This window comes from Oceanobacillus sp. NCCP-135, from assembly GCF_059698015.1.
Map to the genome: position 1 here is coordinate 1 of NZ_BAAKSZ010000006.1, position 165070 is coordinate 165070.

General features: G+C 37.4%; 152 protein-coding genes, 1 tRNA gene, 3 pseudogenes and 1 riboswitch. Of the genes and pseudogenes, 30 read left to right on the forward strand and 126 right to left on the reverse strand.

The features are described 5' to 3' along the window. Positions 1-295: 295 nt before the first annotated feature. Positions 296-1228 (reverse strand): fumarylacetoacetate hydrolase family protein, encoded by a 933-nt coding sequence (locus tag AC6HVZ_RS05835; RefSeq protein WP_497557210.1) that lies wholly within the window; start codon positions 1226-1228, stop codon positions 296-298. Positions 1229-1356: 128 nt separating this feature from the next. On the opposite strand from AC6HVZ_RS05835, the gene AC6HVZ_RS05840 reads away from it, so the two are divergent. Then, complete coding sequence (locus AC6HVZ_RS05840; RefSeq protein ID WP_497557211.1) at positions 1357-1665, forward strand: DNA-binding protein; 309 nt, start codon at positions 1357-1359, stop codon at positions 1663-1665. Between the two features lie 154 nt (positions 1666-1819). Here AC6HVZ_RS05840 and AC6HVZ_RS05845 read toward each other — a convergent pair whose 3' ends face one another. After that, positions 1820-2134 (reverse strand): hypothetical protein, encoded by a 315-nt coding sequence (locus tag AC6HVZ_RS05845; protein WP_497557212.1) that lies wholly within the window; start codon positions 2132-2134, stop codon positions 1820-1822. Positions 2135-2398: 264 nt separating this feature from the next. Here AC6HVZ_RS05845 and menA point away from each other — a divergent pair, with 264 nt between their 5' ends. Next, on the forward strand, positions 2399-3316 hold the full coding sequence (menA, locus tag AC6HVZ_RS05850; RefSeq protein WP_497557213.1) for a 1,4-dihydroxy-2-naphthoate octaprenyltransferase: 918 nt from the start codon (positions 2399-2401) through the stop codon (positions 3314-3316). A gap of 48 nt (positions 3317-3364) precedes the next feature. Here menA and AC6HVZ_RS05855 read toward each other — a convergent pair whose 3' ends face one another. Beyond that, positions 3365-5233: a DUF2207 domain-containing protein gene (locus AC6HVZ_RS05855; RefSeq protein ID WP_497557214.1), complete on the reverse strand. Its 1869-nt coding sequence runs from the start codon at positions 5231-5233 to the stop codon at positions 3365-3367. Between the two features lie 150 nt (positions 5234-5383). Beyond that, positions 5384-6148 (reverse strand): type I 3-dehydroquinate dehydratase, encoded by a 765-nt coding sequence (gene aroD / locus AC6HVZ_RS05860; protein WP_497557215.1) that lies wholly within the window; start codon positions 6146-6148, stop codon positions 5384-5386. Between the two features lie 120 nt (positions 6149-6268). On the opposite strand from aroD, the gene AC6HVZ_RS05865 reads away from it, so the two are divergent. From AC6HVZ_RS05865 to clpP, 3 genes are all read left to right on the forward strand, one after another. After that, on the forward strand, positions 6269-6802 hold the full coding sequence (locus AC6HVZ_RS05865; RefSeq protein ID WP_497557216.1) for a shikimate kinase: 534 nt from the start codon (positions 6269-6271) through the stop codon (positions 6800-6802). A gap of 137 nt (positions 6803-6939) precedes the next feature. Beyond that, positions 6940-7015 (forward strand) — tRNA-Arg (locus tag AC6HVZ_RS05870). A 212-nt stretch (positions 7016-7227) separates the two neighbouring features. Further along, entirely contained in the window at positions 7228-7818 is a 591-nt protein-coding gene (gene clpP, locus AC6HVZ_RS05875) for an ATP-dependent Clp endopeptidase proteolytic subunit ClpP (RefSeq protein ID WP_497557217.1), read from the forward strand. Positions 7819-7855: 37 nt separating this feature from the next. Here the strand turns inward: clpP and AC6HVZ_RS05880 are convergent, their stop codons facing one another. From AC6HVZ_RS05880 to AC6HVZ_RS05980, 21 genes are all read right to left on the reverse strand, one after another. Further along, a complete protein-coding gene (locus tag AC6HVZ_RS05880; RefSeq protein ID WP_497557218.1) occupies positions 7856-8110 on the reverse strand; it encodes an HPr family phosphocarrier protein in 255 nt (84 codons plus the stop codon). 175 nt (positions 8111-8285) lie between these two features. Beyond that, positions 8286-9236 (reverse strand): DNA-binding protein WhiA, encoded by a 951-nt coding sequence (gene whiA, locus AC6HVZ_RS05885; protein ID WP_497557219.1) that lies wholly within the window; start codon positions 9234-9236, stop codon positions 8286-8288. A 190-nt stretch (positions 9237-9426) separates the two neighbouring features. Further along, entirely contained in the window at positions 9427-10389 is a 963-nt protein-coding gene (locus AC6HVZ_RS05890; RefSeq protein ID WP_497557220.1) for a gluconeogenesis factor YvcK family protein, read from the reverse strand. Between the two features lie 2 nt (positions 10390-10391). Further along, complete coding sequence (gene rapZ / locus AC6HVZ_RS05895; protein WP_497557221.1) at positions 10392-11276, reverse strand: RNase adapter RapZ; 885 nt, start codon at positions 11274-11276, stop codon at positions 10392-10394. 26 nt (positions 11277-11302) lie between these two features. Further along, positions 11303-11764 carry an 8-oxo-dGTP diphosphatase gene (locus AC6HVZ_RS05900; protein WP_497557222.1) on the reverse strand — a complete coding sequence of 154 codons (462 nt, stop codon included), beginning with the start codon at positions 11762-11764 and terminating at the stop codon, positions 11303-11305. Positions 11765-12169: 405 nt separating this feature from the next. Then, the gene (gene trxB / locus AC6HVZ_RS05905; protein ID WP_497557223.1) at positions 12170-13123 is read right to left on the reverse strand and encodes a thioredoxin-disulfide reductase; all 954 of its coding nucleotides are present in this window, start codon (positions 13121-13123) and stop codon (positions 12170-12172) included. Between the two features lie 176 nt (positions 13124-13299). After that, positions 13300-14292: a tetratricopeptide repeat protein gene (locus AC6HVZ_RS05910; protein WP_497557224.1), complete on the reverse strand. Its 993-nt coding sequence runs from the start codon at positions 14290-14292 to the stop codon at positions 13300-13302. Between the two features lie 95 nt (positions 14293-14387). After that, positions 14388-16049 carry a glycerol-3-phosphate dehydrogenase/oxidase gene (locus tag AC6HVZ_RS05915; protein ID WP_497557225.1) on the reverse strand — a complete coding sequence of 554 codons (1662 nt, stop codon included), beginning with the start codon at positions 16047-16049 and terminating at the stop codon, positions 14388-14390. Positions 16050-16341: 292 nt separating this feature from the next. Continuing rightward, positions 16342-16890 (reverse strand): glycerol-3-phosphate responsive antiterminator, encoded by a 549-nt coding sequence (locus AC6HVZ_RS05920; protein ID WP_497557226.1) that lies wholly within the window; start codon positions 16888-16890, stop codon positions 16342-16344. 14 nt (positions 16891-16904) lie between these two features. Continuing rightward, positions 16905-17423 carry an acyltransferase gene (locus tag AC6HVZ_RS05925; protein WP_497557227.1) on the reverse strand — a complete coding sequence of 173 codons (519 nt, stop codon included), beginning with the start codon at positions 17421-17423 and terminating at the stop codon, positions 16905-16907. A 3-nt stretch (positions 17424-17426) separates the two neighbouring features. Beyond that, positions 17427-18062 carry a pyrophosphatase PpaX gene (gene ppaX / locus AC6HVZ_RS05930; protein ID WP_497557228.1) on the reverse strand — a complete coding sequence of 212 codons (636 nt, stop codon included), beginning with the start codon at positions 18060-18062 and terminating at the stop codon, positions 17427-17429. Next, complete coding sequence (locus AC6HVZ_RS05935) at positions 18037-18996, reverse strand: nucleoside recognition domain-containing protein (protein WP_497557229.1); 960 nt, start codon at positions 18994-18996, stop codon at positions 18037-18039. The genes ppaX and AC6HVZ_RS05935 overlap by 26 nt, the downstream gene beginning before the upstream one ends. Before the next feature lie 36 nt (positions 18997-19032). Next, on the reverse strand, positions 19033-19905 hold the full coding sequence (gene lgt, locus AC6HVZ_RS05940; RefSeq protein WP_497557230.1) for a prolipoprotein diacylglyceryl transferase: 873 nt from the start codon (positions 19903-19905) through the stop codon (positions 19033-19035). Between the two features lie 11 nt (positions 19906-19916). Next, positions 19917-20852, reverse strand: a complete 936-nt coding sequence (gene hprK / locus AC6HVZ_RS05945) for an HPr(Ser) kinase/phosphatase (RefSeq protein WP_497557231.1) — start codon at positions 20850-20852, stop codon at positions 19917-19919. A 133-nt stretch (positions 20853-20985) separates the two neighbouring features. Next, positions 20986-21345, reverse strand: a complete 360-nt coding sequence (locus AC6HVZ_RS05950) for a phage holin family protein (RefSeq protein WP_497557232.1) — start codon at positions 21343-21345, stop codon at positions 20986-20988. Then, complete coding sequence (locus AC6HVZ_RS05955; protein ID WP_497557233.1) at positions 21345-21539, reverse strand: PspC domain-containing protein; 195 nt, start codon at positions 21537-21539, stop codon at positions 21345-21347. Before AC6HVZ_RS05955 ends, AC6HVZ_RS05950 begins: the two co-directional genes overlap by 1 nt. Before the next feature lie 134 nt (positions 21540-21673). Then, positions 21674-22336 carry a bacillithiol biosynthesis deacetylase BshB2 gene (gene bshB2, locus AC6HVZ_RS05960; protein ID WP_497557234.1) on the reverse strand — a complete coding sequence of 221 codons (663 nt, stop codon included), beginning with the start codon at positions 22334-22336 and terminating at the stop codon, positions 21674-21676. Positions 22337-22363: 27 nt separating this feature from the next. Beyond that, entirely contained in the window at positions 22364-22717 is a 354-nt protein-coding gene (locus AC6HVZ_RS05965; protein WP_497557235.1) for a YojF family protein, read from the reverse strand. Positions 22718-22980: 263 nt separating this feature from the next. Continuing rightward, complete coding sequence (uvrA, locus tag AC6HVZ_RS05970) at positions 22981-25863, reverse strand: excinuclease ABC subunit UvrA (protein ID WP_497557236.1); 2883 nt, start codon at positions 25861-25863, stop codon at positions 22981-22983. 7 nt (positions 25864-25870) lie between these two features. Next, complete coding sequence (gene uvrB / locus AC6HVZ_RS05975; RefSeq protein ID WP_497557237.1) at positions 25871-27853, reverse strand: excinuclease ABC subunit UvrB; 1983 nt, start codon at positions 27851-27853, stop codon at positions 25871-25873. A 777-nt stretch (positions 27854-28630) separates the two neighbouring features. Further along, positions 28631-29743, reverse strand: a complete 1113-nt coding sequence (locus AC6HVZ_RS05980) for an MGDG synthase family glycosyltransferase (protein ID WP_497557238.1) — start codon at positions 29741-29743, stop codon at positions 28631-28633. 86 nt (positions 29744-29829) lie between these two features. On the opposite strand from AC6HVZ_RS05980, the gene AC6HVZ_RS05985 reads away from it, so the two are divergent. Next, the gene (locus AC6HVZ_RS05985) at positions 29830-30660 is read left to right on the forward strand and encodes a metallophosphoesterase (protein WP_497557239.1); all 831 of its coding nucleotides are present in this window, start codon (positions 29830-29832) and stop codon (positions 30658-30660) included. Here AC6HVZ_RS05985 and AC6HVZ_RS05990 read toward each other — a convergent pair. Next, entirely contained in the window at positions 30657-31205 is a 549-nt protein-coding gene (locus AC6HVZ_RS05990; RefSeq protein ID WP_497557240.1) for a YkoP family protein, read from the reverse strand. The two genes, AC6HVZ_RS05985 and AC6HVZ_RS05990, sit on opposite strands and share 4 nt — an antisense overlap. Before the next feature lie 271 nt (positions 31206-31476). On the opposite strand from AC6HVZ_RS05990, the gene AC6HVZ_RS05995 reads away from it, so the two are divergent. Then, positions 31477-32118, forward strand: a complete 642-nt coding sequence (locus AC6HVZ_RS05995; RefSeq protein ID WP_497557241.1) for a lysozyme inhibitor LprI family protein — start codon at positions 31477-31479, stop codon at positions 32116-32118. A 327-nt stretch (positions 32119-32445) separates the two neighbouring features. Here AC6HVZ_RS05995 and AC6HVZ_RS06000 read toward each other — a convergent pair whose 3' ends face one another. The 5 genes from AC6HVZ_RS06000 to AC6HVZ_RS06020 form a co-directional block, all read right to left on the reverse strand. Next, positions 32446-33489 (reverse strand): multicopper oxidase domain-containing protein, encoded by a 1044-nt coding sequence (locus AC6HVZ_RS06000; RefSeq protein WP_497557242.1) that lies wholly within the window; start codon positions 33487-33489, stop codon positions 32446-32448. A gap of 354 nt (positions 33490-33843) precedes the next feature. Further along, entirely contained in the window at positions 33844-34404 is a 561-nt protein-coding gene (locus AC6HVZ_RS06005) for a hypothetical protein (protein WP_497557243.1), read from the reverse strand. Between the two features lie 146 nt (positions 34405-34550). Further along, the gene (locus AC6HVZ_RS06010; RefSeq protein ID WP_497557244.1) at positions 34551-36026 is read right to left on the reverse strand and encodes a cbb3-type cytochrome c oxidase subunit I; all 1476 of its coding nucleotides are present in this window, start codon (positions 36024-36026) and stop codon (positions 34551-34553) included. A gap of 24 nt (positions 36027-36050) precedes the next feature. Continuing rightward, entirely contained in the window at positions 36051-36572 is a 522-nt protein-coding gene (locus AC6HVZ_RS06015) for a cupredoxin domain-containing protein (RefSeq protein ID WP_497557245.1), read from the reverse strand. 413 nt (positions 36573-36985) lie between these two features. Further along, the gene (locus AC6HVZ_RS06020) at positions 36986-38188 is read right to left on the reverse strand and encodes a PDZ domain-containing protein (protein WP_497557246.1); all 1203 of its coding nucleotides are present in this window, start codon (positions 38186-38188) and stop codon (positions 36986-36988) included. A 502-nt stretch (positions 38189-38690) separates the two neighbouring features. Here AC6HVZ_RS06020 and AC6HVZ_RS06025 point away from each other — a divergent pair. After that, on the forward strand, positions 38691-40172 hold the full coding sequence (locus tag AC6HVZ_RS06025; protein ID WP_497557247.1) for a BCCT family transporter: 1482 nt from the start codon (positions 38691-38693) through the stop codon (positions 40170-40172). Between the two features lie 466 nt (positions 40173-40638). Here the strand turns inward: AC6HVZ_RS06025 and AC6HVZ_RS06030 are convergent, their stop codons facing one another. The 26 genes from AC6HVZ_RS06030 to AC6HVZ_RS06155 form a co-directional block, all read right to left on the reverse strand. Next, positions 40639-42102: a S41 family peptidase gene (locus AC6HVZ_RS06030; RefSeq protein WP_497557248.1), complete on the reverse strand. Its 1464-nt coding sequence runs from the start codon at positions 42100-42102 to the stop codon at positions 40639-40641. A gap of 206 nt (positions 42103-42308) precedes the next feature. Then, complete coding sequence (locus AC6HVZ_RS06035; protein WP_497557249.1) at positions 42309-43712, reverse strand: murein hydrolase activator EnvC family protein; 1404 nt, start codon at positions 43710-43712, stop codon at positions 42309-42311. Between the two features lie 198 nt (positions 43713-43910). Then, positions 43911-44804 carry a permease-like cell division protein FtsX gene (ftsX, locus tag AC6HVZ_RS06040; protein ID WP_497557250.1) on the reverse strand — a complete coding sequence of 298 codons (894 nt, stop codon included), beginning with the start codon at positions 44802-44804 and terminating at the stop codon, positions 43911-43913. After that, positions 44794-45480 (reverse strand): cell division ATP-binding protein FtsE, encoded by a 687-nt coding sequence (gene ftsE, locus AC6HVZ_RS06045; RefSeq protein WP_497557251.1) that lies wholly within the window; start codon positions 45478-45480, stop codon positions 44794-44796. Before ftsE ends, ftsX begins: the two co-directional genes overlap by 11 nt. 643 nt (positions 45481-46123) lie before the next feature. Continuing rightward, positions 46124-46486, reverse strand: a complete 363-nt coding sequence (gene cccB / locus AC6HVZ_RS06050; RefSeq protein ID WP_497557252.1) for a cytochrome c551 — start codon at positions 46484-46486, stop codon at positions 46124-46126. A gap of 223 nt (positions 46487-46709) precedes the next feature. After that, a protein-coding gene (prfB, locus tag AC6HVZ_RS06055; RefSeq protein WP_497557354.1) for a peptide chain release factor 2 occupies positions 46710-47811 on the reverse strand; the annotation gives its coding sequence in 2 pieces (ribosomal slippage) (positions 46710-47738 and positions 47740-47811; 1101 coding nt in all). A 61-nt stretch (positions 47812-47872) separates the two neighbouring features. After that, positions 47873-50386: a preprotein translocase subunit SecA gene (gene secA, locus AC6HVZ_RS06060; RefSeq protein WP_497557253.1), complete on the reverse strand. Its 2514-nt coding sequence runs from the start codon at positions 50384-50386 to the stop codon at positions 47873-47875. 238 nt (positions 50387-50624) lie between these two features. Continuing rightward, complete coding sequence (locus AC6HVZ_RS06065; RefSeq protein WP_497557254.1) at positions 50625-50786, reverse strand: hypothetical protein; 162 nt, start codon at positions 50784-50786, stop codon at positions 50625-50627. Positions 50787-51186: 400 nt separating this feature from the next. After that, a complete protein-coding gene (gene hpf / locus AC6HVZ_RS06070; RefSeq protein ID WP_497557255.1) occupies positions 51187-51744 on the reverse strand; it encodes a ribosome hibernation-promoting factor, HPF/YfiA family in 558 nt (185 codons plus the stop codon). Positions 51745-52052: 308 nt separating this feature from the next. Beyond that, complete coding sequence (locus tag AC6HVZ_RS06075) at positions 52053-52406, reverse strand: flagellar protein FliT (protein ID WP_497557256.1); 354 nt, start codon at positions 52404-52406, stop codon at positions 52053-52055. Next, positions 52406-52807, reverse strand: coding sequence for a flagellar export chaperone FliS (gene fliS, locus AC6HVZ_RS06080; protein ID WP_497557257.1), 402 nt, complete (start codon positions 52805-52807; stop codon positions 52406-52408). The genes AC6HVZ_RS06075 and fliS overlap by 1 nt, the downstream gene beginning before the upstream one ends. A 30-nt stretch (positions 52808-52837) precedes the next feature. Next, positions 52838-54325: a flagellar hook-associated protein 2 gene (locus AC6HVZ_RS06085; protein ID WP_497557258.1), complete on the reverse strand. Its 1488-nt coding sequence runs from the start codon at positions 54323-54325 to the stop codon at positions 52838-52840. Positions 54326-54339: 14 nt separating this feature from the next. Then, positions 54340-54705, reverse strand: coding sequence for a flagellar protein FlaG (gene flaG, locus AC6HVZ_RS06090; protein WP_497557259.1), 366 nt, complete (start codon positions 54703-54705; stop codon positions 54340-54342). Between the two features lie 101 nt (positions 54706-54806). Next, positions 54807-55028, reverse strand: a complete 222-nt coding sequence (gene csrA, locus AC6HVZ_RS06095; RefSeq protein WP_497557260.1) for a carbon storage regulator CsrA — start codon at positions 55026-55028, stop codon at positions 54807-54809. Positions 55029-55030: 2 nt separating this feature from the next. Then, positions 55031-55480 carry a flagellar assembly protein FliW gene (gene fliW / locus AC6HVZ_RS06100; protein WP_497557261.1) on the reverse strand — a complete coding sequence of 150 codons (450 nt, stop codon included), beginning with the start codon at positions 55478-55480 and terminating at the stop codon, positions 55031-55033. 18 nt (positions 55481-55498) lie between these two features. Then, entirely contained in the window at positions 55499-56062 is a 564-nt protein-coding gene (locus tag AC6HVZ_RS06105) for a DUF6470 family protein (RefSeq protein ID WP_497557262.1), read from the reverse strand. Positions 56063-56137: 75 nt separating this feature from the next. Then, positions 56138-57001 (reverse strand): flagellar hook-associated protein FlgL, encoded by an 864-nt coding sequence (flgL, locus tag AC6HVZ_RS06110; protein WP_497557263.1) that lies wholly within the window; start codon positions 56999-57001, stop codon positions 56138-56140. Positions 57002-57011: 10 nt separating this feature from the next. Then, positions 57012-58457, reverse strand: a complete 1446-nt coding sequence (flgK, locus tag AC6HVZ_RS06115; protein WP_497557264.1) for a flagellar hook-associated protein FlgK — start codon at positions 58455-58457, stop codon at positions 57012-57014. 24 nt (positions 58458-58481) lie between these two features. Beyond that, positions 58482-58976 carry a flagellar protein FlgN gene (locus AC6HVZ_RS06120; RefSeq protein WP_497557265.1) on the reverse strand — a complete coding sequence of 165 codons (495 nt, stop codon included), beginning with the start codon at positions 58974-58976 and terminating at the stop codon, positions 58482-58484. A 24-nt stretch (positions 58977-59000) separates the two neighbouring features. Continuing rightward, a complete protein-coding gene (flgM, locus tag AC6HVZ_RS06125) occupies positions 59001-59264 on the reverse strand; it encodes a flagellar biosynthesis anti-sigma factor FlgM (RefSeq protein WP_497557266.1) in 264 nt (87 codons plus the stop codon). A 92-nt stretch (positions 59265-59356) separates the two neighbouring features. Then, positions 59357-59776 (reverse strand): TIGR03826 family flagellar region protein, encoded by a 420-nt coding sequence (locus AC6HVZ_RS06130; RefSeq protein ID WP_497557267.1) that lies wholly within the window; start codon positions 59774-59776, stop codon positions 59357-59359. A 45-nt stretch (positions 59777-59821) separates the two neighbouring features. Continuing rightward, positions 59822-60502, reverse strand: coding sequence for a ComF family protein (locus AC6HVZ_RS06135; RefSeq protein WP_497557268.1), 681 nt, complete (start codon positions 60500-60502; stop codon positions 59822-59824). After that, positions 60502-61914 (reverse strand): ATP-dependent helicase ComFA, encoded by a 1413-nt coding sequence (locus tag AC6HVZ_RS06140; protein ID WP_497557269.1) that lies wholly within the window; start codon positions 61912-61914, stop codon positions 60502-60504. Before AC6HVZ_RS06140 ends, AC6HVZ_RS06135 begins: the two co-directional genes overlap by 1 nt. 77 nt (positions 61915-61991) lie before the next feature. Beyond that, on the reverse strand, positions 61992-62834 hold the full coding sequence (locus tag AC6HVZ_RS06145; protein WP_497557270.1) for a DegV family protein: 843 nt from the start codon (positions 62832-62834) through the stop codon (positions 61992-61994). A gap of 279 nt (positions 62835-63113) precedes the next feature. Then, the gene (locus AC6HVZ_RS06150) at positions 63114-63806 is read right to left on the reverse strand and encodes a response regulator (RefSeq protein ID WP_497557271.1); all 693 of its coding nucleotides are present in this window, start codon (positions 63804-63806) and stop codon (positions 63114-63116) included. Between the two features lie 228 nt (positions 63807-64034). After that, the gene (locus tag AC6HVZ_RS06155) at positions 64035-65171 is read right to left on the reverse strand and encodes a sensor histidine kinase (RefSeq protein WP_497557272.1); all 1137 of its coding nucleotides are present in this window, start codon (positions 65169-65171) and stop codon (positions 64035-64037) included. A 172-nt stretch (positions 65172-65343) separates the two neighbouring features. Between AC6HVZ_RS06155 and AC6HVZ_RS06160 the strand changes: the two genes are divergently transcribed. Continuing rightward, positions 65344-65994 (forward strand): YigZ family protein, encoded by a 651-nt coding sequence (locus tag AC6HVZ_RS06160; RefSeq protein ID WP_497557273.1) that lies wholly within the window; start codon positions 65344-65346, stop codon positions 65992-65994. Positions 65995-66595: 601 nt separating this feature from the next. Here AC6HVZ_RS06160 and nagB read toward each other — a convergent pair. The 12 genes from nagB to AC6HVZ_RS06220 all read right to left on the reverse strand — a co-directional run bounded on the left by nagB (position 66596) and on the right by AC6HVZ_RS06220 (position 74422). Beyond that, positions 66596-67327, reverse strand: a complete 732-nt coding sequence (nagB, locus tag AC6HVZ_RS06165) for a glucosamine-6-phosphate deaminase (RefSeq protein WP_497557274.1) — start codon at positions 67325-67327, stop codon at positions 66596-66598. Positions 67328-67395: 68 nt separating this feature from the next. Next, on the reverse strand, positions 67396-67554 hold the full coding sequence (locus AC6HVZ_RS06170; protein ID WP_497557275.1) for a hypothetical protein: 159 nt from the start codon (positions 67552-67554) through the stop codon (positions 67396-67398). A gap of 294 nt (positions 67555-67848) precedes the next feature. After that, on the reverse strand, positions 67849-68355 hold the full coding sequence (locus AC6HVZ_RS06175) for a VanZ family protein (protein ID WP_497557276.1): 507 nt from the start codon (positions 68353-68355) through the stop codon (positions 67849-67851). Positions 68356-68427: 72 nt separating this feature from the next. Next, positions 68428-69471: an anti sigma factor C-terminal domain-containing protein gene (locus AC6HVZ_RS06180; protein ID WP_497557277.1), complete on the reverse strand. Its 1044-nt coding sequence runs from the start codon at positions 69469-69471 to the stop codon at positions 68428-68430. Further along, positions 69471-69989, reverse strand: coding sequence for an RNA polymerase sigma factor (locus AC6HVZ_RS06185; protein WP_497557278.1), 519 nt, complete (start codon positions 69987-69989; stop codon positions 69471-69473). Before AC6HVZ_RS06185 ends, AC6HVZ_RS06180 begins: the two co-directional genes overlap by 1 nt. A 109-nt stretch (positions 69990-70098) precedes the next feature. Beyond that, positions 70099-70425 carry a helix-turn-helix domain-containing protein gene (locus tag AC6HVZ_RS06190; protein ID WP_497557279.1) on the reverse strand — a complete coding sequence of 109 codons (327 nt, stop codon included), beginning with the start codon at positions 70423-70425 and terminating at the stop codon, positions 70099-70101. 78 nt (positions 70426-70503) lie between these two features. Continuing rightward, complete coding sequence (locus AC6HVZ_RS06195) at positions 70504-70635, reverse strand: anti-repressor SinI family protein (RefSeq protein ID WP_497557280.1); 132 nt, start codon at positions 70633-70635, stop codon at positions 70504-70506. Between the two features lie 20 nt (positions 70636-70655). Next, positions 70656-70741: riboswitch (cyclic di-GMP riboswitch) on the reverse strand. A gap of 161 nt (positions 70742-70902) precedes the next feature. Continuing rightward, positions 70903-71574, reverse strand: a complete 672-nt coding sequence (locus tag AC6HVZ_RS06200) for a TasA family protein (protein WP_497557281.1) — start codon at positions 71572-71574, stop codon at positions 70903-70905. 42 nt (positions 71575-71616) lie between these two features. Continuing rightward, complete coding sequence (gene sipW / locus AC6HVZ_RS06205; protein WP_497557282.1) at positions 71617-72195, reverse strand: signal peptidase I SipW; 579 nt, start codon at positions 72193-72195, stop codon at positions 71617-71619. Continuing rightward, complete coding sequence (gene tapA / locus AC6HVZ_RS06210) at positions 72192-73049, reverse strand: amyloid fiber anchoring/assembly protein TapA (protein WP_497557283.1); 858 nt, start codon at positions 73047-73049, stop codon at positions 72192-72194. Before tapA ends, sipW begins: the two co-directional genes overlap by 4 nt. Positions 73050-73193: 144 nt before the next feature. Further along, a complete protein-coding gene (locus tag AC6HVZ_RS06215) occupies positions 73194-73763 on the reverse strand; it encodes a TasA family protein (protein WP_497557284.1) in 570 nt (189 codons plus the stop codon). A 68-nt stretch (positions 73764-73831) separates the two neighbouring features. Then, positions 73832-74422, reverse strand: a complete 591-nt coding sequence (locus tag AC6HVZ_RS06220; protein WP_497557285.1) for a TasA family protein — start codon at positions 74420-74422, stop codon at positions 73832-73834. Between the two features lie 1000 nt (positions 74423-75422). On the opposite strand from AC6HVZ_RS06220, the gene AC6HVZ_RS06225 reads away from it, so the two are divergent. The 3 genes from AC6HVZ_RS06225 to AC6HVZ_RS06235 all read left to right on the forward strand — a co-directional run bounded on the left by AC6HVZ_RS06225 (position 75423) and on the right by AC6HVZ_RS06235 (position 78738). Further along, the gene (locus tag AC6HVZ_RS06225) at positions 75423-76367 is read left to right on the forward strand and encodes an LCP family glycopolymer transferase (protein ID WP_497557286.1); all 945 of its coding nucleotides are present in this window, start codon (positions 75423-75425) and stop codon (positions 76365-76367) included. Between the two features lie 633 nt (positions 76368-77000). Next, positions 77001-78437, forward strand: a complete 1437-nt coding sequence (locus AC6HVZ_RS06230; RefSeq protein ID WP_497557287.1) for a VWA domain-containing protein — start codon at positions 77001-77003, stop codon at positions 78435-78437. Positions 78438-78495: 58 nt separating this feature from the next. Further along, complete coding sequence (locus AC6HVZ_RS06235) at positions 78496-78738, forward strand: hypothetical protein (protein ID WP_497557288.1); 243 nt, start codon at positions 78496-78498, stop codon at positions 78736-78738. A gap of 103 nt (positions 78739-78841) precedes the next feature. Here AC6HVZ_RS06235 and AC6HVZ_RS06240 read toward each other — a convergent pair whose 3' ends face one another. Next, positions 78842-79246 carry a hypothetical protein gene (locus AC6HVZ_RS06240; protein WP_497557289.1) on the reverse strand — a complete coding sequence of 135 codons (405 nt, stop codon included), beginning with the start codon at positions 79244-79246 and terminating at the stop codon, positions 78842-78844. A 579-nt stretch (positions 79247-79825) separates the two neighbouring features. On the opposite strand from AC6HVZ_RS06240, the gene AC6HVZ_RS06245 reads away from it, so the two are divergent. Next, positions 79826-81838, forward strand: coding sequence for a penicillin-binding transpeptidase domain-containing protein (locus AC6HVZ_RS06245; protein ID WP_497557290.1), 2013 nt, complete (start codon positions 79826-79828; stop codon positions 81836-81838). A 499-nt stretch (positions 81839-82337) separates the two neighbouring features. Here AC6HVZ_RS06245 and AC6HVZ_RS06250 read toward each other — a convergent pair whose 3' ends face one another. The 15 genes from AC6HVZ_RS06250 to AC6HVZ_RS06320 all read right to left on the reverse strand — a co-directional run bounded on the left by AC6HVZ_RS06250 (position 82338) and on the right by AC6HVZ_RS06320 (position 95379). Then, on the reverse strand, positions 82338-82778 hold the full coding sequence (locus tag AC6HVZ_RS06250) for an IDEAL domain-containing protein (RefSeq protein WP_497557291.1): 441 nt from the start codon (positions 82776-82778) through the stop codon (positions 82338-82340). 152 nt (positions 82779-82930) lie between these two features. Beyond that, positions 82931-83368 carry a hypothetical protein gene (locus AC6HVZ_RS06255; RefSeq protein WP_497557292.1) on the reverse strand — a complete coding sequence of 146 codons (438 nt, stop codon included), beginning with the start codon at positions 83366-83368 and terminating at the stop codon, positions 82931-82933. Positions 83369-83593: 225 nt separating this feature from the next. Beyond that, positions 83594-84556, reverse strand: coding sequence for a hypothetical protein (locus AC6HVZ_RS06260; RefSeq protein ID WP_497557293.1), 963 nt, complete (start codon positions 84554-84556; stop codon positions 83594-83596). Between the two features lie 733 nt (positions 84557-85289). Then, positions 85290-85655 (reverse strand): DUF779 domain-containing protein, encoded by a 366-nt coding sequence (locus tag AC6HVZ_RS06265; RefSeq protein WP_497557294.1) that lies wholly within the window; start codon positions 85653-85655, stop codon positions 85290-85292. A gap of 217 nt (positions 85656-85872) precedes the next feature. After that, the gene (gene adh, locus AC6HVZ_RS06270; RefSeq protein ID WP_497557295.1) at positions 85873-87393 is read right to left on the reverse strand and encodes an aldehyde dehydrogenase; all 1521 of its coding nucleotides are present in this window, start codon (positions 87391-87393) and stop codon (positions 85873-85875) included. Positions 87394-87674: 281 nt separating this feature from the next. Beyond that, positions 87675-87857 carry a cold-shock protein gene (locus AC6HVZ_RS06275; protein WP_497557296.1) on the reverse strand — a complete coding sequence of 61 codons (183 nt, stop codon included), beginning with the start codon at positions 87855-87857 and terminating at the stop codon, positions 87675-87677. A 204-nt stretch (positions 87858-88061) separates the two neighbouring features. Next, positions 88062-88805: a Cof-type HAD-IIB family hydrolase gene (locus AC6HVZ_RS06280; protein ID WP_497557297.1), complete on the reverse strand. Its 744-nt coding sequence runs from the start codon at positions 88803-88805 to the stop codon at positions 88062-88064. A gap of 15 nt (positions 88806-88820) precedes the next feature. Then, a complete protein-coding gene (locus AC6HVZ_RS06285; protein ID WP_497557298.1) occupies positions 88821-90005 on the reverse strand; it encodes an MDR family MFS transporter in 1185 nt (394 codons plus the stop codon). An 80-nt stretch (positions 90006-90085) separates the two neighbouring features. Beyond that, on the reverse strand, positions 90086-90499 hold the full coding sequence (locus tag AC6HVZ_RS06290) for an SdpI family protein (protein ID WP_497557355.1): 414 nt from the start codon (positions 90497-90499) through the stop codon (positions 90086-90088). 142 nt (positions 90500-90641) lie between these two features. After that, a complete protein-coding gene (locus AC6HVZ_RS06295) occupies positions 90642-90800 on the reverse strand; it encodes a DUF1648 domain-containing protein (RefSeq protein WP_497557356.1) in 159 nt (52 codons plus the stop codon). 68 nt (positions 90801-90868) lie between these two features. Next, positions 90869-91465: a pyroglutamyl-peptidase I gene (locus AC6HVZ_RS06300; RefSeq protein ID WP_497557299.1), complete on the reverse strand. Its 597-nt coding sequence runs from the start codon at positions 91463-91465 to the stop codon at positions 90869-90871. Between the two features lie 16 nt (positions 91466-91481). Then, entirely contained in the window at positions 91482-92423 is a 942-nt protein-coding gene (locus tag AC6HVZ_RS06305; protein WP_497557300.1) for a 5-oxoprolinase subunit C family protein, read from the reverse strand. Positions 92424-92587: 164 nt separating this feature from the next. Next, positions 92588-93352, reverse strand: a complete 765-nt coding sequence (locus AC6HVZ_RS06310) for a LamB/YcsF family protein (protein WP_497557301.1) — start codon at positions 93350-93352, stop codon at positions 92588-92590. A 6-nt stretch (positions 93353-93358) separates the two neighbouring features. Further along, positions 93359-94069, reverse strand: coding sequence for a 5-oxoprolinase subunit PxpB (pxpB, locus tag AC6HVZ_RS06315; protein ID WP_497557302.1), 711 nt, complete (start codon positions 94067-94069; stop codon positions 93359-93361). A 101-nt stretch (positions 94070-94170) separates the two neighbouring features. Continuing rightward, on the reverse strand, positions 94171-95379 hold the full coding sequence (locus AC6HVZ_RS06320; protein ID WP_497557303.1) for a CynX/NimT family MFS transporter: 1209 nt from the start codon (positions 95377-95379) through the stop codon (positions 94171-94173). A gap of 265 nt (positions 95380-95644) precedes the next feature. On the opposite strand from AC6HVZ_RS06320, the gene AC6HVZ_RS06325 reads away from it, so the two are divergent. Together AC6HVZ_RS06325 and AC6HVZ_RS06330 are read left to right on the forward strand one after the other, a co-directional pair. Next, entirely contained in the window at positions 95645-96181 is a 537-nt protein-coding gene (locus tag AC6HVZ_RS06325) for a ribonuclease H-like YkuK family protein (RefSeq protein ID WP_497557304.1), read from the forward strand. Then, positions 96159-96389, forward strand: coding sequence for a hypothetical protein (locus tag AC6HVZ_RS06330; RefSeq protein WP_497557305.1), 231 nt, complete (start codon positions 96159-96161; stop codon positions 96387-96389). Before AC6HVZ_RS06325 ends, AC6HVZ_RS06330 begins: the two co-directional genes overlap by 23 nt. A gap of 45 nt (positions 96390-96434) precedes the next feature. Here AC6HVZ_RS06330 and ltaS read toward each other — a convergent pair whose 3' ends face one another. Then, on the reverse strand, positions 96435-98378 hold the full coding sequence (ltaS, locus tag AC6HVZ_RS06335) for a lipoteichoic acid synthase (RefSeq protein WP_497557306.1): 1944 nt from the start codon (positions 98376-98378) through the stop codon (positions 96435-96437). 226 nt (positions 98379-98604) lie between these two features. On the opposite strand from ltaS, the gene AC6HVZ_RS06340 reads away from it, so the two are divergent. Beyond that, the gene (locus AC6HVZ_RS06340; protein WP_497557307.1) at positions 98605-100641 is read left to right on the forward strand and encodes a methyl-accepting chemotaxis protein; all 2037 of its coding nucleotides are present in this window, start codon (positions 98605-98607) and stop codon (positions 100639-100641) included. Between the two features lie 187 nt (positions 100642-100828). On the opposite strand, the gene AC6HVZ_RS06345 is transcribed toward AC6HVZ_RS06340, so the two are convergent. The 6 genes from AC6HVZ_RS06345 to AC6HVZ_RS06370 all read right to left on the reverse strand — a co-directional run bounded on the left by AC6HVZ_RS06345 (position 100829) and on the right by AC6HVZ_RS06370 (position 108735). Next, positions 100829-102523 carry a methyl-accepting chemotaxis protein gene (locus tag AC6HVZ_RS06345; RefSeq protein WP_497557308.1) on the reverse strand — a complete coding sequence of 565 codons (1695 nt, stop codon included), beginning with the start codon at positions 102521-102523 and terminating at the stop codon, positions 100829-100831. 217 nt (positions 102524-102740) lie between these two features. Beyond that, positions 102741-102995, reverse strand: a complete 255-nt coding sequence (locus AC6HVZ_RS06350; protein WP_497557309.1) for a hypothetical protein — start codon at positions 102993-102995, stop codon at positions 102741-102743. A gap of 174 nt (positions 102996-103169) precedes the next feature. Beyond that, positions 103170-104126, reverse strand: coding sequence for an agmatinase family protein (locus tag AC6HVZ_RS06355; protein WP_497557310.1), 957 nt, complete (start codon positions 104124-104126; stop codon positions 103170-103172). A 17-nt stretch (positions 104127-104143) separates the two neighbouring features. Next, a complete protein-coding gene (gene putP / locus AC6HVZ_RS06360; protein WP_497557311.1) occupies positions 104144-105643 on the reverse strand; it encodes a sodium/proline symporter PutP in 1500 nt (499 codons plus the stop codon). A gap of 547 nt (positions 105644-106190) precedes the next feature. Next, the gene (locus tag AC6HVZ_RS06365) at positions 106191-106292 is read right to left on the reverse strand and encodes a putative holin-like toxin (RefSeq protein WP_497557357.1); all 102 of its coding nucleotides are present in this window, start codon (positions 106290-106292) and stop codon (positions 106191-106193) included. Positions 106293-106416: 124 nt separating this feature from the next. Then, positions 106417-108735 (reverse strand): TOTE conflict system archaeo-eukaryotic primase domain-containing protein, encoded by a 2319-nt coding sequence (locus AC6HVZ_RS06370; RefSeq protein ID WP_497557312.1) that lies wholly within the window; start codon positions 108733-108735, stop codon positions 106417-106419. Positions 108736-108858: 123 nt separating this feature from the next. Between AC6HVZ_RS06370 and AC6HVZ_RS06375 the strand changes: the two genes are divergently transcribed. Further along, entirely contained in the window at positions 108859-109347 is a 489-nt protein-coding gene (locus AC6HVZ_RS06375; protein ID WP_497557313.1) for a hypothetical protein, read from the forward strand. An 83-nt stretch (positions 109348-109430) separates the two neighbouring features. Here the strand turns inward: AC6HVZ_RS06375 and AC6HVZ_RS06380 are convergent, their stop codons facing one another. The 8 genes from AC6HVZ_RS06380 to AC6HVZ_RS06415 form a co-directional block, all read right to left on the reverse strand. Then, positions 109431-110273 carry a carbohydrate ABC transporter permease gene (locus AC6HVZ_RS06380; RefSeq protein ID WP_497557314.1) on the reverse strand — a complete coding sequence of 281 codons (843 nt, stop codon included), beginning with the start codon at positions 110271-110273 and terminating at the stop codon, positions 109431-109433. 25 nt (positions 110274-110298) lie between these two features. Next, positions 110299-111192, reverse strand: coding sequence for a carbohydrate ABC transporter permease (locus AC6HVZ_RS06385; RefSeq protein ID WP_497557315.1), 894 nt, complete (start codon positions 111190-111192; stop codon positions 110299-110301). A gap of 77 nt (positions 111193-111269) precedes the next feature. Then, the gene (locus AC6HVZ_RS06390) at positions 111270-112616 is read right to left on the reverse strand and encodes an ABC transporter substrate-binding protein (RefSeq protein ID WP_497557358.1); all 1347 of its coding nucleotides are present in this window, start codon (positions 112614-112616) and stop codon (positions 111270-111272) included. Positions 112617-112734: 118 nt separating this feature from the next. After that, positions 112735-113634, reverse strand: a complete 900-nt coding sequence (gene murQ, locus AC6HVZ_RS06395) for an N-acetylmuramic acid 6-phosphate etherase (RefSeq protein WP_497557316.1) — start codon at positions 113632-113634, stop codon at positions 112735-112737. Positions 113635-113811: 177 nt separating this feature from the next. Then, a complete protein-coding gene (locus AC6HVZ_RS06400) occupies positions 113812-114672 on the reverse strand; it encodes a MurR/RpiR family transcriptional regulator (protein ID WP_497557317.1) in 861 nt (286 codons plus the stop codon). A gap of 11 nt (positions 114673-114683) precedes the next feature. Then, positions 114684-115649 (reverse strand): N-acetylglucosamine kinase, encoded by a 966-nt coding sequence (locus AC6HVZ_RS06405; protein ID WP_497557318.1) that lies wholly within the window; start codon positions 115647-115649, stop codon positions 114684-114686. A 144-nt stretch (positions 115650-115793) separates the two neighbouring features. Beyond that, positions 115794-116252 carry a flavodoxin gene (locus tag AC6HVZ_RS06410; protein ID WP_497557319.1) on the reverse strand — a complete coding sequence of 153 codons (459 nt, stop codon included), beginning with the start codon at positions 116250-116252 and terminating at the stop codon, positions 115794-115796. 185 nt (positions 116253-116437) lie between these two features. Beyond that, positions 116438-118018 carry a plasmid pRiA4b ORF-3 family protein gene (locus AC6HVZ_RS06415; RefSeq protein ID WP_497557320.1) on the reverse strand — a complete coding sequence of 527 codons (1581 nt, stop codon included), beginning with the start codon at positions 118016-118018 and terminating at the stop codon, positions 116438-116440. A gap of 189 nt (positions 118019-118207) precedes the next feature. Here AC6HVZ_RS06415 and AC6HVZ_RS06420 point away from each other — a divergent pair, with 189 nt between their 5' ends. The 8 genes from AC6HVZ_RS06420 to purF all read left to right on the forward strand — a co-directional run bounded on the left by AC6HVZ_RS06420 (position 118208) and on the right by purF (position 127139). Beyond that, the gene (locus tag AC6HVZ_RS06420; RefSeq protein WP_497557321.1) at positions 118208-118627 is read left to right on the forward strand and encodes a YmaF family protein; all 420 of its coding nucleotides are present in this window, start codon (positions 118208-118210) and stop codon (positions 118625-118627) included. A 622-nt stretch (positions 118628-119249) separates the two neighbouring features. Then, positions 119250-120539 carry an adenylosuccinate synthase gene (locus tag AC6HVZ_RS06425; RefSeq protein ID WP_497557322.1) on the forward strand — a complete coding sequence of 430 codons (1290 nt, stop codon included), beginning with the start codon at positions 119250-119252 and terminating at the stop codon, positions 120537-120539. A 64-nt stretch (positions 120540-120603) separates the two neighbouring features. Beyond that, complete coding sequence (gene purB, locus AC6HVZ_RS06430; RefSeq protein ID WP_497557323.1) at positions 120604-121923, forward strand: adenylosuccinate lyase; 1320 nt, start codon at positions 120604-120606, stop codon at positions 121921-121923. Beyond that, complete coding sequence (gene purC / locus AC6HVZ_RS06435; protein ID WP_497557324.1) at positions 121913-122623, forward strand: phosphoribosylaminoimidazolesuccinocarboxamide synthase; 711 nt, start codon at positions 121913-121915, stop codon at positions 122621-122623. The genes purB and purC overlap by 11 nt, the downstream gene beginning before the upstream one ends. Beyond that, the gene (purS, locus tag AC6HVZ_RS06440; protein WP_497557325.1) at positions 122620-122871 is read left to right on the forward strand and encodes a phosphoribosylformylglycinamidine synthase subunit PurS; all 252 of its coding nucleotides are present in this window, start codon (positions 122620-122622) and stop codon (positions 122869-122871) included. The genes purC and purS overlap by 4 nt, the downstream gene beginning before the upstream one ends. Next, positions 122868-123551 carry a phosphoribosylformylglycinamidine synthase subunit PurQ gene (gene purQ / locus AC6HVZ_RS06445; RefSeq protein WP_497557326.1) on the forward strand — a complete coding sequence of 228 codons (684 nt, stop codon included), beginning with the start codon at positions 122868-122870 and terminating at the stop codon, positions 123549-123551. The genes purS and purQ overlap by 4 nt, the downstream gene beginning before the upstream one ends. Further along, positions 123535-125763 (forward strand): phosphoribosylformylglycinamidine synthase subunit PurL, encoded by a 2229-nt coding sequence (gene purL, locus AC6HVZ_RS06450; protein WP_497557327.1) that lies wholly within the window; start codon positions 123535-123537, stop codon positions 125761-125763. Before purQ ends, purL begins: the two co-directional genes overlap by 17 nt. Next, the gene (gene purF, locus AC6HVZ_RS06455) at positions 125739-127139 is read left to right on the forward strand and encodes an amidophosphoribosyltransferase (protein WP_497557328.1); all 1401 of its coding nucleotides are present in this window, start codon (positions 125739-125741) and stop codon (positions 127137-127139) included. Before purL ends, purF begins: the two co-directional genes overlap by 25 nt. Before the next feature lie 646 nt (positions 127140-127785). On the opposite strand, the gene asnB is transcribed toward purF, so the two are convergent. The 10 genes and pseudogenes from asnB to AC6HVZ_RS06505 all read right to left on the reverse strand — a co-directional run bounded on the left by asnB (position 127786) and on the right by AC6HVZ_RS06505 (position 142231). Beyond that, on the reverse strand, positions 127786-129636 hold the full coding sequence (asnB, locus tag AC6HVZ_RS06460; RefSeq protein ID WP_497557329.1) for an asparagine synthase (glutamine-hydrolyzing): 1851 nt from the start codon (positions 129634-129636) through the stop codon (positions 127786-127788). Positions 129637-129681: 45 nt separating this feature from the next. Further along, positions 129682-129918: a hypothetical protein gene (locus AC6HVZ_RS06465; RefSeq protein ID WP_497557359.1), complete on the reverse strand. Its 237-nt coding sequence runs from the start codon at positions 129916-129918 to the stop codon at positions 129682-129684. Next, positions 129892-130110: pseudogene (locus tag AC6HVZ_RS06470) on the reverse strand (glutamine synthetase beta-grasp domain-containing protein); the annotation flags it as partial. The pseudogene AC6HVZ_RS06470 and the gene AC6HVZ_RS06465, both read right to left, overlap by 27 nt. Before the next feature lies 1 nt (position 130111). Beyond that, entirely contained in the window at positions 130112-131011 is a 900-nt protein-coding gene (gene dapF, locus AC6HVZ_RS06475; RefSeq protein ID WP_497557330.1) for a diaminopimelate epimerase, read from the reverse strand. A gap of 15 nt (positions 131012-131026) precedes the next feature. Beyond that, positions 131027-132286, reverse strand: coding sequence for an LL-diaminopimelate aminotransferase (locus AC6HVZ_RS06480; protein ID WP_497557331.1), 1260 nt, complete (start codon positions 132284-132286; stop codon positions 131027-131029). Positions 132287-132849: 563 nt separating this feature from the next. Beyond that, positions 132850-133638 carry an AraC family transcriptional regulator gene (locus tag AC6HVZ_RS06485; protein WP_497557332.1) on the reverse strand — a complete coding sequence of 263 codons (789 nt, stop codon included), beginning with the start codon at positions 133636-133638 and terminating at the stop codon, positions 132850-132852. A gap of 803 nt (positions 133639-134441) precedes the next feature. Further along, complete coding sequence (gene gltD, locus AC6HVZ_RS06490; RefSeq protein ID WP_497557333.1) at positions 134442-135935, reverse strand: glutamate synthase small subunit; 1494 nt, start codon at positions 135933-135935, stop codon at positions 134442-134444. Positions 135936-136027: 92 nt separating this feature from the next. Continuing rightward, positions 136028-140578, reverse strand: coding sequence for a glutamate synthase large subunit (gene gltB / locus AC6HVZ_RS06495; protein ID WP_497557334.1), 4551 nt, complete (start codon positions 140576-140578; stop codon positions 136028-136030). A gap of 831 nt (positions 140579-141409) precedes the next feature. Further along, positions 141410-141496: pseudogene (locus AC6HVZ_RS06500) on the reverse strand (SEC-C metal-binding domain-containing protein); the annotation flags it as partial. 135 nt (positions 141497-141631) lie between these two features. Then, complete coding sequence (locus AC6HVZ_RS06505) at positions 141632-142231, reverse strand: GNAT family N-acetyltransferase (RefSeq protein ID WP_497557360.1); 600 nt, start codon at positions 142229-142231, stop codon at positions 141632-141634. 383 nt (positions 142232-142614) lie between these two features. On the opposite strand from AC6HVZ_RS06505, the gene AC6HVZ_RS06510 reads away from it, so the two are divergent. Together AC6HVZ_RS06510 and AC6HVZ_RS06515 are read left to right on the forward strand one after the other, a co-directional pair. Continuing rightward, positions 142615-142752 (forward strand): hypothetical protein, encoded by a 138-nt coding sequence (locus tag AC6HVZ_RS06510; protein ID WP_497557335.1) that lies wholly within the window; start codon positions 142615-142617, stop codon positions 142750-142752. 73 nt (positions 142753-142825) lie between these two features. After that, positions 142826-143212: a hypothetical protein gene (locus AC6HVZ_RS06515; protein ID WP_497557336.1), complete on the forward strand. Its 387-nt coding sequence runs from the start codon at positions 142826-142828 to the stop codon at positions 143210-143212. A gap of 106 nt (positions 143213-143318) precedes the next feature. Here the strand turns inward: AC6HVZ_RS06515 and AC6HVZ_RS06520 are convergent, their stop codons facing one another. The 3 genes from AC6HVZ_RS06520 to AC6HVZ_RS06530 are packed head-to-tail and all read right to left on the reverse strand — an operon-like array spanning position 143319 to position 146913. Then, positions 143319-144977 (reverse strand): acyl-CoA dehydrogenase family protein, encoded by a 1659-nt coding sequence (locus AC6HVZ_RS06520; protein ID WP_497557337.1) that lies wholly within the window; start codon positions 144975-144977, stop codon positions 143319-143321. A 24-nt stretch (positions 144978-145001) separates the two neighbouring features. Beyond that, entirely contained in the window at positions 145002-146516 is a 1515-nt protein-coding gene (locus tag AC6HVZ_RS06525; protein ID WP_497557338.1) for a class I adenylate-forming enzyme family protein, read from the reverse strand. Position 146517: 1 nt separating this feature from the next. Next, positions 146518-146913 carry a MerR family transcriptional regulator gene (locus tag AC6HVZ_RS06530; protein ID WP_497557339.1) on the reverse strand — a complete coding sequence of 132 codons (396 nt, stop codon included), beginning with the start codon at positions 146911-146913 and terminating at the stop codon, positions 146518-146520. A gap of 194 nt (positions 146914-147107) precedes the next feature. Here AC6HVZ_RS06530 and AC6HVZ_RS06535 point away from each other — a divergent pair, with 194 nt between their 5' ends. Then, positions 147108-149144 (forward strand): LuxR C-terminal-related transcriptional regulator, encoded by a 2037-nt coding sequence (locus AC6HVZ_RS06535; RefSeq protein ID WP_497557340.1) that lies wholly within the window; start codon positions 147108-147110, stop codon positions 149142-149144. Between the two features lie 48 nt (positions 149145-149192). On the opposite strand, the gene AC6HVZ_RS06540 is transcribed toward AC6HVZ_RS06535, so the two are convergent. The 12 genes and pseudogenes from AC6HVZ_RS06540 to AC6HVZ_RS06595 form a co-directional block, all read right to left on the reverse strand. After that, complete coding sequence (locus tag AC6HVZ_RS06540; protein ID WP_497557341.1) at positions 149193-149549, reverse strand: DUF4870 domain-containing protein; 357 nt, start codon at positions 149547-149549, stop codon at positions 149193-149195. A 190-nt stretch (positions 149550-149739) separates the two neighbouring features. Continuing rightward, the gene (locus tag AC6HVZ_RS06545; protein WP_497557342.1) at positions 149740-149979 is read right to left on the reverse strand and encodes a ferredoxin family protein; all 240 of its coding nucleotides are present in this window, start codon (positions 149977-149979) and stop codon (positions 149740-149742) included. Positions 149980-150350: 371 nt separating this feature from the next. Further along, entirely contained in the window at positions 150351-151289 is a 939-nt protein-coding gene (locus AC6HVZ_RS06550) for a nuclease-related domain-containing protein (protein ID WP_497557343.1), read from the reverse strand. A gap of 382 nt (positions 151290-151671) precedes the next feature. Next, a pseudogene (locus tag AC6HVZ_RS06555) lies at positions 151672-152751 on the reverse strand (DNA topoisomerase); the annotation flags it as partial. A 259-nt stretch (positions 152752-153010) separates the two neighbouring features. After that, positions 153011-153214, reverse strand: a complete 204-nt coding sequence (locus tag AC6HVZ_RS06560; RefSeq protein ID WP_497557344.1) for a DUF4871 domain-containing protein — start codon at positions 153212-153214, stop codon at positions 153011-153013. Positions 153215-153757: 543 nt separating this feature from the next. Beyond that, the gene (gene metK / locus AC6HVZ_RS06565; RefSeq protein ID WP_497557345.1) at positions 153758-154969 is read right to left on the reverse strand and encodes a methionine adenosyltransferase; all 1212 of its coding nucleotides are present in this window, start codon (positions 154967-154969) and stop codon (positions 153758-153760) included. Positions 154970-155074: 105 nt separating this feature from the next. Then, positions 155075-156268: an ATP-grasp domain-containing protein gene (locus AC6HVZ_RS06570; protein ID WP_497557346.1), complete on the reverse strand. Its 1194-nt coding sequence runs from the start codon at positions 156266-156268 to the stop codon at positions 155075-155077. Then, complete coding sequence (locus AC6HVZ_RS06575; RefSeq protein ID WP_497557347.1) at positions 156249-157487, reverse strand: MFS transporter; 1239 nt, start codon at positions 157485-157487, stop codon at positions 156249-156251. The genes AC6HVZ_RS06570 and AC6HVZ_RS06575 overlap by 20 nt, the downstream gene beginning before the upstream one ends. Positions 157488-157496: 9 nt before the next feature. Beyond that, positions 157497-158192, reverse strand: coding sequence for a histidine phosphatase family protein (locus AC6HVZ_RS06580; RefSeq protein ID WP_497557348.1), 696 nt, complete (start codon positions 158190-158192; stop codon positions 157497-157499). 16 nt (positions 158193-158208) lie between these two features. Next, on the reverse strand, positions 158209-159270 hold the full coding sequence (locus AC6HVZ_RS06585) for a GNAT family protein (protein WP_497557349.1): 1062 nt from the start codon (positions 159268-159270) through the stop codon (positions 158209-158211). Between the two features lie 14 nt (positions 159271-159284). Further along, positions 159285-160370 (reverse strand): B12-binding domain-containing radical SAM protein, encoded by a 1086-nt coding sequence (locus tag AC6HVZ_RS06590; protein ID WP_497557350.1) that lies wholly within the window; start codon positions 160368-160370, stop codon positions 159285-159287. A 10-nt stretch (positions 160371-160380) separates the two neighbouring features. Further along, complete coding sequence (locus AC6HVZ_RS06595; protein ID WP_497557351.1) at positions 160381-160554, reverse strand: hypothetical protein; 174 nt, start codon at positions 160552-160554, stop codon at positions 160381-160383. Between the two features lie 626 nt (positions 160555-161180). On the opposite strand from AC6HVZ_RS06595, the gene AC6HVZ_RS06600 reads away from it, so the two are divergent. Both AC6HVZ_RS06600 and AC6HVZ_RS06605 read left to right on the forward strand, forming a co-directional pair. After that, the gene (locus AC6HVZ_RS06600) at positions 161181-162416 is read left to right on the forward strand and encodes an IS110 family RNA-guided transposase (protein ID WP_497557352.1); all 1236 of its coding nucleotides are present in this window, start codon (positions 161181-161183) and stop codon (positions 162414-162416) included. Between the two features lie 239 nt (positions 162417-162655). Then, positions 162656-163570 carry a phosphotransferase family protein gene (locus AC6HVZ_RS06605; RefSeq protein ID WP_497557361.1) on the forward strand — a complete coding sequence of 305 codons (915 nt, stop codon included), beginning with the start codon at positions 162656-162658 and terminating at the stop codon, positions 163568-163570. A gap of 407 nt (positions 163571-163977) precedes the next feature. On the opposite strand, the gene AC6HVZ_RS06610 is transcribed toward AC6HVZ_RS06605, so the two are convergent. Then, on the reverse strand, positions 163978-165070 hold a 1093-nt coding region (locus AC6HVZ_RS06610), incomplete at its 5' end, for a DNA topoisomerase (protein WP_497557353.1).

The window sequence follows — 165070 nt, forward strand, 5'->3', positions numbered from 1 at the left end:
CTTCAAAGGGTAAAGTTACCGTGTGGATTCGAACCACCTAGATTGTGCAACAGTGGGGCACGCCAAAAAATAATCCCTCATGGATCTTTTGTCAGGTGCTGAGGGATTATTCCTAATGTGCCCAACCCTTTTGTTGGCGTTGGTCTATTGTTCCTTCCCATGTTAATAGCATGGGAAGGTTTTTATTATTGTATGATTTTATATAATAATTATACCACGAATTGGGTTGCTGTACACCTCTAACAAGTTGATATATTTTTAAGGTTATAGGAGCTCTTTTCATCCTAGTAAACACCTACCGCCCAACCACCCTATTCTCCATCCGTCCAACCTTCTCAATTTCAAGTGCTACAATATCACCTTCTTGCAAAAACTGTGGTGGATTCATGGCAAAACCAACGCCATCAGGGGTGCCTGTTAATATAATATCTCCTGGCTTCAATGTGATTAAATTGGAAATGAATTCAATCAGATACGGAATATCGAAAATTAAATGACTTGTATTCGACGATTGCCGCTCTTCCCCATTTACATAGGAACGAATGGAAAGGCTAGCAGGTTCCTCAATTTCATCTGTCGTAACAACCCATGGACCAATTGGTGTGCTGCGATCCAATGTTTTCCCCTGCAGCCATTGTGGTGTGCGTTTTTGCAGGTCACGTGCTGAGATATCATTTCCGATAGTGTAACCTGCAATATAATGTGGGGCATCCTCTTTCCTGACATGTGAAGCTTCTTTGCCAATTACCACAGCCAATTCAACCTCATAGTCCAGCTTTTCCGTAAAAGAAGATTTTTCAATCGCATCTGCCGGACCAATAATGGCATTGTTAAATTTAGCAAATAGCACCGGAAATTCCGGGATATCACTAGCCATTTCTGCCACATGATCAGCATAATTTTTCCCCACACAAATTACTTTTGAAGGATTGGGGTTTGGTGTATCTAAAATAATCTCTTCCTTAGTAAAAAAAACACCCTTCTCATTGTTTTCCTTTATGTAGTCATAGGCTTCTTTTGCCTTATTGATTACACTTGTACCGATAGAATAAAAAGTTCCTGGACTTGCTGGAAAAATATGATCAATTGCGTTGATTAAGTCTTTTTCCTGTTTTGAAAGCAACAATTTACGATAGGCTTCCTGTAAATCCATTACCTTCTCGTTGAACATACAGCCAATTCTGTACTCTCCCGGGCTATTCCTCCATTTGTAGCTTACCAGTTTCATACGTACACCTCATTTAATATAATTCTAATGCTTTCATTATATAATGCTCATCACATTTAATACAATTAATTGCGTGGATTTGCGTAATAGTTTAAACTATTATTAAAAAGGCTTCAGGGGGGATTAAATTGGAATTTTATTCTATAGGTTACATAGCAATCGCATTCGGAATTGCAGCAGCGGGATATTTCATAGGTGAGGGGCTCAAAAATTTTAAAAATGCGGATGGTAAGGACCTGATAAATAATTTATTCAATGAAGACGATGAGCATGAGTTAATTAAGGAAAAGGATGTACATCATTTTCTGGGTGTTTCCAAAGAAGATGCCAGTGCATTAATAAGTGAGTATCCAAATGTCCCTCATATAAAGTTAAATGGAAAAACATATTTTCCTAAAGCGAAACTGCGTGAGTGGTTGCTAAAAATGGGTGATTAGGGATAAAACAACAGCGAACAATGCTCTGGCACTGCTATTATTTTATTGAATTGTAAAAATCTATTATAAAAGTATTCTCCACCCTACCATTTTTTATTATATAAACCTTATGGCTGATCATTGCCTCAGTTTCATATGGCACGATGAAATCCACCTAGTCACCTTCATATAAATTAATCATACTTGCCTGCATTGGCATGTATGTGGATTGATCCCCTGAGAGTCTCCTGAAATTCACCTGATCAAGATGATTGATAAAAGATTCAGTTTTATCTTTGTTCCTTGTACTTTTATACCTGTCTTTCTTAATGGGATTACTTAACATTACTTTTGTGATGTTTTCAGGATTAACAACGAGGATCTCTTCCAAAGTTTTTAATCTGTAATCAGAGTTTTTAAACCCCAATACTGCCAGTGCCAGTACAAGCATCAGAACAACTGAAGTAATAATAATATTTACTTTCTTCATACCACCTCTCCTCATCAGATACAACCTTGTGAAATAAAGCATTCATATGTTTGATGAAGATGGATCTGATATATATCCACCTACTTCCATTATGACGGATTTATCAGAAAAAATAATTGATGCAGATCAATTTTCCGGAAAATAATTTAATACATTTTTGTGAACATTTACATTTATTTCCCCTTATTCCTGTGATATATATCACGTTTCAATGTTTGTTAACATTGTATGCTTAGAGTAATAAGGATAAAGGGGGTATTTCATGTGAAAAAAACGCATTATGCTGATAATTTAAGCGATAACAAGTTTTATTATCGGTTTTCTTGGTTGCATCTTACACGCCCCTTAACATTTACAGGTACGATTAGCCCTATTCTAGCCGGAACCGTACTTGCTGCATATATTGGCCCTATTCGTTTTGATATCTTTTTAGCCATGCTGATGGCCACATTACTGATTCAAGCTGCAACCAATATGCTCAATGATTACGTTGATTTTCTAAGCGGTCAGGATCAGGAAAAATGGGCAACTAGACTGGAAACAGGGTCGGGACCTGCACACCATCTCATTCCTTACGTTGCTGGCTCACTATTATTGCTAGCAATTCTAATGGGCTTATGGTTAGCACTAAATAGCAGTCCCTGGATCATTTTAATCGGAATAGCAGGAATTACAGCCGGGTTTGCTTATTCTGCAGGCAGGCATTCCTTTTCCTCCATCGGTTTAGGGGAAATTGTGGCAGCCATCTTCTTAGGTTTTGTTCCGGCAAGCCTTGCTTACATTATCCAAGGTCATTCATTTAATGGTCAGATTCTTGCGGTAGCAACCCCATTCGCTTTAGCAATCGCCACTATGATTTTCACAAACAACTTACGGGATATTGAAAAAGACCGGGAATTTCGAAGTACTATCGTAATGAAGATGGGAAAAGTAAAAGCAGTTCAGGTTCTGACATTGCTGCTAAGCCTTACCTATTTATCTATTCTATTACTGATGGTTTTCCAAGTTACCCCATGGACAACAGGACTTACTTTAATCGCTTTTCCATTGGCCATTCGACTTCGTTGGTCATTTCGCAAAAACGCAAAACGGACAGAGGAAATTGCTGCAATGAAATTAGCTGCACAGCATCACTGGTTGCTTAGTTTCTTATTTCTCATCGGCATGTTGCTTGGGCTGTAAAAGGAAAACGAAAAAAGGGTTTAAAATACTTTTCCCATTTTTCGTTTTTTAAAATGCACCTGCTCCCCCACCACCAGTCGAAGAAGTAGTAGTAGTCGTACTGTTGGAGCTTTGAACCGCAACAGTATACAGGGCAAGATTACTTGTACTAAAAGCCGTTGTTGCATAAACAGGATTATTTAATAATGGATAATATGCTTTTAATTGAGCAACTTCATTCACTTTCCCACACTCTTCCCCGTAGCTTTCTCCAGCACCTAAAATAATTGCATACTCCAGTCTACGCTCTATTTTATTTGGATCAGAACCAATTGGATAGCGTTTATTTTTGAATGAAGCCTGCCCCGTTTTAATGGCATATTTCAATCTTCTTATATCTTTCTTCCAATAATATGCAGGCACTATCAATAGAGCCATAAGTGACAGGAAATAGAAAATCAATGTTAGAATAACTGCATTTGTTAAAGTGAATCCAATGGCTGCTATCACCAAAGTTATAAAATAGTAGCCTGTGAGCACAAATTTATTTCTGTTAAACAGTAAACTGACAACAGCTAACACCCCAACTATTGCAGGCAATACCCATTGTTCTGTTGGGATGAGTATATCAATTGTTGTAAAATAGTAAAATAGGCCAAACGAGCTAATTACCAGCGGAATGGAAAAGAACGGGAATCCTTTAAACGGATTACGCAGATCCTGAAAACCTTCTCGTTCCAACACCAATCCAGACCATTTATCAAAATTACCTTGAAATTCTTCTGCTTTCTCTCGTTTTACTTCATCCGATTCTTCTTCATTATCAAGAAGAGTCTCCAACAGAAAATATTCTCCTTGTTTATCCTTTTCTGTAAATAACCAATTTCTCAAATAAGTGTCAGCCATATCCATCTCGGCATCTGCTTGAATCCAGGTAAAACGGAATGTACTATCTTCTTCTTTTATTTTTGAAGGGACTTCTTCGAGGCTTATGACCCCACGCTGTTTTAAAGAAAATAATCCAGCGATAAAACTTTCAGACGGTAATTGTAAATACCCATTCAGATATTTAACTAATAATGGATCTGCCTTTTCAAGTGTTCTCAGCAATCCATCTATACTCTTATCACCACGATAGCGATTGGGATGGATAATAAGTAAAAATATTGCAACCGCTATAACTGCTCCAATTAACAAGCTCAGGATCGGCACAACTTTTTCCATATTCGCCTCAAGGTTTTCTCCCCGCTCAGCCAACTCACGTTCTTCCGCTAAAATCTCTTCTTCCATCATCTTATCCTTATCCAGCTCCATAGCATCGAGTTGTTCTGCCGGAAAGATATAACGAATCATGGAGGTTTCATCAGCATTCAACACTGTATTTGTATATTGAATACCGTTTTTTATTGCCGTAATTTTTCCAGTTTCAGCTTCATGCAAAAAATAATGTGTTTGATCCGTTACATTTTGCGCCGGTGAATGGATGGAAATTTCCACATTATTTAAATCCGTTTCATTGGAATCATCAAAAAAGGAGTACTCCAGCTCTGCGATGTCTGCGTATTTATTCACAGAGCCTTTCACCTGATAGCTATACAATACCTGCTTCGTTTCATCGGTTGAATCAGAAAAAATCTTGAATGCTCCATCTTCTTCCTCGACCTGCAGAGAGTCAAGACTTTCTGTTGAAGTAGTTGGATCATTATCTTTTGTAAGATATGCATTAAAATTAGACACATCTGATTCAATCGAACGGGTCATTCCTTCAAATGAACCATTAAACGTATATGTAAAAAGCTCCCGAACATGGATAACTCCATCCTCAGCAATACGAGCATCAATGGTTACATTATCGATTGAAAATGAATCCTCTTCTGAACAGGATGTTATAACGAATAATAAAAATAGCAATATAATTGCGGTTAGAAATTTTTTCATGGTTACAGACCTCCTACATGTAGTACGGCTAAAAGTACATAATAGTTTCACAATCTAAGCTAAAAGACAAAGAAACTGCAATGAGGGGGAATTCGACTGTCTCTTCTCCTTCTTCACTTACTAAAACAAAAGCTGAGAAACCCTCTCAGCTTAAGACTGTGCTTTATGTAAAATCTCCAGTACATTTCTTAAATCTTCAACAGCTATTTGACCCGGTGCAGATGCTTCTTTCCCGATCCCAAATGTTGCTGCAGAACCAAAGATTTCTCCAGCAATTCGACTGATAACACCCAAGTCTCCCATTGCCATTGTTATAATCGGGCGATTTGCGTAGTTGGTACGCATAATGTCCGTAGCCGCTAATAATGTAAGAACATCTTCTGCATTTCTTGGCATTACAGCGATTTTTGGAATATGTGCTCCTAAATTTTGCATTTTCTTCAGTCTTTCAACAATGTCTTCTTTTGGCGGTGTTTTCTCAAAGTCATGATTAGACATAATGACATAAACATTATTGTCCTTTGCTAGTTGCATTAGACTTTTTAAATTTTCCTTCTGCGAATACAGTTCGATATCCACAAGATCCAGTAAATTTGATTGTATGGCAGTTGAAAGCAGCTCATAATAATACTGATCTGTGATCTGTTTATTTCCGCCCTCTCTATGGCTTCTGAACGTGAAAAGAATTGGAATTTCTTCTAGCTGATTACTTATTTTTAAAAGTAGTCTTTTGGTTGCTTCCAAATTCTTTACATCATCAAAAACATCTGCACGCCACTCGACAATATCTGGCTTTACTGTTTTTATTTCCTCGATTTCGTTCATTAACTCTATTTCGTTTCTTCCCATTAACGGAACAATAACCTTTGGAGTTCCATCGCCTATTTTAATATTTTTCACCTGAATCATGTTCATTGCAGTAACCCTCCTTTACAGGTAGTATTTCTTTTATACTATTATACTTTCCATCTTCCAAAAAGAAAAAAATAGGCTTATACTAATTCTTATTACTAGATCGAAAAGAGGATAAATAAAATGATGAATGAAAAGAAAAGCATTGTCTTAATTGGTTTTATGGGTGTGGGAAAAACCACAATCGGCACGTGCCTTGCAAAAAAAATGAACAGAAAATTTATTGATATTGATGAAGAAATCGAAAAAGAATATACTATGCCAACATCAGCTATTTTTAAAAAATATGGAGAAAAGGTCTTTCGCAAAAAAGAGAAAGAGATGATCGAACACTTTTCCAAGCAAAAGCATAAAGTCATTTCTGTTGGTGGAGGAGCGTTTTTACAACCGGAGATTCGTGATATCTGCATAACAGAATGTATTGTGGTTTTTTTGGATTTATCCTGGGATGCTTGGAAAGAAAGAATCGATTTACTAATTGAAAGTCGTCCGGTCTTACAAGGAAAAACGATCGAAGAAATAAAGGAACTTTATTATCATAGACAACCTATTTATAAAGCGCATCACTTAAAAGTTCAAACAGATAATGTAAAGCCCGAGGAATTAGCAGATTCCATTGCTGATGCCTTGCAAAAGAAGTGGGAACTTAATCAGTAGATTACTCGTAGTAGAAAGCAAGGGGGAATTTTCCCTTGTTTTTTCCCTAAACAACAGCTAGCTTATTTTTTAAAAAGACTTGTATAAATGCTGTCTAAGCGTTATAATAGCCTTTGTGATTAAAATAATTATAAAATGCGCCCATAGCTCAGTTGGATAGAGCACTGGTTTCCGGTACCAGGTTTGTCGGGGGTTCGAATCCCTCTGGGCGCGCTCAAACAACAAGGCAGGGTAACTAGCGAAAAGTTTATCCCCTGTCTTTTTTTTAGGTTTATTTTTCCTGTAAATGGGAAAAATAAGTAGTATGTTTTAACTAAAAAATTTGCCGAACGTTTTCGTTTGACCTTCATTGACCTTTTAGTTATGATAAAAATAGATCCAATACATATGGATGAACGTATTGAAATAAAGGAGGAATTTTAAACATGAATTTAATACCCACAGTTATTGAACAGACAAACCGTGGAGAGCGCGCCTATGACATTTACTCACGTTTACTGAAAGACCGCATCATTATGCTGGGAAGTGCGATTGACGATAATGTAGCAAACTCAATTGTTGCACAGTTATTATTCCTTGAAGCAGAAGATCCGGAAAAAGATATATCATTGTACATCAACTCACCAGGTGGATCCATTACTGCTGGCATGGCTATTTTTGACACAATGCAGTTTATTAAAGCTGATGTATCAACCATTTGTACTGGGATGGCAGCATCTATGGGAGCGTTTTTGCTAGCTGCTGGAGAAAAGGGAAAACGTTTCGCACTACCAAATAGTGAGGTGATGATTCATCAGCCATTAGGTGGAGCCCAAGGACAAGCAACCGATATTGAAATCCATACTCGACGGATTATTGAAATAAAGAAAAAAATGAATCAGATCCTTTCTGAACGAACAGGTCAACCAATGGAAGTCATTGAACGTGATACAGAACGTGATAACTTCATGACTGCTGAAAAATCTGTTGAATACGGAATAATTGATAGAATCCTTGAAAGAAATTCTAATAAATAAAATAAACTCCCTTTCATAAGAAATGAAAGGGAGTTTATTATGGTTTTGAAACAAATGTAGTTAAGTGATTTATTGCTACTTCTTCATCTGGACCTTCCGCAATTAATGTAACAACTTCTCCCCGAGTTATCGCCAAACTCATTAATCCCATAATACTTTTTGCATTGACTCTTTTCCCATCTTTTTCAAGAAATAAATGTGCGGAATAGCGATTTGCCTCCTGAACAAATTGTGCTGCTGGTCTAGCTTGTAACCCTGTATCTAGTTCAATTTTGACGGACTTTTCAACCAAATCATTCATCCTCCCCAATTTAAGTAAACGCTACCATTCACTAGTATGATCGACAACAATACCTGTTTCTAAGTTCAGCTATTGCTGCCGAAATAATCTATCATAAAAATAGTTCATTAATTCACATAATTATTATATCATGGATCTAGTTCGAAATAAATAATTTTACAATATATTACTTCTCTTGTAATGCACCACGACGTTTGATTTTTTCAGCAAAATCATCTATCTTTTTCAGTCGGTGATTCACACCGGATTTGGAAATCTTCCCACTGGATACCAATTCCCCTAACTCTTTTAAAGAAACATCCTGATGCTGTACACGTAACTTTGCTATTTCCTGCAATTTTTCCGGAAGCTGATCAAGCCCAACTGTTTGCTCAATCAAATTGATATTTTCAATTTGGCGAAAAGCAGCTCCAATTGTTTTATTTAAATTTGCAGTTTCACAATTCACCAGTCGATTAACAGAATTACGCATGTCCCGAATAATTCGTACATCTTCAAATTTAAATAACGCATTATGTGCACCTATGATGCTAAGAAATTCAGTAATTTTTTCCGCTTCTTTTATATAGACAATGTACCCATTTTTACGTTCTAAAGTGCGTGCACGAAGCTCAAACTTATTTAATAAATCACATAATTCTTTATTATGTTCATGGTAATAGTTGGAAATTTCTAAATGATAGGATGAGGTTTCCGGATTATTAATCGATCCACCAGCTAAAAATGCTCCACGTAAGTATGATTTATTACAGCATTTTTTTGCTACATACTTCTGAGAAATTGTTCGATTAAATTTATAGGGTTCTTCTAAAATATCCAATTTAGATAAAAGATTACCGACATCTTCTTTCAATCGAACAATATACACATTATTTTTCTTCAATTTCATTTTCTTACGGACAAGCAAATCAACTGGAAAAGGATAAATCGATTTGATCAATGTATAAATTCTACGTGCAATGGCTGCATTTTCTGTCTGGACATCCAATACATAATCCTGTTTTGATAAGGAAATAGCTCCATTCATTCTAATTAATGCAGCTATTTCAGCTTCTATACAGCAATCATCTAATTCAATCCCCGTTAATTCCTTTTTTATTTCTGAAGCAAAGGACATTCATTTTCCCTCCTTTACTGTATTTTTCGTTAAACTAACCAATCTTTTCTATGGAACGAGGAAACTTAAACTCAATCTTTAAGAAAAACGCTAAAGCGTCTTTCTAGAGGTCAGAGGTTAGACTGGAAGAAATCGGCAAAAGAGCCGATTTCGTTTCTACTTTCTTACCATTCACGGAACGTAAACATCTTTAATTAGTTTTCAAAAGGGAATAAAGTAATTTGGCAATTTTATTCGTGTCATGCCTTATTGTGGATTGTGAGTGATCGATTATATCTCCTTCAATAATTTCGAGTTCCATTTCCAATAAGCGTTCTGTATCATAAATTACCGGCTCCGCATTTTCTTCTGCATATACTGCTCGTAATGATTTTTTAATTGGCTCATTATGCACAACGATACCGTCAATACAGCCATCGCCAATATGATGACTAATCGCTTTAACATGATCTGAGGCTGTATAACCGGTTGTTTCTCCTGCTTGTGTCATTACATTACAAACATAAATGACCTTGCCTTTGGATTCCTTAATAGCAACATCTATTTTAGGTATAATAAGATTTGGTAATATACTTGTATATAAGCTTCCTGGAGCTACGACAATTAAATCGGCTTTTTCAATCGCCCTGACAGCATTTGGCAAAGGCGAAACTGGCTGCGGACTTAGGAATACACGCTCTATTTGTTTATTCGAAAGTGGGATATTGGATTCACCAGATCTAATGGTTCCATCCACCATTTTTGCATGTAATGACATATTCTCATTTGATATGGGGTATATTTTCCCCTTTACATTTAATACACGTGAAATTTCTTTGATGCCTGTATAAAAATCACCCGTAATCGATGTCATGGCTGCAAGCAATAGATTCCCCAATGAATGCCCTGATAACCCATTACCAACAGCAAAACGATGTTGAAAAAGCTCGATCAGCATCGGCTCTGCATCAGATAGTGCTGCAATCACATTACGAATATCTCCTGGTGCAGGTATTGCCATTTCACTCCTGAGTCTTCCAGTACTTCCACCATCATCAGCCACGGTCACTAGTGCCGTTAAATGAATTGGCAGGTTTTTTAACCCCCGTAAAAGAACTGGCATTCCGGTTCCACCGCCGATAACGACGACACGTGGCTGCTTTTCTTGATTCATAATTAATGTCCCTTTCTTTTATCAATATCACGATGTGTAATATGGGTTGTATAACCAGTTGATAATTGTTTTCCAAAATACTCGGCAAGTGCTACTGAACGATGCTGACCACCTGTACATCCAATTGCTACTACTAGCTGTGATTTGCCCTCTTTTTTATATTGCGGGAGCATAAATTGTAATAGGTCAAGTACTTTTTCATTAAACTTTTCAGTATCAGACCATTTAAAAACATAAGAAGCTACGTCTTTATTTAAGCCAGTTAACGGCTGTAAATGTGTAACATAATGAGGGTTTGGCAAAAAACGAACGTCAAATACCAAATCTGCATCTATTGGCAAGCCATATTTGAAGCCAAATGAAACCATATGCACGGAAAAAATTTCCTGTTTTTCCTCGGTATAAATCTTCAATATTTTTTCACGTAATTCCTTCGGTTTTAAGCTGGTGGTGTCAATAATGCGTTGCGCTCTTCCACGAAGCTCATCAAGAATTTCTCTTTCCTGCTGAATACCATTTAGAGGTAAGCCACCGACAGCCAATGGATGTGACCGTCTTGTTTCTTTATATCTGCTGACAAGCTGCTCATCCTTTGCATCTAGAAAAAGCATATGCTCCTCTAACCATTCTTCTTTTCCTAGAATATCCAGTGCTTCAAACAATGAATCAAAAAATTCACGTCCGCGCAAATCCATAACAAGTGCCACTTTACGAATATTATTCGTGGAATCTTTCATAAGCTCCAGAAATTTAGGAAGTAACGTTGGTGGTAAATTATCTACACAGTAATATCCCAAATCTTCAAAGCTTTGAACAGCAACTGTCTTCCCCGCTCCGGACATACCTGTGATCACTACCAATTTTGTTTCCTGTTCCTTGCTTCTCATTTTTACTCCCCCTTAAAATTGCCGTTTTACAATGCGGATGAATCTAATCTTGACTCAAGCAGTTCATATTCCTCCGTATAGGAAAAAGCTCCATATACAGCTTTGGAAGACATGATATGCTCAAAGATTTCTCTATCCCCTTCCGCCATAGGCAAATGTTTAATTTTTTCAAGAGGAATCCATTCTAATTCGCCCTCTTTACAGTAATCGGTAAGTTTTCCTTCAAATGTTTTACAAATAAATGTAAACATCATCCATTCCTGAACAATGCGATTATTTTTATAGATAGAAAATGTAAATGTTCCTGCTATTTCCGGATCCTGCAGCCTTAATGCTGTTTCTTCCCAATATTCTCGGACAACTGATTCTTTAATGGATTCTCCCTGTTCCATTTTTCCACCAGGAATTGCATACCAGCCTCTGCGCGGTTTCTTTAATAATAATACATGGTTATTATCTATTACTATGCAGTTTGTTACTCGCTGCATACCTCATTCACCCCGATCATCTTTAGCGAACAAAAATATAAACATTATAACCATTATATTAGAAAACCCGGCATTCGCCAAACTTTCTGAGCGGTGCCTTACTATAGGCAAAAATACCTTTCATCTGTGACCTGAATTTGCCTAAAGGTTTACTTATATACTTATGCAGAATCTATTATCTTTACTGCCAATAAAAATTCGTCAGCGATTTTCGTATTATTACCTCGACAAATTAGGACAAGATCTATCCAAAAAAAGGCACAGGCGCCATGCACCTGTGCAAGAAACTAATTTATCTATTAAAAGGGGGTCAATTAGTTATTTATATTGTACCCCAAAAATGTTGCGAGCGTGTTACAACAGCGTTAAAAAGCAATTACTAAAGTAAAAATAACTTTATATTTATTATGAATTTGTTGCTTTTAATTTTTCTGTTAATGCTTCAACATATTTAATTGCTTCTTCTGCTGCAATGCTTCCGTCACCGGTAGCTGTCACAATTTGTCGAAGTGTTTTTTCACGAATATCACCTGCTGCAAAAATCCCTGGAATATTCGTTGCCATATTTTCATTTGTCGGAATATACCCTTCTTCATTTGTAATCCCAAGTGATTTGAAAGGTTCACTCAATGGTACCATACCAATATAAACAAATACGCCATCTATCGGATGATTATATTCTTCACCGGTTTTGTTATTCTTAAGTGAAACACTGCTCACTTTTCCATCAGGACCATTGATTTGTTCTACCACGGTATCCCAGATAAACTCAATTTTATCATTATCAAATGCTCGTTCCTGAATGATTTTTTGTGCACGTAATTCGTCACGGCGATGGACAATGGTTACTTTGTCGGCAAAACGCGTTAAATAAATACCCTCTTCAACAGCAGAGTCCCCTCCACCGATTACTACTAGATGTTTATTTTTAAAAAATGCACCATCACAAACAGCACAATACGATACACCACGACCGCCGAGTTCTTCTTCACCCTGAATTCCAAGTTTTTTATACTGAGCACCTGTTGTAATGATAAGTGATCTAGTTTTATATTCTTTACTTCCGGCAATAACTGTTTTATAATCGCCGTTATCAATCACTTCTTTAATATCACCATAGGCATATTCAGCACCAAATTTCTTCGCATGCTCAAACATTTTATTGGATAAATCCGGTCCTAAAATATGGTCATATCCAGGATAGTTCTCCACATCTTCTGTATTTGCCATTTGACCTCCAGGGATTCCACGTTCAATCATTAACGTATCTAAATTAGCACGGGAAGCATAAACTGCTGCCGTCATCCCCGCTGGTCCAGCACCTGCAATAATTACATCAAACAATCTCTCTTCGGACATTTGAATCGCCCCTTCTACTTTATTATGCCATAATCAGCTTAAAATAATTAATCCGTTTCGTCTAATATTATGCTTATAAGAAAAACGCAAACGTATCATTCCGGATGCCAGAGGTCAGAAATCGGATTGGTAGAAACCGGCGAAAGACCCGATTTCGTTGCTATTTTATTCTCTTTTTACCAAGGTCTTTCTTCTTTTTCCAGCATAGGATGCTTTCTACAGCCTTCCTCCCATATCGCAAGTGCTTTAGAAGGCTCACCACTCTGATATGCCGCAATGCTATACCATCTGAAATAGGAGGGATGACTTTTTACAATTCCTTTATTTAGTAACTGGAATCGGCTATAAGCTTCTTTATAATAAGCCGTTCTTGCCATTGTGACAGCAATTCGTAATTTTTGCTGTTCATGAATCGGGTATACATTTAGTAATGCCTGAATACTTTTTTCATATTCCTGTTCTTGATCTAATTGATAATAGAATAGCGCTAAATTTGTATGACTGTATAGAGAGTTAGGGTCTTCATCTAAAATATCCAGCTCCATTTCAACTGCTTTCTTTTCATGTCCTGAACAGAATAATGCATGTGTATAATCATGCTTCGCCATATGATGCTCTGGGAAAACGATCATCATCTCTTCAAGGAGGGGTATCGCTTTTTCCCATTCCATGTTTTCCATATGATAGAATACTGTTTCCTGATAAATAAGAAGCTCATCTTCATCCTCGAGATCCCAATCAGCTTCGTCGTCTTCATCAATATCAATCAAATCTAATAAGCTTTCTGCTTCCTCGGTAAAATCACCATCTGACTCGTTATCAAGATATGTTAATGCATACTTTCTGGCATCATGTAATAAGCCTAAATGCGCATAATTATTCGCTAATAGGTAATAGCAATCTACATATTCTGTTGATTGTAATACTTCCATCAGCAATTGATTGGCTGTATGATATGCTCCAATTTCCGTATATATAATTGACATTTGACACTGATATAATGGGTCATTCGGTTTCTCTTCTGTCGCTTTTTTTAACCATTTTAATGCAATGTCAAACTTTCTTTTTTGAAAAGCTTCTACACCCTTTGTAAAGTAAAAATCACCTTCGGGAATAAAAGGGATAATATTATTTAGTTTACCATTTGCTTTTAAATTTTCCTGTTGCATGCATATCCCCCTAAAATTCGCTACATCCGAACAAATTATATCATATTCATTTGGGGAATAATATAGTATTTTTACTTATATGAAAAGAGCTATTTTCAAACAGGTGTCACTGCATCATGCAGCAATTGATCTAATTCAGCTATATAGGTTGCTTTTTGTTCATCCGTCCATTGCAAAGCTTTTGCCATATAATTAATCACATCTTCTTTATGTTCTCTTACCCAATTGATCTCAAAAAATAATGCTCCAGTTCTTCTAACAAAGAAATCTGCTGGTTTGTATGCAAGTTCATATTCCAAAGCGTAAAGAAGCTCCGCAAAAACGACTAGATCCATATTTTCTTTTTGAGCATCAGCCTGCATAGTTTGATATTTTTCAAAAATGATATCCACATTTGCTCCATACCTTTGAACTAGTCTCAATGCAGTTTCCTCATCCATACCGAAAGCTTTTGCTTCATTCACTTTTCGAATCTTAAATTGTTTAAATCCCTTTGAACCACCAACCTCACCACCTGCAATAGGCAGATCTTTCGTTTGCGATTCACTGTAGAGGATTCCCTCCTCTTCTTTCAGTTGTTTAACAACCGTATCGACTGCTTCTAAAGCCATTTTACGATATCCGGTTAGTTTCCCACCTGCCATTGAGATCAATCCTGAATCTGAAATAAAAATCTCATCTTTCCGGGATATTTCACTCGGATTATCTGTCCCCTCTTCCGCAATCAATGGCCGGAGTCCTACCCAGCTGGACTCCACATGTTCAGGCTGCATATTTAATGAAGGGAACAGATAATTAATGGCATCCAGTAAATAGTCACGATCGCTTTCAGTCATCGTTGGATGTGTGATATCCCCATCATACGTAGTATCTGTTGTTCCTACATAGGTTTTATTATCACGAGGAATTGCAAAGATCATTCTTCCATCTGGTGCATCAAAGTAAATTGCCTGCTGCAATGGGAATAATTCTTTCGGAAAAACCAGGTGTACACCTTTAGTCAGATGTAATGATTTCCCTTGTTTCGATCCATCGATTTCTCTTAGCTCATCAACCCACGGGCCGCCGGCGTTAATTACTTTTTTTGCATATATAGTATGTTTTTCTCCACTGATTTGATCTTGGATGATTACACCACTTATTTGATTGGAATTATCGTAAATAAAATCAATTACTTTCGTATAGTTAATAGCAGTTACCCCTTTTTGAACTGCTTTCTTTAGTACTTCAATCGTTAGACGGGCATCATCTGTTTTATATTCGACATAATAGCCAGCACCTTTTAGTTTTTCCTTTTTAATTAATGGCTCTTTTTGCAAGGCTTCTTCAGGGCTGAACATTTTACGACGTTCATTTTTTTTAACACCTGCCAAAAAGTCATAAACACGTAAGCCGACATTCGTTGTGAAGGGACCAAACGTACCTCCTTGATGAAAGGGAAGCATCATCCACTCTGGAGTTGTTACATGTGGTCCATTTTCATAGACGATTGCTCGTTCCTTCCCAACTTCAGCAACCATTTTAACTTCAAATTGTTTTAAATAACGCAAGCCCCCATGAACAAGTTTGGTGGATCGACTAGAGGTTCCTGCAGCAAAGTCCTGCATCTCAACCAAACCTGTTTGTAAACCGCGAGTTGATGCATCCAAGGCAATTCCAGCACCGGTAATTCCACCACCAATTACTAATACATCTAGGTTCTCATCTTTTAATTTATTAAAAATAGCCGTTCTATTATAGCTTGAAAATAACGTCATTCCATTCCACTCCTTTTTTCATTCGTTTATACATATAATTACCCTAAATTTGTAACAGTCATGTATGTTTCATGTTGCATCACGGAAAAATAAAAAAACCGCAAAACATACAAATGCCTTTTACATTTGTTGTTTGCGGTTCTCCAATTCTCCATCCAAATCATATTAACTTAACTTCATCATAACATATCTTAGGTTTGAGGTACAGTAATTGTGTTTGGGAAATTCGGGTTGTTTAAATGGCTTTTTTAACCATTTTTCCTTAGAACCCACTCCGCACACCCCAAAAAACCTAACCAAAATCCCATAATTCTCTATTCGATGTTGATACCGCTACTGCACCAGCATTCATTGCTGCAGTTACTTCTTCTTCCTTTATGATCAATCCTCCTGCGATCACAGGCAGTCCTGTCTCTGTGTGAATATGTTCAATCATACTCGGTACTATACCTGGCAGAACTTCTACACAATCTGGTTGAGCTCGCTCAATTAATTTCACATTATGTTCAAGAGCTAAACTATCCAGTAAAAACATCCGCTGAATGGCCAGTAGCTTATATTTTTTTGCCAAGCTTATTACATTGCTTCTTGTTGACAGGATTCCATCAGGCTTCACTTCCCTGACTAAAAACTCCATCCCATATTCATCGGCTTTTAATCCTTGAATTAAATCAAGATGGATAAGAGCTTTCTTATTTTCCCGTTTGGTATACTCAACCAGACTTTTTAATTGAGAAATCCGTGTTTCCAAAAAAACGATGGATTCATGTTTACATTGTAAAGCCTTCTCGAAATTCTTCATTTTTCGAATAGCTGGAAGTATGCCTGTTGGAATATTCATATCGATTCACCTACTCAATTTGAAAAAGTATTTTCACGTGCTTCCATTTCTTCTTTTGTATAAATAACCTTCATGGGATTGCCGCCGACAAACGCACCTGCTGGAATATCTTTATGTACCAATGTACCAGCAGATACAATTGCCTTATCGCCAATCGTCACGCCAGGCAGGATCGTTGAATTGGCACCGATCAATACTTCATTGCCAATAATAACATCACCAATCCTGTACTCTTTAATCAAGTACTCATGTGCTAAAATCGTTGTATTATAACCGATTACACTGTTTGTACCGACAACTATTTTTTCCGGAAACATGACATCAGGCATGACCATCAATGCAAAAGCAGTTTGCTTTCCTACAGTCATGCGCAAAAACACTCGATACAACCAATTTTTCAAAACTAAAAAGGGGATGTACCTTGCAATTTGAATAACAATAAAATTTTTTACTACTTTCCAGAACGACACTGTTTGGTATATTTGCCATAGTGAATTTGAGTTTTCCACCCGAAATCGGTCAGTTTTCCGCATCGCTTACACTCCTGTAATTTTCAGCAAATCACGCATATCTTCCAACATATAAGTTGGATTATACCCTTGCAAAAACTCTTTTCCTTTTTGAGACCAAGTAACCCCTGCCGTTTTCACACCGGCATTATTCCCTGCTACAATATCATGATAGTTATCGCCAACCATCAGTGTGGATTCTGCAACTGCATTTAGCTCATTCATTGCTTTAATTACTGGCTCCGGATGTGGTTTTGTATGAACTACATCGTCAAAAGTGATGATTGTTTCAAAAAAATTATCCAAGCCTGTCAGAGCCAATCCCATTTGTACTGTTTTCGTCATTTTTGTTGTCACGACACCGAGTTGAATGTTATTATCTTTCAACACTTTAATTGTTTCAATTACATTTGGAAATAACTTCACATAATCATCGTGATTGGACAGATTATGTTCTCTGTATGTCTTAATCATCATTTCAGCCTGATCAGGATCAATTTTATTAAATGTCTCAATTAATGGTGGACCATTAAATTCAATAACTTCTTCCGTTGTATAGGTTAAATTATATTGCTTAAATGTATGGTTAAAAGACGCAATAATAAGTTCATTTGTGTCAATAAGTGTACCATCCAGATCAAAGAGTACTGTATGAATGCTCATGGGTTGAATCCTTCCTTCTCTTTTTATCTATTCGTTTCCAAACGAATGCGACGCTCACCGTTAATAGTATTGCCGTAACAAGACGAATAAGCAGTAACGGCCAAACAGGAATTCCTAAAGGTATGAAAATGAGTGTATCCTCCACAACAGCGTGACAGGATACTAGGAATATTAATGCCAAATACATATCTTTTCTTGAAACCCCGTCTTCTTTAACCGCTTGAATCATTAAACCAGCTCCATATGCAAGACCAATGGTTAAACCAGCGACTAGTGTCATCGATGTATTCTTTTCCATGCCAAACACTTTTGTAAATGGCGCAAATTTATCTGAAAACAGGTTCAGCCAGCCTTTTTCACGTAAAAATTGCATGGCTATCATTAAAGGAATAACAATTAAGGCAAGCTGCGCTACTGCAACAACAGCGGTTTGCATCCCTTGAAGTACAATTTCATTCCAGCCGGTAAGTACGACTTCAGAAGTGGAGATAAACCCATAATTTGCTTGTTCAGCACCACCGCTCCAGAAGAGATTAATGATGATCCCGGCAAATAACGCCAAACCGATACGTATCCCTGATATCAGCCACCAGCTTACCCCTACCCGGGAAGCTACTGCCGATTCAATAAATAAATTATGGGAAAATGAAAGCATCATTGCCATAATAAATACTTCTTTTACAGTAAAATCAAATGAGACAATTGCTGCAATTCCGGCATATAAATTTAATGTATTTCCCAATACCAACGGAACAGCCGCTTCACCTGATAAGCCGAGCAATCCCATTACTGGTGCTAATATATCGATAACCCACGGCAGCACAGGTGTATACTGCAAAATGGTAACAATTAATGTAATTGGAAAAATCACCTTACCTAATGTCCAAGTTACATTTAGGCCTTGCTGCATGCCGCGATACATTATTCCTTCCAAGATAAATTCCCTCATTTCTAGTCGTGCTTCGAAGGTCTATTTCCTTTTAGATTTCTTTCCTTTTTTCTTATTTTTATTCTTTTTAGGGGGTTCTATATAGTTATATGGAACGGTTGTCCCTTGAACCCGACGATAAATAATAACACTAATGGAACCAATAATTAGTAAGATAGAAATTAATTGTGCTGTTCGCAGATCCCCAATTACATATAAGCTATCTGTCCGCATCCCTTCAATAAAAAAGCGCCCAATCGAATAGGTGATTGCATAACTCAAGAAAATTTCTCCACGTAATGGATTATATTTTCTCAATATAATTAAAATGATAAACACTACCATATTCCAAACGGATTCATATAAAAATGTCGGATGGTACATCACACCATCAATCGTCATTTGGTTCATTATGAAATCAGGCAAATATTGATGAAAACTATTATAGGCGGATTCTGATATCTCCCCACCATGTGCCTCCTGATTGATAAAGTTACCCCAGCGACCTATTGCTTGTCCCAAGATAAGACTTGGTGCAACAATATCTGCGAGTAACCAGAAGGAAATGTTTTTCACTCGTGCATAAACAATGGCAGTTAACACACCACCAATGACAGCACCGTGAATTGCGATTCCACCTTCCCATATGGCAAATATATCTGTCCAGGGACCTTCTGCATAGCGTTCCCACTCGAAAGTAATATAATAAATTCGTGCACAAATGATCGCAACAGGAATAGCAAATACGATAAAATCAATCATTAAATCTTTTTTCAAGCCAAGCCGTTCTGTTTCTCTTGTTGCTAAATATAATCCCAAAAAGGCGCCCGCAGCAATAATAACGCCATACCAATAAATAGTTAATGGTCCGAGTTCAATAAATACTCGATCAATTGGAGGTGCACTGAACATCATAAAAATCACTCCTATACCAAATCGTCTTTTTCTTGTTCTATCATTGACGTTAACCGTTCAGAAAACTCTTCTGCTGCATTTACACCCATTCGTTTTAATCGGAAGTTCATTGCTGCAACCTCGATAATGACAGCAAGGTTCCTTCCTGGACGCACAGGAATAACTGATTTCGGCACATGTACATCCATTATTTTCATCGTATCTTCATCCAAACCGAGACGATCATATTGTTTATTTTCATCCCATAATTCCAGATTCATAATCATGGAGATTTTTTTAAAACTACGGACAGCTCCTGCGCCAAAAAGGGTCATTACATTAATAATTCCAAGTCCTCGTATTTCCAATAAATGTTCGATAAGTGGTGGTGAATTACCGATTAATGTATCATAATCCTCCTGGCGAATTTCCACACTATCATCTGCAACAAGGCGGTGTCCACGCTTCACCAGTTCCAATGCCGTTTCACTTTTACCAACGCCACTTTGCCCTGTAATAAGAACACCAACACCATAAATATCAACTAAAACACCGTGGATAGCCGTAAATGGCGCATATTTTTCTTCCAGGAAATTCGTTAACCGACTAATTACCCGTGTTGTTTTTCGGGGGGAACGAAGAATAGGTACACCCGACTCGTTTGCTGCATTAATCATAACCTCAGGTATATCCATTCCTCTTGTCACGACAATGCCTGGGGTGACGTCTGTACATAACTTTTCAACACGGTCTTGTTGTTCTTCTAATGAAAGATCCAAAAAGTATGCCATCTCCGTCTTGCCAATTAATTGCAGCCGTTCTTTTGGATAAAATTTAAAGTAACCTGTCATCTCAATACCTGGACGAGAAATATCACTCGTAATAATTTCTCTATGTATGCCGTCATTCCCAGCAACCAGCGTCAGATTAAAATTGTCCAATAAATCTTTTGTTCGAACCATTGCCATATTGTAACCTCCCAAGCATGAATAACTGCTTATTATTGTAGCATATTTCTAAATATAATACGCACTACCAATGCTTTAATGATCGAGATTCTTCTAGTAATCATTACAAAAGAAAAACCGCAGGCTATAACACCTACGATTTCATTGAATCTTTTATCAGGCTATTTAAGAGTAAATTAATGATCGAAATAATAACTGCTGCAATAATTGCAGTACCAAATCCTTCTATGACGAAAGATGCACTCATTAATGCCTGTGTAATCATTAATGTAATAGCATTGATTACGAATAGAAACAAACCGAGACTTATTACAGTAATAGGCAACGTCAAAATGAATAAAATCGGTTTCACAATCACATTTAAAATTGATAATATAAAGCTTGCCAAAAGTGCTGTTCCAAAACCTTCCAGATGAAATGAGTCAAATAACTGTGCTACTGCAACGAGTGCTACAGCGTTTAATAAGATGGAGACAAACCAGCGCAGCAGCATTACCGTATCTCCCTTTCATTTGGAACAATGAAAATTGCAATCAGATAAACAACAGCAAAGGTAAATACACTCATAAATAACAAGACAAGAAAGGCTAGACGAAGAATTGTTACATCCACATTGAAGTATTCAGCCAGTCCACCAAGTAAACCCGCAACCATTCGTTGGGAATTTGACCTGTACAACCTTTTCATAATTGCATACCCTCCTCCATTATTTTTTTCCTTAATAACTTTTCAGTAAACATACTACTTTTTATATTTACGTTTTATTAAAGGAATATGATTCAGATTTATAAAAAATCTCCTTGTATTTTGCAGCAAATGCCTCAATCCTTAAATTTCCAAAGGTAAAATTGTTCTGTCGTGAATCTCCTTTTTGCCAGTTCGCTAATATCATCCTGATCTCGTTTAAATTGCCCTAGAATCCCGGAAGCCTGTGATGCATGGGACATAATTGCTTTCATTTTTGTATCAAAGTATTCGGATATATCATTGATTACATCCGGTTCGCCAAGTACCTCATTATAATTATTCGTAATTGCCTGTGCCCAAACGACAGGTCGTTTCTCCTTATCCATCAGTCTTACCGCCTCAATTGCCGCAGCACCAAGTGCATTATGATCCGGATGCACAGCATGTTCAGGATAATGTGTAATGACCAGACTGGGTTCAATTTTTTCCAGAATACTTTTAATATGTGCAGCTACCTCTCCACGATCTTCATATTCAATTGTTTTATCCCGATATCCAAGTAATTTCAGATCGACATCCAGAACCTTACATGCTTGAATTAACTCTTCTTTTCGAATTTCTGGCAATGTTTCTCGATTTGCAAAGATAGGAGAACCCATATTCCTGCCCATCTCACCTAATGTTCCACATAAATAGGTAACTGGAACTCCTTGCTTACGATATTTAGTCATGGTACCAGCTGCACCAAAGGATTCATCATCCGGATGTGGGTAAATAACGACAACATGCTTTTCCATTTATATCACCTGTCTCTCGTTTTAAATTTAATAGTTAAAAGGAGTTTCACTTAGTTGTAGAGAAACCATCAAACGGCCTTCACGATCATGGCCTGCAAGTAACAGTTTTGTTTCCTCAAGCATCACCCAATCAGTTAAACCTTCAGCATAGATCCAACCCATTTCCAACTTCAAGCCAACACGATAAATTTTCCCATCACGAACTATTTTCGCTTGGTTAAAGGATATTTTAGCATTTCGAATATATGCACCAACATTATACGCCTTCTCATTAATATGACTTGCATAAGCACCATTTGTTGTTTCCAAATGCACATACATTTCTTTATTCGTAAAACGATCCAAAACTTTCTGTACGTTTTCAATTTCAATCGGCTTCATTAGCTGTTCCTCCCAAATACACTTCTCTTCTTTAGCTTATCTAAAGGCCAGTATTGCGTCAAAAATTTAGACTTTTAAATCATAGAAAATTTAGTTGGAGCAGTGGAAAAATTCCATGAGTGCGACTCTCTTGGACAAAACTCGCCAAGTTCATGCTCAAACCGTCCATGAGTGCGGTTTCTACGACCAAAACAATCCCAATTCCGATGCAAACGGATGAATAAAAATCAAAAAGGCAGCAAGCCAAAGCCTGCTACCTTTATTTATTTTTTTCCAGATCCAACCTTCTCTTTTTCAGCTATTGTTGCTTTCATTCGTTTTCGATCACGTTCTAAAACAGGTCTTAAATATCGACCAGTATACGATATTTCTGTTTCTGCTATTTTTTCCGGTGTCCCTGTTGCGATAATTTGACCGCCTCTGTCCCCACCTTCTGGACCAAGGTCGATAATATGATCAGCTGATTTAATTACATCTAAATTATGTTCGATAATTAACACAGTATCCCCGTTATCAACCAAGCGCTGTAAAACGATTAATAATCGCTTAATATCATCTGTGTGCAAGCCTGTTGTCGGTTCATCTAAAATATAAAACGATTTTCCATTGGAACGTTTATGCAGCTCACTAGCAAGCTTCACACGCTGTGCTTCTCCACCTGATAATGTCGTTGCGGGCTGACCCAGCTTAACATAGCCTAACCCAACATCATAAATCGTTTGCAGTTTTCGATTAATTTTGGGAATTGGTGCGAAAAACTCCAACGCTTCTTCAATCCGCATATCCAGGAGATCTGCAATATTTTTCCCTTTGTATTTCACTTCTAATGTTTCACGATTGTATCGTTTCCCATGGCAAACCTCACATGGTACATACACATCCGGCAAGAAATGCATCTCTATTTTTATAATTCCATCACCACGACACGCCTCACAACGACCACCTTTTACATTGAAACTGAAGCGACCTTTCTTATATCCGCGTACTTTTGCTTCATTTGTCTGGGCAAAAACATCACGAATATCATCAAACACACCTGTATAGGTTGCCGGGTTCGAACGTGGTGTTCGTCCAATTGGTGACTGATCAATATCTATCACTTTATCAATATGTTCAATTCCTTTTGTCTTTTTATGTTTTCCAGGTTTATGTTTCCCACGATAAAGGGCTTTTGCTAATGATTTATAGAGAATTTCATTAATTAAAGTACTTTTCCCAGAACCTGATACGCCTGTAACCACTGTCATCAAACCGATCGGAAATTTTACTGTCACATTTTTTAAGTTATTTTCCTCTGCACCAATGACTTCAATATTACGCTTATTTGCTTTTCTACGTTTGGCCGGTAGTGGAATATATTCTTTTCCTGATAAATAGTTTCCTGTTAGTGACTGTTTATTTTTCATTACTTGTTCAGGAGTATCACTTACAATAATTTCACCGCCATGATCCCCAGCACCCGGTCCTATATCAATTAACCAATCAGCTGCCAGCATTGTATCTTCGTCATGCTCGACAACAATTAGTGTATTATCAAGGTCACGCATTCTTTTTAATGTGTCAATTAAACGGTCATTGTCCCGCTGATGTAATCCGATGGACGGCTCATCCAGCACATAAAGAACTCCAGTTAATGCAGAACCAATCTGTGTGGCCAGACGAATTCGTTGTGCTTCTCCTCCTGAAAGTGTTCCAGCTGCTCGTGACATTGTTAAATAATCAAGGCCAACGTTATTTAAAAACTCCATTCGATCAGAAATTTCCTTTAAAATCATTCGAGCAATTTGTTCTTCTTTTACAGTTAAATTCAAGTTCTGGAAGAAATCCATCGCTTCTACAATCGAATAGTCTGTAACATTACTAATATGTAGTCCATTTACCAATACAGCCAATGCTTCTTCTTTCAACCGGTAACCATTACAGGACGGACAATGATTTTCTGCCATGTATTTCCCCAGTGACTCACGAATGAAGTCAGATGAGGTTTCCCTATAGCGCCTCGCCACATTATTCATTACACCTTCAAAGTTAATTCTGTTGTCACGTACATTTCCAAAATCATTTACATAATAGAAGTGAATTTTTTCCTTACCACTTCCATATAAAATTTTATCCATTTTTTCTTTAGAAATTTCTTTAACAGGTATATTCATATCAATCCCATAATGATCGCATACACTTTTTAATAACTGCGGATAATATTGCGAGCTGATTGGCTCCCATGCAGCAATGGCATGCTCATTCAATGACTTATCCCAATCTGGTATAACGAGATCGATATCTACTTCCAGGTTTGTTCCTAAACCATCACAGGTCGGGCATGCTCCAAAAGGACTGTTAAATGAAAATAGACGTGGTTCCAGTTCACCGATGGAAAAACCACAGATTGGACAAGCATGATTTTCACTAAACATAAGTTCTTCCTCACCAATTATATCGACGATGATATTTCCTTCCGCAAGTCCTAATGCAGTTTCGATCGAATCACTTAAGCGAGCCGTAATTCCTTCTTTTACAACAATCCGATCGACAACTACCTCGATCGAATGCTTTTTGTTTTTTTCAAGCTGAATGTCTTCCGTAACTTCACGCATTTCTTTATCCACGCGCATCCGAACATAGCCTTCCTGCTTCAGCTTTTCAAACACCTTCACATGCTCGCCTTTCTTACCGGAAATAACAGGGGCCAGGATTTGCAGCTTCGTTCGTTCAGGATATTCCATAATCCGGTCAACCATCTGTTGAACTGTCTGTGAACTAATTTCAATCCCATGCTTGGGACAGGTCGGCCTTCCTATTCGAGCGTATAATAATCGTAAATAATCATAGATTTCAGTTACAGTCCCTACAGTTGATCTTGGGTTCTTACTAGTTGTTTTTTGATCAATAGCAATTGCGGGGGATAAACCATCAATTGCGTCCACATCCGGCTTATCCATCTGACCTAAGAACTGTCTGGCATATGCGGAAAGGGATTCGACATAACGACGTTGACCTTCTGCATAAATCGTATCGAATGCGAGCGATGATTTTCCGGAACCTGATAAACCTGTTATCACAACAAGCTTATTCTTCGGAATGGTTACATCGATATTTTTTAAATTATGGGCTCTTGCACCTTGTATTTTTATTGCTTTACTTGGCATACTCATCTCACCTTTCCGCTTTTAATTCAAGTATAATATCCCGAAGTTCAGCTGCTTTTTCAAAATCAAGCGCTTTGGCAGCTTGCTTCATTTCATTTTCCATTTGTTCGATTACTTTGTCTTTTTCTTTTCCTTTTAACTTTGATAGACTCTTTGTTTTTTCTTTGTATTCCTCCTGATCTTCTGCTACAACGGTTGCCCGAATGACGTCTCGAACATCTTTCCTGATCGTTGTAGGTGTTATATTATGTTGCTCATTAAATGCCATTTGAATTTCACGGCGTCGTGTTGTTTCATCCATCGCTATTTGCATGGAGTTGGTAATTCGATCTGCATACATAATAACTTGTCCGTTTTCATTACGGGCCGCTCTCCCCATTGTTTGAATTAATGAACGCTCTGAACGCAGGAATCCTTCTTTATCGGCATCAAGTATGGTAACTAACGAGACTTCTGGAATATCTAGCCCTTCCCGTAATAGGTTTATCCCAATAAGTACATCATATTTACCTACCCTTAAATCACGGATCACTTCGATACGTTCCAATGTTTTGATCTCTGAATGTAAATAGGCAACTTTCATCCCAAGCTCTTTCAAATAATCTGTTAGATCCTCTGCCATTTTCTTCGTTAATGTCGTTACAAGCACACGTTCGTTCTTTTCTGTGCGTTTATTTATTTCCCCAATTAAATCATCAATCTGTCCTTCTATTGGTCGAACATCAATTTCCGGATCAAGCAAACCGGTTGGCCTGATAATTTGTTCCGTCATTTCCGGAGAATGCTCTAACTCATAAGGTCCAGGGGTAGCAGATACATATACAAGCTGTTTCGCTTTTTGCTCGAATTCCTCAAATCGCAATGGGCGATTATCCATTGCAGAAGGAAGTCTGAAGCCATGATCAACCAATACCTTCTTTCTTGCCTGATCCCCATTAAACATTCCCCTAATTTGTGGCAGGGTAGCATGCGACTCATCCACTACTATTAAAAATTCCTCTGGTAAATAATCGAATAAAGTATACGGCGTTGCTCCCGCTTCTCTTTGTGTCAAATGTCTGGAATAGTTTTCAATACCTGAACAAAAGCCCATTTCCTCCATCATTTCAATATCATAATTCGTTCGCTGCTCTAACCGCTGTGCTTCCAATAATTTATTTTCAGCACGTAATTCTTTTAATCGTTCATCTAGCTCTATTTCAATGTTACGAATTGCTTTTTTTAATTTTTCCTCCCGAGTTACATAGTGGGAAGCTGGGAAAATAGCTACATGCTCACGATCCCCGATAATTTCACCTGTTAATGCATCCACTTCCCGAATCCGATCTATCTCATCACCAAAAAATTCAAACCGAATACAGCGTTCTTCTCTGGATGCCGGGATAACCTCTACAGAATCACCCCTAACCCGAAAAGTACCACGCTGAAAATCAATATCGTTTCTCGCATACTGGATCGTAACCAGGTCTCGCAATAATTGATCACGATCTTTCTCCATTCCCATACGAAGGGAAAGCATCTGACTACTATATTCTTCTGGATTACCCAGTCCATAAATACAAGAAACACTCGCTACGATCAATACATCCTTACGCTCAAATAAGGAGGATGTAGCTGAATGACGTAATTTATCAATTTCATCATTAATGCTCGCATCTTTTTCAATAAATGTATCTGATGATGGCACATACGCTTCCGGCTGATAGTAATCATAGAAACTGACAAAATACTCCACTGCATTATTCGGAAAAAACTCCTTAAACTCACTATATAACTGTCCTGCTAATGTTTTATTATGAGCGATAACCAATGTAGGCCGATTAATCTCCTGTACGACATTGGACATCGTAAATGTTTTACCAGTTCCTGTTGCTCCAAGCAATGTTTGATGCTTCTGACCAGCTAAAATTTTTTCGGTAATTTCTTTTATAGCCTGTGGCTGATCACCAGCAGGTTGAAAGCGTGATACCAATTCAAACTTATTTTCCAAAAGACAGCCCTCCGTTCTTCCTACTTTCACTATTCTACCATATATAATATAATATTTTAACATTTACACGAACAAATATTCGACAATTTTGCTTACTTTTTTTAAATTTTTTGTATGATAAACATTATTTCTATATGTTGGAGGTTATAATCAATAAGAGGAAGGAGTTTTTGGGGAATTAAGATTGCGGTTACCACTACTCGTACTACCGAAATATTTGTTATTTTGCCACAAAAGATATAAAAGACAACATAGCCTTAGCTTTATTTCCAAATATATGTGCTGTTGCTGCCGTCCGGGATCGCTCCGGGTGGATGCTTTCCGCAGGCACGGTCTTAGCCTCCTCGAGAAAACCACTCTGCTTAGGTCTTCGGACACGTGCTGTTCCCGCAGGACAAGGAAAGCTTCGGTAGCGTCTACATCGCACGAAGAAAATTGAACTGTATTTTCGAGGAGTCACCCCCCTCCGCTCACCCGGACTGGTGAAGCTATTTAAGAATGCATTATCATTTCTTTCAGCTAATTAATTTTCTTATTGCTAAACACCATACCAGCGGAGGAAACACACGAAGACTCCTGTGGGAGGAAAGGCATAGGTGAGACCCCGCAGTACGTAGCACGAAGAGGCTCACCAGCTGCCCACGGAAAGCGTAGTGTGTTTCCATAGCGCTAAACTAGCACTCATCTTCTATAGACAAGTAAAAAATCAAGCTAAAGTTACGCCGGCTTTCCTATCCACTACCAAAAGAACCAAACGAAAAAAACACCAGCAACCAGCTAATGTTTTCTAATAATCTCATCCAATATTCCAGAGATAGATTTCTTCTCCAAATTATCATGAAATATGCTGACTTTTTCCTCATATGCTCTCTGCCTGGACAAATCCGTAAAAAAAGCCATTATCTGATCCTCCACGGAATCGGCTTGTACTTCAATCGGAATTACTACACCTATCTCCTTCAGTTGATTCAGATTAATTTTTTCCTGACCTGGAAGGGCTTTGCTGACAAATATCGGTTTGCGCTTGACCAGACATTCACTCACCGTTACTCCTCCTGGCTTCGTTAGCACAGCATCCATCTGATCATATAACAGATTCATTTTTTCTTTACTTTTCACATAGGAAATTGGAGTTACATTTGGTGTATTTTTCATTTTCAACTGATGAAATAAAAGCTTATTTTTCCCACATAAAACATAGTAATGAAGTTTACTATCGGATCGATGTACTGGAAGCAACTTATCTATTTCCCCTACACCAAGACTTCCACCAGTCACTAACACAGCAAGCTCCTTACTTTCCCTCTTCCCACTTGATCTAGAGTCAAAGGCAGCATGGACAGGAATCCCGGTAATAAAGATACGCCTTTCCTCTACACCTATCTTTAGCAAAAACTCTTTCACATGAATGGAAGGAACGAAATGATAATCTATACCCTGTACTCCCCAAACACGATTCACAAAAAAATCCGTATATACATTTATTGTAATTGCATACAGCTTTCCCTTCTGTTTTAGAACACTCGCAATATTAGACGGTAGAGCATGGGTACAAAACATAATCCTTGGCTCATGTTCATTCACTAGCCTTTTAAAAAAATGCATAAATAATGTTTCATAAACAACGTGGCGATTTCTTTTGGATAGTTTTTTATAGGCTAAATGGTCGTAAAGCCAATCATACACACCTGGAAGTAATTTAATCCACCGCAAATAAGTGGAGGACACAAGCTTTTCTATCCCCCCATAGCTATATGATAAAATATCTACTTTATCACAGTGCATTTCTTTCCGGAGTTCATACATCAATGCATCAGCGACATGATGATGCCCTGTAGGTATTTGCATAAATGGTAAAAATAACGCTTCGTTTTTTGTGAACTCTTCCATAACATCAACTCCAGTTAGATACCTTCTATTACCAGTGAAAAAGGGGGAACGAACATGTTATACTCTTTATCGAGGAGGAGCTAAATATGACTTATTTTATGATTACTTTAGTTTTAATAGCATTCAGCATCCTTATTTACAGAGCTTACACCAATACGAAAGACATCCAGATTAATAAAATTAAAATAGATTCCAAACAAACGATTGATAATTCATCCATTTCCATTCTTCACCTTTCAGACCTACATTTGGAAAACATATCGATATCTCCGGAGGAATTGGCACTGAAGATCAAAAATGAAAAACCTGATATCATCGCTTTAACAGGCGACTTTCTTGATCGCAGGCGAACCATTCCAAAACTAATTCCCTATTTAAAGATACTGCAGAAAATTCAGCCAAGGTATGGTATATATGCAGTATTCGGCAATCATGACTATGTCTTAAAAGATAAAGATTTTGCTAAATTGAAAGACCTACTACTGCAGTTTGATTGTCAGGTGTTACAAAATTCCAGTAACACGATAACGATCGAAAATCAGGTCATCAATATTATTGGGATCGATGATTATTCTACAAGTAGAAGCAATATTTCATTGGCTTATAAACAGGTTAAACCAGGGATGAATATTGTGCTCACCCATGATCCGACTGTTGTTCTTGAAATGGAAAATTACGCCTTTGATTATTTATTGGCAGGTCATTTTCATGGTGGACAGATTTGCTATCCAAAAGCATATCACCTTGCTAAAATGGGAAAGCTGGCACGGAAAAATATTATAAAAGGATTGCATATGCATAACAGCTCACCATTTTATATCAGTGAAGGGTTAGGTCAAACTGGATTCAATATTCGAATAGGCAGCCGTCCGGAGATCACACTGCACGATGTTGCCATATCAGAGCAGAGCGCTTAGCTGCTAATTGAGCTATATTTTGTTAATAATTCATTTTTAGACATCAATAAATAAACAGGATTATCCATGCGTTTTTTGCCGGAAATGAGGTTAATCGGCAAAAACGTTATTTTTTTATACATTCGATAATAGGAATTTTTAATTGGAAAAACCTCTAATCCCAAGCGATTTGCACCCTTATATAATGTTGTAATGCCTATAATACCTTTAATTTCACTGTTTTTATGATGATCCTTAATATATGCAGCAAGCCTAGGAAGGGCACGTTTAACCATATGATAAATAAACACAGCCCGTTTTACTTCACTGTTAATGGCATGTAATTCTTTGATCATCCTTACATTATGCAAATGTATTTTTATTAGTAAATCGTTTTGCTGAATAACGGTACCATCTTCAAGTACTACCTTGCCCCCTTTATATCTTGTCAGTCTGACCCGTAATAATGTATTACTATTATCCTGCTCAGGTATATAACTTAGTCGTGTAAAAGTATAATATACTGGATCAACCAGATTCCAAACACCTATAAGATAGCTTTTCATCCCAATTTTCCTTTCTCATTAACCTTTGAATTACATCCTTAGTTTGTATGAATTTTGATTAAAATATTGAAGGTATTTTTTGGGGGATTTTAAAAAGCGCACAGGATTCCACAAGACAACGTATACATGAAATTTTTTATGGTAATGTTACAATTAGTTGGGAAAATTCTTATACAATTAATGAATTATTTGTCGAACTACAGAATTACATAGTAATGTTGACGTGTAAGGATGCTAAAGCATTGGTAAGTTTTCTAAGGGGTGGTAAAAATTGAAAAATAATCTAAAAATTTTTATAGTAATGTTAACAGTAGTATTAGTTATACTGGCTGCTTGCGAAAACTCATCCGAGGAGTCGAATGCTAAAACAAACAACAAGTCTTCAGGTAGCATTTCAACACAAAACGCAAATGAAGTCACATCAAATAATAGCTCAAAAGATAAAAATAAAACGGAAGACTCTACAGAAACCCAGACTTCTGAAGATACATCTACAAATTCAAATGATGGAAAGTCATCAACGTTCAGTAACAGCGAAAGTGAAGTTACGGAAAGTAAAAAGGAAGAATATCTTAAGAGATTAAATGATACTAAAAAAGAAATGGAAGAAATGCGAAAAAATCCTATAGATGACACTACATTTGCTTTGAAAAAAGTAGAAGGAGATCTATTCGATATTTGGAATGGATTGTTAAATGACGTTTATCATGTCCTGGAGGAGCAACTTCCTTCAGAAGAGATGGATCAACTAAGAGTAGAACAGCGTGAATGGATTGGTTACCGGAATAATACCGCAAAAGAGGCATCTCTAAAATACGAAGGCGGTACGATGGAACAATATGAATATGTAAGGGTCGAGAACAATCTTACAGTAGAAAGATGCTTTGAATTAGTTGAAGACTATATGAAATAATTTTTCATCACTAACGAGTAATTGATTATCTATTTAAGCTATTCACAACTTGATTCAGAGTGCAGATGGCAATTTTCTAGAGCTCCACTTTAAAGTAAGTATTAAGAGACTCGCAAATTTTGTACGTAAAGAATCATTATAAATATTAGGGGCTTAGAGAAATAAATTCTCTAAGCCGTTTTAGTGTGAATTATACTGCGTAACCAGTTGCGGAAATCATCGTTCAGAATTACCCTACGAATTTTGTGATTTTTTCCATTTTGCACCTCACAGGTAAACTCGTTATCGATTTAACTGCTCGGTTTTTTTTTGCTTTTCCATTATCATTTACTCTGTTACTACTATCAGACCAACTGCGCCTTTGGTTGCATGATTGAACTGATGTGTTACGAAGGGATATTCACCTGCTTCTTTTACTGTGAATTCCACTACTGCTCCACCACTTGCCGGCAGCATGACGGTTTGCATTCCTTCGAAGTGATTTGCCGGGTTACCATCCATATACACATCGTCAAAGATTGTGCCAATTACGTGGAAAGAGCTTACTTCATTCGGCCCAACATTATTAACATAAAATCTGACTTTATCGCCTACCTTAGCTTCCAGGGGTTCGTTTTGGATAGCGCCTACTGCACCATTCGTATTTGGTTGACCTTCATGGAGTGCTTTTGTAGAGAATACTACCTGAGAAGGTACATTATTCGTCATATCATCTAAGTCATTATATTTATACCATTCGTTTTGAATAACAACATATTCCTTATCTACTTCATTATCTGTTGGGTAGCCGTCATTAGGTTGAACGATGATTACACCATGCATTCCGTTAGCTATGTGAGAAAGCACTGGATCTGTTCCACAGTGGTACATGAACACCCCAGGCTTCGTAGCTTGATAAGAAAATGTTCCTTCCTCATTTGGAGCTACATCAATAAAGCCTTTATTAGGAGCTGTGTGTACTGCATGAAAGTCCATACTGTGCGGAATTGCCGGGTCTTGGTTATCTAATGTAAAGTGGATGGTATCCCCTTCGTTCACGACAACCAGTGGCCCAGGAGCTTCCCCATTAAATGTCCATGCTTTATATTCATATCCTTCTTCAATTTCAATATCGGTAATCTGTGCTGTCATTTCAATGTAAACATCTGTTCCGTCTCGTTCCATTTTCAAGGGAACTGGTTCCTGATTCAAATCTTTGTGTGGTGTAATTACTTCGTTAGCTTTCTCTTCTGCACTTACGGTTTCAATCGTTTTTTCTAATTCTGGAGAAACCTCCTGCTGCGTTTCTTCTGTAACGTCCCCACATGCAGATAACAATAGAGCACTTGCACTTAGACCAACAATTAAACCATAATTTAACCTCTTCAACATTTTACTCACCCCATAATTTTTTTGTATTAGATAAGTTTATGAGCTTCCATCCAATCAATTATTGGCCTGTCTACGTTATCTGCTTGACTGAATGGTTTAGCTTATCTCTTAATTACAGTATAGATCCCATCCACTATCTGACCCGTGATTTAGATCACTAGTTTTATGTGCAATTATGAACAATCCATGTCTGATGTAAATATAGTAAAAACCATTGTAATATTGTTAATAAGGGGATATAATAATAGCGTTATTTGTGAATTTATCACATGAATAATTTACATATTATGGTATTTTTTGTATATCTTTAGAAATCAAAAAACCACCCTTACAAAAGTGTAAGCGTGGTCGATATTAGGTTTCTTGTTCTGTATGGTCTGTAAATACCATCTGTATAATATAAAGCAACATAACTGCAGTTATAATCAAAAATCCCCATCCGAGAATTTTTTGCTCTAATTCCAAATAATTGTTGCAGACCTGAATAGGTGCATCAATGTATAGCCAGGCCATCAAAGCAAACATAGGAAGATAATTTAAGTAAATAAAACTTTTCCCTACTCCCTTCAACTTATTCCAACTATCTCGAAGTGGGATTCCAACAAGCAAAGGCAGTCCAATAAGTTTAAATGCTTCAACAAATGTATATGTCAACGTCGCATCCATTGCCCTTGGAAGCATCCAATACATGGTGATGATGACAACTAAAAGAATACCTGGAACACCATTTTCATTCCACTTAGCGAGGCAGCGATGAAATTTATTCACAATCATTCTGCCAACTAGCCAGCCCGCTAAAATTAGCAATGGCAGCTGGACAAGCATATGCAGGATCATAATCGATTCCATATAAATTCTTACAGGAGGAATAAGTAAAATAGCATATAAAACAATTCCGGCTATTGCTTGTTTCATAGATTATTTCCCCCTTCTTATAAGATTCCTTTCTAAGATTAGTTGCATTTAACTCGTAGTTGATAGAATAGACACACAGTGAAAATTCGATTGCAAACAAACGCTGGTTGAGTGCAAGGATTCGCTTTGGAAATACACTAAACACACTAAGCTAATTTCTTATCATCCTGTTTAAAGTCTACTTTATTTCGTTTGTTTAGATAGCGGACAAAATGGATAACGAATACGAGTAAGGATAATGTTGTTAGCACACCGGCAACTGCACCAACATTTGCTGGCGCCATCCATTCAGGAAAGTGCGTTGCCCATCTGCGTGGCGTACTTAACGCTCCTGACACAAGGAACGAGCCACTTATCCCAAGAATACCGATTGTATAGCCAATAAAGGCCAGTTTATCTATTTTGTTCGTTTTCATACCGCTATCCTGTTTTGCTAGGGTATACATAAATCCAAATATCATCGCACATGCACCGAGCGCCATATACATATGAAAATGTCCAGGAACCCATTTCGTATTATGCATCACATGGTTTACAACGATTGTTGCGTCAACAATAGCCGGTACAACACCAACGACCCAACCGAACATGGATAAATATATAAGTCCGGAACCCATATCCCATTTAATCCCTGATTTATAAACGATCATTAGTGCACCATATGCAGTAATAACTAGAACCGGCAAACCATTTGCATAGGATAGAACCTGACCCATGATTAACATCCATTTCGGCATGACAGGATCCATTAACATATGATGTGTATAAATTACCAAAGTAAAGACGGTAGACATGGTCCAAGCAATTAAAAACGGTTTATTCGCTTTCCAAGGACGGTTTGTATATTTTGATAATATTTCATATACGGCAATCACTGCCATATAGATGATGGAGTTAGCGAAAATATGTCCAAAAGCAAATGTTAAGTTTTTGGCTAACAATGGATCAAATGTAAAGGCAGGGTTAATCACATTAATAATATTCATGATCAAAACAATAGCACCTGCTGTTAGAGCGGTTACATTTACTATGGTAACCATTGTACTTGCAATAACAGTTGGTGAAGGTGCATCTTTTTCTGCCTTTTTACCAAAAATAACGTCCCAGCCTAATCCTTTTGCAAGGCTTCCATATTTTTTAATAATTGCTCTTCCTGCATCCAAATATAATAGTAGAAAATCAACACCTAAGATCAACATCCCAAATAGATATAATAATGCTCCGGTAATTCCCCATGCATTTGCTGAAATAGCCGGTAATGGATAGAGGAACGTCCATGCACTGGCATATTCAAATGAAAAGACACCGATGATTACCATGACTAATGCCACAAGAAATAATAGTAAATTAATTTTCATAATCTTTTTAGATAATTCAACATATTTACTTAAAAAATACCACATTACCCCAGCTGCTGCGAATGCTGCGGCCCCTACCATTCCTGTTCCGTGAATGGTTAAGAATTGATAAAAAGCTGCAGGCGAAAATACCAATACCCCACCTTGAGCCAAAAGCATTAACACACCAAATACCATCATTAACAAAATAACAATTCCGCCAATAGTCAAATAACTTACAACCAGATTATTACGTGATTTTTCTTCACTTACTACCGCATTCATAGAAATCGCACCCCAATCTTTTTATTACTTTACTTCAATTTTTCCTATCATTAAATGGTGAGCAAGACCACAATATTCCAGACAAAGAATTTCATATGTGCCAGGTTCTTCAAATGTGATATACACCTCATTGGTATACTCTGGCATTGCTTGTGTTTGCGCAATTAAATTCATTTCTTCATCATAAATCCCAAAGCCATGTGTCACATCTGTACTTGTTACATGAAATTCAACTGGTTCACCAACTGAAAATTCCGTTTCACTCATATTCCAACCAAATTGGATTGCTTCCACATCAACAATTGTGGGCTGGTTTTCTTCCCCATAAACCGGCTGATCATATGGCAACTCTCTTAATGTGTAAATCGTTACAACTAAAAACAGAATAACTAATGTAGTTCCATAAAATGTCCGAGCTTTATACCATTTTTTCTTAATTGGGTCATAATCTCGTTTTTCCCTTGATTTCTTCGCAACAATAGCAAAAACAGCTGTAACTACTAACATGAAAAATAAGCTCGTGATTGACGCTACAATTTGTACCATACAACATCCTCCTCGTAAACGTTTGATATATATAAAGTCCTAGTGATTCGCATTAATCATACTTAATTTTTTTCCATCAATAAGTGAGCCAAATCACAAAAAAGCCGTATTTCACATCATTCCGATTTATTATAGTTTTTACTATGCGAATAGTGCTAATTACCTATAAAACCATTACACAGATGGGTGAGAAATCGAGAAAATTCAGCCACGCTTTAGCGGCTTGTAATTAAATAACTAAAATGCGGGGCACCCGTTTAGCAACGGACAGACTGGAGCACTTTGGGACTGCACTACGTTCGTCCCAGCCCAAAAGATCCTGCTATTTGCTGGAGGCTGTAGCTGGCGTGGCAGATTCTGCAAATAAAGTTATACACAAATATTTCCATAGCAACTATAAAAGCAGCAACGCATTATACGTTGCTGCTTTTATGATTTTGATTTTGACTTTTTCGATATGGTTCTGTCGTAAAGAGAATTCCTAATTCATGGTGATCCCCTTCATATAAAGCACTTTGAATAAACCGGATTTCTCCTGCAATATCCAGTAATTCTATTTTAAAGGATGCACCACTTGTCTGGAGTGCAAGGTAAAAATCATTTATATTGTTTACACTTTGTCCATTCACTTTTATTATTGTTTCTCCCACAAGGATATCAAGCCTGTCTGCTGGTGTTTTCGGGATTACTCCTAATACTTTTAAGCCTTTGTCTGTTTGACGAAAATAAGCCAGTTTTTCACGATCCTTCACACGAAATTTATAATTAATAAATTCTCTGCCTATAATCGCAATCAATATTGCAACAACAGACAAGCTAAATACATATGTACTGCCTATTGCCGTGAGTAATACAATTCCACCTAAAGCCCCGATTGATTTAGCTAGTTTAATCGCAGACAATTGCGGCAGGTTTCCTTTTACCACGTGATCAAAACCGATTATAAATGGTACTAATAGTATACTGAATTCTTCTCCACCAAGCGAAAAATATGGCCAAAATGGTGCAAACGATGTTATCGATCCTGCTGGCACTAATGTAAAGAAAGGAATAATACTTAATTTCTTCACATGATGTTGTCCAGTCCACACACCACGATTACCTAAAGTTAACGCTGGATATGTATGCTCATGTTTAATCCTGGACAGGAACAAAGCTTCAATTACTAAAAATATCCCTAAGAGCAAAACTAATCCGCTAAAGTTGGTTTGTGAAAACAAATCAGGTTGAATATATGATTGATTTTCCAATAGCAAAGGGAGAAAGAATAATAAAATATAGCTGATCCCTATCGTGTAGCTGGCAGAAAGCATAGTGAATCTCAAGGACAAACTAAGAATAATTGCAACGACACTTACTAAGAAAATGGTTTCATATGTAAAAACCAAACCTGCTCCCAAAGCGATAATCGAAATAACGATGCCACAGATTATAGAGACAATCCATGTATTTTTCCACTCTGAAAAAACATCAAATACTTTAACCCCAAAATTCATTCTTTCACGCTTAATCCGCCTATATCCTGCAAATAGCACTAAAAGGATTGACCAATATAATAATGGATTTAAAAAAAGTTTGCCTACTCCTTTAGCAATTTCCATTAACCAATTTTCCATCAAATCTATCACCTTCTTCCTATAACTATACCATAGTTATTTATATTCGATATTTGTCGAAATTCCCCTGCTTATTTCATTAAAATTATTCCGCTGTGATCCACAAATCTGTTGGAGAATTAAAATATCCTCCCAACAGCGCACTATTTGCCGGTGATTAATTATATCTTCCACTGAACACACAAATTAAATATTTGTCTGTCTGACTGATTACACAATTAATTACTAAGCTGAATAATAATTATCATTTCAAAATAAAATTCAACAATAAAGATCAGCTACTGACAAAGGAAAACCCAATTAAGCGTGAAGTATTACTGCCCAGTTTATGCTGGTAATTCCCCCCTTTCCATCAGGGCATAGTATGGTTTTAAAGGTTGACTTCAAGTATAAATATTTCCCATATTTCAAATGCTAAATCATAATATATCATATCAGTAAACTTCTTCCTTCTTGATGGACTTTAGCTTTTAAATAATCAATTTACTTAAGGGGGTTTCTTATGAAGAAGGTTTCAAGTGTTTTTTATATCACGACAGCGTTAGTTATTATCTTTGTTTTAGTTGGTGCTTTACTGCCTGTGCAATTTGAACGAGTAACCACAGCTATTAATTCTTTCCTTTCAACATACTTCGGATGGTATTATATGTGGTTGATGTCCGGTTTAATCATCCTCTCAATCTTTATTGCCATTAGTCCCTATGGAAGAATTCGCTTAGGGAAAAATAACGAAAAACCTGAATTTTCAACACCTACATGGATCGCCATGCTATTTTCAGCAGGGCTAGGAATCGGACTGGTCTTTTACGGGGCCGCAGAACCACTTTTTCACAGTTTTTCTGATGCACCATTTGCTGAGGAAGGATCTGATCAAGCACTTAAAGAAGGGCTTGCAGTGACATTATTCCACTGGGGCATACATGGCTGGGCAATGTATGGACTTGTTGCTCTCTCATTGGCCTTTTTTCAATTCCGCAAAGGGGAACCTGGTTTGATTTCTTCCACATTAAAACCTCTTTTTGGCGATAGCATGAAAGGACCATTTGGAAAAATGATAGACGTGCTCGCTACCTTTGCAACCATTTTCGGTGTAGCAACATCATTAGGTTTTGGTGCAATGCAAATTAACGGTGGACTGAACCATCTTTTTGGAATAGAAGTTGACTTCACAGCGCAATTTACAATTGTTGCTATCATTACTGCTTTATTTCTTATATCAGCATGGTCGGGTCTGAGCAAAGGAATCAAATATTTATCAAATGCCAATATGGTAATTGCCATCTTGCTCTTTTTTGCCGTATTGTTAGTCGGGCCTACAATCCTTATTCTGAATATGTTTACTGAAACATTTGGATTGTACCTCCAAAATATGATTGGTTGGAGTTTCCGGACTGCTGCACTTGAAGGAGATAATCGCAGGTGGCTTGATTCCTGGACCATTTTTTATTGGGCATGGTGGATTTCCTGGGCACCTTTTGTTGGAATGTTCATTGCCCGTGTATCCCGAGGAAGAACAATTCGCCAATTTATGGTTGGAGTTACGATTGTACCAACATTAATCATCGCCATCTGGTTTGCAACATTTGGAACAACAGCAGGAAATATACAGAAGAGCGGTATTGATTTGACACAATCCGCCACGGAATTAGTATTATTTAACATGTTTGACCAAATGTCGTTCACGTTTATTTTATCTTTCTTGGCAATCATGCTTATTCTAACCTTTTTCATTACGTCAGCAGATTCAGCAACCTTTGTCCTAGGGATGCAATCAACCAACGGCTCATTGACACCACCAACCACCGTAAAGATTGCTCTTGGTTTTGCACAATCATCTGTCGCCCTTATTTTACTTTATGTTGGTGGATTAACCGCACTGCAAAACACCATTATAACCGCAGCATTCCCATTTTCATTTGTGATCATTCTAATGATGTTTTCATTGGTAAAAGCACTTAATCATGAAGTCAAGGTGAAAAGATAATTATCTATTTGGTTTGTTGCTTTTTAATCTTCGCAGTGGATATTGAATGCAACGTATCTGCTGGTGACCATTGCTTTTCTTAAGTGAGCACGGCTGCATCTTCCTCGAAAGCTAAACCGCTTTCTTGAAAAAGGAAAACACTTTTTCTGCCGTAGATATAATGCTGGGAGAGCTTTCCTTATCCTTATGGTATCTTCTATTCTACCGTTTGTACCTGATACGGGGCTTCGTTTTGGCGTAGAGCAGACTTTCTAATGGATAGTTGACCGTGATTTTGAGCTAATTTGTCCTTGAGAAGCATTCTATTGGACAGGTTGACCGTGGTTTTAAGCTGGTTTGTCCTTGAAAACACTATTGGATAGCTTCCACAGGTTTTCACCGTTTAGAGTTAAGAGAAAAATAAAAATACACACGGAAATTTCCATTATCCCGTGTGTATTTTTAATGCTGCCCTCTCTGAGATAGCTTATTTGTATATTTCCTCCAATGCTTTGTCCATCTGTTGGTCGTCTTCACCATTTCGAATTTTTTCAATGATTTTTGCTTCTATTAAGCCAGCGGTTTCTTCATCAACTTCACCAGTTGCATTCAAATCATTGTTCGATTGAAAATCTTTAACAGCTGCTTCTGTTTCTTCGCTGAAATACCCATCAGTACGACCAGTATCATAGCCTAGTCCACTTAACATTTCCTGAACATTACTGATTTTTTCATCTGACTGATCATAAGTTAAGGCTTCCTCTAGCTGAATTGGATTTGTATAAAAATAATCCTTTTGTGAAACTTCAACGGTAGGTTCAACCCCTTTTTCATGAATCCATTCCCCACTAGGTGAAAGCCATTTGTAAAATGTTAACTTAATTGTACTCCCATCTCCTAGTGGAACAGCTTGTTGTACAGTACCCTTTCCGAAGCTAGTATTCCCAACAATATCGTGCCCCAGTTCCTTCATAGCAACAGCAAGGATTTCTGAAGCAGAAGCACTTCCTTCATCGATAAGAACGCTTATAGGGTATTCCTTTTCTTCCTCAAGTTCTGAATAATAAGGTACCTTATCACCGTTTTGATCCTCTATTTGCATATAAGGTTTATCTTTTGGCACAAACATTTTTAAAATATCCTCGACCACGTTTAATAGTCCACCTGGATTACCACGGACGTCAATTACTAATCCTTCAATACCTTCCTTTTCCAACATCTTTAATTGTTCGTCAAATTCCTCTGCAGTGTGCTCTGAGAAATTGGTAACTTCCAGAATACCCGTTTTCTGTCCATTAACTGTTTCAAGGGTATTATAAACAGTTTCAACAGGGATGGTATCCCGTACAATTGTTACATCAAATGGATCTGAAACACCAGGGCGCTGTATTTCCAAAATTACCTCAGACCCTTTTTCACCCCGAATTTTAGCGACGGCCTCATTTAGATCCAATCCTTCCATGCTTTCATCATCAACCGTTAAAACCTGGTCATTTGGCCGAAGTCCTGCCTTTTCAGCAGGTGAATCCTTAATTGGCGAAACAATTGTTACCATTCCATTCACCATACTCACCTCAGCACCTATACCTTCAAAAGATGATTCAATTTGTTCATTAAATTGATCCATCATTTCGACATCCATATAAGTACTATAGGGGTCATCCAGTGTGGCCAGCATTCCTTCTATAGCGCCTTCTATTAATTGTTTATCCTCTGCGCCCTCCAAATAATTTTGTTTAATCAAACTAAATGCCTGAGCAACTTTATTTATATTTTCAGGTGGTTGCGCTTCTAGCTCATTTTCATTTGCTTTTTCTGTAACGGAGGCATTTTGCTGCTCTGTTTCAGTTTGATTCGGTTGTGCTAACTTGACACCACTATATGCACCAGCAAACCCCAACACAATTGCGGCAAGCAGCAGCAATATTATTTGTGACTTTTTAAGATTCATTTTTTCACCCCAAACTTATTTATTATGTCCATATGTAATATAGAAAAGCATATCATGTAATCCCATACTTGACGAAGATTTCATCTTTTCTATAGGTACATGTCTTTTTATTTGTACATAATATAAAAAGACATCACACACCGTAATGTGCGATGCCTTTTTATATTATAGTTTATACGACGTAATTACAATTAATTCCCTGCATTTTATCTTAAATACGAAATAGGGTTAACTGCATTTGCAGTACCATTCCAACCGCCTTTATGGATTTCAAAGTGTAAATGGTTTCCAGTTGAGCTTCCTGTAGTACCCATATACCCAATTAATTGTCCTTGTTTAACCGTTTGTCCTGGGCTTACAACACTATGTGTCATATGTGCATAATTCGTTGTATAATTAACACCATCGATATTATTTACAATCATGACATGGTTTCCATAAGAATTATGGAATTTTGCCTGCATTACCACACCTGTTCCTTTTCCAGAAGCGTAAATAGGTGTACCTGCAGCATTAGCAATATCTATCCCTCCATGGAAGTTTTGCGTTCCGCTAATTGGATGGGTTCTCCAACCAAAATTCGATGTTCTTGATCCACTTGCCGGCCAGATAAAGTCTCCGCTACCACTTATGTTACTCGGTGCGTTATCGTTTGTGTTTGGATTTGGATTTGTGTTTGTATTTGTATTTGGACTTAAACTTGAACTTTGCGCTTTTTTCTGTGCTGCTTCTCTCGCAGCCTTTTCTTTAGCCAATTTTTCTAAATTACCTTTTTCCTGCTGCGCTAATTCAATTGCTTTTTTATTAGCTTCTGTTTGAGCAGCTAGGATTTCTTTTTCTTCTTCTAATGTAACTTTATATTCTTCCAAATGTTGATGTTCTTCTTCTAATTGAGCCATTAATGTTTCTTTTTCAGCCATTTGCTTATCCAATTGACCTTTTAATGCGACTAGTTCTTTCTTTTGCCCCTCTAAGGCCACTTTTTGCTGTTCAACTTCATTTTTTTTAGATTCAACTTCAACTTTTTTTTCTTCTAATGCTTTTTTATCTGCAGCAAGTTCTTCCATAATTGTTTTATCCTGATCCATTATTGTATTTACTGCTGATGACCTGCTTATAAAATCACCAAAGCTTTGTGCACCAAAAATAACTTCCATATATTTCATATTTCCACCATTTTGCTGGATTGCACGAAGACGCTCTTTTAATAATGCTTCGCGTTTTTTTATCCGCTCTTTTAAAATTACTATTTCTTCCTTTAATTCTATGATTCTATGTTTCAATGCTTCAATTTGCTTATTTGTTTCAGCAATTTCATTTTCTTTCGTTTGAATATCGTTTTTTGTATTGTTTAGTTCTTGATCAATAGTATTGATTTCCTGTTTAACTGAATCTTGATTATCTAGATTTTTATCTATTTTATTTTCTGTATTCTGTTTATCACTATCGACATTTCCTTGTTGCTCCTCAAGACTGCCTTGCTCTTTTTCTAGTTGATTAATTTTTTCCTTTAAATTATCAATTGATTCTGCAGAAACAGCATTTAAATTTGCAGTACTTGCTGTTATGACCAATACTGTCGCAAATATGTATACGAAGACTTTCTTCATTCCGTTTTTCCCCTTCCCACAGTTAAATACTGATTTAACTTATTATCTATGTAAGCTTCAGCTTCACCATCGAGAGGACTCAAGGAGCCAAAGCGCTTTTTCTTGTTGTCTAGGAAATTATAAAATTTATACGCCGTGGATAACTGGATAGTCAAGAGGAACCTCATCCAGCACCAGCGTCCCGCATTTTTCTAGCTGCTAGACTTTCAGGAATTTCCGTACACTCATCACACTTCCCCAAATTCCAATGATGCCTCCAATTGCTAGAATCATAAGAGAAAGTAGCCATGCAAATGGACTAAATGGTAATAATTCCACAAATTTATAAGTAATTTGTTCGCTTAAATTATTTTCCAGGTAATAATAACCGACAAGAACTGCTGTAATTGGAATGATCGAACCTAATATGCCAAGAAGCATTCCTTCGATAAAAAATGGCCATCTAATAAATCCATTTGTTGCGCCAACAAGCTTCATGATGCCTATTTCTTTACTACGTGCCATGATGGTAATTTTTATCGTATTGGAAATAAGGAAAATTGCGGTAAATACCAATCCGACAATCAATACCAATCCGATAGTTCTCGCATATTCATTAAACTTAAATAAGCTCTCTACAACATTTTTACCAAAATCAACTTCCTGTACGCTGTCCATGGTTTCAATTTCACTAGCTATAGCATCTGTATCTGCAGGGTTTTGAGCTTTTACAATATAAGCATGATTTAAAGGATTATCCTGTTCAAATAACTGCCATGATTCACCCTCTTTACCCATGCTATCAATAAGACTTCCCAGCTCATCATCTTTGGAGGAGAAAACAACTGAATCTGTCCCTTTAATTTCTTTTATATTTTCACCAAGTGACGTAATTTGTTCTTCATCTGCCGTTAAATCAATTAATACTTTAATCTCTACATCTTCTTCAAGATTTGCTGCCATTTCATTCAGATTGAGCACTAATGCAAGAAACGCTGCCACTAAAATCAATGTTGTTGTTACCGCACCAACAGAAGCAACCGTCATCCAACCATTTCGGATAATATTTTTAAATCCTTCTCGTATATGGCGTGTAAATGTTCTAAATTTCATAGCCGTAATCACCCCGGTTTTGATCTCTAACAATTAAACCGTCTTCAATAGCAATAACCCGTTTCTTAATGGTGTTCACAATTTCTTTGCTATGTGTGGCCATGATAATTGTTGTTCCTCTTGCATTAATTTCTTCAAATACTTTCATTATTCCCCATGATGTTTCCGGATCTAAGTTTCCGGTAGGCTCGTCCGCAATTACAATTTTCGGATGATTAACGATGGCACGTGCAATGGATACACGCTGCTGCTCCCCACCTGATAATTCATCAGGAATAAATCGCGCTTTATTTTTTAAACCGACGAGTTCAAGGACTTCCATAACACGTTTGCGGATATTGCGAGGAGATTCTTCAATAACCTCTAAAGCAAAAGCAATATTTTCATAGACTGATAGTTTTGGCAGAAGTTTAAAATCCTGGAAAATGACGCCGATATCCCTTCTTAAAAAAGGAACCTTTCTTTCCTTTATTTCACTCATATCTATTTCATTTATAATGATGGTACCTTGTGTCGATTTTACTTCTCTGTATATCAATCTAACAAAAGTGGATTTACCTGCACCACTTGGACCAACAATATATACAAATTCACCCTGTTTAATATCAACATTAATACCATTCAGAGCCGTGACTCCATTGGCATATGTTTTATAGACATCTTTCATTAATATCATATATGTATCACCTTTACATTTTTTGAAGTTTATTCTAAGCTGTTGAATCTCTAATAAAGTAGTTATTAAATTTCAGTATTATATTTGCTAGGATATGTTCTTTTATTTAATTCTTATCTAGTATAACATTTTTCGGCACGATTTTTAGACATAAAATTATTACATTTATATTTCAAATAGTTACTTTGATGTAAAATTTGATGATTATTAGCTAATTACTAGGAATTTAGTCTTATTTTGCGCAAATTATTGTGCTCGGGAATTCTTGTGTTCATGATCTAAAGCTTAGAGGTGCCCATTTATCATCGTAGTTCTAGACGAAACATTATGGGAAATTAGGTATAGGATGTTCGACTATGATCGCCACTTTCTGGAAGTGCGCTAATTCTCGTTCCACCGAAATCCTTTAGTAGCAATGTCGAACTGACCCAGATCCTGTAGGCTTCGAGCGTAGGAAGTTGATGTTGGGTTAAATTAAGGAGGATTACGATAAGGATAATAGGGAAGGGGCGCAGGTGCTGAGCATGGCTAGTTCAGTTCATTCGTTATCCACCACCCATAAATTGGATCATTTCCTACACAATAAAAAAAGGTCTGATGAATGGAAATCTCCATTTAACCAGACCTTTTAAGTAAATTTTAGTTACTTCTGATCCGCCAACCAGTTTGCTAGTAAATCTACATCGTCACCAGTTGCCATTCCAGCAGGCATAGAGCCTTGTCCTTCTTCAATGATTGTAGCGATTTCTTCTGCAGAATGAGTAGAACCAACTTGAGTTAGATCTGGTCCTGCTCCGCCAGATAAATCTGCACCATGACAAGAAGCGCAATTAGCTTCAAATACTTCTTCAGCAGCAGCAGTATCTACAGTGCCGCCTTCAGAACCAGCGTCTTCTTCTGTGCCGTTATCTCCTGATGTATCATCAGATGCACCGTCATCCCCGCCGCCACATGCACCGAGCACTAGTGCTGAACCGAAAAGAACTGCGAATAACCATTTTTTCATAGCTTAAATCCCCCTTACAAATTTTTAATGTATAGGTTATCATAGTTTATTATAACCCTTTCACAAAAATTTAAAACCCTAAAGAAAATGTTACAATGCTATAATTTGATCTTAAATGCAATCAAATCAATCAATTTGGCAATTTGTGTCACTTTTATGAAATTATTTAAATCCCCTATAAATAAAGGGTTTATGTGATATTCATCACGAATTTTATACTTTTTTACTGAATTTGTGATCTTAAGTACGCATCAATAAACGGGTCGATTTCCCCATCCATAACACCTTGTGTATTCCCAATTTCAACATTGGTTCGATGATCTTTTACCATCGAATAGGGGTGAAACACGTAGGATCGAATTTGACTGCCCCAGCCAATTTCCTTTTGTTCACCTCTAATATCTGCGAGTTCCTGCTGCTGACGTTCAATTTCCATCTGATATAACTTGGATTTAAGCATTTTCATTGCTGCTTCCCGGTTTTTTATTTGTGATCTTTCATTTTGGCATGTAACAATAACATTTGTTGGTATATGTGTGATACGAACAGCAGAATCAGTTGTGTTTACATGTTGACCTCCTGCGCCACTAGCACGATACGTATCTACCTTAATATCGTCGCTTTTCACTTCAATATCTACATCATCTGACATTTCCGGCATAATTTCGCAGGATACAAATGAGGTATGGCGACGTCCTGATGAATCAAATGGTGATATTCGCACAAGACGATGAACCCCTTTTTCAGCCTTTAAATAGCCATACGCATTATGCCCTTTGATCATTAATGTAACACTTTTAACCCCCGCTTCATCACCAGGTAAATAATCCATTGTTTCCACTTTAAATTCTTTATTCTCAGCCCAACGCTGATACATGCGTAATAGCATACTAGCCCAGTCCTGAGATTCTGTACCACCAGCACCTGGATGAAGTTCCAAGATTGCATTATTTGCGTCATATGGAGCACTTAGCAGCATTTGTAATTCGAAATCATTAATATCTTTCATTAATGTGGTTGCTTCATTATTAAGTTCTTCAAATAATTCTTTATCATTCTCCTCTTTCACTAGCTCATACGAGACTTCTAAATCATCCAGGCGTTCTTCTATTTCTTCAAAACTATTCACATAGCTTTTTAATCCATTTACTTCATTGATAACGATTTGAGCCGCATCCTGGTCGTCCCAAAACACTGGATCTGTCATTTCAATTTCAAGTTCCTTGATTCTTTCCTTTTTATGGTCTAAGTCAAAGAGACCCCCTAAAGTCTTCAACTCGGGAAACCATCTTATCTAATTCATTTCTAATTTCTACTAATTCCATCTGCTTCACCTCTTTATATTTTTTGAATGAAAACACTCCCGCTTGCTGGGAGTGTTTATTCTTATCTTCCATGGCAATTTTTATATTTCTTTCCACTTCCACAAGGACAAGGATCATTTCGACCGATGTTCTGTGTTTTCACATATGGCTTACGAGTTTTCTTCTTTTCATCCTGTCCACCTGAAACTGCCTGTGTATTTTTCACTACTTCCTGACGTTGCAAATTATCCCGGATTTGTGCTTTCATTATATATTTTGCAACTTCTTCTTCAATATTTTCAATCATCACCTCAAACATTGCGAAGCCTTCTAATTGATACTCCCGTAACGGATCATTTTGCCCGTATGCTCTGAGATGAATACCTTGACGTAATTGATCCATTTGGTCAATATGATCCATCCATTTAGAATCTACCGTACGTAATAAGATTACTTTTTCAAATTCACGCATTTGTTCTGGTGTTAATTCATTTTCTTTTTCATCATATTTCGCACGTACTTTTTCCATAATGATTTCATTAATTTCTACAGGTTCTTTTCCATTAATATCGTTCTCACTAATATCTTCTGTATTTAGAAGACTTCCATGGACATATTCGATAATCGATTTGTAATCCCAATTTGCATCATCATCATCTTGTGTGTGTGTGTTAACAACACGATCAAGTGTCGACATTATCATTTTCTCAATGATTTCCCTGAGATCTGCATCAGAATCAATGACATCAAACCGTTGTTTGTAAATGATTTCCCGTTGTTCGCGAAGCACATCGTCATAAGAAAGAACGTTTTTACGTGCATCAAAATTATTACCCTCTACACGTTTTTGAGCTGATTCTACTGCTCTAGACACCATTTTACTTTCGATGGGCTGTGTATCATCCATGCCCAAACGTTCCATCATTGATTTTAAATTATCTGAACCAAAACGGCGCATTAATTCATCTTCCATTGATAAATAAAATTGTGACATTCCGGGATCTCCTTGACGACCCGAGCGTCCACGGAGCTGATTGTCAATCCTGCGTGATTCATGACGTTCTGTTCCGATAACTGCAAGACCACCAGCCTCGATAACACCCTCACCCAACTTGATATCTGTTCCACGTCCAGCCATATTCGTTGCAATGGTAACTGCACCTTTTTGTCCGGCATTTTCGATAATTTCAGCTTCTCTATAATGATTTTTAGCATTTAGCACATTATGTTTTACCCCAGCTTTTTTCAATAGCTGTGAAATTACTTCAGATGTCTCAACAGCAACCGTACCAACCAATACAGGCTGACCCGTCTGATAGCGTTCTTTAATATTATTCACAACTGCACGGAATTTCCCTTCCATTGATTTATAGATCAAATCTGCTCTGTCATCACGTACAATCGGTCTGTTTGTTGGGATGGCAATAACGTCCATATTATAAATATTTCTAAACTCTTCTTCCTCTGTTTTAGCAGTACCGGTCATACCAGCAAGTTTATTGTACATTCTAAAGAAGTTTTGGAATGTAATGGATGCTAATGTCATACTTTCATTTTGGATTTGCAGACCTTCTTTTGCTTCAATAGCTTGATGCAAGCCATCACTATATCGGCGTCCCTTCATTAAACGACCTGTAAACTGATCGACAATTACTACTTCCCCATCTTCAATTACATAATCATCATCAAGATGCATGGACACATGTGCTTTTAAAGCTTGGTTGATATGATGTGTCAATGAAACATGATCCAAATCAAATAAATTTTCAATGGAGAAATAGCTTTCTGCTTTATTAATTCCCTCTTCTGTCAGCTGTACACCTTTTGTTTTTTCATCATACGTGTAATTACCTTCGCCTTTAAGTGTTCCTACAAAAGCATTTGCCTGCTGATAAAGGGATGCTGACTTCTCTGCAGATCCCGAAATAATTAATGGTGTTCTTGCTTCATCAATTAAAATCGAATCAACCTCATCAATGATGGCAAAGTGTAATGGTCGCTGCACCATTTGTTCTTTGTAAAGTACCATATTATCTCTTAGGTAATCAAAACCGAATTCATTATTGGTACCATATGTTATGTCACTGTTATAGGCCTCTCTTTTTTCCTCTTTGGATAACCCATTACCATTTAAGCCCACCGTTAGTCCAAGAAAGTCATATAGAACACCCATTTCTTTCGCATCACGATCAGCGAGATATTCGTTCACCGTAATAATATGCACACCTTTACCGGAAATAGCATTTAAATAGGCGGGCATTGTGGAAGCTAATGTTTTACCTTCTCCTGTTTTCATTTCGGCAATATTACCTTCATGTAGAGCAACCGCACCTACCAGCTGTGTTGCAAACGGACGCATATCCAGTACTCTTCTGGCTGCTTCACGAGCAACAGCATATGCTTCGACCAACATATCATCAAGACTTTCACCGTTTTGATAGCGTTCCTTAAATTCTTCTGTTTTTTGTTGCAGTTTGGTATCAGACAACTTTTCCATTTCTGGTTCTATTGTCTCTATCTGATCGACCTTCTTTTGTATTTTATTTAGTTGTTTTTGATTTCCATCACCAAAAATCTTCTGTAATAATCTAGCCATCATTAACGCTCCTCAATATATTTCAGTAAATCATTTTATACTAGTCCACTACCCATAATAACACTATATAATCAAAGATGACAACTGGTTGAGTATGTTCATACATCTTAATTAAAAACGAAAAAAGAGCAGTTCGAGGATAAACTACTCTTCAAATTTGGGGGAAACTTGAGGATTCTTTGAATTTATTAAGACTCTTCAAGTGTGGGGATACATGATGAAGTTGGCGAACTTTATTTTATGTTAGTGAATATTTATTTTTGTTTTCGTATTTATTCGCAATTTCTGTTATCCTTCTGTTTGTCGCAGCTATTATTTCCACTAATTGAGTGATCGTATGTTCATGTTGCTGTACTTTTGCTTTTAAATCATTAAATGCAATCTGTTCATGTTCATTCATATGCTCACCTCCTAGGTCGATTGACTTAGTTATATCATGAAACTAGTAAAAAAAACCAATAGCCATTTTTCAATTTTAGGATCAAATTCGACAATTATTTGATATTAAATTATATATTTCGACATCATTTCAAGGAAATAATGATAAAACACCGCTATTCTATCGTTCCAAAATTTGATTTTGGTGTTTCGTTCGACGAATTTCGACAAATGATTTCCAAAACCGCACTGGATATGGGGTTGTCGCATATAGAAGGAGTTTATTTTGAGAGAACTTTTTAAGAAACGTAGATAATAGGGGATGGATTGTTTTGTGGATGACGATCCTTTTGGGGTAGAAGTTACTCCTAAACATTCAAAAAGGCGATCCCCCGAAGAGGTACCGCCTTATCATTTATTTATTAAGCATTTGGTTCAATTAAACCGTATTTCCCGTCTTTACGACGATAAACAACATTTGTGTCATTGGTTATGGCATTTGTGAAAACATAGAATGAATGGCCAAGCATGTCCATTTGTAATACAGCTTCTTCTGAATCCATTGGTTTTAAATTAAATCTTTTTGTACGAACAATTTCTAATTCATCTGAATCTTCTTCAACTGCCACATTGCTTGCTTCTTTTTCTAATTCAGCAAAAATATGCTTTGGAGAACCGTCCTGTCTAAACTTGCGATTTACCTTTGTTTTGTATTTACGAATTTGTCTTTCAAGTTTATCGACGACTAAATCGATGGCAGCATATAAATCGAGATGCTGTACTTCACCACGCAATAATAGATTTGTCATTGGGATAGTAACTTCAATTCTCTGCTCATCATTATAGACACTTAAATTTACATGTACATCGGAAGTTGGCGGTGTATCAAAGTATCTTTCCAGTTTACTAATCTTCTTCTCTACGTAATCTCGTATTGCTCCAGTCACCTCAATATTTTCGCCACGAATGTTAAATTTCATATAAGTGTCCTCCTTTCATCCTTTGAATATATTATACTACGTTTCCCACAAGATTTCCTGCTTAAACCTGTTTAAAAAGCGTTTATTTCTCATGTTTTTTAAGCAAACGCTTGTAAACACTGACTTAGAGCACTTTACAGTAGCTTAATATTTTTTCAAAAAATTAAAATAAAATCGCCCCTCTAATTTCAGGAGCGATTTTATCACGCATTAACGGGCTGTAATACCCCCACCTCCAAGCGTGAGAAATCCCAAAACGTGAAGGTGAAGGAGAAAGGGAAACCCCCACTGAATGAAGTTTCACTTTATTACTTCTTTCTATCCAAATACATCCCATCCATTGTCTGGATATTTTCATATGGGTTGGAATAGGTTCGATTGGATTTTTTTTGCTTCTTTACTTGCTTCATTTCTGACTTTAGTTCATCAAACAATTGCTGCATCTTTTCTTGAATCTCATTATTTAATTGAACTATTTTTTTGCCAAGCTGCTTTTCACTTTCTGTGTATGGTGCGGTTATCGTCTCTAAATGGATGCCTCTTTTATCAATCAGTTCATTTATCTGTTCAATTACCATTTCACGATTATTCTCCGTAATACTCTGATCCAATACGCTATTTAACTGGATGCTGATCTCATATAGTCCCTGTAATCGATTCATTATACTTCAGCACCCTGTGCAAATTGTTTTTGTCTCGTTTTTAAAATAACCTGTTTCCATGTATCTCTAAATTCCGTAATGAATCCCAACGCTTCTGCAAGCCTGGAAGCATCATTCTTCACATTTCCTTCTTTAAGCTGATGTAGCGTATATTCATATAACGGCAAGATCTGTTTGGATATTTCTACTTCCGGATCCAGTGTTATCATTAATTCCTGAATAATATTTTGTGCCTTCTGGATGTTAGTATTTTTCGCTTCATAATTATTTGCTTCCATATCTTTAATTGCCTTTTTAATAAATTTAATACTGCCATTGTATAACATTAATGTTAATTCTCCACCTGAAGCAGTATTTACAGCATTATTTTGATAAACCTGGTGCTGCTTGTTAAGTGACATAATTTGAATTCACTCCTTTATATCTAACTGTTACATTCCTCCACCAAACTGGGACATCAGTTGTGCGGATTGCATATTCATTCGCGAGATTGCCGACTCCATTGCAGTAAATTGGCTCCAATAACGGTTTTCTCTTAATACTAATCGATCCTCAAATGCGGAAATCCGTTCATTTAAATCCTTCATTCGTTTTCCTAATGTATAATTTTCAAGTGTAGTATGTGTATCCTTTCCGGCACGTTCACTGATTTGATTGATCGTGGTTTCAAGTGAATCCTCAAGACGATTTACAAGGCCTCGAGCGTCACCTTCTTCACTATTGGAAAATAACTTCTGAACACTTGCCGGATTATCCCGAAGCGCCTCCCGTAAGTCATTTTCATTCACAACAAGTTTTCCGCCATCCATATAATCCTTGGATGTTTCAATCCCAATCTGTGTTAACGAAGTAAATGTTCCACCTGTGTCCACACTGGAATACCAGCTTTGACGCATGGAAAATAGTCCACTCGATAATGCAGACTCTCCCCTTAGAAGACCGCTTTTTGCTCGCTCTTCCCAAAGCTCGATTTCATCCTCGGACATATCCTTCTTCTGTTCATCCGTTAATGGTGGATAATCCCGATACTTTTCCTCACGTTGGGATTTATTTAATGTTTCAACCACTTCATTGTATTTGTCGACGAACTTCATAATGGATTCAAAGGCAGATTCGACGTCGTTGTTAACGGTTAAAACAGCATTCCCATCCGTTTCGTTTTTAAATTCAAAAGTTATCCCATTTAGCTGGTAGGAGTTTGTTTTTGATTCCATCACGAGCCCGCTATTATTATATTCAAACTGTGCATTTGTTCCGCCTTTTTCATTTTGCGTATTCAGCTTTAATACATTAGTGAAAAATGAATTATCCTCGAATTGGATTTCCGCACCACTTTCATTATAATTACCTGTTCTCGTTGTCTCCATAATCACCTTATTGGATTGTGCATCATAAAAAGCTCGGACATTATTATCTTCAGAGGTAATACGTTTGAGCACATCATTAAGCTTATCGCCGTCTTCTACAACTATCTCATGCGTAACTTTCTCGCCTTTATCATCATATGTTGAAAATTTGATTGTACCAGGTTCTATCCCTTGATCCTTTAATGATTTTGTCAAATCAATATCTGCTTCTGTAATTTCTCCACCTACATTTATCGCAGAGGTAGCTAACCTATTTACTTTAATAGCATAAGACCCATTCGAAGCACTTGAAGTGCCTGTCGCCGTAACAGCACTTTCCTGTGAAGAACTAACCGTTTTCGAATTATACGTATGACTTAATTTCATGTTTAGTATCATATTATCTAATTCTGATAGTTTTTTATTCACATCACGAAATGCATCTCGTTTCCACTCAAGCATTGTTTTGTCCTGCTGCATCTTATCAAGTGGAATTCGTTCAGCAGTCATTAATTTATTTACAATCGAATCAATATCCATCCCTGTTGCCAGGCCGCCAACTCGCATTACCATTATCTTCCACTCCCTTAAATTTTCTCATCAACCATAATTCCCATTAATTCCGCCATATCTGCATACATGTCAAGAAACTTTTTTGGAGGAATTTCTTTAATAACCTCATCTGTAAAAGGATTCACTACTGTTACATAATACTCATTCAGTTTTTCATGGTATTGAAATTTCAGATTTGTACGTAATGGCTCCATCATTTCATTTAGCTTGGAGATTACCGAATCAACTTTATCCTTGTTTATGACAATCTCTTTATGTAAAGCAAACTTATTCTCATTTTCTGCTTGTCCAGCGGATTTAACGATAGCTGTTGTCATTTGTTTGTTATGCTCACCATATAGCAGAGGCTGTGATTGATTCATCACTTTTTCTAATCGCATTTCTCATGCAACTCCTCAAAAGCCTATTATTTTCTATTTATATCGGTTTAAAAGGCAAATTATTAAGGGTTTCTGATAAATAATATGAAAAAGACATTTTTCTATGAATTTTCTTTTAAAAGCTCCACTAAATCCAAAGAGACATTTGCTGCTGCATTATTTTGTTCCTGAATATCCAAATAAACTTCTTTCCGATGAATATCCACCGATTTTGGTGCATCTATCCCCATTTTTATTTGATCCCCTTCAATGGCAAGGATTTTAATTTCAATATCATCACCTATTTGGATTGCTTCATTTCGTTTTCTTGTTAAAACAAGCATACTTATTCTCCTTTCACTTTCTCAGGAGTTTCTTGAGTAATAGGAGCTTTCGTTGGATAATCATCTATGTTTAAAATATATTGTTTTCCAAGCTTGCGATTAGGATTAATAATGATTGGTGCTTTCAAGTTTAATGTACTTGCTTGAAATGGATTTTTTAATGTAACAATTGTCAGTACTGTAACATCTTTCTCATTTCTAATTGCCAGGCTTTCCATTAGATTATTATCAAGATCAAAGGAATAATCATGATAAATATGATACGGATTTGTAACAATAAATGCAGTATCGGCCGAAGAAACCGATTGTAATATCTGAAAAACTGGATTGTCCGGCAAATCTAATAAAACAAATGCTGTCTCATTAATAAAACCTGGAAGTCCTGCTGGAAACTGAACTATTTTAGATTCATTAATTTCTATGTTACCTAAATATTTTGTTTGAATGTTCATGTTAGGTTGTCATCCTTTCTAACCATATAAGTTTACATAATCAATTTCTACATTTTGATATTGTTGTATGCTGATATCAACCGAACCTTGTTTATAAATGTGCTCCGGCTTACGAATGGTTGCTTCAATAATAGGTTTATTTGTTTGCACATCTATTTGCACCTCTGACGGCTGATAGCTCGTCTTAACAGCAAAGTGAGATGGGATAAATTTTATTCCGAGTGACTTCATTGCATCATACCCATTCGCAATTGCTTGGGATGCTATTGGATTCCCTTTATTCTCTATCTTCATCAGTTCACTGCCCTGCTGTGCACGTCTCGCCATTCCTTGCTGCAATTCTTGTAAACCAACACGGGCAAATTGGTCATTCCTTTTCATAATATGCATCAGATTCATATCTTCCCAGGCTTTCGTTTGGTCAATTTGAAGTTTAGATGGAGTTGTGGTCATTGATATTTTCACTTTTGGCTGTTGAATAGATAGTTCCGCTTTCGGCTGCTGAATCTCTTGTTTTCCTGCTATTTGTTGAATTTGAATTTTTGCCATTTGTGACTCTAATCTTATTTGAGGTAAACGCATATCATTCCCCCCAGGAAGTAATAAAACCCCGAACCCTCTATGGGTCAGGGTTAGATTATTGATTTAGTTCTAATTTTATCGTAAAAAATCTACCAGTGATGGCTGTATAATTCTAGATCCTGCAGACAAGGATGCACGCAGCAGACTTTCCTGTGTTATTAATTCTGTAATTGCTTTAGCGTAATCGACATCTTCATTTTTCGACAGCATACTTGTAGCAATAACCTCTTGCTCATCCAAGCGATTTTCAATTAGTTCCAAGCGATTCATACGTGCACCTAGGTCAGCACGGGCGTTAATGATTTTATTAATTCCCTTATCAAGGTCTGAAATACTTTCTGAAATATCACCATCCCCCTCTAAAGCACGCTCCAGTTTTTTAATATTCGCTAACGTATCCTTAAATACTTCTTGTCCATTAACATTTGCTATTAACTTTGTACCATTAGATACTTCTATCCTGACCTCTGATTCATCGCCGATAAACATCGCATCACCATCAAACCGAGGAGGTTCATCTGTATTTGTACCGTTAAAGATATATTTACCATTTACTTCTGTTTGGACAATGTCCTTTATATGGTTTCTTAGTTCTTCTACTTCCTCTCTAATACTATCAAGCTCTTGGTCATCATTTGTCCCATTGCTTGCCTTTACAGCCAGTTCCCGCAACCTTTGCATCGCCTGTGTTGCCTTATCAAGTGCTGCATCGGAATTATCCATCCAGTTATGCACTTCATTTGTATTTCGCTTATATTGCTCAATTTCCGTTACTTGAGTGCGATAGTTCATGCCCTTCATGGCGATCACCGGATCATCAGAAGGTCGGTTGATTTTCTTACCCGTATGTAATTGATCCATTAGCTTACCCATTTCCGAGTAACTATTCGATAAATTCCGCAGCATATTATTCGAGAGCATTCCCTGTGTAATTCGCATGACTATTTCCCTACCTTCCTACTAATCCCATACTATTGATAATTCTATCAATCATCTCATCAATCGTAGTCATACTTCTGGCAGCAGCATTATATGCATGCTGAAACTTAATCATATTCGACATTTCCTCATCTAAGGAAACAGAACTTACAGACATCCGCTGGTTTTCCACCTGAGAACGGAGAATCATTGTATTGTCAGCCATCCGATTTGCTTGTTGTGCTTCAACACCCAGTTCACCAATAATAGATTGAAAATATCCCTTGATAGATTTATCACCTAATCCAATATTATCATCTTCAAACAAATCAGCTAGTTCTGAAGCAATTTCACCGTCATTATTACCTTCTCCTGAACTTGCCCTAATTTGTTGAGCACTTTCTAAGCCAACAGTGATGTTATCAGCGGTTATCTCTACCGCTTCATCACCACTTCCAAAGAAAGCAGGATAGTTGAATTCACCATTGTCATCTTCTTCACCCTGATGGATCTTATTAAAGGCAGTCGCAAATTGTTTTGCCATCTCGTTTAATTGATCAATCATGTTTGGATACGTATCTTCGTAGGATTCCACTAGCCCCTGTAGAGAACCACTTGATTCTGCTATATCATGTAAGGTTATAGTATTTTCATCCTCTTCATTACCTTCTATAATTGTTTTAAAGCTTCCCTCAAGTCCATCGACCAATTTTATTGATTCACCATTACTACCCAAAACTTCAATCGTTGCCAAACCATCCGCAATTTTCAATGAACTATCACTACTGCTATCTTTTGTAACTTTTATATTAACTATCTTTGATAATTCATCCATTAACCGATCACGTTCATCATATAAATCATTCGCCAGAAACCCGTGTGGTTCCACTTGTTTTACCTGCTCATTAATATTATGTATTTGCTCAATTAATGAATTTGCATCCTTAACTGTTGTATCAATCTGGGTTTTTAAATCCCTTTGAATCGAATGCAATGATTTTGATAAGTAATTAAAGGTATCCGCTACTGCTTGACCCCTTTGAAAAACAACTGATCTCACCCCAGAATCTTTTTCCGGATTAGCAGCAAGATCCTGAAGTGATTGCCAAAACTGATCCATCGTTTTCGACAATCCACTTTCTGAAGGCTCATTCATTACGTTTTCCATACGGCTTAATGCATCCGCTTTTGTCTCCCAATAACCTGATTTACTGTTTTCCCCGCGAAATTGAATGTCTAAAAACTCATTCCGGATTCGCTGAACAGAACCTGCTTCCACTCCTGTGCCCATCTGTCCAGGAATTTGCGGACGATTGCGGGAGCCTGCAGGATAAGGATTCATTGTTTCAAAATTTACCCGCTGTCTGGAATACCCATCCGTATTAGCATTTGAAATATTATGTCCGGTTGTATATAGCGCTGATTGCTGCGCAAAAAGGGCTTGTTTAGCCATTTCCAATCCGTGAAATGTACTCATGTGTATACTCCTCGTATAGTGTATTTAAGCTTTAGAATCAAATACAGACCGTTTATTTACATCTGATTCTGATCCTTGTTTACTTCCATAATTCATATTTTTAATCGTTGGATTCATCATATCAAGTGAAAGCTGTACAAATTGCATGGACTGATTAATCAACGCCTGATTTAACTGCTCCTGCTGCTTCAGTTTAGTAATGCTTTGAGTTAATTTAATCGTTATATTTCCGAGTGTTTCTTTTTCCTGTTCATTGGTGATGAGTTCCAGTATATTGGTAACTGTTCTATCCTTTGTTGGTAATTGCTTGTTTGTAAACCATTCTTCCACGTCTGCCTGACGCTTTACCTCAGCCTGCTCTACCATTGTTAAGGCTTTCCGCTCTTTTACAAGTACAGCCTGCAGCTTATCAATGGAGCCATCTTTAATCATCTCTGTTTTTTCCTGTGATATTTCCAGTAGGATCCTATGCAGCTTAACCAGCTTCTCAAGGGACTGAATGATTGTGTTTACGGACAAAATAATGTCCTCCTTTTCACTTGCTTACTTTTTCGACCAAAAATCGATCATTTTCTGTGCTGTTTTTTCATGATTAATTTTATATTCTCCGGAATCAACTGCATGTTTGATTTCCTGGACATATGCTGTTCGCTTTGCGCTCGGTTTTTCCGTTTCCTGTAGTTGCTTTGCCTGACTGGATATCTCAATTTGATCCTGTTTATTCGTCTCTTTTTTATAGTCCATTTGTTTTTGTATATGATTTTTATATGGATGGAAGTTCGTTTGATTCGGACCATTAATTTTCATCGTGCATCACCTCTTTCATGTAGGCTATTTATCGACCAATTCACTCACTTGTTATTATTATCGGCATGAACTGGATCCATTTAAAGTATCAATTATTTATTCTCGAAGTTATAATAAATACTTGATGTTTTCTTCTTATTTGTTACATTTGCTTCAGACTTTTTTTCGATTTCTTCATATTTCTCTAAATCATTACGCATTTCCTTCATGCAACTTTCACATAGTTTACTTGTAACGATCGGCGTTCCACATCGTTCACATGGATAAGCTAGCTTGGGAAACTGTGAAGTACGTAATCGATTTTCCTTAATAAATTTGATGATTAGTGCTTCTTCCACACCAGTGGCTTTAGCGATTTCCGCCATTGTTGCTTCCCTATTTTTTTTCTCTCGTAAAAATCGATAAACGATATCAAAGGCTTTTTCTTCTTCTTTATAACAATTTTGACAGATGTCACGAACGCCTTTTGCGAAAACTGCGTTACAACGAGAGCAATTTGCCAGTTCTGCCATCGAACATTCCCTCATTTCTCTAATCATTATAGCACAATTAAACCCCTATCCCCGAATCAATGTATATGCATAAACATCAGGGCATCCATGATCCTTCAAAAGCCCAGCAGCATGGCGCAGAGTTGTACCTGTTGTATATATATCATCGACCAGAATGACGGGATTGTTAATACTCTCAAGTAACGAAAATGGATTTTCTGTGAATATTCTTTCGTGGCGGGTTTTCTTCGATTGTTTTTCCCCATGGATCCTTGTGAGAATTGGTTTATTTTTCAGTGGTAAAAAATCAGCAAGCATCTGGGCCTGATTAAAACCACGCTCTGTTAGCCTTTCTTCACTTAAAGGGATCGGTACAATCAGTGCATCTTTTTTGAGGAAAGAAAATTTTTCCGTAAATAATTGGCTAAAATATGCTTTAAACATATTTCCCATATAATAATCTCCGCGGTATTTCCATTTAGCGATCAAATCCTGCATAAAAGAATTATAGGTGAATACGGAATAATTAAAGGCAATGGCGTCTTTGTCTCCTTGAGAATTCCACCATTCACAATCAGAACAGATAACACTTTCTGCCTGACGACTGCAACGGCTGCATCTGTTCCCCGATAACAGTTCCAGTTCAGACTCGCATTCTGTACAGATGTTTTTCGGCATTGCTAATAAAAATAGATTTTCCCAGGTGATTTCAACAGTTATTTGCCTTTCGCACCATAAACAATCCATTAATTGAAACCTCCCCTTTTGTTCATTCGTTTTATTGAATCAATAGCTTCAACCATTGCTTCTGTTTTCCCGTCATGAAAAAATAGCACCTCACCTGTGGGGTCATCTGGACTTCTGCCAGCCCTTCCGGAAATTTGTACGAGTGCCGCCCCATCAAATACCAGATGTCCTGCATCCATAATTGCAACATCAACGGACGGGAAGGTAACACCACGTTCCAATATGGTTGTTGTAATTATTACCGTTAATTCCTTCCTCCTGAATTGCTGTACTTTATCCGCTCGATCAGGATCTGACGCATGAACGGCAGTCAATTTATCTTTAGACTCTAGCACCCCTTCTTTTTCCAATAGATCTGTGAAATTATCTTTCATTTTCTCTGCCAATAGAATGGTAGGAACAAAAATCAATAGTTGGCGTGTTGGATTCTTTCTATTTTTCACCCATTTCAGAAAGGAAGATGGAGGCATATATTTCTGTAAATCCTTTTTTAGTGAAAATACCATTTTCATTTTTGGAACTGGTAAAGGATGACCGTGAAATCGAACTGGGACAAATATGTGTGGGAGCTTTTTTCGTATCATCTGTATTTGTTGATTTTTCCGAGGGGTAGCTGTTAGATAAATCGTTGTATTGGAAGATGCTTTTGCTCGGTTTGCAGCAAAAGGCAAGGAGGCATCTGCATGAAAGGGAAATGCATCAATTTCATCGATAATTAGTACATCAAATGCAGCTTTGTATCGTAGTAGTTGGTGTGTTGTAGCTAGAATTAACTGAGCAGTACCGTCCTTCTCTTTACTTCCACCATACAATCCTTGCACATCCACTTCTGCAAACGCTTGTTGAATTCGTGGTAGGAGTTCCCGTACCACATCTGCACGTGGGGTAGCCAGGCATATACGTTTTCCAAGTCGAAGCGCTTCTGTTATCCCCGGAAAAAGCATTTCTGTTTTTCCAGCTCCGCAAACTGCCCAAACAAGTAACTCATTTTCATGATGGTTGATTGCAGTGACAATTCGATCAGCCGCTTGTTGCTGCATATTTGTAAGTTCTCCATCCCAGGAACAGGGATTTTCATACTGTGGCCACTCAGGAGCTTCTTTGTTCCAATAATACAGCGGTTCACATTCCATGATCCGCCCCATCTTGATACATTTTCTGCAGTATAGATGTGTTTTCTTGCAGGACTGACAGGGTAGCTTCGCAAAAAGGGATCGTTTTTCATTTCCACAACGCTGACATTCATAGCTGAAATTTCTTCTTTTAATGGATTTGATGGGTGTGAAGGCATTTGCGGAAAGTAATTGATTAAAGATAGATTCCTCTAGAGGAATTTCACTTCGTAGTAATAGTTTTCCAGAAAATCGAATCGATAATTGTTGGATGCTGAGGTCAGGTGGTGCATGATGCAAAGACATTACCTCCTTTAAAGTTTGATGAAAACTGTCAACCATTAGGGGCTGACAGTATCTAATTCAATATAAAATAGTTATTTCACATACCAGCCTACACCAATTGCTCCCTCGCCCACATGGGTACCAATAACAGGACCAAAATAACTGATCATCGTATCAGCTGATGGGTATTTCTTCGCAAACTCATCACGAAGCTGTTTTGCAGTCTCTTCGTCATTTGCATGAATAAATACGACCTTCAGATCATTTCCTTTACTAGCATCCTCTTCAAGCATGCCAATGATCCGATTTAGCGCTTTTTTACGTGTCCGGATTTTTTCAAATGGAACAATGACTTTATCAACAAAATGTAGTACTGGCTTTACCTGTAATAGACTGCCTACTAATGCCTGGGCACCGTTTAGGCGACCTCCAAGGTGCAGGTTGGTAAGATCATCTACCATGAAATAGGCGCGAATGGTAGTTTTCATTTGATTGAGGCGTTCGATTATTTCTTCAGCTGACTTATTTTCCTTTGCCATGTCAGCTGCCTCCAGCGCATAGAAACCTTGGGCCATTGCACTGAGCTCAGAGTCGTACGCATAGACATCGATCCCATCTACCATTTCTCCAGCACTTACTACCGTTTGATAGGTGCCACTTATTCCGCTCGAAAGATGAATCGAAACTACCGCATCATAGTTTTTAGCTAATTCCTCCAGCCTTTTTGTAACATAGCCAATCGAAGGCTGCGATGTTTTCGGCAAACGTTTTGTTTCTCTAATTTTATCGTAAAATTCCTCGGTTGTAATATCTATCTCCTCTTGATAGGTATTATCTTCAAAAACGACACTTAATGGGACCATATGAATATTATGTGCATCACGTACATCTACCGGGATATACGCCGTGCTGTCCGTCATTACAGCAACCTTCATTTTAAATCTTCTCCTCTACTACACTATCTATTATTGAAGTAATTTTTCTCAATTAACTTATCTATGTTTTATTTTACATGATCATACAACAAAATGCATTATAAAAAATGTGATCAGAAGCTAAAAAACTACTCCAATGCCAGGCATCAGAGTAGTTGTATAATCGATCTAGTATTTATCGTTAGCTATCATAGAATCAGAAAAAAAGGAAACTATTACTTAACCCTCAAATATACAAAGGTTAGGCAGCCAATCTCTCCAACGGCATCATGCCTAAATCTACAAAACTTCTACCCAACCTTTTTTAATTGCTGAAACGACAGCTTGTGTACGATCTTTAACATTCATTTTTTGCAAAATATTACTTACATGGTTTTTAACAGTTTTTTCACTGATATATAACGTCTCAGCTACTGCACGGTTACTTTTTCCATCTGCTAATAATTGCAGCACCTGACATTCCCGTTTTGTAAGTAAATGAAGTGGTTTGCGATATTCAATACCACTGTCGTTAATTCTTGATATATTTTCTTTAGCCAAACGACGGTACTCCTGCACTAAATTATGCGTTACCTTTGGATGCAAGTAAGAACCACCTTCACTGACAACTTTAATCGCTTCGATCAGGGAATCCGAGTCCATTTCTTTTAACAGATATCCTTGTGCACCTGTTTTGAGTGCATGTGTCACATAGCTTTCATCATCATGGATGGAAAGAATGATAACATTTGTGTTTGGAAAATACCTGACAAGATCTGCTGTTGCTTGCACACCGTTCATTGTAGGCATATTGATATCCATTAACACAACATCCGGATTGTTTTCCTTTACAAGCTTAGAAGCGATTGTACCATCATCCCCTTCAGCAACAACGTCAAATGAAGGTTCAAATTCTAAAATCCGCTTCACCCCTTCACGAAATAACTTGTGGTCATCAATTAATACAATTTTAATTTTTTTCTCTATATTCATCGTTTTGTTCCTCCTACATTTATTCAAGTATCCCTGTTACGTTTACTATGATAGATGTTTATTACTTTCTGATATTTATCACACATTAACGGGCTGTAATACCCCCACCTCCAAGCGTGAGAAATCCCAAACGTGAGGGTGAGAGTGAGGGTGAGGGTGAGGAAACCCCCACTGAATGAAGTTTCACTTTATCTATAAGAGAATTTATTTCATGTGTTTAAGTACTACCTAAAGACTATAAGGAACATGAATCAGAATGGTAGTTCCCTTGTCTTTTTTGGAGTTGATTTCCAGTTTTCCCTCAATCATTTCCACACGTTCCCGCATACCAATGAGGCCAAATGACTTATCTTTTTTTATCCCAGGATCGAATCCTTTTCCATTATCCTTAATTACCATCGTCAACATGTCTTTTCTAATTTCTAATTTAACCTGAATTAAACTGGCATCCGCATGTTTAATTGCATTCTGTACTGATTCTTGAACTAAGCGAAAAATTGCGATTTCATATTTCTGATTAAGACGCTTCTCTTCTCCGATTGATGAAAATTCAATTTCAGTATCATTGTATTCTGCAATGTTTGCGACATATTTTTTTATTGTGGGTATTAAACCTAAATCATCTAAAGCCATTGGGCGAAGATCGTAAATAATTCGCCGAACTTCATATAAAGAAGAACGAACCATCTGACGAACGCTTTTTATCTCTACAAGTGCCTGTTCAACATTATTTGCTCTAAATGAACGGTCAACCAGCTCTGACCGAAGTAAAATATTTGCAAGCATCTGAGCTGGCCCATCATGAATTTCCCTCGATATTCTTCTGCGCTCTTCCTCTTGTGCTTCTATAATTTTCAAGCCAAATTCCTGTTTCTCTTTTGCACTTTCGATCATTTCATTAACTTGTCTGAAGTCATCATGTAGATATGTAAGTATGACTGATATTTTACTGGCCAATCCCTCTGCTCTATCAATCATTTGACTTAATGTGATCAGTCTTCTTTCTAAATCATCACGTTTTTCACGCAACCCTTTTTCTTCCTGTTGGATCATAGCCAGTTTTGTTTGCATCGCATGTGTTCTCTCATATACTTCACGGATTTCGCTTTCCGTATAGCGATCGAAATATTTACTTACTTCTGCTAAACGTTGTCTGGAGAATCTTACCTTTTGTTCAAGCTGATCCCCATCTTCAATGTGGCGGATAACCTTTTCTTTCGTTTTCTTAAGCTCTTTAACGAGATGTTCATGCTCCTTGCGAGCTTCTTCACTAATATTAAAAATCTCATCCTTGCTATTTTCCACTACTTCGATCATTTCGTCAATTACATGGTCCAATGCAGTATCACTTATTTTTTGTACCAAAGTCTCCCACCAACCTATGCTATAATTATACGTATATTTCCATAATTTTTATAGGGTCTTTTTTCATACTTGCAGGAATTTCTTTCCTATTATTCATAACTTTCATTTAGAACACGGTAAACACAAGGGTTCCTACATACTATAATGTTCCTTTAAGGAGGGAAAAGCAAGGATGTTAGCAAAGTATTTTACTGTCAAACAGGAAGGTAAGGATCAGATTATCATACAAAAGTCACGTTTTATCGGTTATGTTAGACGTGTTGAAACGGAAACAGCAGCACAGGAGTTCATTCAAGCGATCAAAAAAAATCATCCTGATGCAACACATAATTGTTCCGCATATATTATTGGAGAAAATAATGAAATTCAAAAAGCAAACGATGATGGTGAACCAAGTGGCACTGCTGGACTACCAATGCTCGAGGTATTAAAAAAGCAGAATTTAAAGGACACTGCTGTCGTTGTAACAAGGTATTTTGGTGGCATCAAACTTGGAGCAGGCGGCTTAATCCGTGCTTATGGCAGCACGACTTCCCAAGCCATCCAAACTACCGGTGTTGTTAAAAGGCAATTGATGCAAGGTTTCTCCATTATCGTCGATTATACTTTGCTCGGTAAACTGGAGAATGAATTACGTAATTCTGAACATATACTGGAGACAATCAACTATTTGGAGAAGGTAGAATTTGTCGTTTATGTAAAAACGGGAAATGAACAAGCCTTTAAGAAATGGATGATTGACCTGACTAGTGACCAGGCAGAAATCAAAGAAAAAAATACTGCCTATGTGGAAATGGATGTTTCTTCAACATCAGAAGAATAAATAAAGGAGATGATTTTTTGGTTAGTCCTCAACTTTCGCACCAATAAAATAAGCTCAAACAATTAACTTTGATCAACCCAAAATGTTTCTAATTGTTGGCTTGACAACCTTGATAAACATAAAAGATCGTTGTACACACAAGTATAAAATGTGCAATTACTGCCGCATTTGATTTCCGCTGCGGGCTGTTGCTTTCCGCGGGCACGGCCTCAGCCTCCTCGGAAGAAAACCGCTTCCTGCGGGGTCTTCAGACTCGTGCTTTTCCCGCAGGAGTCAACTGCCCTCCGCTCCAATCAAATGCTGGTACAGTGCAACATCGATTGTTAAGCATTGCATTACAGTGAATACGAAAGAAAAAATTAAAAATCAGCGGAGGAAATACATGGAGACTCCTGTGGGAGCAGAGGCCTGGATGAGACCCCACAGAGCGTTAGCTCGAGGAGGCTCATCAGCCGCCCACGGAAAGCGACATGTATTTCCGCAGCGGCATTATAGCACATTTCTGCCTTCTTACTTGTTGAATAGCTCAGCTCATTAAATGAACTGAGCTTTTTTCATATGTAAATACACGATATTTCGCAGTGTTATATCAAAATTCCAACTACTTGCTTACCTTTGACAATGCCGCTTCATCAGCTATTATAGTAACATGGGCATGCTTTCGCAGAATAGATGCTGGGAAGTCCTCCGTTATTTCACCATTCATTAATTTTTCTACAGCTTCTGCTTTATTTTCACCTGAAACAAGCAAAATAATTTCTTTGCTCTCCATGATTGTTTCGATTCCCATTGTTATTGCTTTGCTAGGCACCTCATCCATAGATGAAAAGAATCTGGCATTCGCATTACGTGTTGATTCGTCTAAGTCAACGATATGTGTTCTGCTTGAAGCAGGTGTTCCAGGCTCATTAAAACCGATATGACCATTTCCTCCTATCCCAAGTAGCTGAACATCAATATGATCAGCATCACGAATCAATGCTTCATAATCCTGACATTCTTTTTCCAGGTCGCTTACAGATCCATTTGGTACATGGGCCTGACTGCTAAGAATATCAATATGATTAAATAACTTTTCATTCATGTAATAGTGATAGCTGTTTGGATTTGTTCTTTCCAAACCTACATATTCATCCAGGTTAAAGCTTGTCACATTTTTGAAGGATACTTCATTATCTTTATATTTATCAATGAGGTACTGGTATAATCCCTCTGGCGTAGACCCTGTTGCCAACCCTAAAACTGGTTTATCTAGTTGGTTTAATTTCTCCATAACTAAAGTGCCGACCTTTTTACTCATTTCCTCATAATTCTTTACCATTATAATTTCCATTTTATCTACTCCTTCATTAACCAATTAACAAAAAAACTACATCAATGTTAAATGTAGTCGTATTGCAACTATTTTGCAAGTGTTTGAAAATTTCCTTTGAATTGTTTACCATTCGTTAATTCTTTTATAAGCAGTTGAATCAACTCTTCTGAAGATTGAATTTTATAATTTTCTGTTTCATCAATCATTTTTGTAAGCATTCTTTTATACTCTTCTTGCTCAGCCATTAAATTCCCACCTTTTAATTAACTCACATTTACAAAACTAGTTAAATAGGACTATAGCATATTATTATGGAAGTTGTTGTCGAAAAATGTCGACTTTTTATTATAATAGTTAAAAACTTACTTTTTTTAAAGGGATTCTAAGAATAACATGCTTTTTTAGAATCCCTACCATTTGTGCGTTGTGTAAGCTTTAATGACATAAACACTATGCTCGAACTTTCACTGATTATGTTAAAAGTGATGTGTTATCAATGTAAGATTATTTTTGATCCATTAATAGATTCGACAACTTTATTATTTTTTTGACGTTTTAATACTTTTTTTCGTTTTCCACCGTCGAAAAACGACTAGACAACAAACAGCAAGCAGTCCTCCAAAACTATCTAATAAAACATCTCCAATATAAGGGGTACGGTTAGGTGTAAAGCCTTGATGAATTTCATCTAAAATAGCATATGCAAGAGTCAAGAAAAAGGATATGAATAGAGTTGTCCTAAATAATATGCTGGCTGCCTTTTTTATGGCAATATAAAACAAGCATAATAGTACAAAAAAAACTCCCACATGTGCCCCTTTACGTATGAAAAATTCAATAAAACCTTCCACGCCATGGGTTTGTACACTAACGACTGAATTGTGATAAGAAAAAGAAATCCAACCCAGGAACGGCTCTAGAAAAGAAAGATCAATCGTCTGAGAGAGTAATGGTTTCATATTTTGTTTTTCATAAGGGGTAGAAGAGGAGTAAAAAATTACCCCCATCCAAGTTATTGGGAAAAGCCAGTACAGATACTTTTGCATTTTGTCACCATTTCCATTTATTGAATACCTTCTATTTGATTATAATCTGAATGAAGAAATTAATCACGAAAATTATTCATACCAATTCCAGATTTCCACGCCACCTAAATGGAACTGATGAAGTAATTCCTCATGCATGAGCCGTTTCATTTCTCGAACAGGTCCTGTCACTGTTGCTCCGTAGACCTGCATGCCGTTTTCTTTAATATAGGCTAACCTCGCTTTATCCAATTTCTTATCCTGATAGTTTCCATGTTCCATTAGCCATTCTATATCTTGGTAAAATTGATTCTCTGCCTTAACAATACTACCTTCTCCGGATAAAGAACCAAATGATGAAGAATGTCGATTTTTTTCATCGTACTCTATAAACGGCCTTAGCATTAATGATGGCACGAAGGTAAATTGACTTGCCCGACCATAGCTCGTGTAATTGCTGACATCACTATCCGTTAGTTCTCCTCCGTAAATAGGCATCTGATAAACCTGTACATCGTAATCAGAAAGGATATTTATTAGTTCTTCGGGATTCATTGATTCAATGGTGGAAAATTGCACTTGAGCAACAAAACCATCGTTCATTTTTTCCAGTTGTGATAATGTTAAGTTACTTAAATGGGCGTTATTCTCAGTGTAAGTTTCTCCCAATAAATCAGGTGCTACTGCATAGGATTGTGTAGCATTTTCATTTAAGTACCTACGATCAAAATTGAGATTTATCTTCACCTCACCAAAAAGCGTTTTCTTAGCTGCTACTTCTCCAACTACAACTTCCCATGCGCCTATATTACGATATAAAGTGAGACTGGTTTCCTGTGTTAAGAATGAATTGATTTCTGCACGGGGGAAGCCATGTTTTTCCACTGCTATCCCCGGATTTCTTGTTTCTACAATGGTTGTAACTAACCGGTCAAATTCTGCTTGCTTTCCAGACATATCATAGAAAACACTAACAGGAATGATATATAATAAATACAAAAAGAAAATGATTAACAGTATTCGTACAACTGTAAATGTAATGGAAAGCCTTGTCTGCCATACTAATTTCCGAGCACTATTTTTATCTACTTTTACTTCTTTTTCATTCCACTCTGATAACACATCATCTTTTTTCATTAGTCCAAATCTCCTTTCCTCAACCGCTCATCACACTCTCGAAACTTTTGCCGCGCACGGTGCAGTGTTGTTTTTACCTGGCTTTCTGTTAGATTCATTGTGGTAGAAAGCTCCTTATAGGTTAATCCCTGTATTTCCCTCAGATATAAAATTGTCTGCATTCGTTCAGGAAGCATACCCATCACTTCTTCCAGCTCCTCCTGCTTTGTTCTTTTTTCCACTTGCTGTTCGGGGTTTCCCAGATCACTGATTGATATATGTTCCATTTTTAGCTTATCAACCATTCGCTGCTCAGCGTTTGACTTTCTAACAGAATCGATATATAAATGACGGGCTACCTTAAATAGCCATGCCCTCGCTTGAAGTATATTTTTAACCTTTAGGGAAACCATTGCCCTATAAAAAGTTTCCTGAAGCAATTCCTCAGCTAGCTCACGATTTCGTGTCATTTGCACCAAATAACGAAATAGAGGAAGCTGATACTGCTCAAAGAGCTCCGTAAATATGTGCTTTTTCAACCAACTTCCTCCCCCCTCTGTATAATAAAACGAAATACATCGGAATTTGTTACACGATTTTTAAAAACACACCAAAAAAAACTGTAGTGCATATCGCTCTACAGTTTTTTTAATCTTGTTTATTTCGCCATTTATTAAATTCCAGGTATTCTTTAAATTGTTCTTTTGTTACGCCCGAATTCATTGCTTCCTGCACAATATCCAGCCATTCATCATCCAGATTATCTGTTTGTACTGCATTATTTTCTTGTATTAATTCATTTACGGAAACACCTAATACTTTGCCGATCTTTTCGATAAACTGAATAGATGGATTGGATTGAAGGTTCCGTTCAATTGAACTCAGGTATGATTTAGCCACACCCGCTTTTTCGGCTAATTCTGATAGAGACATCTTTTTATTTTGGCGCAACTGTTTTATTTTTTCACCGATCAAGTTTCCCTCACCTACTTTCAAAGGGAATTATATCATAAAATAGCTGAGCAGTTCTATATATAGCACAAGTTCTTTTTATCATTTTGTAGTTTCCCCCGCCTCCGTTAAGAATAGACGGATTTCCTCTACAGTTAACCCCATTGTTTTTGCTTCCTTCATTAACTTTACCCACTCATAATCAAGAGAAACACTTTCCACCGTATTATTCATATTCCGTCCCCCATTTTTATACCGACAATCCAGCCGTCTTAGCCAAATCGACCTTAGACCCGTGACTTTGCGTCCCTATTTTTCAATAAGTTTGCCTTTTTCAAATATTACTTTAGATTTAAGACTATTATACTATAGATACAAAGCTATTTGGGTGGCTTGTTTTGTCAGAATAAGACTAGTTTTGCTGTTCTATTCAGAATAAACTACATATATATGTCGATAGTAGAATTTATGTAAATGATCTATTTGAGAATTTAAGAAGACCTATACTCTCGTTTTATTTGCATTTTTGATCTTTTTATTAATAAGAAGGATCAACCCGCCGAAAAAGATAAGCAATGCCCCCATCAGTAAAATTGTAAACATATTGGTTGCAGTATCTGGAAGAAAAAGTCCTACACCCTGAGAACTGCCGCTACTCCCTATCATGCCACTTATCTTCGCAGCATCACGACTGCTTTCTTCACTTTCGGCAGTAAACAGTAAAGAAAATTGAGTCTGTAATCCCTGATATTCATTCCCTAGATGCTCTGGGAATCTAATGGTAAACTCCAGCTCCTCTTCGTCCATCAATGATAAACTTCTTTTTGGAAATTCTTTAAAGTCTTTAAGTTTTCCATTATATAACTCAAAATCTTCTGTCTTGACTTCAAGGATTAGTTCATTGAATAACTTTTTGGAGTCATTCTCGTTTTGTATTGTAACAAAATAATGAAAATCTAGTTTTCCGTTATTTTTAATAACAACTTTTCTCGGAGCCCAATCCCCTGGCTTCATATTATCTACATTAAATAAGACACTCTCCGGCAGTATCTCGATCGAAATCTCCTGTTCATCTGCTGTATCCGCTGCAAACATGATGTCTGAGGCACTAACAGCGATTATAAAGCCAGTTACTATCGCTAATATAAAGCTTTTCAGCTTATTAGTATTCATGGACATCTTCCTCTTGTAAGACTTTTCATTTTTTCAAAAAAATTATTTCGCATCCGCAGTCTTATCTATATTTTGCTTTTCCAGCTGACTTAATGTTCTCCATATGGAAAATGCAGAATATCCGAGCATTAGTATACCTGGAACAATGAGAAATAATATGGCTCCATTCGGTGATTGTGCAAATTCAATGAAGTATCCAACAAACGGTATGGTAAAACCTGTATATACACCTACAACATTTTCGGCCAGAACAGGGTTTCTGTCCTGGGCATTATTATTGTCCCCTTTCGTTGTATACAAAACTCCACTATTTGTTTCCTGAGTTTCCGTAATTCTGTGTGTAACTAATTTATTGTCTTCTTCCATAAATGTTATTACATCACCTTTTTTAAATGTGCCTGTTTTTTCTCCTGCAACAGACTGAATTGCGATAATGGAACCTGTTTGTATCTCGGGTTCCATTGATCCAGAAAGAACCGTTTTTAGCTGATATCCGAATACTTCTGGTTCTCCACCGGATAATTTGGTGGAAAGTACCAGTAAAGCTACACCGACCAGTAAAATCATAAGTACACTTGTTACAAGTCGATTTATCCATTTTAACAAGATACGTTTTTTCATTCGCCTTCACCTTCTCCATTTGAATTGCTGACCTCTGTTTCTTCTGTTGTTTCTTCTTTAGTTTCTGCTTGTTTAGCTGCCTGACTGTCTTCCGTTTTTTGTTCAGCAGGATTTTCTTCTTCAGTTTTCGCTTCTTTTATTTCATTTTCCTTCCTTTCTTCCCCTGCTTTTTTAACGTTTTCCTTTTCAATACTGATTTCGGTACTTTCCGTCTCATTTTTTGCAGCTTTTTCCTTCACCGGCTTTTCCTGTTTTGAATTTTCTTCTTCGGTTGATACACTATCTATTTCTTGCTTCTTCGGTTTTTGCCCAGAACCGCAATCAACTTTGATTTCCTTACTCCAAATTTCCGATGAATCCGACTGTTCATTATACTGATAAGCCTTAAAAATATATCTTCCAGGTAATCCTGTTTTAAAGGTCAGTTCAGTTGATTCACCACTTTTCAATGCTTTAATAATTCCTTCTCCTTCTCCAAGCTTCGTTTTTTCACCATGCTTCTGGGGATTGCCATTTTCAATATAGTACACTTCATATGTACTTTCAGTCTCCATATCTCCATCGCCTACATTTTTAATATTTCTGTTTATAGTCAGTTGTTCACATGAATCGAAATTTTGATTTCCATGATCAATAAATGCCAGTTCCCATAATTCTTTATTAGAATCCTCCGTTTCCCAGGCACCAATGGTTATTCCTCCGTTCGCCTTCAGCTTATCATTAAAGTGGGCTGTAGTATCAGAGGTGAAATAGGCTGCAGATAATAGCAACAGATACCAGATAAGCACTAATTTACTAGTCAAAATAAACCGATTATTTTTTGATTTAAATTTTCTCAGTCTAGAAAATCTCAAAGACTCTCCACCCTTTCTGATAACACAAAATTTATATATATTCAGGAACACAGAATTCATATTATGTGCTTTTGAATAGCTATAAACAGTTGGGAGAAGACTTTTCTTCCCCCATTATCTTGAATACAAAGCTATTTTTAAAAATCAATTGAAAGCTGGCTTTCCATCTCTTTGGATAGCTTCAAATTCCCATTTCAACTTTAGTTCATCATTTTGAAAATGGTTTTGAATTTCCCCATTATCTACAAAGTGAAAACGCACCGTGAATTTCTCTATATTGCTTTTAACGGGGAATTCATCGAGAATCAGCTGCGGATTATCATTTAATTCGGATAGCATTTTCTTAAATACGATATTTTCTTTACCGTTTACATGATATAAATACTCCACCTGAATATGTTCTCCCAGATCATCCCCATTATTTGGTAATCCCTTATCAACCACATCATAGGAAGAATGAAGAATTACTTCTTTTATATCTACAGTTCCGTCATTTGTCAGTTCAAAATGGCCATTTATCGTATCCCCTGGCACAATGTCTTCTATTTGAATAATGGTCTCTTTATTAATTCCTAAATCCAACAAACCCGTTGCGAAAGTGTTGTTGGTAGCTTCCGTGTCATTAAAGTAGGCAAATGTCCCACCGAAAATCAGGTTTATTCCTAAAAAACCAACAAAAGCTGCAGTAAGTAAATTTCGTTTTACACTTTTCATGTAAATAACCTCCCTTGCTTAATGTAAGGAAGATAAGGGAGAAATGTTTCTCCCTTATCTTTCCGATATTATTTTGCTTCTCCTTCTGTCTGTTGTGCATCGAAAGTCCATTCAAGTTCTAAACTGTCTCCTTGGAATTGATTCTGATCTTCTCCGTTATCAACGAATTCAAATTGCACAAAGAATGTATCATTTGTTCCTGGTGCCAAACCTCTCTCTTCCCAGAATACTAACCAGAATTTCTCTTGTACTAATTCAGGGGAAGCATTCTTAAGTTCTGCCAAAGTCGTTGACCAAATAGGCGTAGTCAGTTTATCAGCATTAGTCAAAAAGTTAACCTTAATATGTTCAGCAAAATCTTCTCCATTATTATCACTTTGCGCATCTACCACAGTATAATCTGTTATTAGATCAACCGTTTTAATATGCAAAGACCCGTCATTATTCAGGTTAAAACCTCGTAGCATTGTATCACCAGGTTTGATATTATCTACATTGATAATTTCTGTTGGATCAACACTCAAATCCAATGTACCTGCTGCAAATGAATTATTTGTTGTCTCTGCATCACTAAAGTAAGCAAACGTACCTCCACCGATTAATCCTAGTCCCAATACTGCTGTCGCTACACCCATACCTAATTTTTTCTTAATACTCATTATAAATTCCTCCTCGTAAATTAGATTTGTACATTAGTTAATACCTTATTCCCGAAAACCTTCTCACTGCATTTTCTTTGATGACTGCGAATTTCCCCATGTACTATTTTAAAATTATGTTTAGTACACTAAAGTGAAACTTCATTCAGTGGCGGTTTTCTTTTCATCCCCCACTGAATGTTAGCACCGCACGATATGACCTAAAGGCCCATTGAACCAATCGGGCCTTTACTGGCTGTTGGATCTCTCACTTAGAATTTTAATGTTCCCTTAATTCTTGAAGTGGGAGTCTTACAGTCAGTTACACTGCGATAAAGGTTCAATGCTAACGAACAGTTCCTGATACAGCGAATGTCCTCCCTTCTTTATGTAAAGTGCTTTCAAGTTGTTTGTGTTCTTTTTTAAGATCATTTGTACTTAATAAAGAACAATTGATTATAGTATAAATCATAACTCACAATTTAAAAACCCCCAAAAATACTTAAATATTCTTTATTAAGAACTATTATCTCCTATTTACTTCAATTTTCTTCATTTTTTTCAAAATCACAATTATTTTTTTATAAAAAATTCTCTATTAAGGACTACGGATCTTGTTACATTAACGTTTAATTTCTACTTTAGAGATCATCAAAACGAACGAAACAATCAACTTTAAATTCATGGTTCAATCACATTTTGCGGGGAGGGTTGGTTAAATTGCTTTATTCGGAACCGGTATAATGTGTTTTTAAGAAACAAAACTATTAATTTCCCGTACTTTGTGAAAGATCCAAATTCATTAAAACTTCTATTAAAAGTACCTATACATATAGAACTATGGAAAAATTTCCATTCCTATATAATAATTGCCAGTTCGATCTATTATTAATGCACTTCCTATAAATGAAAAAAACTAAATATTATCTAGACTAAACCTGTATAATTCGATATAATTTAGACATAATCTGATTATTTTTACAAACTTCGAATAAAATGTAAGAGACAGAGGAGAATACGAGTGAATTCAAGAATTGATAATAGAAGAACAAAGAAAAAACGCAAATGGCCTTTTTGGGTTGGTGGAATATTACTTGCTTTACTGTTAATCGGTGTCGGACTTGTATACTATATTTGGGATAAGGTTGGGGATACGGTAGAGACCATGCATAACCCATTGGCACGGGATGATGATCCGGAACGGCAGAAGGAATTGGAAGCTATTTTTAAAGATAAGAATTCACTTAATATTCTACTGCTCGGAGTGGACCAGCGTGAAGGAGATAAAGGTCGATCAGATACAATGATTCTCATGTCATTAAATCCAAATACAGATTCCATGGCAATGCTAAGCATTCCGAGAGATACGTATGTAAATATTCCAGGTCGCGGAATGGATAAGATCAATCACGCATATGCTTTTGGTGATGTAGAATTATCTGTCCAAACAGTTGAAGAGGCTTTCGATTTACCAGTTCATTTCTATGCAAGAGTGAATATGGAAGGATTTAAACAGGGAATTGATGCAATTGGCGGGGTTACTATAACAAATGACCAAATCTTTTCTCAGGGTGCTTCGAGTTTTTCTGAAGGACAAATTCATTTAAATGGTGATCAGGCATTAGATTACATTCGCATGCGGAAAAATGATCCTCGAGGTGATCTAGGTCGAAATGAACGTCAGCGAAATGTTGTACAGGCAGCCATTAAGGAAGGTGCTAGCTTCTCTAGTATTACAAAAGTTGGCGATATTTTGGAAATATTAGGTGGTAATGTTAATACCGATTTGAATATGGATCGGATGCAGACATTATTCAGTGGCTATCGTGGAACCATCGGAAATACGAAAACATTGGAAATAAGCGGTAGTGGACAAACAATTAATGGTGTATGGTATTATGTTGTACCAGACTCTGAATTTAACCGCATCAGAACCGAGATTACCGAACATATGGAAGCAAGATAGAAATAAAAAAGTCACCTGTAGGAATTTAAATGCATGGTGACTTTTTGTTTTTAATAATTTCTATATGGGGAACTACCAGCAAAACACTGAAAACATACGCTAAGAAATTTATCGCTATTTTGATATGTGTATATGAGACATTTACAACCTTATAAGATTTAAAACATATTTATTTTCCTGACGCTATCTAAATAAGCAAAAGATTAGTTTGTTAATCAATAAAGGGGTTAGCGTAAAAAACGTGCTTTTTCAATGTCGAATTTTACTTAACGTATTAACGTGAAGAACAAGAAACTAGATGAGTCCGTGCTTTTGCACAAGCTTGGTAAGACGGTCCTGTAACTCTTTGATATCGGGACGATCATTGGCAATGGTAAAACGGCTAAGGGCTCGTTTCTCATCGTCCCGTGTTACGTGAAGGTGTCGCCAATGGTTAAATAATGAGAAAAGCGCACAATCATTAGAATAATTAGAGGTAGCTGCTTTATTAATTTTAGTATTGGGAATTGTATCATCAGCGATTAGTGATCAGGAAAGTGGATAACTAAGATAATCACAAGTATCATCGATAATATAAAAGGTATGGTAGACTAATAGAAAAACATTGATTGCTGGCACAGGAGGTTTATTTTAGTGAGGAAAATCGTAGTCTTAAGTGTATTGTTCTTTATCTTTTTATCGGGGTGTTCACAAGAACCAAATAATCAAGAAGAAACTAAAGAATCACTGGAAGCAGGAACTATGATCACACCTGACGATAATGAAGAACAAAAGGAACAAGATGAGTCAGAAGCTTCTGATGAAGAAGAAAATAAGACAAGTTCTTCTCAAGAGTATGAAACAGATCCATTACCAACAACAGTAGAGGAATTAGCAGCATTACAACAAGGGAAGTATTCCCAAAAAGTCTTTAATAATAAAGATGGGACAGAACGAGAAGGTGCTGAATTACTGGATTACCTGGGGGAAGATATGCCCGAAATAAGTAGTAATCCCAGTGAAGCAGAGATTGAGTATTTTTATAGAGAAACATTAAAGCTCGTCCAAGATGATTATATTGGCGAGGAAGAAATTTTAAAAGATTTAAAATTCCAATTATTAGGAAGTCCCGAAGTAGAGGACCCCAGGTATCAATTTAAAGAACAACTAAACATTGCAGTTTTATTGGATGCTTCTGGCAGTATGGCGCAGCTAATAAACGGAAAAACAAAAATGGATGTAGCAAAAGAAACCATTACAGCTTTTTTGGAAGAATTACCTGAAGAAACCAATGTAGCACTTCGTGTGTATGGTCACAAAGGAACAGGAGCAGATAGTGATAAGAAACTATCCTGTAGTAGCTCTGAGATTATTTATGGGTATAGTCCCTATAAAGAAGCAGCATTTTCAGAGGCGTTGAATTCCGTTCAACCAGCTGGCTGGACACCAAATGGTTTAGCTTTATCCAAAGCGCAGGAAGATTTAGCTGAATATAATGGAGATGAAAACACCAATATTGTGTACTTAATAAGCGATGGGATTGAGACTTGTGAAACAGAGCCAGTGAAGGTAGCCGAGCAATTCCATGATTCGAATATACAGCCTATCATCAATGTAATCGGTTTTGATGTAGATAGTGAAGGTCAAAATCATTTGAAAGAAATTGCGAACGCTGCTGAAGGTCTGTATCAAACAGCGCAAAATGAAGATGAGTTAGCGAATGAATTTGATAAAATAAATGAACTTGCAAAAGCATGGGAAAAGTGGAAAGAAAAAGGCACACAACAATTAGATTTAAAAGAGGTTCAGAACAATCTCGATATTTTTGTTCATATAACGAGAAATAAAGAAAAGCTATCTGAAGAACAAACTTCACTAAAATATATTTTTAAAGCATTACAATCAACAGGTGAAATTTCAGAAGAAACCTTTCAACAATTGCAAGAGGAAAATGCGAACTACCATGATGCCATGAGGTCAGAAGTTGATAAGCTACAAAGTGAGTTAGAAGAATGGAATAACAATTCTTATAAAGAGGCTTTACAGAAATTGGAAGAGAAATATCAGGAAAATCAAACCAATAATAGTTAAATGATAAAATACACTTTGGATATTTTATGATGTTATTCGTGTATGGAAATGAGATGTCATGAAAGAAGGAAAATTACAATCGGCCAATTTTCATTGTAATAATCAGCATCATCCTACTCTGGAATATATTTCCGGTGATCAGTGTGTCAGCGAGTTTTATCACTCTTTTTCAGCCGAGTACTTCAGGAAATCTAACACTCCCGGAGAACCAATCACTAGTGGCGAATTTATTGCTTCAGGAGAGATATATGAATATGGCGAATCTTATAATGATGGGTTCAGCATAGAGTCAGGTGACTGATTCAACTCTGGAGAACCAATAACTAAAGAAAATCCTAGTACATATGGTCAATTTATCATTCCAAATGTCCCCCCACCTTTTTCCAAGATAGTGATTGGTAGTGCTATTCAACCCATGGCAGTAGTGCAAATGACACAAACGGATCGGCTGTTAACAGTGGAAATAACGATGCCAGCGGAAATGCTGTGGAAGGCAACAGTACAAATGCCAATGGTAATACAATTGATGGCGGCAATGACGATGGATCTGGATGATCGGCAAGTTTTTTGGAAATATCCACACCGGTGTCATTGTACGGATGCACAGCGTTGAGCCGAGAAGCAATATCTTCCTCTTCTTTGCTTACTGTTCCTTCAATTGTACAAAACCCTTCCAATATCGAATTGACGGCTTCATAAGCATTGACCAATCCGTAGTCATAACCGTTATTCGGTGCTTCCGGATATTCACTGTCCGTCTTAGGTGTTGCTGTATCCAATAAGACTTCTTCATGCTTGAAGGCGGTCATTCTGGCATCGGCTTGCAGGAGCAGCGCTACTACACCAGAAACTGCTGGGGTTGCCGAGAAAATTTTGGAAATGCTGTCGAAATATGTTAAATAAAATAGAAAATATTTGAAATTGAGTGTATATACATATACCTAATTTTTTGCCTTATTATCTTAGTTCAAATATCACCTTGTTTAAACGCCATTTTCTCTAAACTCTTTACTGTATATCCGCTAATGGATTTAGTTTTTTTGTCTCATTTTTTGATTTTCTCTTTAAAAGAACAAAAGATCATTCAATTGTTCTATAAACCGTTAGCCAATGTAGTGAAACAGTTAAAACTCACAGGCTGATTTTTTTTAAGCTACTGAATCCATGAACATAATTTTTTAAAAATCGAATTTGTGACATAGGATAAGTCTGTCTTTTTTTAGGACTAATTAAGAAAAATGCAAGAGTCAAATATATATCGTGTTAAACAACTCGTGATATTCTAAAACAGACCTTTAACGTATGTTTTTGTTAATTTGTTGAGTACCCCTTTATAGGTCAAAAGTGTTATAATATCAGTAAAACCAATACGATTGAGAGGGGTTCAAATGAAAAGATTTACGCTATTTTTATCGATGATTTTCATTATTTTCCTTACTGCCTGTTCTGAGGATGAAGTCACGCCAAATGAACGGTTTGATACGTATGTTAAGCAGTGGAATGATGAGGAATTTACAAAAATGTACACCATGCTCACATCTAAAGCAACAGAAACATATCCAATAGAAGAATTTGTGGATCGTTATGCAAAAATCTATGAAGATCTTGATATATCAGATCTCACTATAACGTATGAAAAATTGAATGAGGATGAACTCGAAATTGCTATGGAAGAAGGTATAGCTACCCTTTCTTTTAAAGTAAAAATGAAAAGTCTTGCCGGTCCTATTTCCTTTAATTATGATGCTACACTAGTCCAGGAAGGGGAAGAAGAAGAAAAAAACTGGTTCGTGCAATGGGATCCGGGGTTTATTTTCCCTGAAATTAAAGATGGTGGTGACATTAGAATTCAAACACAAGACCCCAACCGCGGGGAAATCCACGACCGTAATAAAATGCCATTAGCAATGAATGGTCCTATTTTCAAGGTCGGAATTGTACCGGAGAAACTGGGTGCAAATCCGGAACAGAATAAAGAGAAAATAGCGGATCTCTTGGGTATATCTATTGATGCTATCGATACCGCTTTAGGAGCAGGCTGGGTCGAGCCACATTTATTAGTACCCATCAAGGATATTTATAATGAAGAAACGAGAGATCAGCTTCTGCAAATTGCAGGTGTGAGTATTGATAATGGAACTGGTAGAATCTATCCAGAGGGTAAGGCAGCTGCACATTTAATTGGTTATGTTGGACAAGTTAAAGCTGAAGATCTGGAAGATAAAGAGCCAGGAGAATATGGAGCAAATGATGTTATAGGGAAACGTGGTCTTGAAGAATGGTATGAAGATCGCCTTAAAGGAGAAAGAGGAATCAAGATTATCATTGAAAAAGAAGGCGAAGAAACTGCTATCCTCGCGGAGAAGCCTGTAAAAGATGGTGAAAATATCTCCCTTACCATTGATGTTAATATACAGGAAAAAATATATCATTCCTATGATGGCGATGCAGGAACCGCAGCAGCTATTGATCCGAAAACAGGTGAAACGCTAGCACTTGTAAGCAGCCCGGCATTTGATCCGAATGAAATCTTATATGGTACTAATCCAAACCTATGGGAAGATTTACAAAACAACGAGCAAAATCCGGTTCTTAATCGTTTCTCTGCAACATTCGCTCCCGGTTCCGTAATCAAGCCTGTTACCACTGCAATCGGATTACAAAATGGTTCCATCACACCTGATGAAGGTATCGAAATAAAAGGGTTAACCTGGAGTAATGGCGAAGGTTGGGGTAATTATGAAGTGCGTCGGGTTTCCGAATCCAATGGGCCAGTTGATCTCAGAGATGCCTTGATTCGCTCAGATAATATTTATTTTGCAATGAAGGGTGTAGAAATGGGAAGCGAAGCATTTATTTCCGGTTTAACTAATTTTGGCTTTGGGGAAGAATTACCATACGAATACCCGATAACTCCATCCTCTGTCTCATCAACTGGTGAAATAAATGATGAAGTATTACTGGCAAATTCAAGCTATGGCCAGGGTGAACTAGAAATGAGTGCCATTCATTTAGCACTATCCTTTACGCCTATTTTAAATGAAGGTACTATGGTCAAACCAACATTACTCTTGAGTGAAGATACCTCTCAGATTTGGAAGGAAGGATTACTTAACAAAAGTGATGCCACCATGCTGCAAGACACACTTAGAGAAGTGGTTACAAATGGTACGGCAAAAAAAGCAGACGAAGCAGACTTTCCTATCTCCGGTAAAACCGGAACAGCTGAATTAAAACTAACCGGTGACGATGAATCCGGTCAGGAAAATGGCTGGTTTGTAGGCTATCCTGCAAATGACCAGGATATTCTTATAGCGATGATGGTTGAACATACTGAAGATCGCGGAGGCAGCAGCTATACAGTGGAAAAGGTTACCGATGTTTTAATGAACATTAAATAATTTTGCAGTCTATCCATTCGGGTAGACCTTTTTTTACACAACATGCCACTTCCATATATATGGAAGTGGCATGTATACTTATAAAATCCGATTATAATACGTGCTTAAAAGGGGATAAAAAGAAACCGAGAAGTTCTTTTGCGGCGTAGCTCCCCGTACCGGAATGTATGCAGTTAATACGTGAGCAGATACTCTCGCATGCAGGAAAAGTATTTTTCTTTTCCAAGGAAGCACAAAAGCAAGCCAACGAGCTTCTCATGTGATGTGGAGACTTCGACGTTCGACACAATGGCTTTTGATAGGGCAAGCGTTAGTGCAGTCCAATGTTTTCGGTGGGACGAGCCTTGGGCGCTTCCCTTGATTTTCGGTAGACGATCCTTGGCGCAGTCTCAGGCTTTTCGGGTGGGCGATCTTTGGCGCAGTCTCAGGACGTGTCTGTACTTAGTCAAAGATCCCCTATCTCGATATATCATTTTTACCGGACTTTTTGAACATCCTCTTATAATAATTTTACCAATGCATTAAATGCTTCTTCATCACGTTCGTCCAATGCTTTGTCTATCAAGCGTTTTAAATTTTGTCTTTCCATTTCTTCTATACTGAGCGCTTCTTCATTTTGTTTAGTTTTACTTACATTACTATCTTTTGCGTAATAAGGATCTACGATTAAATATAATTGATTTAAAAATTCGGGAAGGGAAATTAATTCATCCATGGTTACGTATACGACATCTTTTCCTTTTTGAAAAGCAAATTTAGCATCGGTATTTTCCACCTTGTACGTTTTGCGGTTAATCCGTATTTCCTTCGCTTCAACTGGAATAAATTGATATACTTTATTATTAATTATAACCGAGAAATATTGATATGCTAGGATTACTCGAACATAATTATCATCAGCTTTAATATAATATGGCTTTAACATCTTTACAGTTAACATCCATTCCACCTCCCATTATTATTTTCTCTAAATTTTCAGTTAATTAATTTTACATTATTTTCTTTAAAATTACAAGAGAAATGTTCATTTTTTTAAAAAGGCAACTCTCCCTGATAGGAAAATTGCCTATATACTTCCGTTGCTATATAAATTCAAGGCAGTTCTACAAGATTGGGACTGCGATTACTCTTCCGGGCGATTTCCGCACGCTCCAGGCGATATTCCCTTTCTCCGGGCGATATTTCCTTTCTCCCGGCGATTTCCGCTCGCTCCGGGCGATATTCCTCGCTCTCCGGGCGATATTTCCTTTCTCCCGGCGATATTTCCTTTCTCCCGGCGATATTCCCCGCTCTCCTGGCGATATTTCCTTTCTCCGGGCGATTTCCGCACGCTTCCGGACGATTTCCCCGCTCTCCAGGCGATATCCGCACGCTTCCGGACGATTTCCCCGCTCTCCTGGCGATATCCGCACGCTCCGGGCGATATTCCCCGCTCTCCTGGCGATACTTCCTTTCTCCGGGCGATATGCTCCCGGCGACACTTCGGCGTAAAGAGTCAGTTTTATATGACCGGCTGCTTCGATTTCTCATTAGATCACATTTAAGCGATTAATGTGATCATTTGGATAGATTACGCTCTCCCACGGTCACATAGTAGCGATATATGTGACCATTTGCATCAGATTTCCTCATGATTTAAGGTTCACATTTTAAGAATTTGTATTTTTATCACATTTTATGGATTTAAATTTTCTGTCGTAGTTTTTATCGATTGCGTGGATTAGAGTGCACCAACATTCACGAAAATAGCGTATTTTAATGTACTACCTTTTTGATGATAAATGCTGTAATTTCGTCCATTTCATTTTTACTGAAAGAATAATTTTCCTCTAAACTATTGAGATACTGCCCTGCTTGCTTTAAATGCTGCACGCCTTGTTTCATATAGGACTTATAGCCGTTATTCACTTTATAAATCTTATCTGCGTATTTTTCATCTGTACCAGGAGTGACAGTCTCTTCGTATAAATCAATGATTTTTTCCCCAGATCTTTCAGGAAAAAATTCATGAGGATCTGTGCTATCAAACAAACAAAAATCAAGCTCAGGTACAAGCACCATATCCATGCTGTTTGGATCAAAGCTACAATGATAAAGCTCAACGTCTAATCCTTGCTCCTGGCAAGCTTGAGAAACTTTTTTCATAAAGGTGGATTTACCGGTTCCAGCACGCCCTTTGATATGAATAACTGTTGCTATATTTTCTATTATATGCGGCACTTCATTTACAACACCATCAGCGGTATTCGTACCAAAAAGCCGATGAAAAACATGAGCTTGTCGATCTTGTTTTTTTGTTTGTTTAAGCAACTCTGCAATAAATTCCTTCGCAAGCTGATTTGCGCTATTGAAATTCATCTCTGCAATGAAGATACTTTCAAGTTCATCATGGATTCGTAACCCTGCTGCAAAGTTTTCGTATGCCATATTGGTAAAATCATCGAAGTTTTTTCTCGCTCTCATCCATTTATTACTGCTTGGTAGTTCTTCATTTAGAAATAATTTTAAATCCAGTTCAATTGCACCACCTAAATCATTAGAAGCAATTCTATCCATGATAAAAGCAACAGATATTTCCCTGATAATAACGCCTTCTATAAAATTTTTACCCAATGTACTGAGAAGAATTTCGAGATTGTATTGATCTTCATAGGTCTTAATAATATTTTTTAAAATTGCAGTTTTTAATTTATGTGATGGGTGTTTTAAAATAATCAACTGATTAAAATTTTCTACATTTGGAGGAAGAAAATTCACAAGCCCTTCAGCCGTGTTACCTGTTACGTAATAATACTTTTTATTGGACAAGGGGACACATCCTTTTTTATCGATTTGTTCTTTATTAATTTATGTATATTAGCTGTACAAGGTGATTCATTCATCTATTTCGCAATATATTTTTCTTAATCACTTGCTTGATTGGGCTCTTACGCATTTATCGATATTTGGGTATCCTCAGCAAATTTATTAATTATCTAGTATCCCTTTGGACATAATGACTCTACTATTTTTTCACACCGTTTTATGCGTAAGAGCCCTGGATTGTTCCTATCGTATTGTATATGAAGTACAAAAGCGAAAGCGCCCGTTTATCACCGTATGTCCTGGACGGAACCGTATGAGATTCACTCCAAAGTATAAGATTCACTAAGATTTTTGCTTTATAAGCAAAAATCAAGTTCATCTAAAAGAAAACACGATGAGCGCATGCGAATCGATGTTGCCTTTCACCTCAAGGGTATAAGTGCGACTAAGCCTCTGGTTCCCAATCGGCAAGTCTTCTTTATCGTAAGGAGGTTTCCGGAAGGGGCAATAGGTGATGGGCGCTGGAGCTGGACGAGGCTGATTCTGATATTAAGTTATATACAGGCTTCAAATTTTATAGTTTCCTAGACAAATCATAAAAAAATCGTCAAATCCCTAATATGCTGAGATTTGACGATTTCTTATCTTAAGTTTCTGCACCTGCCAGTTCCGTTCGTTCTTCCTTTGTAAACACTCTTGACCTTGATAAGAATCTCTTTCCTTCAGGTCCTTCCAATGAAAACATTCCCCCCCGTCCATCAACAGCATCAATTATAAGCTGGGTATGCTTCCAATATTCGTACTGGTCTTTTGAAATATAAAAAGGGGTTTCACCAATTTCTCCAAGTAACAGATCTGATTCACCTATCCGAAATTCACCTCGTGGGTAACACATAGGTGAACTGCCATCACAGCAACCGCCTGATTGATGGAACATAAGATCACCATGTATCGCTTTCAGTGTATCGATCAGATCCAAGGCTTCTTTTGTTGCCGTTACACGATCAACCATTTTCACCAACCTTTCTAAAAACTTCTATTTATACGAAACTGACATGTATCGTTATCTTGGATGCAGAAAAGCGACCAAAATTACTATCCCTTTTCTCCATCGTATTACCAATGCTTTCACCTAAAAAATGCTCCCGTATTATTTAGGGACAAGAGGTCAGATGTCGAATTGGTCGAAATCGGCGAAAAAGCCGATTTCGTATATACTTTATTACTTCTTAAAATAATCCAGCAGGGCCTTCACTATAGCTGATTAAGAGATTCTTTGTTTGCTGGTAGTGATCGAGCATCATTAAATGATTCTCCCTGCCGATACCGGATTTTTTATACCCACCGAATGCAGCATGTGCTGGGTATTGATGGTAGCAGTTTGTCCATACGCGACCTGCTTCAATCCCACGACCAAAACGGTAGGCTGTGTTAATATTGCGCGTCCATACCCCTGCACCCAAACCATAAAGTGTATCATTCGCAATCTCCATTGCTTCTTCTTTATCTTTGAATGTAGTAACAGAAAGAACTGGTCCGAAGATTTCTTCTTGGAATATGCGCATTTTATTATTACCTTTGAAAATGGTTGGTTCAACATAATACCCGTTCTCCAGTTCTCCATCAAGTTTATTCACATTTCCACCGACAAGAAGCTCTGCCCCTTCTTGTTTTCCAATATCTAGGTATGATATGATTTTCTCCATCTGTTCCTGGGAAGCCTGTGCACCCATCATTGTTTCTGTATCCAGTGGATGTCCGATTTTAATCTCGTTTACCCGTTTCATTACCCGATCCATAAATTTATCATACATCGATTCATGTACGAGTGCACGGGATGGGCATGTACAAACCTCGCCCTGATTTAGTGCAAACATGACCAAACCTTCTATTGCTTTATCTAAAAATCCATCGTCTTGATCCATTACATCCTCAAAGAAAATATTTGGTGATTTTCCACCAAGTTCTAGCGTAACCGGGATAATATTTTCAGATGCATATTGCATAATCAGGCGCCCCGTAGTGGTTTCACCTGTAAATGCCACTTTCGCTATCCCGCTGTTTGATGCAAGTGGTTTTCCAGCCTCTAAACCAAACCCGTTAACAATATTAACCACACCCGGAGGCAGTAGATCCTGGATTAATTCCATTAACACATGAATGGATGCAGGCGTTTGTTCGGCTGGTTTTAACACGACACAGTTCCCTGCCGCTAATGCTGGGGCTAATTTCCATGTTGCCATTAGCAGTGGGAAATTCCAAGGAATAATTTGCCCAACTACACCGAGCGGCTCGTGAAAATGATAGGCTACCGTATCATTATCAATTTGACTAATGCCACCTTCCTGTGCACGGATTGCTCCAGCAAAATAACGATAATGATCCACTACCAGCGGTAAATCGGCTGCCAATGTTTCACGGACGGCTTTTCCATTATCCCACGTCTCAGCAACTGCCAGCATTTCTAAATTTTCTTCAACTCTATCTGCAATTTTATTTAGAATATTCGATCGCTCAGCAACAGATGTTTTCCCCCAGGCTACTTTTGCCGAATTGGCTGCATCAACCGCTGCTTGAACATCTTCTTTTGTTGATCTGGCAATTTGACAAAATACCTTGCCCGTTACAGGGGTGACATTTTCAAAGTACTTGCCATTCTCAGGCGGCCGATACTCACCACCAATAAAATTATCATACCTTTCTTTAAAATTCACAAGAGAACCTTCCGTGTTTGGATTTTCATACCTCATACAATTCCTCCTCCTTTGTATTGTAATCGCTTACAAATAAGTCTGGTGAAATACAAGTTGAAACTCTACTAAAAGTATATCAATAACTTCTGAATTATTCCAACAATTAGTTTACTATTAATGAGACAAAAAAAACTGGTTCTAAATAAACCAGTTTTTTTTGTGATGAAGCTATTTTCTAATGGAAAGACGCTGGAATCCCAATGCCGCCATTAACCAATATATTTATAAATTATTTCAACGAAAATATTGCTTCAACTCACTTATTGAGGTACTATGCTTTACTTCATTTCTGGTAGCACGCGCACTTCTTGCTCCATGGTTGACTGACATAGTGGACATTGTGGCTCTTTCTCAAAACTGTATGACTCTCTCATCCAGCCCTGACAATCGTTACTAGTACAGGACCACACATTTGTTTCCACTTCCGGAACTGGCTCTTTTGGTCCACGAGAAAATGACATCATAGCATCCCCTTTCCTATTACAATTCCATTATACTCCTTTCTTTTCAACAAAGAAAGGACTGTTGATAAATCATATCGGATATAAACAGGGTTGCCTTAAGATTGAGCCTTTATACATATTGTCAGTCTTCCCGGGAAATGCTTTAAATTGATAAAACAGTACCGTTACAAGTTCCCCTTTTATAAAAATGTTATTTTCCTCCTATAATACAAAACGTTCAATCGCCTTAGCGACACCATCATTATTATTCGTATCCGTAATAAAATCTGCTGCCTTTTTTATTGCTTCTTCCGCATTCCCCATCGCAACACCAAGCCCAGCTTGCTGGATCATTTTTATATCATTCAGACTATCCCCAACAGCCAGCACTTCATTCATTGTTATACCAATTTCCTTACAAACAAATTCTAATGCCTTTGCTTTACTTACTCCTTTGGGGTTAGCTTCCACATTTGTCGGCTGGGAGTTTGTCAGTTCAAGCCCCTCCATGAAAGAGAGTTCTTTAATCACTTTATCAAGCTTAGCTTTATCAAAAGATTCAAAGCCGATTTTCAGCCATTTATGATCATTAAAATTATCTGGTCGTGAATCACGGTACACCCCATTTGTACTTACCAACCACATACTTACATCAGCGTCATTACCCAGCATCCACATTTTTTCCATTTTTTCTGCCCCAAGCAGATGCTGATCCAGTAATTCTTTTTCTACAGTATAAATTTCGCCCCCATTGGCGGTTACAAGATAAGAATTCAGCTTTAATGCCTCTGCGTAAGGGTAGCAGGATTCGAGCCAGCGGCCGGTACTCAGTACGACATGGATATTTTTTCCCAATGCTTTTACAATCACTTCTTGCGTATATTCTGAAATCTCATGGTCGCTATTTAGTAATGTTCCATCCATATCCAATGCGATTAGTTTAATATCATATTTCTGTTCAGTCATATCATTTTCCTCCACTTATTTTTCTGTTTGTTGTTCTTCCTTAACATTATTATCATAGAGCTTTGTGGTAATAAAAGGGATGAAAAGTAACCCTATTATAACAAAGAACAAAAGCTCAATATTATAAATATCCACGATAAAACCACCAATTACTGGACCAACCATCCTACCACCTGCACCTACACTATTTACAATTCCTTGATAAAAGCCAGCTCTTCCTGGTGGTGCCAGTTTGTTTGCCAATGTTGGAATCGCTGGCCATACAAGCATTTCGCCAATTGTTAAGATAACCATTGCCACTGCAAACATGGTGAAATTACCGGCAAACATCGCAATTAAAAAGGACACCATTAGAATAACATTCCCAGTATAGATATGCATTTTTTCAGAAGTTATTCTATCTGTAATCCATTTTAGTATAGGCTGACCAAGAACGATAAGAAAACCATTTATTGCCCAAAGTGTACTGTATTTCTCCAGTGGAATTCCGATATCCTGTGTATAGGAGGCAATCGTTGTCTGCCACTGACTGTATGCAATCCACGTTAATAAAAATCCACTGCATAATATAATTAATGCAATTAGCGCGGACTTATTTTGAATTTTTCCACTCTGTTGAAGTACGGATGTATACATTTGTCGATCCTGTGCTTTATCCATATCTTTAAATGTAAAAAAGACAATGAGAAAGAAAACGAAAAATAAGGAAGCATTTGCGATAAAAATATAATCAAAGGAAATACTTGCAATATATCCTCCTATCGTTGCTCCAATTGCTACACCTAAATTTTGGGCAACATAAACTGCATTAAAAGCCCGTCTGCCACCTTCTGGCCAAAGTGAACCAGCCATTGCAAACATAATGGGCCAGGTAATACCCGACCCGAACCCGATTAAAACAAGTAAAATCGAATATGCGGTTATACTATCATGGAGGAACGACAAAGCAATTGCAGACGTCATTGCAAGTCCCGTTCCATAAAGGATTGTCTTATACGCACTATACCGATCAAAAAGTCCTCCCCCAAGTAAATTACCAACAATTGAGGCACCTTGATTAAACATCAAAATAAACCCCGCAAAAGCTAAACTTTTACCGAGCTCATTATGCATATATATTGTATTCAGGGGCCATAAGAAGGAACCGCCTGTCACATTAATGGTTGTCGCTATTACTAATAGCCAAATTTGCTTTGGCATTGCCATCATCTCACATTCATATGTTGTATATCTAAGTCATTTTAATACATATATGGGTGAAGTAGCAATGATTAAGCATATTATTTCAATCGTCTCATTTTTATCGTGAAATATACAACTGTACCAAGTAGAATAACAATTATTAAAGGGATATCCCAAGCTCCTATCCCTAGCTTATCATCGCCTTTTCCCGTCTGCACCATCCCCCAGGTTATATATGTAGTGAGTACAACGACCTGGAAATTGAGAACTGTTATTAAGGAACGGGCAGCAGCGTAAACCCTTGGGGCATTTTCCTTTGTTACTTTTACATTAAGATTTAGAGAGTCCGGTGATTTGCTTAAGAAATACATAACCATGAAGCTTGGCAGAATAATCAATGGCATCATAAATATCATCGCCTTATTACCCCATCCGTCCCCTTCACCTTTTAAATTAAAATGGATCGGAATCCTATCAGGCAAGCTTCCATAGGAGATTGCAGCAAAGACAATCTAACCAACTAGCATTATCAGTGAAAGTAAATGAAGCATCTTATGCCACTTTTTCATCGGAACTTCTTCTATGTTAAATTGATTTTTCATTGCTATCACCCTATTTATGTCGATTCATTCGGATAATAAAGTGAATCTTCATTCAGTGGGGGGTTCCCTTCCTCTCCCACTGAATGTCTTTACTACCCCACCCATCTGCCTTACCACCACTAAAATGGGTAGCAATTGTATTTGGTAAACTATTATAAGCTTGGATAACATAGATGATCGAGGCTATAATCAGTACAGTGGATAAGGAAATTTAATATTTTCTCCCACTTACCGGCAGTCACAGCAACTCTAGGATGTTTCCCCATTATCTAAAACCTTCTACAAGCACGAAATGGCAACTTTTACAGCCCTAACCAAATCTTCATCCGACCAGCTTGGCAGATTCTTTTCCACAGCCAATTTGTGAGATGCAGGGATATGTATAAACCCTGCTTGTCGCTCAAACTTATTCTCTTTAAAATAATGCAAGGCATGGTACATGACATGATTACAAAGATATGCTCCAGCGGTATTGGATATTTTCGCAGGTAGATTTGCTGCTTGTAAACTTTCTACCATTTTATTGATCGGAAGTGTGGAAAAATAACCATCCTGCCCTTCAGCTATTATTTTTTCACCATTTGGCTTATGCCCACTATTATCAACAGGTCCATCATTACAATTAATCGCAATTCTCTCCGGGGTAATACAGTTCCTGCCTGCTGCTAATCCAAGAGAAATAACAGCATCCGGTTCATGCTTTTCAATCAGTTCAATTAACTGCAGGCCTGAATTTTGAAAATCCACAGATAAAATTCCTGCGATTATGTTGTAGTTATTTATCGTTTTACCATCTAGTAATTTGGTCACTTCAATTGTTGGATTGATCGGAAACTCTAAAAAAGCCTCAAACCCAGTAAGCAGTAATTTTTTCATAGAAACCACCTCAGTGTTATACGTTTTTTCGGAAAACATCTAATTTATAATAAAATTTCTCCATTTCAATCAAGCGGTCTTGTGCTTCTTCAACAGTAACAGGATAAAATTTGATTTCTCCTTTTGGCAAAAGCTGAGCGATCTTCGGCAAATCAGTAGAGATTACTGTTCCTATTCGAGAATACCCACCAGTTGTTTGCCTGTCAGCCATTAAAATAATCGGTTGCCCACTGCTTGGAATTTGAATCCCACCAAATGGAACCGCATCCGACCAAATATCTGAACTGTTATGAAGCGGGATTTTTTCCGACTTCAATCGATAACCCATTCGATTGGAGTTTATATCAACCGTATGTATGGAATTGAAAAATAGCTCTCTTCCCTCTTCTATGAAACTATCTAAGTGCGGACCTTCTACAACTGCTGCTTCTACTGATTTTTTATAGATTGGAATGTATTTTTTATTCAAGCCTATCCCTTGCTTTACAAAACTTGAAAAGGCATAAATTGTTGTGGAACCTTCAAGCTGCAGGCCAAACCCATTTTTTACATCAGTGGACATACTGCCAAAAAACGTTTTACCATCAAAGCCACCAGCCACAGCTATATATGCCCGTACACCTGACTGATGCTCTCCAAATGTCAGCACATCCCCTTTATTCATACGGATAGTGACCCACATCGGTGTCACTTTATCATTAATTTTTGGTTGAAGATCTGCTCCAGTAATCGCAATAGTTATGGAAGCGCATGCTTTTAGAACAGGCCCAATCAAGGTTACCTCCAAACATGCTGAATTTCGATTATTTCCAACCAGTGTATTCGCTATTTGCAAGGAAAAACGATCCATCGCACCTGAAACAGGAACACCAAAGCGCTGATATCCTGTTCGCCCCATATCCTGAATAGTTGTGAGCATACCTGGTTTGATTACATGGAAAATTGCTTCGCTTTGCATTGGATCACCATCTTTACGTTATTATAGGCTGTATTAGTTTGAGCAGCACTCTCATGGACACTACGCTTCTGCTTTAGCCTCGTTTTGTCCTTGAGCAACACTCTATTGGACATTCCGCTCGTACTAGCTTTGCCATTCCTTCTGTACTAATCACACAAGCAATCTTACTTCTTTAATGCTTTCACTTCCACACCCGCTTCACCCAGAGATTTGCGCAATTTTTCTACAAATTCCGCGGCATGAGAACCGTCCCCATGTACACATATTGTATCTGCTTCTATTGCAACTGATTCGCCTTTTACTGTTTTGACAGTTCCATCCTTAATCATCTGTTTAACTTGAGCTATAGCTACATCCACTTCTTTAATCACTGAGCCTTTTTCAGTCCTTGACGTTAAACTCCCATCCGGCTGATAGGTTCGATCAGCGAAAACCTCTGATACAACGTGTAATCCTGATTTTCTTCCTGCATGGAGCAGCTCACTTCCAGCTAGACCAAACAATAACAATGACTTATCAAAATCACGAACAGCATGAGCAATAGCTTCAGCTACTTTCTGATCACGTGCTGCCAGATTATATAATGCGCCATGAGCTTTCACGTGCCGCATTTTCACATGGTGAATCTTACAGAATGCTTGAAGTGCTCCAATTTGATAGGTAACCAGCCGATAGATTTCATTTGGAGTGAATTCCATCATACGTCGACCAAATCCCGCAATATCTGGAAATCCAGGGTGTGCTCCTACAGCAACATTATATTTTTTTGCTAATTGGACAGTTTGATCCATCACATTCGGATCACCTGCATGGAAACCACATGCAATATTTGCCGAGCTTATATGCTTCAGCAATCTCTCATCCACACCAAATGTATATGTTCCAAAGCTTTCTCCCATATCGGAATTTAAGTCAATTTGCTTCCCCACACTAAATCACCCCTCATTTACATTAATTTCAAAAACTCCATTTCTTATTTGTTCGTTTATTTCTGCAAACTCGTCCTTTGTCACATTATAAAATTGAATACGATCACCTGGCCTAAAAAGAAATTTTTCCTGATTAAATAATTCCAGTGGGGTTTTTCCAATAATATTCCAGCCACCAGGAGATTCAACTGGATAAATCCCCGTCTGTTCATGAGCAATTCCTACCGCTCCAGCAAATGTTTTCATGCGAGGCTCCTCCAGGCGTGGTGTTGCAATTCGCTGATCCAGACCGCCAAGATAGGGAAATCCAGGTAAAAAACCAAGCATATAAACAAGATATTCAGGCTTTTGGTGCATTGCTATAACTGCTTCGATATCCAGACCGTTATAGTCAGCTACTCTCTTCAAATCAGGACCATATAATCCCCCATATAAGACTGGCACATGAATAATACGGGATGATAACTGGTTCTGCTTTGTTGGTAATTCAAATAAATTAGATATCCTTTCTGTCATCTCATTGTAGACTATTTTCTGAGGTTCATAGTAAATCGTTACCGAATTAAATGCAGGTACCCATTCAATTACACCATCAATCAGGGCTTGCTCCAATTTACGGCAAAATGCTTGTATCGTCGTATTTAGCTTTGGAGAAACTCTACCAGTAAAATTCACCTTAACAGCGGAGTCACCAATCGCTTGTATTGTAATATTCACTATCCTTCCCTCCCTCGAAAACAGTATTTATAGCAATAATAACATACCATTTACATTGTAATATGTTGGATTTAGTCATATTATCCTGTTAATGACAGTCGTTAATCAAGTACATATTTATCTCTGCCAGCACCCATACCAAACAATATTACTAAAAGTACAACACCAAGCATCGTCAAAATCGGTACTGTCCAGGCAAGCGTCACATCATATAAATAGCCAATAAACATAGGACCGGTTGCAGCCAATACATAGCCCAATGCTTGCGCCATTCCGGATAACTCAGCTGCTTGTCTTGCATTACGTGCCCGCATTCCTAAAAAGGTCAGTGCTAAAGCAAACGTTCCACTCAAGGTAATCCCAAGCATAATGGTAGAAAAAACCATCACTGTATATGAGTTACCCAATAACAACCCACTATAACCGCTGATGAAAAGTGCTCCAATTACAAGAACTATACCACGCTGTGATTTACATTTCTCAGCGATCATTGGCACAAAGAAACTTGCTGGTAAGCCAATAAACTGCATAAAAGATAGCATCCATCCGGCGGTAGCCATGCTCACGCCAAATCTTAGCAAAATTTCCGGCAGCCAGGAGATCGTCACATAAAACAAAAAAGACTGCAGCCCCATAAATGCAGCCACTTGCCAGGCTAGCGGGGATTTCCACATTCGACTGTCACTCGAACGAATATAGTTCACATGAACTGCATCCGCTTTTCTTTCCTTTTTCACAATTAAAATCCAAATGAGAATGCCCAGGACTGCCGGAATTGACCAGACAAGCAATGCAAGCTCCCAGCCAAACCCTAATCCTGTGGCAATCGGAATACTTAATCCTGATGCAGTTGCAGCAAAAACCCCCATGGAAGTTGAATAGATGCTCGTCATGAGCGCAACCTTCGCAGGAAATTTCCCTTTAATTACCCCAGGTAAAAGTACGTTACATATCGCTATTCCCAGTCCTACAAACAAAGTCCCGAGGAATAAAAGTACAATAATCGAAACAGAACGAATGCTAATTCCAAATAAAAGAAGGATTAAACCAAGTAGCATAATCCGTTCATTCGAAAAACGGTTGGCAAGCTTGGGAACAATTGGTGACATGACAGCAAATGCAATCAAAGGCAAGCTGGTTACAATTCCTACACTCCAATTAGACAAACCAACATCATCACGAATCGTTCCAATAAGCGGACCAACAGATGTAATCGATGGACGAAGATTAAACGCCACAACTATTATTCCTGCTATTAATAAAAAGCGATGAATTTCCTTGGATCGATCGCTTGTATTTTGTAATTCCACTTATCTATCTCTCCTTTTTATTTCTCTCTATTAATATAGCATATCTGAAAGGAATAGGATGAAGGAAGATGCTCACCAGATTATGTGTATCTAGGCAAAACCGACGATATTTTAAACGATATTACTGTCTACTTTTATATTAATGCCCTGGTGAGATACCAAGTTACCTGTACGATATTTCGCTTATAACCAGACAACTTACTTTTGAATAGAATATAAACAGAACAAACCTGATCCGCTAAAATTAGAAAGGATATGTTTGAACATGACGAATGATAATGAATTGTCTTTTTCATTCCAAAACCTAAGTCAAAAACGCATGTCATTTGAGGATGTATTTCAACATATTATCAGTTACATGAAAAAAGATGTAACAGGGAATTATTACCTAATGGTTGGAACAGACTCCCAGGTTCATACCAATCATACGATATTCATCACAGGAATTGTGATTCAGCGTAAGCGAAAGGGTGCTTGGGCCTGTATACGAAAAGTGGGCATACCAAGAAAAATGACAAACCTTCATGAGCGTATATCGTATGAAACAACGTTAACTGAAGAAGTAGCTTCCATGTTTACGAAGGAAAGAAAAGATCGATTAATTGATATTGTCTTACCACATATTTATAAAGGAGCTTCCCTTACCATAGAAGGTCATATTGACATCGGGGCAGAAAATAGAAATAAAACTCGTGTCTTTCTGAAGGAAATGATATCGAGAATGGAAACTTTAGGATTAGAACCAAAAATTAAACCAGATGCATTTGTTGCCAGTAGCTATGCCAATCGGTTTACGAAGTAGGATTCGTGATTTAGATAGTGATCATATAAAAGCAATCAACGCAGGAATTGGAGTACGACGAAGCCGCTTGTTCCCAGTCGGCAAGTCTTCTTTATCGTACAAAGGTGAGGGAAGTCTCGCTAAAGCTTTAGCACTAAAGCTGAATATAGCTATTCCGGGAACTAAGCTATCCACAGGATTTGAATTTTATAGTTTCCTAAGCAATTAAAAAAAACGCCTCATCGTGAGACGTTTTTTTATAAATTATTCCTAATTATTCATCCGTACCTTTTTCATCTTCTTTCATATAATGATAATCATTTATATCAACGGGTTCCCATTCTTCATTAGGTGTATAGAAACGCAATAGATCACCATATAATACATCATCTGAAAGTTCCAGCTCCTGATGGACAGTTTCTTTCATATCCAGCATTTCCTTTGTCGGTTCTGTTATTTCTTCTTTCGTTTTGTTATCGTAATAAATTCCATTGATTGAACTATATTCTTCTGTAACAAAATTACCATTACGAAATGGGATATAATTTTTATGATCTTTTGAGAACATGTCTGTACCAAATTGAATATAATCTTTTGCATCAATTCCTAAGATATGCAATAGTGTTGGCATTACATCAATCATCCCACTGTACTCATGATTCGTACCCTGTCCTTCGACACCAGGAATGCGAATCATAAACGGTACTCTCTGCAGTTCAGCATTTTTTAATGGGGTAATTTCTTCACCAATTATTTCTGCCATTGCACGATTATGATTATCAGAAATACCATAATGATCCCCATAAATCATAATGATTGAATCCTCATACAGGCCCGCTTCCTTTAAGTCATTAAAGAATTGTTCTAATGATTCATCTAAATAACGTGCCGTCTGAAAATAACGATCAACGGAGCCATCCCCAGTTTCGGCAGGAGCAATGCTTGCTTCACCTTCATCAACTAAATATGGATGATGGTGTGTCAATGTCATCATGTGTGCATAGAATGGCTGCTCCAATTCTTTTAGCATCGGAATGGATTCATCAAAAAATGGTTTATCCTTCAAGCCATAGTTAATAACTTTCTCTTCACTCATATCATAAAAATCCTCATGATAAAATTTATTGATTCCAAGATATTTATAAACTTCATCCCGATTCCAAAATGACTTTCCATCTCCATGGAATACAGCACTAGTATAATCCTGTTGCTGATCAAGAATCGCAGGTAATGCTTGATACGTATTATCTCCTTTTATTACAAAGGCAGACCCTTGAGGCAGACCATAAAGGGAAGTATCCGTAATCAATTCCGCATCCGCTGTTTTACCTTGTTCTGTTTGATGGAAAAAGTTATCAAAGTACGTGAAATCCTTACTCTGATCATGTACCAAGTCATTTAAAAATGGTGTTACTTCCTCTCCATGTAACTCATAATCTATTAAGAATGATTGGAAAGACTCCAAGTGAATCTTGATAATATTTTTCCCTTTCCCTTTTCCAAAAATCTCTGGATTAGGTTCAGCATACTTCGATTGGGTGAATTTTTCCACTTCCACGATATCACTGCTGTCCGCTAACACGCGTTGTGTAGATGTTTTAGCGCTTTGAATACCATCATAAATCATAAAGTTATAAGCACCAAGATATTTTACCAAGTAATTTCTATCAAACGTACGTTCCAACAGCTGTGGACGGTCAGCCTCAGCCAAACCTAGATTAATAGAAAACGCAAGAACACCAGCACCCAAAACTAATAAAGGCTTACGAATCTGCATGCGGCTCATGGACCAATTGGATTTCGTCATAACAAATAATCCAATCAAAAGAATTAGATCAAGTGAATATAAAATATCGTGCATCGCTGTTAAATCTGCAATACTGCCACCCAGACTGCCAAAATTATCTGTCTGCATCAGTGTTGCAAACGTAATAAAATCACTATTAAAACGATAAAAAACAACATTTGCATATAAAACAAAGCTTAAAATAGCATCAATGATAATGAGCCATATTCCAGCTTTTCTGCCTTTAGCAAATAACGCAAGACCTAAGAATATCAACCCCGAACTGAGTGGATTGAAGAATAATAGAAATTGCTGCATTCCTCCACTAACACCTAAATTAAATTCTGTTGCGTATATCACATACGTTTTTATCCAAAATAGAATTAAAGCAATCGTAAAGAACCCCATCTTCGAAGATATTAATTTCTTCACTTTACTCACCTCATATAAAAATACATTTTTAGTAACGATATATAAGTATACAGTAAAAGTTAATGGAATGTCAAAATATATTTTGTTGATATCTATTTTTTGAGTCTATCTATCGATTAGAAACTATAATATTCACAAAATTCCAGACTAATTTACTACATAATCTTTGTGTGTCATCCGATAATAAAATAGATTACTAAATTATCTAAGAATGAAGGGGAACGATATGAATAAAAAGATAAGCAATGAGCAAAAAACTGTTACGAAAAAAAAACTCTTTAAAACTTCGCTGCAAAAACAAATACTTATCCCTTTTTTATCGTTATTTATTGTCGCAGGGCTAATCATTTCTTATACAAGCTACACGATAAATAAAGATATACTCATCGGTGAGAAGTCGAAAAATATTCAATCACAGATGGAAAATTTAAATAATACTTTTGAAACGTTTTTTATTAATAAGGAAAATATTTTACATAGATTTGCAGAAAGTGAAATTATTTTAAATCATGCAGACGGAGATTTAAATGAATTACTCAATTTCTTTGGTTCGACAGTAGAAGCAGATGAAGTAATCCTCAATGCCTATACCGTTGATGATAGTGATGGCCATACCATTATTTATCCCGAAGCAGATTTAGGTGATGACTTTGATGGTTCAACCAGAGATTGGTATATAGCCGCAGCCGCAGCCGAAGGGGAAGTCATTTGGACAGAACCTTACATCGATCATGCTACAGGCAGTATGGTTATTACTGCCGCACAGGCTATCTATAAGGATGGGAATCTTATTGGAGCAAATGGAATGGATATTCTTGTTGATACCTTACTGACTATCACCAAGGATGTTAAATCAACTACATCCGGTGATACAATGATCATCAGTCAAAATGGCACTATTGTATCCCACACCAATGAGGAATTAGCAAATCAAAGTGCTACAGATCAAACCTATTTTAATAAAATACAAGCAGCCGGAAGTAATGGAGTTATCGAATACCAGGAGGATGGCGATAAAAAGGTTTTAGGTTTTACAACAAACGGTACAACAAGTTGGATTTTAGCTGAAACTGTTTCCGAAAAAGAGTTTCAGGAAATTGCTAACACAACACTTATACCAATAATGATTACCGTTACGGTGATTATTTTATTAGCTATTGTTGCATCCATTTTCATAGCAAGAAGAATTACGAACCCGATAAAATTATTACAGCAGACAATGAAAACCGTAGAAAAAGGAAATCTTACCGTAAAAACAAATATAAAATCAACAAATGAAATTGGCGAGTTGTCACAGAGCTTTGAAAATATGCTCAAAAACATACAAATGCTGATGATGAAAATGAAAGATATATCATTCCATGTTTCAGAAGCATCACAGACATTAGTTGCAAGCGCCGAGGAAAACACAGCGTCATCCAATGAAGTAGCAACAACTATGGAACAAATTGCAACAGGAGCGGGGGAACAATCAGAACGAATGGAACAAAATGCATCTGCAACTGAAATGCTTTCAAGCTATATCAAGCAAATCACCACACATAATGACAGGCTTTATGATGAAGCCAAAGTTATGGATGAAGTTTCAGAACAGGGTGCAATAACAGTAGATGGGCTTCGAAAACAGTCCGAAAATACTTCCGAAATGACTAATAAAGTCGTTCAATCGATTCGATCACTAGATGAAAAATCAAACAACATAAATGAAATTGTCACAAAAATTGCTGACATTTCAAACCAAACAAATTTATTAGCTTTAAACGCAGCAATTGAAGCTGCACGAGCTGGAGAAAATGGAAGAGGGTTCGCAGTCGTAGCAGATGAGGTACGAAAACTGGCGGAGCAATCTGAAAACGCCCTTGGAGACATTTCCACATTAATTAAAGAAATGCAATCAGAAACAAAAAATACGGCATTATTGATCGAAAAAACAAACGATGTTATCCAAACACAATCAACATCTGTAAATGAAACAGAACAAGCATTTCTAAGTATTCAAGATACGATTAAAAAGAACAATCGATTAATCAGTGAAGTAAGAGATATCATGGACATCATCAACGAACAAGAAAAAATATTATCAACAAACATACAAACTATTACTACGATCAGTGAAGAAACAGCTGCAGGGACTGAAGAAATTTCTGCATCGATTGAAGAACAAACTGCTTCTATGGAACAGTTGAATCATTTAGCTGAGGAACTGGATTCGTACTCAAACGAAATGCAGGAGCAGGTTAATACATTTAAAATGGAAAAATAAAAAGCAGGGTACAGCATTTGTTAGGCTGTACCCTGCTTTTTATTATCGTCCACTATAGCTGCTAATTCACTTCCGCTTAACGAGGTGACGAAAGTTCTGCTTATGTAAATGTAGGCTTCTCTAAAAGTTTGGGACTGCATACTGTTCGTCCCAAACTTTACGAAAATAGGCTAAATTTTTTTTGCCTCTACAGCTTAAATTGTGTTACCAATCCATTCAGTTCTTCAGCTGACCTAGCAAGATTTTCGGAACTTGCAGCAATTTCATCCATGGAACTACTCGTTTGTTCGGATGATGCAGAGGTTTCCTCCACACCTGCAGCTGCCTCCTCAGAGATTGAAGCGATTTCCTCAATTGATCCATTTATTTGCTGGCTACTGGCTGCCATATCTGCGATGTTATCAGAAACCAATTTAATACTGCTCGCCATTTCATTCACAAATAAACGTATCCCATCAAGGGTTTCACTAGTTACTTTTATATCCTTTTGACCCTGCTTCACTTCTTCATAACTACTTTGCAAGGAATTGGTTACTTCATTCGTTTCATTTTGAATGCTTGCTACAATCGTTGTGATATCCATTACCGAACTAGATACCTGCTCAGCTAGCTTTCTCACTTCATCTGCAACGACTGCGAACCCTTTTCCATGTTCACCTGCTCTTGCTGCTTCAATTGCTGCGTTTAATGCAAGCAGATTCGTTTGCTCTGAAATATCTTTTATTACCGATACCAAGTTTGAGATTTGCTGAGATTGAGCATCTAAACCTTCTACCTTATTAACGGCAGACTGAACAATGTGATCGATCTTCGCCATTTGCTTTGTAGAGTTTTCCATTAACGTACTGCCTTCCGATGTCATATGCAGCACTTCATTTGAAGCTTGTTGAATAAGTCCAGCCTTATCGTTTGCTGCTTGAACCTTCTCTGCAAAAGTACCCATTACAGATGCTAAATCACTTGCACTATTGGCTTGTGCTTCTGAACCAGTCGCCAATTCATGCATTGTTATTGCAACTTGTTCGGAACCAGTTTTTACTTCATTGGCGGATTGCGAAAGCTCCTCACTTTGACTTGAAACCGTTTCAGAGACAAGCTGGACCTTGTTCAACAATTGACGAGTGTTGTTTGCCATATTATTAGTCGCATCAACAAGCTGACCTATTTCATCTTGTGATTTTGTTACAAGTGACTCATGGCTCATGTCACCACTTGCTATCAGATTCATACGATCCATCACTTTAATTATTGGTCTGCTTATCGTTTGTGAAGTAACAACCGCTGCTGTAATCCCTAGAATTAAAACAAGGACAGTAATAACAATACTAAAAATAAAATTACTTTCTCCACTGGATACAATTTCTTTACCCATATCATTTATTATCATTTCTCTTTTATCAGCCAGCTGTTGAAAGTCTGTCATGAGTTCATTTGATAGTGGTCTCACGAATAAAGACATGAGATTTAACGCACGGTCTTCATTTCCATTTTCATATTCTGCAATCACATCATCAGTAAAGTATCCCCACTCCATCTTTTTATCGATAAGTGTTTGGACTTCTTCAGAATTATTTAACTCAAGTACTTGATTTTCCAACGCAATAGATGCTTCTACACCTTCATTAAACTGATTTAATAATGCTGAATCTCCATATAATAAGTAACCACGTAATAAAGCTGTTCGTTCTGCTACATTCGTAACAATTTTCTCATCAGCAATCAGTAAAGCAAGCTCATGATCCAATATTTCCTGTATAGCTTCATTCGTCTTAAATGTGTTATACATATTATAAGCAAATAATAATATCACCAGTAAAATAACAACTGAGAAACCAAATATTATTTTTGATTTTATACTTTTAAATCCAAATTTCCTGTTCATCATTTGCACCTCTATTTTTATATAATCTCTAAGCAGAAAAAGCCTCACTATTAGATTATCGGTTCACTGTGATCAAACCTTTAGAAATTAGATGAATGCAATAATATTAAGTTAATTCATACTTCATTAAAATTATATGTTCACTATCGCTCCATTAAAAAAGCAACCCTCGACAACTATTAAAAACGCCAAAAAAATAAGCCTGCCAATGCACGCTTTAGTTAATTATATTTCGTACTATTAACTTATCAGTTTCTTTTCCTGGATGACATTCCATCACCATTGCTAGTTGTTCATCGATATTTCTAATATTTTGCTTCAATCCATTTATATTTACTTCTATGTTATTTGCTTCAGCTTCCAGTTTCGAATAGTGTTCATCGATTTGCTGGCTGTTTGTTTGTATATCTTTCAAGTCCTCCAGCCATATTGTGATTGTTTGCAACAGATCCTCCACCATATCTTTGGTCAACCTATCCCCCCCTTTTTCATTTCTGTAACTCAATCGTAGCACCAACTCATTTTAGCAACAAGAGTCCATAGGAGGATATTCTGAATTCAAAATAGGTATAATTATCTGTAGAGCATCCGGGAATAAATACACTTCACGAAAATTCCACTCGCCCTTCCAGGAAGTGTTTTTCAATTATTTCTCTTGCTCTCTTAAAATAGTCCCTGCCAATGCATACAATACTGCATATGTCACAAAATGTGAGGAATTATCGTTTGTATCCTGTTGTGGATAAACCTCCACATAATCCATTCCACGAATTCCCAGCTTGGCGAATTCATGAACTAGCTCCAGCAATTCATAGGATGTTACGCCATTTCCATCGACAGGACCACCTGGGTTAAATGCAAAATCCAGTACATCACTGCATATACTTAAATAAACAGCTTCCGTTCCCTTACTGGCAATACTGTATGCCTTCTTAGCAAGCTCTGATAAGTTGCTTCCAGCCTGACGAATTTCTCTCACCGAAATTGTAGTTGCACCAACTTCATCAGCGTATTTTCCGGTTTCCGGCTTATTCCGTGGCCCGTGGATTCCCATGTGAACAATGCCTTCATTACGTACACTTTCACTTTCATAAATCCGATGGAATGGTGTACTACGAGCATATAAATCTCCCTCGTAATCTTTGTAATTATCATAATGGGCATCTAGGTGGATAATTCCAACTTTACCTTCAACTTCTTCGCTCAACGCCTTTACAATAGGATAAGTAATCCCATGATCGCCTCCAAATGCAACTGGGAATTTCCCCGTCTTCCAAACATCACTTGCAAAATTCCCGATACGACGCATTGTTTCCATTGTATTTGCAGGAACCACGTCAACATCTCCCAGATCACCAATTCTATAATGGCTGAGGACATCCAGATGATTAAGTTCCGGCAAGTACCCGGAATAACGGGCTGAGTTTAAACGGATCACTTTTGGTCCCAGTTCGCAGCCGGTGTAGTCCCCCCAGGTTACTGAACCTTCCCATGGTACGCCATAAATTAATACATCTCTGTCTTTTGCACTATCATCTTTTAAGCTAACTTTTTTGCCACCCATAAAACAAGGTGTATTTCCGTATATCTTATTTTGATTCATGCTGTTTCACTCCTAACTTATTTTACTCTGGCAATTTTATCGTATTCTTCCAGCATTTCTTTTGATGGCCCTTTTCCAACTAGACTAAATACTACAATGGCAATACTCGATAAAACAAATCCTGGAACCATTTCATAAAGCGCTGAACCAGTTAATGGCCATAGAAATATGGTTACTCCACCAACAATTATCCCAGCTAAAATTCCATTTCGGGAAGTTTTTCTCCAAAACAGTGAAAACAAAATTGGTGGTCCAAATGTAGCACCAAACCCAGCCCAGGCGTAACTTACAAGATCAAGTACGGAGCTCGTTTCATTCCAGGCGATCATAACTGCAAGAAGCGCAATCAATAACACGGACACTCTGCCAACCCAAACCAATTCTTTATCGCTGGCTTTTTTGCGGAAATATCTTCGGTAAAAGTCCTCCGACAATGCACTGGATGACACGAGTAACTGAGAATCGACTGTACTCATAATCGCTGCTAAAACAGCTGCAAGCAAAAATCCAGCAACCCATGGATCATAAACAAACTGCACAAGTTGAATAAACACCTGCTCGGGATCCGCTAATGGCTGATCAAAGGTCAGGATCCCTAACATCCCAACAATCAATGCACCATAGAGCGGTATGACAAGTCCTAATGTTACGTTGATCAAACGCGCTTTTCGTATTTCTTTATGTGAGCGGATTGCCATAAATCGTACCAAAATATGTGGTTGTCCAAAATAACCAAGTCCCCAGGCAAGTGCAGAAATAATTCCTATAGCACCAATTGCACCTGCAGGCTCCCAGAGAATTCCTCCTGCCTGATCATAGCTTGTTGCAGCAAAACCATCAACAAGACTTGGACTGATTGAACCAAGCTGATTAAATAATTCCCCAAACCCGCCTACTTTAATCAATCCATAAATTGAGGTAAAAAATAGGGCTGCAGACATTAACGCTGCTTGAATGAAGTCTGTATAACTTACCGCCAGGAATCCCCCCAGGAAAGTATATGCAACAATAATAATTGCCCCAATAACTAATGCCATGTGATAATCAATTTCGAAAGTTCCCTGGAAAAGCTTTGCTCCAGCAACAAGTCCTGATGCGGTATAAAACAAGAAAAAAGCTAAAATAAATAATGCAGATATAACACGTAATAGATGCGATTTATCCCGATACCGATTTTCGAAAAACTGCGGAAGTGTTATCGAATCTTTTGTGTACTCTGTATAAATTCGAAGCCGTTTTGCAACATATTGCCAGTTAATCATCGCCCCAATTGCCAAACCAACTGCAATCCACAAACTCCACTGCCCAAAACCAGCCGCATAAGCAGCACCCGGCAAACCAATTAGGAGCCATCCACTGAAGTCACTGGCTGATGCGGAAAATGCTGTCACCCAACCATTTAATTTACGTCCACCCAGAACATAATCAGATAATGTATTTGTCATCCGGTATGTAATAATCCCAATAACAATCATTACGATTAAATAAGCTGAAAAAGTGATTAACGTTGCATCCATTAGTCTTCATCCCCCCTCTCCGTGAAAAAGGTAATGGTCGCCCATACAACAAGCAGTGGCATGGGTACAGCGAACCAAAACAGTGTCCAGCCAGTAATTGCATATTCCATAAAACCCCTCCTATATTTTTTTCTTACATAAACCCCTAAATTCTATGATTTTATTTATCATAACATAGTTATCAGAAAATTTCATTTAATGGGAAATTACCGTTAATTCATTATGTTGTTAGACTTATGATTGGTGGAACGTGAATATGTTATTTTATTGTGGACTGGTTGAAGTTTGTTAAAGATATGGAGAAAAAGTGTAAAAATGCATTGAAAGACTGAAAAAGTTCGGAGTGGTTACTTAATGTTTAACTCTGTGGAAGTAATAACTTGAATATACAGTTATAAATATACTATAATAAGTATATAATAAAAAAAACCGAGTGGCTCAGAACCACTCGGTAGCAACAACTACAAACCGCATAAAGAGCGGTTGACCTAATGAAAATGGTGCAAAACAGAAGAAGTAACCGACTTATCCACTGGTCATGGGGCGGTTACTTTTTTCTGTATAGAAAGACGACGATAGCTACAATAAGTGTCAAGATAGCTATTAAAGTTAAGCTAAATTGAGCTAACAAGCTTAATGATTCATACATCGTCACTCTACCACCTCCCTTCTAAAGGAGATGGTCAACCGCCCACCATGCATATATAGTTGCTAAATCTATTTTACCATTTAAACTGACAATATAATAGTAATATGCGAACTAATATTCTTATTCAAAACAGTTCCATTTGTTCTGTATGTACTGCTTTTTTAGAATTTTTTCCTTCTATTATATATCCCATTGCTTTATAACCCTTTTTTCTTTTTTCGAACATATTATTGAAAATTTCCTCTCTATGATCAACATAATCATATACTTTTACAACATTCTTATTATCATGCAGTCGGTGGAGTCTACCAACATATTGTTGCAAAGTTCCCTTCCAGGATATTGGCATAGCTAAAAATAACGTATCCAGAACAGCATTATCAAAGCCCTCGCCTATATATTTACCAGTTGCAATCACTAATCTTTCATTTTCATCAGATATTTCTTCTAATTGCTTTAATTTGTTTTGTGCTTCAGTTTTACTCATCCCCCCTGTGAGAATTATAATATTTTTAGCGAAACCTTTAAACATCGCTTCGAATGTCTTAACGTGTTCAATCCTTTCCGTTAATATAATTGGGGAGGATCCATTATCCAATTCCTTCAATACATCGTTAAAAATCATATTATTTCGTTGGTTATCCTCTATCAATTCCTTATAAAGGCTTTGAATGTTTTGTTTATTGTTATTCGATTTACCTTTAAAAGATGTCTTTCTAGGTATTAACACATGTTTAAAAGGTCTTGTTTTAGCTAGGCTTTTTGCAGTTACTTTATAACGAATAGGGCCACATTGCATAGTCATTATACGTTCTCGACCATCTCTTCTTACTGGGGTTGCAGTCAAACCATGTACATATGTTGCTCTAGCCTGCTTTAACACTTTTTCATAACTAAATGCCGAAAAATGATGGCTTTCGTCTACGATAATTTGTCCATACTCTAAAATAGAATCTTTTACTTCACCCTTAGAATTCAGACTTTGAATCATAGCGATATCTATAAGCCCTTTGGCGTTATTTTTCCCACCGCCAATTTGTCCAATCTTATTTATATCCAAATCAAGAAATGTCGATAAACGCTGTTTCCATTGATCCATTAATTGTTTACGATGAACGATTACTAAGGTATTTACCTTCCTTCTTGAAATTAGAGAAGCCGCTACAACAGTTTTCCCAAAGCCTGTAGTTGCTGATAATATTCCATTCTTAAATTTTAGCAGATTTTGAACAGCTTCCTCTTGCTGTGGTGTCAATTGCCCATGGAAATCAGTATCTATTGCGGTTCCTGAATTTGTTTTATCTTTTATTATCAGTTCTATAGCATACTCTTTAAAAAGTTTTTTCAAAGAATCCATACATCCCCGGGGCAATACTAGGTTATCTTGTGAAACTTCCGTACAATCTATGATTCTTGGGATCTTATAAGTCGATAATCTTTTTGATTGGGCTTTATAGAATTCTGGATTATTAAATGTCGCTAGTTTAATCATTTCATTCATAAAAGCTGATGGAATACCTTCTGTGGGAATATAAATCCCATTTTCGCAAATAATTGTTATCTTTTCGGGCATTTTTTCTGAACTGCTAACTTCTTTTATAACAGAAGTCGAAGCTTCATTCCTGTAATTTTCTTTAACAATCTGATTGACTTCATCTTGGGGCATTTTTCTTATTCTTGACAAAAACATCCATTGGTCTGGAAATGAATTAAAGTTTTCATCAACAAAAGCGCTGTTTCCATTTTGTTTTGGATAGTGTTGTAGAGGAAGGGCAATTAAATTACCAAAACCACCTTTTGGTAAGGTGTCTTGATGAGGAAATAAACGATCATAAGACGTAATGCCTGCTTGGTATCTTTTTTCAAGCGTTCGAGTTAACAGGAAGTTCCCAAGCTGCCGTGCTGTTTTAGCTAGGATTTGCTGTTTGAAGAAAATCCAAATATGACACCCATTACCAGAACGGGATCTTTCCATATATGCTGGTACATTTAACTCTTTGCAAACATTTAAAAATGCGGTTGCATCCACCTTCCAATTATTCTTATCGAAATCAACTGCTAAAAACCAACATGTATCATCTCTCAATAACGGATAAACACCGATTGTTTTACTGCCGCTAAGATGATCGTATATGACTTGATCCGTTAATGGCAGTAGCTCTTTGCTTTTAGGGTCTCGAGCAGGTGAATATCCTTTTTCCCCAGGATACTCCCATCTTACGGCATAAGCATCTTCTCTCCCTCTAAACAAATTTCTATATAATCTAATTCCAGCATTTAATTTTTCATCATTTGAATGCACTGTGTTGTTATTTTGAGGCACTTTCTCAGGTATCACAGGAATATGATGTTGCTTTAAAAGGTTTTTTAGTTGATCATTTTCCTTTGTTAACCGCTCACATTCCTCTAGTGCCTTTTGAAGTTGATATTCTAGTTTTTTCATAACTAACCCTCATTTTTCCAAAGTTATATATCTATTATACATTTTATCTAAAATTAGTGTGTTTCATACGGATTGAGCATCGAAAGTAGAAAGTTTATAATATGATTACAAGGAGGGTTCCTAATGGGGAAGCGAAAGAAAAAGAAATCAAACACACCACGACATTTACGACTTAAGCGTTCTGGCAGACTACAGGCTGCAGTACATTGGATACCAACATACAGTGGAAAAAATCTTGTAAAAGGGTATAGCAAACATTTCGGAGTGGACAAAGTGTGTGCTGTAAAAGAATTAGAAATGATTGGTTATACTTTTGATGATGCCTATAAGCAAGAATTGAAAAATGCTAACATTCAAAGGCAACTCGAGGTCAAAAAGCGAAATGCCGCCAAAAAGCAAAAAAGACAACAACTTGAAGAGGACTTTTGGGATGAGGATAGTGATGAAACATTTGCATTTATTGCCGGATATACGGCTGGAGGAGCTCCATATGGTATAACATGGGAAGAATGGGAAGAGGAAGAGAATAATCAGGAATACATCAAAGAAGAAATACCCACAAAGAAGGTTGAGGGAACTTTTAATATCGATGATCAAGACCTCCCATTTTGACTCATTCTATCTGCAAGCAAGGAAATCCTTTATATAGTGAATATAAAAAAGCAACAACCAGATAGCTAATTGTTGCTTTTTTCCTACCCCTTAATCGCACCTTCCGTCATCCCCTTAGCAATTCTCTGTTGGAAAATCGCATAAAGAATAATAACCGGAATTATTGCAATGACAAGACTTGCAAACAACGTCCCCCAGGCATTTGTATACTGTGCCTCACTGCTGATGTAGTCAATTGCCAGAGCCAGTGTATAATTCCCCTCCGTTTGCAGGAAGATCAAAGCCATGAAATATTCATTCCAAAATTGGATGGCATTCATGATTGTTACTGTGATAATACCGGACATGCTTAGTGGTGTGATAATTTTCCAAAGTACACCATATGGAGAAAGCCCATCGATTGCAGCTGATTCCTCCAGGGATTTAGGTATTGTACTCATAAAGCTTGTTAACACAAAAATCGTAAATGGAAGCTGACTAACTGCATAAACGATAGCTAAACCGAAAATATTATCAAGCAAATTCATTTCCATCAATAGAAAGAATAACGGAATCCATCCTAAAACCATCGGAATCATCATGCCGGAAACGTACAATGTAAATAAAAATTTACTCCCCTTGAAATTTAAACGCTCAATCGCATATGCAGTCGGGACAGCAAGCACCAGTGTTAACGCAGCCCCAACAACTGTTACTATTAAACTATTAAACACACTTGTATCAATATTGAAATTTGTCCACGCATCGGCAAAGTTTTGCCAATTAAATGTTTCCGGGAAGCCCCAGGGATTCCGGTATATTTCAGCATTCGATTTGAATGAACCGAGAAACATCCAAAAGATTGGATATAACACGGCGATTGTCCATAATATGAGCGGAATTCGTATTCCTGTTTTGCCTAAAATCTGACCAACACTTCGTTTCACGACTATCCCTCCGTTTCTTTAGATTCTAGTATTCGACTTTATCTCTTCGCATAAAAAATTGTAAAATTAATACGGTGATTAATGACAGGATTAAAATCATTACACCAATTGTTGCTCCATAGCCAAAGTTATATTGTACAAATGCCTGCTGATAAAGGTAGGACCCCATAACATGTGTGGAGTTATTTGGTCCACCGCCTGTCATAACCTGTACAATGATAAAGGATCCGTTTAATGTCGTAATTACGATATAAAGAACGGATATTTTAATTTGCGGCCATACAAGTGGTAAGGTCACCTTCCAAAATTGCTGCCATTCTGTCGCCCCATCAATTTCAGCCGCTTCATAATAACTTTTCGAGATATTCGCAATACCACCCATCAGCATGAGCATAAATAGACCGATTCCAGCCCAGATAGATGGCAGTACCAAGCTTGGCAGTGCCCATGTTTCACTTCCCAGCCATGGTTTGGCTAAAGACTCAAGTCCAAGGAATTCAAGCCCTGAATTAACCAGCCCCATGCTTGGATTATAGATAAATGTCCATAGGATTCCAATTACTACAACTGACATGATATTTGGGAAGAAAAACACAATCCGGTAAAATGGTGCTTCTTTTATTTTTAATTGTGTTAATGCAACAGCAAAAAACATCGCTAGTATCATAATGCCGATAACCTTTGTAACCACCAGGAAGTAATCGTGGATAATCGTATTGGGGATAATCGCATCATTTATTAATTTTATGTAATTGTCAAATCCAATAAATTCTTTATTCTGCGCCGATCCTGACCAGTCAAAAAAGGAATAGTACAAACCACTAAACAAAGGATAAAGTGTAAAAATAGCAAACATAATAAAGGTAGGAATTAAACAAAAGGCCAAAAACATATATTTTTGTTTTTTAGACTGTACCATCCAATCACTCTTTTCTGAAAAAAAATAACAGTATGGAATATAGGGATTCATTCTATATTCCATACCTGCTTATTCAACTAACTACGATATTCTGCCGCAGCTTTTTCTGCCTCTTCCACAAACTCTTCTGCAGTCATATTGCCAAGCATTAAGGACATTAATGCATTACCAATAGGTGTTTCCAGATCTGCACTCATTGGATGTGGCTTATGATAAATTTGTACCTGCTCCGGATCATTAATCATCGCATTTGCTTCCATTAAATAACTTGGAACCTCATCACTCGCTGATAAATCAACCTCTGTCAAATTCATAATTGCACCAGTATGCTCAGAGAATGTCATGGCATATTCTCTGGTGAACGCAAACTCTACAAAGGCTTTAGCAGCTTCGGGGTTCTCTGCATTTTCTGCAATTGCTAATGGACGCAGATCCGGAACTACCGCATATGGTTCACCAGCATCCTGCATTGGTGAAGGGATAAAGCCAAATTCAAATCCTTCTGGAATATCATTCGCCATTTCATTTGGCAGCCAGAAACCTACTGGAACATATGCATTTTCATGCAGTAGGAAGTTCATTTGTGATTGTGTATGGTTTAATGCACCTAAACCAGAATCAAACATGCCCTCTGCTGCCATTGTTTCTACCTTTTTCATTGTTTCCAGCACAACATCACTTGTCCAAGCACCTTCTGCACCTGTAATCAGATCAGCTAACAGCTCATCTCCACCAGCTGCACCAAATGCAGGATAAAGCATTCCGCGCAGGAAGTAGTAAGGATGCTGTCCACTTGTTACCAATGGATCAATTCCTTCTCCTTCTTTAATTTCCTCCATGGAACTCATGAAGCTGTCAAAATCAGTTGGAACTTCATAGCCTTTTTCTTCAAATAATGCTCTGTCATACCAGGTACCCCAAGTATCAAATACCAATGGCAAGCTAAAAATTTCTCCATCATATGTTGCAGGTTCAACGATAAAACTGTCAGCTAGTTTATCGCCATTCTCAAGCTCTATTTCCTGAAGCCATTCTGTCAAATTCATTAACTGTCCGTCCTCAACCATCTGTGTTTCACTTGATCCCGCCCCATCAATGTAGACAACATCAGGTGGATCATTGGATACCCAGCGGGAACGCATTTCTTCATTGATATTTGGTCCAGCATGTTCAACAATGCTTACATCCGGATATTCCGCCTGAAAGTCGGCAATAACTTCCTTCCACCAGGAATCACCATATCCCCCAACGAAGTATTGAATTTCAAGCTCTCCTGAAATTTCACCATCGCCACTACCTTCTGCTGAATCACCTGAATCAGTTGAGTCACCAGGGTCACCACTTTCTGAACCGGTTGGATCTTCGTCATCGGATGAACATGCAACGGTGAATGCTAGCATGAAGATTGTAACCAGTAATAGCATTAATTTGCGATTAAAAAGCTTATTCAACTTATTTGCCCCCTTTGTTTTTTAAAAAATTTATATGAAACGCATTAACAGCAATAGAAGCTATTAATGGGGTTTCTGTATTTTAGAAAATCTATGAAAAAAATTCTATCGCCTTTCTCACATACCCATTGGCTTTATGGATCGCATCCTGTGCTTCTTTATGTGTCACACTGGCTTCCAACATAACAATTGCTGGCTTTACTTCATGATTTGTTTCCATTAAAACCTCTTCTGCTTTTTCATAAGGTACTTTTGTGATTTCCATAATGTTACGTTTCGCCCGCTCTTTTAATTTATAATTACTCGCATGAACATCAACCATTAAGTTTTCATGAACTTTTCCAAGTCTCACCATTGTCGCTGTGCTTATCATGTTTAATATCATTTTATGTGAGGTTGCTGCTTTCATTCGAGTGGATCCTGTCAACACTTCCGGACCAACTATCACTTCAATCTCGCAATCTGCATAACTGCTAATCAATGAATTTTTATTACAGGATAAAGAGATTGTATATACTCCAATGGTTTGAGCATATTTTAACGCTCCAATCGGATATGGCGTTCTGCCACTTGCTGTTATCCCAATCACAACGTCCTTATCGGTAAGATTTTTTGCCTTTAGATCTGCTTCACCCTGAGCTTCATTATCCTCAGATCCTTCTATCGCATGGAAAAATGCGTCTACTCCTCCTGCCATCACGGTTTGTACCATTTCAGGTGGGGTCATAAATGTTGGCGGACATTCAGATGCATCAATCACACCTACCCTACCACTGGTGCCAGCTCCTACATAGAATAACCTTCCGCCATCGGATAAAGATTTATATATATTTTCAATCGCAACATCTATTTGTGGTAATACAGATTCCACGGCGATTGCAACTTTTTTATCTTCATCATTAATGGTTTGCAAAACTTCCATCGTAGACATTTGGTCAAGATTCATACTATTTTGATTTCTTTGTTCAGTCGTTAATTGCGATAATTTCATATGTACATTGATCTCCTTATCTGTGATTATAATCATTTATAAAGCGCTTCCAATAATGCAAAATACCTACGTTGAAGTTGTTATCATTATAGCTTTAATGAATTATTTTGTCAATAATATTTTATTTATTAGTAATAAAATTTCATAAACCACAAAAAAATGCCTTTAATGCATTTTTTATTCTTTTCCTTTTAAAAACGATACCGCCTCCCTTGTTTCATCCAAATGCTTAATAGTATTTTCGTATTCCGTGGATGCAAGACACATCAGCAAAATATCGATCACATGCAGTTGAGCGATCCGTGAAGATGTGGCACCACTACGAAATGTTGCTTCTTTAGCTGCAGATATATGTAATTGGATGTCAGCAAATTGACTGACCTTTGAATTTCCATACTTTGTAATACTGATTGTGCTAGCATTCTTTCGTTTAGCAAGTTCCAATAATCTTGCAACATCCTTTGTATTACCTGAAAAAGAAATACCAACAACAACATCATCTGGGCCTTTATTCGCAATAGATGTTGCTGCCATATGAACGTCAGAAAAGGAATAAGCATTTTTATTAATCCGTAAAAACTTTTGCTCCGCATCTTTTGCTGCAATATAAGAAGCTCCAAAGCCAACAAAAAGTATGGATTTTGCTTCCGATAATGCCTTAACAGCTTCCTTAAGGTTTATTTCATTCATGATGTCTACTGTTTCTTTCAATGTCTGGATGGTGTTAGTAGTCACCTTATCAATAATATTTTTAAAGCCCTCATTCGGTTCAATATCACGATATTCATTTGTAGCTTCAGCCTGCAAATCACCAGCTACTCGGATTTTTAACTCTTGAAACCCTTTAAAGCCAAGCGATTTGCATAGGCGAATTACTGCAGCACTGCTTGTTTGGCTTTTTTCCCCTAGCATTAATGCCGTTAAAAGAATTGATTCCTCAGGATTTTTCAAAATATATTCTGCAATTTTTCTCTCAGATGGTGGTAAGTTATTTACCATTTCCTTGAGAATAACGAGTCCACCCTTTATATGTGCCATTATATCACCTTCTAAATTGTATTGATTAAATTATCGATGATGTTGTCATTAATTTTTATTTTTTCCATCAGATAAGCCCCTATTATCGAGCCAACTACTGGTGGTACCATTGGTAAAGTCAAGCTAATACCCGAGCATGTTGATAGTTCACGTTTGAGCAGTTCAGGCATTATCTCCTTTTCATTAAAAACACCTCCACATAATACTACGGGGACTTCTTCATTTGATGCAAATAGTTTTTGATATAATGTTTTAATGCTTTGTGCTATTTCTTTTCTGACATTGAATAAAATAATAGTGGCTACAGGGTCCTGCTGTTTATATGCCGCAAATACAATTTTGGAAAGTGGAGAGATTGCATTTTTTGGAGTAGGTGAAGCATATATTTTTTTAATCAGTTCCTGTGGTTGCTTTACACCAAAATGAGTGAATAACATTTGCAGCAATATCGTTTTATCACCACGCCCATCAAATGATTTTAATGCAGCAATCATTCCCTCTCTACCAATATCATATCCGCTTCCTTCATCACCAAATAAATAGCCCCAGCCACCTACCCGATCTTGTTTATGCTGACTGTTGATACCAAAAGTAATTGATCCCGTTCCGGAAATTTGGACAATTCCTGCTTTTCCATACGTTCCCGAATATAATGCATTGATTGTATCAGCTTCTACTTGGATTGATATGCTATCAGGCAGCTTCCGTTTCAGGATTTCTTTTACATTTCGTTTATTTTCATCATTTCCAGCACCTGAAATACCAGCAAATACACAACGAACATTCCTTAGTACATCAGGCAATTGATTGTTCAGGGAATCCATTAAATTCTGAAATGTTGTTTCAAGCTGTCCGTTTGCGACAACATTAGGATTAGTTGGGGCTTCTATTGCTTGTACGACAATATTTCCATCCATATCAGCAATTACAGCTTTTGTTTTTGTTCCCCCACCGTCAATTCCAAGTACATACGCCATATCGATCTTCCTTTGAAATAAATAGTATTACTTTATACAGTATATAATTTCATATTAATTAACAAGTAATTTATTAAAATTTTATTTTATCACATTAAAAAAAGCATTATATAATAATTGCATCACATAATGCTTAGGTCTTTTTTATACAGTTTCACTTACCATTTCAATCATCCTATCCACAAACCTCTCACACCGCACAATATCCTCCCGTTCCGGCTCCAAATCAACCTTTAATCTTTCCGGAATCACAATCGCACCAAGGTTTTTCAGCCGATCCCATATTAAATCAATTGCACCACCGTACGAGTCATAAAAAGAATCACAGGATCCAAACACACCAAATACTTTATCGGTTATATCTACATCCTCCATTTCCTCATAAAAATCTTCCACTTCATACGGCAGCTCTCCATCATCCCATGTATGCGTTCCGACAAGTACGGCGTCATAGTCCAAAAGCTCTTCGACATCGATTGGATCGAAGTCAAATGTCTTGGAAACTACTTCATACTTTTTATCTTCAAGGTATGCCACCATTGCTTCTGCCATTAATTCCGTATTTCCAGTAGTGCTCGCATAAAGCATGAGAATTCTATTCATTTCTAATCCCCTCCACCTGAAAACAATTCATTTCTATCTATATTATAATCAATAATGAGAATCATTTTCAATAAAAGAGGAGAGTTTTCTGTCTTTTATTTAATTGAATTGTGTCCTCTTTATGGCAGTTTGTTTTCATCAATGCAAAAGCCGAATCATCATGATTCGGCTTTTGGAAATTCACATTACAACATATGATTATGCATCTCCTCAATAATCATATGGGCGGCAGAGAAATAGTTTTCTGTTTGAATAGTTAAATTCAGTTGTTTAATAAGTGGTGCCAGCAGAGCGGCAGTTTCCTTATCCATCATTATTTTATCTGGTATCCCTTCGATTGTTTGAAACATGTGTAGCAACTCATGCTGCAAGATACCTGGATCTGATTTATCCTGAAGTACATTTTGATAGATTACAAGGCCTTCATCTTGATCAACTGCCAACACGATAAGCGGGAAAATCGGTCGCTTTGAAGGGTCTTCTTGAATGGGCATGTCCAAATATTCCATGACAAATTCCACCGAAGCTTGCATCGTTTTCATCTGTTTTTTTATTCGTTTTAAATCAACCTCAGAAATAGCGAGATCTGGTTCGGGTTCATCCATCTCAAAATAGTCACTAACAGCCATCGTTTCATTTTGAAATACCATATCACCGTTTACCTGCTTTGGAACTTTTATTACTACTTTTTTATCATAAAGTAAATCAGGAACTTCTTTTAGACCATCCAGTTCGCTGTAAAAAGCCATTACTTGTTCTAGTGCTACAAGCATCAATCTTGCCTCTTCATCTTCTATCGTCCAAGGGTAATATCCTGGTTTATAGCTTCTAAATGAAGGCCAGGATTTTCTGCCACGAAAAGGAACATCATACGTTTTAACTAATGCATACTCTTCTTTATTAAGCTCATCACGATCTTTAAAGCTTAAAACAATGCTATGTAGCTTAGCAACAAGCTTAAAATCAGGTTCTTGTCTAACTAATGTATCCATCAATCCGCGGAACCCTGCCTTACCAATGTATACTGCTAAGCCAAACATTTCACCAGCACTTCCCATAACCGAACAAAACAGCCGCTCATTTGTAATCGGATCGATCACTGCAAAAACATGTTCATCCGTCATTTTTTCCCAAGGCTTGAGTTTTTGAAACTCCTTTGCTTTCTGGAGTGTTTCCTCCCAATTATCGTAAGTGTTGGAATCAGATGAGCCAGACTTCTTACTAATTAAATCACTTAATTGATCTTGGATATCCTCATTTATTTCTTTTACTAACTGTTTGGAAGTAGGTGGAGTCAAATCCACTTTACCCATCAAAACTTCCCCCCGTGAGTCTTCTTCAGGTGCAAGGTTTTTGGCATCAATACAGCAGGGATAAGTTACATTTTTTTCTGGGTTTAATTTCTTTTGCAGAACAATTGCATGATCCCAGTTATCCCCAAAATCATAGGTGTATAATACCTGATCTTTTGCAAGTTTGAACCAATCTGACAATCTCTCTTTATTTTCATCAAACGTTTCATACATACTTCCCAAAAAACCAGTAAAATCTTCTTCCAAAGGGCCATCTGGTTTTATCTCAATATTCTCCACCCTTTGTCCAGCCGTTTTATTTACTGTAAAGCTGTGTAAATGGTAATCATCCCAATCAAAGACCGTTTGCAGCAGTCTGTGTAAATCTTGGAACGTTGAATGTTCATCCAACTGAATTTTACGCCATACTTGTTCACCAACATCACGCAATGTTACTTTAAATTCATATATCATAGTTTCAGCACCTCACTTTGTATAGAATATAACATATATTTCAGCATATTTTCATTGTTTTCGTCCTTACATTGTAGATTTTTGCTTAATGCGGTGACACATCGGATTAGCGCTTTTTTCGGCACCTGATATGCCCATCCTGCATACCATATTATTGATGCAAACATTATCTCAGGGGGGGATAACTTCATGTATTACGGTATAGTACCAATTTCTTATGCGGCTGTGAATAATTTTAGGCAGCATCCATATAACCTGAATCATCCTGATGGAAAACCTCTGCATTATCGTTCAAAACAAGATGGAAATTCAAAAGAAACTTGTGGACATACACATGCACATTATGGTGCAACTACGTGTGATGATGAGCATACTCATTTGCATCCTGGAGTCACAGGACCGCCGATTGAATCCAATGAAGGACATGTCCATAAGATTTATGGACATACCACTTTTGATGATGGGCATATCCACTATTATGAAGCATATACTGGTTCGCTGATTCCATTGCCGAATGACTATCATACACACTTTGTAGAAATAAAGACAACAGAAAGTAATGGCCATATACATGTGATTAAAGGATTTACTGCTGCTTCGAAGAATTGATTATCCGCAGGTGAATTATTAAAAAATATAAGCATCTGACACACCAATTCTTTCTATATATTGAATCGGTGTGTCAGATGCTTATTTCAATCTCTACTTTTTCCACATTTCTATGATCCGACAATCGAGTCAATGCCTTAATTCATCAATACTTCTTCATCCTTGTTAAATCATCTCGCTAAATAATGAGCGAATGATGAATGAGAAGACGATGCTTATTTTGTTATTCATCATATAGGATTAACACCTTCCAAATGAAAAAGTGCTTCTATAGGTAAAACCGAGATATAGCAATAATTTCCTTACATCTATTAATGGGATGTTACTTCCATATGTACAAGACCAATGTGACCGCCCTGATTGCTTTATTTCAGAATTTATAACGTTTCTTTTTCATTAATCACACCATTTCCTCCGCCTAATTTAACATATATCACCATTTTATATTCCTTCAGGTTTCTGATTACTTTTAGATTTTTCACAAAACCATAATTACCGAACAATACATAAAAAAAATATATTAATGTTCGTATTCTAAATTGACCATCCTTTCTTTTATTGATAAACTAAAAAAGTAAATTGATTAAAACCATACTTTGTGATAAATCAGTGGAGGTGCGATATGTCAGCAGTAGTTGTAGTTGGAACACAGTGGGGCGATGAAGGAAAAGGAAAAATTACGGATTTCTTATCACAAAATGCCGAGATTATTACCCGTTATCAAGGAGGGAATAACGCTGGACATACAATCAAATTTGATAATGAAACATATAAATTACATTTAATTCCTTCTGGCATTTTTTTCAAAGAAAAGATTTGTGTACTTGGAAATGGAATGGTCATTGATCCAAAAGCGTTTATGAATGAAGTGGCTTATCTACATGAGCACCATATATCAACGGATAATCTCCGCATTAGTAATCGTGCACATGTGATTTTACCTTATCATGTTCAACTAGACATCCTACAAGAAAAAGCAAAAGGGGATCAAAAAATCGGGACAACGAAAAAAGGGATTGGACCCGCCTATATGGATAAAGCGGCCCGTATGGGTATTCGTATTGCTGATTTAATAGATAAAGAAGTATTCCGGGAAAAATTAAAGCAGAATTTAACAGAGAAGAATCGATTATTTGAAAAAATTTATGAAGTAGAGCCAATGAAAGTAGAAGATATTTTAGATGAGTATTATGAGTATGGCCAAAAGATGGCGGCCAATGTTTGTGATACATCGGTTGTTTTAAATGATGCTTTGGATGAAGGGCGTCGTGTATTATTTGAAGGAGCACAAGGGGTTATGCTTGATATCGACCAAGGTACGTACCCATTTGTAACATCATCAAACCCAATAGCAGGTGGAGTAACCATTGGTTCGGGTGTCGGCCCTTCGAAGATTAATCATGCTGTTGGTGTATCAAAAGCCTATACAACCCGTGTTGGTGATGGCCCTTTTCCTACTGAGTTACATGATGAAATTGGAAATCAAATTCGTGAAGTCGGTCGAGAATATGGAACAACAACAGGTAGGGCGCGCCGTGTCGGTTGGTTTGATAGTGTTGTTGTAAGACATGCTCGTCGTGTAAGCGGAATTACCGATCTTTCCCTTAATTCTATTGATGTTTTGACAGGAATTGAAACACTAAACATTTGTGTAGCGTATCGCTATAAAGGAAAGATCCTGAAAGAATTCCCGGCAAGTCTTAACGTGCTAGCAGAATGTGACCCAATTTATGAAGTGATGCCTGGTTGGGAAGAGGATATTACTGGTGTGAGAAGTTTAGATGAATTACCTGCAAATGCTCGTCATTATTTAGAGCGTATTTCTCAATTAACGGAAATTCCATTATCTATCTTCTCCGTTGGGCCAGATCGTACACAAACAAATGTAGTGAGAAGTGTTTACAATTCTTAAGGAATAGATGATATGTCTTAGACGAAGTTTTAGTGCAATTTGAAATACTTGAGGAGGAAAAAGATTGATTAAACGCTATACCAGAGAGAGAATGGGAAAGATTTGGACAGAAGAAAATAAGTTCAACGCATGGTTAGAAGTTGAAATTTTAGCTTGTGAAGCATGGAGTGAACTTGGAGTCATTCCCAAAGAAGATGTGAAAGAACTTCGTAAAAATGCAGCCTTTGATATCGATCGAATATATGAAATGGAACAAGAAACCCGTCATGATGTGGTTGCCTTTACTCGTGTAGTATCAGAAAACTTAGGAGAGGAACGTAAATGGGTTCACTATGGATTAACTTCTACAGACGTGGTTGATACGGCGCTTTCTTACCTTATCAAACAAGCAAATGAAATACTTCGCAAAGACTTACACAACTTCATCGAAATATTAAAAAATAAAGCCGTCGAACATAAACATACCGTTATGATGGGGCGGACACATGGCGTACACGCAGAACCAACCACATTTGGACTCAAACTGGCGCTTTGGTATGAAGAAATGAAACGTAATTTAGAACGTTTTGAATTGGCAGCTAAAACGATAGAATTTGGAAAACTATCTGGAGCCGTTGGAACGTATGCAAACATCGATCCATTTGTGGAGAAATATGTATGCGAAAAATTAGGGCTTGTACCTGCACCTGTCTCAACACAAACCTTGCAACGTGACCGCCATGCAGCATATATATCGACACTTGCATTAATTGCAACATCCATTGAAAAGTTTGCTACTGAAATTCGAGGGTTGCAAAAGACGGAAACTCGGGAAGTGGAGGAACGTTTTGCTAAAGGCCAAAAAGGATCATCAGCAATGCCACATAAGCGTAACCCTATTGGTTCAGAAAATATGACTGGTATGGCGCGTGTCATTCGCGGCTATATGATGACGTCCTATGAAAATGTCAGCCTATGGCATGAACGTGACATTTCCCATTCATCAGCAGAGCGTGTGATTTTACCAGATGCTACGATTGCACTCAATTATATGTTGAATCGCTTTAGTAATATCGTGAAAAACCTGACTGTTTTCCCAGAAAACATGAAACGCAATATGAATAAAACCCATGGAGTTATTTTCTCCCAACGTGTACTGCTTAAATTGATTGATAAGGGAATGGCAAGGGAAGCAGCATATGACATTGTTCAACCAAAAGCGATGGAGGCATGGGAAACAGAAACCCACTTTAAACAGCTTATAGAACAGGATGAACAAATTGCGGGCACGCTGACCCAAGCGGAAATCGATGATTGCTTCAATTCTACATGGCATTTGAAAAATATTGACGTTATTTTTGACCGAATCGGACTAACGGAAGGAAAATACCCTCATGAAAGCTGAACTTTTATATGAAGGGAAAGCAAAGAAGGTCTATCAAGCAGCAGACCAACCAGGAAAATTAGTTTTATTCTATAAAAATGATGCAACAGCCTTTAATGGTGCAAAGAAAGCTACCTTCATTGGAAAAGGTCGGTTAAATAATGAGATTTCATCACGGATTTTTACATATCTTCGTGAACATGGAATTGATTGTCATTTTATCAAGCAACTAACTGAAACGGAGCAGCTTGTAAATAAAACGGAAATTATTCCACTTGAAGTTGTAGTTCGTAATCTTGCTACAGGAAGTATTACAAAACGATTAGGGATTGAAGAAAAAACAACCTTCTATCCACCACTTGTGGAATTGTATTACAAAAATGATGACCTGGGTGATCCATTAATTAATGATGAACAAGCGTATTTTTTAACAGAGATTATACCGAGAGAATTACAGGAAATCAAATCCAAAGCACTTCAAATTAATCAGCTCTTAATCGAATTATTTTCAGGATTAAATGTTGTATTAGCAGATTTTAAAATAGAGTTTGGAAAAATAGAAAATGATATTATTCTTTCCGATGAAATTTCACCAGATACATGTCGATTGTGGGATAAAGAAACAAAAGACAAATTAGATAAAGATGTTTTTCGTCAAGGTACAGGAGATTTAATGAAAGCTTACGAAGAAGTTTTATATCGATTGGAGGCAATCCTATGAAAAAAGTAACGGTTTATATCACATTAAAAGCAGGTGTATTAGATCCACAAGGTAAAGCGATTGGGGAATCTTTGAATTCCTTAGGTTATGAAGAAGTTAAGGAAGCAAGAGTCGGGAAAGTCATTGAAATAAATGTAGAAGATGGCCCTGATTTAGAAATGCGTGTTACAGAAATGTGTGATAAATTACTTGCGAATCCAGTGATGGAAGATTATCGATTTGATGTGGAGGAGGCTGTTCAATTGTGAAATTCGCTGTTATTGTTTTTCCAGGGTCTAACTGTGATAGGGATATGTATGATGCGGTAAAAGAGATTCTCTGTATGGAAGTAGATTTAGTCTGGTATCAAGATAGTAATTTAGAGGCCTATGATGTTATTTTACTTCCAGGTGGATTCTCCTATGGGGATTACTTACGGACTGGTGCCGTTGCTGCAACATCAAACGTGATGAAGCAAGTGAGGGAGCATGCAGAAAAGGGAAAAGCTGTGCTTGGGGTTTGTAATGGTTTCCAAGTTCTAACAGAATCTGGTTTACTGCCAGGTGCGTTAATGAAGAATAAAAATCTATCCTTTATGTGTCATCAGGAAAATGTAGTCATAGAAAATAATGAAACGATGTTTACGACAGGTTATGAAAAAGGAGAAGTCGTTGGGTTCCCGATCGCACATGGAGAAGGGAATTACTACTGTGATATGGAAACATTAGCTGAACTAAAAGCAAACAACCAAATCGTTTTTACATATCAAAACAATCCCAATGGGTCGGTTGCCAATATCGCAGGGATTATCAATAAACAGGGGAATGTACTTGGTATGATGCCACATCCAGAGCGAGCGGTGGAAGCACTATTAGGTAGTGATGATGGTGTGAGATTATTCGCATCCATAATCGAAAATTGGAGGCAGACTAATGTTACAAATGCGTGAATGGAGCTCAGAACAAATCGAGGAAAAGAAAATCTATCAAGAAATGGGTCTAAGTGACGGGGAATATGAAATGGTCAAAAAAATCCTGAATCGCCGCCCGAATTTTACAGAAACGGGGATTTTCTCCGTCATGTGGTCAGAGCATTGCAGTTATAAAACGTCTAAACCATTGCTGAAGAAATTCAAAGCGGAAGGACCAAATGTTCTCCAAGGTCCTGGAGAAGGTGCGGGAGTCATTGATATTGGTGATAATCAAGCGGTTGTTTTTAAAGTGGAAAGTCATAACCACCCATCTGCAGTAGAACCGTATCAAGGAGCTGCAACAGGTGTTGGTGGAATTCTCCGTGACATATTTTCAATGGGAGCACGTCCAATTGGAATTATGAATTCCCTTCGTTTCGGAAATTTAACATCTGAACGTACGAAATATCTCTTCACTGAAGTGGTAAATGGTATTGCGGGATATGGAAATTGCGTTGGAGTTCCTACAGTTGGTGGTGAAGTTCAATTTGATGAGAGCTACGAAGAGAATCCACTCGTTAATGCGATGGGGATCGGGTTAATTAACCACGATGACATCCAAAAAGGTCTTGCCAAAGGGATTGGGAATACAATTCTTTATGCAGGGCCTCCAACAGGCCGTGACGGCATTCATGGGGCGACATTCGCATCCGATGATTTAGGAGAAGATACAGACAAGGATCGTCCATCTGTCCAAGTTGGTGATCCATTTATGGAGAAACTTATCATTGAAGCCTGTTTAGAAGTTATCCACTCTGATGCCTTAGTCGGTATGCAGGACATGGGTGCAGCGGGATTAACCTCTTCTGCATCAGAAATGGCAAGTAAAGCAGGTACAGGGCTGGAAATGAATCTCGACCTCGTCCCACAACGGGAATTGAATATGACAGCATATGAAATGATGTTATCTGAATCGCAAGAACGGATGCTGTTATGTGTGAAGCAAGGGCGTGAACAAGAAATTATCGGTGTCTTTGAAAAGTACGGTTTAAATGCCGTTCCTGTTGGTAAGGTGGTGGAAGAAAAGGTATTCCGAATTACACATCATGGCGAAGTAGTGGCTGATATCCCTGTTGACTCTCTTGCAGATGATGCACCGGTTTATCATATGCCAAGAGAGGAAGCAAAGTATTTTAACGAATTTCAAAAGATGGAAAACACCGTTCCAAAAGTTCAAAATCATGCTGATATCTTAAAGACATTATTACAACAACCAACGATTTCCAGTAAAGAATGGGTTTATGATCAATATGATTCCATGGTACAGACGAACACGGTCACTAAACCTGGTTCTGACGCAGCGGTCATTCGGATTAAAGGACTCAACAAATCACTTGCAATTACAATCGATGGTAATTCTCGTTATAGTTATTTAGACCCTGAAACAGGCGGAAAGATTGCTGTAGCTGAAGCAGCACGAAATATTGTTTGTTCTGGTGCAAAACCACTTGGACTGACGGATGGACTAAACTTTGGTAATCCGGGGAACCCAGAAATTTTCTGGCAAATGGAAAAAAGTGTAGAAGGCATGAGTGAAGCATGTCACGCACTAAAAACACCTGTCATTAGCGGAAATGTTTCCTTGTACAATCAATCAAAAGGAAAGTCCATTTTCCCAACACCGATTGTAGGAATGGTTGGTTTACATGAATCATTAGTACATATTACACCAAGCTTTTTCCAATATGCAGGAGATATTGTTTATGTGATTGGGGAAACCAGAGTAGAATTTGGTGGAAGTGAATTGCAAAACGTATTACAAGGAAAATATGAAGGGAAAGCACCTGCGATTGATTTAGAAGTGGAAGCAAAGCGACAAAAAGAGTTGTTAGAAGCGATCCAAACTGGTCTGGTTCAATCTGCCCATGATGTTGCTGAAGGTGGCTTAGCAGTAGCATTAGCGGAAAGTGTTTTTAGTGATAAGGAATTAGGAGCAAATGTTGAATTAACAGGTGATGCAACAGTTGAATTATTTAGTGAAACACAATCACGATTTATCGTATCAGTAAGCAAAGAGGATGCCCAGAAATTTGAAAATACCGTGAAAGATGCCAAAGCAATTGGTACGGTTACAGATAACGGTATACTCAAAGTGCTTGTAAACGAAGTAGAAGTTGTAAGCGACGATGTGAAGGAGCTTGAAAAAGTCTGGAAGGGAGCTATCCCATGCTTGCTGAAATCAAAAGCATAAATGACGAATGTGGCGTGTTTGGTATTTGGGGACATGAAAAAGCAGCTGAATTAACCTATTATGGACTTCATTCATTGCAACATCGTGGGCAAGAAGGTGCCGGAATTGTGGTAAATGATGGAACGGAATTAAAAGCTCACAAAGGATTAGGTTTAGTTAATGATGTTTTTAAAGATGCTGATTTTAACCAATTGCAAGGACATACTGCAATTGGTCATGTCCGCTACTCCACACAAGGGGAGAAAGTGTATAAAAATGTACAGCCATTGTTATTTCACTCGCATTCGGCAAGTATGGCACTCGCACATAACGGAAACATCATGAATGCTAGTAAACTACGTGGGCAGTTAGAAGAGCAAGGTAGTATCTTTGAAACTTCTTCCGACACAGAAGTGCTAGTTCATTTAATTAAACGTGATGGGCAAGATATCAATGTAAAAACAATTGGCAGGGCGCTGAAGCAACTGGCTGGTGCTTATGCTTTTATCATTCTAACGGAAAATAAAATGTATGCCGCCCTTGACCCATCAGGAATTCGCCCATTATCGATTGGCATGCTTGGTGATGCTTATGTTGCAGCATCAGAAACATGTGCATTTGACCAAATCGGTGCAAGCTTTTTACGGGAAGTAATGCCAGGTGAGTTAATTATAATTGATGATGATGGGATAAAATCAACGAGATTTACTGAACCCAGCAGGCGAAGAATGTGTGCCATGGAATATGTATATTTATCTAGACCAGACAGTGACCTTAATTATGTGAATGTTCATGCTTCACGTAAGCGAATGGGCAAGGTATTGGCGAAGGAAGCCCCGCATGATGCAGACATCGTCGTTGGTGTCCCTGATTCGAGTATCTCTGCAGCAATTGGATTTGCAGAGGAAAGTGGATTGCCATATGAAATGGGAATTATAAAAAATCGTTACGTGGGGAGAACATTTATTCAACCATCTCAAGAACTTCGTGAACAAGGTGTAAAGATGAAACTCGCCCCTGTTCGAGGAATAATTCATGGTAAGCGTGTGATTATGATTGATGATTCCATTGTACGGGGAACAACATGTAAGCGAATTGTACAAATGTTAAAGCATGCGGGAGCTAAAGAAGTCCATGTTCGAATCGCATCTCCCCCCATTCAGAATCCATGTTATTACGGAATTGACATGTCAACAACAGATGAACTTATTGCTGCCAATCATACTATTAATGAACTAGCTGAAATAATTGGAGCAGATAGCATTGCCTATTTGTCGGAAGAAGGATTAGAAAGAGCTGTTCTAAAGGATCTTTCTATTAATCAAGGACTATGTACGGCATGTATGACAGGGAAATATCCTGTCAATAGCCAACAAAAACTCAAGGATAATTCTTAAACTCCTTGGGTTTTTGTTGGCTATTCGTTCCTATACATCTCTTAACGTGTAACAGTCTTCGTTACTACGTTTCTTAATATAATGTTGCCACAACTCAGCAGTCATCAACGCATCACCTAAAGCATGATATCGATTCCGAATCTCCAGCCCCGAAAAGGTGCAATAATCATCAAGACTAACAACATTTTTATCTGAATCTACAATATTAAATCCTGGATTCCCGGAATTTATAACGAGGTAGTCTACAATTGCTGATATAACAACATTCTTATCTCGTTATACAAAAATATATGTAACGAGTATTTATATGTATAAATCCCTTTATAATCACATTTCTCGTTATAAAATAGTGTTTTTTTCGGGAATCCAGGTTAAATAGTAAGGATGTATTCACTACTCGATGTTTATACGGTTTTCTGAACATTCTCCAATTAGCGTGCTGTAGAAACTGCTTTTCGTGACTAGCATGATGCGCAACAAGGGGATCACTTTGAACAAATTAATAAAAACCGAAAAGCACTTCAGACAAGGGTGGAGCAGCTTAATCCACACATTATTTATGTAAAACAAGTCCTCCATTTTCATTCCTCTTATTTTTATTTTCTTTTACTTTTATATGTAACAAGGGACAAGCCCCTGTTACATTTTAAGTGTCTACAATGTTAATATTATAGTGTTCAAGCCATGTATTGATTTGAGAGAGATGGGCGATAAGTTGTGGTCCTGTCATAAGTTGCCCAAACCAAGGAACTTTGAATAAAGAGCCGTCTGAGTTGATAATATCTATTACTTTTTGCTTTGAAACAATTTCTAATAGAGGTGACGATTGATTGTCAAGGATTTTTTGTAGCTTCGTCTTAACGAGTTTTAAATAATGAGGATGATAGGTTTTCGGATATGGACTCTTTTTACGATATAGAACATCATTAGGAAGAACGCCTTCTAACGCCTTTCGTAAGATTCCCTTTTCGCGACCATTCAGCATTTTCATCTCCCAAGGGACGTTCCATGCATATTCAACAAGTCGATGATCCGCAAAAGGGACACGTACTTCTAAGCTTGCTCCCATGCTCATTCGATCTTTTCGTTCCAGTAATGTAGGCATAAACCAAATCATATTTAAATAAAACATTTCCCGGCGGCGCGCTTCAACTGGTGCTTCTCCATCTAATCGAGGGACTTCATCAATCGTTTCATAATACCGCTGCAAGATATATTCCTTTAGGTTGAGTTTCCTTTGCCAATGTGGAAGCAATAACTCCTGTCTTTCCTGTTGAGATTTCATCCAAGGAAACCCATTCGCATGTAAAACATCTTCTCGATAGAACCATGGATAGCCACCGAAGATTTCGTCCGCACATTCTCCTGATAGTGCAACGGTAAAATTACGCTTAATTTGTTCACAAAACCACAATAGTGAGGCATCAACATCTGCCATACCAGGTAAATCCCGCATTCTTACTGCCTTATCCAAGAAATCTACCAGTTCCTCATTACCAATAACAGCTGCATGATGTTTTGTTTTTAAATACTGCTCCATTTTGGTAATCCAAGGTGCATCTTCATCGGGTTGAAAGGAATTTGATTTAAAATATTGATTATTTTGTTCATAATCAATCGAATAAGTGTGTAGTTGCCCCAACCCTTCCGCCTTAAAATAATCAGCAGCAACGGCACTAATCGCACTCGAATCAATTCCACCTGATAAGAGGGTACAAACAGGAACATCTGCAAATAACTGACGTTTGATAGCATCTTTTACAAGAAATGAAACTTGGTCTACAGTCTCATCAAGGGAGTGTTGATGTTTTCGACTTTTTACATTCCAATAACGCCATTGTTTCAACCCGTTTCGATCATAGATTAAGGCATGTGCTGGGCGAAGTTCATGAATACCTCGAAATACGCCATGACCAGGTGTTCGAGATGGACCTAAGCTGAATATTTCCTTGAGCCCTTCTCGATCCACCTCAGCCTTAATCTTTGGGTGGGCCAGTATTGCCTTGATCTCTGAGCCAAATAGAAGAGTTCCATTTCCTTCATGGTAAAAAAGGGGCTTCACACCTAGACGGTCTCTTGCAATATAAATCTGTTCCTTTCCTTGATCCCAGATAGCAAAGGCAAAAATTCCATTTAAATATTCTACACACTTTTTACCCCATTCGATATATGCTGTAAGCAGCACTTCCGTATCCGAGTAGGATTGAAAGGAGTATCCCCTTTTCAACAATTCCTTCCGAATATCTTCTGTGTTATAAAGCTCTCCATTATATATAATCCTATAAGTCCTCCCGTTTTTTTCCTTTTTCATTGGCTGAGTACCGAAGACAGGGTCGACAACGGCGAGGCGTGTATGGCCAAGTGAAACAAGACGCGAACTCCATACATTTAAAGCATCTGGACCTCGCTTAGACAGGGGTTCTGCCATTTTTTCTATGACAGATATATGTTGTGTCAAATCATGTTGCCAATCTACCCTTCCTACTATTCCGCACACTTTATATCACTCTTTCTTTTAGGATTTTCTTAGGATGCAATTTCTTTAATATTGTTTTAGGTATTGTTCCCCTTCCCAGGGGTGTACTTGGGTACGGAATATATCCGATTCGATTTCTTTTGCTTCTACAAAATGTTCAATCAAATGGCTACCCAAAGCATTCGTAATGACCTCATCCGACGTTAGCAAATCAAGAACTTCTACCAATGTCGCAGGTAGGTTAATAATGCCAAATTCTTTACGTTCCTCTTGAGATGTATCTAAGTCGGGATATAAATACATATCGGATTCTTCAATCCGCACAACCCCCTCAATGGATGAACCATCAAACATCATTTTATTATCTAACGCTTTGGATAGCTGACTAATCGGTATTTCAACATTTTTCACCGTACCAAATAAATCTGTAAATTGTAGACGTATATAACGAACATTATTTTCTTTCACCAATCTTATAATTTCTTCTCTATTCATACTATTTTCCTCTTTGTAAGATTTTTTTATTTGAAATGAAGCTTCTGTCTAATTCACCATGACAGATATAATTCGCTTCTCCTCTCATCCATACATGGCCATCATTATCCCACTTGACTGTTAAATCACCTCCAGGAAGATGAACAACAACTGGCTCATTACTATTACGTAATAATTCATTCAACGTAGCCGCAACTACCGAAGCACATGCCCCTGTCCCACAAGCCATCGTAATTTTCGAACCTCTTTCCCAGACTCTATAATCGATCTCCTGGTGGTTTTTCACGTGGACAATCCCTACGTTTACACGCTCTGGGAAAAGTGCAGATTGCTCTAACATCGGTCCAATTTTCTCCAGTGGAACATCATGTACATCTTTTACAAAATGAATAGCATGAGGATTACCCATTGATAAACAAGTTAATTTATACTCCTCTTCTTCAAAGTTGTAAGGTTCATTAATAGCAACTTCAGATGGGTCACCTATCATCGGTATCATGCCTTTTAGCAGCTTCGGCTCCCCCATATCAACGATGACATACTCTACCTGATTGTCTTTGTTTACATCGACCTCTACACTTACTACTCCACCTAATGTTTCAATGGAGAATTGTCGTGCTGTCGCATAAAGGTGATCATAGAGAAACTTTGCCACGCAACGTAAACCATTCCCACAGTTCTCCGCTTCAGAACCATCTTCATTAAAAATTCTCATTTTAAAATCTGCTTTATCGGATGTGCGTATAAGGATGATTCCATCTGAACCAATACCAAAATTGACATCTGATAGTTTTCTAGCAAGCTCAGGATATGCTTCATTTTCTAAAACATTTGCAGCTTGATTCAGTTGGTCAATTAAAATATAATTATTTCCTAACCCATGCATTTTCGTAAACATCATATTCCCCTACCCCCTTTAAAAAATGAATTCCACTGTGCTCAACCTTGATTGAATCTCCTCTATCACTTCTTGTTCTTCTCTCACATTATTTGCTTGAAATGTAACAGAAAATCGAATATAGGCTCCTGCATCATCCCAAGGGACGGTAGATAATAGTAATTGTTTAATTAAATATTCGCTAAAATCCTCGGCAGATTGAAAGGTTGGTCCATTTTTTATTCCTTGCGGGATTCGCGTATATAAGAAGAAGGATCCTTTTGGTTTTTCTACTCGAAAACCACACGCTTGCAGTATGTTTACTAGAAGTTCGTGACGACGAACATATTTCGTTGCTGTTTCTTCTGTTATTTCCGGGTTCCTCAAAGCAATAGCTGCCGCTTTTTGAATAGGAATAAATTGTCCTGAATCGTAGGTATCCTTTACCGTTCGAAAGGCAGAGACAAGCTTTTCATTTCCTGTAACAAAGCCAATACGCCAACCCGTCATGTTAAATGATTTCGATAATGAATGTAGTTCCATCCCTACATCTTTCGCTCCCGGTACAGATAAAAAACTAAGTGGCTGTTCTCCCTCAAATACCAATGAAGCATATGCCGCATCATGAATAACAATTAATTCATGTCTGTTTGCGAATTGAACCACTTCTTCAAAGAACTCCTTTGTCGCTGTTGCCCCAGTTGGGTTATTTGGGTAGTTCAAATAAAGTAGTTTTGCCTTTTCCAATATACTAGTTGGCAGCATAGCTAATTTGGGAAGAAAATTATTTTCCTCTAATAGTGGTAAATGGACTACCTCACCTCCTAGATATTCTGTATGTGTACCAATAATTGGATAGTTCGGGGTCGGCATCATGGTAATATCGCCAGGATTTATAAAGGCAGTTGGCATCATGGCTAATGCGGATTTAGATCCAATCGCATGATTAATCTCTGTTTCTGGATTAAGACCCTCTACACCAAATACATTTCTCATATATGATGCTGCTGCTTCCTTAAATTCCTGTATTCCATTATCGGCATAAAAGCGATTTTCTGGCTTGGTAGCCTCTTCTATTAATCTCTCAATTACCGATTGATCTGCCATGGAGTCTGGTTCTCCAACACCAAGATCAATCAATTTCATAGTTGGATTCAACATAATTGCTTCCTTTTTTGCCCTTTTTATTTTTTCAAATTTATAGATCTCTTTACTTAAGCCAAAGCGTGATCCACCAATACGTTCTGCAAATAATTGTTGAATATAGTCTTTTGTTATTGTATAATTTTCCATTTTCATTCCTCCAAGCAACTTTACATTTAATTCCTCATTATATAAAATTTAAATTGTATTTAGAGTAATTACCTTTATGTTTGTACTTATGTTTTATTTTAGATTAGGAAATATTAACTTCAATATTCCATATGTTTATTATATTATTTTTTCTTTCAGTTGGATTTAGACTAATTCGATGAAGATTTGCACTTTTTTTAACAACTATTTATTTTTTTCTCAACTAATACTAAATTTCTATTGTACTTCTTGCAGTATAAGAAAAGAACAAAGGAGCAGGGCGCCCGTTTAGCGACGTACGGACTGGACTGAGCCCCAGGAGATAAAGGAAACTCAGGCGACCGGAGGAAGCCGATGTTGACTTTCACCACAAGGATATAAGTGCGACTAAGCCTCTGGTTCCCAATCGGCAAGTCTTCTTTATCATACGGAGGTGAAGGAAGTCTGCTATGGCTTTAGCGCTGGAGCCGGACGTGGCTGATTCGGTTGTTTTATTATCCACAGCCCACAAATTTTATAATTTCCTAGACGATAAAAAAAGCTACCAAGAAGAGATCACTTGGTAACCTTTAACGAATATCTGATGGGTTTTTACCCGTGTATTTCTTAAATTGTCTACTAAAAAAGTGCAAATCATTATAACCTAATGTTGCTGCAGTTTCCGTTACAGTCATTCCAGCATAATGAAGTAAATGCTCAGCACGTTTAATTCTTGAGTATATAATATAGCTTTTTACGGTATGACCGATAATTTGTTTAAATTTCTTAGAGAAATATCGTTCTGATAAATTTGCCCTTTCAGCTAAGGTCTTCACAATATGGGCTTCTCCTGGATGTTGTTGAATATAGTTAGCAATCTCGCGAATTGTTTCAAGTAAATTGCTACTCGTATCTTTCTTATCAACTTTCCCTTCCCGTTCTTCACGAAGAAGATGAATCATGAGTTGTATTAATATTAACTTTGCTTCTACTTCAGATCCATATGATGGAACTAGAAATAAACGAACATATTGTGTTAATAACGACTCAAAATGGATCTTATTTTCGATGATCCGATGAGAAGTTGGGATCAATCGAAGATCTTCCGATACATCAAAATGAATATACGTTATAACGAGGGGTTTTTGAGGATTATGTGTAGCCGTTGTGACATCGCCAGGTTTAAACAGGAAGCAGTGTCCTCTCACTATATGAAATGATTTCCCATTTAAAACTAGATCTCCTTCTCCACTCCAAACATAAAATAAATCATAATTTGGCATGGGTTTATCTCTTTTTCTCCATTTCCAATTTGGTTCACAATGAATGGTAGCAAGTGACGGTTTTAGAATTAAATTCTCTGGATTTACATAAAGCATCCAAGACCTCCTTCTTAACATCCCCATATATATCTATATTATTGCTAGTTGTGGCAATTTACAATAAAAATAGTTCTGTAGATGGCATGGAATAATCCTTTTTGAGATCATATTCGAAATACCCTATTATGTGGATGAAGATATACGAATTGTGGTAAATTAGCTAAAAAAGATTGTTCAAAAAGCCTGGTAAAAATGACACATCAAAGGGGATCTTCTACGAAGTACTACTCGTCCTAGGACTGTGCTACAGCTCGCCCCACCAAAAATCATTGTGTCGAACGCAGAAGTCACCACAACATGCGCGTGGGCACTCCTCACGTATTAATTGCATACCTTCCGATCCTTGGAAAGAAAGATCACTTTTCCTGCGTGCGATGCAGGTTCCATGAAGTATGGATTATGATCAAAGCTACACTGCCTCGAACTTCTCGATCGTTTTTATCCTTCTTTTTAAACATGCGCAATAACTCTACAAGAATTATTTTAATTGAATGTATAATCATGACCTCTAAATCTAAGCCAAATAGATTAATTGCTGTGGAATCTCCATATCTGCTTCAACATGCATATGTTGAAGCAGATATGGGGATGAGGAAGCATTTCAAAATACAACATGAGAAAACAAACCAATCTTTCTCTCCATTATAGATTAGATTTAAGGAGATTAAATCATGAATTTTCGAATAAGCATTCAATATCATTGTTTGTTATGTTTGCAGTATCCAAATCCGCTCCATTTATAAGTATGATTGTAACTAAAAGATATGATTTCCATTTTAACTATGGAAATCATATCTTTTTTATTCTAAATACGATGGCAATATAGAACTTCCCATTAAATAATAATCAACTTTCTGAGCTACCTCACGTCCTTCATTAATCGCCCAGACAATTAAACTTTGACCTCGTCGGGCATCACCAGCTGCAAAAACGTTATCAATATTCGTGGTAAAGTCGCCATATTTTGCCTTAATCTTATGATTGTTTGTATGAATTTTGTACTGTCGTAATAATTGTGGCTCAGGTCCTTCAAATCCAATTGCGATCAACACTAATTGCGCTGGCCAAACTGTCTCGGTTCCAGGAATTTCTTGAAAGACAAACCTTCCTTCTTCATTACTGACCTTTTCCATTTGGACAGTATGAACTTCTTTTAAATTGCCATCCTCATCAGAAACAAATCGTTTTGTTTGGATAGAATATTGTCTTGGATCCTGACCAAAATTGGCTGCTGCTTCACTGTGAGCATAGTCAACCGTGAATACATTCGGATACGCCGGCCACATATTGCTTTCTGTTCTGGCTAATGGTAGCTTTGGATGTTTACCAAATTGGACAATACTATTGCAATTCTGGCGTAGTGCTGTTGCAATACAGTCGGCACCAGTATCTCCACCACCAATAACAATCACGTCTTTCCCTTTTGCATCAATGAATTCCAAGTCTTGCCTATTTGTTTCTAGTATTTTTTTCATCGATACAGTAAGATAATCCATTGCAAAATGAACGCCGTTTGCTTTTCGTCCTTCCAGCTTCAAATCCCGTTGTTTCTGGGCTCCTATACAAAGGATAACTGCATCATACATATTATTTAATTTATCCGCACTGATGTCTTTGCCAATTTCGGTATTTAGGACAAACCTAATACCTTCCTGCGCCAAAAGTCTTATCCGCCGCTCCACCACATTTTTTTTCAGTTTCATATTCGGTATGCCGTACATTAGTAATCCACCTGCGCGATCCTCTCGTTCATACACGGTCACCTCATGACCCGCTTGGTTCAATTGATCGGCACTGGCTAACCCACTAGGACCTGATCCGATAATCGCAACTGATTTACCTGTTCTTTTTTGGGGAATTCGTGGTTTTATCCAGCCATTTTCAAATCCTTTATCAATAATCGTGCGCTCAATGCTTTTAATGGTCACGGCAGGGTCTGAAATTGCCAGGGTACAGGATCCTTCACAAGGTGCAGGACATGCTCTTCCAGTGAATTCAGGGAAATTATTCGTTTTCAACAGACGTTCCAACGCTTCCTTCCATTGCCCCTGATATACCAGGTGGTTCCACTCCGGTATTAAATTATATATCGGGCATCCAGTCGCTTTTCCATTGATCACTTCCCCCATCTGACAAAAGGGGGTTCCGCAATCCATACACCGTGCTCCTTGCCTTTTCAGCGTTGCATCAGAAAAGGGTGCATTATATTCGTTCCAGTCATTTATCCGGTTAAGTGGATGCCGTTCAATCGTCTCTTCTCGTAAATAATCCATAAAACCTGTAGCTTTCCCCATTTATATCGCCCCTTTCATAAGTTCTTTTCAGATATTAGGTGCAGGAAGCCTACGTCCAAACCTGGAATATACTCAAGGTTTGGACGTCCTGTCTACAATGGTACAACCTTGGAGTTTTCCCTTTTTTGGACAACCTTATTATTCTTCTTTTTTGCTTCAAAGGCACGGATCGCAGCTTCTCCATCGGTTAAACCATCAGCTTTATGTGCCTGGATTATTTCCTGCATGTGTCTGTAATCTTTCGGAATAACTTTCACAAAATTCCCGGTACATTCATTCCAATTCGACAGTACAAATCGGGCTTTTTGACTTGCTGTATATTGAAAATGATTTTGAATCATTCGCTTTACTTCTTCCATTTCCAAGGGGTCAGATAGTGTTTCGAACGCAATCATTTCTTTATTACATAAATGTTGGAATTTTGTGTGGTTCAATGCAAGAATATAGGCGATACCACCTGACATACCTGCTGCAAAGTTTTTACCTGTATCACCTAATACAACGACACGTCCACCGGTCATATACTCACAGCCATGGTCACCTATCCCTTCAACCACAACATTTGCCCCACTGTTACGAACCGCAAATCGCTCACCTGCATACCCATTAATATATGCCTCGCCACCTGTGGCACCATAGAGGGCAACATTGCCGATAATGACATTAGCGGATTCAGCTGCATTTGCTTCCGTTGGGGATGAAATAATCACTTTTCCACCCGACAAGCCTTTTCCAACATAGTCATTGGCATCTCCGGTTAGATGTAAAGACATGCCTTTTGGAATAAAGGCGCCAAAGCTTTGACCCGCTGACCCGGTGAACCGTAATGTGATAGCGTCCTCCTTCATCCCTTCTTCACCGTAGCGTTTTGAAATCTCGCTGCCGGTGATGGTTCCCACAGCACGGTAGATATTTTTAATGGAATACGACAAATCGACTTTTTCATTTCGTTCAATAGCTGCAGTTACAGCTGGTAAAATTTTACTCAAATCGAGTGATAAATCAAGCTGATGGTCCTGTTTCGTTTGACAGGTTGTTGGACCATCCACCTGGTAAAGTAGTGCCGATAAATCCAGATCCTTCGCCTTCCAGTGCGCTGTAGCCCGGTCATTTACGGTCAGCATATCCGTCCGGCCAACCATTTCTTCAACGGTTCTGAAGCCAAGTTTAGCCATAATTTCTCTTACTTCCTGTGCAATATAGTGCATGAAGTTGACAACATGGTCTGGATCGCCCATGAACTTCTTCCTCAGCTCAGGATTTTGGGTAGCAATTCCGACCGGGCATGTATCCTTATGGCATACCCGCATCATCACACAACCAAGGACAACTAGTGGTGCAGTCGCAAAACCAAATTCTTCTGCTCCTAGCAATGCTGCCATCACCACATCTTTTCCAGTCATTAACTTACCATCAGCCTCTAAAACTACTCGCCCCCGTAGATCATTTAACATCAGCGTCTGATGAGTTTCGGCAAGGCCAAGCTCCCAGGGAAGTCCTGTATGCTTTATACTTGTTTTTGGTGATGCCCCGGTACCGCCATCGTAGCCGCTAATAGAAATAACATCCGCCTTCCCTTTTGCAACGCCTGCCGCAATAGTACCAATGCCTGCCTTCGCAACAAGCTTCACACTAACACGAGCATTACGATTCGCATTTTTTAAATCGTAAATTAATTGTGCCAGATCCTCAATCGAATAAATATCGTGATGTGGCGGTGGTGAAATAAGACCGACACCAGGAGTAGATCCCCGCACTTCAGCCACCCATGGATATACCTTACTTCCAGGTAGCTGTCCACCTTCACCCGGTTTTGCTCCCTGAGCCATCTTTATCTGGAGTTCATCCGCATTGACAAGATAGTGGCTTTTCACGCCAAATCTTCCTGATGCAATTTGCTTAATAGCACTCCTTTTCAAATCTCCATTTTCATCAGTGAAAAATCGGTTTGGATTTTCTCCCCCTTCACCACTATTACTTTTTCCTCCCATACGGTTCATGGCTATTGCCAGTGCTTCATGCGCTTCCTGACTTAACGAACCAAACGACATTGCCCCGGTTTTAAACCTTTTAACAATCGATTCAACAGGTTCCACCTCTTCCATGGAAATAGCTTTCGTCTGCTTAAAGTCAAACAAGTTCCGTAAAAAGGTTAGCCGTTCCTCATTCGCTGCTTCGGAATATTGCTTAAACAGATCATAATCACCTCTCCTGCACGCCCATTGCAGTGTGTGGATTGTCTTTGGGTTAAACGCATGATGTTCACCCATTTTCCTCCATTGAAAATCACTCCCCGCATCCAGCGAATCCTCAACATGGTTTCTATAAGCTGTTTTATGACGCTTCAAGGCTTCTTCAGCTATCGTATTCAAACCAATACCGCCAAGCTTAGAAGCGGTCCCTGTAAAATAACGATCAATCACCGTTTTACTGATGCCAATGGCTTCAAAAGTTTGCGCACCCCGATAACTTTGAATCGTTGATATTCCCATTTTTGACATTACTTTAACGATGCCGGCTGTAATACTGTTGATATAGACGCTTACTGCATTTTTATAGCTGAATGACAGATGGTTCTCATTAATTGCCTTACTCAATGTTGCATAAGCGAGGTATGGATTAATCGCATCCGCTCCATAACCGATCAATGCCGCAAAATGATGTACCTCCCTCGCTTCCCCTGTTTCAGCAATAATACTCACCTTTGTACGGCTGCCGTGGAGAACAAGATGCTGGTGCAGTGCACTTACCGCAAGCAGTGACGGAATTGCTGCAGTATTTTCATCCATCTTTCGGTCTGACAATACAAGTATACTAACCCCTTCATCCATCATCTTTTTAGCTTTTTGAAACATTTGATCCAGTGCATGCTCCAAATCCCCATCAAATAATGTGTCAATTGTCCGGGAAACAAACCCTTCATAGCTGTCAGCTTTTAGTAATCGAAGCTGCCGGTTGGACAGTACCGGTGCAGGAAGCTGAAGTCTGCGGCAATTTCTTTCATCGACATGCAGAATGTTTCCAACAGGGCCAAGCATGGTCACCATCGAAGTAACAAGCTGCTCACGGTATGCATCGATAGGAGGATTGGTAACCTGCGCAAATAACTGCTTAAAGTATGAGAATAATGATTGAGGATAATCGGATAGTACTGCTAATGGAACGTCATTTCCCATCGCACCGATAGGATCATTTTCTTCTGTTACTAATGGAATTAAATATTTGTGGACATCTTCATACGTATAACCAAATGCCTTCTGTCTTTTCACCAAATCATCTAGCACTTCGAAATGTTCTATTTTATTAGTAAGAATAATTTGTTGCTCATCCAGCCACCTTTGATATGGCTCCTGCTCTGTTATTTCTTTTTTAATCTCCTCATCAGATATGATTCGTCCCTCAACCATATCGAGTAACAACATTTTCCCCGGACTGAGTCGATCTTTGTACAGAACCTGATCCTCATCCACATCAATAACGCCTACTTCCGAGGAATAGATCAGATAATCATCCTTTGTGACGCAATAACGTGCAGGTCTGAGTCCGTTTCTGTCCAGAATTGCTCCGATTTGTTTTCCATCGGTAAATGAAATAGATGTTGGGCCGTCCCATGGCTCCATTAACGAGCTGTGATATTCATAGAAAGCCTTTTTTTCTTCGGACATATATGGATTATTATCCCACGGTTCAGGTATAAGCATCATAGCAGCATGGGCCGGTTTTCTGCCTGCAAGAATCAGAAACTCCAGTGCATTATCCAGCATGGCCGAATCACTGCCAGCCGTATCCAGAATTGGGAGTACTTTTTCCATATCATCACCAAAAGCATCAGATACAAATTGTTTCTCACGTGCCTGCATCCAGTTCATATTCCCCCGCAGCGTATTAATTTCTCCGTTATGCATTAAATAGCGATTCGGATGTGCCCTTTCCCAGCTTGGAAATGTATTCGTACTAAAGCGAGAATGAACTAACGCAAATGCAGATTCAAAATTCTCATCTTGCAAATCCACATAAAACGTGTTTAGTTGCTCAGGACGTAACAACCCTTTATATACCATTGTCTGGCTTGACAGACTGGAAAAATAATAATGCTCATCCTGTTCCACAGCCATTTTTTCTGCCTGTTTACGAATTACATATAATTTTCGTTCAAAATCAATCCCCGCTCGAATATCAGTGTTTGCACCAATAAATACTTGACGGATAAACGGACAGCTTTCCTGTGCTTTTTTACCGATATTTTTAACATGTACAGGCACCGTTCTCCACCCAAGTACTGTCTGTCCTTCCTGTTTGATAAGCGAATTGATTTGTTCCTCCGCCCATTTCTGTTTGTCCGGATCATCTGAGAAAAAAATCATACCGACACCGTAGTGTCCCTTTTCCGGCAGATTCATATTGGAACAAGCATTTTTGAAAAAAGCGTCTGGGATCTGTACCATCAATCCGGCACCGTCCCCCATAGTTGGATCACCACTCCCCCCACGATGGTCAAGCTGACACAACATATGAAGTCCTTTTTTAACGATGTCATGATTCGCTGCACCATGAACATGTGCATATAAACCTATCCCACATGAGTCATGCTCAAATTCAGGTTGATAAAGACCTTGAGCCTCTGGTATCTGGCTATATCGCATCATTTTCCCTCCTAAAATTTATCTTTTAATTCCGTATCTTTTATGTATTATTAATTATAGGTTTTTTAATCAATCTAAACAATATATACTTAATATTAAATCAATCTATTTTTGATATGAAGGGGTGATAACAGGAAAGAAATTGTATAAATCTCTGTTTTTTTCGAGTTGCCAAACAGGGAAATGTTTGTAGGCAGGTGTAAATTACGTCCAATCAGTGAGGTTGTCACCTAAGAATAAACTTATACATTACGTCAATAACTACTTATAGCATTTTCAGGAAGGATTGAAGGGAATGACATGGGGAAGGAAAAAAGGTTAAATTAATTGCATTGAGTATATAGCTGGCAAAGAAACCATCAAATTGGTTTATGAGTGTATTAATGAGCACAGTGTTTTTCTATTGAAACTCACACTAGGTGGAAAGAATGCAATAAGGCAAATAGAAAGAAAAGCAATGTGGATTTGAATCTCAATGGTTTATATTGGTTCAAAATTTCTTTGAAAGTATTCTGCATGTCCTCCACAGATTCAGGTTGATATTCCTCAATAATTTTATTGGCCAGGTATTCCGATTTTGGATGGCATTTAATTTTTGTCATTTACATTTCCTTTGATCTCAATCTATTATCATTATGCTAAAATAAAAAAATCTAAACTGCCAGTAGAAGCCGTACGCTCTTCTACTTACACAGTTTAGATTACAATCTCATATGATGCCCAATGACATCCTTCACAAGAATCCAATAGATTAATCACTGAAAAATTTCTATACCTTTTACAACATGCTCACAAACCCGGGCAAAAAAAGCCCATACAATTAGCCCCATCCTACATACAACAGCGCTTATATTTCTTTCTGCTTCCGCATGGGCATGGATCATTACGCCCAACCTTTGCCGTCTTTACAACAGGCTGATTTGCTCCCATTTGGATAAAAAGATCTGACATAGAATTGGAGGGTGCATTTTCGGGTACCGTATTTTCCATTTTTTTCAACTAATTACATATAAAATGCCCAAACTGATTGATTTCAATAGAAACAATTTCATATTAGTTTTCTTCTAACTTTTTCTCGTAGCAGTTACATTCATGCACTCTTTCAAAGTTGCTCCGAATCATTCCTTTATCTTTACCAATATAGTGCGCAAATGCTTGGATTGGATAGAAATTTTCAATCTCACTTTTAATCGATTTCTTAACTTCTTGCCCACCATTAATATAGACTTGCAGATAAGATTCTACTTTAGAAAACCCTTGCTTTTCATACCATTTATTTACCCAAATATCATCTCTGGTCCATGCCTCCAAACGATTTAATCCTTGTGTTTTTGCTATTTGCTCAGCTTTGTTTAATAGCCTTCCAGCAATTCCCTGCTTCTGAAAATCCGGATGCACAGCTAGATGCCAAATCATTCCACCAAGCCCTTTACCTCTTGAACAAACGGTGCTTTCCTTTTCTTCATACTCTATATCCAATAACCCAATTACTTTACCTTTATCTACTGCAACAATTTCTATACTGGGATTATCATATTTCTCCTTTTCTTTCAGCACATTATCATAATAAGCTGTATTCAAAAAAGAAAGCACCCTACATTGGAGCCAACTTAACTCATCAGATTGAATATAGTTTCGTATTTCCATCGGGATAGAATTCCTCCTTAAGATATATGCTAATCACTGTTAAAAATTAATGCAAATTTGATAATAATTAATGATATTATCTGGTTGAATACTGTTATCAGCAATTTTATTTTTCATTTCATATCTATGTATTAAGCATTGATGCGTAATTTGTAAGATAGATTACATCCACCTTCCAATAGTAAGTGTATATACAGTATCACTAACGTTGGCAATCTTCCCCTTATTTTGGATAGTTTTATTAACCTTATTTTTCATAAACTGTTCACCTTTTCGAACAGGATTAGCATACATACGTTAATTATATGAGTTATCATCGAACGTTTCAATAAATTAACAAGATCATGTATACTTAATACAACAACAACAACAACAAAAGGAGCACACATATGATCAAAGTAAAGATGAATGTCCAAACCGCATACCATGGTGACCTGCTGCGTGCAGGGAAAGTCTATGAAATTGATGAAACTACTGCAAAACGCTGGATTGCTAGTAAAATAGCGGTAAAGGCAGAGGAAAACTAAACCAAAAATTCGACATTTTTTTATGGATTTAACCAGTAATATGAACTATACTTAAACGAAGGAGGTGAAGAAAATGAATGAAGAACGTTTTGATTGGATGGAAAAACGCTTTGATCAGATGGAGAAGCGTTTTGATCAGAAGTTCGATCAGATGGAGAAACGCTTTGACCGAATGGAAAATATGGTGACACAGTTAATTACAACAGTAGCAAAAGTAGCGGAAGAACAAACGGCAACGCATAAAGAGCAAACCGCAATGAAAGAAGAACAGGTTTCCATTCGTGAAGAGCTGACTACTGTAAAATTAGAACAACAATCTATGAGAGAAGAAAATAACACCCACCACAAGGAAGTTATGGAAAAGTTACACTCCTTAGAAGCGGATCAGGATCATATCTGGGAAAAAGCGGCACGAAATGAAAGAGAGTTTGCCAGATTCAAAAATCAATACGGATTGTAACTACCTCTGGAAGATCCCACATTTACGCAACAATTACTTCATAGATTAATTTTCCTAAATCAAAAATCCCCGCTACAGCTAACCAAGTAACGGGGATAACTCTTACTTAATTTCCAACAATCTCACTAAACTTCGACAATGCTACTGGGTCTTTTTCAAACTCACTTTTCCTCCATACGGATTGTAAATAAACTTCCGTAATCGCTTGTTGTCTGCTATCACCATTCATACTTGTTTGTAATGCCACAACACTTTCGAAAATAACTGCCATTCGACTGGCTAAATCCTTGCTGTAATAAGTTTGCAAATCATGAGGTAATTTTTTTACTTGTTTAACTTTTTCCGTTAATCCTGAAATTTTTGATTCGATTTCCCCAACCCAACCTGTTAATTTTTCATTGGTAATCTCAGCTAACCGCTCTCTCATCTCTACAGCAAAAATCGCTTCTGCATTATATTTGCCAATTAACCTGAGAACCTCCAAACCTAATATATTGGCAGTCCCTTCCCAAACGGTCAGCACCTGCGCATCACGAAGGAGCCGTGGCGTGACAAAATCTTCAATATATCCATTTCCTCCATGCATTTCAATCGCTTCATGGGCAAAATGGATCGCTTGTTCAGCCGTTTCTTTTTTCATGATGGCCACATACAATCGAAATAATATCTGATCTTTTTGTGAAACTTCAGCTTTTGTTTCTTTGCCCATTACCAGATCCATCAGCCGGATTACCTCAAACACTACGCTTGTTTCGACCTCTTGTTTAGCAACCATTTGACTCAATGTAGCCTGAACCATTGGATAATTTGTCAGTTTATTGCCAAAAGCCTCACGATCGATCGCATAATTTTTTGCTTCCAAATAAGCACGGCGCATAATGCCTAACGATGCAACTGCATTGGAGACTCTAGATAGATTTAATGCCTCTATCATATAGGAAAATCCCTTATGTGCTTCTCCAACCAAATATGCCTTTGCCCCATCAAATTCCACTTCTCCAGAAGGCACAGCGCGAACGCCAAGTTTATCCTTTAGCCTACGAATCCGCAGTAATCCAGCCTCACGGTTTTCTTCCCAGGGAACCAGGAATAAACTTAATCCTTTTGTGCCCTTTGGTGCACCTTCCAATCGCGCCAGCACCATCGCCACACCACATGCACCAACATTACTGGCAAAATACTTTTCCCCGGTTATTCGATAGGATTCCCCTTCTCGGACAGCTTCTACAGCATTTGCTCCAACATCTGAACCACCTTGACGCTCTGTCAGAAAGGTCGCTCCCTCATAAAGTTCCACATCACCTGTTGAGAGCACATGTGGCAAAAATTCTGTCCTTAAAGAGGCTGAAGCATAATGATCAATTAAATAAGCGGTTGCTTTCGATAAGGTAACAGGACAATAAAACCCTGGTTCCGCATGGGATAGTAAATATCCTTGAGCAAAGGAATAAACATAATTTCCCTTAACCATGAGTTCAGGTATTTCCTTATGAATATAGCCGACAATTCCTGTATGATACGTCGCTTCTATTGTTTTTTTATATCCTTCATTTACCCAGATTTCGGATACTTCATTTCCCATTTTGTCATAGCGGATTAACCGAGGCTGTCCCTTTCGATCTGTATAGACTGCCCGCTGATCAATATCCCCTGCACATAATGCGCCAAATTCCTCCAGTTCCGAGTCTGCCCACTTGAAGAAATCCTCTGGCAGCAGAGCCGCAAGTAATCGCTTAAGATTTTTATCTTCCGTGTAAAAATTCATCATTCTAACACCTCGCTTATGTTGTTACAGCTCTACACGTTCACGTAATTGATTTTTCAATAGTTTACCCGTTGCATTCCTAGGAAGCGCTTCCAATTCCTCATATAATTTAGGAATCTTATAATCTGCTATTTTCCCTTGCAAAAATTCACTTAATTCTTCTGCTAGATTTCCGATTTCTCCGTCAATCACAACAAAGGCTTTCACCGTCTCTCCCCAATCCGGATTTGGAATCCCGACAACAGCAACATCCGCAATTGCTGGATGGGTGATTAAAAGATTCTCTATTTCTTTCGGAAAAATATTAACACCACCAGAAATAATCATGTCTTTTTTACGATCAACGACCCAGTAGTATCCATCTTCATCCTCTTTGGCCATGTCACCTGTGTATAGCCAGTCGCCTCTTAATGCCTCACTTGTTTTCACAGGATCCTTGTAGTAGCCCTTCATATTTCCTTCTCCTCGAAGAATAATCTCACCAACTTCTCCCTGCTTTACAGTGTTTCCATTTTCATCAACAATACGAAGTTCACAATTTAAGGCAGCTCTTTTCCCAATACTTCCAGCTTTTGTTTGATGATCCTTAAAGCCCAGCAATGTTCCACTTGGTCCAGCTTCTGTCAGTCCATAGACACACATTAGCTTGTTAGTTGAAAATTTTTCCTTAATAAAAGTCACTTCCTGATCTGCTAAAGGTGCACCGCCATATACCCAATATTCCATCGATGACAAGTCATATTCATTCATTTTAGGATGCTTTGCGCTTGCAAGATAGGCTATTGGTGCACCAAAGAAATGAGTAGTCTTTTCTTTTTCAACTGTTTCTAGTAGCAAGTCGGGTGTAAAGGTCGGTACAAGTACATGTGTCGCTCCAACATACATGCCTGCAATTAGGAATAGATGCAGTGGAGCTGAATGACTAAGTGGCATCATATGCAGTACTCGGCTTTCAGGTTTCATCGTCATTTCAATACAAATCATCGTTGCAACAGTGAGGATATTACGGTAGGTGAAAACAACTCCTTTAGGATCACCGGTCGTTCCGGAAGTATATAATAATGCCGCTTCATCATCCTCTGTTAAATCACAACGAATTTCATCCGGAGATCCATCCGCTATCAGCTTTTCAAAGGATAGCCAATGATCCGCAGCTTCACCGGTTTTTACACATAAAAGGTTATCAGATTTCGGCAGTCCCTTCACCTGGTTAAATAAGACGTCATGTGTAATGAATACAGTTGCATCACTATGCTCGAGAATATAGACAATTTCCTGATGGACAAGCTTGGCATTTATTGGCACAATCAACGCTCCAAGCCGTTGGGCAGCAAAATACGTATATAAAAATTCCTTTGTGTTTGGCATATGCAGCACAACTTTGACACCCTGACTGACACCACGTTTTCTAAGACTGTTTGCTAATTTATTTACAGATATATTCCATTCCAGGTAAGTAATCCGCTCATATGGCGTAACAATAGCTTCTTTCTCCGGCAGCTTTCTCGACTGGCTTGCAAGCAAATTGGGGATATTCATATTAGCTTTCACGCTCCAATTCATGTAATTTAGTTTTAAAATCCATGATCAAATGTTCCATCTCTGAACGAAGATTCATCAATTCATTAATCCGTCTCTTCACTTCCTCTATTTTTCCCTCTCCATATTCAATTGTTTTGGAAAGCTGTTGTTTTCCACTCGGATCCTGATCAAAAAGCTGGATCATCTCCTTTATTTCTTCCAGGTTGAATCCATATTTTTTCCCGCGAAACACCAGCTGTAGTCGAATGCGCTCTTTCTTAAAAAAGATTCGCTGTCCACCTGTACTGCGCTTTGGTTGAATCAATCCGAGCTCTTCATAATAACGGATCGTTCTTGTGGTTATACCGAAATGTTCCGCCAGCTCTGAAATCGAATAGGTTTCCTCTTTGCACATCAGTAATCACCTTGTTCCAATTTTCTAACAACTATAGTTTATCATTAACGTTAACGTCAAGTTCAATCCTTTTTTTATTTTTTTGTTAGACAAAAAGTTCCAGATAACTGTTGACATAATAGTCGTTTTTAACTATATTTATAATAATTAGATTTTTCTAAATAAAATAGTTTATCTGGAAGGGGTTTATTGTTTTGGAGGTAAACAAAAACAATACAACCGAACAAAAAAACATGTATGACATCATTACAGAAATAGAAAACGAATTTTTCATTGGAAGAAAACATGAGATTGACGTTTTTCAGCAGTTTATCCAAGCAGATAATCCTGATGAAAAAGTGCTTAGCATTTATGGTACCGGTGGAATTGGCAAAACCTATCTATTATCAAAATTCTCTGGAATCGCTGCCGATAACGGGATACTTTTTTTCAAGCTGGACAGTGAAGATTTCCCTCATACTCCTTTAGGGTTTGCTGATTATTTACTCACACTACTGGAAATGACTATAAGCAATATGACATATAACAATCGGAATAACTTGCAAAATTGCTTTCAAAATCTTGCGGATCTTGCATTGGAACACAAAATTATTATCGCCATTGATACGTATGAAAAAATGGATGCTCTTGATCGCTGGTTTCGGCAAATTTTTATCCGGCATGCTGATTCCAATATATTTTTTATTCTAGCGGGGCGACATGCTTTAAAAGGAGAATGGATGGAGTCCCCTGCTTGGAGGAGGATAACAAAACAGCTGGAACTGAAAGATTTTACCCTTTCGCAAACAAGTTCCTATCTAAGGCATTACGGCATTACAAACAAACATTATGTCGAGTCTTTATGGAAATTTACTGAAGGTCATCCACTGACTTTATCCCTTGCAGCAATTACGAATGAAAAACCGGAGATTGATTCAACTGATCAGCTAACAGAAAACATACCTCAAATTTTAATTGAATTAACTAAAAGATGGCTGCACGAAGTAAAAAATGAGGATTTGCATCATTTGGTCGAAGCGGCAGCAATTCTGCATACCTTTGATCAACAAAGCCTGTCCTCCATTTTGAATCGTGAAGTTAGCCTATCAAAATTCCATGAACTTACAGGTTTATCCTTCATCAAGCCTACTAGAAGGAACTGGGCGATGCATGATTTAATCCGGGATGCTATTCGGGTTGAGTTAAAACATCGAAATCCCGAGCGGTTTAATGCTTTGAGTGAGCGAAGTGCTGCATTTTACTATCACAAAACAATTTCTACCCGATCACGTGACGATATTGCTCAGTTTTTTTATCATCTTGGGGATGAGTTTATTCAATCCGTTTTTTTTCAGGATTCGATTAACACCACAATGTATTTTGAACAAGTGGAATCCTATAATTTTCATGAAGTCACAGATTTTTTTGCCAATAAAAAAGAAAATATATCCACAAGTGATGCGCAGTTCTATACTAGAGGGACAAATAATTCCTATCATTTCCATGCATCTTTACAGCATAATCAAAAAGAATTGGAATTGGTGAATACAGAATACATTGATAAAATGGGGAAACATGTGGCACGTATTTTAAAAAATGAATATGGCGAGACACTGGGACTTTCCATTCTTGTACCAATTAATAAAAATACACTCCCCCATTTAACAAGAGAGCCTGTTTCAAGGGCCTATTTTTCACGACTGACAGAGAGAGAAAAAGATGAATTTGCTGTTTCAGAAGACAAAAATGCCGGATGGTTTATCCGAATGCTTGACTATGTTGATCCATCCAATACAGAAGCTCGTTCATTTTCCCTGTATAATTTATTTCCATTACTGCTTTCCGGCGGGATAATTATTGTTTCTACTCCTCTGCCTTTTTTCCAACAATTACTTAAAAACTTTGGATTCCAAGAGGTTCCAGACGCACTGCATTACGATTATGGTGAGAACTATCCATCACCAACCTATATATTAGATGTGAGCGGTGCAAAATTAGCTGTTTATCTAAAACAATTCACTTCTAAAGATTCGGTTAGCAACCAAATCGAAATGATTACTAGTACGTTTGCATTCACTGATCGGGAAATGGACATTGTAAAACTTATTCTTGATGAAAAAAGCAATGCAGAAATTGCAAGCCAGCTTTATATTGCAGAAGTAACGGTGAAGAAACATATGAGCAGGATTCTATCCAAGGCTGGAGCCAGGAACAGAACCCAGTTGATTAAAAGATTGATGGAAATTATTTAAGTCGAATTTAAGAGAGAGGCGAAAGTGTTGTTCTGTCTCTCTCTTTCATTATTTTAGCAGTTTATACTTTCCAATGATTGGTAAGCCCTTTTCCTTGCCATTTGCTGCATTAATAATCCCCATCACAGCTAATATTACAAGCATTAAACTACCAAACGGCAAAATGATTAACCACCCGATAATTGGTAAAACAGTTCCAAGGACAGATACACCAATCCAGCATAAAAATAATATAAGTCCCTGATTTGCATGATACATTGCAAACTTCGAGTCTTTTGCGGCAAGAAGCGGAATAAAGAAAATAATATATGCTAAAATAGCCATTCCTTTATTTTCCTTTACATCAGCAGACTCTTCCTGCTGAATTGCCACAGACGCTTCCTCTGTATTCATTTCCTTTGGCATCACAACACCTCCCTATGCCAGCTGATTTATGTTCATAAACAAAAAAACTGATAAACCTGTACTCCATCGATGTGACGTTAAGAAAATAGTAACACGATATGCACATTATGTAATGTATACCTGGGTATATAATTTTTTAAAAAAAAGCACCCATTATAATAAATGAGCGCCTTATTTGATCTATTTATTTTTACCTATTTGCGAAAAATTCTTCTGCTTTTTCAAGGAACACTTCCTGATCTGGTGTGAGATCATATTCTTCCTCGATTGCTTCAACCGGGCAAACCGCTTTACATGCACCACAATCTATACAAACATCTGGATCTATGTAAAACTGATCTGTGCCTTCTTCGATACAATCTACTGGACAAACACTCACACACTCAGCCGATTTCTCCGAGCCACAAGGATCCAAAATAACAAAAGCCATCTATATGATACCTCCCTTATATGCTATCTCTTATATAATGATACATGAAGAGGCAATAGCAAGTAAACAGCTTTATCTTATTTCTATCAATGATTACGCTTTTTTTAGATGTCCGGATGGCGAGTTTTACTGATTTTGTAACTTCATGTAGACTACTGCCGACTTGCGAACTTCTCCTAGTGTTGCGTACTCCTCCTGATGATGTGAACTTCTCCTGATGATGTGAACTTCGCCTGAAATTGTGAACTCCGCCTGATATTGTGAACTTCAGCCAATTTTGTGTGAACTTCTTACCATGTCGCTGTGAACTTCTAACCAACTCGTTGTGAACTTCCGCCCTTCGCCTGTGAACTTCAGCCAAACACCGACTTCTACAGGTTATTTCTTCTACTGGCTAACCTTTCAATATCTAATTTATATCTCAATCCACTTGTCGAACCAACTTTTTCGAGTTCCGCTTTTTGTAATAGTTTCCTAGCTATGTTATCAGATTCCAATTGTAACATATCCCTCGCTTGACGATTATTAATATATGCACCCTTCAACAAGGCATAATCAATCAGAGTTTCCAGGTGAGCAGTTTTAGATAACTTACCGCAAGAAGAACATCGCCATTTACCTCTCGTCCGCAGCATTGGAACGGTAAAGCATTCCCGACAGAACACTCCTTTAATTAGCTCATCATAAGAAACTTTATATTTTTCTAAAACATCCACTTCTTCTGGAGTATGTGCTGAAAGCAATTGAAATGAGAGATTCATTAACTGATCTTCAGAAAAACATTCCATATTATACTTGCTGGAAAACTCATCTATTTTCCCTAATATTTTTTCTTTGTGCATCACCATTTCAGTGATAACTTTATCATTGGTATGATTTTTCAGGATGGTGTTTGGATTACTATATACAACGATTTTTTCAAGAGGAATTGAAGGAAAATTAAATTGCCGAAGCCAGCGGAGCAAACGTAAATGCTGTAAATTAACTTGATCTACCGGATTTGTAAAAGCTTTAGTTTGCTCATTTTCAATACGAATCGCCTGTCCCATTTCATCAAAAATAACATGATCCCTAATATTCTTCACTTCTATTATTAATATAAAATTAGCTGATAGAACCAGTGTGTCAATTTGAAAAAAGCCATTTGGGTCACGAATACGCAAATGATAGAAGATGAGATATTTATCGTATGGTAGAAAACTAAGTGGAAATTCAAGGGATAATTCACCGTTGTATCCAGCGCGGAGATTTCGAGCATTTGTTGCTACTATTTCTTTTTGAGGGTGCGTGATTCTTAATCGGCAGTTCAATGCCTCCGTTTTCAGAAGGACCTCGGGGACTTCCAGGGGTTTTAGTATCAATACTACACTACCTTTCCTATTTAATTTTTGTGGATAGATGATATATTCGACATTATCATGAGAAACCCTGCTTTAGAAATGAAAAAGCTACAGATTTCTGCAAAGTTTCAGCAGAATTATGATCATTTGACTGGATCATATCAAATTGTTAGTGCACATCTACCCAACTTTGTGAACTTCCGCCAATTTTGTGTGAACTTCTTACCATGTCACTGTGAACTTCTAACCAATTCATTGTGAACTTCCATCCCTCGCCTGTGAACTTCAGCCAAACATTGATTTCACACTAAAAAAAAGGACCCTCTACCCCATGCAGAGAGTCCTCATCTATCTATTTCTTCAGCTTAGCCAGCTGTTCGGCTAATGCGTTATTCGCAAAGCCATCATCCTGTTTCTTCAAATAGTTATTCACGTCTTTTTTCGATACTTTATGCTTTTTCTCCTGCTGTTTTCGCTTATTAAAGGTGGACAGTTTTTCACGATGGCCGCATTTGCATATGAATATTTGTCCTTCACCTTCCCCACGTAATTCCAGGCGCTTATGGCAATTAGGACAGCGGGCATTTGTTTGTCTGGCAATATTTTTCTTGTGTCCGCATGAACGATCCTGGCAGACTAGCATGCGCCCATGTTTATTATTGATTTCTAGCATCAGTTTGCCACAATCCGGGCATTTTGTACCGGTCATGTTATCATGCTTAAATGTTTCATCACTGCCTTTAATTTCCTGAACAACTTCTCTCGCATAGCTTTTCATTTCAGAAATGAACTTATTTTTATTCAGTTTCCCTTCCGCAATGAGTCCAAGCTTTTGCTCCCATTCTGCTGTAAGTGCAGGTGAACGCAACTCCTCCGGCACCAATTCAAGCAGCTGACGGCCTTTGGAAGTGATATAAATATGCTTGCCCTTCATTTCCATATACATTCCATTGAACAGCTTTTCGATAATATCGGCACGGGTTGCAACAGTACCAAGACCACCTGTTTTATTGATGGTACCCGCTAAATGTTTTTCTTCAGAGCTCATGTAACAAACGGGATTTTCCATCGCCTGAAGCAGTGCCCCTTCTGTAAGTCGCTCCGGCGGTTTTGTTTCGCCCTCCGTCATGGAAATCCGCACATTCATCGCATCGCCTTTTTCAACCACAGGCAATTGCTGATCATCATTGCTCTCATTGTCATCAAAACGATTATCATAGATTTCCTTCCAGCCCTGCTTCTTAACAATCCTTCCTTTTGCGGAGAAGCCTTCATTTCCGATTTGTGCTATTATAGTTGTTTGTTCATATGCATATGGATCTGACAATACTGCTAAAAACCGCTTCACAACAAGATCATAAATTTTCCGTTCTTTATCATTTAATTCATCTAGAATTACATGCTGTTCTGTTGGGATAATCGCATGATGCTCTTGAAATCAAGAGTATTACTATAAAAAGTTTAAAGTATAAGGAAGACAATCTTAATATACATGTTTTCAAAGATATCTTTTGATGTAGCCTTGTGTAGCCTCGGAATAAAGTTTGATTATATTAATTTAATACAACCTTGGGTATAAAAACAAATAGAAAAAGCGTGTTTTGAGAAATAGATTGATCAAAATGGGTTTTTATCCAGCAGATTTTAGTTTGGTTTTTATAGAAAAGTTTGATCATATCAGAAATCCTTATTCAACTAAACTCCGCCTTAATAAGCTTATATCCCACGTTTAAGTTTTTACTCTCTACATTCACAACAACTGTGCCGAACAATTCTCTACCTACATAAGCGTTCAACTTCCATAGCCCACTAAAAGGTAATGACATTGATGATGGTATATGTGCATCTGCACCATTGTTAGGTCCACCTAAATTACTTGTTTCGAATACGGTCACTTCTTCATCTGTATCTATATTCCCTCCTATTACTCTAATCTCTCCTGCGAGCTCCTCTGCGTTTAACTCTCTGTATAAGGTTTTTCATGGCCCTTTATAGAATGAAAGGGGGTGTTGCCGATGACAGTTTACGAGTGCCTCGTAGTTATGATTTCTTTCAGCACTGATCGTGACGATACTGTCATTTAATCATAAAAATAACCACCCTAAGCCTGGCAGCTAATGAAGGTGGTTATTTTTACGCTTTCGCTAGCGAGTTGCCCCTTGAAGGGCTATTGCACCAAACCGTTTGGTGTTCCAGCACCAAGCGGTTTTATTATCTTATGAATATCTAATTTTATTCTACCCTATTTTTGACTAAAATGAAACAATTGCTATTGATTAAATAAAGTTGGTCATATTAATCCTGCTGCTAGTTGTACCATAGGTAGATTTCCAACAAAACAGAGCTTCTTTTCATACCTTGATTTGTTACGAGTAAGAACAAAGCGTGGTTTCACATTATAGTAGTAAATCCATTTGCTGTTTACTAAATTGATAAATCTACACTAGAGAATATACTTGCCTTTGCAGAAGTTGAGATTTATCTGTCTCTTCCCATGGAAGATTAACATCATTTCGCCCAAAATGACCGTAGGTAGCGGTTTGCTTGTAAATCGGACGACGCAAATCCAGCATTTTGATAATCCCAGCCGGGCGCAAGTCGAAATTACTGCGAACAAGTTTGACAAGTTCATCTTCTCCTAGTTTTCCTGTTCCAAATGTGTTGATTGAGATTGAAACCGGTTGAGCTACCCCAATCGCATATGCAATCTGTACTTCACATTTATCAGCTATCTCGGCAGCTACAATATTTTTTGCCACATATCGGGCTGCATATGCTCCTGAACGGTCTACTTTTGTTGGATCTTTACCGGAGAAGGCTCCTCCACCGTGTCTTGCATATCCACCGTATGTATCGACAATAATCTTTCGTCCTGTTAGTCCCGCATCTCCTTGAGGTCCCCCTATCACGAATCGGCCAGTCGGATTTATAAAGTATTTCGTATCTTTATCAATCAGTGTTTCTGGTACAACAGGTTTAATCACATACTCTTTTAGGTCCTCTTGGATTTGCTCAAGCGAAACTTCTGGATGGTGTTGTGTAGATATTACGATTGTATCGACCCTTACTGGTTGTTCATTTTCATCGTATTCCACTGTCACTTGAATTTTTCCATCCGGACGTAAATATTGGAGTATCTCTTCTTTTCGTACTTCCGTCAAGCGACGAGCAAGCTTGTGACTTAAGGAAATTGGTAGTGGCATAAGCTCTTTAGTCTCATTGGTCGCATAACCAAACATGAGTCCTTGATCGCCCGCACCAATTGCTTCAATCTCAGCATCGGTCATCTCGCCATCTCGCGCTTCTAATGATACATTTACTCCCTGAGCAATATCAGCAGATTGTTCATCAATTGACGTTAAAATTGCACATGTTTCTGCATCAAATCCATATTTTGCACGTGTGTAGCCAATCCCTTTGATTGTTTCACGGACAATTTTAGGGATATCTACATACGTATTGGTTGTAATTTCTCCTGCTACCAACACAAGACCGGTTGTTACCGAAGTTTCACACGCTACGCGAGCGTTCGGATCCTTTTCTAAAATATTATCCAGGATAGCATCTGAAATTTGGTCACAGATTTTATCAGGATGCCCCTCAGTAACCGACTCTGATGTAAATAAACGACTATTTAATCTATTTGTCAATTTTTTACCCCTTTCTTTTCAATCTAATTGTTCGTAAAATACGCCTTTTAACAGTTTCTTAACCGTTAATAACTATATAAATATTGTGAAGTTAATTCAGGTTTATCAAGATGTGATAATTTTAATTAACCTAATTAAGTCTTCAGCTTTGTTCAATGCATCCCTCCCAGAATAGCCTTGCACAACTAAACATCCAGATCTGTTAAAACTGTCAGTAACCTCGGTTACTGTATCACCAATTTTTACATTAATTTCATGAGCAAGAACATTAGGGTTTTTTAAAACGTCCTCTAACCCCTCTATAGTTTTTACAAGACCGGGAGTTGAGTTAAAATAACGAACTGCCCCCCCTTTACCTTGTACATCCTTAATAATTGGTTTAACACCTGAAATTAAGTATTCTATGGTAAGACTTATAACATCTACACCAAATATACCTGTCAATAGAAGGACTATAAAGTCTCCCCCAGGACGTGTGTGGGTCTCAACAACTTTTGGTCCCTTAGATGTTAATTTAATTTCTATATGACAAGGTCCTGTTTTATGTCCAATAGCCTCTAGCATTTCCTTAACTAATATTATAACTTCTTGTTTATTTGATATATCTGATGGCATTACGTGTCCGTATTCAACATTGTTTATCGTTAATTTATCGGTAATTTGTATGACGTGATGCTCTCCGTTAAATGAAATAGTTTCAACGCTAATTTCTGTTCCATCTAGAAATTCCTCAACTAGTACAGTTTCTGTTGATGTCTTACGTATTGTGTTGTAGTATTTTATCAATTCATCATAGTTGTCAGCTCGGTATACATTCTTACTGCCTGTTCCTTTGTTTGGTTTTAAAATTACAGGGTAATTATTATGTGTAGAAATAAAATCATCTAATTGTTTTCGGCTATTACACAGCATATAATTTACTTTTGATATATTCTGTCTATTTAACCGCTCTCGTAAAGAAGCTTTGCTGTTCACAAGTTTTGATGGAGTTAGCGGATTATTTGTTAGGTTTAGATGTTTACCTATAATTGATGCTAATTCAACTCCTTCATCTGTAAAACTACAAACTGCCTTAAAGTTATATTTTTTATGTAACCTATCAGAGATACTTCTTGCTAAATCCTCATCAGTTAAATCAAAATAATGAATCTCCTCACAGATTTCTTTTTTATCTCGGTGCTGTCGGTCAGGAGATTGAAATAATACGACCTTTAATTCGAGCCGCTCGATTAAATAGAACTGAATATATTCCCAAGAATCTGCTACAATTAGTACATGTTCACCCTGAAAATTTTTCATAACTATCACCTTGTTCCTGTTTAGTGATTTTTTTAAAGTTTATTAACCAAATAATTAAAGTTGAAACTATTAAAATAAAAGCCGAGACCTTAAATACCAAAGTTATACTAAGTAAATCTGTAAAAATCCCTGCCAAAAAACCGGCTAATGGGTAAGAAATCATTGATACGGTGTTGTTAATTGAATTCACACGGCCTAATAGATTATTTGGAACTATTGATTGTCTTAATGATTTATTAAGTATGTTAGAAGTGATTATTGGACCTTCTTGTAAAGCTCTACCTAGTCCCACAAGTGGCCATATAGATGAAAAAGATATTATTAGAATCCCTAAACCGGATATAAACCCTGTAGACAATAAAGCCTTTAAATGTGCAAAATTACTTGAAATTATCGGAGTAAGAAGCCCACATATAAACTGCATGATTCCAGATAATGAAAAAATAAGCCCTACATAAAATGCATCCAGTTGTAGATGATCCCTTGCAAAATATATAAACATTGCATCGATTGATCCGTGTGCAATATTAGCAACAAAAGCAAAGCTCATTATGGTAAGCAGAACCTTGCTCCCTTTTACATATTTAAACCCATTTACAATATTGCGAAGAAAATTTTTGTCCTCATCGACCTGTTCATGTTTATATTTTATTTTTAATAGGAATATTGATATTAATACAGGTACAAAGCAAAGTACACCTACTAGTAACGCTGGCCCAATTCCAACAAACGAAATAATCACTCCTGCTAAAGAGGGTCCTGATAAAACAGCTATGGTGTCCAAAAACTCATAAAATGTATTTGCTTTTACTAGGTACTTCTTTTCGGTTGTTTGAGGTATTATTGTTTCCTCTGAAACAAATGAGAAACAACTAAAGACAGATAAAACAACACAGATACTTAAAATTAAAGTTAAATTTATATAATTTATCAGGACAAAAACAGTTAATACAAGTAGCAATATCCCCTGAAGAAAATTACTTGAGAAAATTATAACTTTTCTATTTAAGGAATCAACAACTGTTCCAACGAAAGGAGATACAATGAGTGATGGCAGCAGTTGAAGCAAAAAAACTATGCCCATCCACGTTGAAGATTCTGTGACTTCATAAATGAGCCAAGGGATAGCAAACATATAGATTTTACTAGCCATAGAACTGAAGAAGCTCGATGCTAAATAAAATGATAAGCCTTTGTTGTACTTAAAAAAATCCTTCATAACCCCACCTTAATATGATAGAAGATCTTCGCTTAAATGCTCGGTTTTACATAAGTATTGTAAAACATACATTTTATCTGGTAAGTCTTCATCTTTTATTGTGTCTACAATTCTAACTTCAGACACTGATGCATGTGAAAATGGAATCAAAAAGTCAATATCGCTTTCAGGTTTAACCTTAAATAAAATAGAAACCAAAACTCGCATAACCTCATAATGTGTAACTAGTAATATATTATTTGCCTCCGACTTTGTTATAATTTCATTCCAAGCCCATTCTATTCTCCTATGAAAGTTAACAAGTGTTTCACCGTTTTTCACTTTATCATTAAACTTGTAAATCCGACTATTTACTATACGTGTAAGCTCTTCTTCGGAAAGAGCTTCCCAATTACCATTACAATGTAATTCATTCAACTCACTAGTAGATTTCTTTTCGATTTCCCTATCGCCAATAATAATATTAGCTGTTTCTTTTGCTCTGCTAAGATTAGATGTAATAACCTCATCTATTTGTTTATCTGCAAAGAAGTTTTTAAGGGAGTCAGCCTGTTTTATCCCCATAGAAGAAAGTGGAGGATTCATAGAATTTACTATATTTGTACTGCCTGAATGACCATGTCTAACAAGATATATTCTTTTTGTATTTTCAGGAAGAAAATCATCTCTACTTACTAAAACTGAAGGAGTATATACTTTATCCATATTCATTAATCATCCTTTAAAAAAGCTCTTTTTTATATTTTTCAAAGTGCCTTTTTTCCAATAAACACATCCATTGTTCTACCAATGGCTGCTGTTCAGGCTTCGGCGCCTTTGCTGCAAAATAAATTGGAACAGGTTCGAATCCGTGTTGTTTTTTAAACGTATATGGGTCTCGACCAATATGTATGTTTGTACATCCTAATAAATAGGCATGTTCTACAATATTTTCAAATAATGAATGCATTTGATAATATTTATTTAAAGAATCTTTACCGCTATGACCAGTGAATAATACATAATAATCCGCTCCCCATTTAATACCTGAAATAAAGCCAATTTGTTTCCCTTTATATATGGCAGTAAATGTATCTAGGTTGAGGTTATTGTATGTTTCATAAAAAAAATTAGATGGTAGCAGTTCTCTAGATGACCCTAAGTCTTGAAACGTTACATCTATAAGCTCGTTTAATGATTTAAGGTCTGGTTGTGAAACTTTCTCTATTGTAACTCCTACTCTCTTAGAGCGAGAAAGGTAGTTTCTTAATTTCTGCTTTTTTTTCCTTGGTAATGAAGCTGTAGAATCTGGTTCTTCCATTGGACTAATATCCCTTGCCATCGCTGTTGAAAATCGACTGAAAACAAATCCATTACTTTTTAATACTTCTATTAAATCAGTTTCTATATCTCTTATCCCACCTAGTAAAACAATAGAATTATCTTCTTTACCTTTATAAATTAATTTCTCTATAGAATCATTTAAATTTGATTTATTATTATATATAACTCCGCTGTACCAACTATTTAGTGTATGACTAAATATTACTGGTCCAGTTATCTTTATATCAGTTATTGTTCTATAATAATCCAGCAGGGAGCAATCCCCCATTTTGTAAATATATGATAAAACGAACGAAACCCCGTGCTTGGACTCACTCACTATATGATTTGGTAAAGGTTTAGTCCAAGCCTTCTCAAAGGCTTGGACATAAGCAGCAGATTGGAACGGAGTACCACTTTTTAAAAGTTCATTCCACCTTAAATTATCAAGATTGTGATAATTGCGAGCAGTCATACTCATAATTACACCTCTCTTTAATTATTCACTAACTCTATTACATTATTATCGAAATAATTTCTTAAAGTCTTTAATTTATCAAAGTTTTTGTTAACTAAATCCCTATTATACTGTAAAGTCGTAGATGAAGAATTGGCAAGATCCTCCCAATTATCAAAGGAATTATAATCGATGTTAAGTCGATCGAAGAGTGGTGTACCAGGACGTGGTAATACCACTGAGTGGTCAAAAATAAATGGTTGTTGTTCGCACCATTCAGCTATTGAATCAATATCTTCATCAGGAAAACCAACTAGCATAAATGCCATAGGTTGAATTCCTGCTTTTACAGCCCCGTTCAATGTTCTTTCGATAGTTTCTCTTTTTAAGTTCTTATTAACCTCCATATCCCTTATATCCGGAGATTCAATACCGAACCAAATATATGTACAACCAGCTTCAGCCATGGCATCTATTAATTCTTGATCAATAACATCAACTCTAGTCTCACATCCCCAGGTAATATCCAAAGCTAAATCTTTAAGAGCTTCTGTCAAACTATAAACCCATTTTTTATTAACGGTAAATGTGTAGTCAAGAAAGAAGAAGTTCTTTACTCCTTGTTTATACATTTCTTGAATTTCCTCAATTACGTACTCTACAGGTCTGGTTCTCACCTTTCTACCGAAGTAACCAATATAACAATAATCACAAGCGAAAGGACAACCTCTATTCGCCAAGAGTAATCCGGTTGTGACACGCTCGATTTTGTTATTAACGGGAACATATGAATAGTACTTCGTTAAATCAACTAAAGAGTAATCAGGAATAGGCAATGTACTTAGTTCTGTTTGGTTAGTGTCAGTAAACACAAAGTGTTCTGTCTTTTCTTTATATGCGTCCCATTGTTTTAAGAAATTTGGTACAACAACTTCATTCTCACCTACTAAAACACCATCTACCCCTAATTGTTTCTGAGTTAAATCTGGTGCTACTTTGCCATGAGGTCCGACGCATAAAACTTTTATGCTACTATCAATCTCTCTTATTTGATTAACCGTATCTTTTATACCGTCTAGATCTGATGGATAACATTGTGTCAAATCATACTCAGCTGTTTGCAAAATAACAACGTCACTTTTTGGTTATTTGTTGTTTCCATTCATCCTGGTCTTCATAACGTAAATCATAAAACCGGATGTTATATCCTTCTTGCTTGACAACTGATGCGGTATATAAAGCTCCTATTGGCGGTTGCTTCACCCACCACATATGGGGGAATTTTGGCATTAATAGCAATGTATTCATTATTCTCCTCCTCGTATAATATGTTTTAGAGCTCATCTTAGAGGATTTTCCAGTTGGATCCGGACCTCCTTGAAAGCCCTCTTTGAATTCCTACATGCATGTAGATTTATATTGTTTGAGTAAGCCAAGGCTTCCTCATTCACACTTATTTGATATTTGCTTGCTTCACCCGTGGATGGGGAAGTCTGGCACCTTCACAAAAAGAAGGATTATTGATTCTTTCAATAACGATTGTCTTAAATGCTTGATGGATTCCTTTCATCATGCTTATTTGATGTGCCCAAAAATTAAATATAGAGCAATATCGAAGAATGGAGGATGCTCCATTGCTTCCTTCGGTATTTAAAGTATTGTCTTTCAGACGTGTCTATCGGACAATGGAACGGACAAGGTTTTTTCGGGATATTTCTATTCCCCCTTGCGGCCATATTTGGACTGCTTAAAAAGCCTGCTACCCATCGTTCATCATGGAAGGTCTAACCCCTAGTTGCGCCGCTTAGAAGAAGTGATGTAGCGATGAATGGCCTTCTTCTAATTGAGTGCTGATGACGAGGAAGCCATCGATGATTCCGATGGGCACCCAGGTCTGAAAGAATCTTGATTACTCTATCTAGGAGGTGATTGGTATGTCTCAATTGCTTGTCGGTTTAGACGTTAGCTTAAAATCTCATCATGTCCATTTCATGAGAGATGACGGAGACTCCATCAAGGATTTCAGTGTCTCTAATAATCAAGATGGTGCTGAAACATTGGTTCAAAGGATTATCAAGACAGCGGACGACCATCAAGTTAATCAGCTCAAAATCGGGTTAGAAGCCACCGGTCAATATGGATGGCATGTAGCCCATTATCTCCATGAACACCTTCCATCATCTGAAGAAAGAGATGTTTCCATCTACGTCTTAAATGCACGAAGAGTGGCTCGTTTTAAAAAGGGGTATGACACCCTACCGAAAAACGACCGCATTGACGCCTGGGTAATCGCTGACCACCTGCGATTTGGACGACTACCAAATGCGATGAAAGACGCGATTCAGTATGAAGCCTTACAGCGCTTAACGCGTACACGGTTTCATCTCATGAAGGAAATTTCACGAAATAAAACTTATCTTCTCAACCAGATCTTTTTAAAGTTCAGCGGCCTTCGTCAGGAGAACCCTTTTTCCAATACATTTGGCTCAACAAGTCTAGCCGTTATTCAAGAGCTAGAACCCGAAGTCATCGCCAATATGTCTATCGAAGAACTCATCGAGTTCATTCAGGATAAAGGGAAGAATCGCTTTGAAAACCCAGAAGAAGTGGCGAAGTATTTACAGAAAGTCGCTCGATCTTCTTACCGTCTGCATAAAACGATGCAGGACCCGGTCAACATATCACTAAGCGTCACCTTAAGCACCATTCAACATATGGAATCACAAGTCAAACGACTTGATAAGGAAATTCAGAAACTGATGAAAGGTATTCAGGAGACCTTGTCTTCCGTGAAAGGTATTAGCCATGTGTATACCGCTGGTTTAATCGCAGAGATTGGTGAAATCGAACGATTCGATAATCATAACGCCTTGGCTAAATACGCTGGACTAGTATGGAGTCAGAATCAGTCTGGTGAATATGAATCCGAAGAAACCAAGCGTATGCTTACCGGAAATAAATATTTGAGGTATTACCTCATTCAAGCTGCTGATTCGGTTCGAAAGCACGATTCCGAATACCGTGATTTTTATCATAAGAAGTATCAAGAAGTTACTAAGCATCAGCACAAACGAGCCCTCGTCTTAACCGCAAGAAAATTGGTCAGGTTGGTTTACTCGCTACTAAAAACCAACCAACTATATATTCCACCTGAGAGGAGGAATCAATAAACCTCTTATTTTAGGTTAATGTCTCTATAACTTCACTTCCATTTTTTGTTAAATGGTGTGAGGCTTATTTGGTATACCTTTTTTTAAAGGGTAAAAGAACTTTTAAAAAGAAAATTTCCAATTATTTATTTTCTTGTACTTGACATTACACCACTAGGCTATTGTAATATTTTACTTTTTCAAAGATATCATATAAATTTGATATAATCAATTTATTAAGGGTGAATAATTTGAATACAGTGAAAAAATCAAGGATTATACCTACAATCATAAATATTTTAAATAAGGATTATAATCTTGAAGTATGCAGAGAACAAGCATCCTTGATTGGCCAAGGATTGGATTTTTTTGTTATACTTTTACACAGCAAAAAATTAGGAGAAATTGCAGTTAGGACACCTAAGAAGAGATACATAAAATATGGGAATGAAATTTATGATTCACTTTACTTTTTAAAAAAGGAAAAAGAAATTTATGAGCATTGTTATATTTTTGATTTCCCTGTTCCGAGGTTTTACTTTATTCACGAAAGTAAGGAAGTTATTTTCTTCGTCTATGAATACGTGACAAATGATAGAACAAGTATACCGTCTGGCCAGTTAGCTCAATTATTAAACAAACTACATTCGTTGCCTATTGAACAACTTACTAATGTTCGGATAAATGAACATGAAGATAATAACTTTAATTTAATGCTTGCCAACAGAATACAAGACAGAATAAAAAAGCTAAACGATATTAATCCTATTTTCCCAACTTTAGAAAAGAATAGTCTAGTTGAATATATTAATACTGGTTATCGACGAAGCTTGCTTCATATGGACCTTAGACCGGACAATATTCTTACGAGAGATAATAAGATTGTTTCTATTATCGATTGGTCATATGCAATATTAGGCGATCCTTTGTTAGAGATTACTAGACTAGAAGAATTTAGTATCGCTAATGGTTACACCCTTTTTGATAGTTTTCTAGACAATTATACTATTCACTCATATGAAGATATTTCCAAACCAACAGAATTGATTTATAGACTAGATGCAGTTCTTATGGTAACTCTCGTATTTGTTGAAAATCCAATGTATAAAAATCTACTTGGCAGACAGCTAGATAGAACGAGTGTATTTCTAAAAGAACTTAATTCCATGATGTAACCCACATTCGGCATGTAAGCCTATTCAACAGTTATTTACATTATCTGAAGCACAAACATCAAAATTCACCATTTTGCATTGTATATATTTTCACTTTTTGATTCGTTGCGTCGTACTAATTTAGCCTAAATTACAGAAGTTGGCTAAATAGTATATATTAAAAACTAAATGTGTTATCGATGTGCCGAACATGGGATGTAATCATTATTTGTATGTTAAAAGTATTAGTGTTGTATAACACATTTTTTGCTCCTGTGAAAAATTTGGAAATCACTGCCATATATACATTAGAGCTATATTACGAAAAAATCAAAACTACACAAGCACAATAAAACAGACTATAAGAAAATACTTACAGTCTGTTTTGTTTTATTTTTCTCCCGACCTTCGCATATTAATTTGGTTATTTAATCAAACTTCATTCCTTTTAATAATTCAGCAAATGGATTATTAATTGGTTCAGCCTCTTTTTCTTGTTGCTTTAAATATTTCTGTACGTTACGTTTATCCATTTTTCCACTTCCTTCTTTTTTGCGACGGGCTTCAAAAGAAGATAGCTTTTCACGATAGCCACATTTACATGCGAAGATTTGTCCTTTTCCTTCGCCACGTAGTTCCATTTTCTTTTTACATTGAGGGCAACGAGCGTTTGTTACACGTGACACGTTCTTTCGGTGTCCACAATCACGATCTTGGCAGACGAGCATTTTCCCTTTTTTACCGTTCACCTCAAGCATTGGTTTACCGCAATCAGGGCAAGATTTTGTTGAGATGTTGTCATGCTTATATTTTTTATCGCTAGCTTTAATTTCAGCGACAATTTCCTTTGTGTGCTCTTTCATTTCATTAATGAACACATCTTTCTTCAACTTGCCTTTTTCAATGAGCTCAAGCTTTTTCTCCCATCTAGCTGTTGTTGCAGGTGAACGTAACTCCTCTGGTACTAAATCAAGTAACTGACGACCTTTTGATGTGATATAAATTTCTTTACCACTACGTTTTTCCATTAAGAATGAATTGAATAGCTTGTCAATAATATCTGCACGTGTTGCAACCGTACCTAATCCACCAGTTGATTTTAAGGTATCTGCAAGCTCTTTATTACTCGTTTCCATATACTTCGTAGGGTTTTCCATGGCAGACAGTAAAGTAGCCTCTGTAAAGCGTGCAGGTGGCTTTGTTTGGCCCGATGTTTGAGTGACTAACTTTGTCTTTAGTACATCCCCTTTTTCAACGCTGGGTAATAATTGTTCTTTTATATTGTCTGTTAATTCTTCATCATCATATCGATTTTCGTAAACTTCTTTCCAACCAGCATTGATTACTGTTTTACCTTTAGCAATAAACTTTTCTCTACCAATTTCAGCCTGTACCGTTAATTGTTCATATTCATGTGCTGGAAATAAGACTGCTAAGAAACGTTTTACTACTAAATCCCGAGTTTGGTGGTAATTATTGCCAATTATTGACATATCAAGGGTCAGAGGCATGTAAAAAAGA

What these genes read in the sequence shown, in the direction of transcription:
- AC6HVZ_RS05835 (WP_497557210.1), bottom strand. Translation starts at nt 1,228, where the DNA reads ATGAAACTGGTAAGCTACAAATGGAGGAATAGCCCGGGAGAGTACAGA.
- AC6HVZ_RS06520 (WP_497557337.1), bottom strand. Translation starts at nt 144,977, where the DNA reads ATGAATTTTTACACGGAAGATAAAAATCTTAAGCGATTACTTGCGGCT.
- AC6HVZ_RS06025 (WP_497557247.1), top strand. Translation starts at nt 38,691, where the DNA reads ATGAAGAAGGTTTCAAGTGTTTTTTATATCACGACAGCGTTAGTTATT.
- AC6HVZ_RS06370 (WP_497557312.1), bottom strand. Translation starts at nt 108,735, where the DNA reads ATGAAAAAACTAGAATATCAACTTCAAAAGGCACTAGAGGAATGTGAG.
- AC6HVZ_RS06420 (WP_497557321.1), top strand. Translation starts at nt 118,208, where the DNA reads ATGTATTACGGTATAGTACCAATTTCTTATGCGGCTGTGAATAATTTT.
- secA (WP_497557253.1), bottom strand. Translation starts at nt 50,386, where the DNA reads ATGGCTAGATTATTACAGAAGATTTTTGGTGATGGAAATCAAAAACAA.
- AC6HVZ_RS06235 (WP_497557288.1), top strand. Translation starts at nt 78,496, where the DNA reads ATGAAAGAAGGAAAATTACAATCGGCCAATTTTCATTGTAATAATCAG.
- fliS (WP_497557257.1), bottom strand. Translation starts at nt 52,807, where the DNA reads ATGTCACTTAACAAGCAGCACCAGGTTTATCAAAATAATGCTGTAAAT.
- AC6HVZ_RS06545 (WP_497557342.1), bottom strand. Translation starts at nt 149,979, where the DNA reads ATGGCTTTTGTTATTTTGGATCCTTGTGGCTCGGAGAAATCGGCTGAG.
- purC (WP_497557324.1), top strand. Translation starts at nt 121,913, where the DNA reads ATGAAAGCTGAACTTTTATATGAAGGGAAAGCAAAGAAGGTCTATCAA.
- AC6HVZ_RS05955 (WP_497557233.1), bottom strand. Translation starts at nt 21,539, where the DNA reads ATGAAAAGGTTGTACAGGTCAAATTCCCAACGAATGGTTGCGGGTTTA.
- AC6HVZ_RS05920 (WP_497557226.1), bottom strand. Translation starts at nt 16,890, where the DNA reads ATGAATATTCCAACAGGCATACTTCCAGCTATTCGAAAAATGAAGAAT.
- AC6HVZ_RS05950 (WP_497557232.1), bottom strand. Translation starts at nt 21,345, where the DNA reads ATGCTGCTGCGCTGGTTTGTCTCCATCTTATTAAACGCTGTAGCACTC.
- AC6HVZ_RS06005 (WP_497557243.1), bottom strand. Translation starts at nt 34,404, where the DNA reads ATGAAACAAGCAATAGCCGGAATTGTTTTATATGCTATTTTACTTATT.
- AC6HVZ_RS06510 (WP_497557335.1), top strand. Translation starts at nt 142,615, where the DNA reads ATGATCAAAGTAAAGATGAATGTCCAAACCGCATACCATGGTGACCTG.
- AC6HVZ_RS06200 (WP_497557281.1), bottom strand. Translation starts at nt 71,574, where the DNA reads ATGAATACTAATAAGCTGAAAAGCTTTATATTAGCGATAGTAACTGGC.
- AC6HVZ_RS05990 (WP_497557240.1), bottom strand. Translation starts at nt 31,205, where the DNA reads ATGAAAAGCTATCTTATAGGTGTTTGGAATCTGGTTGATCCAGTATAT.
- bshB2 (WP_497557234.1), bottom strand. Translation starts at nt 22,336, where the DNA reads ATGGAAAAGCATGTTGTCGTTATTTACCCACATCCGGATGATGAATCC.
- AC6HVZ_RS06220 (WP_497557285.1), bottom strand. Translation starts at nt 74,422, where the DNA reads ATGAGTATTAAGAAAAAATTAGGTATGGGTGTAGCGACAGCAGTATTG.
- AC6HVZ_RS06195 (WP_497557280.1), bottom strand. Translation starts at nt 70,635, where the DNA reads ATGAATAATACGGTGGAAAGTGTTTCTCTTGATTATGAGTGGGTAAAG.
- AC6HVZ_RS06400 (WP_497557317.1), bottom strand. Translation starts at nt 114,672, where the DNA reads ATGGCACATATAAAGGGTGGACTCGTTATTCTCAAGGAAATGGTAAAT.
- AC6HVZ_RS06145 (WP_497557270.1), bottom strand. Translation starts at nt 62,834, where the DNA reads ATGAAGGTTGCTGTAATGACGGACAGCACGGCGTATATCCCGGTAGAT.
- AC6HVZ_RS06105 (WP_497557262.1), bottom strand. Translation starts at nt 56,062, where the DNA reads ATGCGTTTACCTCAAATAAGATTAGAGTCACAAATGGCAAAAATTCAA.
- purS (WP_497557325.1), top strand. Translation starts at nt 122,620, where the DNA reads ATGAAAAAAGTAACGGTTTATATCACATTAAAAGCAGGTGTATTAGAT.
- AC6HVZ_RS06150 (WP_497557271.1), bottom strand. Translation starts at nt 63,806, where the DNA reads ATGAATATAGAGAAAAAAATTAAAATTGTATTAATTGATGACCACAAG.
- AC6HVZ_RS06405 (WP_497557318.1), bottom strand. Translation starts at nt 115,649, where the DNA reads ATGGCGTATGTACTTGGAATTGACGGTGGGGGAACAAAAACAAAAGCT.
- AC6HVZ_RS06530 (WP_497557339.1), bottom strand. Translation starts at nt 146,913, where the DNA reads ATGTGCAAAGAGGAAACCTATTCGATTTCAGAGCTGGCGGAACATTTC.
- AC6HVZ_RS06245 (WP_497557290.1), top strand. Translation starts at nt 79,826, where the DNA reads ATGAAAAGATTTACGCTATTTTTATCGATGATTTTCATTATTTTCCTT.
- AC6HVZ_RS06255 (WP_497557292.1), bottom strand. Translation starts at nt 83,368, where the DNA reads ATGAGAAATCGAAGCAGCCGGTCATATAAAACTGACTCTTTACGCCGA.
- AC6HVZ_RS06265 (WP_497557294.1), bottom strand. Translation starts at nt 85,655, where the DNA reads ATGGTTGATCGTGTAACGGCAACAAAAGAAGCCTTGGATCTGATCGAT.
- fliW (WP_497557261.1), bottom strand. Translation starts at nt 55,480, where the DNA reads ATGAACATTCAAACAAAATATTTAGGTAACATAGAAATTAATGAATCT.
- gltD (WP_497557333.1), bottom strand. Translation starts at nt 135,935, where the DNA reads ATGGGGAAAGCTACAGGTTTTATGGATTATTTACGAGAAGAGACGATT.
- AC6HVZ_RS06275 (WP_497557296.1), bottom strand. Translation starts at nt 87,857, where the DNA reads ATGTCATTTTCTCGTGGACCAAAAGAGCCAGTTCCGGAAGTGGAAACA.
- AC6HVZ_RS06390 (WP_497557358.1), bottom strand. Translation starts at nt 112,616, where the DNA reads ATGCTATTACTGGTTACAATCTTCATGCTAGCATTCACCGTTGCATGT.
- AC6HVZ_RS06540 (WP_497557341.1), bottom strand. Translation starts at nt 149,549, where the DNA reads ATGCCAAAGGAAATGAATACAGAGGAAGCGTCTGTGGCAATTCAGCAG.
- AC6HVZ_RS06030 (WP_497557248.1), bottom strand. Translation starts at nt 42,102, where the DNA reads ATGAATCTTAAAAAGTCACAAATAATATTGCTGCTGCTTGCCGCAATT.
- AC6HVZ_RS06570 (WP_497557346.1), bottom strand. Translation starts at nt 156,268, where the DNA reads ATGAAAAATTTTCAGGGTGAACATGTACTAATTGTAGCAGATTCTTGG.
- AC6HVZ_RS06215 (WP_497557284.1), bottom strand. Translation starts at nt 73,763, where the DNA reads ATGAAAAGTGTAAAACGAAATTTACTTACTGCAGCTTTTGTTGGTTTT.
- dapF (WP_497557330.1), bottom strand. Translation starts at nt 131,011, where the DNA reads ATGATGTTTACGAAAATGCATGGGTTAGGAAATAATTATATTTTAATT.
- AC6HVZ_RS06575 (WP_497557347.1), bottom strand. Translation starts at nt 157,487, where the DNA reads ATGAAGGATTTTTTTAAGTACAACAAAGGCTTATCATTTTATTTAGCA.
- AC6HVZ_RS06325 (WP_497557304.1), top strand. Translation starts at nt 95,645, where the DNA reads ATGACGAATGATAATGAATTGTCTTTTTCATTCCAAAACCTAAGTCAA.
- AC6HVZ_RS06425 (WP_497557322.1), top strand. Translation starts at nt 119,250, where the DNA reads ATGTCAGCAGTAGTTGTAGTTGGAACACAGTGGGGCGATGAAGGAAAA.
- AC6HVZ_RS06580 (WP_497557348.1), bottom strand. Translation starts at nt 158,192, where the DNA reads ATGGATAAAGTATATACTCCTTCAGTTTTAGTAAGTAGAGATGATTTT.
- AC6HVZ_RS06305 (WP_497557300.1), bottom strand. Translation starts at nt 92,423, where the DNA reads ATGCAAAGCGAAGCAATTTTCCATGTAATCAAACCAGGTATGCTCACA.
- AC6HVZ_RS06345 (WP_497557308.1), bottom strand. Translation starts at nt 102,523, where the DNA reads ATGAACAGGAAATTTGGATTTAAAAGTATAAAATCAAAAATAATATTT.
- AC6HVZ_RS06410 (WP_497557319.1), bottom strand. Translation starts at nt 116,252, where the DNA reads ATGAATAGAATTCTCATGCTTTATGCGAGCACTACTGGAAATACGGAA.
- AC6HVZ_RS06250 (WP_497557291.1), bottom strand. Translation starts at nt 82,778, where the DNA reads ATGTTAACTGTAAAGATGTTAAAGCCATATTATATTAAAGCTGATGAT.
- AC6HVZ_RS06365 (WP_497557357.1), bottom strand. Translation starts at nt 106,292, where the DNA reads ATGTATGAATCATTAAGCTTGTTAGCTCAATTTAGCTTAACTTTAATA.
- AC6HVZ_RS05890 (WP_497557220.1), bottom strand. Translation starts at nt 10,389, where the DNA reads ATGAATCAAGAAAAGCAGCCACGTGTCGTCGTTATCGGCGGTGGAACC.
- AC6HVZ_RS05845 (WP_497557212.1), bottom strand. Translation starts at nt 2,134, where the DNA reads ATGAAGAAAGTAAATATTATTATTACTTCAGTTGTTCTGATGCTTGTA.
- flgK (WP_497557264.1), bottom strand. Translation starts at nt 58,457, where the DNA reads ATGAGTACATTTCACGGATTGGAAATGGCTAAACAAGCCCTTTTTGCG.
- purL (WP_497557327.1), top strand. Translation starts at nt 123,535, where the DNA reads ATGTTACAAATGCGTGAATGGAGCTCAGAACAAATCGAGGAAAAGAAA.
- AC6HVZ_RS06240 (WP_497557289.1), bottom strand. Translation starts at nt 79,246, where the DNA reads ATGACCGCCTTCAAGCATGAAGAAGTCTTATTGGATACAGCAACACCT.
- AC6HVZ_RS06385 (WP_497557315.1), bottom strand. Translation starts at nt 111,192, where the DNA reads ATGGTACAGTCTAAAAAACAAAAATATATGTTTTTGGCCTTTTGTTTA.
- AC6HVZ_RS06175 (WP_497557276.1), bottom strand. Translation starts at nt 68,355, where the DNA reads ATGCAAAAGTATCTGTACTGGCTTTTCCCAATAACTTGGATGGGGGTA.
- AC6HVZ_RS06600 (WP_497557352.1), top strand. Translation starts at nt 161,181, where the DNA reads ATGTCTCAATTGCTTGTCGGTTTAGACGTTAGCTTAAAATCTCATCAT.
- AC6HVZ_RS06180 (WP_497557277.1), bottom strand. Translation starts at nt 69,471, where the DNA reads ATGAAAAAAGATGATGTGTTATCAGAGTGGAATGAAAAAGAAGTAAAA.
- AC6HVZ_RS06595 (WP_497557351.1), bottom strand. Translation starts at nt 160,554, where the DNA reads ATGAATACATTGCTATTAATGCCAAAATTCCCCCATATGTGGTGGGTG.
- AC6HVZ_RS06015 (WP_497557245.1), bottom strand. Translation starts at nt 36,572, where the DNA reads ATGGTACAAATTGTAGCGTCAATCACGAGCTTATTTTTCATGTTAGTA.
- AC6HVZ_RS06085 (WP_497557258.1), bottom strand. Translation starts at nt 54,325, where the DNA reads ATGGTAATGCGAGTTGGCGGCCTGGCAACAGGGATGGATATTGATTCG.
- ftsE (WP_497557251.1), bottom strand. Translation starts at nt 45,480, where the DNA reads ATGATATTAATGAAAGATGTCTATAAAACATATGCCAATGGAGTCACG.
- flgM (WP_497557266.1), bottom strand. Translation starts at nt 59,264, where the DNA reads ATGAAAATTAATGGTCCGAATCAAACGAACTTCCATCCATATAAAAAT.
- purF (WP_497557328.1), top strand. Translation starts at nt 125,739, where the DNA reads ATGCTTGCTGAAATCAAAAGCATAAATGACGAATGTGGCGTGTTTGGT.
- AC6HVZ_RS06465 (WP_497557359.1), bottom strand. Translation starts at nt 129,918, where the DNA reads ATGTATTTATATCCCGACTTAGATACATCTCAAGAGGAACGTAAAGAA.
- AC6HVZ_RS06485 (WP_497557332.1), bottom strand. Translation starts at nt 133,638, where the DNA reads ATGCTTTATGTAAATCCAGAGAATTTAATTCTAAAACCGTCACTTGCT.
- ppaX (WP_497557228.1), bottom strand. Translation starts at nt 18,062, where the DNA reads ATGAGCATTCATACAGTACTCTTTGATCTGGATGGTACACTTATTGAC.
- AC6HVZ_RS05985 (WP_497557239.1), top strand. Translation starts at nt 29,830, where the DNA reads ATGACTTATTTTATGATTACTTTAGTTTTAATAGCATTCAGCATCCTT.
- hpf (WP_497557255.1), bottom strand. Translation starts at nt 51,744, where the DNA reads ATGAAATTTAACATTCGTGGCGAAAATATTGAGGTGACTGGAGCAATA.
- AC6HVZ_RS05915 (WP_497557225.1), bottom strand. Translation starts at nt 16,049, where the DNA reads ATGACGTTATTTTCAAGCTATAATAGAACGGCTATTTTTAATAAATTA.
- AC6HVZ_RS06355 (WP_497557310.1), bottom strand. Translation starts at nt 104,126, where the DNA reads ATGAATCAAAATAAGATATACGGAAATACACCTTGTTTTATGGGTGGC.
- AC6HVZ_RS06330 (WP_497557305.1), top strand. Translation starts at nt 96,159, where the DNA reads ATGCCAATCGGTTTACGAAGTAGGATTCGTGATTTAGATAGTGATCAT.
- cccB (WP_497557252.1), bottom strand. Translation starts at nt 46,486, where the DNA reads ATGAAAAAATGGTTATTCGCAGTTCTTTTCGGTTCAGCACTAGTGCTC.
- AC6HVZ_RS06515 (WP_497557336.1), top strand. Translation starts at nt 142,826, where the DNA reads ATGAATGAAGAACGTTTTGATTGGATGGAAAAACGCTTTGATCAGATG.
- hprK (WP_497557231.1), bottom strand. Translation starts at nt 20,852, where the DNA reads ATGGCAATGGTTCGAACAAAAGATTTATTGGACAATTTTAATCTGACG.
- AC6HVZ_RS06300 (WP_497557299.1), bottom strand. Translation starts at nt 91,465, where the DNA reads ATGAAAAAATTACTGCTTACTGGGTTTGAGGCTTTTTTAGAGTTTCCG.
- ftsX (WP_497557250.1), bottom strand. Translation starts at nt 44,804, where the DNA reads ATGAAATTTAGAACATTTACACGCCATATACGAGAAGGATTTAAAAAT.
- uvrA (WP_497557236.1), bottom strand. Translation starts at nt 25,863, where the DNA reads ATGCCAAGTAAAGCAATAAAAATACAAGGTGCAAGAGCCCATAATTTA.
- AC6HVZ_RS05925 (WP_497557227.1), bottom strand. Translation starts at nt 17,423, where the DNA reads ATGCGGAAAACTGACCGATTTCGGGTGGAAAACTCAAATTCACTATGG.
- flgL (WP_497557263.1), bottom strand. Translation starts at nt 57,001, where the DNA reads ATGCGAATTACACAGGGAATGCTCTCGAATAATATGCTGCGGAATTTA.
- murQ (WP_497557316.1), bottom strand. Translation starts at nt 113,634, where the DNA reads ATGAAATTATCGCAATTAACGACTGAACAAAGAAATCAAAATAGTATG.
- AC6HVZ_RS06280 (WP_497557297.1), bottom strand. Translation starts at nt 88,805, where the DNA reads ATGACTGAACAGAAATATGATATTAAACTAATCGCATTGGATATGGAT.
- AC6HVZ_RS05865 (WP_497557216.1), top strand. Translation starts at nt 6,269, where the DNA reads ATGATGAATGAAAAGAAAAGCATTGTCTTAATTGGTTTTATGGGTGTG.
- AC6HVZ_RS06160 (WP_497557273.1), top strand. Translation starts at nt 65,344, where the DNA reads ATGTTAGCAAAGTATTTTACTGTCAAACAGGAAGGTAAGGATCAGATT.
- sipW (WP_497557282.1), bottom strand. Translation starts at nt 72,195, where the DNA reads ATGAAAAAACGTATCTTGTTAAAATGGATAAATCGACTTGTAACAAGT.
- putP (WP_497557311.1), bottom strand. Translation starts at nt 105,643, where the DNA reads ATGGATGCAACGTTAATCACTTTTTCAGCTTATTTAATCGTAATGATT.
- flaG (WP_497557259.1), bottom strand. Translation starts at nt 54,705, where the DNA reads ATGCGATTAGAAAAAGTGATGAATCAATCACAGCCTCTGCTATATGGT.
- trxB (WP_497557223.1), bottom strand. Translation starts at nt 13,123, where the DNA reads ATGTCCGAAGAGAGATTGTTTGATGTAATTATTGCAGGTGCTGGACCA.
- clpP (WP_497557217.1), top strand. Translation starts at nt 7,228, where the DNA reads ATGAATTTAATACCCACAGTTATTGAACAGACAAACCGTGGAGAGCGC.
- AC6HVZ_RS05855 (WP_497557214.1), bottom strand. Translation starts at nt 5,233, where the DNA reads ATGAAAAAATTTCTAACCGCAATTATATTGCTATTTTTATTATTCGTT.
- AC6HVZ_RS06065 (WP_497557254.1), bottom strand. Translation starts at nt 50,786, where the DNA reads ATGAATGAACATGAACAGATTGCATTTAATGATTTAAAAGCAAAAGTA.
- AC6HVZ_RS06525 (WP_497557338.1), bottom strand. Translation starts at nt 146,516, where the DNA reads ATGAATATCCCCAATTTGCTTGCAAGCCAGTCGAGAAAGCTGCCGGAG.
- gltB (WP_497557334.1), bottom strand. Translation starts at nt 140,578, where the DNA reads ATGCGATATAGCCAGATACCAGAGGCTCAAGGTCTTTATCAACCTGAA.
- AC6HVZ_RS06585 (WP_497557349.1), bottom strand. Translation starts at nt 159,270, where the DNA reads ATGAGTATGACTGCTCGCAATTATCACAATCTTGATAATTTAAGGTGG.
- rapZ (WP_497557221.1), bottom strand. Translation starts at nt 11,276, where the DNA reads ATGAGAAGCAAGGAACAGGAAACAAAATTGGTAGTGATCACAGGTATG.
- AC6HVZ_RS06130 (WP_497557267.1), bottom strand. Translation starts at nt 59,776, where the DNA reads ATGGCAGAACTGGCAAATTGCTCTCGTTGTAACGCAGTTTTCGCAAAA.
- AC6HVZ_RS06020 (WP_497557246.1), bottom strand. Translation starts at nt 38,188, where the DNA reads ATGGAAAATTGGTTAATGGAAATTGCTAAAGGAGTAGGCAAACTTTTT.
- aroD (WP_497557215.1), bottom strand. Translation starts at nt 6,148, where the DNA reads ATGAACATGATTCAGGTGAAAAATATTAAAATAGGCGATGGAACTCCA.
- AC6HVZ_RS06170 (WP_497557275.1), bottom strand. Translation starts at nt 67,554, where the DNA reads ATGGCTGAGCAAGAAGAGTATAAAAGAATGCTTACAAAAATGATTGAT.
- AC6HVZ_RS06340 (WP_497557307.1), top strand. Translation starts at nt 98,605, where the DNA reads ATGAATAAAAAGATAAGCAATGAGCAAAAAACTGTTACGAAAAAAAAA.
- AC6HVZ_RS06480 (WP_497557331.1), bottom strand. Translation starts at nt 132,286, where the DNA reads ATGAAAATGGAAAATTATACAATAACAAAAGACTATATTCAACAATTA.
- AC6HVZ_RS05980 (WP_497557238.1), bottom strand. Translation starts at nt 29,743, where the DNA reads ATGGAAGAGTTCACAAAAAACGAAGCGTTATTTTTACCATTTATGCAA.
- AC6HVZ_RS06000 (WP_497557242.1), bottom strand. Translation starts at nt 33,489, where the DNA reads ATGTTGAAGAGGTTAAATTATGGTTTAATTGTTGGTCTAAGTGCAAGT.
- AC6HVZ_RS06285 (WP_497557298.1), bottom strand. Translation starts at nt 90,005, where the DNA reads ATGCCAAAGCAAATTTGGCTATTAGTAATAGCGACAACCATTAATGTG.
- AC6HVZ_RS06035 (WP_497557249.1), bottom strand. Translation starts at nt 43,712, where the DNA reads ATGAAGAAAGTCTTCGTATACATATTTGCGACAGTATTGGTCATAACA.
- AC6HVZ_RS06075 (WP_497557256.1), bottom strand. Translation starts at nt 52,406, where the DNA reads ATGAATCGATTACAGGGACTATATGAGATCAGCATCCAGTTAAATAGC.
- AC6HVZ_RS06135 (WP_497557268.1), bottom strand. Translation starts at nt 60,502, where the DNA reads ATGGATTGTTTATGGTGCGAAAGGCAAATAACTGTTGAAATCACCTGG.
- AC6HVZ_RS05965 (WP_497557235.1), bottom strand. Translation starts at nt 22,717, where the DNA reads ATGAAGCCGATTGAAATTGAAAACGTACAGAAAGTTTTGGATCGTTTT.
- lgt (WP_497557230.1), bottom strand. Translation starts at nt 19,905, where the DNA reads ATGATGTTCAGTGCACCTCCAATTGATCGAGTATTTATTGAACTCGGA.
- AC6HVZ_RS06415 (WP_497557320.1), bottom strand. Translation starts at nt 118,018, where the DNA reads ATGATATATGAATTTAAAGTAACATTGCGTGATGTTGGTGAACAAGTA.
- adh (WP_497557295.1), bottom strand. Translation starts at nt 87,393, where the DNA reads ATGAGGTATGAAAATCCAAACACGGAAGGTTCTCTTGTGAATTTTAAA.
- AC6HVZ_RS06010 (WP_497557244.1), bottom strand. Translation starts at nt 36,026, where the DNA reads ATGAATGCGGTAGTAAGTGAAGAAAAATCACGTAATAATCTGGTTGTA.
- nagB (WP_497557274.1), bottom strand. Translation starts at nt 67,327, where the DNA reads ATGGAAATTATAATGGTAAAGAATTATGAGGAAATGAGTAAAAAGGTC.
- AC6HVZ_RS05910 (WP_497557224.1), bottom strand. Translation starts at nt 14,292, where the DNA reads ATGCAACAGGAAAATTTAAAAGCAAATGGTAAACTAAATAATATTATC.
- whiA (WP_497557219.1), bottom strand. Translation starts at nt 9,236, where the DNA reads ATGTCCTTTGCTTCAGAAATAAAAAAGGAATTAACGGGGATTGAATTA.
- csrA (WP_497557260.1), bottom strand. Translation starts at nt 55,028, where the DNA reads ATGCTTGTTTTAACAAGAAAACGAAATGAAGCAATCCAAATAGGTGAT.
- AC6HVZ_RS05900 (WP_497557222.1), bottom strand. Translation starts at nt 11,764, where the DNA reads ATGCAGCGAGTAACAAACTGCATAGTAATAGATAATAACCATGTATTA.
- AC6HVZ_RS06375 (WP_497557313.1), top strand. Translation starts at nt 108,859, where the DNA reads ATGGGGAAGCGAAAGAAAAAGAAATCAAACACACCACGACATTTACGA.